The sequence below is a fragment of the Curvibacter sp. EU05-FHT14A10 genome (assembly GCF_058791075.1).
In genome coordinates, this window is the sequence record NZ_JBYTDE010000009.1 from 70,551 (window position 1) to 241,055 (window position 170,505).

At 67.2% G+C, this 170,505-nt stretch carries 145 protein-coding genes and 1 riboswitch; of the genes, 66 read left to right on the forward strand and 79 right to left on the reverse strand.

The window, feature by feature from the left end; all coding sequences use genetic code 11:
* Positions 1 to 456 precede the first annotated feature (456 nt).
* Positions 457 to 1,158 (reverse strand): class I SAM-dependent methyltransferase, encoded by a 702-nt coding sequence (locus AC3WUT_RS18250; protein ID WP_492348638.1) that lies wholly within the window; start codon positions 1,156 to 1,158, stop codon positions 457 to 459.
* A 105-nt stretch (positions 1,159 to 1,263) separates the two neighbouring features.
* Here AC3WUT_RS18250 and AC3WUT_RS18255 point away from each other — a divergent pair, with 105 nt between their 5' ends.
* The 4 genes from AC3WUT_RS18255 (at position 1,264) to AC3WUT_RS18270 (ending at position 3,619) form a co-directional block, all read left to right on the forward strand.
* Positions 1,264 to 2,406, forward strand: a complete 1,143-nt coding sequence (locus AC3WUT_RS18255; RefSeq protein WP_492348499.1) for an MBL fold metallo-hydrolase — start codon at positions 1,264 to 1,266, stop codon at positions 2,404 to 2,406.
* A 91-nt stretch (positions 2,407 to 2,497) separates the two neighbouring features.
* Entirely contained in the window at positions 2,498 to 2,974 is a 477-nt protein-coding gene (locus tag AC3WUT_RS18260) for an FKBP-type peptidyl-prolyl cis-trans isomerase (protein WP_492348500.1), read from the forward strand.
* 13 nt (positions 2,975 to 2,987) lie between these two features.
* Positions 2,988 to 3,389: an SUI1 family translation initiation factor gene (locus AC3WUT_RS18265; RefSeq protein WP_492348501.1), complete on the forward strand. Its 402-nt coding sequence runs from the start codon at positions 2,988 to 2,990 to the stop codon at positions 3,387 to 3,389.
* A 5-nt stretch (positions 3,390 to 3,394) separates the two neighbouring features.
* Positions 3,395 to 3,619 carry a DUF3820 family protein gene (locus AC3WUT_RS18270; protein WP_492348502.1) on the forward strand — a complete coding sequence of 75 codons (225 nt, stop codon included), beginning with the start codon at positions 3,395 to 3,397 and terminating at the stop codon, positions 3,617 to 3,619.
* Positions 3,620 to 3,644: 25 nt separating this feature from the next.
* Here AC3WUT_RS18270 and AC3WUT_RS18275 read toward each other — a convergent pair whose 3' ends face one another.
* The 5 genes from AC3WUT_RS18275 to tkt all read right to left on the reverse strand — a co-directional run bounded on the left by AC3WUT_RS18275 (position 3,645) and on the right by tkt (position 9,839).
* Positions 3,645 to 4,814 carry a GGDEF domain-containing protein gene (locus tag AC3WUT_RS18275; protein WP_492348503.1) on the reverse strand — a complete coding sequence of 390 codons (1,170 nt, stop codon included), beginning with the start codon at positions 4,812 to 4,814 and terminating at the stop codon, positions 3,645 to 3,647.
* A gap of 134 nt (positions 4,815 to 4,948) precedes the next feature.
* Complete coding sequence (locus tag AC3WUT_RS18280) at positions 4,949 to 5,374, reverse strand: hypothetical protein (RefSeq protein ID WP_492348504.1); 426 nt, start codon at positions 5,372 to 5,374, stop codon at positions 4,949 to 4,951.
* 2 nt (positions 5,375 to 5,376) lie between these two features.
* Entirely contained in the window at positions 5,377 to 6,522 is a 1,146-nt protein-coding gene (locus AC3WUT_RS18285; protein WP_492348505.1) for a branched-chain amino acid ABC transporter substrate-binding protein, read from the reverse strand.
* 172 nt (positions 6,523 to 6,694) lie between these two features.
* Positions 6,695 to 7,693, reverse strand: a complete 999-nt coding sequence (gene gap, locus AC3WUT_RS18290; protein WP_492348506.1) for a type I glyceraldehyde-3-phosphate dehydrogenase — start codon at positions 7,691 to 7,693, stop codon at positions 6,695 to 6,697.
* Between the two features lie 82 nt (positions 7,694 to 7,775).
* A complete protein-coding gene (gene tkt, locus AC3WUT_RS18295) occupies positions 7,776 to 9,839 on the reverse strand; it encodes a transketolase (protein ID WP_492348507.1) in 2,064 nt (687 codons plus the stop codon).
* A 138-nt stretch (positions 9,840 to 9,977) separates the two neighbouring features.
* On the opposite strand from tkt, the gene AC3WUT_RS18300 reads away from it, so the two are divergent.
* The 5 genes from AC3WUT_RS18300 to AC3WUT_RS18320 are packed head-to-tail and all read left to right on the forward strand — an operon-like array spanning position 9,978 to position 16,494.
* Positions 9,978 to 10,379, forward strand: coding sequence for an S-adenosylmethionine decarboxylase family protein (locus AC3WUT_RS18300; RefSeq protein ID WP_492348508.1), 402 nt, complete (start codon positions 9,978 to 9,980; stop codon positions 10,377 to 10,379).
* Positions 10,380 to 10,382: 3 nt separating this feature from the next.
* Complete coding sequence (locus AC3WUT_RS18305) at positions 10,383 to 11,177, forward strand: nucleotidyltransferase family protein (RefSeq protein WP_492348509.1); 795 nt, start codon at positions 10,383 to 10,385, stop codon at positions 11,175 to 11,177.
* A gap of 40 nt (positions 11,178 to 11,217) precedes the next feature.
* Positions 11,218 to 12,627: an aminopeptidase P N-terminal domain-containing protein gene (locus AC3WUT_RS18310; RefSeq protein ID WP_492348510.1), complete on the forward strand. Its 1,410-nt coding sequence runs from the start codon at positions 11,218 to 11,220 to the stop codon at positions 12,625 to 12,627.
* 23 nt (positions 12,628 to 12,650) lie between these two features.
* Complete coding sequence (locus tag AC3WUT_RS18315; RefSeq protein WP_492348511.1) at positions 12,651 to 15,917, forward strand: bifunctional diguanylate cyclase/phosphodiesterase; 3,267 nt, start codon at positions 12,651 to 12,653, stop codon at positions 15,915 to 15,917.
* Position 15,918: 1 nt separating this feature from the next.
* On the forward strand, positions 15,919 to 16,494 hold the full coding sequence (locus AC3WUT_RS18320) for an MOSC domain-containing protein (protein ID WP_492348512.1): 576 nt from the start codon (positions 15,919 to 15,921) through the stop codon (positions 16,492 to 16,494).
* A 13-nt stretch (positions 16,495 to 16,507) separates the two neighbouring features.
* Here the strand turns inward: AC3WUT_RS18320 and AC3WUT_RS18325 are convergent, their stop codons facing one another.
* Together AC3WUT_RS18325 and AC3WUT_RS18330 are read right to left on the reverse strand one after the other, a co-directional pair.
* Positions 16,508 to 17,164, reverse strand: a complete 657-nt coding sequence (locus tag AC3WUT_RS18325) for a glutathione S-transferase N-terminal domain-containing protein (protein WP_492348513.1) — start codon at positions 17,162 to 17,164, stop codon at positions 16,508 to 16,510.
* A 168-nt stretch (positions 17,165 to 17,332) separates the two neighbouring features.
* Complete coding sequence (locus AC3WUT_RS18330; RefSeq protein ID WP_492348514.1) at positions 17,333 to 18,712, reverse strand: esterase-like activity of phytase family protein; 1,380 nt, start codon at positions 18,710 to 18,712, stop codon at positions 17,333 to 17,335.
* A 130-nt stretch (positions 18,713 to 18,842) separates the two neighbouring features.
* On the opposite strand from AC3WUT_RS18330, the gene AC3WUT_RS18335 reads away from it, so the two are divergent.
* The gene (locus AC3WUT_RS18335; RefSeq protein ID WP_492348515.1) at positions 18,843 to 21,644 is read left to right on the forward strand and encodes a putative bifunctional diguanylate cyclase/phosphodiesterase; all 2,802 of its coding nucleotides are present in this window, start codon (positions 18,843 to 18,845) and stop codon (positions 21,642 to 21,644) included.
* A gap of 16 nt (positions 21,645 to 21,660) precedes the next feature.
* Here AC3WUT_RS18335 and AC3WUT_RS18340 read toward each other — a convergent pair whose 3' ends face one another.
* The 8 genes from AC3WUT_RS18340 to AC3WUT_RS18375 form a co-directional block, all read right to left on the reverse strand.
* Entirely contained in the window at positions 21,661 to 22,173 is a 513-nt protein-coding gene (locus tag AC3WUT_RS18340) for a GNAT family N-acetyltransferase (RefSeq protein WP_492348516.1), read from the reverse strand.
* Positions 22,170 to 23,894 carry an NAD(P)-binding protein gene (locus AC3WUT_RS18345; RefSeq protein ID WP_492348517.1) on the reverse strand — a complete coding sequence of 575 codons (1,725 nt, stop codon included), beginning with the start codon at positions 23,892 to 23,894 and terminating at the stop codon, positions 22,170 to 22,172. Before AC3WUT_RS18345 ends, AC3WUT_RS18340 begins: the two co-directional genes overlap by 4 nt.
* An 11-nt stretch (positions 23,895 to 23,905) precedes the next feature.
* Positions 23,906 to 25,468, reverse strand: a complete 1,563-nt coding sequence (locus AC3WUT_RS18350; RefSeq protein WP_492348639.1) for a polyamine aminopropyltransferase — start codon at positions 25,466 to 25,468, stop codon at positions 23,906 to 23,908.
* A gap of 137 nt (positions 25,469 to 25,605) precedes the next feature.
* The gene (locus AC3WUT_RS18355; RefSeq protein ID WP_492348518.1) at positions 25,606 to 25,827 is read right to left on the reverse strand and encodes a DUF350 domain-containing protein; all 222 of its coding nucleotides are present in this window, start codon (positions 25,825 to 25,827) and stop codon (positions 25,606 to 25,608) included.
* Between the two features lie 49 nt (positions 25,828 to 25,876).
* Positions 25,877 to 27,367, reverse strand: a complete 1,491-nt coding sequence (locus tag AC3WUT_RS18360) for a DUF4178 domain-containing protein (RefSeq protein WP_492348519.1) — start codon at positions 27,365 to 27,367, stop codon at positions 25,877 to 25,879.
* Positions 27,368 to 27,383: 16 nt separating this feature from the next.
* Complete coding sequence (locus AC3WUT_RS18365; RefSeq protein WP_492348520.1) at positions 27,384 to 28,421, reverse strand: SPFH domain-containing protein; 1,038 nt, start codon at positions 28,419 to 28,421, stop codon at positions 27,384 to 27,386.
* 78 nt (positions 28,422 to 28,499) lie between these two features.
* Positions 28,500 to 28,799, reverse strand: coding sequence for a flagellar basal body protein (locus AC3WUT_RS18370; protein WP_492348521.1), 300 nt, complete (start codon positions 28,797 to 28,799; stop codon positions 28,500 to 28,502).
* Positions 28,800 to 28,893: 94 nt separating this feature from the next.
* Complete coding sequence (locus AC3WUT_RS18375; RefSeq protein ID WP_492348522.1) at positions 28,894 to 31,020, reverse strand: PQQ-dependent dehydrogenase, methanol/ethanol family; 2,127 nt, start codon at positions 31,018 to 31,020, stop codon at positions 28,894 to 28,896.
* A 373-nt stretch (positions 31,021 to 31,393) separates the two neighbouring features.
* On the opposite strand from AC3WUT_RS18375, the gene AC3WUT_RS18380 reads away from it, so the two are divergent.
* The 5 genes from AC3WUT_RS18380 (at position 31,394) to AC3WUT_RS18400 (ending at position 38,444) form a co-directional block, all read left to right on the forward strand.
* Positions 31,394 to 32,623 (forward strand): helix-turn-helix domain-containing protein, encoded by a 1,230-nt coding sequence (locus AC3WUT_RS18380; protein ID WP_492348523.1) that lies wholly within the window; start codon positions 31,394 to 31,396, stop codon positions 32,621 to 32,623.
* Between the two features lie 220 nt (positions 32,624 to 32,843).
* Positions 32,844 to 35,156 (forward strand): NADP-dependent malic enzyme, encoded by a 2,313-nt coding sequence (locus AC3WUT_RS18385; protein WP_492348524.1) that lies wholly within the window; start codon positions 32,844 to 32,846, stop codon positions 35,154 to 35,156.
* Positions 35,157 to 35,313: 157 nt separating this feature from the next.
* The gene (locus AC3WUT_RS18390; RefSeq protein ID WP_492348525.1) at positions 35,314 to 35,721 is read left to right on the forward strand and encodes a guanyl-specific ribonuclease; all 408 of its coding nucleotides are present in this window, start codon (positions 35,314 to 35,316) and stop codon (positions 35,719 to 35,721) included.
* A gap of 56 nt (positions 35,722 to 35,777) precedes the next feature.
* Complete coding sequence (locus AC3WUT_RS18395; protein ID WP_492348640.1) at positions 35,778 to 36,224, forward strand: barstar family protein; 447 nt, start codon at positions 35,778 to 35,780, stop codon at positions 36,222 to 36,224.
* A gap of 426 nt (positions 36,225 to 36,650) precedes the next feature.
* A complete protein-coding gene (locus AC3WUT_RS18400) occupies positions 36,651 to 38,444 on the forward strand; it encodes a methyl-accepting chemotaxis protein (protein WP_492348526.1) in 1,794 nt (597 codons plus the stop codon).
* Between the two features lie 79 nt (positions 38,445 to 38,523).
* On the opposite strand, the gene rsmA is transcribed toward AC3WUT_RS18400, so the two are convergent.
* From rsmA to AC3WUT_RS18415, 3 genes are read right to left on the reverse strand one after another with little or no spacing between them, the layout of a single operon-like run.
* On the reverse strand, positions 38,524 to 39,282 hold the full coding sequence (gene rsmA / locus AC3WUT_RS18405; RefSeq protein WP_492348527.1) for a 16S rRNA (adenine(1518)-N(6)/adenine(1519)-N(6))-dimethyltransferase RsmA: 759 nt from the start codon (positions 39,280 to 39,282) through the stop codon (positions 38,524 to 38,526).
* Between the two features lie 3 nt (positions 39,283 to 39,285).
* Positions 39,286 to 40,662 (reverse strand): peptidylprolyl isomerase, encoded by a 1,377-nt coding sequence (locus AC3WUT_RS18410; RefSeq protein ID WP_492348528.1) that lies wholly within the window; start codon positions 40,660 to 40,662, stop codon positions 39,286 to 39,288.
* 25 nt (positions 40,663 to 40,687) lie between these two features.
* The gene (locus tag AC3WUT_RS18415; protein ID WP_492348529.1) at positions 40,688 to 43,057 is read right to left on the reverse strand and encodes an LPS-assembly protein LptD; all 2,370 of its coding nucleotides are present in this window, start codon (positions 43,055 to 43,057) and stop codon (positions 40,688 to 40,690) included.
* A 105-nt stretch (positions 43,058 to 43,162) separates the two neighbouring features.
* Here AC3WUT_RS18415 and AC3WUT_RS18420 point away from each other — a divergent pair, with 105 nt between their 5' ends.
* From AC3WUT_RS18420 to AC3WUT_RS18440, 5 genes are read left to right on the forward strand one after another with little or no spacing between them, the layout of a single operon-like run.
* Positions 43,163 to 44,278 (forward strand): aminoglycoside phosphotransferase family protein, encoded by a 1,116-nt coding sequence (locus AC3WUT_RS18420; protein ID WP_492348530.1) that lies wholly within the window; start codon positions 43,163 to 43,165, stop codon positions 44,276 to 44,278.
* Between the two features lie 2 nt (positions 44,279 to 44,280).
* Complete coding sequence (locus tag AC3WUT_RS18425) at positions 44,281 to 45,009, forward strand: 16S rRNA (uracil(1498)-N(3))-methyltransferase (protein WP_492348531.1); 729 nt, start codon at positions 44,281 to 44,283, stop codon at positions 45,007 to 45,009.
* 8 nt (positions 45,010 to 45,017) lie between these two features.
* The gene (locus AC3WUT_RS18430) at positions 45,018 to 45,515 is read left to right on the forward strand and encodes a hypothetical protein (protein WP_492348532.1); all 498 of its coding nucleotides are present in this window, start codon (positions 45,018 to 45,020) and stop codon (positions 45,513 to 45,515) included.
* Between the two features lie 48 nt (positions 45,516 to 45,563).
* Positions 45,564 to 46,529 (forward strand): hypothetical protein, encoded by a 966-nt coding sequence (locus AC3WUT_RS18435; protein WP_492348533.1) that lies wholly within the window; start codon positions 45,564 to 45,566, stop codon positions 46,527 to 46,529.
* A 3-nt stretch (positions 46,530 to 46,532) separates the two neighbouring features.
* Positions 46,533 to 46,715 carry a hypothetical protein gene (locus AC3WUT_RS18440; protein WP_492348534.1) on the forward strand — a complete coding sequence of 61 codons (183 nt, stop codon included), beginning with the start codon at positions 46,533 to 46,535 and terminating at the stop codon, positions 46,713 to 46,715.
* 15 nt (positions 46,716 to 46,730) lie between these two features.
* Here the strand turns inward: AC3WUT_RS18440 and AC3WUT_RS18445 are convergent, their stop codons facing one another.
* Complete coding sequence (locus AC3WUT_RS18445) at positions 46,731 to 48,164, reverse strand: cytochrome P450 (protein ID WP_492348535.1); 1,434 nt, start codon at positions 48,162 to 48,164, stop codon at positions 46,731 to 46,733.
* 99 nt (positions 48,165 to 48,263) lie between these two features.
* Between AC3WUT_RS18445 and AC3WUT_RS18450 the strand changes: the two genes are divergently transcribed.
* A complete protein-coding gene (locus AC3WUT_RS18450) occupies positions 48,264 to 49,145 on the forward strand; it encodes an AraC family transcriptional regulator (protein ID WP_492348536.1) in 882 nt (293 codons plus the stop codon).
* Between the two features lie 18 nt (positions 49,146 to 49,163).
* Here AC3WUT_RS18450 and AC3WUT_RS18455 read toward each other — a convergent pair whose 3' ends face one another.
* The 3 genes from AC3WUT_RS18455 to AC3WUT_RS18465 all read right to left on the reverse strand — a co-directional run bounded on the left by AC3WUT_RS18455 (position 49,164) and on the right by AC3WUT_RS18465 (position 52,636).
* Complete coding sequence (locus tag AC3WUT_RS18455) at positions 49,164 to 49,892, reverse strand: hypothetical protein (protein WP_492348537.1); 729 nt, start codon at positions 49,890 to 49,892, stop codon at positions 49,164 to 49,166.
* Between the two features lie 95 nt (positions 49,893 to 49,987).
* Positions 49,988 to 51,682 carry a thiamine pyrophosphate-binding protein gene (locus AC3WUT_RS18460; RefSeq protein WP_492348538.1) on the reverse strand — a complete coding sequence of 565 codons (1,695 nt, stop codon included), beginning with the start codon at positions 51,680 to 51,682 and terminating at the stop codon, positions 49,988 to 49,990.
* An 18-nt stretch (positions 51,683 to 51,700) separates the two neighbouring features.
* The gene (locus tag AC3WUT_RS18465; RefSeq protein ID WP_492348539.1) at positions 51,701 to 52,636 is read right to left on the reverse strand and encodes an amino acid ABC transporter substrate-binding protein; all 936 of its coding nucleotides are present in this window, start codon (positions 52,634 to 52,636) and stop codon (positions 51,701 to 51,703) included.
* A gap of 191 nt (positions 52,637 to 52,827) precedes the next feature.
* Here AC3WUT_RS18465 and AC3WUT_RS18470 point away from each other — a divergent pair, with 191 nt between their 5' ends.
* Together AC3WUT_RS18470 and AC3WUT_RS18475 are read left to right on the forward strand one after the other, a co-directional pair.
* Positions 52,828 to 53,727, forward strand: a complete 900-nt coding sequence (locus AC3WUT_RS18470) for a LysR substrate-binding domain-containing protein (protein ID WP_492348540.1) — start codon at positions 52,828 to 52,830, stop codon at positions 53,725 to 53,727.
* 62 nt (positions 53,728 to 53,789) lie between these two features.
* A complete protein-coding gene (locus AC3WUT_RS18475; RefSeq protein WP_492348541.1) occupies positions 53,790 to 54,971 on the forward strand; it encodes an MFS transporter in 1,182 nt (393 codons plus the stop codon).
* Here AC3WUT_RS18475 and AC3WUT_RS18480 read toward each other — a convergent pair whose 3' ends face one another.
* From AC3WUT_RS18480 to AC3WUT_RS18490, 3 genes are all read right to left on the reverse strand, one after another.
* Positions 54,972 to 55,826: an alpha/beta hydrolase gene (locus AC3WUT_RS18480; protein ID WP_492348542.1), complete on the reverse strand. Its 855-nt coding sequence runs from the start codon at positions 55,824 to 55,826 to the stop codon at positions 54,972 to 54,974.
* Positions 55,827 to 55,858: 32 nt separating this feature from the next.
* Positions 55,859 to 57,334: a M20 family metallopeptidase gene (locus AC3WUT_RS18485; protein ID WP_492348543.1), complete on the reverse strand. Its 1,476-nt coding sequence runs from the start codon at positions 57,332 to 57,334 to the stop codon at positions 55,859 to 55,861.
* Positions 57,335 to 57,454: 120 nt separating this feature from the next.
* On the reverse strand, positions 57,455 to 58,495 hold the full coding sequence (locus AC3WUT_RS18490) for a helix-turn-helix domain-containing protein (protein WP_492348544.1): 1,041 nt from the start codon (positions 58,493 to 58,495) through the stop codon (positions 57,455 to 57,457).
* A gap of 208 nt (positions 58,496 to 58,703) precedes the next feature.
* On the opposite strand from AC3WUT_RS18490, the gene eat reads away from it, so the two are divergent.
* Genes eat through AC3WUT_RS18510 form a run of 4 tightly spaced genes read left to right on the forward strand, consistent with a single transcriptional unit; the run spans position 58,704 to position 63,679 of the window.
* Positions 58,704 to 60,095: an ethanolamine permease gene (gene eat, locus AC3WUT_RS18495; protein ID WP_492348545.1), complete on the forward strand. Its 1,392-nt coding sequence runs from the start codon at positions 58,704 to 58,706 to the stop codon at positions 60,093 to 60,095.
* Between the two features lie 22 nt (positions 60,096 to 60,117).
* Positions 60,118 to 61,518 (forward strand): ethanolamine ammonia-lyase subunit EutB, encoded by a 1,401-nt coding sequence (locus tag AC3WUT_RS18500; RefSeq protein WP_492348546.1) that lies wholly within the window; start codon positions 60,118 to 60,120, stop codon positions 61,516 to 61,518.
* Complete coding sequence (gene eutC / locus AC3WUT_RS18505; protein WP_492348547.1) at positions 61,515 to 62,384, forward strand: ethanolamine ammonia-lyase subunit EutC; 870 nt, start codon at positions 61,515 to 61,517, stop codon at positions 62,382 to 62,384. The genes AC3WUT_RS18500 and eutC overlap by 4 nt, the downstream gene beginning before the upstream one ends.
* Positions 62,381 to 63,679: an HAD family hydrolase gene (locus AC3WUT_RS18510; protein ID WP_492348548.1), complete on the forward strand. Its 1,299-nt coding sequence runs from the start codon at positions 62,381 to 62,383 to the stop codon at positions 63,677 to 63,679. Before eutC ends, AC3WUT_RS18510 begins: the two co-directional genes overlap by 4 nt.
* A 6-nt stretch (positions 63,680 to 63,685) precedes the next feature.
* On the opposite strand, the gene AC3WUT_RS18515 is transcribed toward AC3WUT_RS18510, so the two are convergent.
* From AC3WUT_RS18515 to AC3WUT_RS18570, 12 genes are all read right to left on the reverse strand, one after another.
* On the reverse strand, positions 63,686 to 65,146 hold the full coding sequence (locus tag AC3WUT_RS18515; protein ID WP_492348549.1) for a methyl-accepting chemotaxis protein: 1,461 nt from the start codon (positions 65,144 to 65,146) through the stop codon (positions 63,686 to 63,688).
* Positions 65,147 to 65,287: 141 nt separating this feature from the next.
* Positions 65,288 to 67,228, reverse strand: coding sequence for a methyl-accepting chemotaxis protein (locus tag AC3WUT_RS18520; protein WP_492348550.1), 1,941 nt, complete (start codon positions 67,226 to 67,228; stop codon positions 65,288 to 65,290).
* 154 nt (positions 67,229 to 67,382) lie between these two features.
* The gene (gene otnI, locus AC3WUT_RS18525) at positions 67,383 to 68,213 is read right to left on the reverse strand and encodes a 2-oxo-tetronate isomerase (RefSeq protein ID WP_492348551.1); all 831 of its coding nucleotides are present in this window, start codon (positions 68,211 to 68,213) and stop codon (positions 67,383 to 67,385) included.
* A 26-nt stretch (positions 68,214 to 68,239) separates the two neighbouring features.
* The gene (locus AC3WUT_RS18530; protein ID WP_492348552.1) at positions 68,240 to 68,926 is read right to left on the reverse strand and encodes a class II aldolase/adducin family protein; all 687 of its coding nucleotides are present in this window, start codon (positions 68,924 to 68,926) and stop codon (positions 68,240 to 68,242) included.
* Positions 68,927 to 68,940: 14 nt separating this feature from the next.
* Positions 68,941 to 70,209, reverse strand: a complete 1,269-nt coding sequence (gene otnK / locus AC3WUT_RS18535) for a 3-oxo-tetronate kinase (RefSeq protein WP_492348553.1) — start codon at positions 70,207 to 70,209, stop codon at positions 68,941 to 68,943.
* A 5-nt stretch (positions 70,210 to 70,214) separates the two neighbouring features.
* The gene (denD, locus tag AC3WUT_RS18540; RefSeq protein WP_492348554.1) at positions 70,215 to 71,228 is read right to left on the reverse strand and encodes a D-erythronate dehydrogenase; all 1,014 of its coding nucleotides are present in this window, start codon (positions 71,226 to 71,228) and stop codon (positions 70,215 to 70,217) included.
* Between the two features lie 45 nt (positions 71,229 to 71,273).
* Positions 71,274 to 72,254, reverse strand: coding sequence for an L-threonate dehydrogenase (gene ltnD / locus AC3WUT_RS18545; RefSeq protein WP_492348555.1), 981 nt, complete (start codon positions 72,252 to 72,254; stop codon positions 71,274 to 71,276).
* Complete coding sequence (locus AC3WUT_RS18550; RefSeq protein ID WP_492348556.1) at positions 72,221 to 73,534, reverse strand: MFS transporter; 1,314 nt, start codon at positions 73,532 to 73,534, stop codon at positions 72,221 to 72,223. Before AC3WUT_RS18550 ends, ltnD begins: the two co-directional genes overlap by 34 nt.
* A 130-nt stretch (positions 73,535 to 73,664) precedes the next feature.
* Positions 73,665 to 74,441 (reverse strand): FadR/GntR family transcriptional regulator, encoded by a 777-nt coding sequence (locus AC3WUT_RS18555; protein WP_492348557.1) that lies wholly within the window; start codon positions 74,439 to 74,441, stop codon positions 73,665 to 73,667.
* Positions 74,442 to 74,546: 105 nt separating this feature from the next.
* Positions 74,547 to 75,131, reverse strand: coding sequence for a methionine biosynthesis protein MetW (metW, locus tag AC3WUT_RS18560; RefSeq protein WP_492348558.1), 585 nt, complete (start codon positions 75,129 to 75,131; stop codon positions 74,547 to 74,549).
* The gene (gene metX, locus AC3WUT_RS18565) at positions 75,128 to 76,264 is read right to left on the reverse strand and encodes a homoserine O-succinyltransferase MetX (RefSeq protein ID WP_492348559.1); all 1,137 of its coding nucleotides are present in this window, start codon (positions 76,262 to 76,264) and stop codon (positions 75,128 to 75,130) included. Before metX ends, metW begins: the two co-directional genes overlap by 4 nt.
* A gap of 173 nt (positions 76,265 to 76,437) precedes the next feature.
* Positions 76,438 to 77,004, reverse strand: a complete 567-nt coding sequence (locus tag AC3WUT_RS18570) for a TMEM165/GDT1 family protein (protein WP_492348560.1) — start codon at positions 77,002 to 77,004, stop codon at positions 76,438 to 76,440.
* A 7-nt stretch (positions 77,005 to 77,011) separates the two neighbouring features.
* Positions 77,012 to 77,216, reverse strand: a riboswitch (yybP-ykoY riboswitch).
* A gap of 190 nt (positions 77,217 to 77,406) precedes the next feature.
* Between AC3WUT_RS18570 and AC3WUT_RS18575 the strand changes: the two genes are divergently transcribed.
* Positions 77,407 to 78,609 carry an ammonium transporter gene (locus tag AC3WUT_RS18575; protein WP_492348561.1) on the forward strand — a complete coding sequence of 401 codons (1,203 nt, stop codon included), beginning with the start codon at positions 77,407 to 77,409 and terminating at the stop codon, positions 78,607 to 78,609.
* Positions 78,610 to 78,677: 68 nt separating this feature from the next.
* Here AC3WUT_RS18575 and AC3WUT_RS18580 read toward each other — a convergent pair whose 3' ends face one another.
* The 4 genes from AC3WUT_RS18580 to AC3WUT_RS18595 are packed head-to-tail and all read right to left on the reverse strand — an operon-like array spanning position 78,678 to position 81,159.
* The gene (locus tag AC3WUT_RS18580) at positions 78,678 to 79,130 is read right to left on the reverse strand and encodes a DoxX family protein (RefSeq protein ID WP_492348562.1); all 453 of its coding nucleotides are present in this window, start codon (positions 79,128 to 79,130) and stop codon (positions 78,678 to 78,680) included.
* 23 nt (positions 79,131 to 79,153) lie between these two features.
* On the reverse strand, positions 79,154 to 79,942 hold the full coding sequence (locus AC3WUT_RS18585) for an HvfC/BufC family peptide modification chaperone (protein ID WP_492348563.1): 789 nt from the start codon (positions 79,940 to 79,942) through the stop codon (positions 79,154 to 79,156).
* The gene (locus AC3WUT_RS18590) at positions 79,939 to 80,841 is read right to left on the reverse strand and encodes an MbnB/TglH/ChrH family RiPP precursor modification enzyme (RefSeq protein ID WP_492348564.1); all 903 of its coding nucleotides are present in this window, start codon (positions 80,839 to 80,841) and stop codon (positions 79,939 to 79,941) included. The genes AC3WUT_RS18585 and AC3WUT_RS18590 overlap by 4 nt, the downstream gene beginning before the upstream one ends.
* Positions 80,842 to 80,871: 30 nt before the next feature.
* Positions 80,872 to 81,159 carry a BufA1 family periplasmic bufferin-type metallophore gene (locus AC3WUT_RS18595; protein ID WP_492348565.1) on the reverse strand — a complete coding sequence of 96 codons (288 nt, stop codon included), beginning with the start codon at positions 81,157 to 81,159 and terminating at the stop codon, positions 80,872 to 80,874.
* Positions 81,160 to 81,338: 179 nt separating this feature from the next.
* Between AC3WUT_RS18595 and AC3WUT_RS18600 the strand changes: the two genes are divergently transcribed.
* From AC3WUT_RS18600 to rbp, 3 genes are all read left to right on the forward strand, one after another.
* The gene (locus tag AC3WUT_RS18600; protein ID WP_492348566.1) at positions 81,339 to 81,905 is read left to right on the forward strand and encodes a sigma-70 family RNA polymerase sigma factor; all 567 of its coding nucleotides are present in this window, start codon (positions 81,339 to 81,341) and stop codon (positions 81,903 to 81,905) included.
* A complete protein-coding gene (locus tag AC3WUT_RS18605) occupies positions 81,902 to 82,132 on the forward strand; it encodes a zf-HC2 domain-containing protein (RefSeq protein ID WP_492348567.1) in 231 nt (76 codons plus the stop codon). The genes AC3WUT_RS18600 and AC3WUT_RS18605 overlap by 4 nt, the downstream gene beginning before the upstream one ends.
* 236 nt (positions 82,133 to 82,368) lie before the next feature.
* The gene (gene rbp / locus AC3WUT_RS18610) at positions 82,369 to 82,860 is read left to right on the forward strand and encodes an RNA-binding regulator (RefSeq protein ID WP_492348568.1); all 492 of its coding nucleotides are present in this window, start codon (positions 82,369 to 82,371) and stop codon (positions 82,858 to 82,860) included.
* A 134-nt stretch (positions 82,861 to 82,994) separates the two neighbouring features.
* Here the strand turns inward: rbp and AC3WUT_RS18615 are convergent, their stop codons facing one another.
* The 4 genes from AC3WUT_RS18615 to AC3WUT_RS18630 form a co-directional block, all read right to left on the reverse strand.
* Entirely contained in the window at positions 82,995 to 83,786 is a 792-nt protein-coding gene (locus AC3WUT_RS18615; protein WP_492348569.1) for an SDR family oxidoreductase, read from the reverse strand.
* Positions 83,787 to 83,793: 7 nt separating this feature from the next.
* Positions 83,794 to 84,456: an LPS export ABC transporter periplasmic protein LptC gene (gene lptC / locus AC3WUT_RS18620; RefSeq protein WP_492348570.1), complete on the reverse strand. Its 663-nt coding sequence runs from the start codon at positions 84,454 to 84,456 to the stop codon at positions 83,794 to 83,796.
* Positions 84,453 to 85,007, reverse strand: a complete 555-nt coding sequence (locus tag AC3WUT_RS18625; protein ID WP_492348641.1) for a KdsC family phosphatase — start codon at positions 85,005 to 85,007, stop codon at positions 84,453 to 84,455. The genes lptC and AC3WUT_RS18625 overlap by 4 nt, the downstream gene beginning before the upstream one ends.
* Positions 85,008 to 85,075: 68 nt before the next feature.
* Positions 85,076 to 86,053 (reverse strand): KpsF/GutQ family sugar-phosphate isomerase, encoded by a 978-nt coding sequence (locus tag AC3WUT_RS18630; RefSeq protein ID WP_492348571.1) that lies wholly within the window; start codon positions 86,051 to 86,053, stop codon positions 85,076 to 85,078.
* A gap of 59 nt (positions 86,054 to 86,112) precedes the next feature.
* Between AC3WUT_RS18630 and AC3WUT_RS18635 the strand changes: the two genes are divergently transcribed.
* Positions 86,113 to 88,098: a monovalent cation:proton antiporter family protein gene (locus AC3WUT_RS18635; protein WP_492348572.1), complete on the forward strand. Its 1,986-nt coding sequence runs from the start codon at positions 86,113 to 86,115 to the stop codon at positions 88,096 to 88,098.
* A gap of 39 nt (positions 88,099 to 88,137) precedes the next feature.
* Here AC3WUT_RS18635 and nosR read toward each other — a convergent pair whose 3' ends face one another.
* From nosR to AC3WUT_RS18665, 6 genes are all read right to left on the reverse strand, one after another.
* Positions 88,138 to 89,445 carry a response regulator c-di-GMP phosphodiesterase, NosR family gene (nosR, locus tag AC3WUT_RS18640; protein ID WP_492348573.1) on the reverse strand — a complete coding sequence of 436 codons (1,308 nt, stop codon included), beginning with the start codon at positions 89,443 to 89,445 and terminating at the stop codon, positions 88,138 to 88,140.
* Between the two features lie 8 nt (positions 89,446 to 89,453).
* Positions 89,454 to 90,401: an ATP-binding protein gene (locus tag AC3WUT_RS18645; protein ID WP_492348574.1), complete on the reverse strand. Its 948-nt coding sequence runs from the start codon at positions 90,399 to 90,401 to the stop codon at positions 89,454 to 89,456.
* Positions 90,398 to 91,273, reverse strand: coding sequence for an HDOD domain-containing protein (locus tag AC3WUT_RS18650; protein ID WP_492348575.1), 876 nt, complete (start codon positions 91,271 to 91,273; stop codon positions 90,398 to 90,400). The genes AC3WUT_RS18645 and AC3WUT_RS18650 overlap by 4 nt, the downstream gene beginning before the upstream one ends.
* The gene (locus AC3WUT_RS18655; RefSeq protein WP_492348576.1) at positions 91,270 to 91,476 is read right to left on the reverse strand and encodes a hypothetical protein; all 207 of its coding nucleotides are present in this window, start codon (positions 91,474 to 91,476) and stop codon (positions 91,270 to 91,272) included. The genes AC3WUT_RS18650 and AC3WUT_RS18655 overlap by 4 nt, the downstream gene beginning before the upstream one ends.
* A gap of 6 nt (positions 91,477 to 91,482) precedes the next feature.
* Complete coding sequence (locus AC3WUT_RS18660) at positions 91,483 to 94,401, reverse strand: EAL domain-containing protein (RefSeq protein ID WP_492348577.1); 2,919 nt, start codon at positions 94,399 to 94,401, stop codon at positions 91,483 to 91,485.
* Positions 94,402 to 94,518: 117 nt separating this feature from the next.
* On the reverse strand, positions 94,519 to 97,896 hold the full coding sequence (locus AC3WUT_RS18665; RefSeq protein ID WP_492348578.1) for an EAL domain-containing protein: 3,378 nt from the start codon (positions 97,894 to 97,896) through the stop codon (positions 94,519 to 94,521).
* 173 nt (positions 97,897 to 98,069) lie between these two features.
* Here AC3WUT_RS18665 and AC3WUT_RS18670 point away from each other — a divergent pair, with 173 nt between their 5' ends.
* Positions 98,070 to 98,636: an adenine phosphoribosyltransferase gene (locus AC3WUT_RS18670; RefSeq protein ID WP_492348579.1), complete on the forward strand. Its 567-nt coding sequence runs from the start codon at positions 98,070 to 98,072 to the stop codon at positions 98,634 to 98,636.
* A gap of 25 nt (positions 98,637 to 98,661) precedes the next feature.
* Here the strand turns inward: AC3WUT_RS18670 and AC3WUT_RS18675 are convergent, their stop codons facing one another.
* From AC3WUT_RS18675 to rpmH, 8 genes are all read right to left on the reverse strand, one after another.
* Positions 98,662 to 99,396, reverse strand: a complete 735-nt coding sequence (locus AC3WUT_RS18675; RefSeq protein ID WP_492348580.1) for a hypothetical protein — start codon at positions 99,394 to 99,396, stop codon at positions 98,662 to 98,664.
* 71 nt (positions 99,397 to 99,467) lie between these two features.
* The gene (locus AC3WUT_RS18680) at positions 99,468 to 99,959 is read right to left on the reverse strand and encodes a Crp/Fnr family transcriptional regulator (RefSeq protein ID WP_492348581.1); all 492 of its coding nucleotides are present in this window, start codon (positions 99,957 to 99,959) and stop codon (positions 99,468 to 99,470) included.
* A 77-nt stretch (positions 99,960 to 100,036) separates the two neighbouring features.
* Positions 100,037 to 101,545 (reverse strand): glycosyltransferase family 2 protein, encoded by a 1,509-nt coding sequence (locus tag AC3WUT_RS18685; RefSeq protein WP_492348582.1) that lies wholly within the window; start codon positions 101,543 to 101,545, stop codon positions 100,037 to 100,039.
* A gap of 126 nt (positions 101,546 to 101,671) precedes the next feature.
* On the reverse strand, positions 101,672 to 103,084 hold the full coding sequence (gene mnmE, locus AC3WUT_RS18690) for a tRNA uridine-5-carboxymethylaminomethyl(34) synthesis GTPase MnmE (RefSeq protein WP_492348583.1): 1,413 nt from the start codon (positions 103,082 to 103,084) through the stop codon (positions 101,672 to 101,674).
* A 77-nt stretch (positions 103,085 to 103,161) separates the two neighbouring features.
* Positions 103,162 to 104,823, reverse strand: coding sequence for a membrane protein insertase YidC (yidC, locus tag AC3WUT_RS18695; RefSeq protein WP_492348584.1), 1,662 nt, complete (start codon positions 104,821 to 104,823; stop codon positions 103,162 to 103,164).
* On the reverse strand, positions 104,820 to 105,116 hold the full coding sequence (gene yidD, locus AC3WUT_RS18700) for a membrane protein insertion efficiency factor YidD (RefSeq protein ID WP_492348642.1): 297 nt from the start codon (positions 105,114 to 105,116) through the stop codon (positions 104,820 to 104,822). The genes yidC and yidD overlap by 4 nt, the downstream gene beginning before the upstream one ends.
* Positions 105,116 to 105,619 carry a ribonuclease P protein component gene (locus AC3WUT_RS18705; protein ID WP_492348585.1) on the reverse strand — a complete coding sequence of 168 codons (504 nt, stop codon included), beginning with the start codon at positions 105,617 to 105,619 and terminating at the stop codon, positions 105,116 to 105,118. The genes yidD and AC3WUT_RS18705 overlap by 1 nt, the downstream gene beginning before the upstream one ends.
* 37 nt (positions 105,620 to 105,656) lie before the next feature.
* Positions 105,657 to 105,791 (reverse strand): 50S ribosomal protein L34, encoded by a 135-nt coding sequence (rpmH, locus tag AC3WUT_RS18710; protein ID WP_006299042.1) that lies wholly within the window; start codon positions 105,789 to 105,791, stop codon positions 105,657 to 105,659.
* 352 nt (positions 105,792 to 106,143) lie between these two features.
* Between rpmH and dnaA the strand changes: the two genes are divergently transcribed.
* From dnaA to gyrB, 3 genes are all read left to right on the forward strand, one after another.
* Entirely contained in the window at positions 106,144 to 107,565 is a 1,422-nt protein-coding gene (gene dnaA, locus AC3WUT_RS18715; protein ID WP_492348586.1) for a chromosomal replication initiator protein DnaA, read from the forward strand.
* 194 nt (positions 107,566 to 107,759) lie between these two features.
* Positions 107,760 to 108,866 (forward strand): DNA polymerase III subunit beta, encoded by a 1,107-nt coding sequence (gene dnaN, locus AC3WUT_RS18720; protein WP_492348587.1) that lies wholly within the window; start codon positions 107,760 to 107,762, stop codon positions 108,864 to 108,866.
* Positions 108,867 to 108,984: 118 nt separating this feature from the next.
* Entirely contained in the window at positions 108,985 to 111,603 is a 2,619-nt protein-coding gene (gene gyrB, locus AC3WUT_RS18725) for a DNA topoisomerase (ATP-hydrolyzing) subunit B (RefSeq protein WP_492348588.1), read from the forward strand.
* A gap of 127 nt (positions 111,604 to 111,730) precedes the next feature.
* Here gyrB and AC3WUT_RS18730 read toward each other — a convergent pair whose 3' ends face one another.
* Entirely contained in the window at positions 111,731 to 112,360 is a 630-nt protein-coding gene (locus AC3WUT_RS18730; protein ID WP_492348589.1) for a LysE family translocator, read from the reverse strand.
* 275 nt (positions 112,361 to 112,635) lie between these two features.
* On the opposite strand from AC3WUT_RS18730, the gene egtB reads away from it, so the two are divergent.
* Genes egtB through AC3WUT_RS18745 form a run of 3 tightly spaced genes read left to right on the forward strand, consistent with a single transcriptional unit; the run spans position 112,636 to position 115,185 of the window.
* Positions 112,636 to 113,925 carry an ergothioneine biosynthesis protein EgtB gene (gene egtB / locus AC3WUT_RS18735; protein ID WP_492348590.1) on the forward strand — a complete coding sequence of 430 codons (1,290 nt, stop codon included), beginning with the start codon at positions 112,636 to 112,638 and terminating at the stop codon, positions 113,923 to 113,925.
* Entirely contained in the window at positions 113,922 to 114,893 is a 972-nt protein-coding gene (gene egtD / locus AC3WUT_RS18740) for an L-histidine N(alpha)-methyltransferase (protein WP_492348591.1), read from the forward strand. Before egtB ends, egtD begins: the two co-directional genes overlap by 4 nt.
* Positions 114,894 to 114,906: 13 nt before the next feature.
* Positions 114,907 to 115,185 carry a DUF427 domain-containing protein gene (locus tag AC3WUT_RS18745; RefSeq protein ID WP_492348592.1) on the forward strand — a complete coding sequence of 93 codons (279 nt, stop codon included), beginning with the start codon at positions 114,907 to 114,909 and terminating at the stop codon, positions 115,183 to 115,185.
* 22 nt (positions 115,186 to 115,207) lie between these two features.
* On the opposite strand, the gene AC3WUT_RS18750 is transcribed toward AC3WUT_RS18745, so the two are convergent.
* Together AC3WUT_RS18750 and AC3WUT_RS18755 are read right to left on the reverse strand one after the other, a co-directional pair.
* The gene (locus tag AC3WUT_RS18750; protein WP_492348593.1) at positions 115,208 to 117,889 is read right to left on the reverse strand and encodes a bifunctional diguanylate cyclase/phosphodiesterase; all 2,682 of its coding nucleotides are present in this window, start codon (positions 117,887 to 117,889) and stop codon (positions 115,208 to 115,210) included.
* A 253-nt stretch (positions 117,890 to 118,142) separates the two neighbouring features.
* On the reverse strand, positions 118,143 to 119,528 hold the full coding sequence (locus AC3WUT_RS18755; RefSeq protein ID WP_492348594.1) for an MFS transporter: 1,386 nt from the start codon (positions 119,526 to 119,528) through the stop codon (positions 118,143 to 118,145).
* Positions 119,529 to 119,789: 261 nt separating this feature from the next.
* On the opposite strand from AC3WUT_RS18755, the gene AC3WUT_RS18760 reads away from it, so the two are divergent.
* Entirely contained in the window at positions 119,790 to 121,412 is a 1,623-nt protein-coding gene (locus AC3WUT_RS18760; RefSeq protein WP_492348595.1) for an inorganic phosphate transporter, read from the forward strand.
* Between the two features lie 146 nt (positions 121,413 to 121,558).
* Positions 121,559 to 122,209: a thiopurine S-methyltransferase gene (tmpT, locus tag AC3WUT_RS18765; protein ID WP_492348596.1), complete on the forward strand. Its 651-nt coding sequence runs from the start codon at positions 121,559 to 121,561 to the stop codon at positions 122,207 to 122,209.
* A 2-nt stretch (positions 122,210 to 122,211) separates the two neighbouring features.
* Here the strand turns inward: tmpT and AC3WUT_RS18770 are convergent, their stop codons facing one another.
* Both AC3WUT_RS18770 and yghU read right to left on the reverse strand, forming a co-directional pair.
* Positions 122,212 to 122,847, reverse strand: coding sequence for a glutathione S-transferase family protein (locus AC3WUT_RS18770; protein ID WP_492348597.1), 636 nt, complete (start codon positions 122,845 to 122,847; stop codon positions 122,212 to 122,214).
* Positions 122,848 to 122,856: 9 nt separating this feature from the next.
* Positions 122,857 to 123,738, reverse strand: coding sequence for a glutathione-dependent disulfide-bond oxidoreductase (yghU, locus tag AC3WUT_RS18775; protein WP_492348598.1), 882 nt, complete (start codon positions 123,736 to 123,738; stop codon positions 122,857 to 122,859).
* Between the two features lie 295 nt (positions 123,739 to 124,033).
* On the opposite strand from yghU, the gene malQ reads away from it, so the two are divergent.
* From malQ to AC3WUT_RS18810, 7 genes are all read left to right on the forward strand, one after another.
* Positions 124,034 to 125,542, forward strand: a complete 1,509-nt coding sequence (gene malQ, locus AC3WUT_RS18780) for a 4-alpha-glucanotransferase (protein WP_492348599.1) — start codon at positions 124,034 to 124,036, stop codon at positions 125,540 to 125,542.
* Between the two features lie 49 nt (positions 125,543 to 125,591).
* The gene (glgB, locus tag AC3WUT_RS18785) at positions 125,592 to 127,793 is read left to right on the forward strand and encodes a 1,4-alpha-glucan branching protein GlgB (RefSeq protein WP_492348600.1); all 2,202 of its coding nucleotides are present in this window, start codon (positions 125,592 to 125,594) and stop codon (positions 127,791 to 127,793) included.
* The gene (gene glgX, locus AC3WUT_RS18790) at positions 127,790 to 129,904 is read left to right on the forward strand and encodes a glycogen debranching protein GlgX (protein ID WP_492348601.1); all 2,115 of its coding nucleotides are present in this window, start codon (positions 127,790 to 127,792) and stop codon (positions 129,902 to 129,904) included. Before glgB ends, glgX begins: the two co-directional genes overlap by 4 nt.
* A gap of 29 nt (positions 129,905 to 129,933) precedes the next feature.
* On the forward strand, positions 129,934 to 131,580 hold the full coding sequence (locus AC3WUT_RS18795) for an alpha-D-glucose phosphate-specific phosphoglucomutase (protein ID WP_492348602.1): 1,647 nt from the start codon (positions 129,934 to 129,936) through the stop codon (positions 131,578 to 131,580).
* Between the two features lie 55 nt (positions 131,581 to 131,635).
* A complete protein-coding gene (gene glgC / locus AC3WUT_RS18800; RefSeq protein ID WP_492348603.1) occupies positions 131,636 to 132,964 on the forward strand; it encodes a glucose-1-phosphate adenylyltransferase in 1,329 nt (442 codons plus the stop codon).
* Positions 132,965 to 133,003: 39 nt separating this feature from the next.
* Positions 133,004 to 134,464 carry a glycogen synthase GlgA gene (gene glgA, locus AC3WUT_RS18805; protein ID WP_492348604.1) on the forward strand — a complete coding sequence of 487 codons (1,461 nt, stop codon included), beginning with the start codon at positions 133,004 to 133,006 and terminating at the stop codon, positions 134,462 to 134,464.
* Positions 134,465 to 134,537: 73 nt separating this feature from the next.
* Complete coding sequence (locus AC3WUT_RS18810; protein WP_492348605.1) at positions 134,538 to 137,000, forward strand: glycogen/starch/alpha-glucan phosphorylase; 2,463 nt, start codon at positions 134,538 to 134,540, stop codon at positions 136,998 to 137,000.
* On the opposite strand, the gene AC3WUT_RS18815 is transcribed toward AC3WUT_RS18810, so the two are convergent.
* The 8 genes from AC3WUT_RS18815 to AC3WUT_RS18850 all read right to left on the reverse strand — a co-directional run bounded on the left by AC3WUT_RS18815 (position 137,001) and on the right by AC3WUT_RS18850 (position 146,372).
* The gene (locus AC3WUT_RS18815) at positions 137,001 to 138,323 is read right to left on the reverse strand and encodes a lytic murein transglycosylase (protein ID WP_492348606.1); all 1,323 of its coding nucleotides are present in this window, start codon (positions 138,321 to 138,323) and stop codon (positions 137,001 to 137,003) included. It lies immediately after the preceding gene.
* Between the two features lie 37 nt (positions 138,324 to 138,360).
* A complete protein-coding gene (locus AC3WUT_RS18820; RefSeq protein ID WP_492348607.1) occupies positions 138,361 to 140,463 on the reverse strand; it encodes an acyltransferase family protein in 2,103 nt (700 codons plus the stop codon).
* A 60-nt stretch (positions 140,464 to 140,523) separates the two neighbouring features.
* Complete coding sequence (locus AC3WUT_RS18825; protein ID WP_492348608.1) at positions 140,524 to 141,231, reverse strand: ABC transporter ATP-binding protein; 708 nt, start codon at positions 141,229 to 141,231, stop codon at positions 140,524 to 140,526.
* Positions 141,228 to 141,986: an ABC transporter ATP-binding protein gene (locus tag AC3WUT_RS18830; RefSeq protein ID WP_492348609.1), complete on the reverse strand. Its 759-nt coding sequence runs from the start codon at positions 141,984 to 141,986 to the stop codon at positions 141,228 to 141,230. The genes AC3WUT_RS18825 and AC3WUT_RS18830 overlap by 4 nt, the downstream gene beginning before the upstream one ends.
* Complete coding sequence (locus AC3WUT_RS18835; RefSeq protein WP_492348610.1) at positions 141,983 to 142,864, reverse strand: branched-chain amino acid ABC transporter permease; 882 nt, start codon at positions 142,862 to 142,864, stop codon at positions 141,983 to 141,985. Before AC3WUT_RS18835 ends, AC3WUT_RS18830 begins: the two co-directional genes overlap by 4 nt.
* 7 nt (positions 142,865 to 142,871) lie before the next feature.
* Positions 142,872 to 143,747, reverse strand: coding sequence for a branched-chain amino acid ABC transporter permease (locus AC3WUT_RS18840; RefSeq protein ID WP_492348611.1), 876 nt, complete (start codon positions 143,745 to 143,747; stop codon positions 142,872 to 142,874).
* A 103-nt stretch (positions 143,748 to 143,850) separates the two neighbouring features.
* On the reverse strand, positions 143,851 to 145,074 hold the full coding sequence (locus tag AC3WUT_RS18845; protein ID WP_492348612.1) for an ABC transporter substrate-binding protein: 1,224 nt from the start codon (positions 145,072 to 145,074) through the stop codon (positions 143,851 to 143,853).
* 65 nt (positions 145,075 to 145,139) lie between these two features.
* Positions 145,140 to 146,372, reverse strand: coding sequence for a metal-dependent hydrolase family protein (locus tag AC3WUT_RS18850; RefSeq protein ID WP_492348613.1), 1,233 nt, complete (start codon positions 146,370 to 146,372; stop codon positions 145,140 to 145,142).
* Between the two features lie 212 nt (positions 146,373 to 146,584).
* On the opposite strand from AC3WUT_RS18850, the gene AC3WUT_RS18855 reads away from it, so the two are divergent.
* Together AC3WUT_RS18855 and AC3WUT_RS18860 are read left to right on the forward strand one after the other, a co-directional pair.
* Positions 146,585 to 147,529 carry a LysR substrate-binding domain-containing protein gene (locus AC3WUT_RS18855; RefSeq protein WP_492348614.1) on the forward strand — a complete coding sequence of 315 codons (945 nt, stop codon included), beginning with the start codon at positions 146,585 to 146,587 and terminating at the stop codon, positions 147,527 to 147,529.
* 87 nt (positions 147,530 to 147,616) lie between these two features.
* A complete protein-coding gene (locus tag AC3WUT_RS18860) occupies positions 147,617 to 148,255 on the forward strand; it encodes a DNA-3-methyladenine glycosylase I (protein ID WP_492348615.1) in 639 nt (212 codons plus the stop codon).
* A gap of 70 nt (positions 148,256 to 148,325) precedes the next feature.
* Here AC3WUT_RS18860 and AC3WUT_RS18865 read toward each other — a convergent pair whose 3' ends face one another.
* Entirely contained in the window at positions 148,326 to 148,706 is a 381-nt protein-coding gene (locus tag AC3WUT_RS18865; RefSeq protein WP_492348616.1) for a hypothetical protein, read from the reverse strand.
* Between the two features lie 278 nt (positions 148,707 to 148,984).
* Between AC3WUT_RS18865 and AC3WUT_RS18870 the strand changes: the two genes are divergently transcribed.
* On the forward strand, positions 148,985 to 149,833 hold the full coding sequence (locus AC3WUT_RS18870) for a hypothetical protein (RefSeq protein WP_492348617.1): 849 nt from the start codon (positions 148,985 to 148,987) through the stop codon (positions 149,831 to 149,833).
* Positions 149,830 to 152,160, forward strand: coding sequence for an ATP-dependent DNA helicase (locus AC3WUT_RS18875; protein WP_492348618.1), 2,331 nt, complete (start codon positions 149,830 to 149,832; stop codon positions 152,158 to 152,160). Before AC3WUT_RS18870 ends, AC3WUT_RS18875 begins: the two co-directional genes overlap by 4 nt.
* Before the next feature lie 17 nt (positions 152,161 to 152,177).
* Here AC3WUT_RS18875 and AC3WUT_RS18880 read toward each other — a convergent pair whose 3' ends face one another.
* On the reverse strand, positions 152,178 to 152,627 hold the full coding sequence (locus tag AC3WUT_RS18880; RefSeq protein ID WP_492348619.1) for an Lrp/AsnC family transcriptional regulator: 450 nt from the start codon (positions 152,625 to 152,627) through the stop codon (positions 152,178 to 152,180).
* 129 nt (positions 152,628 to 152,756) lie between these two features.
* On the opposite strand from AC3WUT_RS18880, the gene AC3WUT_RS18885 reads away from it, so the two are divergent.
* The 3 genes from AC3WUT_RS18885 (at position 152,757) to AC3WUT_RS18895 (ending at position 155,412) form a co-directional block, all read left to right on the forward strand.
* Positions 152,757 to 153,365: a glutathione S-transferase family protein gene (locus tag AC3WUT_RS18885; protein ID WP_492348620.1), complete on the forward strand. Its 609-nt coding sequence runs from the start codon at positions 152,757 to 152,759 to the stop codon at positions 153,363 to 153,365.
* A gap of 74 nt (positions 153,366 to 153,439) precedes the next feature.
* Positions 153,440 to 155,002 carry a bifunctional aminoglycoside phosphotransferase/ATP-binding protein gene (locus tag AC3WUT_RS18890; protein ID WP_492348621.1) on the forward strand — a complete coding sequence of 521 codons (1,563 nt, stop codon included), beginning with the start codon at positions 153,440 to 153,442 and terminating at the stop codon, positions 155,000 to 155,002.
* A gap of 17 nt (positions 155,003 to 155,019) precedes the next feature.
* Positions 155,020 to 155,412 carry a hypothetical protein gene (locus AC3WUT_RS18895; RefSeq protein WP_492348622.1) on the forward strand — a complete coding sequence of 131 codons (393 nt, stop codon included), beginning with the start codon at positions 155,020 to 155,022 and terminating at the stop codon, positions 155,410 to 155,412.
* 31 nt (positions 155,413 to 155,443) lie between these two features.
* On the opposite strand, the gene AC3WUT_RS18900 is transcribed toward AC3WUT_RS18895, so the two are convergent.
* A complete protein-coding gene (locus tag AC3WUT_RS18900; RefSeq protein ID WP_492348643.1) occupies positions 155,444 to 156,742 on the reverse strand; it encodes an MATE family efflux transporter in 1,299 nt (432 codons plus the stop codon).
* A 343-nt stretch (positions 156,743 to 157,085) separates the two neighbouring features.
* Between AC3WUT_RS18900 and AC3WUT_RS18905 the strand changes: the two genes are divergently transcribed.
* From AC3WUT_RS18905 to AC3WUT_RS18925, 5 genes are all read left to right on the forward strand, one after another.
* Positions 157,086 to 158,624 (forward strand): RNB domain-containing ribonuclease, encoded by a 1,539-nt coding sequence (locus tag AC3WUT_RS18905; protein ID WP_492348623.1) that lies wholly within the window; start codon positions 157,086 to 157,088, stop codon positions 158,622 to 158,624.
* Between the two features lie 52 nt (positions 158,625 to 158,676).
* Positions 158,677 to 159,033: a zinc ribbon domain-containing protein YjdM gene (locus AC3WUT_RS18910; RefSeq protein WP_492348624.1), complete on the forward strand. Its 357-nt coding sequence runs from the start codon at positions 158,677 to 158,679 to the stop codon at positions 159,031 to 159,033.
* A 39-nt stretch (positions 159,034 to 159,072) separates the two neighbouring features.
* Positions 159,073 to 160,209 (forward strand): 3-deoxy-7-phosphoheptulonate synthase, encoded by a 1,137-nt coding sequence (locus AC3WUT_RS18915; RefSeq protein WP_492348625.1) that lies wholly within the window; start codon positions 159,073 to 159,075, stop codon positions 160,207 to 160,209.
* Positions 160,210 to 160,308: 99 nt separating this feature from the next.
* On the forward strand, positions 160,309 to 161,778 hold the full coding sequence (locus AC3WUT_RS18920; protein ID WP_492348626.1) for a sensor domain-containing diguanylate cyclase: 1,470 nt from the start codon (positions 160,309 to 160,311) through the stop codon (positions 161,776 to 161,778).
* A 73-nt stretch (positions 161,779 to 161,851) separates the two neighbouring features.
* Positions 161,852 to 162,472, forward strand: a complete 621-nt coding sequence (locus AC3WUT_RS18925) for a 3'-5' exonuclease (RefSeq protein WP_492348627.1) — start codon at positions 161,852 to 161,854, stop codon at positions 162,470 to 162,472.
* 6 nt (positions 162,473 to 162,478) lie between these two features.
* Here AC3WUT_RS18925 and AC3WUT_RS18930 read toward each other — a convergent pair whose 3' ends face one another.
* From AC3WUT_RS18930 to AC3WUT_RS18940, 3 genes are all read right to left on the reverse strand, one after another.
* Positions 162,479 to 163,459 carry a Bug family tripartite tricarboxylate transporter substrate binding protein gene (locus AC3WUT_RS18930; protein WP_492348628.1) on the reverse strand — a complete coding sequence of 327 codons (981 nt, stop codon included), beginning with the start codon at positions 163,457 to 163,459 and terminating at the stop codon, positions 162,479 to 162,481.
* 83 nt (positions 163,460 to 163,542) lie between these two features.
* Positions 163,543 to 164,280 (reverse strand): SDR family NAD(P)-dependent oxidoreductase, encoded by a 738-nt coding sequence (locus tag AC3WUT_RS18935; RefSeq protein WP_492348629.1) that lies wholly within the window; start codon positions 164,278 to 164,280, stop codon positions 163,543 to 163,545.
* Between the two features lie 14 nt (positions 164,281 to 164,294).
* Positions 164,295 to 165,140 carry an ureidoglycolate lyase gene (locus tag AC3WUT_RS18940; protein ID WP_492348630.1) on the reverse strand — a complete coding sequence of 282 codons (846 nt, stop codon included), beginning with the start codon at positions 165,138 to 165,140 and terminating at the stop codon, positions 164,295 to 164,297.
* A gap of 92 nt (positions 165,141 to 165,232) precedes the next feature.
* Between AC3WUT_RS18940 and AC3WUT_RS18945 the strand changes: the two genes are divergently transcribed.
* From AC3WUT_RS18945 to AC3WUT_RS18970, 6 genes are all read left to right on the forward strand, one after another.
* The gene (locus AC3WUT_RS18945; protein ID WP_492348631.1) at positions 165,233 to 166,192 is read left to right on the forward strand and encodes a LysR family transcriptional regulator; all 960 of its coding nucleotides are present in this window, start codon (positions 165,233 to 165,235) and stop codon (positions 166,190 to 166,192) included.
* Positions 166,193 to 166,257: 65 nt separating this feature from the next.
* Complete coding sequence (locus tag AC3WUT_RS18950; protein ID WP_492348632.1) at positions 166,258 to 166,839, forward strand: NnrU family protein; 582 nt, start codon at positions 166,258 to 166,260, stop codon at positions 166,837 to 166,839.
* A gap of 13 nt (positions 166,840 to 166,852) precedes the next feature.
* Positions 166,853 to 168,049, forward strand: coding sequence for an MFS transporter (locus AC3WUT_RS18955; RefSeq protein ID WP_492348633.1), 1,197 nt, complete (start codon positions 166,853 to 166,855; stop codon positions 168,047 to 168,049).
* Between the two features lie 172 nt (positions 168,050 to 168,221).
* Positions 168,222 to 168,794 (forward strand): DUF2239 family protein, encoded by a 573-nt coding sequence (locus tag AC3WUT_RS18960; protein WP_492348634.1) that lies wholly within the window; start codon positions 168,222 to 168,224, stop codon positions 168,792 to 168,794.
* A 90-nt stretch (positions 168,795 to 168,884) separates the two neighbouring features.
* A complete protein-coding gene (locus AC3WUT_RS18965) occupies positions 168,885 to 170,288 on the forward strand; it encodes an MATE family efflux transporter (RefSeq protein WP_492348635.1) in 1,404 nt (467 codons plus the stop codon).
* Positions 170,224 to 170,505: GIY-YIG nuclease family protein (locus AC3WUT_RS18970; RefSeq protein WP_492348636.1), on the forward strand; the 282-nt coding region annotated here is incomplete at its 3' end. The genes AC3WUT_RS18965 and AC3WUT_RS18970, both read left to right, overlap by 65 nt.

Sequence of the window (170,505 nt, forward strand, 5' to 3'; positions counted from 1 at the left end):
GCCGCCTTGGGGCGGCCCGGCGCCGGCCTGTTCACTTCGTTGCAGGACTGCTGGATGAAGACAGGGGCCTGAAGGCCCCTGCGCTCGCTCACTTCGTGTCACGCCCTGCCCCCCGAGGGGGCCGCAGGCCGCCTTGGGGCGGCCCGGCGCCGGCCTGTTCACTTCGTTGCAGGACTGCTGGATGAAGACAGGGGCCTGAAGGCCCCTGCGCTCGCTTACTTCGTGTCACGCCCTACCCCCCCGAGGGGGCCCAGCCCGCTTTGGGGCGGCCCGGCGGCGGGCTGGACTGTGAGCCCCCACGCTCCCTCACTTCGTGTGGTCGCTGCCCCCCGAGGGGGCCCAGCCCGCCTTGGGGCGGCCCGGCGGCGGGCTGTTCACTTCGTTGCAGGCCTGCTGAATGACGAAGAGGGCTTGACGCCCCCTCTAGGGTTGACGTGAGCTCGACCCTTTACCTGTTCAGGTGTGGCGCTGGTAGGTGAGCAGGCGGCCTTTGTAGGCGGCTTGGCTGAGGCGGGCGGGGTGGTCCAGGCGTTCTTCGGTTCTGGAGAAGCCTTGTTCGCTCATCTGCTTGTTGAACGCCGGGCGGTTGCCACGGTCGGGGTCGACGATCCAGACCTGGGCCGAAGCGCTGGCATGCTCGCCGATGAAATGCGCCAGGTCGGCGTGGGTGTCGCGCTCGTACAGCAGGTCGCTACCCACGATGAGATCGAACAAGCCCTCGACTGACTCGCGCGGCTTTCGCGCAGGCGCGCCGGGCACGGCCTCGGGAGCGCCCCAGTGGCCATGGCGGTATTTCAGCGGCAGCAGGGCGTTGAGGCGCAGGTTCTCGAGCAGAAAGCCGCCCGTCAGTGGGTGGCAGTCGCTGGCGGTCACATCAGAGCCGCGGCGGTGGGCCACCAGGCTGGCCAGGGCCAGGCCACAGCCGATCTCCAGAATGCGCTCGCCGGGGCACAGCACGCGGCTGCCCATGCGGGCGGCCAGTTCAGCGCCCGAGGGCCACAGCAGGCCGAACAAGGGCCAGGTGGCCGAGGAGATGCCCAGGGTTTCGGCTTCGCCGTCGGGGTCAGAGAACTGCTGGTGATCCAGCAGGGATCGGATGATGAGGTCGTCAACGCCCGCAACGGCGATGCTCTCTTGCTTGGTGTCGTAGCCGGGCATCGTCGGGGCCCGGTCGGCTTGAATGACCTGGGCTGGGGGCAGAAAGAAGAGGGCCATTATGCTCCCCTCCCTTTTCAGGCCGGGGGAGGCGCCACAATGCGGCCCATGCCTCTGTTCCCCCACGTCGGGCGCCGACTGCGCCTCGCCTGCCCCTGCCTCAGCCTGGTCCTGGCCGCGCTGTTGTCGGGCTGCAGCAGCCCGCCGCCCGGCGACAACGCCAGCAGCCCGCACCACGACGCCAAAGGCTTTCACAACCCCAGCGGCGTGCAGGTCGAAAAGCCCCTGGGCGACCTGCTGCGCTGGCAATGGGAGAAATGGCGCGACGGCCTGCCCACGGCGGCGGGCCAACCCACGCCCCAGCAGACGCCAGACCTGGCTTTTGTGCAAGCCAACGCACGCGCTGGTGCACAGATGCAGCCCGCACTCACCTGGATCGGCCACGCCAGCACCCTGGTGCAGGCCAGTGGCCTGAACGTGCTGACCGACCCCATGTTTTCGCAGCGCGCCTTCATGGTGCAGTGGATCGGGCCGCAGCGCCAACAGCCCCCGGGTCTGACACTGGCCCAACTGCCCCACATCGACGTGGTGCTGATTTCGCACAACCACTACGACCACCTGGACCGCGCCAGCGTACAGGCGCTGGCGGCCCAGGCCGGTGGCTCGCCCCTGTTCCTGGTGCCGCTGGGCCTGAAGGCCTGGATGCAGGACCAAGGCATTGCCCGCGTGGAAGAACTGGACTGGTGGCAGGAGCGGCGTGTTGCCGGGGTGGACTTTGCGCTCACCCCGGTGCAGCACTGGTCGGCGCGCAGCCTGAACGATCACAACCATTCGCTGTGGGGCGGCTGGGCCGTGATGGGGCCGGATTTTCACTGGTACTTCAGCGGCGACACCGGCTACAGCACCGATTTCGTGACCACCCGCGAGCGGCTGGCGGCACGCCAGGGGCCCAGCCAGGGGGGTGGCTTTGACCTGGCCCTGATCGCCATCGGCGCCTACGCGCCGCGCTGGTTCATGAAGGAACAGCACGTGAACCCCGACGAGGCGGTCCAGGTGCACCTGGACCTGGGTGCCAAGCGCAGCGTCGGCGTTCACTGGGGCACCTTCTTGCTCAGCAACGAGGCGCTGGACCAGCCCCCGCGGGACCTGGCCCTGGCACGCCAGGCCCGTGGTCTGGGCGAGGCCGATTTCAGCGTGATGGCCCTGGGCGAAACCCGGCGCCTGCCCCGACGCGCGCCCAGCGCCCCCTGAGCCTCGCAGGCCTCAGTGCGGTCATTCGGACGGGCGAGGCCGCAGTGCGCGACAATGCGGGCCTTGTTTTTTCAGCCCACAAAGGCCGCGCATGAAGATCGATAAAGACACCGTCGTCACCCTGCAATTCAAGGTGGCCAATGCCCAGGGGCAACTGATCGAGCAGAGCAAGACCCCCATGGTCTACCTGCACGGCGGCTACGACAACACCCTGCCCAAGATCGAAGAGGCGCTGCAAGGCCAGGAGGCTGGCTACAAGGTGCTGCTGAAGCTGCAGCCCGAAGACGCCTTCGGCCTGCGCGACGAAAGCCTGGTGCGCGTGATCCCCAAGGCCGAGTTCCCGCCCGGCGTGAAGGTGGGCGGCCAACTCGAAGGCCGCAACGACCAGGGGCAGCCGCAGATTTACCACGTGGTCAAGATCAAGGGCCCGCAAGTGCACCTGGATGGCAACCACCCCCTGGCCGGCCAGGCCCTGCAGTTCACCCTGCACGTGACGGATGTGCGAGCCGCCAGCGAAGAAGAGATTGCCCACCGCCACGTGCACGGCGAGCACGGCCACCACCACTGAGGCCTGCGCCGCCATGAAAAAGAACGGACTGGCCGACCTGGCCCAATTGGCCAGCCTGGGCGGCCTGGTGACCACGCCGGCCGCCGAACGCAGTTGCCCCGGCTGCGCCCAGCCGCTGGACCAGTGCCGCTGCGAGGCAATGGCCCAGGAACGTACCCAGAAGGCAGCGCTGAAAGGGGCGGCCGTGCGGGTGTGGCTGGAGACCAAGGGCCGGCGCGGCAAGGGGGTGACCGTGGTGAAGGGACTGCCGCTGGAGGCCAGCGCACTGGACGCCCTGGCCAAACAACTCAAGGCCGCCTGTGGTTCGGGCGGCACGGCCAAGGACGGCGACATCGAAATCCAGGGTGACCACCGCGACACCGTGCTGGCCACCTTGCTCAAGCAGGGTTATGCGGCCAAGCGTGCCGGGGGCTGAGCCTCATGAAACCCGAAGACTTGCAACGCCTGGTGAGCACCGAGATGCCCTTTGGCAAATACAAGGGCACCCTGCTGGCCGACCTGCCGGGCCCCTACCTGAACTGGTTTGCCCGCGAAGGGTTTCCCCAAGGTGACATCGGCAGACTGCTGGCGCTGATGCATGAGATCGATCACAACGGCCTGTCCGAGTTGCTGCAGCCGCTGCGTGCTGCGGCACGGCAGCGCTGACAACGCAAGGGTTCTGTTCAGGCGCTCACGCTCTCGCGACCCCACGCTGGGCCTTGAGCAGGGCTTTTTCCGCGTACATGCGCAAGTCGGCCACCTTGACCAGATCACCGGGCTGGCTGGCGTCTTCAGGCCAGCGCGCCAGGCCCAGGCTGACTTCGATGTCCACCGGGCTCCCGCTGGCCAGGCACATGGGGCCGTTGACGGTCTTGCGCAGGCGGTGCACCGCCTGTTCTCCGGTGCTGAGGGAGGACAGATCGTGGATCAGGATCACAAATTCATCCCCGCCGAGGCGGGCCACAAAGTCGCCGCCCCGGGCAAACTCGCGCAGGCGCCGAGCCACCTCGATCAGCACCGCGTCACCGGCGTCATGGCCCAGGCGATCATTGACCTGCTTGAAGCCATTGAGGTCGGCCATCACCAGGCCGAAGGACTGGTGGCTGCGCTCGCAGCGCGCCACCTCGCGGTCCAGGGTTTCATCAAAGTAGCGCCGGTTGGGCAGATCGGTCAGCGCATCCTCGCGGGCCAGCGCCAGCACCCGGCTTTGCGCCTGCTGGTAGCAGGCCAGGCTGATGCTGTAGGTCCAGCCCACGATGAACAGCACCAGCATCAGGTACAGCACGCCCTGAAAAGGATGGCCCTGAATGCTCTGGTCATCGGGGGCGAGGCAGGCCAGCACCCAGCGTGTGGCCATGGCCGCCGCCATCAACAACAGGAAAAAGCCGGCCACCCGGTGCACCAGGCGCTCTTCGGGCCGGCTGTGACGGCACATCACCCAGGCTGACAGGAGCAGCAAGAGCACACTGAAGGCGTCGTGGATCTGATAGCGCAGCACCGCATGCGCGTGGTTGAGCACGGACGACAGCAAGGCGGCCGGCACCAGCACCCACAGGGCGCGAGGCCAGTAGTCGCCCGCGGGATGCCCCCTGAAACGCAGACAACCCTGCAACAGCAGCATCAAGGTGCTCAGGCCGGCCGCATGGTTGACGATCAGTGCCTGCGAAAACGACCAGCCCGCCCCCAACGCCACCGGGATGGCCAGAAAACCCACCGACATCGTGGCCGAGGCAGCCATCCACCAGCGCAGGCCGGCCACCTCGCGGTTGATGCGCCAGACTGTGTACATGACCAACAAGGTCACCTGGGCCACCATCGAAACGACCACGGACAAGGTCTCGCGGTCCAACATCCATCGCATCTGAGATTGCGCTTTCCGGGGTGCTTTTTGCCCCACCAGCCCGGGTCACACAACCCGGGTCCATGACCATTGTCGACCGCCCCAACCATCGTGGCTTGATTCTGATCAAGGCCTGGCGGCAGGCCGCAGGGCGCTCAGCAGGCCAGGGATTCGAAGAAGGTCAGCCCCGCCGGGTCACAGCACAGGCCCTGGCCCTGCCAGGTCCAGAGCTCGCCCCGGCGGCCCCACAGGCGCAGGCTCAGCGGGCCCTCCAGGCGTGCCGGCAAAGGCAGTTGCCGCAGGCGCTGGCCTTGCCACTGCAACTCGCCGTCCAGCAAAGCGCCCAGAGGCAGTTCCGCCGTGTCGACCCCAGGCGCAGGGGCGGGCCACAGGTCGAGCAGCAGCCCGCGCAAATGGCCTAGTCGAGGGCGATCACCCGGCTGCTGGGCCGAGGCAACCACCGCCGCGGCGGCCCAGCGCAGCTGCAGGCCGGCCCCCCCGTGGGCAGCCGGCCAGGCCTGCACACCGGCCAGCTCGGAGTCGGCGAAATGCAGGCTCAGCGCCGAAGAGGGCTGGCCCATGCTCAGTTCAAGGGGGTGCGCACGCCGTCGCGGTAGCCGTACAGGGTGACGGCCGGCTGAGTCAGCTCACCCTTGGCCGTGAAGGCGATCTGGCCGGTCACACCATGGCGGTTGGTCTTGGCCAGGGCCGGCAGGTACACCTTGGGGTCGGTGGAGCCGGCGGCCTTCATGGCGTCGATCAGCACCAGGGTGGCATCGTAGGCGTAGGGGCTGTAGATCTGGAACTGGCCCGGGAAGCGGGTGTCATAGCGCTTTTTCCACTCGGCCCCCCCCTGCATCTTGGCCACCGACGCGCCGCCGGTGGCACAGGTCACACCCGCCAGCGGCGCGGCCTTGGCCGACAGCTCAGCCAGCTTTTCGGTGCACAGCGCGTCGCCGCCGAACAGCTTCACGTCCCCCAGACCCAGTTGCTCCATCTGGCGCAGCATGGGGCCGGCCTGGGCATCCAGCCCGCCGTAGAAGATGGCATCGGGCTTCTTGGATTTGATGGCCGTGAGGATGGCCATGAAATCGGTCGCCTTGTCGTTGGTGAACTCTTCGCCCACCACGGTCAGGCCTTTTTGCAGGGCCGTGGCCTTGAACACGCCGGCCACGCCCTGGCCATAGGCGGTGCGGTCGTCGATGATGGCCACGCGCTTGACCTTGAGCGCATCGGCGGCGTAGTAGGCCAGTGCGGCGCCCAGGGCGTTGTCGTTGGCAATCAGACGGAACGTGGTCTTGTAGCCGGGCTTGGTCAGATCGGGGTTGGAGGCCGAGGCGGTGATGTTGGGCAGGTCGCACTTGGCGTAGATCGTCGCCGCCGGGATCGAGGTGCCCGACTGCAGGTGGCCCACCACGCCAGCCACCTTGGCATCGCACATCTTCTGGGCCACGGCGGTGGCCTGGCGCGGATCGCCCGCATCGTCTTCGGCGGCCAGCTCAAAGCGGATCTTCTTGCCGCCGATCACGGGGTTCTGGGCATTGGCTTCTTCGATGGCCAGGCGCACGCCGTTTTCGGTGTCCTTGCCGATGTGGGCAATGCCGCCCGAGACGGGGCCCGCGTGGCCGATCTTCACCACCTGCACCTCCTGGGCCGACACCGCGGCGGTCAGGGCCAGCACCGCGGCGGCAGCCAGGGTGGAGCGGAGGAATCGAGCTTGTGTTTTCATGGAGAGTTTCCCTTGTGCGGCTGCAGAAATCAGGCCCTGGATCGGAACAGCCACCTCCGATCCCGGCCACCCACGGGCGTGGCGCTGCACAGAGTCCATGCAAGGCGACACACCAGGGCAGATTCCAAAAACAAAACGCGCCCAAAGGCGCGTTTTGCAGAGTCAACGAGACTTACTTGGCGACGACACGCACCATTTCGAGGCACTTGTTCGAGTAGCCCCATTCGTTGTCGTACCAGCTCACCACCTTCACGAAGGTGCTGTCCAGGGCGATGCCGGCTTCGGCGTCGAACACCGAGGTGCACGATTCACCGCGGAAGTCGGTGGCCACCACCTTGTCTTCGGTGTAGCCCAGCACGCCCTTCAGAGCGCCTTGCGACTGGGCCTTCATTTCGGCGCAGATTTCGGCGTAAGAGGCAGCGCTGTTGAGTTCCACCGTCAGGTCGACCACCGACACATCGGAGGTGGGCACGCGGAAAGACATGCCGGTCAGCTTCTTGTTGAGCTCAGGAATCACCACGCCCACGGCCTTGGCAGCACCAGTGCTGCTGGGGATGATGTTTTCCAGGATGCCGCGGCCGCCGCGCCAGTCCTTGTTGCTCGGGCCGTCCACGGTCTTTTGCGTGGCGGTGGCCGCGTGCACGGTGGTCATCAGGCCGCGCTTGATGCCCCACTTGTCGTTCAGCACCTTGGCCACGGGGGCCAGGCAGTTGGTGGTGCACGAAGCGTTGGAGACGATGGCCTGGCCAGCGTAGGTCTGGTGGTTCACGCCGTAGACGAACATCGGGGTGTCGTCCTTGGACGGGGCCGACAGGATCACCTTCTTGGCACCAGCGGCCAGGTGCTTCTCAGCGGTTTCCTTGGTCAGGAACAGGCCGGTGGATTCGATCACCACGTCGGCGCCCACTTCGTTCCACTTCAGGTTGGCCGGATCGCGCTCGGCCGTCAGGCGGATCTTCTTGCCGTTCACCACCAGGGTGTTGCCTTCGACGGCGATCTCACCCTTGAAGCGGCCGTGCACGCTGTCGTACTTCAGCATGTAGGCCAGGTAGTCGGGCTCGAGCAGGTCGTTGATGCCGACGATCTCGATGTCGGAGAAGTTCTGCACCGCAGCGCGAAACACCATGCGGCCGATGCGGCCGAAGCCGTTGATGCCAACCTTGATAGCCATGTCAGTCTCTTTCCTGGAGTTAAAAAATGAACAAGGGGCGGCCGGCGTCGGGCGCCGGCTCGTTTGATTTGCTTCGTGTGGGTTACTTCTTCTTGGCTTTGCCCAAGGCCACCAACACGGTGTCGGTGACGTTTTCGGCGGTGAAGCCGAAATGCTTGAACAGCACCGGGGCCGGGGCCGACTCACCATAGGTGTCGATGCCCACCACCGCGGCCACGCCGTACTTCCACCAGCCATCGGTGCTGCCCATCTCGACCGCCACGCGCGGCAGGCCAGCCGGCAACACCGACTTCTTGTAGGCCAGGGTCTGGCGATCGAAGGTGGTGGTGCTGGGCATGGAGACCACGCGCACATAGACCTTCTTCTCGGCCAGCAGCTTCTGGGCGGCCAGCGCCAGCTGCACTTCGGAGCCGGTGGCGATGATCACGCCCTGGGGCTTGCGCTTGATGCCGATGTCGGCCGGCTCGCTCAGGATGTAGGCACCGCGGCTGATCTCGCCCAGGTCTTTCTTGGGCGAGTAGGGCAGGTTCTGGCGCGACAGCAGCAGGGCGGTCGGGCGGTTCTTGTTTTCCAGGGCCACGGCCCAGGCGATGGTGGTTTCAGCCGTGTCGGCCGGGCGCCACACATCGAGGTTGGGGATCAGGCGCAGGCTGGCGGCGTGTTCGATCGACTGGTGGGTCGGGCCGTCTTCGCCCAGGCCGATGGAGTCGTGGGTGAACACATGGATCACGCGCTGCTTCATCAGCGCCGCCATGCGGATGGCATTGCGGCTGTAGTCGCTGAAGGTCAGGAAAGTGCCACCGTAGGGGATGAAACCGCCGTGCAGGGCCACACCGTTCATGACCGCGGCCATGCCGAACTCGCGCACACCGTAGTTGATGTGGCGGCCGCCGACCAGATGGCCATCGGCCGCAGCGGTCTGCACCACCTCACCGGCGGCGTCAAAGCGCAGGTTGGGGGTGCTCTTGGTGTTGGTGAGGTTGGAGCCGGTCAGGTCGGCCGAGCCACCCAGCAGCTCGGGCAACGCGGCGGTGAAGGCTTCCAGGGCCAGCTGGCTGGCCTTGCGGCTGGCCACGGTCTCGGCCTTGGTGTGGGCGGCGATGGCGGCATCAACCGCCACCTGGGCGAAGTTCTTCGGCAACTCGCCGGCCATGCGGCGCAGCAGTTCGGCGGCCAGCTCGGGGTGGGCGGCCTGGTAGGCGGCGAAGCGGGTGTTCCACTCGGCTTCAGCGGCGGTGCCACGGGCCTTGCCGTCCCAGGCGGCGTAGACGTCGGCCGGGATCTCGAAGGGGGCGTGCGGCCAGCCCAGCGCTTCGCGGGTCAGGGCGATTTCCTCGGCACCCAGGGGTTCGCCGTGGGCCTTGGCGGTGTTGGCCCGGTTGGGCGAGCCCTTGCCGATGGCGGTCTTGCAGATGATCAGGGTGGGGGCCGCGTTCTGGCCCTTGGCCTGCGCAATGGCTTGCGACACGGCGTCCACGTCGTGGCCGTCCACCGGGCCGATCACGTTCCAGCCATAGGCCTGGAAGCGCTGCGCGGTGTTGTCGATGAACCAGGGGGCGACCTGACCGTCGATGGAAATGCCGTTGTCGTCGTACAGGGCGATCAGCTTGCCCAGTTTCCAGGCGCCGGCCAGGGCGGCCGCTTCGTGGCTGATGCCTTCCATCAGGCAGCCGTCGCCCATGAAGACATAGGTGTGGTGGTCGACCACGGCATGGCCGTCGCGGTTGAACTCCTTGGCCAGCAGCTTCTCAGCCAGCGCAAAACCCACGGCATTGGTGATGCCCTGGCCCAGGGGGCCGGTGGTGGTTTCCACGCCGGGGGTGATGCCCACTTCGGGGTGGCCTGCGGTCTTGCTGTGCAGCTTGCGGAAGTTCTTCAGCTCTTCGATCGGCAGCGGGTAGCCGGTGAGGTGCAGCAGCGCGTAGATCAGCATCGAGCCGTGACCGTTGGACAGCACGAAGCGGTCACGGTCCAGCCATTGCGGCTGACTCGGGTTGTGCTTGAGGTGCTGACCCCACAGGGCCACGGCCATGTCGGCCATGCCCATCGGGGCACCGGGGTGACCGGAGTTGGCGAGTTGAACGGCGTCCATGGCCAGCGCGCGGATCGCGTTTGCCATGTCTTGTTGTTGCTGGGTGTTGGCCATCGGGAGAAGCTCCGGATTGGAGGGTCTGGGGGAAACCCCGCATTTTACCGGGCCCGCCCGACCCAGGTCGCGAAGCCCGCTTTCAGGGCCACCTTCCGCCTCATTCAACCCCTGACTTGCACTAAAGTGGAGCCTCTTATGCTTGGCCTTCATCTGACCGCTGATTTGCACGACTGCCGCTGCGAGCCCCATTGGCTGCAGGACGCGCCAGCCCTGGGCCAGGCCTGCCTGGAGGCGGTGGCGGCCAGTGGCCTGCAGGCGGTGAGCCAACTGTTGCACCCCTTCCCGGCCGGCCCCAAGGGCCCCGGCGGGGTGACCGCCACCGTGCTGCTGGCGGAATCGCATCTGTGCGTGCACACCTGGCCCGAGCTGGGCGCGGTGAGCCTTGATGTCTATGTGTGCAATGTGGGCGCCGACCACGGCCCCCAGGCCCGCGCCCTGCTGGCCCGGCTGCTGAGCCTGTTCCAGCCCGGCCGCCAGCGGCTGCAAGAGCTGCAGCGTGGCAGCCTGGTCGACGCGGCCCACCCCACCCCGGTCTGATCCATGAACCCCACGCTAGACGCCCTTCTTCAAGACACCCCGGCCATGCTGCTGGCCGCGGGCCGCGGTGAGCGCATGCGCCCGCTCACCGACCGGCAGCCCAAGCCGCTGCTCGCGGTACAGGGCCGTCCGCTGCTGCAGTGGCAGCTGGAGGCCTTGGCGCGGGACGGCTGCCACCGCGTGCTGATCAACACCGCCTGGCTGGGTCAGCAGATCCAGGATTTTTTCGGGTCGACCTGCCAGACCGCGCACGGCCCGCTGGCGCTGAGCTACTCCGACGAGGCCGCTGCCTTTGGGGGTGCGCTGGAGACCGCGGGCGGCATTGCCCGCGCGCTGCCCCAACTGGGCGAGGTGTTCTGGCTGGCCGCCGGCGATGTCTTTGCCCCCGACTTCGTGTTCGACCCACAGGCCCTGGCCCGGTTTCGCGCCAGCGACGCCCTGGCTCACCTGTGGCTGGTGCCCAACCCGGCGCACAACCCACGCGGCGACTTCGGCCTGAGCCCCGAGGGCCTGGCCCTGAACCTGCCGCCCGACCACCCTGGGCCCCGCCACACCTACAGCACCATCGGCCTGTACCGTGCCGACCTTTTCAAGCACCCCTGGTGTGACATCGCGCCCGGCAACCCGCAAGGCCAGGCCGCGCCGCTGGCCCCGCTGCTGCGCCGCGCCATGGACGCGGGCCGCGTGAGCGCCAGCCTGTACACCGGCCGCTGGACCGACGTGGGCACGCCCGAACGCCTGGCCCAATTGAACGAGCCCCTGAACGAGCCCCAAAACGAGCCCCTGAACGCGGCCTGATCCGCCCCACCACAGCCCACCCCGCCGCCGAAAGCCCGCCATGTCCGACCTCCCTGTCCTTGCCCCCACCCCTTTGAGCGTCTATGCCGAACGCCGCGCCCGCGTGGCCCAGGCCATCGGGCCCAACGGCATCGCCATCGTGCCCACCGCACCCGAGCGCCAGCGCAACCGGGACAGCGATTTCCTGTACCGGCACGACAGCTACTTCTACTACCTGACCGGCTTCACCGAACCCAACGCCTGGCTGGTCATCACCGGCGACGGCCACAGCACCCTGTGGTGCAACCCCAAGGACCTGGAACGCGAGATCTGGGATGGCTACCGCCTGGGCCCCGATGCGGCCCCTGCCGCCCTCGGCGTGGACACCGCCTGGCCGGTGACCGAACTGGACACCCGCCTGCCCAAGCTGCTGGAAAACCGCGACGTGGTGCACTTTCCTTTCGCCACCCACAAAGGCCTGGAAACCCGCGTTGACGGCTGGCTGAGCCAGGTGCGCGCCCGGGTGCGCTTCGGCGCCCTGTGCCCGGCCATGCAACGCGACCTGTGCGGGGTTCTTGACGAGATGCGCCTGATCAAGGACGAGCATGAACTGGCCATCATGCGCCGGGCCTCGCAGATCAGCGCCCGCGCCCATGTGCGCGCCATGCAGCTCAGCGCCAGCCGCCTGCGCGCCGGCCAGGACGTGCGCGAGTACCACCTGGACGCCGAACTGCTGCACGAGTTCCGGCGCCATGGATCACAGTACCCGGCCTACAGCTCCATCGTGGCCGCCGGGGCCAATGCCTGTGTGCTGCATTACCGGGCCGATGCCGCCCCGGTGCGCGACGGCGAGCTGGTGCTGATCGATGCCGGCTGCGAGCTCGACAGCTACGCCAGCGACATCACCCGCACCTTCCCGGCCAACGGCCGCTTCAGCGGACCACAGCGGGCCCTGTATGACCTGGTGCTGGCCTCGCAGGACGCGGCCGTGGCCGCCACCCACGCCGGCGCGCGCTTCAACGACCCGCACGACGCCACCGTGGCGGTGCTGGCGCAAGGCCTGCTCGACCTGGGCCTGCTCGACCGCAACACCGTGGGCAGCGTGCAGGACGTGATCGAAAACCGCAGCTACTTCCCGTTCTACATGCACCGCACCAGCCACTGGCTGGGCATGGATGTGCACGATTGCGGCAGCTATGTGGAGCCCACCGAGCTGGGCCACAGCAGCCAGCGGCGTGACCCGCTGTCGGGCGAGACCATCACCAACCGGCCCAGCCGAATCCTGCACCCGGGCATGGTGTTGACCCTCGAACCCGGCCTGTATGTGCGGCCGGCCCCGGGCGTGCCCGAGGCTTTCCACCACATCGGGATCCGCATCGAGGACGATGCCGTGGTCACGGCTCAGGGCTGCGAGCTGATCACCCGCGACGTGCCGGTGAAGGCCGACGAGATCGAAGCGCTGATGCGCTGAGGCGCTGAGTTGCAGACGACCTGATGAATCAGCCCGAACCCCGCCCCGAGCGCCGTGCCCTGCGCCTGATCGCCAACGAAAAGACCGTGCCGCGCCTGCACCTGGTCGGCACGCTGGTGGTGGTGCTGAGCCTGACGCTGGCCCTGGTGGGGTTTTTCTCGTGGCAGAACCTGGCCGAGCAACGCGCCTCGCTGCAACGGGTGGAGGCGGTGTTGCAACAGCAGCAGCAGCAACGCCTGTCCGCCGAGATGGATTCGGCCCTGAGCTATGTCGAGTTTGTGCGCTCTCGCACCCACGATGTGCTGCGCCGCAGCCTGGTCAATCAGGTCGACAACGCCATGCAGGTGGCCGACGCCATCTACCAGCGTGAAGCCACGCGGCGGCCGCCGGCCGAAGTTCGCCAACTGATCGTCGAAGCCCTGCGCCAGGTGCGCTTCTACGACGGACGGGGCTACTACTTCATCGATGACATGGAGGGCCGCTTCATCCTGTTGCCCACCGCGCCCCAACTCGAAGGCAAGTTGTCGCCGGACAACCGCGACGACACCGGGCATCCCATCATGAAAGGTCTGATCGAGGCCGCCCGCAAGCCCCGCGGTCAAGGCTTCTCGCAGTACCGCTGGTACTTGCCGGATCAACCCAAAAAAATGGCGGACAAGCTGGCCTATGTGCGCTACTTTGCGCCCTACGACTGGTTGATCGGCACCGGCGACTACACCTCGAAATGGGATGAGCTTCAGCAGCAGGAAGCGCTGGCCCACCTGCGCTCGCTGCGCTTCGGCGTCAGCGGCTACTTCGGCCTGGTCGACCGCGAAGGCCGCTCACTGCTGTCCCCCTCCAACGCCTCGCTGGAAGGGTTGCACTATTCCGGCCTGCCGCCGGCCGAAGCAGCCGCGGTGGAAAAGATCTTCCACGCCGGGCAGAACGGCGGCGGCTTCATCCACTACGAGTGGCCCCACCCCAACACCGGCCAGATGAGCCCCAAGACCGCGCTGGTCAAGGTCATCGAGCCCTGGGGCTGGGTGATTGCCGCGGCCGTGTTCGACAACGAACTGGAGTCGTCGATCACCCGCGAGCGCCAGTTGTATGAGGACGGCAGCCCACAGCGCTGGCTGACCCTGGGCCTGGCCGTACTCGCCGCCCTGGGGGTGGCGCTGGGCGCCTCGCTGCTGTTCTCGCGCTGGTCACGCCGCCTGTTCCTGGCCTACCACCGTGAAAACGCCCGCCACCTGGAGGCCTTGCGCCAGCAGGCGGCCGAGCTCAAGACCCTGTCACGCGCCATGGCGCAAAGCCCGGTGTCCATCATGATCACCGACACCGGCGCCTGCATCACCTATGTGAACCCCGAGTTCGAACGCATGAGCGGCTACGCCCAGGCCGAGGTGCTGGGCCAGTTGCCGCAGCTCCTGCGTGCCCCCGGCGAGGACAAGGCCCGTTACGAAGAGATCTGGGAGGTGGCGAGCAAAGGCCAGCCCTGGCAGGGCGAGCTGCCGATCCAATGCCAGAACGGCGCCATGCTGTGGCACAAGGTGCAGGTGTCGCCGGTGCTCAACGACCAGGGCCACATCACGCAGTACCTGGTCATCCTGGAGGACGTGACCGAGCGGCGCCGCATCGAGGCCGAGCAGCGCATTGCAGCCACCGCCTTCGAAACGCAAGAGGGCATGATGGTGGCCGACAGCCAGGGCGTGATCCTCAAGATCAACCAGGCCTTCACCGAGATCACCGGCTACAGCTCGCAGGACGTGGTGGGTCAGACGCCCCAGATCCTCAAGTCGGGCCGGCATGACCGCACCTTCTACGAAAACCTGTGGAAATCGGTGCTCGAAACCGGCCAGTGGCGAGGCGAGATCTGGAACCGGCGCAAAAACGGCGACATCTTCCCCGAGTGGCTGACCATCACTGCAGTCAAGAGCGAAGGTGGCGAGGTGACGCACTACGTGAGCACGCTGACCGACATCACCCAACGCAAGGCGGCCGAGAACGAGATCCGGCACCTGGCCTTCTTCGACCCGCTGACCAGCCTGCCCAACCGCCGCCTGCTGCTGGATCGCCTGCGCCAGGCCCTGGCCGCCAGCGTGCGGCGCCAACGCAATGGCGCGCTGATCTTCATCGACCTGGACAACTTCAAGACCCTCAACGACACCCTGGGGCATGACAAGGGCGACCTGCTGCTGCAGCAGGTGGCACGTCGCCTGCTGCACAGCGTGCGCGAAACCGACACCGTGTCGCGCCTGGGCGGCGACGAGTTCGTGGTCATGCTCGACGGACTGGACGGCAACCCGGTGGATGCTGCCCGCCAGGCCGAGACGGTGGGCGAGAACATCCGACTGGCCCTGAACCAGCCTTACGACCTGGCCGGCAACGAATACCACTGCTCGCCCAGCATGGGTGTGGCGCTGTTCGACCAGCATTCGCAGGTGGACGACATGCTGCAGCGCGCCGACCTGGCCATGTACCAGGCCAAGGCGGCCGGGCGCAACACGCTGCGCTTCTTCGACCCCGCCATGCAGGCCCTGGTGGCCGAACGCGCCGCCCTGGAATCGGACCTGCGCGTGGGCATCCGCGACGGTCAGTTGCTGCTGGCCTACCAGGCCCAGGTGAGCGCCGCCGGCCAGGTTCTGGGGGCCGAGGCCCTGGTGCGCTGGCAACATCCGCAGCGGGGCCTGGTGTCACCGGCCGACTTCATCCCGATGGCTGAAGAAACCGGGCTGATCCTGCCCCTGGGCCTGTGGGTGTTGACCGAGGGCTGCCGCCAACTCGCCGAGTGGGCCCAAAGCCCGGCCCATGCCCACCTGACCCTGGCCATCAACGTGAGCGCCCGCCAGTACCGGCAGGCCGACTTCGTGCAGCAGGTGCTGGACACCCTGTCCGCCACCGGTGCCCCAGCCCAGCGGCTCAAGCTGGAGCTGACGGAAAGCCTGCTGCTGCACGACGTGGAAGACATCATCACCAAGATGGGCGCCTTGCAGACGCATGGCGTGGGCTTCTCGCTGGATGACTTCGGGACCGGCTACTCCAGCCTGAGCTACCTCAAGCGACTGCCGCTGGACCAGCTGAAGATCGACCAATCCTTTGTGCGCGATCTGCTGGAGGACGCCAACGACGCCACCATCGCGCGCACCATCGTGGCCCTGGGCAAGAACCTGGGCCTGGCAGTGATCGCCGAAGGGGTGGAAACCACCGAACAACGCGACCGCCTGGCCAGCTATGGCTGCGATGCCTACCAGGGCTACCTGTACGGGCGCCCCGCCAGCGCCGCCGAACTGCCCCTGAACGGGAAGGTTTGAGATGCAGCTGCTCAGCGTGAACACCGGCCGCGTGCGCCCCCTGCAGATCCAGGGGCGACGTGTCATGACAGCCATTGGCAAGACCCCGGTCGACGGGCCGGTGGGCGTGGCCCGGCTGGGCCTGGCCGGTGACGAACAGGCGGATCCCAGCGTGCATGGCGGCCTGTCCAAAGCGGTCTATGCCTGGCCCGCCGAGCATTACCCCTGGTGGCAGCAGCAACGGCAGCAGGCGGGTGTCAGCCTGTTCGACGAGCCTTTGCCTCCGGGTTTCGCGGGCGAGAACCTGACGTTGACAGGGCTGCTGGAAGCCCAGGTCTGGGTGGGGGACGAGCTGCACTTTCCCGACTGCGTGCTGCGCGTGGCCGCCCCACGCGAGCCTTGCTTCAAGTTCAACGCCGTGATGGGCTTTGCCCAGGCCGCACGCCTGATGGCCCAAAGTGGCCGTTGCGGCTTTTACCTCTCGGTGGTGCAGGAAGGCGCGATCACCGCCGGCCAGCGCTTCGAGCTGCGCCCCGGCCAACGCGGCCTGGGCATTGTGCAAGCCCTGGCCGCCAAGTGGGCCAAGCATCGGAACTGAATACAGCTCACCGTCAGAACCGCTGCTCGGCGTCCTCAGGGCGCCAGGCAGACCAGCGCACCATCACGCTGTCGAACAAGGGGCTGCTCAGCCAATGGGTGAGCCACTGCTGAAGCCCAGGCAAGGGCGCCTGGGCCCACCAGGCGGCATCCACCTGGGCGAACTGGCGCACAAAGGGCATCAGGGCTGCATCGAGCAGGCCGGGCCGGGGGCCCAGCAAGTGCGGTCCGCCCTGCGCCTGCCACAGGGCCTCCAGGGGCTGAAGATGTTGGGCCCGTGCCTGCTCACACCAGTGGCTGGCCAGGTGCTCCGGGTGGCGTTCGGGATACTTGTAGCGGTCCAGCAGGGCCTTGAACATCCCGTCGTTGCTGGCCAGCCAATGCTGGGTCAGCGCCGCTTCGCGGCTGCCGTCGGGGGACAGCCAGCCCTGGGGATCGTGCAGCACCAACGCCCAACGCATGATGTCCAGGCTCTGATCGATCACCTCACCCGTGGGCAGCACCAGCACCGGCACCGTGCCCTTGGGGTTGGCCGCGAGCAGTTCGGCCGGCTTGTCGCGCAGCACCACCTCGCGCAGGGCCACCGGCACGCCCGCGGCCTTCAAGGCCAGCCGGGCCCGCATGGCATAGGGGCAGCGCCGGAACGAATACAGCACGGGCAAAGAAGTCATGGCGCGAGTCGACAAGCGGATTCAAGAGGCCCGATTCTGCCGTGTCACATCGCCGCCCCCAAAAAAGCGGCCCGATGCGCATGAACGCACCGGGCCGACCAAGGACTGACGGCAAGAAAAAAGTGACGACTTTGAAAAATGCGCGGGTGCGCAGAGGGCGCAGTGGGCTCAGCGCGCCTTCAGGAACTCGGCCACGTCGAGCAGCACCAGTTCGTTGTCATCGGCCTGGTTGGGCTCGCGGCTGCTGGAGAAGGGCAGGTTGTTGTCATTGCCCACCACGATGTGGGTGGCATCCACCACGTCGACGTTCTCGATGGTGAAGAAGGGGAAGGTGAGCACGCCCTGGTTCAGCGGCTTGCGTGCCAGGTGGGCCGGGTCGGCGATGTTGAGCAGATCGATGTAGCCGATCTTGCGCACCGCAGCCCCCACGTTGGCCTCGTTCAACTCGATCTTGTAGACGCGCTTGAACTTGGCCAGGTCATGGAAGCAGTCGGGGCGCTGCTGGCCTTCGGGACAGGCCTTGTCGGCCGTGCCTTCACCGTTGTCGCGCTCGATGATCATGCCGGTGCTGTCATCGATCATGTTGAAGTCGCCAATCGCATGGTGGCCGGCTTCCAGCACGTACTTCCAATGACGCCCGGTCCACCGCTCGGTCTTCACGTCGAATTCGAGCACGCGCAGGTAGGGCTTGCCCTCCAGCGATTCGTAGGCCTTGGCCTCGGGGTTCCACAGGGCGCCTTCGAGCAGGGCGTAAAGCTTGCTGCCGTCCTTGGACGAGGCCATGCCCTCGAAGCCCTTGGAGCGGCGCACCTGGAAGTCCACCGTGCCGCCCGGGGCGGCAGGCGTGGTCAGGGCCGGGTGGTCGGGCGAGCGCACGGCCTTGCCATCCACCAGGGTGTCGAACACCGCCAACACCTTGCCCTTCATGTCGGCCTTGATCAGGAAGGGGCCCAGTTCGTCGCCGATCCAGATCGAACCACCGGCCAACTGAAAGCTTTCGGTATCGAAGTCGGATCCAGTCAGGTAGCGCTCAGGCGTGCCTTCGTGAACGATGCGGAAGGGGACCTTCTTGTCGGGATCATGCAGAAAGACCGTGTCCAGGCGCTTGAAGTGGCCGCTCTTGAAATCCACCGCGTAGTGGTTCAGGTACAGCATGAAGTCGGGCGAATTGGCTTTGGCACCCGCGCCGTTGTCGGTGATGATCCAGAAGGTGCCGTCGGCCATGTGCTTGATGCCCGAATGGCCCTGCAGCGGCTGGCCCTTGAAGGGCAGCGATACGCCGGTCGGACGGCCGAACGACAGGCCGGGCACCGAGCCCAGCTTCTCGACCCGCACGCCGGTGGTGTACTTGCCGCTGGTCTGCAGGTCTTGCGGCGCGTTCTTGGGCGCCGGCACAAAGCTCTGCGCCGGCAACACGGCATGGCCTGCCAGACGGGCCTCGAAAGCCTGGGGTGCAGCAGTGTTGGACTGGGCGGCCACGGGCAAGGCCCAGAGGCAGGCCGTCACGGCCAGGATGGAAGCGGCAACAGAATTGAGAGCGCGGGACATCTGAAAAATCATCACAACAGAAAACAAGCCGCCACTGTCGAGCCCCGCCATGACGCGCTGATGACAGGGATTTCCCGCGAAGGATGGTGGCAATTGGTTACAACTTTGCTTTGTTGGTTAGGATGGTTTGGTGCAGCTCCTCTCCGCCTCCGAAAGCTATCTGCTGGGTCGCCGTTTTCGGCGCCTGTTGCACTGGGCTGGGTGGGCGGCGGGGCTGGGCTTGATCGGCCTGGGCCTGTGGTCGATCGCGCTGGATTACCGCAGCACCCGCCGCCTGGCCCATGACAACAGCCAGCAACTGACCGAAAGCCTGCGCCACCTGAGCGAGCAGACACTGGAGCAGGCCTCACTCAGCCTGAGCAGTCTGGGTCAGGAATTGATGCCCACCCGCGGCCCGCACACCCCGCCCGATGCCCGCGCCTTGCAGGCCCTGCTGGAGGGCGCCATCCGCTTCGACAGCGTGTCCCAGCTGCTGTTTGTGCGCCGCGGCGACGAGCTGGTGGCCGCCGACCGGCACCAGCACCTGCCCCCCGAGGCGCTGCAGCCGCTGCGCCAGTTGCCGGCCCCCGAGGTGGCGGGCCCCTTGCAGCTGCTGGCGCCGATCCGCCTGGGCGATCAAGACGAGTTGCTGCCGGTGCTGATGCGCCTGAGCAGTGGCGCATCGGGCCCCGAGTGGCTGCTGGGCGCCCTGATTCCGCTGGCGGCCTTGCGCCCGCCCGCACCGCCGCAGGACAGCGATGCACAGGCCCCGCTCAACCTGCTTGAGCAGGCGGTGTACCTGCCCGATGGCCAGGTGCTGATGCGCACCGGTGGGTTCATGCCGGGCGCCGGGCGCATGGCCCCCGAATCGGCCCTGCTGGCCCGGCTGGCCCACGAGCAACCGGCCGGCGAGTTCATGACCTCGATCGGCCAGGGGCTGGACCTGTCGGGCACCTTCAGGCGCTCCGGGCGCTATCCGCTGTTGGTGGCCAGCCTGCAAGCCGAGACCCAGGTGCTGGCCCCCTGGCGGCAACGCAGCGCCACCAAGGGGGTGATGCTGGCCCTGGCGCTGCTGGCGCTCGGACTGGGCACCCGCGCACTGCAGCGCATGCTGCAGGTGCTGGCCACCAGCGAGACGGTGTACCGGCGCCTGTTCGAGGACGTGGCCGATGGCGTGCTGGTGCTGGACCCTGCAGGCCGTGTGCTGGCGCTGAACCCGGCGGCATTGCGCCTGACCGGGCGCCAGCAGGGCGAAGAGGTGGTGGGACACGCCCTGTCGGAGTTCTTTCCCCACCCCATTGACCCGGCCACCGGCCAGCCCAGCGCCCTGCCACGCCAGCGCATGCAACGCGCACTGGCCGGAGAGCACCTGCGCTTCGAATACAGTTTTGACGCCCCGCAGACGCAGCAGCGTGTGGACTGCGAGATGCGCCTGTCGGCCTTCACGCTGGATGGCGCGCCCCAGTTGTTGTGCCTGGTGCGCGACCTGAGCGAAGAGCGCCGCTTCAACCGCCAGCAGGACTACCTGGCCAACCACGACCCACTGACCGGCCTGCCCAACCGGCACAGCCTGTTGCGCCAGCTGGACGAGCGCATCGAACGCCAGCCCGGCCATCGCTTCGAGCTGGTGTTCGTGAACCTGGCGCGCTTCAAGGAGATCAACGAAGCCTTTGGCCACCGGGCTGCCGACATGGTGCTGGAAATCACCTCCCGGCGCCTGGAGCGCCAGCTGCTCGCCCATGGCTGGAGCCTGGCGCGGGCCGGCGGCACCGACTTCGTGGCCGTGCCTCCGGCGCCCCATGACGCGGCAAATGACGCGGCCCGCGACACGTCCCAGGACACGGCCCATGACGCTGCGTTTAACGCGGCTTTCGACCCGGCGATGAAATCGAAGCCTGACCCGACGCCCGTCCTGCCGACCGAGGCCGTGTGCGAACTGATGGTGCGGGTCAGCCGCGAACCGATCACGCTGGGCGACACCGCCGTCGAGCTGCATCTGAAGCTGGGCAGCGCCGCCTACCCTGCCGACGCGCCTGATGCCGGGCAGTTGCTTCGCTGCGCGGATGTGGCGGCCGCCCGGGCGCGCACCGTGGTGGGATCGCAGGTGCGCTACAGCCGCAGCTTCGAACACGCCCCCGGGCACGACCTGAAGATGCGCTCAGAACTGTCGGCCGCCATCCGCGGCGGCCAGTTGCAACTGGCCTGGCAACCCAAGCTGTGGCTGGAAAGTCGAGAGCTGGAAGGGGTGGAGGCCCTGCTGCGTTGGCACCACCCGCGCCTGGGCTGGATCCCGCCGTCCGAGTTCATTCCGCTGGCCGAATCCACCGAACTGATCTACCCACTGACCCGCTGGGTGATCAGCGCGGCACTCGACCAGATGGCCCGCTGGCAGGCCCGGGATCAGGCGTTGAAGGTCGCCGTCAACATCAGCGCCAACAACCTGCAGGACCCCGACTTCACCGACCACATCAAAACCCTGCTGGTGCAGAAAAAGGTGGCCGCCCAGTGGCTGGAGCTGGAGGTCACCGAGTCGGCCCTGGCCGTCAACCCCGACCTGGTGCTGCGCCGCCTGCAGGAGCTGCGGGCCGCCGGCATGGCGCTGGCGCTGGACGACTTCGGCACCGGCTTCTCCAGCCTCTCGTATGTGAGCCAGTTTCCCTTCACCAGCATCAAGATCGATCGCAGCTTTGTGAGCGCGCTGCTGCGCAGTCCGCGCGACCGCCACGTGGCCGAGTCGACCATCGCCCTGGGCCGCAAGCTGGGCCTGCGCACCGTGGCCGAAGGGGTGGAGGATGACGCCACCGCCGCGGCCCTGATGGCGCTGGATTGCGATGTCGGCCAGGGCTATCTGTTTGCCAAGCCCTTGATGGCGCCGGCCTTCGAGCACTGGCGGCACGCGCATCAGAGCAAGCTGCTGGCGGCGCGCCACCAGGCCGCCGGGCAACACCGCTAGGGTCGCCGGCCGCCGCTCAGGGCAGCGCGCGCCACAGGTAGGCAGCCCCTTCGCCGTACCCGGCCAAGGTGGCCTGGGAGGCCGCATCAGGCCGGCTGTCCTGAAAGCCCTGACGGCGCCAGAAAGGCTGCGAGCCCTGCACCGCCACCAGGCCCAGCCCGCCCAGGCTTTCGGTCCGTGCCAGGGCCAGTGCCGCCGCCACCAGGCGTGGCCCCAGGCCCAGTCCCTTGGCGACCGGGTGCACGGCCAGGTCATGCAGGTACAGGGCCGTGGGCTGGGGCGCCGGGTCAAAAGGTTGATGCAGCGGCGCCACCGCCCCCGGCACGCTGCGGTAGGCCAGCAGGTAGGCGCGCATCTCGCCAGAGGCCTCGAACAAGCCCCACACCGTTGGCGGCGTGATGGCCAGGCGCTGGGCCATGGCAGGGGCGGGCTCAACCAAGGCGGCACCGTAGGCCAGGGCCTGCAGCGCCATCAAGGCGGGCAGGTCGGCCCTCTGCAGGCCGCGCAAGTGGTGCGGGCCCGGGCTCATGAGGGGGTGCGCCCCCGCAGTTGCTGCACGGCCAGCAGCCCGGCATCGTGCCCGCGCGTGAAAGCCTCTTCGAACACCGAGTAGCCCGACCAGTCGCTGTGGGCGTAGCTGACCCGCCCTTGGGCCAGTGCCGCCGGAACACCGCTGCCGGTGCGGCGCTGGCGCAGGCTGGGCACGGCCTGGGCGGCCGCGGCCAGCGGCAGGCGCGCCAGGTGGGCCAGTACCCCGGGCACGGGCACGGCCATGGCATGGCCGTGCCGGCTCAGCGAGAACTCTCGGGCATGGCTCAGCAGATCGGGGTGCGGGGCCAGGAATTCGTCCAGCAGCTGGCCACGCCAGTGCGTCCAGGGCTGCTCCAACAAGGTCTTGCGGGCCGGTTTGGCGGCCCCCAGGGCGCGGTAGAAGGTGAGCACCGTGGGGCCGGGGCGCGGGTCCAGGCGCTGGTGGGCGGCGTTGACATAGCCCAGGCCACTGGAGCCGTAGATCACGTTGTCCCAGGCCGGGGCGGCGCCGGGCCGGTCTGCCAGCGGCTGGTCGAGCAGCAGGTTGCCCACCACCCAGGCCGCATGCTGCCAGCGCAAGGCCGTGGACTGCAGCCAATCGGGCGCGGTGACCACCACCCGGGCCGCCACATGCACCGGCAGGGCCACGATGCAGTGGGCGGCCAGCCAGCGTTCGACCCGTTGCCGGGCCACATCCCACACATCAACGGCCACGCCCTGGCGCTGGTCTTCGATGCGCAGCACCACCCGGCCGGTGTACAGCGGGCCCTGGCCGGCATCGCCCTGCCAGGGCGCGGCCAGCCGGTCGACCAGCCAGCCATTGCCCTCGGGCCAGGTGAGCACCGGGGTGTCGGCCGCTTCGGCGGCCTCATCGCTGCCCGGGGCATGAAAGCCGTGGCGGCTGGCAAAGTAGTGGATGCCGGCCCAGGCCGAGACCTCGGTCAGGCCGGCACCGTAGTCGTCGCGGCAGCAGTAGTCCAGGTACCAGCGCAGGCGGGCGTCGTCCAGGCCCTGCTGGGCCAGCCACTGGGCAAAGGTCTGGCTGTCGAGCGCCAGTTGTACCGGGCTCAGGCCCCGGCTGGCCAGCGGAATGGCAAACCGGGCCTGGCGCTGCAGGGCCGCCACCTGATCCGCAAAGCGCTGGTATTGCGTCCGGGTGACCGCGCTCAGCTCGTGTGCGGGCAACAGGCCCTCCTGCCAGCCGCCGTCCAGGTACAGGCGCTCTTGCGGGCTGTGGCACAGGGCCTGCTCGTCGTAGACCCAACGCCCCGCCTGGCGCTGGCGCAGGCCCAGCTCCTCAAGCAAGGCCTGCACCTCGGGCGCATCGTCACCGGGCAGGGGCAGGTAATGCGCCCCGGTGGGGCAGGGTTGCTGGCCCAGCAGGCGGCCGCGGCTGTTGCCGCCGGCTTGCTCGTCGAGCTCCAGAATGGCCAGGTCGTCCACCCCACCCAGGCGCAGCGAGCGCGCCGCGGCCAGGCCTGCGATGCCCGCCCCCGCCACCACCACACCCACCCGGCGTGACACGGCCGGCGCCGGCCAGCGGCGCGGGTTCTCGCGCAACAGGTGGCCCCGCTCAAAGGCAGCGCCCTCAAACCCGCCTTGCAAGGCCGGTGCAGCCGGCGCACAACCCGCCAGGCCCAGGCCGGCACCGGCCAGGGCCAGCCACTCGCGCCGGCGCAAGCCCGCTGAAGACGACACGAAGGCACCGTTCAAACGCATGTCAGGCCGCGTCAATGGGCCACCTTGCCCCATTCCTGCTCATAGGTGCGCACCAGGATCTGGTTGGACAGGCGGTTCACCCCGGTGGGCACGGCCGCCATGTCCTGCGGAAAATCGAACAACAGGGGCAAGGTCTGCAGATTGAGAAAGCGCAGGCCCTCGGGCAGGCGCACAGGCTGGCGCCAGGGTCGGCGCGAGGCCACCACAAAGCCCCACTCGCCAAAGCTGGGCACGTTGGCGTGGTAGGGCGTGGCGCCCAGGCCGGCGGCCTCGATGGTGTGCACCACGGTCCAGAAGCTCTGGCGCGCCACCAGGGGCGAGGTGGTCTGCACCACGGCATAACCGCTGGCCGACAGGCGCTGGTCCAGCAAGGCATAGAACGACTGGCTGTAGAGCTTGCCCAGCGAAAAGTTGGTCGGGTCGGGAAAGTCGACCACGATGACGTCGAAGGTGTCGGCCTCGGTCTGCAGCCACTGGAAGGCATCGGCATTGACGATGCGCACCCTCGGATCGGACAAAGCCCCGCCGTTGAGCCGCTTGAGGGCGGGCTGGCTGCTGAACAGGCGCGTCATCTCGGGGTCGAGTTCGACCAGGGTGACCTGCTGCACCCCGGGGTACTTGAGCACTTCACGCACGGCCATGCCATCGCCCCCGCCCAGCACGGCCACCCGGCGCGGGTTGCCCTGGGCCGCCATGACCGGGTGCACCAGGGCCTCGTGGTAGCGGTACTCGTCGCGCTCGGCAAACTGCAGATTGCCATTGAGGAACAAGCGGTGCCCCTGTGCCCCGCTGGTGACCACAATGCGCTGGTAAGGGCTGGTGGCGGTGAAGATCACGCGGTCCTGGTAGAAGCGGTCTTCGGCCACGGTGGTGATGGCGTCGGCGCCGAACAGAGCGCCCAGCAGGGTCAGCAGCACGCCCGCACACGCCAGCACATGGGTGCGCAGACGGCGCAGCTCATGTCGGAACAGCCACAGCGCCCACACCGCCACGGCGGCATTGAGCAGGCCGAACACCAGTCCGGTGCGCACCAGGCCCAGGTGCGGCACCAGCAGGATGGGGAAGGCCAGCGACACCGCCAGCGCCCCCAGGTAATCAAAGGTGAGCACCTGCGAGACCAGTTCCTTGAGCTGCACGTGGCGCTTGAGGATGCGCATCACCAGCGGAATCTCCAGCCCGACCAGCACCCCCACCGCCCCCACCAGGGTGTACAGCACCAGCCGGAAGGCCCCGGGCACAAAGGCACTGCACAAGAACAACAGGGCAGGCATGCCGCCGCCCAGCAGGGCCACCAGGAGCTCGATGCGCAGGAAGTGTGCTGGCAACTGGCGCTCGAAATGCCGTGAGGCCCAGGAGCCCAGGCCCATGGCGAACAGATAGGCGCCGATCACGGTGGAGAACTGCAACACCGAGTCGCCCAGCAGGTACGAGGCCAGGGTGCCGGCGGCCAGCTCGTACAGCAGGCCGCAGGCCGCCACCACGAACACGCTGCTCAGCAGGGCCAGTTCGACCGGCCGGGGGGCCCCGCCCCCGCCAGAGGGCTCAGTCGAGCGCGCGCCACGCCGCCCGGGCAGTCGCCAGGGCACATCGGAGACGACCGCCGCGGGCAACAGGGGGTCGGAGGAATCAGGTCGAAGGCTCAAAACAATCCACAGTCTTCAAAACAAGGCCGCCGAACCCTCGGCAACCCCAAAAATAGTGCACGTCAGGCTCAGCCGTGGATGGCGGCCGCCACGATGAGGCAAATGCCCAGCGACATGGCCGCCACCACCAGGCCAAGGGCCACGTTCTGCTTTTCCACCAGTTCGCGCCACAGATCGTAGGGCGTGAGCTTGTCGATGACGACGAAGCTCAGCCAGAAGACCAGCACGCCCAGCAGGGCGAACACGATGGAGCCGAGCACGGCGCCGGGGCGCAGCCATTCAAGTCCCATGGAAACCTCCGTCAAAGAGTGGTTGGTTGAGCAAGTCGGTGCCTCATCATCACTTGTGGCTGCCACCGCTGCCTGAATAGCCCCCATAGGAGCCCCCCGAGCTGCGGTAGCCACTGCTGCTGCAGTTTTCCACCGCCGGGTCGCAGCGGGAGCAGCGGCTGAGCAACAGCACCAGCACGATCAGCAGTACCGCGATGACCACGATGGTGCCCCAGCCGAGCGCCCTGAAACTGCCCGCGGGGGCCACATCGGCCCGTCGCAGCAGGTCTTGGCGGGCTTCCAGCTTGAAGGCCTTGGCCACCGTGGCCGCGTCCAGGCGGCTGCCGCCCGACCAGGTGATTTCGGTGGGGGTGCTTTCTTCGGACAGCAGGCCCTTGGCGCTGGCGAAGTCACGGTTGCTGGTCTTCTGGCCCCGGGCCACCGGCCAGTAGAACTCGCCGCAGGCATAGCTGGTCTCGGCGTCGTAGCGGTATTGCAAGTCGTAGCGGGTGCCCAGGTAGGTGGCCGCCCGCCCCGAGGCATCGAGCTTGGGGGCGCCGGTGAGCGGGCGCACCAGGCTCCAGCCATCGGTGGCGTCGACCAGGAAGCTGAAGCCACGCTGGCGGTTGTAGAGCAGGTACTCCTCCCAGCCGAACAGCTCGTCGTCGCCGGGCTCGCGCCCCATGCGGTGCTGAAAGCCCACCACCTGCCAATCCACCCCTTCGAGCCGGCCCAGGCTGCCCAGCGCGATCAAGGGTGCCACGGGCTCGTCCTGCAGGGCGTGGCGCAGTTCGCCGCCGATGCCCTGCGAGACATCGATCAGGCTGTTGCAGCTGCGGCAGGTGAGGGTCTTGGTGCTGGCCAGCGTGATTTCGACCGGCGCGCCGCAATGCGGGCAGTTGAACTGGCGCCCCACTTCGTTCTTGACCGACGCGTCCTTGAGCCCGCTCAGGGCCAGGTCTTCGAGCCGCACCGAGCGGCCCGCCGACAGGGCGGGCGGGGTGCGGCTGTAATCGAGGCTGAGCACCTCGCCGCTGTCGCTGCGCAGCTCGACCAGGCCAAAGGCAAAGCCCAGCGGCGGCAGGCGCGGCAGTTCGCCCTGGGCCGAGATCAGGCACACCTGGTCGCTGAAGGCCACGGTGAAGGGCTGGCCGTTGACTGCCGTGCTGGCCCCGGGGCGGAAGGCCGAGGCCGCAGGCATCTCGCGCTGCAGCTCGCGCGGGCGCGACATCACATAGGCACCGTTGTCCTCGCTCAGGCTGGCCTGGCTGCCATCCTCGAACAGCGCGACCCACTCGGTCCACACGCCGGCGGGTGATTTGTACTGAAGCCGCCCGATCAGTACAAAGGGCTTGTTGTCGAAGCGGCCGCCGGCCATGAGCTGCAGCGGGCTGTGGTCGTCAAACAGCTCGGCCATGCGACCGATGCGGCTCAGCACCTCACCCTGGCGCAGCACCGTGCTCTGGCAGTAGGGGCAGACCGCATGCGTCGATTGGGCGCTGCGAAATTCAACGGGGGCGCCGCAGCCCGGGCAGGGCGCGCGGTAGGAACGCTCTGTCACGAACAGCCGGTGCGGTTCAGACGAGCTTCTTGAGCAGTTCGGCCTTCTTGGCGTCGAACTCTTCAGCGGTCAGGATGCCTTTGGTCTTGAGATCGGCCAACTTCTCCAGTGTGGCCATGATCTCGTCGGGCTTGAGGCCTGCGCCGACGGCCGCAGCTGAAGCCGCCGCCGCGCCGCCCCCCTGCAGGCCGGCCTGCAGGTTCTGCGCCAGCACCTGGCCCAGGGCCACGCCGGCCCCCAGCCCCATGGCGTCACCGGCCACACCGCCGCCCGCAGCCCCTTCGGCCAGGCGCGGAATGGCCTGGGCGGTCTGGTACTGCATGAACTGGCCCATGTCGCGCCCCACCATGCCCATGCCGATCTTCTGGTCGAGCACCTTCTGCAACTCTTCGGGCAGGGACAGGTTCTGCACCGTGAAGGTCTGCAACTGCAGGCCCAGGCGGGCGAACTCGGGGCCCAGTTGCTGGGTCAGGGCCTCGGCGAAGCGCTGCTGATTGGCCGCCAGGTCCAGGAAGGGGATGCCGCTGGCCGCAATGGCCTGGCTGATGTTCTGCAGCACCAGGCCGCGCAACTGACCGTCCAGGTCGGCCACGCCGTAGCGCTCGCGGGTGCCGGAAATGCCGGCATGGAACACCTTGGGGTCCGCGATGCGGAAGCTGTAATTGCCGAAGGCACGCAGGCGCACGGCACCAAACTCGGCGTCACGCACGGTGACAGGCTGGGGCGTGCCCCATTTCTGGTCGAGCTGCTCGCGGGTGCTGAAGAAATAGACATCGCTCTTGAAGGGCGACTCAAACAGCTTGTCCCAGTTCTGCAGGTTGGTCAGCAGGGGCAGGGTCTGCGTGCCCAGGCGGTAGGTGCCGGGCCCGAACAGGTCGGCGATGCGCCCTTCGTTGACGAACAGGGCCATCTGCGACTCGCGCACCACCAGGGTGGCGCCGTTCTGGATTTCCATGTCGGCCATGGGATAGCGCCAGGCCAGCGTGCCGTCGCCCTCTTCGGTCCATTGAAGGACGTCGATGAACTGCTTCTTGATGAAATCCATCAGGCCCATGGCCGTCTCCTGCTCGGTTGGGAACGGCACAGATGATACCTGCGTACCAGGCCGAAAAGGGCCTGGCAGCGCAGCCTCTCAGGCCTTGACGTCCAGCAGCGAGCCCATCATCTGGTCATTGACCTTGAGGGTCTTGAGGCTGGCCTGGAAGCTGTAGCTGGAGGAAATCTGGTCGACCATGTCTTGCGCCAGCTGACTGCCGGGCTGGGGCATGCGCGACACGGTGGCAGTGGTGCCGCCGTTGGGGTCGGCCTGCTGGTCGACCCGCTCGCGACGGTAACCGTCGGTGTTCTGGTTGGCGATGTTGTTGGCCGCCGCACTTTGACGCTGCAGCGCGGCCTGCATGCCGGACTGGGCGATCGAGCTGATGCTGGACATGGGCGGGCCTCAAGGAAGACAGAAGGCCCGATTATCTTCCGCAGCGGTGATTTCGCCAAACCGCAGCCCGCCACAAGGCGGGCTGCAGGGGGGCTCACTTCTTGGGTCGGATCGCGTCGGCCGTGCCCTGGATGAAGGCCTTGATCTTCTGCACATCATCGAGGCTGAGGCGCTCGCTGAAGTCAGGCATGCCACGCGCCATGGCCGGACCCTTGAAGATGAACTTGTCCAGGTGCTCGATCATCGCGGCATCCATGTAGCCCAGGTTGGGAATGTTGCCGCCACGGTCCACGCCCGGCACGCCGTGGCAGAACACGCAGTTGCTGACATACAGCATGGTGCCGGCCTGCACCTGGGCCGGGTCGTACTTGACGCCCGACACCAGGTCGCCCAGGCGGTAGCCCACGAAATCCGGCAAGGGCGCCTTGCCACCCACGGCAAAGGTGTAGACGGTGCCAGGGCCCTGGCGATCGGTGGCGCGCTGGGCCAGGCCATACACCCCGCCCCAGCCCACGGCGATCGACACGTACTGGCGCCCATCCACCTCATAGGTGATGGGCGCGGCGACCACGCCCGTGCCGGTGGGCGACTCCCAGAGCTTCTCGCCAGTCTTGGCGTTGTAGGCCATGAAGCGCCCATCGGCCGTGCCCTGGAACACCAGGTTACCGGCGGTGCTCAGGGTGCCGCCGTTCCAGGGCGAGACCTGCTCCTGCGTCCAGGCGGCCTTCTGCTGCACCGGGTCCCAGGCGATCAGGCGACCGAAGGGCTTGCCCTTGGGCGGCTGCACGTTGGCGTACATCGCCAGGTTCCAACCCAGGCCGCCATGGGGCTCACCGGGCTGATTGCCGTTGAACTTCCAGTTCTGGTTGTCCATCAGGTTGATGGGCACGTTCTGCGCCGGCAGGTAGACCAGGCCGGTCTGCGGGTTGAAGGACATCGAATGCCAGTTGTGCGCACCGAACGGCCCCGGTACGGCGTCATAGGGCTTGTCGGTGGCGCGTGCCTCGGGGTTTTCGATGGGGCGGCCGTTGGCGTCGTAGCCCTTGGCCCAGTTCACGTCGACAAAGTTCTTGGCCGAGATGAAGCGCCCGTTGGTCCGGTCGATGACAAAGAAAAAGCCATTCTTGGGGGCATGCAGGATCACCTTGCGCGCACGGCCATCGATCTTCAGATCGGCCAGGATCATGGGCTGGGTCGACGTGTAGTCCCAGTTGTCGCCCGGGGTTTCCTGGTAATGCCAGACGTACTCGCCGGTGTCGGGGTTGAGGGCCACGATCGAGGCCAGGTACAGGTTGTCGCCACCGCCCGGGCTGCGCTTGCTGCGCGCCCAGGGCGAGCCATTGCCGGTGCCGATGTACATCAGGTTCAGCTCGGGGTCATAGGTCATGGTGTCCCAGGCCGTGCCGCCGCCGCCTGACTCCCACCACTTGCCGCTGGCGTCCCAGGTCTTGGCCGCACGGGCCATGGCCTCGTTCTCGAAGGGCTTGGACGGATCGCCCGGCACGGTGAACCAGCGCCAGGCCTGGGTGCCGGTGCCCGCATCGTAGGCCGTGACGTAGCCGCGCACGCCATACTCGGCACCACCGTTGCCGATCACCACCTTGCCTTTGATGACGCGGGGCGCACCGGTGATGGTGTAGCTGTGGGTGTGGTCGATCAAGGTGTCCTGCTCCCACACCTTCTGGCCGGTGCGGGCGTTCAGGGCGATCAGGCGGCCATCGTAGGCGGCCACGAAAACCTTGCCCTGGTAAAGGGCCACGCCGCGGTTGACCACATCGCAGCACCCCTTGTAGCCCTTGGACTTGTCGACTTGGGGGTCAAAGCTCCAGAGCCGCTTGCCCGTGCGCACATCGACTGCATGCACCACGCTCCAGGAGGCGGTGACATACATCACGCCATCGACCACCAATGGGGTGGACTCCACGCCCCGGGTGGACTCCAGGTTGTACGACCAGACCAGCCCCAACTTGCCCACGTTGCCGGTGTTGATCTGCTGCAGGCGCGAGAAGCGGGTTTCGGCGTAATCCAGGCCATGGCTGGGCCAGTCGGTCGACTTGGCCGCGTTGGCCTGGATGTAAGCCCCGTCGACCTGATCGACACGACTGGCAGGCTGGGCCTGGGCGGCCAGGGCGGCCGTGGCCAGCCAGGCGAGCCCGATGCCCAGGCGGCGCCAGGCCGGAGCCCCGGAAACAGGGCGGGTGGTGGAAATGGCTTGTTGCATAGGGTGATGTCTCCTCGGAAAAGGCTTGGGGGGGTGGCCTTCGGACCAGGCGCTTCTCGCTTCCCGTTCGGGGCTCATGAACGGCGGGAATCTGTGTGCACCTTCGCTGGCGCACGCCGGAGCGCTGGCGGGCCACCCGGATCGGAGCATCTGCTTTTGCCCGGGCGCCTTCATCACCGGGATTTCCCTAGGCCAAAAGTGTTCCAAGATGGAACATTCGGAATTCAGCCCACCCGGCGGGCGCGGCTGTCTCAATTTGCGAATTTCCGACTTGTCCACCCGGTTTCCATGGGCTAACCCTGAGACCGGGCCGGCCCGGTGCTGCCGATACTGCGCTCACCCGCACACCGACCCACCGCTTGATGGAGGCCCCATGCCCCGGCAAGACCCTGGCCGCCCCTGGGCGCGCCCCTTGTTCTTCAACACGCCCAGCCAGCGCGTGACCCTGGCACGCCAGCAGTTGTTTGAAGAAGGGCAGCGCCCCAGTGGCCTGGTGCCCGAGGGGGTGCTGCAATCGTGGCTGCGCTGCCTGCGCCAGGAGCCCCGCACCAGCCGCACACTGAGCTTCGACCCGGTCACACCCAGCCGCCTGCACGGCGCCCTGAGCCGCAATCGCCCGCTGCTCAGCGCTTCGGGCGAAGAATTGCAATCCCTGGAACACGCCCTCAGCGGCACCGACTGCCGGGTCATCCTGACCGACAGCGACGGGGTGATCGTGCACGTCACCCACCACCCGCTGGCCGATCAGCCCCTGCTGGGCGTGGCCGCGCGCCTGGGGGTGAACCTGTCGGAATCCGCCGTGGGCACCACCGCCCCCGGCCTGGTCACCCACACGGGCCAGGCCTGCAGCGTGATGGGTGCCGAACACTATTACGACTGCCTGCAGAGTTTTCACTGCGCAGCGGCCCCGATCCGGGACATCCACGGGCGCCTGGCCGGCGTGCTGGACCTGTCCATCGAAACCCGGCCTTTCGGCTTCGATGCCGCCAGCCTGGTGGGTGCCTACGCCACCGCCATCGAAAACCGCCTGCTCAAAACCCAGGCCCGAGAACAGCTGGTGCTGCAGTTCCAGGCCCACCCGGATCTGCTCGACAGTGTTCAACAAGGCCTGGCCGGCATCGACGACCAAGGCCGGCTGGCCTGGGTCAACCCGGCGGGGCGCCGGCTGCTGGGCCTGGCCCAACGGCCGTCGCACGAAGATTTTGACGCCATGCTGGGCCTGGATCTGGCCGACCTGCTGGCCCTGAGCCACCACGCCCGGCCCCAGCCCAGGCGCCTGGGCAACGGCCTGACCGTGTGGCTGCGTGTGCGGCTGCAGGCCGCCGATGGCTTGCGCCGCCTGCAGGCGGTCGGCGAGCTGGCCAGACCACCTGCACCGGCCTCGGCCCGCCCCCCTGAGCCGCCTGCCGACGCCCCCGCCGACGACAGCCCGCAGGCCGTGGCGGCCCGGCCCCCGCTGCGTGAACACAGCCGCCAGCACATCGAAGCGGCGCTGGCCCAGGCCGGCGGCAACATCACGCGCGCCGCTCGGGCACTGGGGGTGTCCAGAGGGCTGCTGTACCGGCGCTTGAAAAGCCGAATCCCGCCATCAGGCTCCGTCTGAGTTCGCAGCAACCCAAAACCCATTCAGAATGGGGCCAGCAACAGCCCACCGTTCAAGGCACGGGCTTTTGCCAAATAGTCAAAACCCATTCACCTTTTTACGCAGATTTACTGACTAGGGTTTCCCCCCAGGTGGGTCTACAATCGCGAACCCTTGCGAGTCCGGACAGGCCGCCACCGGTGCGCGACCCCAGCCCCAGCAAGCCAGCAGGAGACATTGGATGCCCATCAACCCACAGGCCAACAAAGAAGAACAGCGCGCTGAATTGCGGCGCGCCGCACTGGAATACCACGAGCTGCCGACCCCCGGCAAGGTGGCCATTGCCGCCACCAAGCAACTGGTCAACCAGCACGATCTGGCCCTGGCCTACTCCCCCGGCGTCGCAGCCCCCTGCGAGGAAATCGTCAAGGATCCGAACGCTGCCTTCAAGTACACCAGCCGCGGTAACCTGGTGGCCGTGATCACCAACGGCACCGCCGTGCTGGGCCTGGGCAACATCGGCCCGCTGGCCGCCAAGCCCGTCATGGAAGGCAAGGGCGTGCTGTTCAAGAAGTTTGCCGGCATCGATGTGTTCGACATCGAGATCGACGAGCAGAAAGACCTGGACAAGCTGGTCGACATCATTGCTTCGCTGGAGCCCACCTTCGGCGGCATCAACCTCGAAGACATCAAGGCCCCCGACTGCTTCTATGTCGAGCGCAAGCTGCGCGAACGCATGAAGATCCCCGTCTTCCACGACGACCAGCACGGCACCGCCATCGTGGTGGGCGCGGCCCTGCTCAACGGCCTGAAGGTCGTGGGCAAGGACATCAAGCAGGTCAAGCTCGTCACCTCGGGCGCCGGCGCCGCAGCGCTCGCCTGCCTGAGCCTGCTGCTCAAGCTGGGCCTGCCGCGCGAAAACATCTATGTGACCGATCTGGCCGGCGTGGTCTATGCAGGCCGCACCGAGCTGATGGACGAGGACAAGATCCAGTTCGCCCAGAAGACCGATGCCCGCACCCTGGGCCAGATCATCGAAGGCGCCGACGTCTTCCTGGGTCTGTCGGCCGGTGGCGTGCTCAAGCCCGAGATGGTGGCCAAGATGGCTGCCAACCCACTGATCTTCGCGCTGGCCAACCCCACCCCCGAAATCCTGCCCGAAGAAGTCAAGTCGGTGCGCGATGACGCCATCATGGCCACGGGCCGCACCGATTACCCCAACCAGGTCAACAACGTCCTGTGCTTCCCGTACATCTTCCGTGGCGCCCTGGATGCGGGCGCCTCGACCATCACGGTCGAGATGGAAATTGCGGCCGTGCACGCGATTGCCGAGCTGGCCCAGGCCGAGCAAAGCGAAGTGGTGGCCGCCGCCTACGTGGGCCACCCCCTGGCGTTTGGCCCTGAATACCTGATTCCCAAGCCCTTCGACCCGCGCCTGATGATGAAGATCGCGCCGGCCGTGGCCCAGGCCGCCGCCGACAGCGGTGTGGCCCTGCGCCCTGTCAAGGACCTGGATGCCTACCGCGACAAGCTGCAAAGCTTCGTCTACGCCTCGGGCACCACCATGAAGCCCATCTTCACCGCCGCCAAGGCCGCCGCCAAGAAGCGCGTGGCGTATGCCGAGGGTGAAGAAGAGCGCGTGCTGCGCGCCGCCCAGATCGTGGTCGACGAGGGCCTGGCCCGCCCGACCCTGATCGGCCGCCCGGCCGTGATCGCCGAGCGCATCGAGAAGTTCGGCCTGCGCCTGCAGGAAGGCCGCGACTATGACGTGGTCAACGTCGAGAACGACCACCGCTACCGCGACTTCTGGCAGACCTACCACCGCATGACCGAGCGCAAGGGCATCACGGTACCGATCGCCAAGATCGAGATGCGTCGCCGCCTGTCGCTGATCGGCGCCATGCTGCTGCACAAGGGCGAGGTTGACGGCCTGATTGCCGGCACCTGGGGCCACACCACGCTGCACCTGAACTACCTGGATCAGGTGATCGGCAAGCGCCCGGGCGTCAGCACCTACGCCTGCATGAACGGTCTGCTGCTGCCCGACCGCCAGTTGTTCCTGGTTGACACCCACGTCAACTACGACCCGACGGCCGAGCAATTGACCGAAATCACCATCATGGCCGCCGAGGAAATGATGCGCTTCGGCATCAAGCCCAAGGCCGCGCTGCTGTCGCACTCGAACTTCGGCAGCAGCAGCCAGCCCAGCGCCGTGAAGATGCGCCGCACCCTGGAGCTGCTGCGCGAACAGGCCCCGTGGCTGGAAGTGGACGGCGAAATGCACGGCGACGTGGCCCTTGATGGTGCCGCCCGCGAGGCCCTGATGCCGCACAGCACCCTTTTGGGCAGCGCCAACCTGCTGGTCTTGCCCAACATCGATGCGGCCAACATCTCGTACAACCTGCTGAAAACCGCCGCCGGCGGCAACATCGCCATCGGCCCGGTGCTGCTGGGCGCGGCACAGCCGGTGCACATCCTCACGGCCAGCACCACGGTGCGCCGGATCGTGAACATGACAGCCCTGACGGTGGCCGACGCCAACGCATCCCGGTAAGCGGCTGCTCCATAGCGAGCGCTAACTTTTAGACGACGTAAACCCGAGCGCGGCTGCCCATTTTTTGGGCAGCCGCTTGCTTTTCAGGACCAGATACGTCAAACTTGCGACCTTGAAATTTTGGGGTTTACCCGGAGTTTCTGAAAGGTGTTATTTCATGCTGCGAAAAGTTGCCGCAAGAACAAGCCAATTCCTGCTGGTTTGTCTGATGTTGGCAGCGGCGCTCTCGGGCACCACTCTGGTGCATTCTCGAGAGGCGCCCGCGATCGGTGGCCAGGCCACGATCTCCCTGGCGGAATTGCCGGCGCAAGGGCGCCAGACCTATCAATTGATCCTGTCCGGGGGGCCTTTTCCCTTCGAGAAGGATGGTGTGGTCTTTGGCAACCGCGAGCGGATCCTGCCTCATCAGCCGCGCGGCTTCTACCATGAATACACCGTTCAGACTCCAGGCTCGCGTGACCGGGGTGCCCGGCGCATTGTCTGCGGGGGCCGCCAGATCAGGGCGCCCGAAGCCTGCTACTACAGCCAAGACCACTATGCGAGCTTTCGCCGCATCGTCGAATGACCCTTGAGATCACCGCCGCCGTGAAGGCGCCTCAGGCCTGTGCCGGGGCCGACAGCATGGCCAGGCCCATTTTTTTTGACCATAGAGAAAGAGAAGCGGAGATGGATACGCCACTTCGTACCGTTCGAACCAACATCGTTCAGTCGATTCGGGCCTTTCGGGTACAAGACCTTCAGGAAGCAGCGCGCGACCTGGGCCAGCACTTTCTATACGCCAATCTGGCCAATGCACAGTCCAAACAGGACGTGCTGGACATGATTGCGGCGCAATTCACCTTCCCGGCGCACTTCGGCAAGAACTTTGACGCCTTGTATGACTGCATGACCGATCCCTTGCACAAATCGGGCCCGCAGCCAGGCTTCATCGTGGTGCTGGAACAGATTCCGGCCCACGCCAAGTTCGACAAGGAAGCCCGCGAGCAATTGCTGGACATCTTCCGGGATGCCGCTGACTACTGGAGCGACCGGAAGATTCCCTTCCGATGTTTCTATTCTTTTCTGTAGCCCGTTCTGCACAAGCTGGCCAAGCAGAACGGGCCAACGAGGCTGAAGTCGGCAAGACCCTGACCGGTATTGCTCTGAGCTCAGACAACGGCGACCGCATGCCCACCGACAAACTGGTGGACGTCTCGCCCCAGGCGCTGCGCATGAGCAGCCCTTTCAATGCCGGCTACTGGCTGTCGGCGGCCTGAAACGCCTCACCAGTCCCCTCGTCAAAGAACCCGCAGTTGCGCACTGCGGGTTTTTTTTTGCCATCTTCGTTCGCCTGCTGGTGCCCTCCTGCACAAAGTCCGTGGCTTGCGGGCTTGCCCTGCTTGCGCCCCGCTCTGCGGGCGGGCAACATTCGCGCTCTTGACGCAGGCAGCCTCCCAAATACCCAGTTGGCGCGGCTTTTGCCTGCATGAAAACGACACGACCCAAAAGGTGCCTATGAACTTACTGAACCGACTATCCATCCGGGCCCGCCTTTACTTCGGTACCGGTTTCTCTCTGCTGCTGCTGACCGTCATCGGCCTGACCGGTTTCTGGGCCCTGCACAGCACCCAAGGCACCCTGAAGACCTTGCTGGAGCAAAAAGTCCAGACCCTCACCTCGCTCGACGAACTGCGGCTCAAGGCCGCCGACATCCGCCGCAGCGAGAAGGACATCATCATCAACTTCAACAACAGCGTGGAAGTGGCCAACCTGCGCGAAGCCTGGAAAAAGCAGTTGGGCAGCCTGTTGAGCGCCACCGGCACCCTGCAAAGCCAGAACACCGGTGACAGCGCCCAGACGGAGGCGCTCAAGCAGGTGCTGGCCGCCCTGAAGGAATACGAGACCGGCCTGACCCCCATCCTCGAACAAGTGGAACGGGCCCAGATCGACGGGGCCGCGGCCGGTGCCTATGCCGATCGGCTGAAGAAGCACATGGAAGCCGCTGACCAGGGCCTGTCACAGCTGAGCCATCAGGCCAGCGAAGCCATGCACAACGCCGAAGCCGACATGCAGCGCGACATCTACCGCCTGGGCTCGCTGATCGTGGCTCTGCTGGTGGTGGCCCTGGTGGTGCTGATCCCGCTGACCGTGTTCAGCGTGCGCGGCCTGGCCCGCTCCATCACCAAAGCACGTGAGCTCGCCGAACGAATCGCCGAGGGCGATCTGTCCAATGAGGTGCGCAGCGACTCCAACGACGAGATCGGCCAGCTCGTCAGCGCCATGGGTCAGATGCAGGAATCCCTGCGCGACCTGGTCAAGCAGGTGATGCAGGCCACCGAGAACATTGCCACCGCCAGCAGCGAGATCGCCAGCGGCAACAACGACCTGTCGCACCGCACCGAACAGACCGCGGCCAATCTGCAAAAGACCTCGTCCTCGATGGAGGCCCTGACGCACAACGTGCAGCAATCAGCCGAGTCCTCACGCCAGGCCAGCGCGCTGGCCGGCTCGGCCTCCCAGGTGGCCGAGCAGGGCGGGCAGGTGGTGTCTCGGGTGGTGAGCACGATGGAGGAGATTCGCACCGCCTCGCGCAAGATCGGTGACATCACGGGCGTGATCGACGGCATTGCCTTTCAGACGAACATCCTGGCCCTCAATGCGGCCGTTGAAGCCGCCAGGGCGGGCGAACAAGGCCGGGGCTTTGCCGTGGTGGCCGGCGAGGTGCGCAGCCTGGCCCAGCGTGCAGCCCAGGCCGCGCGTGAAATCAAGACCCTGATCGGAGCCTCGGAGGCCAAGGTCGAGTCGGGCTCGGAGCTGGTGCAGCAAGCCGGCAGCACCATGAGCGAGGTGGTGGTCTCGGTTCAGCGTGTGGCCCACATCGTGGCCGACATCACCCAGGCCACCGGCGAGCAAAGCGGCGGCCTCAGCGAGGTCAACTCGGCCGTGGCCCAACTCGACCAGGTGACCCAGCAGAACGCCGCCCTGGTGGAAGAATCAGCCGCCGCGGCCCAATCCATGCAGACGCAGGCCGAGCAACTGGAGCAATTGGTGCGCAAGTTCCGCCTGGGCGCCGGCGAGCCCGCCGCCCTGCGCCGCGCCACGTCCAAACCCATGCCGGCGCCGATCAGCCGCGCCACGCCAGCCCCGCTGCCACGCAATCAGGCCGCACCGGCACAGGTGGCTGGCCCGGACCGAGCCAAGGCCTCGCCCCCGGCTGCGGCCAAGCCCGCGGCCCTGGCGCACCAGAGCGCCGCCAAACCGCAGGCCAAGGCGGCCGCGGGCCAGGAAGACGATTGGGAAACCTTCTGAGCCGGCCTGCCCCGGGGGCGCCCTGAGCAGGGGCGCCTTGCCGCGACGGGATCAGAGCGCCTGAATCAATCCGGCTGAATCAAAGCGCCTGCGCCAGCGCCACGTACTCGGCCACCGGCACTTCTTCGGCCCGGCGCTGGGTGTTGAACTCGCCGCCGAAGCCACGTGCCTCCAGCCAGCGGCCCAGCGTGTGGCGCAGCAGCTTGCGGCGCTGGCTGAAAGCCACCTGCACCAGTTCTTCAAGCAGCTTGGGGTTCAAGGGGGCCGGCTCGGCGCGCGGCACCATGCGCACCACGGCGCTGTCCACTCGGGGGGGCGGATCAAAGCTCTCGGGCGGAACAAACAACACGTTCTGCATGGCATAGCGCCACTGCAGCATCACGCTCAGGCGACCGTAGTCCGAGGTGCTGGGCCCGGCCACCATGCGATCGATGACCTCTTTTTGCAGCATGAAGTGCTGGTCCTCGACCACCGCCACATGCTCCAGCAGGTGAAACAGGATGGGCGTGGAGATGTTGTAGGGCAGGTTGCCCACCACGCGCAGGCGCGGCACGCCCAGGCTTTGGGCCAGGGCGGTGAAATCGACCTTCAAGACGTCTGATTCGACCACGTTGAGCTGGGGGTGCTCGCGCAGGCGGCGCGCCAGGTCGCGGTCCAGCTCGATCACGGTGAGGCGGCCAACGCGTTCGACCAGCGGCTGGGTCAGCGCGGCGAGGCCGGGGCCGATCTCGACCATGGGTTGGCCGGCTTGCGGCGCGATCTCGTCGACGATGCCGTCGATGATGGCGCGGTCGGACAGAAAGTGCTGGCCGAAGCGCTTGCGGGGAATGTGTTTCATGGCTTATTGCGGCGGGTCACGCAGTTCCACATAGGCGCGGTCACGCACCTCCTGGGCCCAGGTCGCGTAAGCCTCTTCCATCTTCTTCTCGCGCAGCATGTTGCGCGCCACTTCGCGCTGGTCGCGCTGGGACATCGGCGCGTCGCGTCGCTCCATCAACTGGATCAGGTGCACGCCGAAGCGCGACACCACCGGCTGGCTGACCTCGCCGGGCTCCAGGCGGTTCATCACCTCTTCGAACTCGGGCACGAACTGGCCCGGGTTGACCCAGCCCAGATCACCGCCTTGCTTGGCGCTGCCGTCCTGCGAGTGTTCGCGGGCCAAGTCGGCAAAATTGGCACCGCCCTCGACGATGCGCTGGCGGTAGCCCTTGATCAGGGCCACGGCGGCGCTCTCGCTGAGCTTGGGGCCGGTGCGCAGCAGGATGTGGCGGGCACGCGATTGCGGCACGGTCACCACCGCCGGCTTGGGATCGTTGCGATCGATCACCTTGAGAATGTGGAAGCCGGCGCCGCTGCGGACCGGGCCGACGATGGACTGCACCGGGGCGTCCTTGACGGCATTGATGAAGATCTCGGGGTAGCGTTCGGCCGCGCGCAGGCCCATTTCGCCGCCACGGGTGCGGTCGGTGCCATCGGAATAGTCGCGCGCCAGGGTGGCAAAGTCGACCCCGGAACGGGCCTGGGCGGCCACCCGGTCGGCACGGGCCTTGAGGTTGGCCACCGCCTCGGCCGAAGCGCCTTCGGGCACCGCCACCAGCACCTGGGCCAGGTTGATCTCCTGCTGGGCCAGCGACTGGCGGGCCAGTTGCTCTTGCAGGAACTGGTCGATCTCCAGGTCGGTGACCTTGGCACGGGGCTCCACCTCGCGCTCACGCAGGCGGGCCAGCAGCAGCTGGGTGCGCAGGTCGTCGCGCAACTGCTTGATGGCCAGGCCGTCCTGGCTCAGGCGCTTGCGCAGTTCGGCCACGGTGAGCTGGTTCTGGCGGGCAATGTTCTGCTCGGCCAGGTCGATCGCGCCTTCCTCGACCTTCAGGCCCTGCTCGGTGGCCAGCTGCGCCTGGGCCTTCTCGCCAATCATGCGCTCCAGCACCAGGCGATCAAGTTCAGCGGCGGCGGGCGGGGTGGTGCCCTGCTGCGCCAGTTGCTGCAGCGTGCGGGCCACGCGGGCTCGCACCTCGTTGTTGGTGATGGGCTCTGAATTGACCACGGCCACGATGTAGTCGGCCTGCTGCGGGCCGCTGGGGGCGGCGGTGCGCACGGCAGGTGCCGGGGCAAACGCAGACGACGAGGCGCTGCCAGGCATGCGGATGCCCTGGGCCTGGGCTGACAAGGCAGTCAGGCAGGCCAGCGTCAGAACGGTGAGGCGTTGGATCATCATGGAAGGAAAAGCTCTGGCCTGGGCCTTAGTCATAGTTGCTGAAACGGCTTGGCGCCGTGACCTGCTCGCGCAGGTACTGGTAGCGCGGGATGCTTTGCCGCAAGGTCTGCAGGGGGCTGGCCCCGATGCGGGAGAAGCCCACGAATTCGATCTGGAACAGGATGCGGGTGTTGGCCGTCACCAGGGTGGTGTTGAGGCGGTCCAGCACCACGCGGCCGATCCAGCAGTCGGCATCGTACTCAAAGCCTACGATGGCGTCGACCATGCGGGCGTTCATCATGTCGTAGTTCAGGCGCCCCACACCGTACCAGCGGCCCGGGCCCAGGCCACGGCCCGGCCCCTTGTCCACCCCTTTGTCGCCCCACAGGTCGTTCAGCGGCCATTGCCAGCCGATGTCGACCTGCTCGCTGCTGCCCCGCTGGAAGCGGTAGGCGGCATTCACCACGCGGTAGTTGCTGGGGCTGTAACGGGCACTCACGGACGAGGTGTTGGTGACCTTGGTCTCAGGGTTGACCGACACCGTGGTGTCAAACATCCACTGCGGGGTCCAATTGACTGCGGCCCCCAGCAGCAGATCGCTGGCGCGGTTGGTCACCGCCGTGCCGCCCGGCATGGTGACCAGCTGATCACGGAACAACAGGCGCTGCGCGATGCCGAAGCGGGCAATCTCGGCCCCGCTGTCGGGCGCCAGCAGGCGGCTGGTCACACCCAAGGTGAGCTTGTTGCTGTCGGAGATGCGGTCATGGCCACCGAAGGCGTTCTCGGTGTAGATGGTGGCAAAGTTGAAGTCATTGAGCGCGGTGTCGTACACCGGCAGCGTGCTCTGGTTGCGGTAGGGCGTGTACACGTACATGGCCCGCGGCTCCAGCGTCTGGCGGTAGGCCCGCCCGAAGTAGCTGGCGTCACGCTCGAAATACATGCCCCCATCCAGGCTGAAGGTCGGGGCCGACAGGGCGGCCGAGGTGCGGCCATCGCTCAGCGGCGCACTGAAACTGTAGTTGCTGGTGTACAGCTGCAGCTTGGGCGTGAAGAACCAGCCCGGCGCCAGCCAGGGCCGGCTGATCTGGGTCAGGGCATAGCTGCGCTGGGCGTTGGGCTGGCTGGTCAGCGTCGGATCGGCCTGGAACTGGGTGTGGTCGCCCTCGACCATCAGGTCGAAACCCGCCAGGTTGTTCTTGGTGTAGCGCCCCAGAAACTGCGGTGCCCGGTCGTACGGCGGCGTGATCGGCGAGGTCACGTCCTGCAGTGTCTGCCACTTCAGGCGACGGAACTGCGCGAAATACTCGTTGCGGGCCCAGCTCACGGTGAGGTCGTTGGGCAGCAGGCGCTGGGTCAGCGAGGGGATGCTGCGGTTGAAATCGCGCCAGTAGTTGTCGTCGCTCACCCGGTTCAGGTTCACGCCCAGACCCACCCCACCCAGGCCGGGGATGCCGGTGTCCACCTGGCCGGTGTGGTTGATCGCATAGCCCCAGCGCGAGCTGTCGCGCAGCTTGTCGCTGGGCATGTAGTCACCCCACAACTGGCCCCGGTAGCCGTTTTCGAGGTAGCGGAAGTCACCCGCCAGATCCAGCCCGCGCTTGGACATCAGCGTAGGGTAGAAGGTGGCGTCGCGGTTGGGCGCGATGTTCCAGTAATAGGGCTGGGTGTATTCGATGCCGTCGCGCGAGGACACCCCCACCGAGGGCGGCAACCAGCCCGATTTGCGGGCATCGCTGAGCGGAAAGCTCAGTTCCTTGGCGTGCAGCACTGGCTTGCCATAGAACTCAAGCACCCCGTTCTGTGCCGTGCCGATGCTGTCCTCCTGGTCCAGTTTGACGGCATCGGCGCGCAGCAGCCAGGCCGGCATCCAGTCGGGCCCAGGGGTGGGGCGGCAGGTGCTGTACGTGCCGTTGCGCACCACCATGTGGTTCTCGCCCACAAAGTCGATGCGGGCCGCGTCGCCATAGGCCTGGGTGGCCAGAAATTCGTAGTGCGGCTGGGTGAAGAAGCCCTCGAAGGCATCAACCTTGAGCTCGAGTTCGGTGCCCTGGTAGGTGTTGCCGGCCCGGTTGATGAACACATTGCCGCGTGCCCGGGCCTGATCGTCGGGCTGGAAATACTCCAGTCGGTCACCGCGGATCACGGTGTCAGCCCGGCGCAACTCGCCATGGCCTTCCACCACCGTCTGCAGCTCGCTCTGGCCGGAGATCTGGTCGCCCGTGATGAAGGTCGGCATCTGGGGGCGCACCAGGGGCGAAATCTTTTCCTGCAGCAGCGGCGACGTCCGCAGCCTGGGCCCGGGGGTGTCGTCGGGCTCGGCCGACTGCGCCCAGGCGCCCTGGCACATCAGGGCCACCAGCAGGGCCACCGGGCTGAGAAGGAAGGGCCGCCGGGCGTGGTTTCTCGGTTCAAGCATCGGTCGGTGCATCCATCGCAGGCATTCAGGGGTCGGGCTCGGGGGGAGAGGCAGGCAGGGTCAGCCCGAATCAGACCGGGCCGGGTTTGTAGAATTCGATTATCCATGACCCAGCCTGTGCCCAACTCCCCCGCCGCCAACACCCCTGCCCCGGTGATCTGGTCTGACCCGGCCCGCGAAGCCGCCTTTCACCAATGGCTGAGTGCCGTGGCCCCGCGCCACGGCCTGATGCCGGCCAGCCTGAGCCTGGCCTCGGCCGACGCCAGCTTCCGCCGCTACCTGCTGGTGCAGGGCAGCGCCGGCCCGCGCATCGTGATGGACGCGCCCCCCGACAAGGAGAACTGCGCACCCTTCGTGCAGGTGGCCGCACTGATGGCCGAAGCCGGCCTGAACGTGCCCCAGGTGCTTGAATGGGACCCGTCCAACGGCTTCATGCTGCTCAGCGACCTGGGCCAGCACACCATGATGAGCGTGCTGGACGCCGCCCAGCCCCAGGCCGCCGCGCCGCTGTACGACCAGGCCACCAGCCTGCTGGTGCGCTGGCAGCAGGCCTCGCGCCCCGATGTGCTGCCCGCCTACGACGAAGCCCTGCTGCAGCGCGAGTTGTCGCTGTTCCCCGACTGGTACCTGGCTCAGCACCGTCAGTTTGGCCTGGACGACACCCAACGCGCCATGCTGAGCAAGACCTTCGACACCATCGTGCGGCACAACCTGGCCGCCCCCAAGGTCTATGTGCACCGCGACTTCATGGCGCGCAACCTGATGCTCGGTCTGCCCGATGCCCAGGGCGTGGCCGGTCCGCTGGGCGTGCTCGACTTCCAGGATGCGGTCTACGGCCCCATCACCTACGACATCGCCAGCCTGATGCGTGATGCCTTCCTGACCTGGGAGGAAGACTTCGTGCTCGATGTCACCGTGCGCTACTGGCAAAAGGCCCGCAAGGTCGGCCTGATGGATTTCGAAGACTGGCACAGCGACTTCGGCAGCTTCTACCGCAGCGTGGAATGGATGGGCCTGCAACGCCACCTCAAGGTGGCCGGCATTTTTGCCCGCCTGACCCTGCGCGACGGCAAGCCGCGCTACCTGGCCGATGCGCCGCGCTTCATCCACTACATCCGGTCCACCGCCAGCCGTTATCGTGAGCTGGGCCCGCTGCTGCGCTTCATCGACCAGGTGGAAAACCTGCAGGTGCTGACCGGCTTCGCCTACGGGCGGATGTGAGCATGCCGCGCTTCCACTGCCCCAGCGCGCTGCACAGCGGCGCCACCCTGAGCCTGCCGGCCGCCACGGCGCGCCATGTGCAGGTGCTGCGCCTGCAACCCGGCGGGGTCATCACCCTGTTCAACGGCGAAGGCGGCGAATTCGAGGCCACCGTGACGCGCATGGGTCGCTCCGACGTCGAGGTCGAGGTGGGGGCCCACCACGCCATCGAGCGCGAACTGGCCCGGGCGGTGCACCTGGTGGTGGCCATGCCCGCCAACGACCGCATGGACTGGCTGGTCGAGAAAGCCACCGAGCTGGGCGCTGCCAGCCTGACCCCGGTGATGAGTGCCCACAGCGTGCTGCGCCTCAAGGGCGAGCGGGCCGACAAGAAGGTGGCGCACTGGCAGGCCGTGGCCGTGGGCGCCTGCGAGCAATGCGGGCGCAACCGCGTGCCCCTGATCCACCCGGTGACCGAGCTGGCCGACTGGCTGCGCCGCCACCCGGCCCCAGTGGCAGCGCCCGATGACGCCCGCCTGCTGTTGTCGTTGCGCGAGGGCAGCCTGCCGCTGCACCATCGCCTGGCCCGGCAAAGCGGGGCCCTGACCCTGCTGAATGGCCCCGAAGGCGGGCTGCAGGTCGAAGAAGAAGACGCCGCCGTGGCCGCCGGTTTCCTGCCCACCGGCCTGGGTGCGCGCGTGCTGCGCGCCGAAACCGCGCCGCTGGCCGTGCTGGCCCAGGTGGGTGACTGAAAGTGAATGTGCTGTCATTGCAAGACCTGGCCCTGCCCGACCTGAACCTGCCCGCCACACCTGCCACACCCGCCAGCCGCCAGCCCCTCCCAGGCCCCGATCGCGCGGCCGCCGAACCCTGCCTGGGCGACTACTTCCGGCACCCGGAACAAGCCCCCGGCTCGCCCTGGCTGGATCGCAACGAGTCGCCCTCGGCCCTGATCGATGCCCTGCGCGGCCTGTTCCACGGGCCGGCGGGTCTGGTCCGGCTGCGCCTGTGGATGTTCATGACCCTGGCCGAGCACCCCGGCGCGTGGCTCAACCGCACCGAGGTCGACGCCCTGTGGCAGGCCCTGCGCCCCGATGCGCTGGGCACGGCAAAGAACGTGCTGCAGCGCTTTCGCGACACCGGCCTGCTGGCCTGGGACGACGGCCTGCAGCAGGGCCGGCTCACCCCCCTGGCCCGGCAACTGGCCAGCACGCTGATTCCCCTGGCCGGCGGCGGTGTCACGCCGGCAGGCCACTGAGGCCGGACACAGGCCGGGTTCGCCATTCCCCACTGCAAGGAGCCTTCCATGTCAGGTTTTCACGATGGCAACGAGCTGGACGCCCGGGCCTGGCCCACGGCCCCGACCCCCGAGGTGGATTTCTTCCCGCCCCCACCACCGCCCCCGCCCGAGCCGCCCCTGCTGGGCGTCTACACCGACCCGAACCTGCAGTTCCGCGCCGGGGTGATGCCGGGCACACCCACCCTCCAGGCCATGACCGCCATGGACGGCGTGCTGCAACGCGAGTCCTGGGCGGCAGAGGAGGCCCGGCGCCAGGCCGAGCTTGCCAACACCCGTCCCAGCGCCAGCCCCGCCAGCCTGCCGCCCCGCAGCGCCCCCCGGCCCAGGCCTGCCCCCGCCCCGGCAACCGCGCCCCAACCCCAAGCCTATGACCTGTGCTGCCAAAGCACCCGGCAAGGCCTGCAGGCGCTGCAGGAACAGTTGCAGGATCGGCGCGCCGAGCGCCGCCAGGGGGCCCGCCGCACGGCCCGCCTGGGCGCGGGCCTGTTCGGCCTGGCCGTGGTGTGGATGCTGCTGGCCCCGGCGCTGGCCGGGCTGTTCAGCGGACTGCTGCGCCACCAGGGCGTGCTGCTCATCCTGGGTTGGGTGCTGATGGGACTGGCCGCCGCCTTCGGGCTGCGGGCCCTGTGGCAAGGCCTGCGTCGCAGCCCGGCCGAGCAGGCCACCGCCACCGTGCTGGCCTGCTGGCAGCAGGTGCTGCCCGACAGCGAGGCCCTGCTGGGCGCCGATCAGGCGGAGGCCTTGTGCGTGGCGGCCCAGTTGCGTGGCGTGCGGCTGCAAGTGCGCTTTTTCAAGTGGCAGGTGCCCGCCCACCGCGTGCACACGCCACCGCCCGGGCAGAACTGCTTTGTGCTCGAATCCGAGCACTGCCGCCTGGGCCTGGCCCCTGCCCCTCAGCACGCCAGCCAAGTGAGCCGCCATCCGCGCGAAAGCATGGCCAACCGCGCCTTTCGCATGCTGGAGGGCGACTGAACCATGAGCCCCGACACGCCGCAAACGCCCCACCCACCGGAAACCGCCACCCCGGCGACTGAACCCGACTGGGACACCCTGCTCGAAAGCCCGGCCAGCCAGGCCCTGCTGGAGCGGCTGATCACCAAGGCTCAGGCCGAGATCGAATCGCTGCCGGCCCCGGACCAGCCCCAGCCGCCCCGCTGAGTTGCCCCGCGCGCATCATCCGCCAGGGTGGCGCACCTGCAACAGCAACTGCACCGGCCCGTCGGGGCGCAGGGTCACATTCATCTTCGGCAAGGCCGCTGGGGCCGGCTCGGGCAGCACCAGGCGAAAGCGCTGCAGCAGCATGGCCGCCACCACGGTCATCTCCAGCAGGGCGAAATGCTGCCCGATGCAGACCCGCGGACCCACACCGAACGGTATCCACGCCCCACGCACCGGTGGCTCGGCCTCGGGCAGAAAGCGCTCGGGGCGAAAGGCCTCGGGCTCGCTGAACCAGCGCGGGTCATGGTGCAGCACCCAGGGCGTGATGCGCAGCACCGCCCCGCGGGGAATCTGCCGGCCGCCCAGCCGGATGTCGCGCACGGTGCGACGGCTCATCAGTGCGGCCACCGGCGGGTACAGGCGCAGGGACTCCTTCAGGCTGGCGCCCAGCCAGGGCAGGGCAGGCAAGTCTTGGGGGCCGGGCAGGCGGCCTTGCAGCACCTGGTCCACCTCGGTGTGCAGACGTTGCGCCACCTCGGGGTGGCGCGCCAGCAACAGGCTCCACCACAGCAAGGCAGTGGCCGAGGTTTCGTGACCGGCCTGGAAGCTGACCATGCACTGGTCAAACACCTCGGCCGGGCTGAGCGCACTGCCATCGCTTTCGTCGCGCGCCGCCAGCAGGCGGGCCAGCAGGTCATCGTGCCGGTCGGGTTGGGCCTGGCCTCGGCGGGCCTCGATGTGCCGACCGATCAACCCGCGCAGCGTGCGCAGGGCCTGGCGTTTGGCACGCTTGCCCGGCAGCGGCCACCAATCGGGCAAGGTCATGGGGTGGAACATTTCCCGCATCGCGGTCTCGCTCAGGGTCTGGGTGGCCCGGCTGGCACTTTGCACCTCGTCGGCACTGGCCCGGTGGCTGAACAGGGTGCGCAGGATCACGTCCATGGTCAGGCGTGAGAACAAGGCCTCCATCGCCACCAGGCCCTGGCGCTGGCCCGGGGGCAAGGCCTGCGCCAGGGTTTCTTCTGCGGCTTCGCACATCAGCCCGGCATAGCCGGCCACCCGCTTGGGGCTGAAGGCCGGCATCAGCAGGCGGCGCTGGCGCTGCCAGAGCGAGCCCTCGGTGACCAGCACGCTGCGCCCGAACACCTGCTCGAACACCTCGATGCCGCGCTCCCAGCGGATCAGGTGCTCGGCGTTGTCGACCAGGGCCTCGCGCACCAGCTCGGGGCTGAGCAGGTCGTAGGCACGCTCGTGCACGATGCGCATCAGCGTGAGGTCGCCATGCTCTCGCTGCAACCCGGTGACAAAGCCCAGGTAGTCGCGGCGCAGGGCGCGCAACTGAGGCAGGCCCAGCCAGCGGGTGGACGGCCCCGGGGGATCGGTCGCCCGGCCGCCGCCCCTCGGATCAGGGGAGGGTGTGGGATGGAGAATGGCGTTTTGGCGGTTCATGGCCAGGAGCGTGCGCGCCCTGCCCCCATGGGTATAGAACAAACTCGACATCGCAGGGGCATTGGCGGCCAGGGAGCCCGGCCAAACTAGACTCTGCCCATGTTGCCAACTGCCTCCTTGCTGGGTGCACCAACCCGCCTGTACCTGCCCAGGGCCTCGCTGGTGGCCTGTGTTCGCGGCACCATGGTTCGCAGCACCCTGGGCCTGGATTGGAGCGATGAACAGCGCTTCAGCCACTTCCCGGCCACGCCTTTGTGCAGTGTGGGATGGATGTTCGAAGGCGACGGCGAGTTGCTGGCTCGGGGCGCACCGGCCGCGCTGACCTCGCCACGACGCCGCTATGAATCACGCCTGATGTTCAGCGGCCCGCAGACCGCCCCCTCGATCACCTGGAGCCCCGGGCCGGCCGCCGGCATGATGCTGATGATCATGCCCGACGCCCTGCAAAGCCTGACCGGCCTGGACGTGGGTGCCTGGGTGGACCGCATCGGGCCCCTGAGCGAGGCCCTGCCCGCCGACTGGGTGGCCATGGCCGAAGCCGTGCTGGCCCTGCCCGATGACGCCGGCCGCGTGGCCTGCGCAGAGGACTTCATCGAGCCCCGCTGGCAGGCCGTGCGCCCGCGATGGCCGCTGCAGGCCCAGCGCTACCAGGACTGGGCCCAGTCGATGGCGCTGCGCGCTGCCACCTCCTCGGTGGGGCGCAGCCTGCGCCAGGTGGAGCGCCGCATCAAGCAATGGGCCGGCCAGCCGATGCGGGAGTTGCGCGGCTTCGGTCGCTCCGAACGCGCCTTCTTCATGGCCCTGGCCGAGGCCGAAGAAGGCCGGCGCCCACGCTGGGCCGAACTGGCCGAGGCGAGCGGCTATGCCGATCAATCGCACCTGTGCCGCGAAACGCGCCGGGTGACCGGCTTTGCCCCCGACGATCTGATGCAGCGCCTGGCCCGCGATGAGGGCTTCTGGAGCTACCGGCTCTGGCAGTGAGCCCTGGGCCCACCCGCCTCAGGGCATGGGCAGGCAGTGCAAGCGGGCCTCGCGCCGCGCCGCCGTGGCCGGGCCCAGCCCCTGCAGCACCACGCTGTCGAGCTCGGGCAGGTAGACCACGCTGGCCGGCCCGAGCACGGTGTAGCGCGGGCTGTCCTTCAGGTGCTCCTCGAACACCGCCTGCACACCGCTGAGCACGTGCTCGATCACCAGGCGACGGCGCCCGGTGTAGAGGCGCTCGACTTTTTGCTCGGCCTTGTGCGCCCCCCTTTGCTCACTCTTTTGCTCACTCTTTTGTCCGGTGCGCACCGGGGCCAGGCGGGTCTGGCCCTCAAAGCTCAGGCGCAGGCGCAAGGCGCCGTCGTGGCTCAGGCACTGGCCTTCCAGGCCACTGAGGCAACGCGGGGGCAGGGCCAGTTCCTCATCGGGCAGGGGGTGCAGTTCGGGCTCTTGCAGGCGCTCAGGCGATTGGGCCTTGAGTCGGGGGCAAGCCCGGCCCCCGGGGTCGCTCTCCAGGGCCCACAAATGCGTCGGGGCCGCGGCTGGGGCCACGCCACCGGCCTGTGCCGCGCTGGCCAGAAAGTACTGCCCTTGATCGCTGCGCCACCAATGCCAGGCGGAGACGCCCGCCCCCAGCGGCTCAGGCCCGGTCATGGCACGCACTGGCCAGGGGCCGCGCACGGCCTCCAGGGCCCACGAAGCAGGAAGGAACAGGCCCAGCAGGGCCAGCGCAAACACGACACGCATCAGGCGATCCGGGGTAAGACAGGCCCCGCAGTTTAGGGCCTGCTGCCAGGGCCTGACGCGCCGGCCCCCTCCTCAGCCCCTTGCCCAAGCCGATGTCAGCGCCGTGCCAGTGCCGCCTCGCGCAGCCCCTGCAGGGTGCCTGCGGGGGTGATGGCCTCGGGGTCGAGCAGGCAGTGCAGGATGGCCGGCAGGCCGCTGGCCCGGGCCCGCGCCAGGGCGGGGGCGAAGTCCTCGGTGCGCTCGACCCGCTCGCCATGGCCGCCGAAAGCCTGCGCATAGGCGCGGAAATCGGGGTTCTTCAAGGCGGTGCCACTGACGCGACCCGGGTACTCACGCTCCTGATGCATGCGGATGGTGCCGTACATGGCGTTGTCCAGCAGCACCACGATCAGGGGCAGGCCGTACTGCACCGCAGTGGCGAACTCCTGGCCGTGCATCATGAAGTCGCCGTCGCCGGCAAACACCACCACCTCGCGCTGCGGCCACAGGCGCTTGGCACCCACGCCGGCCGGCAGGCCATAACCCATGGAGCCGCTGGTGGGCGCCAGCTGGCTGGCGAAGTGGCGGAAGGGCCAGAAGCGGTGCACCCAGGTGGCGAAATTGCCTGCGCCGTTGCAGAAGATGCTGTCGGCCGGCAGCGCCTCACGCAGGTGCTGCATCACCGCGCCCATCTGCAACGGGCCAGGGATGCGGATGGGTGCCGGATCGCTCCAGCGCAGGTAATCGGCATGGGCCTCGTCAGCCCGGGCCCGGTCTGGCACGGGCGACGGCAGCGGCAGCTGCGCCAGCGCAGCCGCCAGGGCCTGCGGCGTGGCGTGGATGGCCAGCTCGGGGCGGTACAGGCGGCCCAGCTCGTCGGCATCGGCATGCACATGCACCAGCGGCTGGCCGGGGTTGGGGATGCCGAGCAGCTCATAGCCTTGCGAGGGCACCTCGGACAGGCGCCCCCCCACCAGCACGATCAGATCGGCCTCGCGGATGCGGGCCAACAGGCGCGGGTTGACGCCCAGACCCAGGTCGCCCGCATAGCAGGGGTGCTCGGCACTGAACAGCATCTGGCGCCGGAACGAACAGGCCACGGGCAGGGCGTGGGCCAGGGCAAAGGCCTCGAACTGGCGCGCCGCCTCGGCCGACCAGCGCGAGCCGCCCACGATGGCGATGGGCCGCTGGGCGGCCTGCAGGCGCTGCTGCAGCGTGGCCAGTTCGGCTGGCCCCGGGTGCGTCTCGGGCACGGCAAAGGGCTGGGCATCAGCCACGCTCGCGGCCTGGGTCAGCATGTCTTCGGGCAAGGCCACCACCACCGGGCCGGGCCGGCCCGAGGTGGCCACCTGGAAGGCGCGCGCCACCAGCTCGGGCACCCGGGCCGGGTCGTCGATCTGCACCACCCACTTGCTCATGGTGCCGAACACGGCAGCGTAATCGAGCTCCTGGAAGGCCTCGCGCCCCATCGCGCCGCGCGCGACCTGGCCCACGAAAAGAATCAGGGGCGTGGAGTCCTGGTGCGCGATGTGGATGCCGGCGGCCGCATTGGTGGCCCCCGGCCCCCGCGTGACAAAGCAGATGCCGGGTCGGCCGGTGAGCTTGCCCTGGGCCTCGGCCATCATGGCCGCGCCGCCCTCCTGCCGGCACACGGTCACCGCGATGTCGGCGTCGTGCAAGGCATCGAGCACGGCCAGGTAGCTTTCGCCGGGCACGCAGAAAAGCTGCTGCACCCCGTGGGCCAGCAACTGGTCCACCAGGATCTGGCCCCCGGTGCGGGCGTTCGGGGAAGAAGGAATGGCGTGTGTCATGGTCAGGAGCACCGCCGCTCAGCGCGCGGCGTAACTTTCAAGAGGCAGGTCATTGGGGTTGGCAATGAGTTGGCGCAGGGCCGTGCTCATGGACAGGTTCAGCGGCGTCTGGCGTGGCGGAATCGGCTCCAGGAACCACTTGGCGTACAGGCGATCCAGTTCGCCGGACTTCATCAGGGCCCGGATCGCGCCGTCCACCGCCGCCTTGAAGGCCGGGTCGTCCTTGCGGAACAGCAGGGCGATGGGCTCGGAGCCCAGTGGCTCGCCCACGATGCGCCAGGCCTGGGGCGTCTTGGAATTGGCAATGATGCCGGCCAGCAGGTTGTCATCGAGCACAAAGGCATCGGCCCGGCCCGACTCCAGGATCAGAAAGCTCTCCAGGTGGTCCTTGCCGAGCGAGGTCTTGAGCGTGAGGTTCTGCGCGCGCTCCAGTTTGCGCAGCAACTGGACCGCCGTGGTGCCGGTGGTGGCCGCCACGGTGCGGCCAGCCAGCTGGGCCACCGAGGTGATGCCCGAGTCGGCGCGCACCGCCATGCGCACCTCGCTGACATAGGTGGTCAGGGCGAAGGCCACCTGCTGCTGTCGCGCCAGGTTGTTGGTGGTGGGGCCGCAGCCGATGTCGACCGTGCCGTTGCTCACCAGCGGCAGCGTGTTCTGGGCCGTCAGGGCCATGTACTCCAGCCGGGCCTTGGGCACGATGTCCTTCAACACACGCTCGCACAGCTCGACGTGGTAGCCCACAAAACGCTCGTTGGCCCCCAGCGCATAGGCCATGGGTGGCGAGGCTTCGCGCACCCCCAGCACCACCTTGCCGCTGGTACGGATCTTGTCCAGCGTGCCCTCAGCCGGTGCGGGGGTCTGGGCCTGCGCCAACAGGGCGCCAGTGGCCAGCACCAGACTCAAGGACCTGCTCAGGGATCTGGCCAGCCAGGCCGGGAAACAGCTCGATGTCATGGGCGTGCTCCTTTGGGGGTGAGGCCGTCTGACGCGGCCGTTGGGTTACAAAACGTTCAATATCAGCCAAAGACGAGACTTGCGATACCGATAAATCCTCAGCACTTGATTCCCATTGCTCATCAAGTAGCCCCCAAGCCCGGTTTGGCCTGGGTTATCGTGTGGCCTGCCTCATGACGTGAAGACATCACATGCTGCGCCGCAACCTGCTGCCCCCCATTCCCGGCCTGCTGGCCTTTGAAGCCGCGGCGCGCCACGGCAGCATCTCGCGCGCCGCCGCCGAGCTGCACCTGACCCAGGGCGCGGTGTCGCGCCAGATCCACCAGCTGGAGGAGCAACTGGGCCTGGCCCTGTTCCACCGCGTGCGCCAGCGGGTGGTGCTGACCGACCCGGGCCGCATCTATGCCGGCGAGCTGCGCCCTCTGCTGCGCCAGCTCAGCGACACCACCCAGAAGGTGATGGGCTTTGCCGGCGACGGTGGGGTGCTGAACCTGGCCGTGCTGCCCACTTTCGGCACCCGCTGGCTGACCCCGCGGTTGGGCCGCTTCATGGCCCAGCACCCGCAGGCCAGCCTGAACCTGGCCACCCGCACCGAACCCTTTGACTTTGCCAGCGAGCCCTTTGACGCCGCCATCCATTTCGGCGCGCCGCACTGGGCCGGCGCCACCTGCTACCCGCTGATGCGCGAAGAGGTGGTGGCCCTGAGCAGCCCGGCCTACCAACGCGAGCAGGGCCTGCGTCGCGTGGCCGATCTGGCGCGCGCCGTGCGCCTGCAACAGACCACCCGCCCCACACTGTGGGCCGACTGGTTTTCGGCGGCCGGCCACCCGGTGGCCCAGGCGGCGCGCGGGCCGCGCTTCGAACAGTTCTCGATGATTGCCCAGGCCGCCGTGCATGGCCTGGGGGCGGCGCTGCTGCCGCGCTTTCTGGTGCAGGAGGAGATCGACAGCGGCGCCCTGGTGCCCTTGCCAGGCCCGCACCTGCAAGGGCCTGATGCCTACCACCTGGTGGTGCCCGATGCGCGCGCCGAAACCCCGCTGGTCCAGGCCCTGCGCGACTGGCTGCTGGCGGAGTGCGCGGGCAAGCCCTGAGTCTTCTCAAGAGGGCAGCGGGATACGATAGGCGGTTTGCCTTTCGCCCCCCGGAGTCGTCCATGAATCGCCACCTGTTGCTGCTGACCCTGTGTCAGGGCCTGTTCCTGACCAACAACGTGGTGTTCATTGCCATCAACGGCCTGGTCGGGCTGAGCCTGGCCCCCGTGAGCTGGATGGCCACCCTGCCGGTGATGGGCTATGTGGTGGGCGGCGCCTTGTCCACCGCCCTGGTGGCCCGCTCGCAGACCCGATTCGGGCGTCGGGGCTCGTTCCAGATCGGGCTGGCGGTGGCGTTTGTGTCGGCGCTGACCTGCCTGGTGGCGGCGCTCACCCGGCAGTTCTGGTTGCTGTGCGGGGCCACCCTGGTGGCGGGCTATTACAGCGCCAATGGCCAGTTGTACCGCTTTGCAGCCGCCGAACTGGCCGCCCCCGCATTCCGCGAAAAGGCGGTGTCGCTGGTGCTGGCCGGCGGACTGATCGGTGCCGTGGCCGGGCCCAACCTGGCCAAGTACACACGCGACCTGGGTGCCGTGCCGTTTGCCGGGGCCTATGCAGCGCTGATGGGGGTGGCCTTGCTGGCCATGGCCTGCATGTCGCTGATCCGCTTTCCTGAAACGGCCCGGCCCGGACAGGGCAGATCGGCCCCGGTCGGGCGACCGCTGGGCGAGATCATGCGTCAGCCCGTGTTTGTGGTGGCGGCCCTGAGCGCGGCACTGGGCTACGGCGTGATGAACCTGCTGATGGCCGCCACCCCGCTGGCCATGCAGGTGTGCGGTCTGGGTTTTGACGATGCAGCCGTGGTGCTGGAGTGGCACGTGGTGGGCATGTTTGCCCCGGGCTTCGTCACCGGCCACCTGATCAAGCGCTATGGGCCTTTGCCGGTGATGGGGGTGGGCGTGCTGCTGAACGCGGCCTGTGTGATGGTGGCCCTGAGCGGAGTGGAGCTGCAGCAGTTCCTGGTGGCGCTGTTCCTGCTCGGCCTGGGCTGGAACCTGCTGTTCACCGGCGCCACCACGCTGGCCATGCGCGCCTACCGGCCCGAAGAAAAAGACCGGGCCCAGGCGGCGATCAATTTCTGTGTGTTCGGCACCATGGCCTTCACGGCCTTTGCCTCGGGTGCTCTGGTGACCACCCAGGGCTGGAGCCTGCTCAACCTGGGCTCGCTGCTGCCGGTGCTGCTGACGGGCCTGGGCCTGGGCTGGCTGGGCTGGCAACAACGGCGCAGCCTGGCCAGGGCCTGATCAGGCCGGCAGTGGCGCGAAGTGCTTGTCGAGCCAGGCCTGCAGGCAGGCCAGCACCGGGGCGGAATCAAGTTCGTTGAAAAGCTCGTGGTAGAGCGCCGGGAACTCAGCGCTTTCGACGCACGAGGGAGCGGCGGCGGCAAAGGCCCGACTGCCTGCGGGCGCCACCAGGCGATCATCGCCCGCGAACATCAGCAGGCTGGGCACGCGCCAGCGCGCCGCCTGGGCCACCACGGCCGGCCCCCCCCGGGCGATGAAGCTGGCCAGGCGCGCCGAGATGCGGTCGTGCACCAGCGGGTCGGCCAGATAGGCACGCACCACCTCGGGGTCGTGCGACAGGTATCGGGGCTGCAGGCCATTGCCCACACGCAGATGGGGCAGCCAGCGCGGCAACACGGCCAGCAGCAGCTTTTGCACCGGGCTGAGGCCGGCATCCAGGGCGGGCGAGGACAGCACCAGGCCATCGACCCGGCTCGCGTAGCGGGCCACGAACTGGGCCGCCACCAAGCCGCCCATGCTGTGGCCCAGCAGGATCAGCGGGGTGTCGCGAGGGTGCCGCACCCGGGTGCTCTCGACCAGATCGGCCAGATCGTCGATCAGCCGGGTGTCGCTGCTGAGGCCGCCGCGCGGGCCACCGGACTCGCCGTGGCCGTACTGGTCATAACCCCGCACCACCAAGCCCCAGCCATTGAGCTGGCGGGCCAGCGCGTCGTACCGGCCGGCGTGCTCACCCAGGCCGTGTACCAGCAGCACCACGGCGCGGGGCACGCGCCCCTCGGCCAGGGGCCAATCCTGCACCGCCAGGTTCTCGCCATCGGAGGCCGTGAAGGTGGACAGGGTCGAATCGGTGCTCATGGCGGGCCTGCGCGCGGATGGCCTGAACCGGCTCAGCCCGCCGCGGGGGCGGGCAGGCTCGCGATCACCTGAGCCACGGCGGCGGTGAGCTTCTTGGCGTAGGGCACATGCAGGAACTCGTTGGGGCCATGCGCGTTGCTCTTGGGGCCCAGCACGCCGCAAACCATCATCTGCGCCTTGGGGAAGCCCGCCGACAGCATGTTCATGAGCGGAATGGTGCCCCCCTGGCCGATGTAGCCGCACGAGGACCCAAAGTGCGCCTGCGAGGCCGAATTCAAGGCCTGTTCGAACCAGGGCGCCGTGTCGGGGGCATTCCAGCCGGTGGCCCCGCCATTGCTTTCGAAGGTGACCTTGGCCTGGTAGGGGGCGTTGTCTTCGAGCAGTTGCTTGAGTTCGGCCACGGCGCGGTCGGCCTGAACCAGGGGCGGCAGGCGCAAGCTGAGCTTGAACGCAGTGTAAGGACGCAGCACATTGCCGGCGTTCTGCAGGGTGGGAAAGCCATCGGCACCGGTCACGCTCAGGGTCGGGGTCCAGGTGCGGGCCAGCAGGGCCTGCACCGGGTCGGTGGTGGTGGGCAGGGCGAAGGTACTGGCACCGCCACAGTCGTAGTGCGCCCAGGGGAAGCGCTTGTACAGCTCGTCGCCGAGGATGGCGGCGGTGGCCCGGGCCTGGGCCAGGCGTTCGGCGGGCACCTCGCAGTGGAAGCTGGCGGGCAGCAGGCGGCCGGTGGCGCTGTCTTCCAGGCGATCAAGCACCTGGCGCATGATGCGGAAGCTGGAGGGCACCAGGCCCGAGGCATCGCCCGAGTGCACGCCCTCGGTCAGGATCTCGACCTTCAGGGTACCGCTGGCCATGCCGCGCAGGCTGGTGGTGAGCCAGAGCTGGTCGTAATTGCCCGCGCCCGAGTCGAGGCAGATCACCAGGGCCACCTCGCCCAGGCGGGTGCGCAGGGCGTCGATGTAGGGCAGCAGGTCGTACGAGCCGCTTTCTTCGCAGGTCTCGATCAGGCCGACGATGCGGGGGTGGGGCGTGTTCTGGGCCTTCAGGGCCTGCACCGCAGCGATGCTGGCGTACACCGCATAGCCGTCATCAGCGCCGCCGCGGCCATACAGCTTGCCGTCTTCGTACTTGGGGGTCCAGGGGCCCAGATCGTTGCGCCAGCCGCTGAACTCGGGCTGTTTGTCCAGGTGCCCATACATCAGCACGGTCTGGCTGCTGTGGGCCTGGGTGGCGGCCACCTCGAAGAACAGCACCGGGGTGCGGCCTTCCAGGCGGATGATCTCCAGCGTGAGGCCTTCGACCTTCTGTGCTTCGACCCATTGCGCGGCATTGCGCAGCACGGTGTCGAGCAGGCCTTGCTGGGCCCAGTCGGCGGCAAAGGCCGGCGACTTGGCGGGAATGGCGATGTAGTCGGTGATCTGGCGCACCAGATCGCTGTCCCAACGCTGGCTGACCTCGGCCAGGGCCTGCTCGGGCTGGAAGACGGAAGAAGGAACACGGGCGTTCATGGGGCTCTCCTGGTTGCACGGTGCGCACGGCGCGAAGCCCGCGGCATGAGGCCGGGACCAGCACAGCGCCTTGATTTTGCCTCAGACCCAGCCGCCCCGCCGGGGCTTAGCTCAGGGCACTCAGCACGCCGCGCCGCGGCGCCGGGTTTCAGAGGGGAGCTCGCCGAACAAGGCCTTGTAGTCCTGCGAGAAGTGGCCCATGTGTGAAAACCCCCAGCAGGCCGCCACGGTCTGCACCGAGGCGTCGGCCGGCCCGGCCCGCAAGGCGCGCCGGCAGGCATTGAGGCGCACGGCCTTGAGGAACTCGGCCGGCGATTCGCCGAGCACGGCCTGGAAATGGTTTTGCAGCGTGCGCCGCGTCAGGTGCAGGCGCTGGCACAGCTCGTCCACGCCCAGGGCCTCGTGGCTGGGTTGCCGGGCCAGCTCGCGGGCGGCCATCACCAGGGCAAAGCGCCGCTGGGCTGCCGCTGGCCGGGGCGCGGCGCCCTCGGCCCCCGGACCGGCGCACAGCAGATGCAGCAACTGCTCAAGCCCGGCCTGCAGGGCCAGTCGGCCCCAGGGCAGGTCGACCTCGCCCGCCTGTCCGAGCTGCAGCAGTTGCTCAAAGGTCTGGCACAGAGCGGCATGCCGCTCTTCGCTCAGGGCGATGGCCTGGGCCGGGTGGGCCAGCCCCCGGGCCGCAGGGCCCAGACCGGCGGCCTCGGCCTGGGCTTGCAGCCAGTCCTGGTCGAGCACCACGCCATAGATGCCGAAATCGGGCGGGGTGCGCAGCTCGAAGCCCTCGCTGGCCCGCGCCCGCAACAAGGCACGCCCCTGGTCGGTGCGCTGGGCCTGCCCACAAAAGTGCAGGGGCTGCCGGCAATGGCGGTCGGCCAGGCCAAACCACACCGAGCCGGACCAGGGCGCGCATTGCTGGCTGGTCTGCCGCGAGGTGTGCTCATGGAACACCTGCAACCGCGGGCCATCCACCCACAGCTCACGCACCCGGCCCGAGAAACGCCCGCCCGAAAGCTGGTCGTACTGCTGCTGCCAGGCCGAAAGGAGGCCGGCGTGCTCGTCCACGTCGTCGCTGGTGCGCACGCGGTACTGCGGCAGGCCCATCGGCCCGCGGGTGGCCGGCGGCGAAAAGGCACGACCGGTAGAGGCCGAAGCAGGGTGCATGGGCAGTCGGACAGCAAAAAGTGATGGGGCCTCCAGTGCAGCAAGAAAAATGCCCGCGGGCAAGCTGCAGTGCAGCACCGGCGCGGGGCGGCACTGTCCCGAATCGGAAAAAATGCGCGCCGCTCCGGGCGGTTTTCCGATTCGGGATAGGACGCTGGCGTCGTCTTTGCTGCAATGGCAGGCAACGACCACCCACCGAGGCCCCACCATGAAACCAGCCGCTGCCGCCCCCACCGCCCACTTGAAAAAAGTGCTCGGCACCTTCCAGCTTTGGGGCATTGCCGTGGGCCTGGTGATCTCGGGCGAATATTTCGGCTGGAGCTACGGCTGGGCCAGCGCCGGTACGCTGGGCTTTCTGGTGGCCACGCTGCTGGTGGCCACCATGTACACCACCTTCATCTTCAGCTTCACCGAGCTGTCCACCGCCATCCCGCACGCGGGTGGCCCCTTTGCCTATGCGCGCCGCGCCTTCGGACCGCTGGGCGGCTTTGTGGCCGGCTTTGCGACCCTGATCGAGTTCGTGTTCGCGCCACCCGCCATTGCGCTGGCGATCGGGGCCTACCTGAACGTGCAGTTTCCGGCCATCGACCCGAAGTGGATTGCGCTGGGCGCCTATGTGGTGTTCATCGCCCTGAACTGGGTGGGGGTGGGCATTGCGGCGGCCTTCGAACTGGTGGTGACGCTGCTGGCCATCTTCGAGCTGCTGGTGTTCATGGGCGTGGTGAGCCCAGGCTGGTCCTGGGCCCAGTTTGCCGCGCTGGGCTGGGCCGGCTCGGACGTGCTCAACGGCACCGCCGTGGCGGGCATCTTTGCCTCGATCCCGTTTGCGATCTGGTTCTTCCTGGCCATCGAGGGTGCGGCCATGGCGGCCGAAGAGGCACGCGACCCGCAGCGCACCATTCCGCGCGCCTACATCGCGGGCATCCTGACCCTGGTGAGCCTGGCCTTCGGGGTCATGATCATGGCCGGCGGGGTGGGCGACTGGCGCAGCCTGGCCAACATCAACGACCCGCTGCCCCAGGCCATGAAGGCCGTGCTGGGAGCCCACAGCGGCTGGCTGCACATGATGGTGTGGATCGGCCTGTTCGGGCTGGTGGCCTCGTTCCATGGCATTTTGATGGGTTACTCGCGCCAGATCTTCGCCCTGGCCCGCGCCGGTTACCTGCCGCGCACCTTCGCGGTGCTCAGCCCGCGCTTCCAGACCCCGCACCGGGCCTTGCTGGCCGGCGGCGCCGTGGGCGTGGCCGCGATCTTCAGCGACAACTGGATCGAGTTCGGCGGCCAGACCCTGACGGCCAACATCGTCACCATGTCGGTGTTCGGCGCCATCGTGATGTACATCCTCTCGATGGCCGCCCTGCTGCGCCTGCGCCGCACCGAGCCCGACATGCCACGCAGCTACCGCGCACCGTTCTACCCCTGGTTCCCGCTGCTGGCATTGGGCCTGGGCCTGATCTGCCTGGGTGCCATGGTGTGGTTCAACCCGGTGCTGGCCGGCCTGTTTGCCGCCCTGATGGGCCTGGCCTGGCTGTATTACATGGCCACCGCCCAGCACCGCGCCGACGCAGCCCCCGACGCCCTGCTGGACACCGGCCGCTGAGCCGCCTGCCGGAGCCATTGCCATGCGCTACCACACCACCCTGGGCGGCCAGGGTTTCTTTTTCGAGGACCTGCGCCAGGTGATGGCCATGGCCAGCCCGGCACGCTCTGGCGACTACCTGGCCGGCCTGGGTGCCGCCACCGCGCAGCAACGCATGGCCGCCCGCCATGTGCTGGCCGAACTGCCGCTGAAGGTGTTCCTCAGCGAAGCCCTGGTGCCCTATGAAAGCGACAACATCACGCGGCTGATCATGGACCAGCACGATGCCCGGGCTTTCGCGCCGGTGGCCCACCTGACGGTGGGCGACTTCCGCAACTGGCTGCTGGGCCCGGCTGCCGACACCGCCACACTCAGCGCACTGGCGCCCGGCCTGACACCGGAGATGGTGGCCGCGGTGAGCAAGCTCATGCGCAACCAGGACCTGATCGCGGTGGCGCGCAAGACCCGGGTGGTGACGCACTTTCGCAACACGCTGGGCCTGCCGGGCCGGCTGGCCGTGCGGCTGCAACCCAACCACCCGACCGACGACCTGCGCGGGGTGGCCGCCTCGGTGCTGGACGGGCTGATGATGGGTGCGGGCGATGCGGTGATCGGCATCAACCCGGTGTCGGACAGCCTGCCCACGCTGGCCCGGCTGTGCCATGGCTTTGACGAGCTGATCCAGCGCCTGGCGATCCCCACGCAGGCCTGTGTGCTGACCCATGTGACGAACACGCTGCAGTTGATCGAGGGTGGGGTGCCGGTGGACCTGGTGTTCCAGTCGATCGGCGGGACCGAGCTGACCAACCGCAGCTTCGGCGTGAGCCCCGAACTGCTGGACGAGGCCTGCGCCGCCGCCCGCTCGCTGCAACGCGGGACGCTGGGCCAGAACGTGATGTATTTCGAGACCGGCCAGGGCAGCGCCCTGTCGGCCAATGCCCATGGCGGGGTGGACCAGCAGACTTGCGAGGCCCGCGCCTATGCGCTGGCGCGGCGCTACCAGCCCTTGCTGGTGAACACGGTGGTGGGCTTCATCGGGCCCGAGTACCTGTACGACGGCAAGCAGATCATCCGCGCGGGCCTGGAGGATCACTTCTGCGGCAAGCTGCTGGGCCTGCCCATGGGTTGCGACATCTGCTACACCAACCATGCCGAAGCCGACCAGGACGACATGGACACGCTGAGCGTGTTGCTGGCCAGCGCCGGGCTGAACTTTCTGATCGGAGTGCCCGGGGCGGACGATGTGATGCTCAACTACCAGAGCACCTCGTTCCACGATGCGCTGTTCCTGCGCGAGACCCTGGGCCTGCGGCGGGCCCCCGAATTCGAAGCCTGGCTGCAAGCCCAGCAGATCACCGACGCGGCCGGGCAGTTGCTGAACCCGGCCCAGGGCCATCCCTTGCTGAGCCACTTGGGCAGCCTGGGCCTGGAGGGCGGCGCATGACCCCCCCGGCACAAGCCCCCATGGATCCTTCGGCACCGGATCAGCCCGAGGGCGTGACCCCCATGCCCTGGACCGCCTGGCGCCGCAGCACACCGGCGCGCATCGCGCTGGGCCGGGCGGGGGTGGCCATTCCGACCGACGAGACCCTGCGATTCGGCCTGGCCCACGCCATGGCGCGCGACGCCATCCACACACCACTGGACACCCACGCCCTGCAGACCGCCCTGGAGCAAGCCGGCCACGCAGTGCTGCAGGTGCGCAGCCAGGCCGGCGACCGGACCCAATACCTGCGCCGCCCCGATCTGGGCCGCCGCCTGGACCCGGCCGACGCACAGCGCCTGCGTGCCCTGGCCGTCACCGGGAGCCCGCCGCCCGAGGTGTGCGTGGTGGTGGGCGATGGCCTGTCTTCGCTGGCGGTGCAACGCCATGCCGCCCCGTTGCTGGCGGCCTTGCTGCCGCACCTGGCGCCGGGCTGGCGCCTGGCGCCGGTGGTGCTGGTGCAACAGGCCCGGGTGGCCGTGGCCGACGAGGTGGGTGAGGCCCTGGGTGCCCGCCTGAGCGTGATCCTGATCGGCGAACGCCCCGGCCTGAGCTCGCCCGACAGCCTGGGCATCTACCTGACCCATGGGCCCCGGGTGGGCCGCCACGACGCCCAGCGCAACTGCATTTCCAACGTGCGCCTAGAGGGCCTGGCCTACCCGCAGGCCGCGCACAAGCTGGCCTGGCTGATCCGCCAGGCGCTGCAGCGCGGCTTGAGCGGCGTGGACTTGAAGGACGAGAGCGAGGCCGAGGCCTGGCTGCCCGGCACCACGCCGCCCACCGATTCACTTGTCAGCGTTCCCCCCTCATCCCAGGAGAAAACATGAAGACCCCTGCCTTGCTCCGCCTCGCCCCCCTGACTCTGGCCCTGAGCCTGCTGGCCGCCCTGGCCAGCACCGGCTGCAGCAGCCCCCCGACCGCCGTCCAGGCCGCCGCCCAGACCCTGGCCCCCGGGCAGTGGGAGAGCTTCAACCGCCAGCAGATCAACGATTTGATCGCGCGCCTGGGCAAGACCAGCGCCGGCTACAACCCGGCCAAGCCGCCCTATGTGGTGTTCGACTGGGACAACACCAGCGTGTTCCTGGACATCGAAGAGGCCGCGCTGATCTACCAGCTCGAAAACCTGCGCTTTGGCGCCAGCCCCGAGCAGCTGGAAGTGGCCTTGCGCCGAAACATCCCGGCCACCCCTTTCAAACCCGCCAACAACAACGCGGCAGGTCAGTTGGTGAGCATTGAGACCATCGTGCCGGACATCCTGGACAGCTACCGCTGGCTGTACACCCACTACAGCGGACTGAAGGGCCAGCAGCCCCTGGCTGAAGTGAAGCGCAGCCCGCACTACCAGGCCTTCCTGACCAAGGTGCGCTACCTGTACGAGGCCATCGGCGACACCTTCGACCACGACACCGCCTACCCCTGGGTGACCTATCTGTTTGCCGGCATGACCGAGGCCCAGGTGCGCCAGCTGACAGTGGACACCGTGCAGTGGCAGCAGACCCAGCCGGTCGAGAAGGTGAAGTGGAGCACCCCGGCCGAGCAGCCGGGCCGCGCCGGGCTGGTGTCGGTGAGCTGGAAGAACGGCCTGCGCCTGGTGCCCGAAATGCAAGACCTGTACGGGCGCTTCAAGGCCGCCGGCTTTGACGTGTGGGTGTGCTCGGCCTCCTTTGTGGACGTGATCAAGGAGATCTCGTCCAACCCGGCCTTCGGCTACCAGGTGAAGGAAGGCCATGTGCTGGCCATGGAGCTGGAGCGTGACGCCCAGGGTCGCATCCTGCCCGATTACCGCCATGGCTATGACCAGACCCAGGGCCCGGGCAAGACGCGCAGCATCCAGCGCTTTCTGGTCAGCCGCTACGGCTACGGGCCCGCGTTCATCGCGGGCGACAGCGAGGGCGACCAGAACATGATGGCCGACTTCAGCGAGACCCAGAAGGTGCTGATCGTGAACCGCCTGCGCGACCCCAAGAGCGCCATCGGCCAGTTCTCGGCGATGGCGGTGCAGAACTACGGCAAGCCCGACACACGCTACCTGCTGCAGGGCCGCGACGACAACACCGGCCGCTTCGTGCCCAGCCAGTTGCACACCCCGCTGGGGGCGACGGTCGCCAAGGCGCTGAAGTAACGCCGATCAGCGCCCGAGCAGCGGCTGAGAGGATTGGAAAATGACCACCGCCTGCGCCAGCCGCTCCGCCTGATCGGTGAGGCTGGCGGCGGCCGCGGCCGACTGCTCGACCAGCGCGGCATTCTGCTGGGTCATCTGATCGAGCCCACCCACGGCGGTGTGCACCTGGCTCAAGCCCTGGGACTGTTCACCGGCCACCAACGAGATGTCGGCAATGATGTGCTTGACGCGCTGCACCGAGGCCACGATGTCGTCCATGGTGCGGCCCGCGACATGCACCTGCTGGGTACCGGCCTCGACTTTCTCGGCCGATTGACTGATCAGCGATTTGATCTCACGGGCGGCCTCGGCGCTGCGCTTGGCCAGGTTGCGCACCTCGCTGGCCACCACCGCGAAGCCGCGGCCCTGCTCGCCGGCCCGTGCCGCCTCGACCGCGGCATTGAGTGCGAGCAGATTGGTTTGAAACGCAATGCTGTCGATCACGCCCGTGATGTCGGCGATTCGGCTGGAACTGGCGTGGATCGCCTCCATCGTGCTGACCAGACGGCGTACCGCCTCGCCGCCACGCTCGGCCACCTGGGCGGCGGAACCCGACAGGTCGTTGGCCTGCCGCGCTGACTCGGCCGAGTGCTGCACCGTGACGGTCAGCTCCCCAAGGCTGGAAGCAGCCTGAGCCAGGTGGCTGGCCGTCTGCTCGGTGCGGTGGCTGAGATCGAGGTTGCCAATCGAGATCTCCCGGCTGGCCGCCTCGATGCTGCTGGTTGACGCATGCACCTGGGAGACCGCGTTGTGCACGCGCTGCAGTGCCTGTTGCAAGACCTGGGCGGCCGGGGTTTGGAAGACCAGACCGGAGACATCGAGTCGAAGCCGGTCGCCGTCCCGGACCTGCGCCACCAGCCGGGCCAGTTCGGCCCCCTCCAGGCCGGCACGGCGCATGGCCACCGCGAACACCACCTCGAGAGAGGTCTGGATCACCACGTAGACGGCATGCAGCACGACACGGGCGAAATCGGGCTGGGTCATGCAGTAGACGCCGAAACCCGCCGCCTGCAGCCGGTCAAAGAGGACGTGATGCACGGCAAAAAGCAGCGCCGCCAGAACGATGGGGCGCCAGTCGCGGTACACCAGCAACAGCGCCAGCGTCACAAACACTCCGAAGTGGTATTCGACCTGCCCCTGGGCCAGTTGGATGTGCAACATGACCAGCGCGGCCAACCCGACGGTGAGCAGCAAGCGCGACAACAGGGTGGCCGGGGCCCGGGCCGACCCCATGACACCCACCAGCAACAAGGGCAGGGCCACGCTCAGTGCCAGCCACAGCGTGCCATGGGCCCAGCCCAGCACCAGCGCAGCCACCGCGCTCAAGGCCATGGCCGCCAGGATCATGCGGTCCGGCCAGCGTGGCTGGGCGCCACTGGAGGGGTCGATTCGACGGAGATCAGCGGACCGTTCGAGTTCGTTGCTCATGGAAACAACCTTTGAGGACGTTTGTGAATGTGACCGAATGGATCACATTGTGACTATTTAGTCTCAAACGGTGACGATAAGCCGCCCAACGGTTGTTGGCTTGTCAACGGTGCCAGGGTTTGCCCCCAGGCAGGCTGGGGCTTACCCCAGATGGAAGGCCTGGATGGCCTCGGACAGGCGCGTGGCCTGGTCGCGCAGGCTGGCGGCGGCGGCGGCCGACTGCTCCACCAAGGCCGCGTTCTGCTGGGTCATCTGATCGAGCTGGTTGACCGCCCCATTGACCTGGCCGATGCCGTTGGACTGCTCGACCGCGGCCGACGAGATCTCGCCCACGATGTCGCCGACCCGGTGCACCGAACTGACGATGTCGCTCATGGTGGTGCCGGCGCTGCCGACCAGTTGGGCCCCGGATTCGACGGCCTCGACCGAGTTGCCGATCAGGGACTTGATCTCGCGCGCAGCCTGGGCGCTGCGCTGGGCCAGGGTGCGCACCTCGCCGGCCACCACCGCAAAGCCCCGCCCCTGCTCACCGGCGCGCGCGGCCTCGACCGCGGCATTGAGCGCCAGGATGTTGGTCTGGAAAGCGATGCCGTCGATGACGCCGATGATGTCGGCGATCTTGCGCGAGCTGTGGTGGATGGCGTCCATGGTCTTGACCACCTCGCCCACCACCGCACCGCCTCGGGCCGCCACCTCGGCGGCGGAGGCCGCCAGTTGGTTGGCCTGGCGGGCGGCATCGGTGGACTGCTGTACGGTGGCGGTGATCTGCTCCATGCTCTGCGCGGTCGACTGCAGGCTGCTGGCCGTCTGCTCGGTGCGCATGCTCAGGTCCTGGTTGCCGTTGGCGATCTCGACGCTGGCGTTGGTGATGCCCTCGACGGCCGAGCGCACCTGCAGCAACAGGCGCAGATAGAGCTGGCGCATGGCGTCGACCTCGCGCACCAGGGCGCCGATCTCGTCCTGCCGCTCACTGCTGAAACTGCGGGTCAACTCGCCCTGCGCCACAGTGGTGACCGCCGCCGTGAGTTCGCGCAGGGGCTGGCTGACACGCCGGCGCAGCAGCCAGAACAGGCCGCCTCCCAGCCCCAGCACCGCCAGGGCGATCACGCCCCAGACCCAGCCCATGGTGGCACGGTGATCCGCCATGGCCTCGCGATCGGAGACCTCGGCCACCACCCACCAACCTTGGGTCTTGACGATCTGGCGCACAGCCCACGGGTTGACCAGATCAACACCGCGCAGCGGAACCGCATCGTCGAGCACCACCTCACTGCTGTCGGCCTGGCGCAGCCGATCCAGAAAGGAGCCCGCCTGGGCCACCACTTCGAGCACCCGCTTGCCCGAGGCCTGGGGATGGGCCAGGAAGCGGGCCTCCTCGCTCGCCTTGCCCGGGTCAATCACGTAAATGCCACCGCTGTCGAAGAAGCGGGTTTCCTGGGCCTGTTTGAACACCGCGTCCTCGAAGATCGAGATGTCATTGCCCACGAACAAGGCGCCCACCACCTTGCCGGCGTCGTCCTTGACCGGCTCGTAGTGCGTCATGTAGGGCTTGCCGAACAGCACGGCACGGCCGGTGTAGGACTGACCGGACTGCAGACGGGCATAGGCCGGGTGCTTGCGGTCCAGCAAGGTCCCCATGGCACGTTCTCCGTCGGGCTTTTTCAGCGAGGTGGTGATGCGCAGGAAGTCATCCCCCTTGCGCGCAAAGACGGTGGCCACCCCCCCGGTGTCCTTGGTGAACTTGTCGACCTGACTGAAGTCGTTGTTGAGCGCAATCCCGTAGCTCTGCAGTTCACCGTTCTCCTCATTGAGGCTCATGGTGGGCTGGAAAGCCAGCTTGAAGGACTTGAAGGAGCGGCGCACCAGTTCGCGGGCGGTGGCATCTTGCGACTCCAGCACCTGCACCACGTTGTCGGCCTTGTCGGCCGCCAGAGCCTGCACCTGCTGGCGGGCCGTGCGTGCGGTGATGGTGCTGATGGCCAGACTGGCCGCCACCAGCACCCCGGTCAACATGACAATCGCCAGCAAGGAGACCTCGCGGGCCACGGATCGTTGAGCGCTGGAAGACGTGAGTTTGGCCATGGGGATTCCCTGTTCCAGGTCGGTGAGATGACACGCGGTCGGTGACCCGGCCAAAACATTCTGAAACACCGGCAAAAACCCCGACACTGCGGGAATCCCGTAGCGATTTACACTTCAGGCGATCGAATTTATCAGATCACCCGATTCGAAGGCCTCAGGTGGTGGCGCGACGCAGCCAGCCCAGGCCCTCGGAGGTGCCCCCGGGGGTGGCGCCGCGGGCCGGGCGGTATTCGCAGCCCACCCAGCCCTGGTAGCCCAGCTCGTCGATGACGCTGAACAGGTAGTCGAAGTTGAGTTCGCCCAGATCGGGTTCGTGGCGTTGCGGCACACCCGCGATCTGCAGGTGGCCGACGCGGCCGGTGGGCAGGTACTGGCGCAGCTTCATGGCCACGTCGCCTTCGACGATCTGCAGGTGGTACAGGTCCATCTGCACCTTGAGGTTGGGTGCGCCCACCTCGGCGATCACGGCGTGGGCATCGTCTTGGCGGCTGAGGAAGAAGCCGGGCATGTCGCGCTGGTTGATGGGCTCGATCAGCACGTCGCGGCCCTCGCGCGCGGCTTCGGCCGCGGCCCAGCGCAGGTTGGCGATGTAGGTGGCCTGGTGCAGGGCACGGTCGGCGCCGGCGGGCAACATGCCGGCCATCAGGTGGATGCGCGGGCAGTCGAGCACGCGGGCGTACTGCAGCGCCAATGCGATGCCGGCGCGGAACTCGGCCTCGCGGCCCGGCAGCGAGGCCGTGCCACGGTCGCCAGCCACCTCCCAGACCTGGGCGATGCTGGCCGCATCGGTGCCGCCGGGCGGGGCGTTGAACAAGGCCTGCGTGAGGCCATGGGCCTTCAGCTGGGCCAGGATGTCTTCGGCGGCAAAGGCGTAGGGGAACAGGTACTCGACCGCCTTGAAGCCGTCACGGGCGGCGGCGCCGAAGCGCTCCAGAAAGGGCAGCTCGGGGTAGAGCATCGACAGGTTGGCGGCAAAGCGGGGCATGGGCGGGATCTCCGGACAGGAACAAGTTACCAACGCGCACCGAAAGTGGTGCGCAATTCATCAATCTGCGAGGCACTCAGGGGGCCCGGGCGGCCGGCACTGAGCAGCCACAGTCGGGCGGTCTCCTCCAGCTCTTCGAGCGTGGCCATGGCGGCCTCGGGGCTGTCGTGCCACACATTGGGCCCCAGGCGCTCCAGCATCACGGCGCGGATGGGCGCACCCTGCTCACCTTGACGGACGATGGCCTGGGCCACGGCCTGGGCCGCCTCGGGGGCACCGGGTCGGTGGTACGGAATCAGGGGCACGTGGCCGACCTTCATCACGAAGTAGGGCGTGAGGGCCGGCAGCAGCTCCAGGCCTGTGAAAGGTGCCACGGCGGGCAGGCCAGGCTGCAGGCTCAGGGCCACGCAATGGGTGCTGTGGGTGTGGATGACGCAGCGGGTGCCCGGGTCGAATCGGGTGGCGGCGTCATAGATCTGCCGGTGCAGCACGAGGGTCTTGCTGCCCCGGTCGCCCGACAGCTGCTGGCCCTGGGCGTCGAGTCGGGCCAGGCGGGCCGGGTCGAGCGCGCCCAGGCTGGCGTCGGTGGGGGTGATGAGGTAGCCGTCGTCCAGCCGCACGCTGATGTTGCCGGCGGTGGCATGCACGTAGCCACGCTCGAACAGGCTGCGGCCGACGCGGCAGATGGCCTCGCGGGCCTGGTTCTCGTTCATGGGCGGGCTCCGGTTCAGAGCAGGGCGAAGGCCTTGCTGAAGAAATCAAGCGAGCCGAAGTTGCCCGACTTGAGCGTGAGGTGCAGCCCCCCCTCGCCAGCCACCGGCGAAGCGGCATGGCACCAGGGCACGCCCGGGTCGATCTGCGGGCCGATCTGCATCTGGGCGATCTCGAGCGCCTGCACGCAGGCGCCCGAGGTCTCGCCCCCGGCCACCACCAACTGGCGCACGCCCAGGGCCACCAGGCCACGGGCGATGGCGGCCACGGCGTGCTCGACCATGGCGCCGGCCTCGGCCACGCCCAGTTGGCCCTGCACGGCCTTGACGGCAGCGGGCTCGGCGGTGGAGTACACCAGCACCGGGCCGCTGGCCAGCAGGGGGGCGGCCCAGGCCAGGGCCTGGCCGACCACGTCTTCACCGGCGGCCAGCTGGATCGGGTCGAGGGCCAGCGCGGGGCGGCCGCTGGCGATGAAATGCGCCACCTGCTGGTTGGTGGCCACCGAGCAGCTGCCCGAGACCACGGCCTGCAGGCCTTGCGCGGCCGGCAAGGCCGCAGCCTGCGGTGAAGGGGCGAGGCCGAAGTTGTGCGGCAGGGCAATCGCCACGCCGGAGCCAGCGGTGAGCAGGGGCAGATCGGCCAGGGCCGGGCCCATGCGCAGCAGGTCGTCGTTGGAGATGGCATCGACCACGGCCACGCCCACGCCTTCGGCGCGCAGCGCGGCAATGCGCTCGCGCACGGCCTCTGCACCCCGGGCCACCACGGCATAGTCGATCAGGCCGACCCGGCGTTGGGTCTGGGCCTGCATGACGCGCACCAGGTTCGGGTCGGTCATGGGGGTGAGCGGGTGGTTCTGCATGCCGCTCTCGTTGAGCAGGCCGTCGCCGGCAAACAGGTAGCCCTTGAACACCGTGCGCTTGTTGTCGGGGAAGGCCGGGGTGGCGATGGTGAAATCGGTGCCCAGCGCATCCATCAGGGCCTCGGTGACGGGGCCGATGTTGCCCTCAGGGGTGCTGTCGAAGGTGGAGCAGTACTTGAAATAGATCTGGCGCGCGCCCTGGGCCTGCAGCCATTGCAGCGCGGCCAGCGATTGGGCCACGGCCTCGGACGGGGCGATGGTGCGTGACTTGAGGGCCACGACCACGGCGTCCACCTCGGCGGCCAGGGGCCCGGTGGGCACGCCGATGGTCTGCACCACGCGCATGCCGGCGCGCACCAGGTTGTTGGCCAGGTCGGTGGCGCCGGTGAAGTCGTCGGCGATGCAGCCGAGGGCGATCTTGTTCATGGGGTTCAGGCCTTCAGGGGCAAGGTCACGGCGCCGGCGTTCTCGCGCACGTAGTCTCGGATGATGGTTTCGAAATCGGCGTCGGGCAGCAGGCCCAGGGCCTGGGCCCGGCGCGCCGCGATGCGGCTGGGCCAGTTGGTGACGATGGCGGCCACGCGCGCGTCGGGCAGCCAGTCGATCAGGGCGGTGGCGGCCGGGCCGGCCACGCGCTCCAGGGCCTGGGCCATCTCACCCACGGTGGTGGTGATGGCCGGCAGGTTGAGGGCCACACGGGGGCCCCACTCGGCATCGCTGGCCTGGGCCGCGCGCAGCAGCCCGGCGATGGTGCGCCCGGGCGACGACAAGGCCACCGGGGTGTCGGGCGACACCGGGCAGTTGGCGCGCTGACCGGCCAGGGGCTCGCGGATCATGCCGCTCAGGAAGCTGGAGGCCGCACCATTGGGGCGGCCAGGGCGCACGCTGACGGTCATCAGACGCACGTTGCGGGCACGGATGAAGCCCTTGCGACCAAAGTCGGCCACCAGTTGCTCGCCAACAAACTTCTGCACGCCATAGCTGCCTTGGGGTGTGGGCAGGGTGAGGTCTTCGATGACCTCGGGCAGGGGCAGCTCGGGCGAGCTGCCGAACACCGCCACCGAGCTGGAGAACACCAGCGTGGGCACGGTCTTCAAGGCACGGCAGGCCTGCAGCAGGCCGAGGGTCGCGTCAAGGTTGCTGTGCAGGCCCAGGTCCATGTCGGCCTCGCACTCGCCACTGACGGCCGCGGCCAGGTGGTAGACCAGCGCGGTGTCGGCCGCGGGCAGCAGGCCGGCGGCCAGTTGCTCGTTGAGGTCGCCACCCAGGTAGGCAATGCGCGGGTCGACGGCCAGGTCGGCCGGCGGCGGCATGCGGTCGGCCAGGGTGATGCGGGTGATCGCGGCCGCGGGGGCGCCCGCCAGGCTGAACGGGCCGGCAGCCAGCAGGGTGCGGGCCAGGCGGGCGCCGAGGAAGCCGCAGCCGCCGGTGATGAGGATGTGCATGAGGGGTACTCCGAAGCAAGCAGGGGGTGAAGGCTCAGCCGATTGTCATTCGGCGCCCGGCAACTGGATGCCCGGGAAAATCTTGATGACCGCACTGTCGTCCTCACGACCGTAACCCGCGGTAGAGGCCTGCATGAACATCTGGTGCGCGGTGCTGGACAGGGGCAGCGGGAATTTGCTGGCGCGCGCGGTGTCGAGCACCAGGCCCAGGTCCTTGACGAAGATGTCGACCGCCGACAAGGGGGTGTAGTCGGCCGCCAGCACATGCGCCATGCGGTTTTCGAACATCCAGCTGTTGCCGGCGCTGTTCGTGATCACCTCGTACAAGGCCTTGGCCTCGACGCCTTCGCGCAGGCCCAGGGCCATGGCCTCGGCGGCGGCGGCGATGTGCACGCCGGCCAGCAGCTGGTTGATGATCTTGACCTTGCTGCCGGCGCCGGCGCGCTCGCCCAGGCGGTAGACCTTGGCGGCCATGGCATCGAGCAGGGGGCCAACCTTGTCGTAGACGGCCGGCCGGCCGGCGGTCATCATGGTCATCTGAGCACTGGCGGCCTTGGCGGCACCGCCCGAAATGGGCGCATCGAGGTAGCCCAGGCCCAGGGCCTCCAGCCGGCCTTCCAGGGCGGCCGACCAGTTGGGGTCGACGGTGGAGCACATCACGAACACGGCACCGGGCGACATGGCGGCGGCGCAGCCGCCTTGTCCGTCAGCGCCGAACAGCACGGCCTCGGTCTGGGCCGCGTTGACCACCACCGAGACCACCACGTCGGCCCCTTGCGCCGCCTCGGCCGGCGAGGCGCAGGCCCGGCCACCCTGGTCGGCAAAGGCGTCGGCCACCTCGCGGCGCACGTCAAACACCTGCAAGTCGTGGCCGGCACGGCGCAATGATGCGGCCATGCCGCTGCCCATGGCGCCCAGGCCGATGAATCCGATGGTGCTCATGTGAAGGTTCCTTTTTGACTTGTCTGGAAGGGGTGAAAAGAGGGGCTGGCTCAGCGGTTGACCAACTGCCTGGGTGTGAGCCACACCAGCACGGCGCCCACCACCAGTGAGGCTGCCAGCACGTACATGCCGATGGCGGTGCTGCCGGTCAGGTCTTTCAGATAGCCGATCAGGTAGGGGCTGGCAAAGCCGGCCAGGTTGCCGACCGAATTGATGGCGGCGATGCCGGCAGCGGCAGCCGTGCCCGATAAAAAGGCCGTGGGCAAGGACCAGAACAAGGGGGCGCAGGTCAGCACGCCAGCCGCGGCCAAGGACAGGAAGACCAGCGAGACCACGGTGTTGTCGGCAAACGAGGCCGCCACGGCAAAGCCCACCGCGCCCATCAGGGCCGGGATGATCAGGTGCCAGCGGCGTTCGCGCAGGCGGTCGGCGCTGCGGCCGAACAGGTTCATGGCCACGATGGCGCACAGGAAAGGGATGGCGCTGAGCAGGCCGATGTTGAAGTTGCCTTTGACGCCGGTGGCCTTGACCAGGGTGGGCAGCCAGAAGGTGAGGGCATACTGGCCCATCACGAAGGCAAAGTAGATCGCAGCCATCCACCAGATGCGGGCGTCGGTGAAGACGGCGGCCACGGTGTGCGGGCCCTTGCTGCCATGGGCCTGATCGAGGTCGATCTCATGCTGGATCAGGCGCTTTTGCTCGGAGCTGAGCCATTGGGCCTCGGCCACGTTGTTGTCCAGGTAGGCGAGCACGGCCAGGCCGATCACCAGGGCGGGCACGGCCTCGATGACAAACATCCACTGCCAGCCACTGAGGGCAGCCGTCTGGTGGAAGGACTCCATGATCCAGCCCGACAGCGGGTTGCCGAAGATGCCAGCCACCGGAATGGCCGACATGAACACGGCCACGATCTTGGCGCGGCGGTGCGCCGGGTACCAGAGCGTGAGGTACAGGATCACGCCAGGGTAGAAGCCCGCCTCGGCCAGGCCGAGCAAAAAGCGCAGCACATAGAACTGGGTGGGGGTCTTGACGAACAGGAAGGCCGCCGAAAGCAGGCCCCAGGTGATCATGATGCGGGCAATCCAGATGCGCGCGCCCACCTTGCTCATGAGGATGTTGCTGGGCACCTCGAACAGAAAGTAGCCCAGAAAGAAGATGCCGGCACCCAGGCCGAACACGGTTTCGCTGAAGCCCAGGTCCTGTGCCATCTGGAGCTTGGCAAAGCCCACGTTGACGCGGTCCAGGTAGGCCACGACATAGCACAGCATCAGAAAGGGCACCAGGCGCCAGAACACTTTGGCGTAAGTCTGGCGTTCGAGATCGGGCGGCACAGCGTGGGCGCCAGCCAGGGTTTGGGCGGTCATGAGGGTTGTCTTCCGTGGTTGGAACGCCGGGCTGCAGCGGGCAGGATCACCCCTCGGCGTTATTCATATGGTTATCATACAAATTTAAGCAAGGCTCGAAGACAAGGGTTTTCCCTGGGGCGTCAGGCCCTCAGGCCGGCGGTGTCAGCGCCTTGATCAAGGGCTGGGCCAGGGCCTCGCCCTGCTGTTGCCAGAAGGCGGGGTCGGCCTGCTCGATGCGGCGGATGGCGTTGTCCATGTGGCCTGCCGCGGCGGCGCGGGCGGCCTGGGGGTCGCCGGCCTCGATGGCACGCCAGATGCGCTGATGCTCCTCGGCCACCTCGCGGACAAAGTCGGCGCGGCGGGCCTCATTGGCCCGGGTGACCTGGGTGGCCCCCCGCAGGAACTGGCTCAGGTATTCCAGCGTCCCGATCAGAAAAGGGTTGCGCGCGGCATCGGCGATGGCGCGGTGAAACAGCACGTCTTCATTGACGCCATCGCCCCCGGATTGGACCGCGGCATCCAGGGCCTCGATGGCCTGGCGCACGCGCAGCACATCGCCCGGGGTGCGGCGTTCGGCGGCCAGGCCGGCCACCTCGGCCTCGAGGGCCCGGCGCACTTCGGCCATCTGAACCACCGCGCTCTTGGAGACGGCATGGCGTGCATCAAAGTTGAGGGGCTGAAAGGACTTTTCGCGCACATAAACGCCGCTGCCCTGACGCGAATCGACCAGGCCCAGTGATTTGAGGCGCGACACGGCCTCGCGCACCACGGTGCGGCTGACCGCGAACTGAGCCACCAGCACGGCCTCGGTGGGCAGCTTGGCCCCCACCACCAGCCGCCCGGCCCGGATCTCGGCCGCCAGTGCCTCGGCCACCTGGTCGGACAGGCGAGCGCCGGGGGTGATGGTCTGGAACTGGGGGGTCATGGGCAGGGCGCGTTGGCGCGCAGGGAAGAAAATTGATCGTACAACTTTAGCCCAGGCCTGAGGCCTTGCGGGCTGCGGTTTACCCGGCCAGAAAACGGCCTCGCATCAGGCCCGCACGAACTTGAAAACAGCGGTTCCGGCCCGCGCATTGGGCAGCCAGCGCACTTCGCGCCCCTGCTCCAGGCCGAAGCCGTCGACGATGCGCAGCGCGTTCTTGTGCGCCAGGTCGATGAAGTCGGCAAAGGTGCCGACGCGGATGTTGGGCGTGTCGTACCACTGGTAGGGCAGGCGCTTGGTGACGGGCATGCGCCCGCGCAGCACGCTCAGGCGGTTGGGCCAGTGCGCAAAGTTGGGGAAGGCCACGATGCCGGTCTTGCCCACGCGGGCGGTCTCGCGCAGCATCACCTCGGCGTTGCGCAGGTGTTGCAGGGTGTCGATCTGCAGCACCACATCGAATGAGGCGTCGTCGAACATCGACAGACCTTCGTCGAGGTTGAGCTGGATCACATTGACACCGCGCTTGACGCAGGCCAGCACGTTGGCGTCGTCGATCTCGATGCCATAGCCGGTGCAGCCGCGCTCGCGCTGCAGCACATCGAGCAGGGCGCCGTCCCCGCAGCCCAGATCAAGCACGCGGGCGCCGCGGGGCACCAGGGCGGCAATGCTTTGGAGGTTGTGGGCGTCGCTCATGCCGGCACCTTGTGGTTGAAATAGGCGCGCACCACATCCAGGTAGCGCGGGTCTTCGAGCAAAAAGGCATCGTGGCCGTGCGGCGCATCGATCTCGGCATAGCTGACGTCGCGGCGGTTGTCGAGCAGGCCCTTGACGATCTCGCGGCTGCGCTGGGGCGAAAAACGCCAGTCGGTGGTGAAGCTGACCAGCAGAAAGCGGCATTGCGCCTGGGCCAGGGCCGCGCTGAGGCTGCCGCCATGGGCGCGGGCCGGGTCGAAATAGTCGAGCGCCCGGGTGATCAGCAAGTAGGTGTTGGCGTCAAAGTATTCGCTGAACTTGTCACCCTGGTAGCGCAGGTAGCTTTCAATCTGGAACTCGACATCCTGGGTCGAATATCGGTAACCGGTGGCGCTGTCGACCACGGCCTCGCGCAGCTGGCGACCGAACTTCTCGTTCATGACGTCGTCGCTCAGGTAGGTGATGTGACCGATCATGCGGGCGATGCGCAAGCCACGCTTGGGCACCACGTTGTGCTCGTAAAAGTGACCGCCATGGAAATCGGGGTCGGTGACGATGGCGCGGCGCGCCACCTCGTTGAAGGCGATGTTCTCGGCGTTCAGGTTGGGCGCGCTGGCCACCACCACGGCATGGCGCATGCGCTCGGGGTATTGCAGGGTCCAACTGAGGGCCTGCATGCCGCCCAGACTGCCGCCCATGACCGCCGCCAGTTGCTGAATGCCCAGGGCATCGAGCAGCCGCGCCTGGGCATTGACCCAGTCTTCCACCGTGACCACGGGGAAATCAGCGCCGTAGACGCGGCCGGTGTCGGGGTGGATGTGCATGGGCCCGGTGCTGCCAAAGCACGAACCCAGGTTGTTGACGCCGATCACGAAGTAGCGGTTGGTGTCCACCGGCTTGCCGGGGCCGATCATGTTGTCCCACCAGCCCTCGGACTTGGGCTGGCCTTCGTACACCCCCGCCACGTGGTGCGAGGCATTGAGGGCGTGGCAGATCAGCACGGCATTGGAGCGCTCGGCATTGAGCGTGCCGTAGGTCTCGTAGGCGAGGGTGTAATCCCGTATCGAGGCACCGCTTTGCAGAGGCAGCGGCGCCTCGAAGGTCATGAACTGAGGTGTGGCTAGAAAACTCATGGCAACAAAAAACCCGGTTCGCCAAAAACGAGACCGGGTTGAGCCTATCTGTCTTTAGCTGAATTTCGAAACACGGTGGTTTCGGCGCCCGCAAGCTGGAATCAAATCGGCGCCCTGTGAACAGGTGCCCGAAGTATAGCAAGGACCCTTGCCCGGCAGCGCCCCCCCCGACATCAAGCCGGGGCGAACAGGGCGAGCAGCCCCAGCACAGCAAAGATCAGCGCCGACACCAGGTGCACCACCCGGAGCGGCACCCGCCGCGTGAGGCGGTCGCCCAGCCAGACCACCGGGGCGTTGGCCAGCATCATGCCCAGGGTGGTACCGGCCACCACCGCGGCCCAGGCCTGGTATTGCGCGGCCAGCATCACCGTGGCGATCTGGGTCTTGTCCCCCATCTCGGCCAGAAAGAAGGCCACCACGGTGGTGCCGAAAATGCCCAGGCGGGGCGAGGCACCACCGGTGTCGTCATCGTCGAGCTTGTCAGGGATCAGCATCCACACCGCCATGGCAATGAACGAGGCGCCCAGGATCCAGCGCAGCCATTGGGGCCCGAGCACGGTGGTGACCCAGGTGCCGACGGCGCCAGCCAGGCCATGGTTGACCACGGTGGCCACGAGGATGCCCAGCACGATCGGCCAGGGCTTGCGGAAACGGGCGGCGAGGACCAGCGACAGCAACTGCGTCTTGTCGCCCATTTCAGCGAGGGCGACGATGCCGGTGGAGACGAGAAAGGCTTCCATGGGGAAAAAGAACTCCGGCCGGACAAAACCCATGACTGCGCTGCACCCCCCGGCCAAAAACGGGGGCTGCGCAGTCAAAGGTCTCGCCAGGTCCGCAAACCGTTTGCGCCATGGGCACTCACCTGGATGGCGGCGCACAAGTCTGTTGACGCAAACCCCTCTCGCAGGCCTTTGATGGCCCGGAAGGGAGGCTACTCCCCCTTGAACAGGGCGCCAGTGTACCCAATCCGCAAGGCCCGCTGCGGGGTGTGGCGATGCACCGAATCGGGATGACCCGGTCTGGTGCGCACCATCATCAGGCAATCATCACCGTTATGGCGCATTTATTGCTTTCTCCTGGTGCGTACTCGCATGCAAAGCATCGAATGCACCATTTAAGTTCATTTTCTCCACGAGGACACTATGGAAGCACTAAAACAGGGCACTGACGCCTTGTTCATTCTGCTGGGCGCCGTGATGGTTCTGGCCATGCACGCCGGCTTTGCCTTTCTTGAGCTGGGCACGGTCCGGCAGAAAAACCAGGTCAATGCCCTGGTGAAGATCCTGGTGGATTTCTCGATTTCGACCGTGGTGTATTTCGGGGTGGGCTATGGCGTGGCCTACGGCACCCATTTCTTTGTGGGCGCCGAGGAACTGGCCGCGAAGAACGGCTATGAGCTGGTGAAGTTCTTTTTCCTGCTGACCTTTGCCGCCGCCATTCCGGCCATCATCTCGGGCGGCATTGCCGAGCGGGCCCGCTTCTGGCCTCAGCTGATCGCCACCGCCGTGATCGTGGGCTTCATCTACCCCTTCTTTGAAGGCATCGCCTGGAACCAGCACTTTGGCGTGCAGGCCTGGATCAAGACCCTGACGGGCGAGGAGTTCCACGATTTCGCCGGCTCGGTGGTGGTGCATGCCGTGGGCGGCTGGATCGCCCTGCCGGCGGTGGTTCTGCTGGGCTCGCGCGCCAACCGCTACCGCAAGGACGGCGCGATCTCGGCCCACCCGCCCTCGAACATCCCGTTTCTGGCGCTGGGCGCCTGGATTCTGGTGGTGGGGTGGTTCGGCTTCAACGTGATGAGCGCGCAGACCCTGGACAAGATCTCGGGCCTGGTGGCCGTGAACTCGCTGATGGCCATGGTAGGTGGCACCTTGGCCGCCCTGGTGATGGGCAGAAACGACCCGGGCTTTGTCCACAACGGCCCGCTGGCTGGCCTGGTGGCGGTGTGCGCCGGCTCGGACCTGATGCACCCACTTGGGGCATTGGTGGTGGGCGCCGTGGCCGGCACGATCTTCGTGCTGATGTTCACCCTGACCCAAAACAAATGGAAGATCGATGACGTGCTGGGCGTGTGGCCACTGCACGGCCTGTGCGGCACTTGGGGCGGCGTGGCCGCCGGCCTGTTTGGCAGCAAGGCATTCGGCGGCCTGGGCGGCGTGAGCCTGAACGCCCAGTTGATCGGCACCGCCATGGGGGTGGTGTGGGCTGCGGTGGGCGGCCTGGTGGTTTATGGACTGCTCAAGGTCACGCTGGGGCTGCGCCTGTCGCAGGAAGAGGAGTTCGAGGGCGCCGACCTGTCGATCCACAAGATCCGCTCCACCCCGGACCGCGAAGTCAGCTGGTAATTGGTAATGGGCCGAACGCCGGGTGGTCCGAGCCAGAGCGCGCCCCCGGGGCGCGTTTTGGGGCGTGCTCAGCGTTGAAACCAGCGTGCCAGGAGCCCATCGAGGGTCCAACGGCCGGTGCCGAAGATGGCCAGCGCCGCCAGCAGGCTGGCCCAGAACACATGGCCTTGCAGCGCCTCGGACGAGATCTCGGACAGGGACAGCACGGCCACGGCGTTCACCACCAGCAAGCCCAGCGCCGGAATGCGCCCACCCAAACCCAGCACCAGCAACACCGGCAACCCCACTTCGCCCAGGGTGCCCATCACCGCCGCCCAGGCCGGTGGCAGCAAGGGCACGTGGTACTCGTCCTGGAACAGGGCCAGGGTGATCTCCCAATCACGCAGCTTGGTCAGACCGGATAGAAAAAACACCCGCGCCACATAGAGACGTGCCAACAGGGCCGCCAGGGGCTGCAGGGCATCCAGCCCGCGCACCAGCAAGGCATAGGGCTTCAGGATCAGGGGGCAGGTCGGGGTCATGACAATCTCCTAGGAATCGTTGTTCAGTGGGGGTGGGCGTCGCCCACGGCCAGCACCAGGCCTTGGGCGACGGCCTCTTGCAGCCAGGCCCCCAGGTCCATGCCCGGCGGTTGCAACTCCAGCCAGTGCAGGGCCGCGCCCAGGCTGGGCTGGGTGTGCAGCGCCTGCAGCCAGGCGGCTTCGGTGGCGTCGATCAGGCGCACGCGGGGTCGCCAGCCCTGGCGCCAGAAAACGGCCAGCTCACGCTCACCGGCCTGCAGACGGTGACCGGCGGCCTGCAACGCCTGGGCCGATGGCTCACAGCCCTCCTCAACACCGCCGTGTGCCAGCAGGACAGAGATCACCGCAGACTCGAAAGCCAGCACCTGCGTGCCTGCAGGCATCTCCAGGCGCAGTTGATCGGGGTCTTCCTGCACCAGGCGCGCCAGCGTGGTGGGCTGGGGCAGCGGGTCGGGTGCGGTGACCAGTTGGTGCAACACCCACTCGGCCCGTGCCAACTCAGGCAACCAGGCCGGCAGCTCGTGCTCGGGGCCCAGGTGGCCCAGCCAGGCGGGTAGATCTGCGCCCCAATGGGCCAGATCGCCGAGCACGGGCGGGCAATCCAGCCAATGGTCGCGGGCCAGGGCGGCCAGGGTGGCTTCGCCTACACATTGGCGCAGCACGGGGTAGGCGGCGGCCAGGGCGCGCTCGGCCACGGCCCGCGCGTTGCGCTGGTAGGCGGGCAGACCGGCTTCACCCGCAGGTGGCGCCGCCGTCGGCGACCACAGCGCGGCCAGCAAGGCCGACTGCTGCTCGAGCAGGGTCTGGCTCATGGGGCACACTCCGCCAAGGCGTCGGCAGCCAGCCGGGCCTGATCCATCAGCACGGCCCAGGGCGGCAGATCGGTGTCCCATTCAACCAGGGTGGGGCGCGGGCCCCAGCGCGACACGGCATGCCGGTAAAGCGCCCAGACGGGCTCGCTGATGAGGCTGCCATGGTCGTCGATCAACCATTCACCGGTGTCGGCGTGGCCGGCCAGGTGAATTTCGGCCACGCACTCGGCGGGCACCGCATCCAGCCAGGCCCGCGAGACATCGAGCAAAGCCTCCACCGGCTCGGGCACCTGGGCGCCGTGCCGGCGACGCCAGGCATTGCGGGCATTGACGTGCAGGTTGTTCACATCGACCAACAGCCCGCAGCCGGTTCGGCGGGCCAGTTCGACAAGGAACTGCACCTCGGAAAAATCATGGTCGGCCCAACTCAGGTAGGCCGACAGGTTCTCGACCGCCAGCGGGCGGCGCAGCCGGTCCTGCACCTGCTGCACATGGCTGGCCATCAGCTTGAGGGCTTCGGTGGTCCAGGGCACGGGCAGCAGGTCGGCGGCGTGCACCGCCTGGCCCCGCAGCAAACCACGCGAAAAGCTGGCATGGTCACTCACGCGCACCGGATCGACCCGCGCCACCAACTCGGCCAGTTGGTCCAGGTGCCAGGGATCCAGCCCAACGGCCGAGCCCAGCGACAGGCCTACCCCATGCAGGCTGATGGCGTGCTGCTCGCGGGCCTGCATCAACACCCCGAGGGCGGCGCCCCCGGTGCCGAAGAAGTTCTCGGAGTGCACCTCCAGGAAGCCCGGGGCGGGCGCGCCTTGCAGCAGCTCGGCATAGTGGGGCTGGCGCCAGCCCAGCCCCACCCAGGGCATGGGCGAACGCAGGGCTTGCGAGGGCTCGGACATGGAAAGCTCCTGCTCAGGCAACACTCAGCTTCAGCCCTTCTTGCCGACAGCCATCTTGGCTTCGTCGGCGGTCAGACCGGACATCTGCTTGCACGTGCCCTTGGCCACGTACTTCCAGTCGGCCTTGGACATGTCCTCCTTGGCCTGGCCGGCACACGAATGGCTGCCACTGAGGTTGGCACAGTCGTTCTGGCCCGCCTTGGCAATGCCGAAGCACTTTTCCTTGGCCGTGTCTTGCGCCAGCACGGGGCTGGAGGCCAGCAGGGCCGAGGACAACAAAGAAGCGGCAGCGGCGGCAAACAGAGCACGTTGGTTCATGGAAATCTCCTGGTGTGACGTTGAAAAAATTGACTTGCAACCGGGGCCCGGTCGGGCCATTCAGATCACCGGTTGAGGGTGAGTCGGCCTGGCTCGGTCATTCTTACAAGCTTGGTGAAATATTTTTTTGCAATACTTTCCAGACAACGCAATCGGCGCCCTTTCAATACACTTGACCCATGAGTTTTGAACATCAGTTGGCCGCACACCGGCCCTACCTGCTCAAATTTGCGCGACTGCAATTGCGCAATGAGACCTGGGCTGAGGACGCGGTTTCAGAGACGGTCCTCGCCGCCCTGAACCGACCGCAGGCTTTTCAGCAGCAGTCGCAATTGAAGACCTGGCTGGTGGGCATCCTGAAACACAAGGTGGTCGATCAGATGCGTCAGCGCGCCCGCGAGGTGGTGCTGGATATCAACGACGACGAGGGCGACGAACTGGAAGCCCTGAGCTTCACCGCCAATGGCCACTTTGCCCAAACACCGATGGACTGGGGCAATCCCGAACAGCAATTGCAATCCCGCCAATTCATCGAGGTGCTTGAAACCTGCTCCGAACGCCTGCCTGCCGCCATGGGGCGGGTATTTCTGATGCGCGAATGGCTGGAACTCTCGTGCGAAGAAATCTGCCTGGAACTCAAGCTCAGCCCCAACCACCTGTATGTGCAATTGCACCGGGCCCGCTTGCGATTGCGCGAATGCCTTGAAATCAATTGGTTCGGCCTGCCCCGGGGGGCCAAGCCATGATCTTGAGACGCAACTGCAAAGAAGTGGCCGCCTTGCTGCTGGCCCGCGAAGACCGCCGACTGGGCCTGGAGGAAAAGCTGGCGCTGCGCCTGCACCTGGCCGCCTGCGAAGCCTGCCCTTTGTTCGCCAAGCAGGTGCTGACGATGCGCAGCGCCTTCACCCAGTGGCGCCACCAGGCGGACGCGGGCGAAGGCGATGCCCCGCACCCGCCAGACGACCCACCCTGATGCAGAAATGACACGTCGTCTGCGGTGCTGATATTGGAATGGAATTGAATTTGTTTTTTCGATTCATTTCCAGCAAAAAAACAAAAAACACTTGCATTTTTCAATACACCATGGTTTTAATACAGAAGCATGGCTTCGATTCCATGCAAGCTTGCGGTGATCGGTCAGGTTCGCGTCCGAAGTGTGCGTTTTCGGGACTCCATCGCTTTGTTAATGTGTTTTTGAGGAGTCCCTTGATGGGCAACAAACTGTACGTCGGCAACCTGCCTTACTCGGTGCGCGACAACGACCTGGAACAGGCTTTTGGCCAATTTGGTGCTGTGACCAGCGCCAAGGTCATGATGGAGCGTGACACCGGCCGCTCGAAGGGTTTCGGCTTTGTGGAAATGGCGAGCGACGCCGAAGCACAATCCGCCATCAACGGCATGAACGGTCAATCCCTCGGTGGCCGCAGCGTGGTGGTCAACGAAGCCCGCCCGATGGAGCCCCGTCCCCCGCGTAGCGGTGGCGGCTTCGGCGGCGGCGGCGGCGGCGGTGGCGGCTACGGTGGTGGCGGCCGCAGCGGCGGCGGTGGTGGCGGCTTCGGCGGCGGCCGCAGCGGTGGTGGTGGCGGCGAAGGCGGCTTCCGCAGCCCCTACGGCGCTGGCCCGCGTGGTGGCAACGGCGGTGGCCGTGGCGGCTACGGTGGTGGCGGCGGCGGCGGCTACGGCGGCGGCAACAGCTACTGATCGGTTTTGAACCGCACGCACCTGGGCGTTCAACCAGGCAAGCAAAAGGCTCCTCAGGGAGCCTTTTTCATTGGGGGCGCCCAATACCGGGCCTCAGCAGCCCCAGAAATACCCTTGCATTGAACGGTTTACGCTCAGCCTTGCGATGGCTGCCGGTGCTTGCGAGGGCGCCCGGCCAGCAGGCGATCAAACCAGGCATTGGGCAGAATGCGCAGCAACGCGGCCACCCATCCCATCTGCCACGGAATGACGCGGTAGCGCACGCCCCCGATGATGGCACGGTAGGCGCGCTCGGCAAACGCCTCGGGGGTCATGAGAAAGGGCATGCCGTAGCGGTTCTGGCGGGTCAAAGGGGTGTCGACATAGCCGGGGCAAATCGTGACCACCTTCACGCCAAAGGGGCGCATCTCGCCACGCAGGCTCTCGCAGTAACTGATCACGCCGGCCTTGCTGGCGCAATACCCACCATGGCCGGGCAGGCCACGGATGCCCGCCACGCTGCCCACCCCGACCAGAATGCCCTTGCGGCGCTGGACCATGCCTGCCACAAAGGGGTGGAAGGTGGCGGCCAGACCGATGTTGTTGGTGGCAAAAATGCGGGCCAGCACCGCCAGATCCTCGCGCTCTGCCGTGTCCACCCCCACACTGATGCCGGCATTGGCCACCACCACATCGGGCAGGCCCTGTTGCTGCAAGCAGGCCTGGCCCGCCGCCACGATCTCGTCGGTGACCGACACATCGGCGGCGTAGAGAGCATAGGCATCTGAGGGCAGCCCTTGCTGCTCGGCCCAGGCCTGCATCTCGGCATGGCGCCGCGCTACCAGGGCCAGGCGCCAGCCGGCTTGGTGAAAACGCAAGGCCAAGGCCTGTCCGATGCCACTGGAGGCACCGGTGATGAACACCAGGGGTCGCTGTTGCGGGCTCATGCGGGCCTCAGCGCCGGGGTTTGACCGCCACACCGGGCACCAGCGTACCGTGCACATGACCGCGCAGTTCAAGGGTACGGGCCAGGTTGTCGAAGTCCATGGCATCTCCTGTGAAGCGATCGTCGCCACGGATCAGCACCACCGGCAGGTGGCTGCGCACTTTCTCGGTGTCGGTGAAGGCGTGCAGGAATTCGCTGCGGAACTCCATGCGCGGGGCCACCCGCCCGCCAGGGTCGGTGAAAGGCTCGCGCACCACCACGGCATTGCCGAACAACTGCACCTCGGTGCTGTCGCTGTTGCTCAGGGCGCGCTTGGCGGTGGCCACGGTGACCTGCCCCTCGGCGCTGTACGAGCGCAGATGGACCTGATCAATTTCCAGGGTATCGGTATCAGGGTAATGGCGGGCCTCGGTGCCACGCACCTCGCTTTTCAGGCGGCCCTGCGGATCAAAGGTTTTGACGGCAAAGTCGCGCATGAAATAGTCAGGCTCGTGACGCGGCGCCTGCTGGGGGCCAGCCGGGGCAAACACCGGGGTGGTGCGCACCAGCCAGTAGGTGCCCAGGGCCAGCACGCCCATGAGGATCACCGGCAGGTAGATGGACAGGTGATCGAGCAGCAGGCGCACCAAGCCCAGGGCCGGCTTGCGCCGAGGCAGGGTGGCGCTGCTCATGAGGCGGCATCCTGCAGCAGGCCTGCGTAGCGGCCGCTGGCCACCAACAACAGGTCGCAGAACTCACGCCCAGCCCCTTCGCCACCGCGCAGCCGGGTGACATACCGGGCACAGGCCAGGGCTTCGGGATGGGCATTGGCCGGCGCGGCGGCTAAGGCGCAGCGGCGCAACACAGGCAGGTCGGGCCAGTCGTCACCGATGGCGGCAGCTTGCGACCAATCCAAGCCCAGGGCCTGCAGGGTCTGCTCGGCGGCCGGCCGCTTGTCTTCTGTGCCGTAGTGCACATGGGTGATGCCCAGGGCCTGCAGGCGCCGGCGCAGCGGCTGTGAATCGCGGCCAGTGATGACCACCGGGGTGATGCCGGCCCGCGGCAGCAGCTTCAGGCCATGGCCGTCGAGGGTGCTGAAGCGCTTGAGCGTCTCGCCCGCCTCGCTGAAGTACAGGCCGCCATCGGTGAGCACGCCGTCGACATCGAAAAAAGCCACCTTGATCCCCTGGGCGGCCAGCAGCAGCTCGGGATCGAAACGCAGGGCGGGGCTCAGGGGCGCCAGGGCGGCCAAAGAGGCGGGGGAGGAGGCGGGGGCAGAAACGCGGACAGAGGGGTTCACGGCAGGCTTTCTCAGATGACCTTGGCGCGCATCAGGTCGCCAATGTGCACGATGCCCACCAGGACATCACCGGGTTCGCAGACCAGCACGCTGGTGATGCTGTGCTGCTCCATCAGGCTGGCCGCATCCACGGCCAGGGCATCGCTGCGGATGCGGCGCGGGCGGGGGTGCATGACCTCGCGGGCCACAACCCCACGCAGATCAACGCCCTGCTCGATGAGGCGGCGCAGATCACCATCGGTGAAGATGCCCACGACAGCACCGGCCTCGTCGACCACGGCCGAGGCCCCCAGGCCCTTGCCGCTCATCTCACGCATCAAGGCCAGGAACGGGGCATCGGGTCGGACGCGGGGCACGGCATCGCCGCGGCGCATGACGTCACTCACATGGGTGAGCAGTCTGCGGCCCAGAGCCCCGCCGGGATGAGAACGTGCAAAGTCTTCCGCGCCAAAGCCCCGGGCTTCCAGCAAGGCCACAGCCAGGGCATCGCCCAGGGCCATCTGGGCGGTGGTGCTCGCGGTGGGCGCCAGGTTGAGGGGGCAGGCTTCGGTTTCAACACCGCTGTCGATCACCAGATCGGCATGCCGCGCCAGCGAAGACTGGGCGCCACCGGTCATGCCGATCAGCAAGGCGCCCAGGCGCTTGACCACAGGCAGGATGGCATCCAGTTCGGCCGACTCGCCGCTGTTGGAAATGGCCAGCACCACATCGGCCGCCGTGATCATGCCCAGGTCGCCGTGGCTGGCCTCGGCCGGGTGCACAAACAGGGCCGGGGTGCCGGTGGAGGCCAGGGTGGCGGCTATCTTGCGGCCCACGTGGCCGCTCTTGCCCATGCCGGTGACCACCACGCGCCCCTGCGTGGCCAGGATGCGCCGGACCACCTCCACAAAAGCGGCTCCGGTGCGGGCCTTGAGGCCCTGGACTGCAGCGGCCTCGATGTCGAAGGTTTGCAAGGCGCGGCTCAGCACCTGTTGGGGATCAAATGTCATGACGGCGATTTTATCGACCGCACCATGCCCGCAGCGTCTGTGGGCTAGTATCGAACGCTATGACTTCACTGGAACTCACGCTGCTTTACCTGCTGGCCGCCGTGCTGGGCGTGGTCGGCTGCCGCAGCTTGAAGCTGCCGCCGATGCTGGGCTACCTGATCGCGGGGGTTCTGATCGGGCCCCACGCGCTGGCCCTGGCTCAGAACTCGGAAGGGGTGCGCCACCTGGGCGAGTTCGGAGTGGTGTTCCTGATGTTTGCGATCGGGCTGGAATTCAGCCTGCCCAAGCTGCGCGCCATGCGCCGCCATGTGTTCGGCCTGGGCCTGCTGCAGGTGTTGCTGACCCTCGGCCTGGGCACCCTGGGCTCGCTGTTTCTGGCAGCGCTGGCGCCGACGCTGTGGAAAATGGGCTGGCAGACCGCCCTGGCCTTGTCCGGGGCCATGGCCATGAGCAGCACGGCCATCGTGGTCAAGCTGATGGCCGAACGCCTGGAGCTGGAGAGCGAGCACGGCAAGCGCGTGATGGGTGTGCTGTTGTTTCAGGATTTGGCCGTGGTGCCCTTGCTGGTGCTGATCCCGGCCCTGAGCAGCCCGCCCAACCAGCTGCTGGCCGAGCTGGGGGTGGCCATGCTGAAGGCCGGTGCCCTGGTGGCCCTGCTGCTGGTGGGGGGCCAGCGCGTGATGCGTTGGTGGCTCACCCTGGTGGCGCGGCGCAAAAGCGATGAGCTGTTCATGCTCAACCTGCTGCTGATCACCCTGGGCCTGGCCTGGCTCACCGAAACTGCCGGGCTGAGCCTGGCACTGGGCGCCTTCATCGCCGGCATGCTGGTGTCCGAGACCGAATACAAGCACCAGGTGGAGATCGACATCCGGCCCTTTCACGACGTGCTGTTGGGGCTGTTCTTCATCACCATCGGCATGATGCTGGATTGGCACATCGTGCTCGAACGCTGGGGGCTGGTGCTGGTGCTGCTGTTGCTGCCGGTGCTGCTCAAGCTCACGCTGGTGGCGGTGCTGGCCCGCACCCTGGGCGCCACGGCCGGGGTGTCGCTGCGCACCGGCCTGTACCTGGCGCAGGCCGGCGAGTTCGGCTTCGTGCTGCTGTCGCTGGCCCTGGAGCACAAGCTGCTGTCGCCCGATCTGACCAACCCGATCCTGGCAGCCATGGTGCTGTCGATGCTGGCCACGCCCTTCCTGATCATGTACAGCAACCGGATCGTGATGAAGCTGGTGGCCAGCGAGTGGCTGCAACAGTCGCTGCAGATGACCACCATCGCCCGCAAGTCGATCAACACCAGCAAGCACGTGATCATCTGCGGTTACGGACGGTGCGGCCAGAACCTGGCGCGCATGCTGGAGCGTGAAGGCATTCCCTACATGGCCCTTGACCTTGACCCCGACCGGGTGCGCAAGGCGGCCGCGGCCGGTGACTCGGTGGTGTTCGGAGATGCAGCGCGGCTGCAGGCCCTGATGGCCGCCGGCCTGGCCCGGGCCAGCGCGGTGGTGGTGACCTACCTGGAGGTGCCCAGCGCCCTCAAGGTGCTGGCCAATGCCCGCTCTCACGCGGCGCATGTGCCGGTGATCGTGCGCACCCAGGACGACCATGATCTGGAAAAGCTGCAGGCTGCCGGGGCCACCGAGGTGGTACCCGAGGCGATCGAGGGCTCGCTGATGCTGGCCAGTCACGCATTGGCCCTGGTGGGGGTGCCCATGCGCCGGGTGATCCGCGTGGTGCAGGATCAGCGCGATGCGCGCTACAACCTGCTGCGGGGCTACTTCCACGGCGCCGATGACGACACCGGGCTGGAGCGTGACCAGGAACGACTGCATACCGTGACCCTGCCTGAGGCGACCCGCCAGGCCGGTCGCCAGCTGGGCCAACTGGCCTTGCTGGCCATGGGGGTTCGGGTGCTCAGCCTGCGCCGGCACGGGGGTCAGCTGGCGCCGATAGCGGACGACACGCCCCTGCTGCCGGGCGACACGCTGGTGCTGTCGGGCCGCCCCGAGCCCCTGGCCCTGGCCGAAGAAAAGCTGTTGCGGGGCTGAAAACGCATTCACGCATTGACGTGTTGAGGCGCAACAGCCTCAGGCCGCCTCGCGCACCATCAGATCGAGCGGCCGCCCCTCGGATTGCTCATAGCGACGGATGCGGTCGACCAGGCCTTGGGTCAGCTTCTGGCCCGCCGCAAGCAAGACCACCCCTTCGGGGGTGGTCAGGTCCTTGCCCAGCACCATGCCCGGCGCCAGGCCATCGGTCGCGATGGCCTGAAGCTTGGTCGTGCGCGGTGTTTCGACCTGCGTGACTTGCAGGATCACGTCGACCACCTCGGGGTCGAACTGGACACCCCGGGCCCGCTGCATCAGGGTCTGCGCCTCCGTCTGCTTGAGCTGGGCGCCGGTCAGGTGCCCGTGCAGGAAGTCGTCCCAGGTGTCGGCCACGGCCAGGATGCGGCTGCCCAAGGGGATGGCACTGCCTGCGATCTTGTCAGGGTAGCCCTTGCCGTCAAATCGTTCGTGGTGTGAGCGGATCAGGCCGGCCACGGCCTGCATGTCGTCCAGCGCCATCAGGGACTGCGCCCCCAGCACCGCATGCCGCTGGTAGAGCTGCATCTCGTCCGCGGTGTAACGGCCCACGGGCTTGGCCAGCAGCGCGTCGGGCACGGCCATGAAGCCGATGTCATGCAGCAAGCCCGCCACAAAGATGTCCTGAACCTGGTCGCTGGGCACTTCCATGGCCACCGCGATGCGCCGCGCCAGATCGGCCACCCGCTTGCCATGCCCGCCGAGCTGGCCACTGCGCATTTCCAGCAGACCCGCAAACACGCGAATGGTGGTGAGGTAGTTTTTCTTGAGTCGGTCGTTGGCCTGGCCCAGCTCGGCCGTGCGTTCAGCCACCCGTTGCTCCAGGCCGGTGTTGAGCACCTGGAGTTCTTCGTTCTGCACCTGGGTGAGTTGCTGCAGGCGATCACGCTCGCGTCGAAGCACCTGGCGTTCGGCCGCCTGGCGCACGGTCAGGCGCAGCTCGGTCTCGTCCCAGGGCTTGTGGATGTAGCGGTAGATCTGGCCCTCGTTGATGGCCAGGATGGTGGCGTCCATGTCGGCATAGCCCGTCAGCAACACGCGCGCGGTGCCGGGCCAGCGCGCGCGCACCTCGGCCAGCAGGCGGGCGCCGTCCATGACCGGCATGCGCATGTCGCTGACCACCACATCCACCGGCTCGGTTTCGAGCAGTGCCAGCGCCTCGGCGCCACTGTTGGCGGTCAGGATGCGGCAGCCCTCGACGCGCAGCACCCGGCGCAGGGCCGACAGGATGCTGGGCTCATCGTCCACGCACAGCACGCTCCAGGACGACAACAAGGCGCTGTCCGGCTGGGCGACAGGGGCTTCTTCCATGGTGGTCCTCAGGCTGGCTGCGCCTGGCGCACCGGCAGGGTGATGCGAAAACAGGTGCCTTGCCCCAGGTGGGAGCTGACCTCCATGCGTCCGGCATGCTTCTGAATGATGCCGTAGGACAGCGAAAGCCCCAGGCCCGTACCCTGCCCCACCGGCTTGGTGGTGAAGAAGGGGTCGAAGATGCGCGACAGGTTCTCGGGGGCGATGCCACAGCCGTTGTCGGCCACCTCGACCCACACCTCGGCCCCCTCCAGCCCCGTGCGCAGCGTGATCGTGCCGCGCTCGGCGGTGATGGAATGGGCCGCATTGACCAGCAGGTTCATGAACACCTGGTTGATCTCCGAGGGCAGGCACTGCACCTCGGGCAGGTCGCCGAACTCACGCACCACGTCGGCCTTGTACTTGATCTCGTTGTTGACGATGTTGAGCGTGGAGTTGAGGCCGTTGTGCAGATTGGCCCACTCCCACTCCTGGCGCGCATCGACGCGAGAGAAATCCTTCAGGTCCTGCACGATCTTGCGCACACGCTGGATGCCGTCGCGCGACTCGTTCATCAGGCTGGGGATGTCGTCCTTGAGGTATTCAATTTCAAGTTCTTCGTACAGGGCACGCAGCCTGGCAGCCACCGGGCTGCTGCCCAGCTCGCTTTCAGCCTGCTCATAGGCCGACAGCATCCGGAACAGGTCCTGCAAGTACTTTTCGAGGGTGCCGAAGTTGGAGAAGATGAAGCCGATGGGGTTGTTGATCTCGTGCGCCACGCCCGCGGCCAGTTGTCCGATGGAGGCCAGCTTCTCGGACTGGATCAGTTTGCTGCGGGCATCCGACAACTTACTGTTGAGTTCCTTGAGTTCCTCATTGGCCTTGAGCAGCTCATTGACCATCGCATGGACCTGCTCCATGGACATCTGGTCCAGCAGGACATCGGGCAGGCCGTTTTCGGGGGATGCGGGGGTCATGCCGGACTCTCCTGGGTGGGGCGCAGGATCGCCCGCAGTTGTTCGAACTCCTGCTCGATGCGGGGCAGCAGGCGCGGCAGGTGCTGGCGCACGGGGGCCATCCGGCCCCAGGCCCCCGGCTGCAGCGGGGGCACAGCCTCATGGGCCACGCCGGCCAGGTCCAGGGCATGGACCAGCGCGTTGGCACCATGCACCAGGTCCGTGAGGTTGAGCTGCACACTGTCAGGGGGGCTGTGGTGCCCCGCAATGGCGGCCACCACCTCAGGCGCAAAATGCCAGTGCTGGGCGAGCCAGGCCCCCACCTCGGCATGCGACACCCCCAGCAAGGCCTGCTCGGCTTGCAGATGCGGGGCGTCGTGTTCGACCGCCCACGCCAGGGCCTGAGCCATCTCGATCGGGTAGAGGCTGTCCAGGACCAGCAGACCGACATCGTGCAGCAAGCCGGCGGTGAAGGCCGAGGCTTCGTCCAGGCCTTGCGCTTCGGCCAGGGCACGCGCCGCCACGGCACTGGCGATGGAGTGGGACCAGAACTCATCCAGGTGCAGGGCCTTGCCATGCATCTGGTCGAACTGCACGGTCAGCACGGCCGCCAGCACCAGGGTGCTCAGCGGGCGCAAACCCAGGATGTTGATGCCGTTGCGGATCGAGGTGATGCGGCCGGACATGCCGTAAAACGGGGAATTGGCCAGTTGCAGCACCTTGGCCGCCAAGGCCTGATCCAGCGACAGGGTTTCGGCAATCGGATCCAGGTTGACGTCCTGCTGCTGCAGCAAGGACATGAGCTGAAGCACCGCCGCCGGCAGCGATGGCAAGGCGCGCACCTGCTCGATGCACTGCGCCCGATCCAGCGGCAGAACGTTGGGCAGATTCATTCGTGGACTCCGCGGTGGTCGGCCAGGATCTGGCGCAAGGGGTGCGCCTGGCAGCGGCGAAACAGGTAGGCCAGCCGGGCACCTGGAGAGGACGGGGACTCCGGCAGGCCGGCGGTGTCAAGCAGCACCGCCGGGCTGGCTGGCAGCAAGGCTGGCGGAGGCAGGGCCGCTTCGTCAAGCGGGATCAGGGTCTCTGCGGGCATGGGTCGTCAAGCCAATGGGTTGAACACCAGCAAATGCCCCCGGGGGGCAGATGCACCAAAAGATCGGGTGCAGGCGCGCCAGCGCCGCCCGGACCATTCAAAATCAAGGGACTGCTCGCCCGGCTGCTCCCACAGCGAGGCCAGCGGCGCAGGCAGCACCCCCGCGGCACACTGTCCCAGCAGCAGGCGATCGGCGCCCAACAACTGCTGCGCCGCCAGGTTGGCCATCACCAACATGCCCGCCGGGTCGATGCCAAAGGCAGGGACCGGCAGCAGATCCAGCATGTCGCGGGCCGCCGTGGCCCGCGAAGCTTCAAGGTCGAGCTGGGCCTGCTGGTTGTTCAGCACGCGCTCCAGGCGTCCATTGAGCACGGCCAGCTCTTCGTTGGCCTCGCGCACCTCCAGGGCAAGACGCCGATTTTCGTCGGCCATGCCCTTCTGACTGAAGGCCTCTTGCACATGCACGCGCAGACGTTCATCGTCCCAGGGTTTGGTGAGAAAGCGGTAGATGGCGCCTTCATTGACGGCATCAGTGATGGACTGCAGCTCGGTGTAGCCCGACAGCACCATGCGCACGGTGTCGGGATACAGCTCTTTGGCCCGGCGCAGAAACTCGACCCCGGTCATGCCCGGCATGCGCTGGTCGGACAACACCACATCGACCTCGTACTCGGCCATGCGCTGCAGGCCTTCGGCGCCGCTGGTGGCCGTGACGATGCGGTAGCCATCACGGCGGAACAGGCGCTTGAGCGCCGCCACGATGTTGGGCTCATCGTCCACCAGCAGCAGGGTGCGCTCACGCTGGCGGCGCATGAAGCGCTCTGAAAGCCGCACGGCGCCGGCACGCAGCTGGCTTTCCAAGGTGGCCAGGTCGACCACCGGGCTGAAGGCCGGGCCCTGGATGCGATCGCAGCCGTTGGCGACCAGCAGGGCCAGTTGCCCGTCGGTCTCGACGCCCTCGGCCAGCACCCTCATCTGCAGGCTATGGGCCATGTTGATGATGGCCCGCGTGAGCGACACCGCACCCGAAGCCGCCGTGACGTCGGGCACACAGGAGCGATGCACCTTGAGCACATCCACCGGCAGGCTGCGCAGCAGACTCAGGTTGGAGGAACCGGTACCAAAGTCGTCCAGCGTGATCTCGATGCCCAGGGCGCGCAACTCGGCCAGCTTGCGCGCCATGTCGGCCGACCCCGCCATCAGGGCCTGCTCTGACACCTCCATGCCGATCAGCACCGAAGGCAAGCCATGCGCCAGCAGGGCGTTCTGGAACTTGGCCACCAGATCCGGCTGCTGCAATTGCAGCGCCGAATGGTTGAGCGCCAGGCGCAGGGGCTTGACGCCTTCATGCAACCAGTTCTGCAACACGGTGCAAGCAGCTTCACGCTGCCAGTCGCCCAGCATCACGATCAGGCCGGTGTGTCGGGCCACGGGCAGGAACTCTTCGGCAGGCACCTCGCCCAGCTCGCGGCTGTGCCAGTGCAGCAACACCTCGGCGCCCACGGCCAGACCACTGGCCAGGTCGATCTGCAACTGGTAGCGCAGCTGCAATTCATCACGCTCGACGGCATGACGCAATCCGGCCTCGATGGCGAGGCGACGTTTGGCCTGCTCATTGATCTGTGGCGTGAAGAAGGCAATCTGGTCACCTGTGGCCCGCACACCCTGGCGGGCGGTCTGGGCCGCCTCCAGCAAGCGGCTGGCTGTGTCCGCATCGGCCGGAAAACGGGCCACACCCACTTGCGGCACGGGCACGATCTCGGCAAAGCCCAGGCGCTCTGGCCGGCTCAGGGCCTGCACCACACGCTGTGCCAGCTCGCGCCCGGCGGTGCCTTGATCACCCTGCCCGGCCGGCCCCTCGCCCATCAGCAAGGCAAACTCGCCACCGCCCACCCGGGCCACCACATGCTCGGCCCCGCCCAGGGCACTCAGGCGGGCCGCCACGGCCATGGCCATGGCGTCGCCTGCGCCATAGCCCATGGATTGCGAGAGCTGGTCGATCTGCTCGATGTGGATGGACAGCAGGGTGATGGGACGCGGGTCCCAGCTGGCCGCATGGACGGCAGCGTCCAGCCGGTCCAGCAGTTGATTGCGGTTGGCCAGGCCGGTGACCTCGTCTTGGTTGGCCAGTTCCTGGATGCGGTGCTCAGCCTCGCGCTGGGCGGTGATGTCCTGCAGGATCAGGTAGCCATGGCGGCGGCCGTCAGGCCCGGTTTCGACCATGCCGCGGTGCAGGATCTCCAGGCGCGATCCATCGGCCCGCACCAGGCGGTGCTGGAACTCGAAGGGCTCATCGTCGATGGCAGCGCCCCAGATGGAGGCCACGTAGCCCCGCTCTTCAGAGGGCACCCAACGCAGCAGGCGCCAGGCGGCGATGCCGCCCACGGGCAGGGTGCGCCCGATCAGCGCCCCCAGCCCACGCGATACCACGGCCAGGCCTTGATCCAGATCCAGCTCGGCCGATCCGGTGCGGCACATGCCCTCGGCCTGCGCCAACATGCGCGCCTGCCAGTCGGCTGAAAAGCTGATCCAGTCCAGCTGGCTGGCGTTGACCAGGGTCACGATCTCGGCATCCGGCCCGAGAGCCGGAATGCGCCAGGAAAAGGCACGTCCATTGAACTGCACGCCATTGGCGAGATCGCAGGCCACGATGCGATGCTCTTCGCCCAGGCCGCGCAACTGAGGCCAGAACGTGGGCCAGCATTGGCGCAGCAGGCCCGGCTCCATCGTGGCCTCAACGCCATCCCCGCCCAACATGCGGGCAAAGCGGCGGTTCACCAGCCGGGGTTGCCCGGCCACCAACAGACACAGACCCAGCGGGGCCTGATCGAACAAGGTGGCCCGCAGCGAAGACTCGTCGCAGGCTGGGCCTGACGCATAGGGCGGCAGACTGCACTCGCTGGATGGAAGGCCTTCGCTTGACATGGGGGTCCTTTACAACCCCTGGAAACAGTTTTCCAGCTGGGCTCTGGATCACATATTACGAGCGGAAATGAGCCCAATCAAGCATTTTTAACAAATAATTCAAATTTCAAACGATATTTATGATTTATCGCGCCCCTCAAGCACCAGGGCGTCAAGGGCCACGGCGGGGACGGGGCGGCTGAACAGGTAGCCCTGGAAGGCTTCACAACCATTGCGCATCAGGAATGCGCGCTGGCCCTCGGTCTCGACGCCTTCGGCCACCACCGCCAGGCCCAGGCTGGCCGCCAGCGCAATGATGGTGCGGGCAATGGTGGCGTCGTTGGGATCGGTGAGCACGTCGCGCACAAAGGACTGGTCGATCTTGAGCTGGTCCAGCGGCAGGCGCTTGAGGTAGCTGAGGCTGGAGTAGCCGGTACCGAAATCGTCCAGCGAGAAGCCCACCCCGCGCATCTGCAGCCGGGTCATCTTGGCGATGATGTCCTCGACATCGTTGAGCAGCAGGCTCTCCGTGAGCTCCAGCTTGAGCAGGCTGGGCTTCGCCCCGGTGTGAGCCAGCACAGCCACCACGGCCTCGACGAAAGCCGGGTCGCGGAACTCGCGCGCGCTGACGTTGACGGCCATGGTGAGGTGCGCCATGTCGGGGTTGTCGGACCAACTCACCAACTGACGGCAGGCCGTTTGCAGCACCCAGCGCCCCAAGGGCAGGATCAAGCCGGTCTTTTCGGCCAGCGGGATGAACTCGGCCGGCGAAATGTGGCCGCGCTGCGGGTGGTTCCAACGAACCAAGGCCTCCACGCCCTGGATGCAGCCGCGCCCATCCACCACGGGCTGGTACAGCAGGCGGAACTCACCGCGCTGCAGGGCCTGGCGCATGTCGGACTCCATGGCCGAGCGGGCGCTGACGGCCTCCTGCATGCCGGGGTCAAAAAAGCACAGGGTGTTGCGTCCGGCGGCCTTGGCCTGGTACATGGCCAGGTCGCCCCGCTTGAGCAGCTCATCAGGGGTCAGGCGCGAATCGCTGAACAAGGCAATGCCGATGCTGGGCGTGCTGTGGTGCAGGCTGTCGCCGATCGGATACGGTTGATTGAGGGCTTGCAGGATCTTTTGCGCCACTCCCTCCGACACGGCCACGGCCTCGGCGGGCTTCGGCCCCAGGTCATCCAGAACCACCACAAACTCGTCGCCGCCCAGGCGGGCCACGGTGTCGTCGGGGCGCACGCAAGCCACCAGGCGCGTGGCCACCTGGCTCAGCAGCTGGTCGCCGCGATCATGGCCGAGGGTGTCATTGAGGTCCTTGAAGTTGTCGAGGTCCAGAAACAGCAGCGCCCCGTGCCGCTCGCCTTGTCCGCAGGCGCGCAAGCCATGGCCCAGGCGCTGCAACAGCAGGCGCCGGTTGGGCAGGCCGGTGAGCTCGTCATAGAACGCCAGCCGCTCGATGATGGCCTCGTTGCGCTTGCGCTCCGTGATGTCACGCCCCACCCCCAGGTAGCCCTTGAACTGACCTTGCGCATCAAACAGCGGCGCACCACTGACCGACACCCAGCGTCCCAGGCCGTCACTGCTGCCGATGCGCTGCATCTCGAAGTCGTAAAAGGGTTCATGCGCTTCCAGGGCGCGGCGGTGCTCCGCCCATTGGGCCGCGTCCAGGTTGGCCGCATCGATCTCCCAGCGGGTGCGACCCAGGGTCTGCTGCTCGCTCAGGCCGCTGCGGCCGTCATGATGGCCATCAATGCGGACAAATCGGAAGTCGGCATCCTGCTCCCAGTACCAGTCGGAGGACAGCAGACTCAGGTGGCGCCAGCGCTCCTCGCTCTGACGCAGGGCCTCCTGGGCGTCGACGTAGGGGGTCACGTCATTGAAGGTACGCACCCAGCCGCCACCCGGCTGCGGGCGCGAACGCACCTCCAGCACGCGGCCCGAAAGGGTACGTCGCAGGTACTGATCGGGCAGATCACGGCCGTCGGAGTGGGGATTGGCCACCAGGCCCGCCCGGGCCTCTGGCGAGAGCAGTTCAAGTGCAGGCCCCAGATCCCCGCGCATGACCTGGAAGCGAAGCAGCTCCTCCGCCGTGACACCCGGCCGGAGCACGGGCTCGGGCACGTCCACGAGCTCCTGAAATCGGCGGTTGTAGAACCGGAGCACGCCCTGTTCATCAAAGCTGGCAATCCCCTGGCTGATGGTGTCCAGCGTGAGTTCCAGGGCCCGGGTTTTCTGGGCCAGTTGTTCGGTGGCCTCGCGCAGTTGCTCCTGAGCCTGGCGGCGCTCCAGGCGGGCTCGCCAGGCCAGCATCAGGTGGCTGGCGGTGTTGAGCAAGGGATCGAGTTCCACCCAGTCGGGACTTGCCACCGAGGCATCGAACACCAGCCCGACGCAGGCCACCACACGCCCGTCGGAGGCCATCGGAATCACTTGCCAGCGCCGATCGCCCACCTCAGCTTCGGTGCTCATGGTCTGCTGGACGCGCCCCGGCTGCGGCCCTTGGGTCAGGACTTGGGTCATCCACGTGCGGAAGGCCTCAGGCAAGGTACCGACCACGGCCTGCGCGGACCACACCGGGTCCTGCCGCGGCCAGGGCGTGCGCTCGAACACCCCGGCGGCCCGGGCTCCGGTGATCTCGAGCACAAACCCCATCAACCCTTCGAAGGCCGAATGAGGTTCGGCATTCGCGATGAAGGCACTCTGGGCCCGCGACAAGGCCTGCAACAGCCGGTGCTGGCGGTTGAGGGCCACATCGGCGCGATGGCGGGCTGTGACGTCCATGTAGGTGCCACTGATCAGCCGGGCCTGTCCCGTCGAGGACCAATCGACCACCCGGCCGCGGCTGGCCACCCAGATCCAGTGCCCGTCGCGGTGGCGCATGCGGTACTCGGCTTCATACGCGGCTTGTGTGCCAGCCAGGTAGTCGTTCAGTGCGTCCTGGACCAAGGACCAATCGTCTGGGTGGACCAGGCCTTGCCAGGTGTGGATCGAGTTCTGGGCCTGGGGGTCATCCAGGCCCAGCATCTCGAGCCAACGCTGGCTGAGCCGGACCTCGCCGGTGAGCAGGTTGCGCTGCCAGAAGCCGAGGCCAGCCCCTTCCAGCGCCATCTCGGACAGGGCCGCGGATTGCTGGAAGGCCTGCTCCAGCCGGGCCTTGTCGACCGCCCCCAGCACCTGACCCGGCACCGTGAGCAAGTAGCCCAGCCGCGTGTCCTGGATCAGGTAGTCGACGAAGCCTTCACGCAAAGCCCTGGCGGCAGCCCCTTCGCCGCCTTCTTCAACCATGATCACCGCCGGGATCTGCCCCAGTGCCTCGAGCAGATCGAAAGCAGAGCCGTCCGGCAGTTGGTTGCCGACGAGGGCCGCGTCGAAAGGCCCCTGTTGCAGCCGGCCCAGCGCCTGCGCCACAGAGCCCGCCAGCACCACGCGCCAGGACGGGTGCTCGCGCGTCAGCATGGCGCACAAGGCGGTCCGGTGCGCGCCATCACGCTCAATCAACAACAGGGCGATCGCCATAGGGTAGGAAGTGGCTGGGTCAGCCAGAGGGTTTCCCTTGGATTATGAGCGCGACTTTGAAAGGGAATGCAAGCGGCCCGCGGCAGGACAAGACGCGAAGACTGAGCCAGCAAGGGCAGAATGCGGGCCACATTCATCAACAGACAGGTGCTTCTTGCGAAGCCCGCCAAGCCATGAACCGCACCGAATCCTCGCTGCATGTCAGCCAATACCTCAAAGACCACATCCGGACCGTGCCCGACTGGCCCGCCCCGGGGGTGCAGTTTCGTGACATCACCCCCTTGCTGCAGAACCCTCGGGTGTTCCGGGTACTGATCGACGCCTTTGTGCACCGTTACCTGGACCCGGCGCTGCGTCCGGACGTGGTGGCCGGCCTGGACGCACGTGGCTTCATCCTGGGGGCCGTGGTGGCCTACGAATTGAATGTGGGCTTCGTGCCCATCCGCAAGAAGGGCAAACTGCCGTTCACCACGGTCGAGGAGACCTACGAACTGGAGTACGGCAGCGCCACGGTGGAACTGCACACCGATGCGGTCAAGCCTGGCGACCGGGTGTTGCTGATTGACGACCTGATTGCCACGGGCGGCACCATGATGGCCGGCCGGCGACTGCTGGAGAAACTGGGTGCGGTGGTCACGGAGGGGGCGGCCATCGTGGACCTGCCCGAACTGGGCGGATCACAACGGCTGGTGGACAGCGGACTACCGCTGTTCACGCTGGTGGATTTCGAAGGCCACTGACACCCGGCCTGGTCAGGCCTGGGCGTCACAGATCGCCGTACTGCGTATTGCTCAGGGCCTGCGGGCGCGAATCATCGGAGTCGTGCCCGGGAATCCGTTCGGTGTCCTCAAACCCCGTGGCCTGGGCGGACATGCGCGGCCCGCTTTGCAGCGTCTGCCCGAGCGCGGGCTGCGCCGCGCCGATCTCGGCCAAGGCCTTGTGAAAGGCGGCCACTTCGTCAGACTGGATCGGCTCGAAACGTGGGGCTTGGGGCGCCGACGCCGGAACGGCCGGGACCGCCGCGGAACGCCGCTCTGGCGCCAAGCCGGTGGAGACATGGTTGTTCAGGCGCCAGTACACCGCGGTGACCAGGATCTGATGCCGTGCCCTGGCCGTCTGGGCCAGCAACACCTCGATTTCGCTCAGGCGCATGTTGTCGCTGGTCACGTCGGGCGAGATGTCCATCATCACCAGGAACTGACGCCCTTGCTGGTCCAGCGAGAGCACCTTGAATTTGTAGCGCGAAGACAGCACCCCGACACGGGCCATGGTGTCTCGCACCACGCCGTACAACAATTCACGGCGGCCGTGCCGTTCACTCTTGCGGTGTGGGGCCTGCGCCTCATCGACCGCTGGCGCTGAACGGGCCTTGTCTTTCGGTGGAGTGGCATGCCCCGGCCTGGGGTGCAGCGGGCGTGTGTGGTCCATGTGCTGCAGGCCCGAGGAATCAGGCAAGGCACGCGGGGGCTTTTTGCCAAACAACCACGCAAGCAGGGACATCGACGCATTCCTTTACAAAGTGGCCAAGGGTAGCCCGAAAACCTGACTTGGAGATGAAAAAGAGAGGGCGCTCAAGTGCTGGCCACGCGGCGGCGGCGCTGCCGCATGCGGCGCGCCATCACCGAGCCCAAGGCGAGGCTCAAGGCCAGCGCGAGGGCCGACTGGCGATTGGCCAGCTCAACAAAACGCAATGGATTCAGGGCCCACAACTGGCAGGCGTTGTTCGCCTGCACGGTGGCGCTGCGGGGTTGATGGGAAAAAAACGCCCCCTCACCGACCACCGACCCCGCCCCCACCATGGCCAGGCGCAGGCGGCCCTTGTCGTCCTCCAGGTGCACGCTGAGCGTGCCCCGCTCGACCAGGAACAGCGTGCGATCGAGCACACCCTTCTGAAACAGCACCTCACCCGAGGCCAGGGTCAGGGGTTGCAGGTAAGCGGCCAGGGTGTCCCACTGCAAGGCAGACAGGTTCAGCTCCAGGCGGTCTTCTGGCGGAGCATGGGCCAGGGCCGCCAACAGGCCCTGAAGATCGGCTTTGGCAACAGCGGGCAAGGGTGGATACATGATGCGGCGAAGTTAACGCCGTAACAAAAAGCGCACAAGGCACACCACGCCTCAAAGCACATTCGGAAACACTTGTTTCAGGTCTCGCCCTCCGGCGGCGTGATCAAGACCAGGGTGGCAGCCGGGAGGTCTGACGGCCAGGCCAGGCCCAGCTCTCGGGCGATCAGGAGCTTGAGGGCCAGGGTGTCGAAGAACTGGCCGGCCAGGGCCTGATGGTGGTGCTGGAGGCGCTGCAGATCGATCTCGCCCGCCTGGATCTCCAGCGTGGCGAGCAGAGCAGCGGCACCATCCTGCCCCGGCAGCAGGGCCGACTGCGCCAGGGTGTGGGCCGTGGGCAGGTCGCCCGTGAGCTCAGCCAGTCGGGCACTGACGCGCAGCCGTTCACTGAGCGCCGCCGCCGGGGCCTGCGGGCCGGCCTGCATGGCCCCGATGGCCTGGGCAGCGGCCACCCATTCGAACTGGGCCAGCAGGATTTCAACGCCTTCCCCCTCCAGCGCAGCGCGTTGCAGGGGCGTGGCGGTGCGCAGCCCCTGCTGCACGTGGGCCTGCGCCTGTGTGAAATCACCCTGCTGCCGGGCCATCCAGGCCAACCACCAGCAGGCCTGGGCCGGGCTGGCCAGAGGGTCGGCCTGCCAGGCAGGGTGCGGGGCCTTGGCCGGTGCGGCCAGGTATCGAAGCAGGCTGTGGCGCGCCAGCACCCACTCGCCAGCACGGGCCCAGGCACAGCCGGTGGTGAAGTCGAACACCGGGCCATGCAGATCGAGCATTCGTTGGCAGGCCCGCGCAGCGTCCAGCAGGCATCCCTGATTCACCCAGGCGTCAACCGCACGGGCCAGCAACTGGGGCAGAAAGGGCAACGTGCTTTGCTCGGCCACCGGCAATTGCAGGACGCGCCCCAGGGTGGCCTGCAGCAGCGCCGCCTGTTCGACCCGCTGGTGGGCCGGCAGCGACATTGCCAGCTTGAAGGCTGGGTAGAGGGCATCGGGGGCCTCCTCGTGCACCCGCTGCAGCAGGGCCAGGTTGCGTTCGCGCTTGCGTTCACGCTCGCTGGCCTGCACGTAGCCGTGATCGCACAGAGCGACGCCCGACTCAGGCCAATGGCTGCTGCCGATGGCCAGCAGGCTGTCGGCCACATCCTCGTGCACCCGGCCCTGGAAACGGATGCGGGCATCACGCCGAAACAGGCGCAGTTGCGGAAACGACTGCAACACGGCCAGGGCACGCCCGTCATGCAGTGGATTGGCCAGGTCATCAGCCGCCGCCGTGAGCAGTTGGATGGTGACCATCTGGGCCAGAACATCCTGCCGCTGCAGGGCCCACTCCAGAGCGGGCAGGCTGGCTGGGTCGAGTTGCTGGTCAGCATCCAGGCACAGCACCCAGTCGCCCGTGGCAGCTTCGAGGGCCACGTTGCGGGCACGCGCAAAGTCATCGCACCAGGCAAAGTGCAGCACCCGAGCGCCCAGGGCCTGGGCGATCGCAGGGCTGTCGTCGGTGCTGCCGGTGTCGACCACGATCAGCTCTTGCGCCAAGCCCCGCACCGAGCCCAGGGCACCGGGCAGGTTGGCAGCTTCGTCACGGACGATCATGCACACGCTCAGACGTGGGCGCTGTGAAGGCAAAGAAGTGGGCATGGCGGAGCAGGGCGGTGAAAGTGCCCCAGTCTAGAACGGTGGCCGCGCCCCGAAGCCTGGGACAGACGGCACTGTGCCGTCTTATTTGCCGATGCAGAACTTGGAAAAGATCACGCCCAGCAAATCGTCAGGCGTGAATTCGCCGGTGATCTCGTTCAGGGCGCCCTGCGCCAGGCGCAGCTCTTCGGCCAGCAGGTCCAGCGCCTGGGCCTGAGCGGCCAGACAGGCGTGGGCCTGGTCGAGGTGCGCCTGCACCCGCAACAAGGCCTGCACGTGGCGCTCGCGCGCGATGTAGACCCCCTCGGGGGCTGACTGCCAGCCGGCCATCTGCAACAGTTGCTGGCGCACCAGGTCCAGGCCCTGGCCGGTACGGGCCGACAGCCGCAAACCCGACAGTTCTCCGTCGGCCGAGTCAGCGGCCTGGTCGACCTTGTTCCAGACATGCAGCACAGGAACCCGGGCCGCCAGGGTGCTGGCCAGGGTGTCGGCAATGGCCTGATCGGCGGCCTGGTAATCGACCTGCTCGGCCCGGGTGAGGTCGTGCAAGAAAAGCACGGCATCGGCCGCGGCGATCTCGCCCCAGGCGCGCTCGATGCCGATGCGTTCCACCTCGTCCTGGCTGTCACGCAGGCCGGCGGTGTCGATCACATGGATGGGCACGCCTTCGATCTGGATGGTCTGCTCCACCTTGTCGCGGGTGGTGCCGGCAATCGGGGTGACGATGGCCAACTCAGCCCCGGCCAGGGCATTGAGCAGGGAGGACTTGCCCGCGTTGGGCTGACCTGCGATCACCACCTTGATGCCCTCACGCAGCAAGGCACCTTGGCGGGTGCGCTGTTGCACGCGTTGCAGGCTGGCACGCAGTCGGTCCAACTGGCCCTGGGCATCGGCTTTTTGCAGAAAGTCGATCTCCTCTTCGGGGAAGTCGAGCGTGGCCTCGACCAGCATGCGCAGGTGGATCAGCGCGTCGCGCAGTTGTTGTACCTCACGCGAGAACTCGCCCGACAGCGATCGCCCGGCGCTGCGGGCGGCGGCTTCGGTGCTGGCGTCGATCAGGTCGGCGATGGCCTCGGCCTGGGCCAGGTCGATCTTGTCGTTCAGGAAGGCCCGCTGGGTGAATTCGCCCGGCTGCGCCACCCGCAGGCCCGGCAGGCGTGCGCGTCCGATGGCAGGGTCGGTCTCGGCGGCAGCCTGAAGGCAGCGTGCCAACAGCAGCTGCAGCACCACCGTGCCGCCGTGCGCCTGCAGCTCCAGCACGTCTTCGCCGGTATAGGAGTGGGGCGCCGGAAAGTGCAGCGCCAGGCCATGGTCAATGGGCTGCCCCTGCGCATCGCGCAAGGGCAGGTAGGTGGCCTCGCGGGGGCGCAAGGCGCGCCCGCACAGGGCCTGCACCAGCGGCCTGACGTCGGGGCCGCTGATGCGCACGATGCCCACCGCCCCGCGCCCGGGGGCGGTGGCAATGGCAACGATGGGGTCGGATTGGCGGGCCAGCATGGCGGGGCTCCTTCATCAAAAAAGGCCGGCCAACTTGCGCTGGACGGCCTCGATCGAACCGAAGTTCAGGGCTGGGCTCAGTTCACGCCGAGCCGCTTGTTGATCACCCATTGCTGGGCGATGGACAGGATGTTGTTGGTGATCCAGTACATCACCAGACCGGCCGGGAAGGCAAAGAACATCACGCTGAAGACCAGGGGCATGATCCACATCATCTTGGCCTGCATCGGATCCGGCGGGGTGGGGTTGAGCCAGGTCTGCAGCAGCGAGGTGCCGGTCATGATGACGGGCAGGATGTACAGCGGGTCTTTGGCCGACAGGTCAGTGATCCACAGAATCCAGGGCGCATTGCGCATCTCGACACTGGAAAGCAGCACCCAGTACAGCGCAATGAACACCGGGATCTGGATCATGATGGGGAAGCAGCCCCCCATGGGGTTGACCTTTTCCTCGCGGTAGATGCGCATCATCTCCTGCTGCATCTGCTGCGGCTTGTCTTTCAGGCGCTCACGCATCTCGGTGATCTTGGGGTTGATCGCCTTCATCTTGGCCATGCTCGAATAGGCCTTGGCGTTGAGCCAGAAGAACGCCGCCTTCAGCAGCACCACCAGACCCACGATCGACCAGCCCCAGTTGCCCAGCAGGCCATGAATCTTGTCGAGCAGCCAGTACAGCGGCTTGGCCAGGATGGTCAGCCAGCCGTAATCCTTGACCAGTTCCAGGCCAGGGCTCAGGGCTTCGAGTTTCTTTTCTTCCTCAGGGCCGGCATAGAAGCGGGCGTCCAGCGACTGGCTGGCGCCTGGCGCGATGCTGGGCAGGGTGGTGATCATGCCCACCGAATACAGGTTGGTGTCCACCTTGCGCATGAACAGGTCGCGCTGCACACCATCCGCCAGCAGCCAGGCGCTGGCAAAGTAATGCTGCACCATGGCGACGTAACCATTGGCCGACTCTTTCTGGATGTCGGCCTTGCCGTTTTCGATGTCCTTGAACTCGACCTTCTGGTACTTCTTGGCTTCGGTGTATGCAGCCGGGCCGGTGAAGGTGGAATAGAACGAGGATTCGCCTGGCGGCTTGTTGCCATCGCGCACCAGCTGGAAGTAGATCTGCGGGGTCACAGCGGCGCTGCCGGTGTTCTGCACTTCGTGCTTCACAGCCAGGTCGTAGGCGCCACGGCGCAGGGTGTAGGTCTTGATCAGCTTCACGCCGCCCAGGTCAGGCGACTCAAAGCGCACGGTCAGCTCGCTCTCGCCGTCCTTGAGGGTGCGCGGGCCGGGCACGACGTTCATCGGGGTCTTGTGGGTGGGGAAACCGCCACCGATCAGGCCCGTCTGGGCCACGTAGACGCGGTCCCTGCTGTCGTCCAGCAAGACCACAGACCGGTCCTTGTGCTCAACGTCCGAATACTTCAACAGCTCGGCCTTGACCAGCGAACCACCCTCGCTGTCAAAGGTCAGCTTGAAGACGTCCGTGGTGACCTCGACCGACTGACGGGGCGCCGGTGCAGCCACCGTGCCAGCAGCCGGCAACTGAGCCGTTGCGTTGCTGACGCTGGTGGGCACAGCCGCACTGCCAGCCACCGCGGGCTTGGCCGCGCCTTCTGCCGCAGCCGTGGCCGCGGGGGCGCTGCTCGGGAAGAACATGGCCTTGTTGCCGTTGTGGACTTGCCATTTGTCCCACAACAGGACCATGGAGAACCCGAAGATCACCCACAAGATGGTGCGGCGAATGTCGTTCATGAAGACTTCTTTTGCGAAGAATGTTGGGAAATGGGGGCACAAGCAGAGACGCCCCCCAGCCTGAACAGCCGGGGACGTTCGGCGGGGACCGGATCGGCTCCACCGGCACACCAGGGGTGGCAGCGTACCAGACGCCGCAGGGTCAGGTAACTGCCGGCCGCAGCACCGTGCTGCTCAAGGGCCTGCAATGAATAGACAGAACAGGTCGGCTCGAAGCGGCAGGCAGAGCCCAGCCAAGGGCTCAACAGCAGGCGATACGCGCGAACCAGACCGATCAGCACACGCTTCATCATCATGCAACTCCTGGCTCACCCGCGGCTGAAGCAGGGGCCAAAGTCGCCGCGCGAGACGGCGAGACACATGCGCGCCGAAACAGCTGATTCAGCTCGGCACGCACGGCTTGGCGCAGTACATCGGAAGTGGCGCTGACAAATTGCTTGCGGTCAAAGCTGGAGCGCAAACGCACCACATGGGCGGCAACCATCAGGCGAGGCTCGAATTCCGCCCCCAGCGCGTAAATCTGGCGCTTGATGGTGTTGCGGGTCACGGCCCGCTTGGCCCAGCGCTTGGGCACCATGGCGCCAAGCCAGGGCTGCCCCGAAACGGAGCCAGGAACGACAAAAAGAGCCTGATCATTTCGCACTGGCGAAACATCAGGCCCTTCTTGAGGCCGAACCGTCGACGCCGCAGCGTCGGCGGAGAGCACCAGGCGGTGCAAAGCAAAGTGCGGTGTGCGAGACACCGTACCACCCGCCATCGCGGCCTGGAACTGCGGACGGGTTTTCAGCCGTTGCACGAGAGCAGCCCGGAGTTCACCAGGCAATGCGCCTGGCTTAGACAGCCAGACGCTTGCGGCCCTTGGCGCGGCGTGCGTTGATCACGGCACGACCACCACGGGTCTTCATGCGGACCAGGAAGCCATGGGTGCGGGCGCGACGGATTTTGGAAGGTTGGTAAGTGCGTTTCATGATGAATTCCTAGAGGTTCAGTTCTGGCCATTCGTTCATGCACTGCTCGTGCAACGCCGTCAAACCTGCGCCTGACAACCTTGCTGCAAACCGCGCCCAAACCAGGGGCCTTGTTCTAATCGCCCGACCGAAGCAACTACCGTAGCAGCTACCGCATTCGGGGAAACCCATGATTATCGCAACATTTCATGACCGCGACAAGTACAAGCACATTTTGAAGGTCTTTGCCAGTTGCCGCCATGCCGTGATCCGAGGGCAGGGGCTTCAGCGCTTCAGGTTGTGGATAACCATTTGACAAACTAGAATCCAGCCCGCTGTCCGCAATTGACTATCCACAGAAAACAGACCAAGAATGACCGAGGGAAACCTGAACAGCGCCACCGAGAGCGCATCCCCGAACGCAGGACACAGCCTCTGGCAGGCATGTATCGAGCAACTCGCCCAAGAACTGCCTGAACAGCAATTCAACACCTGGATCAAGCCCCTGGTGGCCCAGGCTCCGGACGACCTGTCCAAGATCACCATCTACGTTGCCAACCGCTTCAAGCTCGACTGGATCCGCGCCCAATACGCCAGCCGCATCGCCCAGATGCTGGAGCGCCTGTATGGCCAAGCCGTCCCCATCGAGTTAGCGCTCACTCAGCGAGAACCCGCGGCCAGAGCTTATTCTGCGCCCACTGCATCGATGGCCTCCGAGCCTCAGCAAGCCCCTGAGCCGACCGCTCCCAGCGAAGACCCGGGCGCCGGCACCTTCAAGAACCGACTCAACGCGGCCCTGACTTTCGACACCCTGGTGGAAGGCACGGCCAACCGCATGGCACGGGCCGCCGCCATGCACGTCGCCGGCACGCCGGGCCACCTCTACAACCCCCTGTTCATCTATGGTGGCGTGGGCCTGGGCAAGACCCATTTGATGCATGCGGTGGGCAACCGCCTGCTGGCCGACAAGCCAGACTCGAAAGTTCTCTACATCCATGCCGAGCAATTCGTGTCGGATGTGGTTAAAGCCTATCAGCGCAAGGCTTTTGACGAGTTCAAGGAGCGCTACCACTCGCTCGATCTGCTGTTGATCGATGACGTGCAGTTCTTCGCCAACAAGGACCGCACGCAAGAGGAATTCTTCAACGCCTTCGAAGCCTTGCTGGCCAAGAAATCACACATCGTGATGACCAGCGACACCTACCCCAAGGGTCTGGCGGATATCCACGAGCGCCTCGTCTCACGCTTCGACTCGGGCCTGACCGTGGCCATCGAGCCCCCTGAGCTCGAAATGCGGGTGGCGATCCTGATCAACAAATCACGCGCCGAAGGCACCGAAATGCCCGAAGAAGTGGCGTTCTTTGTGGCCAAGAACGTGCGCTCCAACGTGCGTGAACTCGAAGGCGCACTGCGCAAGATCCTGGCTTACTCGCGTTTCAACCAGAAGGAAATCTCGATCCAGCTGGCCCGCGAGGCCCTGCGCGACCTGCTGTCAATCCAGAACCGCCAGATCAGTGTCGAGAACATCCAGAAGACCGTCGCCGATTACTACAAGATCAAAGTGGCCGACATGTACAGCAAGAAGCGCCCGGCCAGCATCGCCCGCCCGCGCCAGATCGCCATGTACCTGGCCAAAGAATTGACCCAGAAGAGCCTGCCCGAGATCGGTGAGCTGTTCGGTGGCCGCGACCACACCACCGTGCTGCACGCGGTGCGCAAGATTTCGGGCGAGCGCCAGCAGCTGACCGAACTCAACCAGCAGCTTCACGTGCTGGAGCAAACCCTGAAGGGCTGATGTGATGAAATGCGCACCGGGCCAAGGCGTGCCCCCAGAAGCCCGAACAAGCGGGGCCTTGACTCAAAAACGCCCCGAAAAACGGTGAAAATGGCGTGTTTCCAGGGAGGGCCTCGGGTCGGTGCTGTGCCGAACCGCCCCGGCACCGGAATGTCGCTTGAAGCTGCTACAAAGAATTTGAACTAGAGGTTGACATGATCGTCCTGAAGGCCACACAAGACAAAGTCCTGTCGGTTCTGCAATCGGTTGCAGGCATTGTCGAGCGCCGCCACACCCTGCCCATCCTCGCCAACGTGCTGATCCGCAAGACCGGCAGCGCGCTGCAACTGACCACGAGCGATCTGGAAATCCAGATCCGCACCACCGCCGAGCTTGACGGTGATGCCGGCAACTTCACCACCACCGTGGGGGCTCGCAAGCTGATCGACATCCTGCGCACCATGCCGGGCGATCAGACCGTGAGCCTGGAGTCCAGCCAGAACAAGCTCATTCTCAAGGGTGGCAAGAGCCGTTTCACTCTGCAGACCCTGCCGGCAGAAGACTTCCCGCTGGTGCAAGAGGCCGCCAACTTCGGCCCCGAGTTCAGCGTGCCGCAAAAGACACTCAAGAGCCTGCTGGGTCAGGTGTCCTTTGCCATGGCCGTGCACGACATCCGCTACTACCTCAATGGCATCTTGTTCGTTGCCGAGGGCAAGACCCTGAGCCTGGTCGCCACCGATGGCCACCGCCTGGCCTTCGCCTCGGCCACCCTGGACGTGGAAGTGCCCAAGCAGGAAGTGATCCTGCCGCGCAAGACCGTGCTCGAACTGCAACGCCTGCTGTCCGATGCCGAAGGTGGCATCGAGATGCAGTTTGCCAACAACCAGGCCAAATTCAGCTTCGACGGCATGGAGTTCGTCACCAAGCTGGTCGAGGGCAAGTTCCCCGACTACAACCGGGTGATCCCCAAGGGCCACCGCAACAGCCTGACCCTGGGCCGCACCACCTTGCTGGCCAGCCTGCAGCGCACCGCCATTCTGACCAGCGACAAGTTCAAGGGCGTGCGCCTGAACCTCGAGCCTGGCACCCTGCGCATTGCCTCCAGCAACGCCGAACAGGAAGAAGCGGTCGACGAACTCGACATCGACTACGGCGGCGACACCATCGAGATCGGGTTCAACGTCACCTACCTGATCGATGCCCTGGGCAACATGGACCAGGACATGGTGAAGATCGAGCTGTCCGACTCCAACAGCTCGGCCCTGGTCACCATCCCCGAAAACGACAGCTTCAAGTACGTGGTGATGCCGATGCGCATCTGAGGCCCCTCCAGCAGAACCAAGGCCTTGCGCACAACGCCACAACCCTGAACCCGACCCGCGCTGAACCAGCTGTGTTCTGCGCGGGTTTGGTCCATCAAGAGATTGAGAAAAACGCACCATGACCGAACCAAACAAGCCGCTGTCCGACGCTGAAACCAGCTCCAACGAAGCCTTCAGCGACCTGCCGCAAACCAAGATCGACACCAACCAGGCAGGGGCGTCCGAGGGCTATGGCGAAGGCGCCATCCAGATCCTCGAAGGCCTGGAGGCCGTGCGCAAGCGGCCCGGCATGTACATCGGCGACACCTCGGACGGCACCGGCCTGCACCACCTGGTGTTCGAAGTGGTCGACAACTCGATCGACGAGGCCCTGGCCGGCCACTGCGACGACATCGTCGTCACCATCCACAGCGACAACTCGATCAGCGTCACCGACAACGGCCGCGGCATCCCGACCGGCGTCAAGATGGACGACAAGCACGAGCCCAAGCGCAGTGCCGCCGAAATCGCCCTGACCGAGCTGCATGCTGGCGGCAAGTTCAACCAGAACAGCTACAAGGTGTCGGGCGGTCTGCACGGCGTGGGCGTGAGCTGCGTGAACGCCCTGTCCAAGTGGCTGCGTCTCACCGTGCGCCGCGAAGGCAAGGTGCATGAGATCGAATTCGCCAAGGGCTTTGTGCAGCACCGCCTGCTCGAGACCGTCGACGGCTTCGAGGTCTCGCCCATGAAGGTCACCGGCGCCACCGAGAAGCGCGGCACCGAGGTGCACTTCCTGCCCGACACCGAGATCTTTCAGCAAAACAACGATTTCCACTACGAAATCCTGTCCAAACGCCTGCGCGAGCTCAGCTTCCTGAACAACGGCGTGCGCATCCGCCTGAAAGACGAGCGCAGCGGCAAGGAAGACGACTTCTCGGGCGCTGGCGGCGTGCGTGGCTTTGTTGAATTCATCAACAAGGGCAAGCAGGTCCTGCACCCCAACATCTTCTACGCCCACGGCGAACGCCCCGCCGAGACCTACGGCGGCATTGCCGGCACCCACATCGGGGTGGAAGTGGCCATGCAGTGGAACAGCGGCTACAACGAAAGCGTGCTCTGCTTCACCAACAACATCCCTCAGCGTGACGGTGGCACCCACCTCACCGGTCTGCGCGCGGCCATGACCCGCGTCATCAACAAGTACATCGAAGAGCAGGAATTGGCCAAGAAAGCCAAGGTCGAGGTCAGCGGTGACGACATGCGTGAAGGCCTTTGCTGCGTGCTCAGCGTCAAGGTGCCTGAGCCCAAGTTCAGCAGCCAGACCAAAGACAAGCTGGTGTCCAGCGAAGTGCGCGCTCCGGTCGAAGACATCGTCAGCAAGCTCCTCACTGACTACCTGCAAGAGCGCCCCAACGACGCCAAGATCATCTGCGGCAAGATCATCGAAGCCGCCCGCGCCCGTGAAGCCGCCCGCAAGGCCCGCGAAATGACCCGCCGCAAGGGTGTGCTCGACGGCATGGGCCTGCCCGGCAAACTGGCCGACTGCCAGGAAAAAGACCCCGCGATGTGCGAAATCTACATCGTCGAGGGCGACTCCGCCGGCGGCTCGGCCAAGCAAGGCCGCGACCGTAAGTTCCAGGCCATCCTGCCCCTGCGCGGCAAGATCCTGAACGTCGAAAAGGCCCGCTACGAGAAGCTGCTCACCAGCAACGAAATCCTCACGCTCATCACGGCCCTGGGCACCGGCATCGGCAAGGCCGGTGGCAACACCGGCGGAGACGACTTCAACGTCGCCAAGCTGCGCTACCACCGCATCATCATCATGACCGATGCCGACGTCGACGGCGCCCACATCCGCACCTTGCTGCTCACCTTCTTCTACCGCCAGATGCCTGAGTTGGTCGAGCGTGGCCACATCTACATCGCCCAGCCGCCGCTCTACAAAGTCAAGGCCGGCAAGGAAGAGCTGTACCTCAAGGACGGCCCGGCACTCGACGGCTTCCTGCTGCGCATCGCCCTCAAGGATGCCAGCATCAGCACCGGTGGCGCAGCCCCGCAAACCCTCAACGGCGACACCCTGGCCGAACTGGCCCGCAAGCACCAGATCGCAGAAAGTGTGATCGCCCGCCTGAGCAATTTCATGGACGCCGAGGCCCTGCGCGCCATCGCCGACGGTGTGGCCCTGAACCTCGACAGCGTGGCCGACGCCGAAGCCAGCGCCGTGACCCTGCAAGCCAAGCTGCGCGAACTGACCACCACCGGCGTGCCCGCCGAAGTGGCCGGCGAGTTCGACGCCCGCACCGACAAGCCAGTGCTGCGCATCAGCCGCCGCCACCACGGCAACATCAAGAGCAGCGTGCTCACGCAAGACTTTGTGCGCGGCGCCGACTACGCCGCCCTGGCCGAAGCCGCCGAAACCTTCAAGGGCCTGCTCTCCGAAGGCGCCAAGGCCACCCGTGGCGAAGGCGAACGCCAGAAGGAAGAAAAGGTCAGCGACTTCCGCCAGGCCATGAAGTGGCTCATCGCCGAAGCCGAACGCACCACCAGCCGCCAGCGCTACAAGGGCCTGGGCGAGATGAACCCCGAGCAGCTCTGGGAAACCACCATGGACCCCAACGTGCGCCGCCTGCTGCGCGTGCAGATCGACGACGCCATCGAGGCCGATCGCGTCTTCACCATGCTCATGGGCGACGAGGTGGAGCCGCGCCGCGACTTCATCGAGACCAACGCGCTGCGGGCGGGGAATATTGACGTTTGAGACGTCTGCTCACGCACCCAATGCAAGCCAAGGCCAGTCCCTGAAACGCTTGCGCCCAAAAAAGTGAAATGGCCCGGAATCACCGGGCCATTTTTTTGTTTGGGACGGTGTTCGCGCGCACGCGAGCCTAGCGCCGCTCCAGCACCAAGCGGGTGGCCAATCCCGCCAACACGGTGCCCATCAACCAACGTTGAACCCTTTGCCAACGGGGCCGGGTGGCGAGAAAGACGGCCATCGAGCCCGCCAACAGGGCCACCATGGCATTGACGCTGAGGCTCACCACGATCTGAGTGAAGCCCAGCACCAGGGATTGCAGCAGCGGGCTGCCATGTTCGGGCTGGATGAACTGCGGCAGCATGGACAGGTAGATCATCGCGATCTTGGGGTTGAGCAAGTTGGTGAGGAACCCCATGGTGAACAGCTTTCGCGGGCTGTCCTTGGGCAACTGGCGTATCTCGAAGGGTGAGCGCCCGCCGGGCCGGATGGCCTGCCAGGCGAGGTAGAAAAGATAGACAGCACCGCCCATCCTCAAGGCGTCATAGGCATAAGGCACCGCCATCAGCAAGGCCGTGATCCCGAATGCAGCGAACACCATGTAGAACACAAAGCCGAGAGCGACCCCGCCCAGGGAGATCAGGCCGGCGCCCCGCCCCTGGCAGATGGAGCGCGAAATGATGTAGACCATGTTCGGCCCGGGTGTGAGCGCCATGCCCAACGAGATCAGGCCGAAGGCAAACAAACTGGCAATTTCTGGCATGGGCAGGTCCTGTGTCGAGGCAAAACGCTCAAGGTTGGGTATGCCCCCAAGGATAGGGACAGCCCCAGCACCTGAAAAGATACAGATCCAAGCGGATGGGTGCGATACAGAAGCCCGATTCGCCAACACAGACCGGAGACAAGGCCCTGCAGCGTTTGTCACCTCACTGGCACTGTGCTGTAATAAATTGCAGGTTGGGCACGACTCACGCGAGACAAGCGTCGGCCCGACGGCGTCGCACGACGCCGGCTGTGACGCCCACCAGGAGCCCATGCATGCCGCCTTTCTCGCCCACCGCCGTGGATCAGCCCGGCGAAGACGCCTATTGGTCTGCGCGACAAAATTCCATTGAACGCTACCAGGCCGTGCGGCAGCGCAGCCTGGCCTTGTGCAAAGACCTGGGTGCCGAGGACCTGTGCGTCCAGTCGATGCCGGATGCCAGCCCTGTCAAATGGCATCTTGGGCACGTGAGCTGGTTTTTTGAAGCCGTGGTGCTGCTGCCCAACGAGCCCGGCAGCAGGCCCTATGACGAGCGCTTTCTGCGCCTGTTCAACAGCTACTACGAAGCGCTGGGGCCGCGCCACCCCAGGCCGCAACGCGGCTTGCTGACTCGGCCCGACCTGGCCGAGGTGCTGGCCTACCGCCAACATGTTGATCGGGCCATGCTGGCGTTCATGCAGGGCTGCGAGCCCAGCACCTGGCAACAGGCTTGGCCTCTGATCGAGCTGGGCCTGCACCACGAGCAGCAGCACCAAGAACTGATGCTGACCGACCTGCTGCACGCATTCTCGTGCAACCCCCTGCTGCCGCGATGGTTTCAAGAGGCCCCAGCCCGCGCTGACAGGGCCATCGCGGCTGGGCCCGCCTGGCAGCGGCTGGAGGAGGGGATGGTCGCCATCGGGGCCGGTGAACAGGGCTTTCATTTTGACAACGAAGGCCCGCGCCACCAGGTTTGGTTGCAGGGCTTCGAGATCGCGACCCGCTTGGTGAGTTGCGGCGATTTTCTGGCCTTCATCGAGGATGGCGGCTACCAGCGTCCGGGCCTGTGGCTGTCGGATGGCTGGGCCACTGTTCAGGCCCAGGGCTGGACGCAGCCGCCTTACTGGCTGGCGCCCGGCGATGCCAGAGCCCCCGCTCCCCACTGGCAGGTTTTTGGTTTGCACGGCGTGCAGGCCTTGGACCCGAACGCCCCGGTCAGCCATGTGAGCTTCTATGAGGCGGCGGCCTATGCCGAGTGGGCCGGGGCCCGGCTGCCTACCGAATTCGAATGGGAGGCCGCCAGCACATCGGCGGCCTGCCAAGACTTGCAGGGTCAGGTCTGGCAGTGGACCCGATCGGCCTACCACCCCTATCCCGGCTTCAAGCCCCTGAGCGGTGCGGTGGGCGAGTACAACGGCAAATTCATGGTGGGTCAACTGGTGCTGCGCGGCAGCAGTCAGGCCACGCCACCCGACCATGCCCGGCACACGTACCGCAATTTCTTTCCGCCGGCCGCACGCTGGCAATTCAGTGGCCTGAGGCTGGCGCGCGACCTGCAGAGTGCCTCAGAGGGGACTGCATCATGAGCTTGTTCTCACCGCCAGCGCCGGCCCCGACGCCCTCCCCCGAGGCCATGGCCTTTGCCGCCGACCTGCACACCGCGCTGCGTGGCACGCCGCGGCAGATTTCGCCCAAGTACTTTTACGATGCGGCCGGCTCGGCGCTGTTCGACGCCATTTGCGACCTGCCAGAGTACTACCCCACCCGCACGGAGCACCAGATCCTGCAGCGCTGCGGGCACGAAATGGCCGCGCACATCGGTCACTCCGTCGAACTGATTGAATTTGGTGCCGGCTCTTGCATCAAAGTACAGGCCTTGCTCGACCACATGCGCACAGGCCTGCGGGACCTGCGCTACTGCCCCGTCGATATTTCGGGGGAGCACCTGGCGGTGTCCACCGCCAGGCTGGCCCGTCGGTACCCAGGCATAGCCATCTGCCCGGTGGTGGCCGACTACACCACCGAACTGCGCCTGCCCGACCCCGGGCCGCGCCGCCGCGTGGGCTTTTTCCCGGGCTCGACACTGGGCAATTTCACCCCGGATGAAGCGCAACAGTTCTTCCGCCAGGCGGCCGATTTGCTGCGCGGTGGTGCCTTGCTGATCGGCGTCGACCTCATCAAACACCCTGATCGCCTGCATGCGGCCTACAACGATCGCCAGGGCGTCACGGCCGCCTTCAACAAAAACCTGTTGCTGCGGGCCAACCGGGAGCTGGGCTGCAACTTCGATCTGGAACAATTCGATCACAGCGCTTTCTACAACGCGCCGCTGCAACGCATCGAGATGCACCTGGTGAGCCGGTGCCAACAAACCGTTGAATTGCAGCAGCAACGCTACCGCTTCGAGCAAGGGCAGACCTTGCACACTGAAAATTCGTACAAATTCACCATTGACGGCCTGCGTCATCTGGCGGCCCAGGCGGGCTGGCAGCCTGGCACCGTCTGGACCGATCCCGAACAACTCTTCAGCCTGCATTGGCTGACCGCTCCCTGAAAGGAAACACATCATGCAAGCCACCTGGAACGGTGTCGTCATCGCAGACAGCGACGACACGGTGCTCGTCGAGGGCAACCACTACTTCCCAGAAAGCGCGCTCAATCGCAGCTACGTCACCTTCAGCAACCACCGCAGCACCTGCGCCTGGAAAGGCCAGGCGCATTACTACTCGCTGCTGGTGAATGGTGAACTCAACGCCAACGCCATCTGGTACTACCCGGATCCCAAGCCCGAAGCTGAAGCGGTCAGGGGCCGGGTCGCCTTCTGGAACGGCGTGCAGGTGCGCTGACAACGGCCACGGCCGCGGGGGCTCAAAGCGGAGCAGGCTGGCTGGTGTGGCTGGATGGCCACGCCTGCCGCAAGGCCATCCAGCCGGGATCCGCGTCCCAGCGCATCTGCCAAGCCTGCAGCTCGGCCGCCGGCATGGGGCGGGCGATGCCAAAGCCCTGGGCCATTCGGCAGCCCAGTTGGCGCAGGGCCTGCCCATGGGCCACCGACTCGACGCCCTCGGCAATCACCTCGCGGCCGAAGGCTTCGGCCAGGCTCACCACGCCTCGCACGATGCTCAGGTCGTCGGGGTCGTCCAGCATGTCGCTGACAAAGCTGCGGTCGATCTTCAGCACCTCCACCGGCAGGTGCTTGAGGTAGGTGAGCGATGAGTAGCCGGTGCCGAAATCATCCAGCGCAAAGCGCACGCCCAGAGCCCGGCAGTCGCGGATGGCCTGCGAGGCCTGTTCGATGTCCTCCAGCGCGCTGGTCTCCAGGATCTCAAGCTCCACATAGGCCGGGTCGACCTTCAGGTGCAATTGCATCAAGCGCGCCAGCCGGTGCTTGAAATTGGCCTGCTGCAGCTGGCGTGCCCCGATGTTCACGCTCACGCTGATCAGCAGGCCGCTGGCATGCCACTCGCTCAGCTGGTGCAGGGCCTGGGCAATCACCCACTCGCCCAGGTCGATGGCGGTGACGTCGTTCTCGATCACGGGCAGAAAGCTGCCGGGCAATTGCAGCCCGGCCAGCGGGGATTGCCAGCGGATCAGGGCCTCCACCCCCACCAGCCGACCCAGCTGCAAATCCACCTTGGGTTGGTAATGCAGCACAAACTCGCCCTTGTGCAAGGCCGCACGGATCTGCGCCAGTTGCTCGCGGTGCGTCTTGACGGCCGAATCCTGGATCACATCGAACAGGTGGTAGCGGTTCTTGCCGCCTTGCTTGGCGATGTACATGGCCTGGTCGGCATGGCGCATCAACTGGTCAGCGCTCACGTTGTCTTGCGGGTACAGCGTGAGGCCGATGCTGACCGACACCTGCAGGCTCAGGCCCTTGATCTTCACGGGGGTGGAGGCGGCCTCCAGCAGGCGTACCAGCACCGTCTCATGGGCCGACACCGATTCCAGATCCACCAGGATCGCCACGAACTCATCACCCCCGATGCGCGACAGGGTATCGCCCTCGCGCAAGGTGGCCAGCAGGCGTGCCGCCAGCGCCACCAGCAGCTCGTCGCCCACGGCGTGGCCATGGGTGTCGTTCACGGTCTTGAAGCCGTCCAGATCCAGATAGGCCACCGCCAGCGACTGGCTGCGGCGCTGGGTCTGGGCCATGGCCTGCTGCAGCCGGTCGGCCAGCAGCGTGCGGTTGGGCAAATCGGTGAGGGCGTCGTAGTGGGCGATGTGTTCAAGCTGCTTTTGCTGCTCCTTCATCGGCGTGATGTCGGTGAACAGGGCCACATAGTTCTGGGTCACCCCCTCGGCGTTCTTGACGGCGCTGATGGTCAGCAGTTCGGCAAACACCTCGCCGTTCTTGCGCCGGTTCCAGATCTCGCCCGACCAGTAGCCGCTGGCCGTCAGGCTTTGCCACATGGCCGCATAGTAGGCCGGGCCCTGGCGCCCCGACTGCAGGATGCGGGGGTTCTGGCCCAGCACCTCGGCACGCTCGTAGCCCGTGATGCGCGAGAAGGCCGCGTTGACGTCAATGATGGTGCCCCGGGCATCGGTGATCGAGATCGCCTCACGCGCAAAGGTGAACACATTGGCAGCCAGGCGCAGGTGCTCTTCGGCCTTTCGCCGCTCTTCGATCTCGCCAGCCAGTTGCCCATTGGCCTGCTCCAGTTCCTGCGTGCGCAGAGCCACCTCGCGGCGCAGGCGCACGGGCTGCATCAGCAGGGTATGGGTGAGAAACGCCAGCAAACCAGCCATGAAAACACAGGCCAGCAGACCCCATGCGCTGTCCGCCGGGTTGATCCAGCCCTGAATCGGTTCCACCGACAGCGTCCAGTGGCCATTGGGGACTTCGAGGGGGGTATCGACCGGCGCCTCCAGCACGTGCCCCGGCAAGCCGGCAATGACCTGACGCTGAAGGGTGTCGGGGTGCGTGCGCCACAGCTGGTATCGGTACCCCTGCTCACCCAGCCGGTTCAGTTGGCTGCTCTGCAACAGGTCCGGAATCAGAAGCAACGCCGTGGTGAAACCCCAGAAGCTGGCCTCCCCACCCTTGCCCGGCAGGTACACCGGCAGACGCCCCACCACGGCCATGCCCCCCTGCACCAGGTCGAACGGGCCGGCCAAGGTCAGGCTGCGCGTGGCCAGGGCCATGCGGGCCTCCTTGTTGCGGGCACTGTCTGCCAGCAAATTGTGACCCAGTGCTTTTTCATTGCCCGCCAAGGGCGAAATGGCGGCCACCACGCCGTCCGGGGCCAGCTGCAGATTGCTGATGCCGCCAAGGTTGAGCATCAGTTGCCGGCTCAGGGCATCAAAATCATTGACCCGCCCATTGCCCTGGGCCACCACCGCCGCCAGGGCATAGGTGGCCGAAAGCGAGCGACCCAGGCGCTCTTCGATGGCATGGGCCGAGGCGTGGGCCAGGCTTCGGGCCACCGATCGGGCCTCCAGCAGCTGGTTCTTCTCGACCTGCGCTCGCAGCAAGCCCCCCACCACCAGCGTGGCGCAGAACACCAGGGCCGTGAGCAGCCAGACATGCATGTTCCCGTTGCGTTTCACCTTGGGGTTCGCCTTGCACTTGTTCCGTTGCGGGTGTCGATCACCGGGAGTGGGTGGCCGGTTTGGAGTGTTCTCAGACCGGGCGGTGATGTCGCGGCCTCCAGCCGGGGCCACCCGGGCCACAAGCCGTGCGCCGCAGATTGTAGAAGGCCGAACCTCGCCCCAGGGCCCCCATGACGCTTTCCTTGACGCCCCTCAAAGTCGCGCCAGAGGGCCAGGGTCCAGCAGCGGCAGGATCATCCAGGCTTCATCGTCAAGGCTTCATGGCCGCGCGCGGATCACGCAGCCCGCTGGCGACGGCCGCCAGCAGGCTCAGCAAGGCGGCGCCGGCACAAATCAGGGGGGTCGGGTGCTGCTGCGACAGCAGGCCGAAGGCCAGCGCCACCCCCACGGCGCCGGCCGACTGGCCCAGCAGGCGCCCCATCGATTGCAGGCCGGCGGCCCCGCCGCTGCGCTCACGCGGGGCACTGCTCACGATCACCCGGTTGTTGGGCGACTGGAACAGCCCAAAGCCCAGCCCGCACAAGCCCATGCGCCAGGCGATGTCCCAGGCCGAGGCCGTGTCGCTCAACAGCGACAGCGAACCCAGGCCCGCCGCAAACAGCACCAGCCCCACACTGCTGATCTTCTCGGGGCGCAAACGGTCCGATAACCTGCCGGCCACCGGCGCCACCAGGGCCGTCATCAAGGGCCAGGGGGTCATCAAAAGCCCGGTCTGCACTGGGGAACGGCCCAAGGTCTGCTCAAAGTAGAAGGGCAGGGCCACCATCGCCATGGACTGGGCCGAGAAAGAGCAGATCGAGGTCACCAGCGACCAGGCAAACACCGGCATGCGCAGCAGATCCACCGGCAGCATGGGCACGGCCAGGCGGCGTTCGCGCGCCACAAACACCACGCCCACGCTCAGCCCGGCCACCAGCAGGGCCACGCCATGGGCCGCGCCGCCAGGCCGGCTGAACGCGTCCAGCCCCGAGATCACCAGCCCGAACGTCAGGGCATTCAGCACCGCGCTCAACACATCGAAGCGATGCCCCGATGCCGGCGTGAGCGGCAGGGTGCGCGCGGCCACCACCAAGGCCAGCAGCCCGAGCGGCAGGTTCACCAGAAACAGCCACTGCCAATGGGCCAGCGCCAGGATCGCTGACGCAATACCCGGCCCCGCCACCGACGAGGCCGCCACCACCAGCGAGGTGTAGCCCACCCCCACGCCCAGTTGGTCGCGTGGAAAGATGAAGCGCACCAGCGCGATGTTCACACTCATGATGCCTGCCGCCCCCAGGCCCTGCAGCACGCGGGCCGCGGTCAGCACCTCCAGGCTCTGTGCCTGAGCACAGGCCAGCGAGGCCAGGGTGAACACCGCCAGCCCGGCCATGTAAACCCGCTTGTAGCCCAGGATGTCGCCCAGCGTGGCCAGGGGCAACAGCGATACCGTGATGGCCAGCTGGTAAGCGTTCACCACCCAGATCGACTGCGCCGCCGACACCTTCAGGTCGGCGCCGATGGCGGGCAACGCCACATTGACGATGGCCCCGTCCAGCACCGAGATGCACATGGCCAGCGCAATGGCCGCAAAGGCCAGCATTCTTTGGGGGTGAGGTAAACCGTCGGTCATGGTGTGGGGGCGCAAAAAGGGCTTCATCCAGGCAGCCGCTGCTGGGGCACCGAATGCAAATCTTGGAGGTGGACTGCGGGCCGTCAAAGCCGCGTCCCCAAGCTTACGCCCGCACCGCAAGGCTCACCCGTCTTGAATTGGCAACGCTGCGTTACCTCGCTGGCAGGCCAGCGACGCACCGATGAGGGCGCCAACCTCACCGGCTGCAGGGTGGCTCTGTAACAGCCAGTCACAGCCTGGTCACCGAGCCCCACCACACTGCCGAATTATTTGACGGAGTCGTCACCCATGAACACAGCCACCGCCACGGCCCATCCCGCCGAGCCGGCCCACACGGGCCCGACCAAGCCCCACCTGCATGCCAAGCCCGGGCCCGTCACCCTGATCGTGTTTGTCGGCCTGCTGGCTGCGGGCCTGTTCTTCACCGCCTACAGCCTGTTTGCCGACGTGAGCGAAGCCGGCGCCATGGCGCCCACCGTGCTGCCTTACCTGCTGCTGGGCGTGGCCTTGCTGATCGCGCTGGGCTTCGAGTTTGTGAACGGCTTTCATGACACGGCCAATGCCGTGGCCACGGTCATCTACACCCATTCGCTGCCACCCAATTTTGCGGTGGTCTGGTCGGGCCTGTTCAACTTCCTGGGCGTGCTGACCTCCAGCGGCGCGGTGGCCTTCGGCATCATCTCGCTGCTGCCGGTCGAGCTGATCCTGCAAGTCGGCTCCAGCGCCGGCTTTGCCATGGTCTTCGCCCTGCTGATCGCGGCCATCCTCTGGAACCTGGGCACCTGGTGGCTGGGCCTGCCGGCCTCGTCCTCGCACACCCTGATCGGCTCGATCATCGGCGTGGGCGTGGCCAATGCCCTGATGCATGGCCGCGACGGCACCAGCGGTGTGGACTGGGCCCAGGCCACCAAGGTGGGCTACTCGCTGCTGCTGTCACCCCTGGTGGGCTTTGGCTGCGCCGCCCTGCTGCTGCTGGCCCTGCGCGCCTTCGTCAAGAACCGCGCCCTGTACGACGAACCCAAGGGCCACAAGCCGCCCCCGTTCTGGATCCGCGCCCTGCTGGTGCTGACCTGCACCGGCGTGTCGTTTGCCCACGGCTCCAACGACGGCCAAAAAGGCATGGGCCTGATCATGCTGATCCTGGTGGGCACCGTGCCCATGGCCTACGCCCTGAACCGCGCCATGCCCATCGACAACGTGACCCAGTTCGTGGCCGTGTCCCACGTCACGCAAGAGTCGCTGCTCAAGGGCCGGCCGGCGATGCCTGTCGCCCAGGCCCGCGAAGCCCTGTCCACCTACGTGCGCACCAAGGCCCTCGGCACCGACACCCTGCCCGCCATCGGCGCGCTGACGGCCTCGGTGGGTGAGCAGGTCAAGTCGCACGGCTCGCTGGCCAAGGTGCCGATGGAGCAGGTCTCCAACGTGCGCAACGACATGTACCTGCTGTCCGAGGCGCTGCGCTTTGTCGAGAAAGACCCCGGCGCCCGCCTGGACGACGACACCCGCGCCAGCGTGGGCGTGTTCAAGAAGGAAATCGACCAGGCCACCAAGTTCATCCCGCTGTGGGTGAAGGTGGCCGTGGCCATCGCGCTGGGCCTGGGCACCATGGTGGGCTGGAAGCGCATCGTGGTCACCGTGGGCGAGAAGATCGGCAAAACCCACCTCACCTACGCCCAGGGCGCCTCGGCCGAAGTGGTGGCCATGCTCACCATCGGCGCGGCCGACCTGTACGGCCTGCCCGTCTCCACCACCCATGTGCTCTCCTCCGGCGTGGCCGGCACCATGGCCGCCAGCCGCTCGGGCCTGCAGATGGCCACCCTGCGCAACCTGGCCATGGCCTGGGTCCTCACCCTGCCTGCGGCCATGCTGCTGTCGGGTTCGCTGTACTGGGTGTTCACGCACGTGTTCTGAGCGGGGCGGCGGTACAGGACAGGGCCTGATCCCTAGGCAAGGATTCACGCCTTCGCTGATCCCACCAGGGCCAGCCTTGCCGCGGCTGTGCCCCTGGTCAGCCCGGCGGCACAATCAAGCCCTCACTCCTTCAGCTTCACCCCGCCATGCACGCAACGTTCTGGCACCAGAAATGGGCCCAAAAAGAGATCGGCTTCCACCAAAGTGCGGTGCACCCGCTGCTGGCCACGCACTGGCCCTGGCTGCAACGCGAGTTGAAGCTCGCAGCAGACAGCCGGGTGCTGGTGCCCTTGTGCGGCAAGACGCTGGACATCCACTGGCTGCTGGCCCGGGGCCACCGGGTGGTGGGGGTGGAGCTGAGCGAACAGGCGGTGGTCGAGCTGTTCGAGGAACTCGGACAGCGCCCCACCATCAGCCCTGAAGGGGCGCTGCAGCGCTACAGCGCGCCGGGGCTGGACGTTTTTGTGGGCGACTTCTTTGCGCTCACGCGCGAGCAACTCGGCCCGGTGGACGCGGTGTACGACCGCGCCGCCCTGGTGGCCCTGCCCGAGGCCATGCGGCGCGACTACGCGGCGCAGCTGCTGGCCTTGTCTGCGGCGGCACCGCAGTTGCTGATCTGTTTCGAGTATGAGCAAAGTCTGCTGCCCGGACCGCCTTTCGCCGTCAACGAGACCGAGCTGCACCAGCATTACGGCGCCGCCCTGAACCTGGCCTTGCTGCAGCGGGCCGAGGTGCCCGGCGGCCTCAAGGGCCGGGTGCCGGCCGCCGATGTGGCCTGGTGGCTGACCCGGCGCTGAACTCACAAACCCATCGAGGCCCGCTGCCCCATGGCCGCACGCCAGCGCAGCACATGCGGGTGCTGCTCGCCGGGCTTTTGCTTGATGACGCGCGCAAAATCGACCGCCACCACGGCAGTGACGTCGGCCAGGCTGAAGCGATCGGTGGCGATGAACTCGCGGCCTTCCAGGCGCTGGTTCAAGTCGGTCAGGAACTGCTGCAGTCGGGCGATGCCGCGCTCGGCCAGGGCCGGTATCTGGGGGTAGTTGACAGGGCCGGGCAGGGCGCGGTTGGCCATGGCCGGTGAGCTGTTGCGCAGCGCCTCGGCAATCGCCAGCAAGCCCTCGAATTCGGCCCGCCAATGCCAGTGCGCCACCTCAGCCTTTTCAAGCGGCGTGATGCCCAGCAACGGGGGCTCGGGGTAGCGCGCCTCCAGGTAGGCGGCAATGGCGGCGTTGTCGGTCAGCACAGGGCCTTCCTCGGTCACCAAGGCGGGCACGGTGCATTGCGGGTTGACGCGCCGGAACGCGTCACTGAAGTGCTCGCCCTGGCGCAGGTCAATCTGCACCGTCTCATGGGGCACCCCTTTCTCGGCCAGCAGGATGCGGGCCCTGCGCGGGCTGGGGGCGGTGGAACAGTCGTACAGGGTGACAGTCATGGAGCGGCCTCAGGCGGGGGGATTGGGCTTGTCTTCGGTGCGGGTGTCGAAGTCGCTGGCGTCATGGCGCTCGCGCAGCTGGGCCTCGGGCTGGCCCACCGTGCGGTTGACGATGCGGCCCCGCTTCACGGCCGGGCGCTGGGCGATCAGATCGGCCCAGCGGATCACATCGGTGTACTCGTGCACCTGCAAGAACTCGCCAGCGCCATAGGTCTGGCCTTTGACCAGGGCCCCGTACCAGGGCCAGATGGCCATGTCGGCGATGGTGTAGTCGTCGCCGATCAGGTAGGTGTGCGTGGCCAGGTGGCGGTTCAGCACATCGAGCTGCCGCTTCACCTCCATGGCGTAGCGGTCGATCGCGTACTCGATCTTGATCGGCGCATAGGCATAGAAATGGCCAAAACCGCCCCCCAGAAAAGGCGCACTGCCCATCTGCCAGAACAGCCACGACAGGCATTCGGCGCGGCGTGCCGGCTCGCTGACCGGGGGCAGGAAGGCGCCAAATTTCTCGGCCAGGTACATGAGGATGGCGCCCGACTCGAACACCCGGATCGGCTCTGGCCCGCTGCGGTCCATCAGCGCCGGGATCTTGCTGTTGGGGTTCACCTCGACAAAGCCACTGCCGAACTGCGCGCCCTCCTGGATCGGAATCAGCCAGGCGTCGTACTCGGCCCCGGCATGCCCCAGGGCCAGCAACTCCTCCAGCAGCACCGTCACCTTCTGGCCATTGGGCGTGCCCTGCGAGTAAAGCTGCAGCGGGTGGCGCCCCACCGGCAGGGCTTTTTCATGGGTGGGCCCGGCAATGGGGCGGTTGATGTTGGCAAAACGCCCGCCATTGGCGGTGTTCCAGGTCCAGATGGCCGGGGGGGTGTAAGCGGAAGAATCCGTCATGCCTGTCGCTCCATAGAAAGAGACGCGCACCGCCCAAGGGTGCGCCAGAATGGGTTGGCGGCAGTTTACGGCGATGCCGGATTTGTTGCAGATCACGGAATCGCCTGCGCGACCGCACCCACAAGCCAGCTTTGGCATGAAGATTGCCAAGGCCTAAGGAACGCATGGACACCCAACTCACCAATCAGACCTTCAAGTCACCAGCAGGCAACAATTGGCTGTCACAAAATCACCCAGGCATCGAACGCCCCCTGCCGCCGACCCTGGCCTTCACCCTCCACACGCTTTCGCCTCGATGACCCAGCCCACCCCACGCGCCAGCGGCGTCCTGCTGCACCTGAGCTCGCTGCCCGGCCCGCACGGCAGCGGCGACCTGGGCACCGATGCCCGCCATTTCATCGACTGGCTGCAGGCGGCCGGGCAGGGCTGGTGGCAGTTTTTGCCGCTCAATGGCGTAGGCCTGGGGCACTCGCCCTACATGAGCCCCTCGGCCTTTGCGGGCAATGTGCTGCTGATCGACCTGGCCGAGCTGCAGCAGCGCGGCTGGCTGCCACCCGAGGCCTTGGCCCACCCACCGGCAGGCGACGGTCGCTGGGTGGACTACGAGGCGGTGATCCCCTGGCGCTTGGCCGCCCTGGCCCAGGCCCATGCCGGCTTTCAGGCGCAGGCCGATGCGGCCGAGCAGGCCGCACTGGCCGGTTTCTGCGCCCAACACGCCCCCTGGCTGGCCAACTACACCCTGTTCATGGCACTGTCCGAGCGCCAGCCCGGCCGCGACTGGATGGACTGGCCCGCGCCGCTGGCCCGGCGCGAAGGCGCTGCCCTGGCGCAGGCACGGGCTGAGCTGGCGCCGCGCATTGCCTTCTGGGGCTTTTGCCAATGGACCTTCTTTCGCCAGTGGCAGGCCCTGCGCGAGTACGCCCACCAGCGCGGTGTGAAGCTGCTGGGCGATGTGCCCATCTTCATTGCGCAGCACAGCGCCGAGGTGTGGGCCCGGCCCGATCTGTTCGAGCTGCGCTCCGATGGCCGCCCCGAGGTGGTCGCCGGGGTGCCACCCGATGGCTTCAGTGCCGAAGGTCAGCGCTGGGGCAACCCGCTGTACCGCTGGAGTACCCACGCCGCCGAGGGCTACGCCTGGTGGACGGCACGCATGCGCCTGACCCTGAGCCTGGTCGATCAGGTGCGCATCGACCATTTCCGCGGCTTCGAGAGCTACTGGGAGATCCCCGCGAGCGAACCCACCGCCATTCACGGTCGCTGGGTGCCAGGCCCCGGTGCCGGCCTGTTCGAGGCCATGAGCGCGACGCTGGGCCCACTGCCGGTGATCGCCGAAGACCTGGGGGTGATCACCCCCGAAGTGACGGCCCTGCGTCGCCAACTGGGCCTTCCCGGCATGCGCGTGCTGCAGTTTGCCTGGGGCGAAGACCAGGAAGAGGCGCACCACCAGCCCCACCGCTTCGAGCCCGACACCGTGGCCTACCCCGGCACCCACGACAACGACACCTCGCTGGGCTGGTGGGCCAGCGCACCCGAGCCCATCCGCCGCCACGTGCGCGACTACCTGGCCTGCGACGGCAGCGATGTGGGCTGGAGCTTCATCCGCGCGGCCTGGGCCAGCGTGGCCGGCCTGGCCATCTGCCCGCTGCAGGATGTGCTGCGCCTGGACGGCAGCCACCGCATGAACCAGCCGGGCACCCCCCAGGGCAACTGGGCCTGGCGCTTGCGCTGGAGCGATGTGCAGCCCGAACACGCCACGCTGCTGCGCCGGCTGACGCAGCTCTACGAACGCCTGCCGCCCGCCTGAGCCCAGCCCCTTCCAGCCCTTTTTCTGCCCCCTGACGAGACAAGCCGACATGCTGAACCAAGAAGAACTGGCGCAACTGATGGAGGCCCGCCACCCCGACGCCTTCGGCGCGCTGGGCCTGCGCCAGCGCGGCGCCCACTGGTGGCTGCACACCCTGCAGCCGGGGGCCGAGGCCGTCACCCTGATGAACCACCCCGAAGGGCAGGCCATTCAGGCCCTGCAACGCCTGGGCGACAGCGCGGTCTGGGCCGCCGACCTGGGCCCCGCAGGCCCTGACAACCCGCCGCCCGACTACCGGCTGCAGGTACGCTGGCCCGGGCAGGGGGACGCCGCACCGGTCGAACAGCTGCTGGATGACCCCTACCGCTTTGGCCTGCTGCTGGGCGAACTCGATCTGTGGCTGCTGGCCGAGGGCCGCCACCTGCGCCCCTGGGAATGCCTGGGTGCCCACCCGGTCACGCTGGAGGGCGTGGCCGGCACACGCTTCACCGTGTGGGCGCCGAATGCGCGCTGTGTCTCGGTGGTGGGCGATTTCAACCACTGGGATGGCCGCCGCCACCCCATGCGCCTGCGCCGCGAAGCCGGCATCTGGGAGCTGTTCCTGCCCGCTGTCGGCCCCGGTGCGCTTTACAAGTTCGAGGTGTTGGGGGCCGACGGCAGTCGGCTGCAGAAGGCTGACCCGTTTGCCCTGCGGGCCGAGCTGCGCCCCGCCACCGCCAGCGTGGTGCAGGGCCTGCCCGCCCACCGGCCCATGGCCCCCGAGCGGGCCCGGGCCAACCAGTTCGACCAGCCCATCAGCATCTACGAGGTGCACCTGGGCTCGTGGCGCAAGAAAGACGGCTGGCGCTGGCTCAATTACCGCGAGCTGGCCGACACCCTGGTGCCCTACGCCCGCGACCTGGGCTTCACTCACCTGGAGCTGCTGCCGGTGAGCGAGCACCCTTTTGATGGCTCCTGGGGTTACCAGCCCATCGGGCTGTTCGCGCCCACCTCGCGCTTCGGCAGCCCCGAAGACTTTCAATACTTCGTCGATGCCGCCCACGCCGCCGGCCTGGGCGTGATCCTCGACTGGGTGCCGGCGCACTTCCCGTCGGATGCGCATGGCCTGGCCCGCTTCGACGGCACCCACCTGTACGAGTACGCCGATCCGCGCGAAGGCTTTCACCAGGACTGGAACACCCTGATCTACAACTTTGGTCGCCTGGAAGTGCGCAACTTTCTGGTGGGCAATGCGCTGTACTGGCTGGAGCGCTTCGGCATCGACGGGCTGCGCGTGGACGCGGTGGCCTCGATGCTGTACCGCGACTACAGCCGTCAGCCCGGCCAGTGGCTGCCCAACCGCCATGGCGGGCGGGAGAACCTCGAAGCCATCGAGTTCTTGCGCTGGATGAACCACACCGTGGGCGTGCAGCGCCCCGGCGCCATCACCCTGGCCGAAGAATCGACCGCCTTCCCCGGTGTCAGCCGCCCGCCCAGCGCCGATCTGCAAGGCGGCGGCCTGGGCTTTCACTACAAGTGGAACATGGGCTGGATGCACGACACCCTGCATTACCTGCAACACAACCCGGTACACCGCCGGCACCACCAGGGCCAGATCACCTTCAGCATGGTCTACGCCTTCGACGAAAACTTTGTGCTGCCCCTGTCACACGACGAGGTGGTGCACGGCAAGGGCTCGCTGCTGGCCAAGATGCCGGGCGACCGCTGGCAGCAATTGGCCAATCTGCGAGCCCTCTATGGCTACATGTGGACCCACCCGGGCAAGAAGCTGTTGTTCATGGGCTGCGAAATCGCCCAGGGCCACGAGTGGCAGCACGAGCAAAGCCTGGACTGGAGCCTGCTGGAACAGCCCGGGCACGCCGGCATGCAGCGCCTGGTGCGCGACCTCAACCTGAGCTACCGCGCCCACCCCGAACTGCACGAACTCGACCATGATCCGGCGGGCTTCGAGTGGCTCTCGCACGACGACGCCAGCCAGTCGGTGATCGCCTACATGCGCCGCTCGCGCAGTGGTGCCCCCGTGGTGGTGGTGTGCAACTTCACGCCGGTGCCACGCCCGGCTTACCGCATCGGTCTACCGCAGGCCGGAGCCTGGCGCGCGCTGATCAACACCGATCAAGGGGTGTACGGCGGCAGCGACCATCCGCTGCAGCCCGGCCCGGTCGAGACCGTGCCCATGCACCAACGGGCCCAGTCGATCACCCTGAACCTGCCCCCGCTGGCCTGCATCGTGCTAGCGCCGAGCGCATGAACTTCGCGCCGCTGCCCCCCCACCTTGCCCCGGCAGAACTGGGCGCCAGCCTGGTGCCCGGTGGGGTGCACTTTGCCCTGACGGCCCCCGAGGCCAGCGCCGTCGAGTTGTGCCTGTACGACCCCGAGGGCCGGCACGAAACGGCCCGTCTGGCCCTGAGCCCCGACACCCGCGACGCCACCGGCGGCGTGTGGCACGCCCTGCTGCCCTGCAGCGCGCCAGAAGCCACCGGCCTGATCTATGGCTGGCGCGTGCACGGCCCCTGGGCACCCGAGCAAGGCCTGCGCTTCAACCCGGCCAAACTGCTGCTCGACCCCTGGGCGCGCGAGGTGCTGGGCCGCTACGACGGCAGTGCACTGCACCAGGGCGACGAGCGCGTGGAGGGCATGCCCACCGGCCGCCCTTGCCCGCTGGACAATGGCGCCACCGCGCTCAAGGCCCGCGTGGTGGCCGACCTGCCGCCGCTGCAGCAGCCGCGCCCCCAGATCGACCCGGCCCAACGTGTCATCTACGAGTTGCATGTGAAGGGCTTCAGCGCCCTCAACCCGGCCTTGCCACCCGCCCTGCGTGGCACCTATGCGGGCCTGGCCCACCCGGCCAGCATCGCCCACCTGCAGGCCCTGGGCATCACCACCGTGAGCCTGATGCCGGTGGCCTTCAGGGCCGATGAGGCGCGCCTGCAGGCCCTGGGGCTGAGCAACCACTGGGGCTACAGCACGGTGGGCTGGAGCGCCCCCGAAACCCGCTACTGGAGCGGCCGCCCCGGCAGCAGCCCGCGCACCGAGTTCCGCGCCATGGTCGAAGCCCTGCACGCAGCGGGCCTGGAGGTGGTGCTGGACGTGGTCTACAACCACAGCGCCGAAACCGACGAACTCGGCCCCACGCTCTCGCTGCGCGGCATCGCCAACCGGCATTACTACCAACTCGACCCCGCCAATCCGGCCCGCTACGTCAACTGGACCGGCTGCGGCAACTGCCTGGACCTGAACCAGCCGCTGGCCCTGCGCCTGGTGATGGACAGCCTGCGCCGCTGGGTAGGCGAGTTCGGGGTTGACGGATTCCGATTCGACCTGGCCCCGGTGCTGGCGCGCGAACCCATCGGGCAGCAAGGCCGCTTCAACCCGCAGGCCCCGCTGTTGTCCGCCATCGCCCAAGACCCGCTGTTGCGCCAACGCCTGATGATTGCCGAGCCCTGGGACATCGGCCCCGGCGGGTACCAGTTGGGCGGCTTCCCCAGCGGCTGGCTGGAGTGGAACGACCGCTTCCGCGATGAGATGCGCGCCCAGTGGCTGCTGCACACCGGCACGCGCGGCGCGCTGGCGCACCGGCTGGCCGGCTCCAGCGCCGAGTTCGGCCAGCGGCCGGCGCACAGCAGCGTCCACTTCATCACCGCGCACGACGGCTTCACCCTGCGCGACCTGGTCAGCTACCAGCACAAGCACAACCAGGCCAATGGCGAAGACAACCGCGACGGCCACAGCCACAACCTCAGCACCAACAACGGGGTGGAAGGCGACACCGATCAGCCCGAGGTACTGCAACGGCGCGCCTTGCAGCGTCGCAGCCTGCTGGCCCTGCTGGGCCTGTCGCTGGGCACCCCCATGCTGCTGGCCGGCGACGAACTGGGTCACAGCCAGCAGGGCAACAACAACGCCTACTGCCAAGACAACCCCATGTCGTGGATTGACTGGCAGCAGGCCGACACCAGCCTGTGCCGCTTTGTGCAGCAACTGCTGGCCTTGCGCCGTCAGCTGGGGCCGCTGCAAGCGGTCGGCTGGTGGCGCCACGATGGGCAGGGCCCCGGCCCCCAGGCCCGGTGGTTCAGCCCCGCGGGCCAGCCCCTGGGCGATGCCGACTGGGCCCAGCCCGGCGGCGCGAGCCTGATGCTTCTGCTGCAGCCGCCACGCGACCGTGCACCGCGCGCCACAGCGGTCTTGATGCTGCTCAACCCCGGGCCGCAGGCGCTGGATTTCTGCCTGCCCGGCGCCGCGCCCTGGCGGCTCGCGCTCGATACTGAGACCGACCGCCTCAACGCCGCCGGCACCCCGGTGCCAAGCCCGTACTCGCTGGCCGCAGGCAGCCTCGCGCTGCTGCTGGCCGACCCATCTTGATGCCCACGTTTTCAGGAGACCCCGTCGCCATGCCCCCGTTGACCACCCAGCCCACCCAACCCTACCCAGGCCAGCGCCCCGGCACTTCGGGCCTGCGCAAGAAGGTCAGCGTGTTCCAGCAAGCCCGCTACCTCGACAACTTCGTGCAGGCCCTGTTTGACGTGCTGCCCGATGCCAGCGGCCAGACCCTGGTCGTGGGCGGTGACGGACGCTTCCACAACCGGGTGGCGATCCAGACCATTCTGCGCATGGCGGCAGCCAAGGGCTACGCTCGTGTGCTGGTGGGGCAGGGCGGCATCCTGTCCACCCCGGCGGTCAGCGCCGTGATCCGCCACCACGGGGCCAGCGGCGGCATCGTGCTGTCGGCCAGCCACAACCCGGGCGGGCCCGACGGCGACTTCGGCATCAAGTACAACATCGGCAACGGCGGCCCGGCCCCCGAGAGCGTGACCGAAGCCATCTACCGCCGCAGCCTGGAAGTGAGCACCCTGCACAGCCTGGACAGCCCCGACCTGCCGCTGGACACCTTGGGCAGCCACACCCTGCACCACACCGTGGTCGAGGTGATCGACCCGGTGGCCACCTACGCCGACCTGATGCGAGAGCTGTTCGACTTCGACGCCATCCGGGCCCTGTTCGCCTCGGGCTTCAGGCTGCGCTACGACGCCATGAACGCCGTCGGCGGCCCCTACGCCCGGGCGCTGCTCGAAGGCGAGCTGGGCGCGCCTGCAGGCACGGTGGTCAATGCCGTTCCCCTGGAGGACTTTGGCGGCCTTCATCCCGACCCCAACCCGGTCAACGCCACCGACCTGGTGCAGCACATGGCCCAGCCCGATGCGCCCGACATGGGCGCAGCCTCGGACGGCGACGCTGACCGCAACATGATCCTGGGGCGGGACTTCGCGGTCTCGCCCTCGGACAGCCTGGCCGTGCTGGCCGCCCATGCCACCCGCGTGCCGGGCTATGCCCGCGGGCTGCAGGGCGTGGCACGCTCCATGCCCACCTCGACCGCCGTCGACCGGGTGGCGCGCCGCCTCGGCATCCCGTGCTTCGAGACCCCCACCGGCTGGAAATTTTTCGGCAACCTGCTGGACGCCGGCCGGGCCACCCTGTGTGGCGAAGAAAGCTATGGCACCGGCTCGGACCACGTGCGCGAAAAAGACGGCCTGTGGGCCGTGCTGTTCTGGCTCAACCTGATCGCTGCCACCGGCCAGACCGTGCCCGAGCTGGTTCAGGCCCTGTGGCGCACCGACGGCCGCTGCTTCTACTCGCGCCACGACTACGAGGGCATTGCCAGCGAGCGCGCCGACGCCCTGATGCAGGGCCTGCGCGAGCAGCTGCCCACCCTGCCGGGCCGCAGCGTGGCCGGCTTTGCCACGCCGCTGACCATCGCACTGGCTGACGACTTCGCCTACACCGACCCGGTCGACGGCAGCATCAGCCAGCGCCAGGGCATGCGCATCGTGCTCAGCGATGGCTCGCGCCTGGTGTTCCGACTCTCGGGCACTGGCACCGAAGGGGCCACCCTGCGCCTGTACCTGGAGCGGCACGAGGCCGATCCGGCCCGCCACGGACTGGACGCCCAGCAGGCCCTGGCCCCTCTGATCGCCCTGGCCGAAGAACTGGCCCGGGTGCGCCACTTCACCGGCATGGAGCAGCCCACCGTGACCACCTGAAGGCCCTTGAAGCCGCCTGACCAAGACACACCGACAAAACAGCAAGGAGACCGAGATGAACGACACCCACAGCCAGCAGGCGGCCCTGATTGCCGACCGACTGCAACAACCCCACATGCTGGTGCGCCGCACGATCGCGCTGGTGCTGGCCGGCGGCCGTGGCTCACGCCTGAAGCAGCTGACCGACCGCCGTGCCAAGCCGGCGGTGTATTTCGGCGGCAAGTTCCGCATCATCGATTTCGCGCTGTCCAACTGCGTCAACTCGGGCATCCGCCGCATCGGGGTGATCACGCAGTACAAGTCGCACTCGCTGCTGCGCCACCTGCAGCGAGGCTGGAGCTTTCTGCGCGCCGAGCTCAACGAGATGGTCGATCTGCTGCCCGCCCAGCAGCGGGTGGATGAAGAGCACTGGTACCGCGGCACGGCCGACGCGATCTACCAGAACCTGGACATCATCCAGTCCAGCCGCCCCGAGTACGTGGTGGTGCTGGCTGGCGACCACGTCTACAAGATGGACTACTCGCTGATGCTCAAAGACCACGTGGACAGCGGCGCCGGCTGCACCGTGGGCTGCATCGAGGTGCCCCGCGCCGAGGCCAGTGCCTTTGGCGTGATGGCGGTGGATGCGCAACGGCGCATCACCGACTTCGTCGAGAAACCCGCCGACCCGCCCGCCATGCCCGGCAACGACCAGGTGTCGCTGGCCAGCATGGGCATCTACGTGTTCAACGCCCAATACCTGTACGACCTGCTCGAGGAAGACCTGGCCAACCCTGAGTCCAGCCACGACTTCGGCAAGGACGTGATCCCGCGTGTGGTGCGTGAGGGCCGCGCCCAGGCGCACCCGTTCTCACTGTCGTGCGTGTCGACCTCGCCCGAGGCCCAGCCCTACTGGCGCGACGTGGGCACCATCGATGCGTTCTGGGAGGCCAACCTTGACCTGGCCTCGGTCACCCCCGAGCTCGACATCTACGACACCGACTGGCCCATCTGGACCAGCCAGCGCCAACTGCCACCGGCCAAGTTCGTGCAGGACGCCGAGGGGCGCCATGGCCAGACCATCAACACCATGGTGTCGGGTGGCTGCATCGTGTCGGGCTCGCACGTCAGCAACTCGGTGCTGTTCTCCAGCGTGCGGGTGCATTCGTTCTGCGAGATCGACCAGGCGGTGCTGCTGCCCAACATCACCGTGGGCCGAGGCTGCCGCATCCGCAAGGCCGTGATCGACCGGGGCTGTGTGCTGCCCGAGGGGCTGGTGATCGGCGAAGATCCGGTGCTGGACGCGCAGCGCTTCGAGCGCACGGACAATGGCGTGGTGCTGGTCACCCGCACCATGCTGGCGCGTCTGGCGGCCGAACCGGCGGCTACCGAGCCCAAGCCCTGAAACCCGAGAATGCCCCCGAACGCCCGGAAGGACCCCACCATGCGCATCCTGCAAGTCAGTGCCGAACTGTTCCCCCTGCTCAAGACCGGGGGCCTGGCCGACATTGCCGGGGCCCTGCCCTCGGCCCTGGTGGCGGCCGGCGTCGAACCCCGGGCCTTGCTGCCGGGCTTTCCGGCCATCCGAGCCGGCCTCAGCGATGACACGTTGGTGGGCCACTTCGATGCCCCCTGGGGCGAGCGGCTCCACCTGCGCCGCGGCACCCTGGCCGCCGTGCCCACCCCGGCCGGGCCGCTGCAGGCCTATGTGCTGGACGCCCCCGGCCTGTTCGACCGCCCCGGCAACCCCTACGAAGACGCTGAGCGCCGGCCCTATGCCGACAACGCGCGCCGCTTCGGCGCCCTGGCCTGGGCTGCGGCCCACCTTGCACACGGCCTGGACCCGGCCTGGCGGCCCGAGCTGGTGCATGGCCACGATTGGCATGCCGGGCTCGCCGCCGCCTGCCTGCACACCTGGCCCGGCCGGCCGGTGCCCAGTGTGTACACCGTGCACAACCTGGCCTACCAGGGCGTGTTCGCGGCCCACCACCTGCAAGAGCTGGGCCTGCCGGCTCACTTCTTCAGGGTGGAAGGCCTGGAATTCCACGGCCAGATCTCGTTCATGAAAGCCGGTCTGCACTTTGCCGACCGCATCACCACCGTGAGCCCGAGCTACGCCCACGAGATCCAGCAGCCCGAGCAGGGCTGTGGGCTCGACGGCCTGCTGCGCCACCGGCGTGACGTGCTCAGCGGCATCCTCAATGCGGTCGACACCGCCGTCTGGAACCCTGCCACCGATTCGCTGATCGCCCAGCGATACACAGCCGACCAGGCCGACGGCAAGGCCGCGTGCAAAGCGGCGCTGCAACACGAGATGAAGCTCGACCCCCACCCCGGGGCACCGCTGTTCGGCGTGGTCAGCCGGCTGACCGAGCAAAAAGGCCTGCACCTGGTGCTGGCCGGCGGCGACGACATCGTGGCCGCCGGTGGCCAGTTGCTGGTGCAGGGCACCGGCGACCCCGAGCTGCAACACGCCTTTGCCCTGCTGGCCCAGCGCCACCCCGGGCGCGTGGCGGTGCACCTGGGCTATGACGAGGCCCTGGCCCACCGGGTGTTTGCCGGCGCCGACGTGACCCTGGTGCCTTCGCGCTTCGAACCCTGCGGCCTGACCCAGCTGTACGGCCTGCAGTACGGCAGCCTGCCCCTGGTGCGGGCCGTGGGCGGCCTGGCCGACACGGTGGTGGATGCCGACCTGGCCACCCTGGACGACGGCAGCGCCAACGGCTTTGTGTTCCACGATTTCTCCGAGGCCGCCTACCGCCACGCCCTGCGCCGCGCCTTTGCGCTGTACCGGCAACCCAAGGCCTGGGCCCAGGTGCGCCAGGCAGGCATGCGTCGTGCTTGCGGCTGGGACGAGTCGGCCCGGCACTATGTGGCGCTGTACCAGTCCCTGCTGAAGCCCTGAACCGGGGCGCACCCTCTTGCTGCACACGGCGGCCCGACCCACCCACGCCCCTTTCTGATAGCGAAAGACAGCCATGACCCACACCCCGTCCGTCTTCGACTACGACGCGCCGCAGCACGATGCGGCCTCGCTCAAACGTGCCATCGCCAACAAGCTGATGTTCACCGTCGGCAAGGACCCGGCCACGGCCCGCCCGGTGGACTGGCTCAACGCTGCGGCCTACACGGTGCGCGACCTGCTGGTCGAGCGCTGGATGACCACCACCCGCGCCAAGGCGGCCCAGGACGTGAAGAACGTCTATTACCTGTCGATGGAGTTCCTGATCGGCCGCACCTTCAGCAATGCACTGATCGCGCTGGAGATCGAGCAGCCGCTGCGCACCGCCCTGGCCGAGCTGGGCCTGGACATCGAAGCCATGGCCGAACTCGAACCCGATGCCGCCCTGGGCAACGGCGGCCTGGGCCGGCTGGCCGCCTGCTTCCTCGATTCGATGGCCACGCTGGGCGTGCCCGGCTATGGCTACGGCATCCGCTACGACTACGGCATGTTCCGCCAGACCATCGTCGACGGGCGCCAGGTCGAGGTACCCGACTACTGGCTGAACAACCTCAATCCCTGGGAGTTTCCGCGCCCCGAGGTGGTGTACCGGGTGCAGTTCGGCGGCCACGTGCTGCGCCATGGTGACCGCTGCGAATGGGTCGACACCCAGGACGTGCGCGCCATGGCCTACGACACCATCATTCCGGGCTTTGGCACCCAGGCCACCAACACGCTGCGGCTGTGGTCGGCGAAGGCCACCGAAGAAATCGACCTGGGCGCCTTCAACCGGGGCAATTACTTCGAGGCAGTGGAGCGCAAGAACCACTCCGAGAACGTGTCGCGCGTGCTCTACCCCGACGACTCCACCCCTTCGGGCCGCGAGCTGCGCCTGCACCAGGAGTACTTCTTCTGCAGCGCCAGCGTGCAAGACCTGCTGCGCCGCTACCTGGCGCGTCACGACACCTTCGACCAGCTCAAGGACAAGGTCAGCATCCACCTCAACGACACCCACCCGGTGCTGGCGGTGCCCGAGCTGATGCGCCTGCTGCTGGACGTGCACCACGTGCCGTTTGCCGACGCCTGGCGCATCTGCCAGGGGGTGTTCTCGTACACCAACCACACCCTGATGCACGAGGCCCTGGAGACCTGGCCGGTGGAGATGCTGGGCCGCGTCCTGCCACGCCACCTGCAGATCATCTTTGACATCAATGCCTACTTCCTGGGCCAGTTGGCGCAGCGCCACGGCGGCGACACCGACCTGATGCGGCGCGTGTCACTGATCGACGAAGGCGGCGAACGCCGCGTGCGCATGGCCTACCTGGCGGTGATGGCCAGCCACTCGGTCAATGGCGTGTCGGCCCTGCACTCCGAGCTGATGACGCAATCGATCTTTGCCGACTTCGCCCGCCTGTGGCCGGAGCGCTTCAACAACAAGACCAATGGCATCACCCAGCGCCGGTGGCTGGCCCAGGCCAACCCGGCCCTGGCCAGCGTGCTGGACGGCGCCGTGGGCCCGGGCTGGCGGCGCGACCTGAACCTGCTGGGCCAGCTCAAAGACCGGCTGGACGACCCCATCCTGCTGCAGTCCTTCCGCAACGCCAAGCAGCACAACAAGCAGCGCTTTGCCACCTGGGTGCAGCAGCACATGGGCCTGGCCCTGCCGGCCGATGCACTGTACGACGTGCAGATCAAGCGCATTCACGAATACAAGCGCCAACTGCTCAACGTGTTGCACGTGGTCACGCGCTACCTGCGCATCATCGAGCAGCCCGGCTCCGTCAAAGTGCCCCGGGTGGTGGTGTTCGCGGGCAAGGCCGCCTCGGCCTACCACATGGCCAAGCTGATCATCCAGCTGATCAACGACGTGGCGCGCACCGTCAACAACGACCCGGCCGTGGGCGATCTGCTCAAGGTGGTGTTCGTGCCCAACTACAGCGTGAGCCTGGCCGAGCTGATCATCCCGGCGGCCGACCTGTCGGAGCAGATCTCCACCGCCGGCACCGAGGCCTCGGGCACGGGCAACATGAAGCTGTCGCTCAACGGCGCACTCACCATCGGCACGCTCGACGGCGCCAACGTGGAGATCCGCGAGGCGGTGGGTCCGGAGAACATCTTCATCTTCGGCAACACCACACCCGAGGTGGCCGCCCTGCGCAGCCAGGGCTACCAGCCGCGCCAGGTGCTGGCCGGCAAGTCCGAGCTGCAGCGGGTGCTGGAGGCCATCCGCGACGGCCGCTTCAGCCCCGAAGAGCCGCACCGCTACCAGGCCATCTACGACGTGCTGGTGAACTGGGGCGACCACTACATGCTGCTGGCCGACTACGCCTCGTACGTGGCCACGCAGGAGAAGGTCGACGCCCTGTACCAGAAACCCGAAGCCTGGAACCGCATGGCGCTGCGCAACGTGGCCGGCATGGGACCGTTCTCGTCGGACCGCACGATTGCCGAGTACGCCGAGAAAATCTGGCGGACAACTTCCGTCAAGCTGACGGACTGATCAGGGCTGCAAGCCCTGCAGCAGCTCCAGCGTGGGGTAGCCGTCGGGCACCCGACCCGCGCTGCGCTGGTAGCGGCGCACGGCGTCGCGCGTGGCCGGCCCCATCAGGCCGTCGGGGGTGCCGCTGTCAAAGCCGCGCTCGTTGAGGGCGGTTTGCAGGGCGCGGGTCTGGCTGCGGCTGAGCGGCTGCAGATCGCGGGGCCAGGCGGCCTGCACCGCCGGGCCCCCATCGAGTTGCTGGGCCAGCAGAGCCACGCCCAAGGCGTAGCTGGTGGCATTGTTGTAACGCAGGATCACCTTGAAGTTGGGCCCGATCAGAAAGGCCGGGCCACGCGCGCCTGCGGGCAGAAAGACCGCCGCCTGGGCCAACACGGGCAAGGGTGCGCCACCCGGGCCGCGCAGGCCCTCGGCGGCCCATTGATCGCTGCTCTGCTTGAACTCGCCATCGGCTCGGGCCAGATCGAAACCGGGCGGCAACACCACCTCGCCGCCCCAGGGCTGCCCGGGCTGCCAGCCCGAATGAGCCACAAAATTAGCGGTGGAGGCCATCACGTCGGCCATGCTGCCCCAGATGTCGCGGCGACCGTCACCGTCGGCATCAACGGCATAAGCCAGAAAAATCGAAGGCATGAACTGCGTCTGGCCCATGGCCCCGGCCCAGGAGCCGATCATGTGGGAACGGTCGATGTCGCCGTTTTGCAGGATCTTCAGCGCGGCCAGCAACTCACCCCGGGCCCAGGCCTCGCGCCGGCCCTCGTAGCCCAGCGTGGCCAGGGCATCGATCACCGAGGTGTTGCCGTAGTTGCGCCCGAAGTCGCTCTCCATGCCCCAGAAGCCCGCCAGGATGCTGGCCGGCACGCCGTAACGCGCTGCCGCCGCATCGGCCTCGGCCCGCACCTGCTGCAGCTTTTTCTGCCCATTGGTCACGCGCTGCGGGGTGACGGCGCGGTCCAGGTAGTCCCACACCGGGCGGTTGAACTCGGGCTGGGCCCGGTCCAGTTCGATCAACTGGGGCAGGAACTGCACCTCGTCGAAGGCCGCATGCAGCGTGGCCTCGCTGATGCCGGCGCGCCGCGCCGAGGCCTTGAAGCCCTCCACCCAACGGGCAAAGCCCGCCTCGGGGTTGGCAGCGCCGGGACCCGGAGCAGGCGGAGCCGCCACCTGAGGCGCAGCCGGGTTGGCCGTGACCGGAGCGGCCGAGGTCGGCGCGGATTCGGGCGGGCGGCTGGCACAGGCGGCCAACAACAGGGTTGCGCCCAGGCTCAATGCCCACAGGGGTCGAGACAGGGCAGGGCGTGGCGAGAGGCGATTGGCATGCAGCATCGGAGGATTGTCGCCCGCCTTCAACGCCCAGGCCCGCTCAAGGGGCAGGCGCCGCCTCGGGCAAGCTCAGGATCATCCGCTTGAAATCGGGGTACAGCACCCAGTTGCCATAGGCGCTGGGGTGGTCGCCGTCAAAGAACAGGGGGCGACCGTCGCGCAGGCTGCTGCAAACCTCGCCTGGGCACAGCACAGGCAGCGGGTCCCAAATGCTGAGGCCTGGCACCTGCTGGCTCAAGCGCTGCATGCCCGCCAGCACGGGTGCGCGCAGATCCAACAGGGTGCTGCGCGGCTGCTGGTTGTCGCCCACGCAGATCGGGTTGTGCCGGTTGAACGCATCGGCGCAGCGGAAGGTGGGCGCCTGGAAGATCGGCTTGGGGGCCTCGAAGATCAGGCGCAGGCCGCGCTGGGCCAGCGGCAACAGCCAGCCCGGGGCCTCGGCCAAGGCCTCGCCGCGGTCTTTTTCTGCCGCCGCGTTGTAGATGCGCTCACGCATGTCGGGAATGTTGAAGCTGGCCCATTGGTCGCCATAGCGCGGCATGCGCAGGCTGGGCATGAACAGCAGATCACCGGGCCGGCTCTCGTCGGCGATCTTTTTCACCACTTGCTGGCTGAACGCCAGGCAACCCGGATCGCGGTAGCGCCCCTGGGGCTGACTCAGATCCAGGAAGGGGCAGCTCGGGAAGGTGTACAGGTGCACGCGGACCCCGGTGTCAGCGCTCAGTTGCTCCAGCATGGGCAGGTAAGCGCCGGCATGCGAGTCACCGATCACATTCACGGTTTGCCGCCGGGCCGGGGTCTGACAGGCACTGGCCTGGTAGCTGTGCTCAACCCCGCCGGCCAGCCCTTCGGAGTGCATCACCACTTGGCAATTGCGCTGGGTCGGATTGACGTAGGGCATCTGGCTGCCGGCGTACCAGTCCACCGCATGGCGCGCCACCGTGCTCAGGCTGAGGTCGTTGCGGTGACGAAACAGAGTGTGGCTGAGCTGGTAGCCCAACAGAGGGAACAGCGCAAAGATCAAGATGCGGGCCCAGACCGGCCGGGCCTCCAGGCGGGCACTGTGACGCAGCGGTACCTCCAGCCAGCGGTACGAGGCCAGCGCCAGCAGCAGGGTCAGCAAGGCCCCTGCCGCCAGCGTGAGCACACTGTCCAGACCCACCGTCCAACGCAGCAGCACACAGACCGGCCAATGCCAAAGGTAAATCGAATACGAGCGCTTGCCCAGCCAGACCGGCACGGCACTGCCCAAGGTGCGATCGCTGAGGCGGCCCCGCGCCGTGGCGCCGGCCTGGATGACCAGGATGGCACCCAGGACCGCCAGGCCGTTCCAGACCCAGGACTCAGGGCCGGGTCGGGCCCCCACCAGCGTAGCAGCCAGGCCCGCCAGACCCAGCCAGGGCAGACTGGCACTCATCAAAGCCCCGGGTGTGGTGCGCGCCGGCTGCGGCGGCCAGACCTGATGCGCAAAGCGCAGCAGCATGCCCAAACCCAGCTCCCAGAAACGACAGGCGATGAAATAGAACGCCACATCGGGCTGGCGGCTGCTTTGTCGCACAAAGTAGGCCAGCGAGGCCAGGCACAGGATGCTGGCAACACCCAAGGCCAGCACGCGCGCGCGGGCCCCTTGTTGCCCCCAGCGCATGAAGGCATAGATCAGCAGCGGCGCCACCAGATAGAACTGCTCTTCGACGCCCAACGACCAGGTGTGGGTGTAGGGGTTGAATTCGGCCCGTGGGGCAAAGTAGGTGTCTGCATTCGACTGCATCACCCAGTTGCTCAAGCCCAGATAGGCGTAGAGGCCGGTTTTGTCACTGAGCTCGCTGAGCCAGGACTGCGGCACCAGCAAGGAGGCGCCCAGGGCAGTGGCCAGCAGGACTCCGCACAGCGCCGGCAAGATGCGGGCGAAGCGCTTGGCATAGAACTCACCGATCAGGCGCCAGAACCCCAATCCGCGCTGGCCCAGCAACGAGCCGGTCACCACATAGCCCGAGATCGCAAAGAACACATCCACGCCCAGAAAGCCGCCCGGCAGGGCGCTGGCGTGCAGGTGGAACACCAGCACCGCCAGCACCGCAATGGCCCGCAGGCCGTCGATGTCTGGGCGGTAGGAGACGCTGGGTCGAAGAGAGGGTTCGGACATGGGCGGGGCATTCACTTTCAACAGACTTGAAAGTGTACCGAGCCCCATGTCAGGCCCCTCTCAATGGCTCCCCAGGTACAGCTGCGCCATGCGCTCATCGCCCAGCAGCTCATGGGCCGGGCCGGCCAGCACGCAGCGGCCCTGGTCCAGGATGTAGCCCTGCTGGCTGATCTGCAGCGCCTGGCGGGCGCGCTGCTCGACCATCAGCACGGCCACGCCGGCCGCAGGCAGCGCCTTCACCATGTCGAAGACCTTGCCCACCAGCGAGGGCGCGAGGGCGGCCGTGGGCTCATCCAGCACCATGATGCGCGGCGAGGGCATCAGGGCGCGTGCGAAAGCCAGTTGCTGGCGCTCGCCGCCGGACAGGTTGCTGGCAGGTTGGCCCAGGCGTTCGACCAGGGCCGGGAAATCGGCCAGCACCTCGTCCATGCGGCGCTTGAGGTCGGGCACACCACGCACCACCTGCAGGTTCTCACGCACGGTGAGCGAGGCGAACACATTGGCCACCTGGGGCACGTAGGCCAGCCCCGCATCAAAGCGGTCTTCGGCGCCCAGCCGCGTGATGGAGCGCCCGTCCAGCACGATCTCGCCCTGCACACGTGGCAGCAGGCCCAGCAAGGCCTTCACCAGGGTCGACTTGCCAGCGCCATTGGTGCCGGCGATGGTGACGATCTGACCCGGCGCCACGTTCAGATCGATGCCCTGAATGATGTCCACCTCGGAATAGCCGCCGCGCAACGCACGGATCTCAAGCAAAGAGCCACTCATACCACGCCTCCCATGTAGGCTTCCTGGACGCGGGGATCATCGAGCACGGTGTGCGGGTCGCCCTCGGCCAGGATGCGGCCTCGGTCCATCACGATCATGCGCTGCGACAGCGCCTTGAGCGCCTGCAGGTGGTGCTCGATGACGATGAAGGCAATGCCTCGGGCATGGAGTTCGCGCACACGCTCGCAGATCTCCTCGATCAGCACCGGGTTGACGCCAGCAAAGGGTTCGTCAAGCAGGATGCAGCGTGGATCGAGCATCAGCACGCGGCCCAACTCGACCAGCTTTTTCTGCCCCCCGGACAAGCCCCCCGCCAGCTTGTCGCGCACCCGGCTGAGGTTGAGGAACTGCAGGACGCCGTCGGCCTTGGCCACCAGCTGCTCCTCGTGCTCGCGCAGGCTGCGGGTGCGCACAAAGGCATTGAGCAGGCGCTCGCCCTGGGGGTTGGCGGCCGCGGCCAGCAGGTTCTGGTGCACGCTCAGGCTCTTGAACTCGCGCGGCACCTGAAAGGTCCGCACCAGGCCCAGATGGGCACGCCGGTAGGGCGGCAGCCGGGTGATGTCGTGGCCATCGAAATGGATGTGCCCGGCGTCCGCCGGCTGCTGGCCCGCGATGGCCGCGAACAGGGTGCTCTTGCCCGCCCCATTGGTGCCGGCAATGCCCAGGATCTCGCGCTCGGCCAGTTGCAGGGACACGCCATCGACGGCCTTGAAACCCCCGAATTGCCGGGTCACGTTGTCGACGCTCAGCATCATTGGCTTTTTCCTCCGCCCCACAAGCCATGGGGTCGATACAAGGTGATCAGGATCAGCGCCAGGCCCACTGCGGCCAGGCGCAGGCTGGCCATGCCCACTTCGGACACGCCGGGCACCCAGTCCTTGGCAAAGCGCGAGCCTTCAAGAAACACCATCAGCAGCAGCGAACCGAAGAGGGCGCCGCGCACCGAACCTGCACCGCCCATGATCAGGCCCATCCACACATAGAAGGTGATCAGCGGAATGAACTGCTCGGGCGTGATGAAGGTGATGAAGTGCGCATAGAACGCCCCCGCCAAGCCCGCCAGCGACGCCCCCAGCATGAACACCTGCACCTTGAAGCGCGCCGGGTCCTTGCCCAGGGCCGACAAGGCGGCCTCGTCATCGCCGATGGCCTTGAGCAAGCGCCCGAAGGGGCTGCCGGTGAGGCGCACCGTGCCCCAGGCCACCACGGCCACCGCGGTCAGCAGGACAGCGAAGATCGCGGCGTCCGACGCAGGGCCCCAACTGGCGAACAACTTGGGCAGACCGGGCAGGCCTTGCACCCCCTGGGTCAGCCAGCTTTCCTGCTGAAGGGTGATGCGCACGGCCTCGGAAAAGCCCAGCGTCACGATGGCCAGGTAATCGTCGCGCAAACGCAGCGACAACAGGCCGATGGGCAGCGCCAGCAGGCCAGCCAGCAAGGCTGCGGCCGCAAAGCTCAGCGGCAGGGGCACGCCCTGCAGCGACAGCAGGCCCGAGGTGTAGGCGCCGACGGCAAAAAAGGCCACGACGCCAAAGTTGACCAGGCCGGTCAGGCCGAACTGCAGGTTCAACCCCAAGGCCAGCAAGCCATAAATGAGGGCCACGATGCCGATGGCCAGAAGATAAGCGGTCATGGCGTCCTCACCTCACCAGCTGCACCCGGCCCATCAAGCCGGCCGGCCGCAGCAACAACACACCGGCCAGCACGGCAAAGGCCAGCACCAGCTTGTACGACGGGCCCAGCAAGGGCACCGCCAGCTCCTGCACCACCCCCAGCAGCAAGGCCCCCAAAACGGCACCCACCGGACTGCCGATGCCCCCCAGCACCATGGCGGCAAAGGCGGGGATCAGGCTTTCCCAGCCCATGTCGGGGGTGACCACGGCTTTCATGCCCAGCAGCACGCCCCCCACCGCGGACAGCGCCCCCACCAGCAACCACAGGCTGATCATCAAGCCCCCGGCCCGGATGCCGCTGGCCCGGGCCAGATCAGCGCTGTCGGCCACGGCGCGCAACTGGCGACCGAAACTGGTGCGGTAGATCAGCACGAACACCAGCGCGAGACAGGCCACCGCCAGCGCAGCGATCACCAGGTCGGTGGGCAGCAGGCGCACGCCACCGAAGTTCCAGGCCCGCACCAGGGGCAGGTCGAAGGTGCGCTGGTCGTGACCGGCAAAGAACGAGATCAGGCTGCGCAGCAAAAAGCCCAGCCCGATGGCCGCCAACATCGAGGCCACCATGGGGCGCCCAGCCAGTTGGCGGAAGATCAGCCGGTAAGCGGTGGCCGACACCGCGGCGGTGATCACCGCCCCCAGCAGGGCAGCCGCCCACAGCGGCCAGCCCAGCAGCCACTGCACGGCCACGGCGGCATAGGCACCGGTGGTGAGCAGGTCGCCGCTGGCCGCATTCGGAAAGCGGTTGACCCCCATCACCAGGGTCATGGCCAGGGCGGGCAAGGCCACCACCAGGCCTTCGATCAAGCCATTGATCAAGAGGTTTGCGAATTCGATCCAGGTCATCAAGTCATCTCATGGGTCATGCCCGTTGGGCCCCTCACCGGGGTGGGGCCACATGCCCTGCGGGCCGGCACCGGGTCAGGCGCCCGGCCGGCCCGCCGGCCCGTCACGCAGCGCTGATGGACACCACGTCGCGACGCACCAATTGGCCTTTTTCGATCACATACACACCGAAATCGGGGGTGGCGTCGCCGAACTTGTCGAAGTCGAGTTTGCTGGAGGCGCCTTCGTAGTTCACCTTGCCCTTCTTGGCCAGCAAGGCCTTGCCTTCGGCAAAGGTGCCCACGGCCGTGCCGGGGGTGTTGCTCACATCCCGGATGCGGGCATTGATCTGCTCGATGCTGGCCCCGGGACCCGCGGCCTCCATGGCCAGGGCCAGGCTGATCACCATGTCGTAAGCCATGGCGGCGTAGATGTTGGTCGAGGCGGGCTTGCCGCTGGCCTTCTGGAACAGGGCGTCGAAATGGGCATAGGCCGGGCTCTTCTCGTTCGAGACCGTGTCCACGGAGATGATGCCTTCGCACACCTCGGCGCCCAGGGCCTTCACCAGATCGGGGTTGGCAGCCCAGCCGGGGATGACCCATTTGTTGTCGGCACCGGCCTGGAACCATTCGCGCAGCAGGATGGTGGTGTCGGGCAGGTAAGAGCCGGTCACGATCACATCGGGCTTGGCCGCCAGGATCTTCTGCAGTTCACTGCGGTAGCTGGGGCGGTTGGGCTCGTAGGTGACATGCGCCACCACCTGGCCGCCGCGCTGCTTCCAGACTTTGGTGAAGCCCTCGGTATTGCCCAGGCCCGAGGCGTTGTTGAAGGCCATCGTCGCCGGGCGCTTGAAACCGCGCTTGGCGCAGATCTCTGCAAAGGCAGCGCCGAAGCGGTCGTTGGTGGCCTGAAAGCGCCACACCAGATCCTTGGTGTCGAGGTTGGAGATGGCCGGCGCACCCGAGACATTCATCTCGATCAGGCCCGCCGCCTCGGTCAAGGGCATCACCGCCAGGGTCACACCCGAGGCCCAGGTTCCCAGCACCGCTTGCACCTTGTTCACCTCGATCAGCTTCTTGGCAGCGAGCACCGCGGCATCGGGCTTGGTCTGGGTGTCTTCGGTGAACAGTTCGAGCTTGCGCCCGCCAGCCCCCCCGGCGGCATTGACCTCGTCCACCGCCAGGCGAATGGCCTGCTGCATGCCCGGGCCATAGGGGCTGCCCGCCCCGGTGATGGGCGTGAGCGAGCCGATGCGGAACGCCTCGCCCTGCTGGGCAAAGCTGAGGCGGGGCAGGCACGAGAGCGCAGCGGCCAGACCGGTGAGCTGGACGAGTTGACGACGTTGCATGAGGGTTCTCCAAGAAGGGAAGAGGGGGGCTGGAAATGCGGAAGCCTTGGGAGACTAGGAATGGGTCAGAGCGTGTTCTTGTGCATCTGCCCATCCTTGACGATGACGCGGATGCGTTCACCCTGGTTCAGCAGGCACGTGATGTCGGTCAGCGGATTGCCGTCCACCAGCAAGAGGTCGGCGATGGCCCCGACCGTGACCTCGCCCAATTGGCCGGTCTGGCCCAGGATCTCGGCCCCGATCAGGGTGGCCTGCTGCAGCACCGGGCCATTGCCCAGGATGTCGGCGCGCAGGCGCAGCTCGTCGGATTGCAGCGGGTGGGTCTCGCCCAGCAGATCGCTGCCCAGGCCCATCTTCACGCCGGCCCGCGCCAGGATCTCGATGGCCTGTCGGCCCTGGCCACGCACCGATTCGATCTTGGCGATCGAGGCCGCCGGCAGCCCGTAGCGCTCGCCCTCATTGGCCAGGCCTTCGTAGGTGATCAGGGTGGGCACCATGTAGGCGCCCTGTTCAGCCATCAGCTCGGCGGTGGGTGCGTCCACCAGGTTGCCATGCTCGATGGTGCGCACGCCGCAGCGCACGGCGCGGGCGATCGCGCGCGGGGTGTAGGCGTGGGCCATCACGTAGGTGTTGGCGTTGCCGGCTTCTTCGACGATGGCGCGCAGCTCGGCTTCGGAGTAGCCCAGGTTGCCGATCGGGTCATTGGGCGAGGCCACGCCGCCCGAGGCCATCACCTTGATCTGACTGGCCCCCTTGAGAATCTCTTCACGCACGGCCAGCCGGCAGGCGTCGACGCCATCCACCACGCGCCCGATGTTGCCCAGCTTGTAGGCACACGAGCAGGCGTCCAGATCGTCGTTGCGCGGCCTGAAGTCGGCGTGGCCCCCGGTCTGCGACAGCGCCTTGCCCGAGGTGAACAGGCGCGGGCCCGGCACCAGTCCGGTGCGCACAGCTTCAGCCAGCGACCAGTCGGCCCCCCCGGCATCGCGCACCGAGGTGAAGCCACGCTCAAGCATGGCCTTCATGATGGGCAGGGCGCGCAGCATCACGAACACGTTGGGCTGGCGGGCCACCCCGCCCAGATTGAACGACGAGGCCACCGTGTGCACATGGCAGTCGATCAAGCCAGGCATCAGCGTCATGCCCTGGGCGTCAAGCGTGGTGCAGCCTGCTGGCACGCTCAGCTCGGTGCCCACGGCGGCGATGCGCCCGTCCGAGACCAGCACCGAGAGGCCGCTGCGCAGCGTGAGGGCATGCACATCCAGAACATGGCTGTTGACGATCAGCAAGTGGGTCATGGGCGTTCAAAAATCAGTTGGACACAGCAAATTACTCATGGCTTCGGGTTCAATGCCCGGGCCTGGCACTCCGGCAATCAAACGGTTAGACCAGGGCTTTCCCTCTGAAAATGTCCGTTGATGGCTTGAATATGTTGCATTTATCGGGCCAATCGCGCCTGGCTGCAATGCCTAAAATCTCACCACACCATGACTTCTACTCATAGGCCGCCATGCGACGACTGTGCCCCACCATCTCGGAACTGAACGCCTTCCATGCCGCCGCCAAGCACCAGGCCTTCACCATGGCGGCCAAAGACCTGTGCGTGACCCAAAGCGCCATCAGCCGCCACATTGCCTCGCTGGAGGACTACCTGGGCCAGAAACTGTTCATGCGCAAAAGCGCCGGACTGGAACTGACAGAGGCTGGGGCCACCTACCTCAACGCCACCCGCCCAGCCATGGCCGCGCTTGAATCGGCCACGGCGCAGCTGATGTCTTACGGCGGCAATGGCGGAGCCCTGAACCTGTCGGTGCCCCCCACGTTTGCGGCGCAATGGCTGTTCCCACGCCTGGGCCACTTCAAGCGCACCCTGCCGCAGGTCACGCTGAACTTTGTGCGCTACCAGCATGCCCATGACTTTGCGGTGCCTTACGAATTCGATGCCGCGATCCAGTTCGGCTATGGCAACTGGCCCAGCGCCAACGCACGCTACCTGATCGGCCAGGAAACCAGCCTGGTGTGCAGCCCGCAACTGCGTGACAGCCTGGCGCTGCGCTGCCCGCAAGACCTGCAGCGTGCCACCTTGCTGCAGCACATCGAGGTGCCGCTGGCCTGGCACGACTGGCTGCAGGCACACCAGTGCGACACCACGGGCAGCCGCTTCGGGCCGGGCTTCAACCTGTACTCGCTGATCATCCGCGCTGCGGTGTCGGGCTTTGGCGTGGCCATCGTGCCCACCTGCCTGGTCGAAGACGAGTTGCAGGCGGGCAGCCTGGTCGAGCCCCTGGGCGACCGCTACCAAAGCCCTCTGGGCTACTACCTGTGTGCCCCCAGCGCACGCGCCAACCTGTCGGCCTACAAATTGGTCAGCGCCTGGCTGGAGCACTGCTGCAACCACGCCGAGCCCGCCGCCCCGCAACGTGACTGCATCTTCTGCAAGACGGCCCAGGACTGAGCCCGGCGCATAGAGGGGTGCCCAAGCCGGCTTCCTGCTTTTATACTGTGATTATTTACAGCCATCCCAACCATCACAGTCTTCGCCATGCCCGACCTCAGCCCCCCCCCTGCCGGCCTGTTCAAGGACGATCACCAGACCCTGCGCTGTGTGTGGTGCCGCGCCACCCCCGAATACCAGCGCTACCACGACGCCGAGTGGGGCTTTCCGGTGCACGACGACACCCGGCTGTTCGAAAAGATCTGCCTGGAGGGCTTTCAGGCCGGCCTGAGCTGGCTGACCATCCTGAACAAGCGCGAGGGCTTCCGCCAGGCGTTCGAAGGCTTTGACATCGACCGCGTGGCGGCCCTGGGCGAAGCCGACATCGCCCGACTGCTGCTCAACCCGGGCATCGTTCGGCATCGCGGCAAGATCGCCTCCACGCTCAACAACGCACGCCGTGCCCAGGCGCTGCGCGACGAGTTCGGCAGCCTAGCGGCCTACTTCTGGCGCTTCGAGCCTCCGGCTGGCAGCCGCCCCGATGCCATCACCTCGCTGAGCCTGCAGGGCCTGACCACCTCGGCCGAATCAGTGGCCCTGTCCAAAGACCTCAAAAAGCGGGGCTGGAGTTTTGTCGGTCCCACCACGATGTATGCCTTCATGCAGGCCATGGGCCTGGTCAATGACCACCTGGAAGGCTGCCACGCACGCCCCCTGGCCCTGGCCCGACGCGCCGCCCTGAACTGAGGCCGCACAGACGCAAAAAAGGCTGACCAACAGGCCAGCCTTTTTTGCGGGGTGACAAGCGGGACCGGGCTCAGCGCAGCACCGGGAACACCTTGGATTTGGAGTCGACCGACACGGCCGAATCCTTGGCGGCCTTGACGGCTTCCACGTCCACCTCGGCCCGGTCGCGGCTGTTGGGCAAGGCCGGGGCCACCTTGGACTTGGAATCCACCGACACGGCCGAATCGCGGGCCGCCTTGATGGCTTCGGCTTCGACCTCGGCACGGGTGCGGGTGCTGTTCATCACGGGCGCGACCTTGGACTTGGAGTCGACCGACACGGCCGAATCTTTGGCGGCCTTGACCGCTTCGGCTTCGACTTCGGCGCGGCTGCGCACATCGGCCTGGGCCGACACGCTGGCCACGGCGGCCAGGGCTGCAAACAAGAGGGCGGTGAGTTGAGTGGGCTTCATGGTGTCAGGTTCTCGCGGTCAGTGGCGTTGGAAGATCAAACCGGGCCGGCCTTGGGCCTGACCCCGAATGACGCGACTGTAGACAAGCAATCACCACAACAAAACCGCTAGATATTCAAATAAGAATTTCAATTTCGACAACAATCCTGCCATCAAGATGTCATGGAGACCCGAGGGAACCCCACCCGCCAACCGGGCCCCCACAAGCGACCATGGTCGGCGCGTCGTACTGTATATAAAATCAGCCATCGCCCGCCGCACCGCTGACGCCGCACCCCATGACGGAACTGACCCTGACCCGCTTTCACCGCACCCGCCTGATGCAGATCTGGCGCTCGGCCGGCTGGCCGAGCAAGGACGGCCTGGAGATCGACCTGCTGGCCGCGGGCCTGGTGGCGATGCAGACCACCCCTGAAGGCCACGAATGCCTGCGCCTGACCGAGGCCGGCATCCAGACCTTGGCGCAGGCACGCCAGCGCAGCCTGCGGGCCCTGAGTGCCCACGACCGGCTGGCGCAACGCTTTGCCGAGCACCTGATGGCCACGGGCCGCATCGTGTGGCGCGAACTCTCGTTGCGCGCCGCCATCGACCCGCCAGGACAGACCCCGGAGGCTGACCCGCCGATGCCGCCAGCCGGGCCCGACACGGACACCCACACCGCCCCCGCAGAACCCACGCTCTGGCCCGACGAAGCCCCGCCTGCGCCGGCCTCCGTGCCCCACGTGTGGCGCATGGCCCGACCCGACCTGTTTTCGGTGCGCAACACCTCGGTCGAGGCCTACCTGCAACCCATGGTGCATGAGATCAAGTTCAGCCGCGCCGATCTGCTGTCCGACCTGCGCCACAGCGCCAAACGCCAGGCTTATCAGTGGCTGAGCGAGGCCTGCTACTACGTGTTTCCGGCCGGGGTGGCACGGCCCAATGAGATCCCTGAACACCTGGGGATCTGGGTGCTGCATGGCAACCTGGCCGATGGCCAGTTCGAGATGCTGCGTGCGGCCCGCCACACGCGCTGCACGCTGCCTTTTCCGGTCTGGCTGGCCCTGTCCAAGGCCACCCCGCTGCGCCGTGAAGGCGACGAACTGCAAACCCGCCTGGGCGAAGACCCGAACCAGGAGCTGGTGTGAGCGACGCAGCCCCGGCACCGCCCCAGGCGGAGGCTGCCGTGGTCTACACCGTGGCCGTTCGCGAACTGTGCGAGTTCACCGTCAAGCAAGGCGACCTTGACCTGCGCTTCACCCCCGCCCCCAGCGCGCAGGAGGGCATGGCCGGCCACACCCTGGTGGCGCGCCGGCGTGGCCCGGGTTACCAGGCCGAGCTCCCCCTCAGCGGCTTGTACCAGGGCCTGCTGCGAGTGCGTGGCCGCGCCGATGGTTTCGATGCCGAGCAGGGCCGGCTCGACGAAGTCAAAACCCACAAGGGTTCGCTGGAGCGGCAAAACCCCGCCCAGCGCCAGTTGCACTGGGCCCAGGCCCTGGTCTACGGCGGGCTGCTGTGCCAACAACACGGCCTGGACCGGCTGACGCTGGCCCTGGTCTACCTGGACGTGGGCACCGAGCAGGAGACCGTGTTCACCCGGCACTGCAGCGCCGCTGAGTTGCAAGCCCATTTCGAGGCCCAGTGCGCGCGCTTTCTGGCCTGGGCCCAGGCCGAGCAGGCCCACCGCCAAACGCGCGACACGGCCCTGCAAGCACTGGGCTTCCCGCACCCCGACTTCCGAACCGGCCAGCGGCCTCTGGCCGAGGCGGTGTACAAGGCCGCACGCAGCGGGCGCTGCCTGCTGGCCCAGGCGCCCACGGGCATCGGCAAGACCGTGGGCACGCTGTTCCCGCTGCTCAAAGCCACACCCGAACAGCAGATCGACAAGGTGTTTTTCCTGTGCGCCAAGACCTCGGGCCGCCCACTCGCCCTGGCGGCGCTGCAACGCCTGGGCCGCGCCCCGGGCTGGCCGCTGCGGGTGCTGGAGCTGGTGGCCCGTGACAAGGCCTGCGAACACCCCGAGCAGGCCTGCCATGGCGAGTCCTGCCCGCTGGCCCGCGGCTTCTACGACCGCCTGCCCGCGGCCCGCAGCGCAGCGCTCGACAACACCGCAACGCTTGACCAGGCCACGCTGCGCAGCGTGGCCTTGCAGCACCAGGTCTGCCCCTACTACCTGGGCCAGGAGCTGGCTCGCTGGGCCGATGTGGTGGTGGGCGACTACCACCACTACTTCGACGCAGGCGGCCTGCTGCACGGCCTGATGCAGGCCAACCACTGGCGCGTGGCCCTGCTGGTGGACGAGGCCCACAACCTGCTGGAGCGGGCCCGCAGCATGTACAGCGTGACGCTGCGCCCCGAACACCTGAGCCGGGCACGCCAAAGCCCCACCGCCCAGCAGTCGGTGCCGGTGCGCCAGGCCCTGGCCCGGGTCGGCCGGGCCTGGGTGGCCCACGACAAGGCACACGACAACGCGCAAGGCCCGCATTACCAGGTACACGACCACTTCCCACCCAAGCTGCTGGCCGCCCTGCAACAAGCCCTCAGCACCCTGGCCGAGCATCAGACCGAACACCCCAGCGACAACGACCCGGCCCTGCTCGACTTTCAATTCGAAGCCCTGCAACTGGGCCGCCTGCTGGAGCAGTTCGGCCCGCATTCGATGGTGGACACAAGCCCCGGCCCGGCGGCCAGCCCCGTGCCCGGGCAATCGGTGCTGTGCCTGCGCAACCTGGTGCCGGCGCACTTTCTGCGCGCGCGTTTTGCCAGTGCCCGCACCGCCACGCTGTTCTCGGCCACGCTGCAACCCATGCACTACCACGCCGACCTGCTGGGCCTGCCCGACAACACCGCCTGCATCGAGGTCGAGTCACCGTTCCAGGCCGCCCAGTTGCAGGTGCACACGGCCCTGAACCTGTCCACCCGCTTCCAGCACCGCGTGGCCTCGCTCGACCCCCTGGTGGATCGCATGGCCGCGCAGTACCAGGCCCGGCCCGGCAATTACCTGGCCTTTTTCAGCAGCCACGATTACCTGCAGCAGGCCGCAGCCCGCCTGGCCCAACGTCACCCCCAACTGCCTTGCTGGAGCCAATCAAGGGGCATGAGCGAAGCCGAGCAGCAGGGCTTTCTGGCTCGCTTCCAGGACGAGGGTCAGGGCATCGGCTTCGCCGTGCTGGGCGGGGCCTTTGCCGAAGGCATCGATCTGCCGGGCCGGCGGCTGATCGGTGCCTTTGTGGCCACCCTGGGCCTGCCGCAACTCAACCCCGTCAACGAAGAAATCCGCCGCCGGCTGCAGGCCCAGTTTCATGCCGGCTACGACTACACCTACCTCTACCCCGGTCTCCAGAAAGTGGTGCAGGCCGCCGGACGGGTGATCCGCGGGCCCGACGACCAAGGCGTGATCCACCTGCTGGACGACCGCTTTGCCCGGCCCGAGGTGCGCCGCCTGCTGCCCGGCTGGTGGGGCCTGAAGAACTGAGCCTGCCGGAGGGCGCCCTAACGAAGCGCTGCCTGCACCGTCACCACCTTGCGCACGGGGCTCGACAACACCAGAGAGGTCGTGACGCTGCCATGGGCAGCCAGGGTGTCCACCACCCGTTGCAGGTCGGCGGGTTCGGCAATCGCGCAGCGCACGATGAAACAGTCTTCGCCGGTCACGCGGTCGGCCTCCAGCACCTCGTCCATCGACTCGAACAAGGCCACGTACCGTGCGATGTAGGCATGCGTGGTCTCAATGCGGATGATGGCCTGCAAGCCCACGCCCAGGGCCCGCAGATTGACCCGGGCACCATAACCCTCGATCACCCCTGCGTCTTCAAGCTTGCGCACGCGCTCGCTCATGGCAGGCTGCGACAGCCCGATGCGCTTGCCCAGCGCGGCCAGGCTCTGGCGCGCGTCACGTTGCAGGGCTTGCAGAATCTGAAGGTCTTTGGGGTCAAGTTTCATACACGCTTTCAGGAGACCCCAACGCCACCGATGAGGCATCGGCGCCAGGGCTTGATTTTCGATGGTTGCCCATTCCGATATCGGCACCACCGGCCTATCGTCAGCATCTTTCCTCTGAAGGACCTGAAGATGCAATTGATAGGCATGCTGGATTCGCCCTATGTTCGCCGCGTTGCGGTGTCGATGCACTGGCTGGGCCTGCCCTTTGAACATCGGCCGGTGTCGGTGTTCAGGCAGTACGCCGAATTTTCGGCCATCAACCCGGTGGTCAAGGCACCCACCCTGGTGTGCGACGACGGGACGGTGCTGATGGACTCCGGGCTGATTCTGGACCACCTCGAATCACTCGCCACCACCAGTCTGTGGCCTGCAGCCGGCCCAGCTCGACTGCAGGCCCTGCGGGCCACGGGGCTGGCCCTGGCAGCCTGCGAGAAAACAGTTCAGATCGTCTACGAGCTGCAGCTGCGCCCGCCCGAGAAACAACACGGCCCCTGGCTGGAGCGGGTGCGTGGCCAGGCACTGGCTGCCTTCGATGCACTCGAGACCGACCTGGCACGTGCGCCCTGGCCACGCCAGGCCCCGGCCCTGACCCAGGCCGGCGTGAGTGCCACCGTCGCCTGGTCGTTTGCGCAAAGAATGCTGCCAGGGCAGATCGGCGCGACACGTTGCCCGCACCTGGCCGACTTCAGCGCCTGGGCCGAGGGGCTGGCAGTGTTCACCCGGGCACCCATGGACTGAGCCAGCGCTGGCCCGCAAGGCCGGCTTGCCCCAGGTCAAGCCGGCCGCCGCGTGGTGCGGCACACTGGGGCCCCATGAACCCCAGCAAGCCCATCCTTCCCGGTGCGGACGCCGTGCTGATCCATGCCCTGCAGGCCGGGCTGCAGGCCAGCACCGGGCAGCCCGTGCGCCTGATCGAAACCCACATCTCGTGGGTGCTGCTGGCAGGCCCCAGCGCCTACAAACTCAAGAAGCCGGTGCGGCTGCCCTTTGTGGACTTCAGCACGCTGGCGCTGCGCAGGCACTTCTGCGAAGAGGAGCAGCGCCTGAACCAGCGCCTGGCACCGCAGCTGTACCTCGGCGTGCAGGCCATCACCGGCACCCCCGAGGCCCCGGTGCTGGGCGGCGAGGGGCCCGCCATCGAGTACGCGGTGCACATGCGCCGCTTTGCCCCGGGTGCCCTGCTCAGCGAACGGCTGGCTGCCGGTTTGCTGCGCGCCGAAGAGCTGCAGGACCTGGCGCAGCGCCTGGGTTGCTTTCACCAGCAGGCGGCCGTGGCCCGCCCCGGGCAGGGCTGGGGCCAGGCACCCCAGATCGAGCAGGTGGCGCTGCAGGTGCTGGCGCAGTTGCAGGCGGCCCTGGGCAAGGGTGAAGGCTCGGTGGCGGCACTTCGCCAGTGGCTCCAGGCCCAGGCCGGGGTGCTGGCCCCGGTCTGGCAGGCCCGGCTGGAACAGGGCTGGGTGCGCGAAGGCCATGGCGACCTGCACCTGAACAACTGTGTGCTGACCGATGAAGGCGCCACGGGTTTCGACTGCATCGAGTTCGACCCGGCCCTGCGCTGGATCGATGTGATGAACGACCTGGGCTTTCTGACCATGGACCTGCACGCCCACGGTCGTCCTGATCTGGCAGCCTGGGTGCTGGACCACTACCTGCAGCAGACTGGCGACCATGCAGGGCTGGCGGTGCTGCGTTTCTACGAGGTGGCGCGTGCTCTGGTGCGCGCCCTGGTGGCCACCCTGAGCCCACCGCAGTCGGGCGCGCCCGACTACCTGGCCTGCGCGCAACACCTGAGCCAGGGCCAGCCAGGCGGGCCACGCCTGCTGATCACGCTGGGCCTGTCGGGCTCGGGCAAATCCACGGTGGCGGCGCAATTGCTGCAAGCCACCGGGGCCGTGCGCCTGCGCTCGGACGTGGAGCGCAAGCGCTTGTTCGGCCTGCAGGCGCTGCAGCGTTCCGAGGCACTGGGGCTGTCGCTTTACACGCCTGAAGCCACACGCCGCACCTTTGACCGTCTGCTTGAGCAGGCCGACATGGCCTTGCGCGCGGGCTGGCCCGTGGTGGTGGATGCGGCCTTTTTGAGGCGCGGTGAACGCGACCGCTTCCAGGCCCTGGCCCGTTCGCTGGGCCGGCCTTTTGGAGTGCTGCACTGTCACTGCGACCCCGCGCTGATGCGCGCTCGCATCCAGGCGCGGCAGGCCCGCGGCGATGATGCCTCGGAGGCCACGCCCGAAGTGCTGCAAAGCCAGTTGAGGGGCCCCGGCGGGCCCGAGGCGGACGAGCTGCCCTGGGTGCTGTCGGTGGACACCACCGAGCCCCTGAGCCCGGCCGACATCGCCGCCCTGGCCCGGCGCTGGCTCGATCAGCGCTTTCATTGAACCAAGGACCTGCCACGATGGAATTTCTGTTCGAATTGGTGTTCGAGATCTTCGGCGAGGTGGTGCTGCAGGTGATGGGCGAACTGCTGGCGGAATGGGGCCTGCATCTGGTTCGCAAGCCCGAACGCCGGGCACCACCCCACCCGCTGGTGACCTTGCTGGGCTATGCCTTGCTGGGCCTGGCCGTGGGGGCCCTGAGCCTGCTGGTGCTGCCCCACTCGCTGCTGCCGGGCAAGGGCCTTCGCCTGGCGAATCTGGCACTGTCGCCCTTGTTGTCGGGTGGGATGCTGGCGTGGATCGGGCACTGGCGTGCCCAACGCGGCTCCCCGGTGCCAGTGCGCAACCGCTTCATGCAAGGGCTGGTGTTTGCCTTTGCCATGGCGGCAGTGCGCTACGTGGCCACGCTGTGAAGCACCAAGAGGGCCTGGGGCGCGGGGCCTTTCACACGAGCTTGCGGATCGGACGCCGCCGCCATACCAGCCGGTAGTACAGGCTCTGCAACAGCAGCATGGCGATGAAGGCCACGGGGTAGGCCACCCAAACGCCCTCCACGCCGATGTGGCGGCTCATGAGCACGGCCACAGGCACCTCGACCCCCAGGATGCAGAAGATCGAAATGGCGGTGGGCGCCAGCACCGAGCCACTGGCCCGCATCACGCCCGACAACACGCTGGCCATGCCGAAGATCACGCTGCTCCACAGCATGATGTGCAACAGGTTCTGGGCCAGCTCCAGCACCGGGGCGCTGGTGATGAAAAACCCGATCACGGCGCGCGAGAACAGATAGGCCACGGTGACCAGGGCCCCGGTGAGCACCAGGTTCATCAAGAGGCCCGTGCGCGCAATGTCGCCCAGGCGCTCGCTGCGCCCGGCCCCGATGGCCTGGGCGCCCAGGATGGAGGCCGTGATGGCGATCGAGATGGCCGGAAACTGCACATAGGCCACGATCTGGTTCACCGCACCATAGGCCGCCGTGGCGTCCGAGCCAAAGCCGTTGACCAGGGACAGCAGGGCCAGTTCGGCCAGCGAGATGACGATCATCTGCAGCCCCGTGGGCACACCGATGCGCAGCACCGTGGCCAGCAGTCGGGGCTCGATGCGCAGGTGGCGCAGCAAGGCGGCATCGGGTGCCAGGGGATGCAGGCGGCGGCGCAGGTGCCAGCCCAGCCACAGCAGCGCGCAGGCCGTGGACAAGACCGAGGCCAGGGCACCACTGGCCACCCCCATGCGCGGCAGACCCGCCCAGCCCAGGATGAAGGCCGGCGTGAACACCAGGCCCAGCGCGGTGGACAGCAGCAGCGCCTTGAGTGGCGTGACGGTGTCGCTGACGCCCCGCAGCATCGCGGTGATCAGCAGGAAGAGGAACATCATCGGCATGTTGAGCAGCACGATGCGGGCATAGGCCGTGGCCTCGTCCAGGATGTTGGCTGGGGTGCCCAGGGCACGCATCAGCGCCGGGGTGAAACTGCCCCCCACCAGCGCCACGATCAGGCCCAGCAGCAGGGCCACGCACAAGGCCGTGCCGGCCACGGCCTTGACGCGCCCGGTGTCGCGGGCCCCCCAGGCCTGCCCAATCAGCACCGACGAGCCCGCCCCCAGGCCGATGATGAAGGACACGCAAAAGAAGGCCACCGGAAAAAAGCCCGACACCGCAGCCATGGCCTGCACGCCCAGGATCTGGCCGATGTAGATGTTGTTGATGGTGCCCGACAGGGCTTGCAGGATGTTGCTCAGCAACATGGGCCCGAGAAAGCTCAGGAACACCCGCCACAGGGGCTTGGCAGGGCCCGGTGCCGGTGCGCCAGGGTGGCGTGGCGCGGCGGGAGCGGAGGAGGGGGCGGAGGCGCTGCGGTGTGCGGTCATGTGCGGTCAGATCAGATGCGGTCGGGTCAGGTGCGGTCGGGTCAAGGACGGCAGCCGGAATGGGCACCGCTTGAAGCGCAAAACTCTAACAGCCCGAGTCGATCCAGCGCTGTCGCCCCCTGCACAGGGTGGCGTCGGTTCAGCCCATTCACCCGGTCGGCTTGCTGCAAAATGAGTTGTCTCCCCTTTTTGCCCGGGCTTGCCCCGGCCGCTGTGCCCCATGTCTGCTCCCTACGCCAACCGGCCCGGCCGCTACGCCGACCTGCAACGCATCGCCACTGCCAGCATGACCGAGCGGGGCCTGCAGCCCGAATTCTCGCCTGCCGTGCAGCACCAGGTCGACGCGATCCGGCAGGCCCCGGCGGCGCCTGATGAGGCCTTGCCCGATCTGCGCAACTTGCTGTGGTGCTCGATCGACAACGACGATTCGCGCGACCTGGATCAGCTCACCGTGGCCGAGGCCCTGCCCGACGGCGCCACCCGCGTGTGGGTGGCGATTGCCGATGTCGACAGCGTGGTGCCTCAAGGTTCGGCGATCGACGAGCATGCCTGTTTCAACACCACCTCGGTCTACACCTCGGCGCGGATTTTTCCGATGTTGCCCGAGGCCCTGTGTTATGACCTCACCTCGCTCAACCCCGAGGTGGACCGGCTGGCCCTGGTGACCGAGATGGTGATCCATGCCGATGCCAGCGTGCACGCTGCGCGCCTGTACCGGGCCCGGGTGCACAACCAGGCCAAGCTGGCCTATGACTCGGTGGCCGCCTGGCTGGAGGGCCAGGGCCCGCTGCCCGAGGCCGCAGCCCGCGTGAGCGGCATGGACCAGCAACTGCGCCTGCAGGACCAGGTGGCCCAAACCCTGCGCCAAGCCCGGCATGCCCAGGGCTCGCTGGCGCTGGAGACCTTCCAGCCGCGGGCCGTGTTTGACGGCGGGCAACTGGTGGGCATCGAGCAGCAGGTGCAGAACCGCGCGCGCCAGTTGATCGAAGAGCTGATGATCGCCACCAACACCTGCACCGCCCACTTCCTGGCGCGGCACAGCGGGCGCTCGCTGCGCCGGGTGGTGCGTTCGCCCGAGCGCTGGATGCGCATCGTGGAGGTGGCGGCCCAGTATGGCGAAACCTTGCCCGGCAGCCCCGACTCGCGCGCGCTCGAAGCCTTTCTGGCGCGGCGGCACGCGGCCGACCCGCTGCGTTTCCCCGACCTGTCGCTGGTCATCGTGAAGCTGATGGGCTCGGGCGAATACGTGGTCGAGCAGGCGGGCCAGCGTCCGCTGGGCCACTTCGGGCTGGCACTGCGCGACTACACCCACTCCACCGCGCCGAACCGGCGCTTTCCGGACCTGATCACGCAGCGCATGGTGAAGGCCGCGCTGGCCGAGCAGCCCATGCCTTACAGCGATGCCGAACTGCAGGCGCTGGCACAGCACTGCACCCGCCAGGAAGACGCCTCGCGCAAGGTGGAGCGCAAGCTGCGCAAGTGCGAGGCCGCGCTGTACCTGGAGCGCTTTGTGGGGCAATCGTTCGACGCGCTGGTGACTGGCACCGAGGCCTCGGCCACCTGGGTGCGTCTGCTGGCGCCCCCGGTGGAGGGGCGGCTGATCGGGCACCTGCCGCCGCTGCGCGTGGGTCAGCTGCTGCGCGTGGAGCTCAAACACACCGACGTGGAACGCGGGTTCATCGACTTTGCGCTGCTGGAACCCGTGCATTCCTCCACGGCCGATGCCCGGCCTCGCGCCAGGCCCCGTCACGGGCATTGAGGCTGGGGGCCTAAACTATCGGGCTTTCATTGCTTCCCCGGATCACCCTACCATGAGTACCACCCCGCCCGCCTGCCCCCAATGCGGGCTTGAGAACACCTACGCCGATGGCGATCAGTTCATCTGCCCCGATTGCGCCTTCGAGTGGCCGGCCCAGGCCGAAACCAGCGATGAAGACACCGCCCCGGGCGACGGCGTGATCCGTGACGCCAATGGCCAGCCGCTGGCCGACGGCGACGCCGTGCTGCTGATCAAGGACCTGAAGGTCAAGGGCAGCTCCACCGTGCTGAAAAAGGGCACCAAGGTCAAAAGCATCCGCCTGGTGCATGACAACGGCGACCACGATGTGGACTGCAAGACCGACCAGGGTCAGTTCATGCTGAAGTCGGTCTTCCTCAAGAAGGCCTGAGCCCCGGCCCGTCCTCCGAACAACCCCAACGCTGCCACCATGACTGCCCACGTTCGCGCTTCGACCGCCTCGGCCGACCACACCCACGACACCACCCGCATCGACGACACCCGCATCCGTGCGGTGCGCCCGCTGATCACGCCCGCCTTGCTGCAGGAATGGCTGCCCACGCCCGCCTCGGCCCAGGCTCTGGTGGAACACAGCCGCAGCGCCATCTCGCGCGTGCTGCACGGTGCAGACGACCGGCTGGTGGTGGTGGTGGGCCCGTGCTCGATCCACGACCACGCGCAGGCCATGGCCTACGCCCGCCAGCTCAAGCAACAGGCCGATGCGCTGGCCGACGACCTGCTGATCGTGATGCGGGTGTACTTCGAGAAGCCCCGCACCACGGTGGGCTGGAAGGGCTACATCAACGACCCGCACCTGGATGGCAGCTTTGCCATCAACGAAGGGCTGGAGCTGGCCCGCCAGTTGCTGCTTGACGTGCTGGAGGTGGGCCTGCCGGTGGGCACCGAGTTCCTGGACCTGCTGAGCCCGCAGTTCATCAGCGACCTGGTGAGCTGGGGCGCCATCGGCGCGCGCACCACCGAGAGCCAGAGCCACCGCCAGTTGGCCAGCGGGCTCAGTTGCCCGGTGGGCTTCAAGAATGGCACCGACGGCGGGGTGAAGGTGGCGGCCGATGCGATCCAGGCCGCCCAGGCCTCACATGCCTTCATGGGCATGACCAAGATGGGTCAGTCGGCCATCTTCGAGACCCGTGGCAACCAGGACTGCCACGTGATCCTGCGCGGCGGCAAGCAGCCCAATTACAGTGCCGCCGACGTGGACGCGGCCTGCGCCATGCTCAAGTCGGCCGGCCTGCGCGAACAGGTGATGATCGATGTGTCGCATGCCAACAGCAGCAAGCAGCACCGCCGCCAGATCGAGGTGGCTGCCGACGTGGCGCGCCAGATCGCGGCCGGCGATGTGCGCATCACCGGCCTGATGATCGAAAGCCACCTGGAAGAAGGGCGCCAGGACATCGTGCCCGGCCAACCGCTGCAGCACGGCGTGTCGGTGACCGATGCCTGCATCAGCATGGCCCAGACGCTGCCGGTGCTGCAAGGCCTGGCCGAAGCGGTGCGGGCGCGGCGCGCCAGCGCACGCAAGGCCCACGACGCAGGCACAGCCGCCTGAAACGACGCTGTGTAGCCCGTCAACCAGGCTTCACATGGCCCCGCTAAACTGCCAGAACCGCATTTTCCAGGGACGCCACCCGCGTCCGACCCCACGCCCATGAGCCTCCTGACACCGACCGCTGCCGCCACTGATTTCGAGAGCATCTTCGAGCTGGCGCCGGTGTCGCTGTGGCTGGAAGACTTCAGCCAGCTCAAGCGCTTTTTCGAGCGCCTGCGCGACCAGGGCGTGCAAGACCTGGCCGCGCACCTGGCACAACACCCCGAGCTGGTGGCCGAGGGCACGGGCTGCATCCAGGTGTTGCGGGTGAATGGCAAGACCCTGAGCCTGTTCGGTGCCACCGATGCGACCCATCTGCTGGCCAACCTGGGCCAGGTGTTCCGCGACGACATGTTCCCGCAGGTGGTGGCCGAGTGGACGCAGCTGTGGAACGGCCAGCATGAGTTCGTGAACCAGACCGTCAACTACACGCTGGACGGGCGCCGCCTCGACGTGCTGGTACGGGCCCGCATCCTGCAGGGCCACGAGGCCGAATGGGACCGCGTGATGGTGTCGCTGGAAGACGTGACCGACACCACCCGCAACCTGCAGCGCCTGGCCAACAGCGAGCAGTACGCGCGCGATCTTTTCGAGCACTCGCCCGTGTCGCTGTGGGTGGAGGACTTCAGCGCCGTCAAGCAATTGCTGGACGAGGCGCGGCGCCAGGGCATCACCGACTTTCCCACCTTCATCCGGGTGCACCCCGAGTTTGTGACCCGTTGCATGCAGGAGATCCGGGTGGTGGACGTGAACCAGCTGACGCTGGACATGTTCGGTGCCCAGTCCAAGGGCGAGCTGCTGAGCCGGCTCGACCAGCTGTTCCGCGGCGAGATGGTGGATTCGTTCTCCGACCAGTTGATCGACCTGTGGCAGAACAAGCTGGTGCAACACCGCGAAGTAGCCAACTACACGCTCAACGGCGACAAGCTGCACATCCACATGCAGTTCTCGGTGCTGGAAGGCCATGAGAACGACTGGAGCCTGGTGCTGGTGTCGCTGGTGGACATCACCGCCCGCAAGAAGGCCGAAGCCTACCTGGAGTACCTGGGCAAGCACGACGTGCTGACCCGGCTGCGCAACCGCGCCTTCTATGCCGACGAGCTCAATCGACTGGCCCGGCGTGGCCCCTGGCCCGTCAGCCTGCTGATCGTCGACCTCAACGGGCTCAAGCGGGTCAACGACGAAGAAGGCCATGCCGCCGGCGACGCCATGTTGCGCCGCGCCGGTGAAGTGCTGGGCAAGGCGGTGGATGCACCGGCCTGTGCGGCCCGCATCGGGGGCGACGAATTTGCCCTGCTGCTGCCGGCCTCTGATGCACGGGCCGCAGCCGCGGTGCAGGAGCGCATCCAGTCGCTGCTCGAGATGAACAACCAGTTCTACCCGGGCCAGCCATTGACCCTGTCGATGGGGACGGCCACCTGTCAGGAGGGCGAGTCGCTTGATGCTGCCGTGTCACGGGCCGACCAGGCCATGTATGCGGCCAAGGCGCGTTACTACCAGAGCCAGGACTCCGATCGACGCCGCGACTGAGCTGCGCTCGTTCTGCAGCCGTGCCACCCGGGTCGATGCGACCCCTGACTTCCTCTGTTTTCGGCCCCATCCCATGTCCACCATTGCTGTCATCGACTTCGAAACCACGGGCATCTCACCCGAGCAAGGCGCACGTGCCACCGAGGTGGCCATCGTGCTGCTGGAGCAGGGGCGGGTGGTGGACCGTTTCCAGAGCCTGATGAATGCGGGGGTGCGCATCCCGTCCTTCATCACCCAGCTCACCGGCATCACCAATGCCATGGTGGCCGCCGCGCCGCCGGCCGAGCAGGTGATGGGCGAAGCCAGCCGCTTTGTGGGCGACGCGCCCATGGTGGCGCACAACGCGGCCTTTGACCGCAAGTTCTGGGTGGCCGAGCTGGCTCGGGCCGGCCTGAGCGCGCCGCAAGCCTTTGCCTGCACGGTGCTGCTGTCACGCCGGCTGATCCCGCAGGCCCCGAGCCACAAGCTGGGCTCGCTGATCTCCTTTCTGGGCCTGCCGCCCGCCGGCCGCGCCCACCGGGCGCTGGCCGATGCCGAGATGGCCGCATCGCTGCTGGCCCACCTGCAGCAGCAACTGCAGCAGCGCTGGCAACTGCAGGCCGACCACGGCTTGCTGAGCACCCTGCAACGTTGCAGCAAGGCCGCGGTGCCCGGGTGGCTGGCGCAGCAACGCGAGCGCCACGCTGCACGCTGAGCTCACTCAGGCCTTCGGGATGTTGAGCTTGGGCACCAGGTCTTTGTAGAAGGCCCGGTCCTTGTCGATGGCGGCCTGGAAGCTGGGCCCATCGGCATAGGCCCAGCCCAGGTTGGCCTTGAGCAGGGCCTCACGGAACACCGTGTCATCGGCGGCCTTGCGAGCCACGTCAGCCCACAGGTCGGCCAGGTCCTGCGGCAGGGCCTTGGGCGCCCCCAGGCCGCGCCAGACCTGCACCGACAGGTCCACCCCGCGTTCCTTGAGGGTGGGCACTTTCTCGAACAATGCCGAACCCAGGCGCTGCTCAGCCATCACGGCCAGCGTGCGCATCTTGCCGGCCGCCACATGCTGGGCTACCTCGCCCGGGCTGACCGTGAGCGCATCGACATGCCCCCCGAGCAAGGCCACGGCGGCCGGGGCCGCGCCCAGGAAGGGCACGTGGTTGAAAGCGATGCCGGTCTTGTCGCCGAGTGCGGCAGCCGCCATGTGCCAGATCGAACCCACCCCTGCGTTGCCGATGGCTACCGGGTCTTTGCGGCGACGTGCGTCAGCCAGGAACTCGTCCACGGTCTGCCAGGGGGCGTCGGCGCGCACGGTGATGGCCGACGGGTCGGCATTCAGGCGGGCGATGGGGCGCAGGTCGGAGGCCGTGTGCTTGGTGATGCCCAGGTTGGGGATGATGGTGAGCTCGCAGATGATGATGCCCAGCTTGTAGCCGTCGGGCTTGGCATTGATGAGTTCGGCGGTGCCGATGGCGCCGCTGGCCCCGGGCTTGTTGGTGACCACCACAGGTTGTTGCGGCAGGTACTTCTTGACCGCCTCGGCAAAGGCGCGGCCCACCAGATCGGTGCCACCGCCGGCCGCCACAGGCACGATCAGCTCGATCGGTCTCGAAGGGTAGTCGCTGGCGGCGCGGGCCGACGAGAAAGGGCCTGCGATGCCCAGGGCACAGCTGGCGGCCAGAAAGCCGCGGCGAGGGATGGTCATGGTGTTGTCTCCTGTTGTCATGGCTGGAATCAGCGGGGGCACGCCGGGCGGGGCCGGTCTCGATGTCTCAAGGTCTCAAGGTCTCAATAGGTGGCGCGGCCGCCTGACAGATCGAACACGGCACCGGTGGTGAACGAGTTCTCGGCCGTCAGCAGCCAGGCCACCATGGCGGCAATCTCATCCACCTCGACGAAGCGGCCGCGCGGGATCTTGGACAGCATGTAATCGATGTGCTGCTGCGACATCTGCTCGAAGATTCGGGTGCGCGCGGCGGCCGGTGTGATGGCATTGACCGCGATGTTGTACTGCGCCGTTTCCTTGCCCAGGCTCTTGGTGAGGGCGATCACCCCCGCCTTGGAGGCACTGTAAGCCGCCGCGTTGGGGTTGCCCTCCTTGCCCGCGATCGAGGCGATGTTGACGATGCGGCCGTAGTTGCGCCGGATCATGCCCGCCACCACCGCCCGGTTGACATGGAAGGTGCCGTTGAGATTGACATCGAGCACGCGCAACCACTCGGCCGTGGGGTAATCCACCAAGGGGGCATTGGCCCCCGCGATGCCGGCACTGTGCACCAGCAGGGCCACGGGGCCGCACCGGGCCTCGGTCTCGCTCAGGGCCACCTCGACCTGGGCCGGATCGGTGATGTTGGCCTGCACCCGGTGCACGGGCAGATGGGCCTGCGCGGCCAGCGCCGAGGCATCGGCATCCCACAGGCTGACCCGGGCGCCACCGGCCAGCAGGCGCTGGGCAACAGCCAGGCCGATGCCCTGGGCGCCGCCCGTGATGACAGCGGTGCGGCCTTCAAATTCTTGCTGGTTCATGGTGTCGGCTCCTCTCAGGCGGCCACGGTGCGTTGTTGTTGTTCACCCAGGCCTTCGATGCCCAGGCGCAGGGTCTGTCCAGGGCGCAGGTAGACCGGCTCGGGCTTGCAGCCCATGCCGACGCCGGGTGGGGTGCCGGTCGAGATCACGTCACCGGGGTACAGGGTCATGAAGCGGCTCAGGTAAGCCACCAGCTGGGGCACCTTGAAGACCATGGTGCGGGTGTTGCCGTCCTGGTAGCGCTGGCCATCCACCTCCAGCCACAGGTGCAGCGCATGCGGGTCGGGCACCTCGTCGGCGGTGACCAGCCAGGGCCCGGTGGGGCCGAAGGTGTCGCAGCCCTTGCCTTTGTCCCAGGTGCCGCCTCGCTCCAGTTGGTAGCTGCGCTCCGACACGTCATTGACCACGCAGTAGCCAGCCACGTAGGCCATGGCCTCGGCCTCTTCCACGTAGCTGGCGACACGGCCGATGACCACCCCCAGTTCGACCTCCCAATCGGTTTTCATCGATCCACGCGGGATGCGCACATCATCGTTCGGCCCCACCACGGCCGAGGTCCATTTGTTGAACACCACGGGCTCGGTGGGCACGGCCATGCCCGATTCGGCCGCGTGATCGGCATAGTTCAGACCGATGCAGATGAACTTGCCGATGCGCCCCACGCAAGGCCCCAGACGAGGCGTACCGGCCACAAGAGGCAGGCTGAAGGGGTCGATGGCGCGCAGCCGATCGAGGGTGTTGGGGTCGAGGGTGCTGCCCTCGATGTCGACCACCTGGGCCGACAGATCCCTGAGTTGGCCAGCCCCATCCAGCAGGCCGGGTTTCTCCTGGCCCGGGGGGCCATAGCGAAGCAGTTTCATGCCTTGTCTCCTTGTGCTGCGGGATTCTGGGAGGGCCCCGCCATGCTGCATAGTGAGAGCTTTTGATCTGGCAATAACCTTTTGGAATCCCCATGGTCCCCAGCCTCACCTCGATCACCTCTCGCCTGCGCTTTCGCCAACTCACCCTGCTGGTGGCGCTCGACGAAGCGGGCTCGCTGCACCGGGCGGCCGATCGCCTGGGCATGACGCAGCCGGGGCTGACCAAGGCCTTGCGCGAGATCGAGTCGACCTTCGGCATGGCTTTGTTCGAGCGCTCGCCCAAGGGCGTGCTGGCCAATGAATTGGGGCGCTGCATCATCCGTTACGCCCGCGTGATCTCGTCCGACCTGGACCACCTGCGCGAAGAGATCGACGGGGTGCTGCGGGGCAGTGGCGGGCGGGTGGCCGTGGGCACCATCACCGGAGCGCTGCACTCGGTGCTGATCGGTGCGCTGGCCCAGTTGCGCGAGACCCAGCCGGCCTTGTCGATCGAGGTGCGCGAAGGCATCAGCAGCGAGCTGCTGAACCTGCTCAACGAGGGGCGGCTGGACCTGGCCATCTGCCGCACCACGGTGGCCAAACAGGCCGACCAGTTCGACTACGAAGCCTTGCAGGATGAGAGCGTGGCCGTGGCCGTCGGACCGCGCCACGCCCTGGCCAAGGCCCGACGGGTGACGCTGGCCCAACTGGCCTCGTGCCGCTGGATTCTCTACCCCGGCAACATGCCCCTGCGCACCCTGCTGGAGCGCGAGTTCCGCGAGGCAGGCCTGGGTCTGCCACCCTATCCGATCGAGACAGCCTCATCGCTGGCCACCATGCTGATGCTCAAGCAGGACCCGACCCTGGTGGCCTTGATGGCCGAGGGCACCATGGCCTTTTGCGAAGAGCACCGGATCGCACGCCGACTGCCACTGGCGATCCGCTCACGCCATGAGGCCTACGGCATCGTCACCCGCCGCGGCGCACGGCTGTCCCCGGCAGCCAGTCTGCTGGTGCAGTGTCTGCGCGACGCGGCCACCCCAGGCAAAGGAGTCGACCTTGTACACACCTGACATGCAAAGCCGCGCCAGGGCACCCATAATCAGCCAGTCGCCGGGTGGCGTGAGGAGGTGAATCCATGACATGGTTGGTGTTGGGCTTGATCTTGTTCCTGGGCGTCCATTCGGTGCGCATCGTGGCCGAAAGCTGGCGCACCCGCACGCGCACGCGACTGGGTGAGGGCGCCTGGAAAGGCCTTTACTCACTGCTGTCGCTGCTGGGCTTTGCCTTGATCGTGTGGGGCTACGGCCTGGCACGGCAAAACCCTGTGGTGCTGTGGGTCCCCCCGGTGGCCACTCGCCATGGCGCGGCCTTGCTGATGCTGATCTCGTTCGTGTTGCTGGCTGCGGCCTATGTGCCCCACAACGGATTCAAGGCCCGCTTGCACCACCCCATGGTGCTGGCGGTGAAGGTGTGGGCGCTGGCGCACCTGCTGGCCAATGGCAACCTGGCCGACGGGCTGCTGTTCGGCAGCTTTCTGGCCTGGGCCGTGCTGGATTTCCGCAGCGCCCGACAACGCGACCGGGCCTTGGGCACGGTCTACCCCGCAGCCCACAGTGGCAGCACCGCCATGACGGTGCTGGCCGGACTGCTGGCCTGGGCGGCCTTTGCCTTCTGGGGCCACCAGTGGCTGATCGGCGTGTCGCCCCTGGGCCTCTGACACCGCCCAGACCATGAGCGCCCATCTAACATCGCCTGCCAGCGGACTGCGCCACATCCCGGCAGGCATCTGGACCCTGGGCTTCGTGAGCCTGCTGATGGACATTTCGTCCGAGATGATCCACAGCCTGCTGCCCATGTTCATGGTGGGCACGCTGGGCATGAGCATGGCCACGGTCGGCCTGATCGAGGGCTTGGCCGAGGCCACGGCACTGATCGTGAAAGTGTTCTCGGGCGTGCTCAGCGATTACTGGGGCCGACGCAAATCGCTGGCCGTGCTGGGCTATGGCCTGGGGGCCTTGAGCAAGCCACTGTTCGCCCTTACCGGCGGCGCCAGCCTGATCGTGACAGCCCGCCTGCTGGACCGCGTGGGCAAGGGCATCCGCGGGGCCCCGCGCGATGCGCTGGTGGCCGACATCGCGCCGGCCCATCTGCGCGGCGCGGCCTTTGGCCTGCGCCAGTCGCTCGACACCGTGGGGGCCTTTGCCGGCCCGCTGATCGCTGCCGGCCTGATGCTGCTCTGGGCCAATGATTTCCGCGCCGTGTTCTGGGTGGCTACGGTGCCGGCCTGGCTGGCGGTAGCCTTGCTGGTACTGGGCTTGAAGGAACCCGCGCGGCCTGCTGGTACACCCCGCGAAAATCCGATCCAGCGCGCCAAGCTGCGCCGGCTGCCGGCAGCCTACTGGTGGGTAGTTTCTTTGGGTGCACTGTTCACGCTGGCCCGCTTCAGCGAAGCGTTTCTGGTGCTGCGCGCCCAACAAAGCGGCATCGCCATGGCCCTGGTGCCGCTGGTGATGGTGGCCATGAACGGGGTGTATTCGCTGCTGGCCTACCCCTTCGGCAAACTGTCGGATCGCATCGGGCACCGTGGCCTGCTGGCCGCCGGGGTGCTGGTGCTGCTGCTGGCCGACCTGTTGCTGGCCACCGAGACCGGGCCCGCCGGCCTGCTGGCCGGCGTGGCGCTGTGGGGCGTGCACATGGCCCTGACACAAGGCCTGCTGGCGGCCATGGTGGCCGACACCGCACCAGATGACCTGCGGGGCACGGCCTTCGGCTTCTTCAACCTGGTCAGCGGCCTGGCCATGCTGCTGGCCAGCACGGTGGCCGGCCTGCTGTGGGACAGCCAGGGCCCGGCCACGACTTTTGTGGCCGGCGCCGTGTTCTGCGGCCTGTCTCTGCTGGCCTTGATGTGGCCACGAGGCCAGCGCTGAAGCGGGCATCGACGCAGCCGACTCAAGCCCCGCATTCAGGCGGAGTCTGCAGCCGTTGCAACACGGACTGGTGCAGGCACAAACGGGCACGTGACGGGTCCTCAAGTCAGACCGTTTTATTTTTACCCGGGTATTATTGACCTGCGAATTTGATCCGGGTAAAATTTTCGACATGAACCAGCCCACGCCACTCACCTACACAGCCTTCCTCGAGGGACGGCGCCTCGCCAAGGGTCCTTTGCATGAGGTCGCCGTGGCCGTGCTGCGGGCCCAGCAGGCGCAACCCCAGAGGTATCCACTGGTCTTCAGCGATGCCAGTGGTCGGTCGGCTGACTTGGACTTGCGTGGCGGCGAGGAAGCCGTTGCGGCACGCTACACCGAGGTGCTGCCAACCCCGGCGCCCAAGGGCCGCGGCCGCCCCAAGCTCGGTGTGGTCGCGCGAGAAGTGACATTGCTACCGGAACACTGGGACTGGTTGGCCGCGCAACCGGGCGGGGCCTCCGTGGCCTTGCGCAAGCTTGTGCATGAAGCGCGGCGCAACGACGGCGACAAGAGCCGGACGCGCCAGGCGCGCGACCGCGCGTATCACGCCATGTCTACGCTGGCCGGCCATCTCGCGGGCTTCGAGGAAGCATCGCGGGCACTGTTCGCCGGCGACCACGAGCGGCTGGTGGCGCAGATGGCCGCTTGGCCGGAAGACGTGCAGACCTACGTGTTGGATCTCGCCGAACCTGCACCCGGCTGAGCCGGACTTCCTTCTTTTTTTGAAATCAGCGCGCGGCTCCGGGCTGCAGCGCTGCGGGCACACGCACGCCCGCGATTCACAAGGCCCCCCATGAACGAGCGAGAAATGCCAACCCCCGCCGGACCGACGCCGACACTGCGCACGCATTACCTTGCGCTGCTGACTCCCCTTATCCTGACGCATGCGCTGCAAAGCGCGGGCGGACTGCTCGATGGCTTCTGGCTCGGACACCTGCTGGGCGTGATCGGCATCGCGACGGCCGCCTCGTTCTTTCCCGTGTTCTTCCTACTGCTGTCGCTGATCATCGGGCTGAGCTCCGGCGCAACCATTCTTGCGGGACAAGCATGGGGCGCATGTGACGCAACGCAGGTGCGGCGCGTGGGTGCGACGGCCTTCGCGGCTGCGCTTGGGGTCGGGCTTGCGGTCGCGGTGGCGGGTGCGTGGTCTGCACCGTGGTTGATGCAGGCTCTCGGCACGCCGCCGGACATCTTGCCGGCCGCGATCCGCTATGCGCGCGCCATGTTGCTGGTGACGCCCTTCGTGTTCGTCGCATGGGCGGGCGTGTCACTGAGCCGCGGCACCGGCGACGCGCGCTCGCCGATGTGGTCCTTGCTGGGCGCGACGCTGGTGGGCGCGGTGTGCACGCCGCTGTTCGTTGCGGCCACGCCCTTGGGCGCTGCTGGCGTGGCTGTCTCGGTGCTCGTTGCACAGCTGGCTGCACTTGCCGTGTTGATCTGGCGCTGGTGCCGGGACGGCCATCCGCTAGCACCCGGCGCCGGATGGCAGCACTGCAAGCCAAGTGCGGTGATCGCCCGACGCATGCTGCACATCGGTCTGCCAGCCGCATTGCAGATGCTGGCGATGGCTTTTGCTGAGATCGTGTTGCTGGGCCTGGTGAACCGCCATGGTTCGACCGCTACCGCCGCCTATGGCGCGGCAACGCAGGTTCTGAGCTGGGTGCAGTTCCCGGCGATGAGCCTGGGCATTGCCGCGGCGATCTTCAGCGCGCACGCAGTCGGCGCGGGACGGCGCGAAAGGGTGTTGGCGATCGTGCGTACGGGGCTGCGTTTGAACGCCCTGGTCACCGCGCTGGTCGTTGGCGCTGCGCACCTGCTCGCGCCATTCGCGCTGCGCGTGTTCCTGGAGCCTGGAGCCGTGCTGGAACAGGCTCTCACCATCGTGCGCACCGTCGCCTGGAGCATGGTACTGCTCGGATGGAGCCACGTGCTGGTCGGCGCGATGCGCGCGAGCGGCGCGGCGCTGGTGCCGGCACTCCTGAGCCTGGCCGCGATCGTAGGCATCGAATGGCCCCTTGCCGTGGCGCTGGAAGCGCGCTTCGGCCTGGCAGGTGTGTTCTGGGCTTGTCCTGCCGCGTTCCTCGCCATGCTGGCGCTGCACGGCCTCTACTACCGTCACAAGGAGAAAAAAGATGGACTATTCCGCCAACCAGGCGTCGCGCTCGGCGCGACGGGCCGCCGCGCGCCAGGTGCGTGACAGCTTCCCGCCCATGGGCATCTACGCCATCCGCGACCGAGCGGGCGATCACCTGCTGCTCGGCGCCAGCCGTAACGTGTACGCGGCGCTGAATCGCGCTCGCTTCGAACTGCGCATGGGTCAGCACGCAGACCGCAAGCTGAGGTTGCCCTCGAATTTCGGAGTTCATAGCTCAGCCCGGAGAATGCCGGGAAAGGAGAGAAGAGATGAACGCTGG

Bases quoted from the DNA above. Each gene is read 5' to 3' on its own strand.
- AC3WUT_RS18250 (WP_492348638.1), bottom strand. From the start codon at position 1,158: ATGCCCGGCTACGACACCAAGCAAGAGAGCATCGCCGTTGCGGGCGTT.
- AC3WUT_RS18255 (WP_492348499.1), top strand. From the start codon at position 1,264: ATGCCTCTGTTCCCCCACGTCGGGCGCCGACTGCGCCTCGCCTGCCCC.
- AC3WUT_RS18260 (WP_492348500.1), top strand. From the start codon at position 2,498: ATGAAGATCGATAAAGACACCGTCGTCACCCTGCAATTCAAGGTGGCC.
- AC3WUT_RS18265 (WP_492348501.1), top strand. From the start codon at position 2,988: ATGAAAAAGAACGGACTGGCCGACCTGGCCCAATTGGCCAGCCTGGGC.
- AC3WUT_RS18270 (WP_492348502.1), top strand. From the start codon at position 3,395: ATGAAACCCGAAGACTTGCAACGCCTGGTGAGCACCGAGATGCCCTTT.
- AC3WUT_RS18275 (WP_492348503.1), bottom strand. From the start codon at position 4,814: ATGCGATGGATGTTGGACCGCGAGACCTTGTCCGTGGTCGTTTCGATG.
- AC3WUT_RS18280 (WP_492348504.1), bottom strand. From the start codon at position 5,374: ATGGGCCAGCCCTCTTCGGCGCTGAGCCTGCATTTCGCCGACTCCGAG.
- AC3WUT_RS18285 (WP_492348505.1), bottom strand. From the start codon at position 6,522: ATGAAAACACAAGCTCGATTCCTCCGCTCCACCCTGGCTGCCGCCGCG.
- gap (WP_492348506.1), bottom strand. From the start codon at position 7,693: ATGGCTATCAAGGTTGGCATCAACGGCTTCGGCCGCATCGGCCGCATG.
- tkt (WP_492348507.1), bottom strand. From the start codon at position 9,839: ATGGCCAACACCCAGCAACAACAAGACATGGCAAACGCGATCCGCGCG.
- AC3WUT_RS18300 (WP_492348508.1), top strand. From the start codon at position 9,978: ATGCTTGGCCTTCATCTGACCGCTGATTTGCACGACTGCCGCTGCGAG.
- AC3WUT_RS18305 (WP_492348509.1), top strand. From the start codon at position 10,383: ATGAACCCCACGCTAGACGCCCTTCTTCAAGACACCCCGGCCATGCTG.
- AC3WUT_RS18310 (WP_492348510.1), top strand. From the start codon at position 11,218: ATGTCCGACCTCCCTGTCCTTGCCCCCACCCCTTTGAGCGTCTATGCC.
- AC3WUT_RS18315 (WP_492348511.1), top strand. From the start codon at position 12,651: ATGAATCAGCCCGAACCCCGCCCCGAGCGCCGTGCCCTGCGCCTGATC.
- AC3WUT_RS18320 (WP_492348512.1), top strand. From the start codon at position 15,919: ATGCAGCTGCTCAGCGTGAACACCGGCCGCGTGCGCCCCCTGCAGATC.
- AC3WUT_RS18325 (WP_492348513.1), bottom strand. From the start codon at position 17,164: ATGACTTCTTTGCCCGTGCTGTATTCGTTCCGGCGCTGCCCCTATGCC.
- AC3WUT_RS18330 (WP_492348514.1), bottom strand. From the start codon at position 18,712: ATGTCCCGCGCTCTCAATTCTGTTGCCGCTTCCATCCTGGCCGTGACG.
- AC3WUT_RS18340 (WP_492348516.1), bottom strand. From the start codon at position 22,173: ATGAGCCCGGGCCCGCACCACTTGCGCGGCCTGCAGAGGGCCGACCTG.
- AC3WUT_RS18345 (WP_492348517.1), bottom strand. From the start codon at position 23,894: ATGCGTTTGAACGGTGCCTTCGTGTCGTCTTCAGCGGGCTTGCGCCGG.
- AC3WUT_RS18355 (WP_492348518.1), bottom strand. From the start codon at position 25,827: ATGGGACTTGAATGGCTGCGCCCCGGCGCCGTGCTCGGCTCCATCGTG.
- AC3WUT_RS18365 (WP_492348520.1), bottom strand. From the start codon at position 28,421: ATGGGCCTGATGGATTTCATCAAGAAGCAGTTCATCGACGTCCTTCAA.
- AC3WUT_RS18370 (WP_492348521.1), bottom strand. From the start codon at position 28,799: ATGTCCAGCATCAGCTCGATCGCCCAGTCCGGCATGCAGGCCGCGCTG.
- AC3WUT_RS18375 (WP_492348522.1), bottom strand. From the start codon at position 31,020: ATGCAACAAGCCATTTCCACCACCCGCCCTGTTTCCGGGGCTCCGGCC.
- AC3WUT_RS18380 (WP_492348523.1), top strand. From the start codon at position 31,394: ATGCCCCGGCAAGACCCTGGCCGCCCCTGGGCGCGCCCCTTGTTCTTC.
- AC3WUT_RS18385 (WP_492348524.1), top strand. From the start codon at position 32,844: ATGCCCATCAACCCACAGGCCAACAAAGAAGAACAGCGCGCTGAATTG.
- AC3WUT_RS18390 (WP_492348525.1), top strand. From the start codon at position 35,314: ATGCTGCGAAAAGTTGCCGCAAGAACAAGCCAATTCCTGCTGGTTTGT.
- AC3WUT_RS18395 (WP_492348640.1), top strand. From the start codon at position 35,778: ATGGCCAGGCCCATTTTTTTTGACCATAGAGAAAGAGAAGCGGAGATG.
- AC3WUT_RS18400 (WP_492348526.1), top strand. From the start codon at position 36,651: ATGAACTTACTGAACCGACTATCCATCCGGGCCCGCCTTTACTTCGGT.
- rsmA (WP_492348527.1), bottom strand. From the start codon at position 39,282: ATGAAACACATTCCCCGCAAGCGCTTCGGCCAGCACTTTCTGTCCGAC.
- AC3WUT_RS18410 (WP_492348528.1), bottom strand. From the start codon at position 40,662: ATGATGATCCAACGCCTCACCGTTCTGACGCTGGCCTGCCTGACTGCC.
- AC3WUT_RS18415 (WP_492348529.1), bottom strand. From the start codon at position 43,057: ATGCTTGAACCGAGAAACCACGCCCGGCGGCCCTTCCTTCTCAGCCCG.
- AC3WUT_RS18420 (WP_492348530.1), top strand. From the start codon at position 43,163: ATGACCCAGCCTGTGCCCAACTCCCCCGCCGCCAACACCCCTGCCCCG.
- AC3WUT_RS18425 (WP_492348531.1), top strand. From the start codon at position 44,281: ATGCCGCGCTTCCACTGCCCCAGCGCGCTGCACAGCGGCGCCACCCTG.
- AC3WUT_RS18435 (WP_492348533.1), top strand. From the start codon at position 45,564: ATGTCAGGTTTTCACGATGGCAACGAGCTGGACGCCCGGGCCTGGCCC.
- AC3WUT_RS18440 (WP_492348534.1), top strand. From the start codon at position 46,533: ATGAGCCCCGACACGCCGCAAACGCCCCACCCACCGGAAACCGCCACC.
- AC3WUT_RS18445 (WP_492348535.1), bottom strand. From the start codon at position 48,164: ATGAACCGCCAAAACGCCATTCTCCATCCCACACCCTCCCCTGATCCG.
- AC3WUT_RS18450 (WP_492348536.1), top strand. From the start codon at position 48,264: ATGTTGCCAACTGCCTCCTTGCTGGGTGCACCAACCCGCCTGTACCTG.
- AC3WUT_RS18455 (WP_492348537.1), bottom strand. From the start codon at position 49,892: ATGCGTGTCGTGTTTGCGCTGGCCCTGCTGGGCCTGTTCCTTCCTGCT.
- AC3WUT_RS18460 (WP_492348538.1), bottom strand. From the start codon at position 51,682: ATGACACACGCCATTCCTTCTTCCCCGAACGCCCGCACCGGGGGCCAG.
- AC3WUT_RS18465 (WP_492348539.1), bottom strand. From the start codon at position 52,636: ATGACATCGAGCTGTTTCCCGGCCTGGCTGGCCAGATCCCTGAGCAGG.
- AC3WUT_RS18470 (WP_492348540.1), top strand. From the start codon at position 52,828: ATGCTGCGCCGCAACCTGCTGCCCCCCATTCCCGGCCTGCTGGCCTTT.
- AC3WUT_RS18475 (WP_492348541.1), top strand. From the start codon at position 53,790: ATGAATCGCCACCTGTTGCTGCTGACCCTGTGTCAGGGCCTGTTCCTG.
- AC3WUT_RS18480 (WP_492348542.1), bottom strand. From the start codon at position 55,826: ATGAGCACCGATTCGACCCTGTCCACCTTCACGGCCTCCGATGGCGAG.
- AC3WUT_RS18485 (WP_492348543.1), bottom strand. From the start codon at position 57,334: ATGAACGCCCGTGTTCCTTCTTCCGTCTTCCAGCCCGAGCAGGCCCTG.
- AC3WUT_RS18490 (WP_492348544.1), bottom strand. From the start codon at position 58,495: ATGCACCCTGCTTCGGCCTCTACCGGTCGTGCCTTTTCGCCGCCGGCC.
- eat (WP_492348545.1), top strand. From the start codon at position 58,704: ATGAAACCAGCCGCTGCCGCCCCCACCGCCCACTTGAAAAAAGTGCTC.
- AC3WUT_RS18500 (WP_492348546.1), top strand. From the start codon at position 60,118: ATGCGCTACCACACCACCCTGGGCGGCCAGGGTTTCTTTTTCGAGGAC.
- eutC (WP_492348547.1), top strand. From the start codon at position 61,515: ATGACCCCCCCGGCACAAGCCCCCATGGATCCTTCGGCACCGGATCAG.
- AC3WUT_RS18510 (WP_492348548.1), top strand. From the start codon at position 62,381: ATGAAGACCCCTGCCTTGCTCCGCCTCGCCCCCCTGACTCTGGCCCTG.
- AC3WUT_RS18515 (WP_492348549.1), bottom strand. From the start codon at position 65,146: ATGAGCAACGAACTCGAACGGTCCGCTGATCTCCGTCGAATCGACCCC.
- AC3WUT_RS18520 (WP_492348550.1), bottom strand. From the start codon at position 67,228: ATGGCCAAACTCACGTCTTCCAGCGCTCAACGATCCGTGGCCCGCGAG.
- otnI (WP_492348551.1), bottom strand. From the start codon at position 68,213: ATGCCCCGCTTTGCCGCCAACCTGTCGATGCTCTACCCCGAGCTGCCC.
- AC3WUT_RS18530 (WP_492348552.1), bottom strand. From the start codon at position 68,926: ATGAACGAGAACCAGGCCCGCGAGGCCATCTGCCGCGTCGGCCGCAGC.
- otnK (WP_492348553.1), bottom strand. From the start codon at position 70,209: ATGAACAAGATCGCCCTCGGCTGCATCGCCGACGACTTCACCGGCGCC.
- denD (WP_492348554.1), bottom strand. From the start codon at position 71,228: ATGCACATCCTCATCACCGGCGGCTGCGGCTTCCTCGGCGCCCGCCTG.
- AC3WUT_RS18550 (WP_492348556.1), bottom strand. From the start codon at position 73,534: ATGACCGCCCAAACCCTGGCTGGCGCCCACGCTGTGCCGCCCGATCTC.
- AC3WUT_RS18555 (WP_492348557.1), bottom strand. From the start codon at position 74,441: ATGACCCCCCAGTTCCAGACCATCACCCCCGGCGCTCGCCTGTCCGAC.
- metW (WP_492348558.1), bottom strand. From the start codon at position 75,131: ATGAGCGACGCCCACAACCTCCAAAGCATTGCCGCCCTGGTGCCCCGC.
- metX (WP_492348559.1), bottom strand. From the start codon at position 76,264: ATGAGTTTTCTAGCCACACCTCAGTTCATGACCTTCGAGGCGCCGCTG.
- AC3WUT_RS18570 (WP_492348560.1), bottom strand. From the start codon at position 77,004: ATGGAAGCCTTTCTCGTCTCCACCGGCATCGTCGCCCTCGCTGAAATG.
- AC3WUT_RS18575 (WP_492348561.1), top strand. From the start codon at position 77,407: ATGGAAGCACTAAAACAGGGCACTGACGCCTTGTTCATTCTGCTGGGC.
- AC3WUT_RS18580 (WP_492348562.1), bottom strand. From the start codon at position 79,130: ATGACCCCGACCTGCCCCCTGATCCTGAAGCCCTATGCCTTGCTGGTG.
- AC3WUT_RS18585 (WP_492348563.1), bottom strand. From the start codon at position 79,942: ATGAGCCAGACCCTGCTCGAGCAGCAGTCGGCCTTGCTGGCCGCGCTG.
- AC3WUT_RS18590 (WP_492348564.1), bottom strand. From the start codon at position 80,841: ATGTCCGAGCCCTCGCAAGCCCTGCGTTCGCCCATGCCCTGGGTGGGG.
- AC3WUT_RS18595 (WP_492348565.1), bottom strand. From the start codon at position 81,159: ATGAACCAACGTGCTCTGTTTGCCGCCGCTGCCGCTTCTTTGTTGTCC.
- AC3WUT_RS18600 (WP_492348566.1), top strand. From the start codon at position 81,339: ATGAGTTTTGAACATCAGTTGGCCGCACACCGGCCCTACCTGCTCAAA.
- AC3WUT_RS18605 (WP_492348567.1), top strand. From the start codon at position 81,902: ATGATCTTGAGACGCAACTGCAAAGAAGTGGCCGCCTTGCTGCTGGCC.
- rbp (WP_492348568.1), top strand. From the start codon at position 82,369: ATGGGCAACAAACTGTACGTCGGCAACCTGCCTTACTCGGTGCGCGAC.
- AC3WUT_RS18615 (WP_492348569.1), bottom strand. From the start codon at position 83,786: ATGAGCCCGCAACAGCGACCCCTGGTGTTCATCACCGGTGCCTCCAGT.
- lptC (WP_492348570.1), bottom strand. From the start codon at position 84,456: ATGAGCAGCGCCACCCTGCCTCGGCGCAAGCCGGCCCTGGGCTTGGTG.
- AC3WUT_RS18630 (WP_492348571.1), bottom strand. From the start codon at position 86,053: ATGACATTTGATCCCCAACAGGTGCTGAGCCGCGCCTTGCAAACCTTC.
- AC3WUT_RS18635 (WP_492348572.1), top strand. From the start codon at position 86,113: ATGACTTCACTGGAACTCACGCTGCTTTACCTGCTGGCCGCCGTGCTG.
- nosR (WP_492348573.1), bottom strand. From the start codon at position 89,445: ATGGAAGAAGCCCCTGTCGCCCAGCCGGACAGCGCCTTGTTGTCGTCC.
- AC3WUT_RS18645 (WP_492348574.1), bottom strand. From the start codon at position 90,401: ATGACCCCCGCATCCCCCGAAAACGGCCTGCCCGATGTCCTGCTGGAC.
- AC3WUT_RS18650 (WP_492348575.1), bottom strand. From the start codon at position 91,273: ATGAATCTGCCCAACGTTCTGCCGCTGGATCGGGCGCAGTGCATCGAG.
- AC3WUT_RS18655 (WP_492348576.1), bottom strand. From the start codon at position 91,476: ATGCCCGCAGAGACCCTGATCCCGCTTGACGAAGCGGCCCTGCCTCCG.
- AC3WUT_RS18660 (WP_492348577.1), bottom strand. From the start codon at position 94,401: ATGTCAAGCGAAGGCCTTCCATCCAGCGAGTGCAGTCTGCCGCCCTAT.
- AC3WUT_RS18665 (WP_492348578.1), bottom strand. From the start codon at position 97,896: ATGGCGATCGCCCTGTTGTTGATTGAGCGTGATGGCGCGCACCGGACC.
- AC3WUT_RS18670 (WP_492348579.1), top strand. From the start codon at position 98,070: ATGAACCGCACCGAATCCTCGCTGCATGTCAGCCAATACCTCAAAGAC.
- AC3WUT_RS18675 (WP_492348580.1), bottom strand. From the start codon at position 99,396: ATGTCCCTGCTTGCGTGGTTGTTTGGCAAAAAGCCCCCGCGTGCCTTG.
- AC3WUT_RS18680 (WP_492348581.1), bottom strand. From the start codon at position 99,959: ATGTATCCACCCTTGCCCGCTGTTGCCAAAGCCGATCTTCAGGGCCTG.
- AC3WUT_RS18685 (WP_492348582.1), bottom strand. From the start codon at position 101,545: ATGATCGTCCGTGACGAAGCTGCCAACCTGCCCGGTGCCCTGGGCTCG.
- mnmE (WP_492348583.1), bottom strand. From the start codon at position 103,084: ATGCTGGCCCGCCAATCCGACCCCATCGTTGCCATTGCCACCGCCCCC.
- yidC (WP_492348584.1), bottom strand. From the start codon at position 104,823: ATGAACGACATTCGCCGCACCATCTTGTGGGTGATCTTCGGGTTCTCC.
- yidD (WP_492348642.1), bottom strand. From the start codon at position 105,116: ATGATGAAGCGTGTGCTGATCGGTCTGGTTCGCGCGTATCGCCTGCTG.
- rpmH (WP_006299042.1), bottom strand. From the start codon at position 105,791: ATGAAACGCACTTACCAACCTTCCAAAATCCGTCGCGCCCGCACCCAT.
- dnaA (WP_492348586.1), top strand. From the start codon at position 106,144: ATGACCGAGGGAAACCTGAACAGCGCCACCGAGAGCGCATCCCCGAAC.
- dnaN (WP_492348587.1), top strand. From the start codon at position 107,760: ATGATCGTCCTGAAGGCCACACAAGACAAAGTCCTGTCGGTTCTGCAA.
- gyrB (WP_492348588.1), top strand. From the start codon at position 108,985: ATGACCGAACCAAACAAGCCGCTGTCCGACGCTGAAACCAGCTCCAAC.
- AC3WUT_RS18730 (WP_492348589.1), bottom strand. From the start codon at position 112,360: ATGCCAGAAATTGCCAGTTTGTTTGCCTTCGGCCTGATCTCGTTGGGC.
- egtB (WP_492348590.1), top strand. From the start codon at position 112,636: ATGCCGCCTTTCTCGCCCACCGCCGTGGATCAGCCCGGCGAAGACGCC.
- egtD (WP_492348591.1), top strand. From the start codon at position 113,922: ATGAGCTTGTTCTCACCGCCAGCGCCGGCCCCGACGCCCTCCCCCGAG.
- AC3WUT_RS18745 (WP_492348592.1), top strand. From the start codon at position 114,907: ATGCAAGCCACCTGGAACGGTGTCGTCATCGCAGACAGCGACGACACG.
- AC3WUT_RS18755 (WP_492348594.1), bottom strand. From the start codon at position 119,528: ATGAAGCCCTTTTTGCGCCCCCACACCATGACCGACGGTTTACCTCAC.
- AC3WUT_RS18760 (WP_492348595.1), top strand. From the start codon at position 119,790: ATGAACACAGCCACCGCCACGGCCCATCCCGCCGAGCCGGCCCACACG.
- tmpT (WP_492348596.1), top strand. From the start codon at position 121,559: ATGCACGCAACGTTCTGGCACCAGAAATGGGCCCAAAAAGAGATCGGC.
- AC3WUT_RS18770 (WP_492348597.1), bottom strand. From the start codon at position 122,847: ATGACTGTCACCCTGTACGACTGTTCCACCGCCCCCAGCCCGCGCAGG.
- yghU (WP_492348598.1), bottom strand. From the start codon at position 123,738: ATGACGGATTCTTCCGCTTACACCCCCCCGGCCATCTGGACCTGGAAC.
- malQ (WP_492348599.1), top strand. From the start codon at position 124,034: ATGACCCAGCCCACCCCACGCGCCAGCGGCGTCCTGCTGCACCTGAGC.
- glgB (WP_492348600.1), top strand. From the start codon at position 125,592: ATGCTGAACCAAGAAGAACTGGCGCAACTGATGGAGGCCCGCCACCCC.
- glgX (WP_492348601.1), top strand. From the start codon at position 127,790: ATGAACTTCGCGCCGCTGCCCCCCCACCTTGCCCCGGCAGAACTGGGC.
- AC3WUT_RS18795 (WP_492348602.1), top strand. From the start codon at position 129,934: ATGCCCCCGTTGACCACCCAGCCCACCCAACCCTACCCAGGCCAGCGC.
- glgC (WP_492348603.1), top strand. From the start codon at position 131,636: ATGAACGACACCCACAGCCAGCAGGCGGCCCTGATTGCCGACCGACTG.
- glgA (WP_492348604.1), top strand. From the start codon at position 133,004: ATGCGCATCCTGCAAGTCAGTGCCGAACTGTTCCCCCTGCTCAAGACC.
- AC3WUT_RS18810 (WP_492348605.1), top strand. From the start codon at position 134,538: ATGACCCACACCCCGTCCGTCTTCGACTACGACGCGCCGCAGCACGAT.
- AC3WUT_RS18815 (WP_492348606.1), bottom strand. From the start codon at position 138,323: ATGCTGCATGCCAATCGCCTCTCGCCACGCCCTGCCCTGTCTCGACCC.
- AC3WUT_RS18820 (WP_492348607.1), bottom strand. From the start codon at position 140,463: ATGTCCGAACCCTCTCTTCGACCCAGCGTCTCCTACCGCCCAGACATC.
- AC3WUT_RS18825 (WP_492348608.1), bottom strand. From the start codon at position 141,231: ATGAGTGGCTCTTTGCTTGAGATCCGTGCGTTGCGCGGCGGCTATTCC.
- AC3WUT_RS18830 (WP_492348609.1), bottom strand. From the start codon at position 141,986: ATGATGCTGAGCGTCGACAACGTGACCCGGCAATTCGGGGGTTTCAAG.
- AC3WUT_RS18835 (WP_492348610.1), bottom strand. From the start codon at position 142,864: ATGACCGCTTATCTTCTGGCCATCGGCATCGTGGCCCTCATTTATGGC.
- AC3WUT_RS18840 (WP_492348611.1), bottom strand. From the start codon at position 143,747: ATGACCTGGATCGAATTCGCAAACCTCTTGATCAATGGCTTGATCGAA.
- AC3WUT_RS18845 (WP_492348612.1), bottom strand. From the start codon at position 145,074: ATGCAACGTCGTCAACTCGTCCAGCTCACCGGTCTGGCCGCTGCGCTC.
- AC3WUT_RS18850 (WP_492348613.1), bottom strand. From the start codon at position 146,372: ATGACCCACTTGCTGATCGTCAACAGCCATGTTCTGGATGTGCATGCC.
- AC3WUT_RS18855 (WP_492348614.1), top strand. From the start codon at position 146,585: ATGCGACGACTGTGCCCCACCATCTCGGAACTGAACGCCTTCCATGCC.
- AC3WUT_RS18860 (WP_492348615.1), top strand. From the start codon at position 147,617: ATGCCCGACCTCAGCCCCCCCCCTGCCGGCCTGTTCAAGGACGATCAC.
- AC3WUT_RS18865 (WP_492348616.1), bottom strand. From the start codon at position 148,706: ATGAAGCCCACTCAACTCACCGCCCTCTTGTTTGCAGCCCTGGCCGCC.
- AC3WUT_RS18870 (WP_492348617.1), top strand. From the start codon at position 148,985: ATGACGGAACTGACCCTGACCCGCTTTCACCGCACCCGCCTGATGCAG.
- AC3WUT_RS18880 (WP_492348619.1), bottom strand. From the start codon at position 152,627: ATGAAACTTGACCCCAAAGACCTTCAGATTCTGCAAGCCCTGCAACGT.
- AC3WUT_RS18885 (WP_492348620.1), top strand. From the start codon at position 152,757: ATGCAATTGATAGGCATGCTGGATTCGCCCTATGTTCGCCGCGTTGCG.
- AC3WUT_RS18890 (WP_492348621.1), top strand. From the start codon at position 153,440: ATGAACCCCAGCAAGCCCATCCTTCCCGGTGCGGACGCCGTGCTGATC.
- AC3WUT_RS18895 (WP_492348622.1), top strand. From the start codon at position 155,020: ATGGAATTTCTGTTCGAATTGGTGTTCGAGATCTTCGGCGAGGTGGTG.
- AC3WUT_RS18900 (WP_492348643.1), bottom strand. From the start codon at position 156,742: ATGTTGCTGAGCAACATCCTGCAAGCCCTGTCGGGCACCATCAACAAC.
- AC3WUT_RS18905 (WP_492348623.1), top strand. From the start codon at position 157,086: ATGTCTGCTCCCTACGCCAACCGGCCCGGCCGCTACGCCGACCTGCAA.
- AC3WUT_RS18910 (WP_492348624.1), top strand. From the start codon at position 158,677: ATGAGTACCACCCCGCCCGCCTGCCCCCAATGCGGGCTTGAGAACACC.
- AC3WUT_RS18915 (WP_492348625.1), top strand. From the start codon at position 159,073: ATGACTGCCCACGTTCGCGCTTCGACCGCCTCGGCCGACCACACCCAC.
- AC3WUT_RS18920 (WP_492348626.1), top strand. From the start codon at position 160,309: ATGAGCCTCCTGACACCGACCGCTGCCGCCACTGATTTCGAGAGCATC.
- AC3WUT_RS18925 (WP_492348627.1), top strand. From the start codon at position 161,852: ATGTCCACCATTGCTGTCATCGACTTCGAAACCACGGGCATCTCACCC.
- AC3WUT_RS18930 (WP_492348628.1), bottom strand. From the start codon at position 163,459: ATGACCATCCCTCGCCGCGGCTTTCTGGCCGCCAGCTGTGCCCTGGGC.
- AC3WUT_RS18935 (WP_492348629.1), bottom strand. From the start codon at position 164,280: ATGAACCAGCAAGAATTTGAAGGCCGCACCGCTGTCATCACGGGCGGC.
- AC3WUT_RS18940 (WP_492348630.1), bottom strand. From the start codon at position 165,140: ATGAAACTGCTTCGCTATGGCCCCCCGGGCCAGGAGAAACCCGGCCTG.
- AC3WUT_RS18945 (WP_492348631.1), top strand. From the start codon at position 165,233: ATGGTCCCCAGCCTCACCTCGATCACCTCTCGCCTGCGCTTTCGCCAA.
- AC3WUT_RS18950 (WP_492348632.1), top strand. From the start codon at position 166,258: ATGACATGGTTGGTGTTGGGCTTGATCTTGTTCCTGGGCGTCCATTCG.
- AC3WUT_RS18955 (WP_492348633.1), top strand. From the start codon at position 166,853: ATGAGCGCCCATCTAACATCGCCTGCCAGCGGACTGCGCCACATCCCG.
- AC3WUT_RS18960 (WP_492348634.1), top strand. From the start codon at position 168,222: ATGAACCAGCCCACGCCACTCACCTACACAGCCTTCCTCGAGGGACGG.
- AC3WUT_RS18965 (WP_492348635.1), top strand. From the start codon at position 168,885: ATGAACGAGCGAGAAATGCCAACCCCCGCCGGACCGACGCCGACACTG.